173 protein-coding genes, 3 tRNA genes, 1 pseudogene and 1 riboswitch are annotated in these 192,599 nt (G+C 69.5%); of the genes and pseudogenes, 47 read left to right on the forward strand and 130 right to left on the reverse strand.

Annotated elements, in window-relative coordinates; genetic code table 11:
* Nucleotides 1–177 precede the first annotated feature (177 nt).
* Nucleotides 178–939: an SDR family oxidoreductase gene (locus EV139_RS13890; protein ID WP_130455122.1), complete on the reverse strand. Its 762-nt coding sequence runs from the start codon at nucleotides 937–939 to the stop codon at nucleotides 178–180.
* Nucleotides 940–1,136: 197 nt separating this feature from the next.
* On the opposite strand from EV139_RS13890, the gene EV139_RS13895 reads away from it, so the two are divergent.
* A complete protein-coding gene (locus EV139_RS13895; RefSeq protein WP_130455124.1) occupies nucleotides 1,137–1,490 on the forward strand; it encodes an RNA polymerase-binding protein RbpA in 354 nt (117 codons plus the stop codon).
* Here the strand turns inward: EV139_RS13895 and lnt are convergent.
* The 8 genes from lnt to EV139_RS13935 all read right to left on the reverse strand — a co-directional run bounded on the left by lnt (nucleotide 1,460) and on the right by EV139_RS13935 (nucleotide 11,155).
* Nucleotides 1,460–3,118, reverse strand: coding sequence for an apolipoprotein N-acyltransferase (gene lnt, locus EV139_RS13900; protein WP_241989063.1), 1,659 nt, complete (start codon nucleotides 3,116–3,118; stop codon nucleotides 1,460–1,462). The genes EV139_RS13895 and lnt overlap by 31 nt on opposite strands.
* Nucleotides 3,115–5,376, reverse strand: a complete 2,262-nt coding sequence (locus EV139_RS13905; RefSeq protein ID WP_130455126.1) for a DEAD/DEAH box helicase — start codon at nucleotides 5,374–5,376, stop codon at nucleotides 3,115–3,117. The genes lnt and EV139_RS13905 overlap by 4 nt, the downstream gene beginning before the upstream one ends.
* Entirely contained in the window at nucleotides 5,373–6,191 is an 819-nt protein-coding gene (tatC, locus tag EV139_RS13910; RefSeq protein ID WP_237465436.1) for a twin-arginine translocase subunit TatC, read from the reverse strand. The genes EV139_RS13905 and tatC overlap by 4 nt, the downstream gene beginning before the upstream one ends.
* A gap of 44 nt (nucleotides 6,192–6,235) precedes the next feature.
* Nucleotides 6,236–7,315 carry a helix-turn-helix transcriptional regulator gene (locus EV139_RS13915; RefSeq protein ID WP_130455128.1) on the reverse strand — a complete coding sequence of 360 codons (1,080 nt, stop codon included), beginning with the start codon at nucleotides 7,313–7,315 and terminating at the stop codon, nucleotides 6,236–6,238.
* Nucleotides 7,305–8,330: a helix-turn-helix transcriptional regulator gene (locus EV139_RS13920; RefSeq protein ID WP_130455130.1), complete on the reverse strand. Its 1,026-nt coding sequence runs from the start codon at nucleotides 8,328–8,330 to the stop codon at nucleotides 7,305–7,307. The genes EV139_RS13915 and EV139_RS13920 overlap by 11 nt, the downstream gene beginning before the upstream one ends.
* Nucleotides 8,331–8,338: 8 nt before the next feature.
* Nucleotides 8,339–9,262, reverse strand: coding sequence for a peptidylprolyl isomerase (locus EV139_RS13925; RefSeq protein WP_130455132.1), 924 nt, complete (start codon nucleotides 9,260–9,262; stop codon nucleotides 8,339–8,341).
* A gap of 103 nt (nucleotides 9,263–9,365) precedes the next feature.
* Nucleotides 9,366–10,424, reverse strand: a complete 1,059-nt coding sequence (locus tag EV139_RS13930) for a tRNA (adenine-N1)-methyltransferase (protein ID WP_130455440.1) — start codon at nucleotides 10,422–10,424, stop codon at nucleotides 9,366–9,368.
* Nucleotides 10,425–10,438: 14 nt separating this feature from the next.
* Nucleotides 10,439–11,155, reverse strand: coding sequence for an HAD family hydrolase (locus tag EV139_RS13935; RefSeq protein WP_237465434.1), 717 nt, complete (start codon nucleotides 11,153–11,155; stop codon nucleotides 10,439–10,441).
* Nucleotides 11,156–11,245: 90 nt separating this feature from the next.
* Here EV139_RS13935 and EV139_RS13940 point away from each other — a divergent pair, with 90 nt between their 5' ends.
* The gene (locus tag EV139_RS13940; RefSeq protein ID WP_130455134.1) at nucleotides 11,246–12,385 is read left to right on the forward strand and encodes a PAC2 family protein; all 1,140 of its coding nucleotides are present in this window, start codon (nucleotides 11,246–11,248) and stop codon (nucleotides 12,383–12,385) included.
* Nucleotides 12,386–13,022: 637 nt separating this feature from the next.
* On the opposite strand, the gene mshC is transcribed toward EV139_RS13940, so the two are convergent.
* The 3 genes from mshC to EV139_RS13955 form a co-directional block, all read right to left on the reverse strand.
* Nucleotides 13,023–14,267: a cysteine--1-D-myo-inosityl 2-amino-2-deoxy-alpha-D-glucopyranoside ligase gene (gene mshC / locus EV139_RS13945; protein WP_130455136.1), complete on the reverse strand. Its 1,245-nt coding sequence runs from the start codon at nucleotides 14,265–14,267 to the stop codon at nucleotides 13,023–13,025.
* Nucleotides 14,264–15,142 (reverse strand): undecaprenyl-diphosphate phosphatase, encoded by an 879-nt coding sequence (locus tag EV139_RS13950; protein ID WP_130455138.1) that lies wholly within the window; start codon nucleotides 15,140–15,142, stop codon nucleotides 14,264–14,266. Before EV139_RS13950 ends, mshC begins: the two co-directional genes overlap by 4 nt.
* A 118-nt stretch (nucleotides 15,143–15,260) precedes the next feature.
* Nucleotides 15,261–16,574, reverse strand: a complete 1,314-nt coding sequence (locus tag EV139_RS13955) for a M20/M25/M40 family metallo-hydrolase (protein WP_130455140.1) — start codon at nucleotides 16,572–16,574, stop codon at nucleotides 15,261–15,263.
* Between the two features lie 183 nt (nucleotides 16,575–16,757).
* Between EV139_RS13955 and EV139_RS13960 the strand changes: the two genes are divergently transcribed.
* Nucleotides 16,758–17,519 (forward strand): SDR family NAD(P)-dependent oxidoreductase, encoded by a 762-nt coding sequence (locus tag EV139_RS13960; RefSeq protein WP_130455142.1) that lies wholly within the window; start codon nucleotides 16,758–16,760, stop codon nucleotides 17,517–17,519.
* Between the two features lie 139 nt (nucleotides 17,520–17,658).
* Here EV139_RS13960 and EV139_RS13965 read toward each other — a convergent pair.
* From EV139_RS13965 to EV139_RS13975, 3 genes are all read right to left on the reverse strand, one after another.
* A tRNA-Leu gene (locus EV139_RS13965) sits at nucleotides 17,659–17,743 on the reverse strand.
* A 121-nt stretch (nucleotides 17,744–17,864) separates the two neighbouring features.
* On the reverse strand, nucleotides 17,865–18,356 hold the full coding sequence (gene ybaK, locus EV139_RS13970) for a Cys-tRNA(Pro) deacylase (protein ID WP_130455144.1): 492 nt from the start codon (nucleotides 18,354–18,356) through the stop codon (nucleotides 17,865–17,867).
* 45 nt (nucleotides 18,357–18,401) lie between these two features.
* Nucleotides 18,402–20,213 carry a DEAD/DEAH box helicase gene (locus EV139_RS13975; RefSeq protein WP_130455146.1) on the reverse strand — a complete coding sequence of 604 codons (1,812 nt, stop codon included), beginning with the start codon at nucleotides 20,211–20,213 and terminating at the stop codon, nucleotides 18,402–18,404.
* A 67-nt stretch (nucleotides 20,214–20,280) separates the two neighbouring features.
* On the opposite strand from EV139_RS13975, the gene EV139_RS13980 reads away from it, so the two are divergent.
* Together EV139_RS13980 and EV139_RS13985 are read left to right on the forward strand one after the other, a co-directional pair.
* Nucleotides 20,281–21,096, forward strand: coding sequence for an SGNH/GDSL hydrolase family protein (locus tag EV139_RS13980; RefSeq protein ID WP_130455148.1), 816 nt, complete (start codon nucleotides 20,281–20,283; stop codon nucleotides 21,094–21,096).
* 22 nt (nucleotides 21,097–21,118) lie between these two features.
* On the forward strand, nucleotides 21,119–21,463 hold the full coding sequence (locus tag EV139_RS13985) for a spore germination protein GerW family protein (RefSeq protein ID WP_130455150.1): 345 nt from the start codon (nucleotides 21,119–21,121) through the stop codon (nucleotides 21,461–21,463).
* Here EV139_RS13985 and gluQRS read toward each other — a convergent pair.
* On the reverse strand, nucleotides 21,460–22,419 hold the full coding sequence (gene gluQRS / locus EV139_RS13990; RefSeq protein WP_130455152.1) for a tRNA glutamyl-Q(34) synthetase GluQRS: 960 nt from the start codon (nucleotides 22,417–22,419) through the stop codon (nucleotides 21,460–21,462). The genes EV139_RS13985 and gluQRS overlap by 4 nt on opposite strands.
* Before the next feature lie 185 nt (nucleotides 22,420–22,604).
* Between gluQRS and EV139_RS13995 the strand changes: the two genes are divergently transcribed.
* Both EV139_RS13995 and pdxY read left to right on the forward strand, forming a co-directional pair.
* Entirely contained in the window at nucleotides 22,605–23,951 is a 1,347-nt protein-coding gene (locus EV139_RS13995) for an FAD-binding oxidoreductase (RefSeq protein ID WP_130455154.1), read from the forward strand.
* Between the two features lie 360 nt (nucleotides 23,952–24,311).
* The gene (gene pdxY / locus EV139_RS14000) at nucleotides 24,312–25,163 is read left to right on the forward strand and encodes a pyridoxal kinase PdxY (protein ID WP_130455156.1); all 852 of its coding nucleotides are present in this window, start codon (nucleotides 24,312–24,314) and stop codon (nucleotides 25,161–25,163) included.
* Between the two features lie 14 nt (nucleotides 25,164–25,177).
* Here pdxY and EV139_RS14005 read toward each other — a convergent pair whose 3' ends face one another.
* Together EV139_RS14005 and EV139_RS14010 are read right to left on the reverse strand one after the other, a co-directional pair.
* Nucleotides 25,178–25,543 carry a fluoride efflux transporter FluC gene (locus EV139_RS14005; protein ID WP_198677584.1) on the reverse strand — a complete coding sequence of 122 codons (366 nt, stop codon included), beginning with the start codon at nucleotides 25,541–25,543 and terminating at the stop codon, nucleotides 25,178–25,180.
* The gene (locus EV139_RS14010) at nucleotides 25,540–26,034 is read right to left on the reverse strand and encodes a fluoride efflux transporter FluC (protein ID WP_130455158.1); all 495 of its coding nucleotides are present in this window, start codon (nucleotides 26,032–26,034) and stop codon (nucleotides 25,540–25,542) included. The genes EV139_RS14005 and EV139_RS14010 overlap by 4 nt, the downstream gene beginning before the upstream one ends.
* 159 nt (nucleotides 26,035–26,193) lie before the next feature.
* Here EV139_RS14010 and EV139_RS14015 point away from each other — a divergent pair, with 159 nt between their 5' ends.
* From EV139_RS14015 to EV139_RS16175, 4 genes and pseudogenes are all read left to right on the forward strand, one after another.
* Nucleotides 26,194–27,201, forward strand: a complete 1,008-nt coding sequence (locus EV139_RS14015; RefSeq protein ID WP_130455160.1) for a metal ABC transporter substrate-binding protein — start codon at nucleotides 26,194–26,196, stop codon at nucleotides 27,199–27,201.
* Nucleotides 27,198–28,046: a metal ABC transporter ATP-binding protein gene (locus EV139_RS14020; protein WP_130455162.1), complete on the forward strand. Its 849-nt coding sequence runs from the start codon at nucleotides 27,198–27,200 to the stop codon at nucleotides 28,044–28,046. The genes EV139_RS14015 and EV139_RS14020 overlap by 4 nt, the downstream gene beginning before the upstream one ends.
* Nucleotides 28,043–28,960 (forward strand): metal ABC transporter permease, encoded by a 918-nt coding sequence (locus EV139_RS14025; RefSeq protein WP_130455164.1) that lies wholly within the window; start codon nucleotides 28,043–28,045, stop codon nucleotides 28,958–28,960. The genes EV139_RS14020 and EV139_RS14025 overlap by 4 nt, the downstream gene beginning before the upstream one ends.
* 144 nt (nucleotides 28,961–29,104) lie before the next feature.
* Nucleotides 29,105–29,182 (forward strand): annotated as a pseudogene (locus EV139_RS16175) (GntR family transcriptional regulator); the annotation flags it as partial.
* Here EV139_RS16175 and EV139_RS16180 read toward each other — a convergent pair.
* Nucleotides 29,182–30,741, reverse strand: coding sequence for a sigma-70 family RNA polymerase sigma factor (locus EV139_RS16180; RefSeq protein ID WP_237465432.1), 1,560 nt, complete (start codon nucleotides 30,739–30,741; stop codon nucleotides 29,182–29,184). The pseudogene EV139_RS16175 and the gene EV139_RS16180 overlap by 1 nt on opposite strands.
* Nucleotides 30,742–31,056: 315 nt before the next feature.
* Here EV139_RS16180 and EV139_RS14035 point away from each other — a divergent pair, with 315 nt between their 5' ends.
* From EV139_RS14035 to EV139_RS14065, 8 genes are all read left to right on the forward strand, one after another.
* Nucleotides 31,057–31,680, forward strand: a complete 624-nt coding sequence (locus tag EV139_RS14035) for a hypothetical protein (RefSeq protein ID WP_130455166.1) — start codon at nucleotides 31,057–31,059, stop codon at nucleotides 31,678–31,680.
* A 77-nt stretch (nucleotides 31,681–31,757) separates the two neighbouring features.
* Entirely contained in the window at nucleotides 31,758–32,375 is a 618-nt protein-coding gene (locus tag EV139_RS14040; RefSeq protein WP_130455168.1) for a hypothetical protein, read from the forward strand.
* Nucleotides 32,372–32,983 (forward strand): hypothetical protein, encoded by a 612-nt coding sequence (locus EV139_RS14045; RefSeq protein WP_130455170.1) that lies wholly within the window; start codon nucleotides 32,372–32,374, stop codon nucleotides 32,981–32,983. The genes EV139_RS14040 and EV139_RS14045 overlap by 4 nt, the downstream gene beginning before the upstream one ends.
* On the forward strand, nucleotides 32,980–33,651 hold the full coding sequence (locus EV139_RS14050; protein ID WP_130455172.1) for a hypothetical protein: 672 nt from the start codon (nucleotides 32,980–32,982) through the stop codon (nucleotides 33,649–33,651). The genes EV139_RS14045 and EV139_RS14050 overlap by 4 nt, the downstream gene beginning before the upstream one ends.
* Nucleotides 33,648–34,631: an RCC1 domain-containing protein gene (locus tag EV139_RS14055; RefSeq protein ID WP_130455174.1), complete on the forward strand. Its 984-nt coding sequence runs from the start codon at nucleotides 33,648–33,650 to the stop codon at nucleotides 34,629–34,631. The genes EV139_RS14050 and EV139_RS14055 overlap by 4 nt, the downstream gene beginning before the upstream one ends.
* On the forward strand, nucleotides 34,628–34,930 hold the full coding sequence (locus EV139_RS14060; protein ID WP_130455176.1) for a hypothetical protein: 303 nt from the start codon (nucleotides 34,628–34,630) through the stop codon (nucleotides 34,928–34,930). The genes EV139_RS14055 and EV139_RS14060 overlap by 4 nt, the downstream gene beginning before the upstream one ends.
* A 44-nt stretch (nucleotides 34,931–34,974) precedes the next feature.
* Nucleotides 34,975–35,670: a hypothetical protein gene (locus EV139_RS16010; RefSeq protein WP_198677585.1), complete on the forward strand. Its 696-nt coding sequence runs from the start codon at nucleotides 34,975–34,977 to the stop codon at nucleotides 35,668–35,670.
* 13 nt (nucleotides 35,671–35,683) lie between these two features.
* Entirely contained in the window at nucleotides 35,684–36,391 is a 708-nt protein-coding gene (locus tag EV139_RS14065) for a signal peptidase I (RefSeq protein WP_198677586.1), read from the forward strand.
* Here EV139_RS14065 and EV139_RS14070 read toward each other — a convergent pair.
* On the reverse strand, nucleotides 36,357–36,752 hold the full coding sequence (locus tag EV139_RS14070; protein ID WP_130455180.1) for an ArsR/SmtB family transcription factor: 396 nt from the start codon (nucleotides 36,750–36,752) through the stop codon (nucleotides 36,357–36,359). The two genes, EV139_RS14065 and EV139_RS14070, sit on opposite strands and share 35 nt — an antisense overlap.
* A gap of 133 nt (nucleotides 36,753–36,885) precedes the next feature.
* Here EV139_RS14070 and EV139_RS14075 point away from each other — a divergent pair, with 133 nt between their 5' ends.
* Together EV139_RS14075 and EV139_RS14080 are read left to right on the forward strand one after the other, a co-directional pair.
* The gene (locus EV139_RS14075) at nucleotides 36,886–38,634 is read left to right on the forward strand and encodes an ABC transporter permease (RefSeq protein WP_130455182.1); all 1,749 of its coding nucleotides are present in this window, start codon (nucleotides 36,886–36,888) and stop codon (nucleotides 38,632–38,634) included.
* 21 nt (nucleotides 38,635–38,655) lie between these two features.
* Nucleotides 38,656–40,059 carry an ABC transporter ATP-binding protein gene (locus EV139_RS14080; protein ID WP_130455184.1) on the forward strand — a complete coding sequence of 468 codons (1,404 nt, stop codon included), beginning with the start codon at nucleotides 38,656–38,658 and terminating at the stop codon, nucleotides 40,057–40,059.
* A gap of 38 nt (nucleotides 40,060–40,097) precedes the next feature.
* Here the strand turns inward: EV139_RS14080 and EV139_RS14085 are convergent, their stop codons facing one another.
* The 12 genes from EV139_RS14085 to EV139_RS14140 form a co-directional block, all read right to left on the reverse strand.
* Nucleotides 40,098–40,994, reverse strand: a complete 897-nt coding sequence (locus EV139_RS14085) for a CorA family divalent cation transporter (protein WP_130455186.1) — start codon at nucleotides 40,992–40,994, stop codon at nucleotides 40,098–40,100.
* Entirely contained in the window at nucleotides 40,991–41,950 is a 960-nt protein-coding gene (locus tag EV139_RS14090; protein ID WP_130455188.1) for a CorA family divalent cation transporter, read from the reverse strand. The genes EV139_RS14085 and EV139_RS14090 overlap by 4 nt, the downstream gene beginning before the upstream one ends.
* A gap of 61 nt (nucleotides 41,951–42,011) precedes the next feature.
* The gene (locus EV139_RS14095) at nucleotides 42,012–42,242 is read right to left on the reverse strand and encodes a hypothetical protein (protein WP_130455190.1); all 231 of its coding nucleotides are present in this window, start codon (nucleotides 42,240–42,242) and stop codon (nucleotides 42,012–42,014) included.
* A gap of 47 nt (nucleotides 42,243–42,289) precedes the next feature.
* Entirely contained in the window at nucleotides 42,290–43,240 is a 951-nt protein-coding gene (locus tag EV139_RS14100) for a magnesium transporter CorA family protein (RefSeq protein ID WP_130455192.1), read from the reverse strand.
* Between the two features lie 8 nt (nucleotides 43,241–43,248).
* A complete protein-coding gene (locus EV139_RS14105) occupies nucleotides 43,249–43,593 on the reverse strand; it encodes a hypothetical protein (RefSeq protein WP_130455194.1) in 345 nt (114 codons plus the stop codon).
* 47 nt (nucleotides 43,594–43,640) lie between these two features.
* A riboswitch (M-box (ykoK) riboswitch) is annotated at nucleotides 43,641–43,806 on the reverse strand.
* Between the two features lie 135 nt (nucleotides 43,807–43,941).
* Nucleotides 43,942–44,616, reverse strand: coding sequence for an ABC transporter permease (locus tag EV139_RS14110; protein ID WP_130455196.1), 675 nt, complete (start codon nucleotides 44,614–44,616; stop codon nucleotides 43,942–43,944).
* Nucleotides 44,616–45,335, reverse strand: coding sequence for an ABC transporter permease (locus tag EV139_RS14115; protein ID WP_130455198.1), 720 nt, complete (start codon nucleotides 45,333–45,335; stop codon nucleotides 44,616–44,618). The genes EV139_RS14110 and EV139_RS14115 overlap by 1 nt, the downstream gene beginning before the upstream one ends.
* Nucleotides 45,332–46,360: an ABC transporter ATP-binding protein gene (locus tag EV139_RS14120; protein WP_198677587.1), complete on the reverse strand. Its 1,029-nt coding sequence runs from the start codon at nucleotides 46,358–46,360 to the stop codon at nucleotides 45,332–45,334. Before EV139_RS14120 ends, EV139_RS14115 begins: the two co-directional genes overlap by 4 nt.
* 8 nt (nucleotides 46,361–46,368) lie before the next feature.
* Nucleotides 46,369–47,301 carry an ABC transporter substrate-binding protein gene (locus tag EV139_RS14125; RefSeq protein WP_130455200.1) on the reverse strand — a complete coding sequence of 311 codons (933 nt, stop codon included), beginning with the start codon at nucleotides 47,299–47,301 and terminating at the stop codon, nucleotides 46,369–46,371.
* A 21-nt stretch (nucleotides 47,302–47,322) separates the two neighbouring features.
* Nucleotides 47,323–49,461: a CocE/NonD family hydrolase gene (locus EV139_RS14130; RefSeq protein ID WP_130455202.1), complete on the reverse strand. Its 2,139-nt coding sequence runs from the start codon at nucleotides 49,459–49,461 to the stop codon at nucleotides 47,323–47,325.
* Nucleotides 49,462–49,531: 70 nt separating this feature from the next.
* The gene (locus tag EV139_RS14135; protein WP_130455204.1) at nucleotides 49,532–50,227 is read right to left on the reverse strand and encodes a response regulator transcription factor; all 696 of its coding nucleotides are present in this window, start codon (nucleotides 50,225–50,227) and stop codon (nucleotides 49,532–49,534) included.
* Entirely contained in the window at nucleotides 50,215–52,029 is a 1,815-nt protein-coding gene (locus EV139_RS14140) for a sensor histidine kinase (RefSeq protein ID WP_130455206.1), read from the reverse strand. Before EV139_RS14140 ends, EV139_RS14135 begins: the two co-directional genes overlap by 13 nt.
* A gap of 165 nt (nucleotides 52,030–52,194) precedes the next feature.
* Here EV139_RS14140 and EV139_RS14145 point away from each other — a divergent pair, with 165 nt between their 5' ends.
* Entirely contained in the window at nucleotides 52,195–54,027 is a 1,833-nt protein-coding gene (locus EV139_RS14145; protein ID WP_130455208.1) for a hypothetical protein, read from the forward strand.
* 124 nt (nucleotides 54,028–54,151) lie between these two features.
* On the opposite strand, the gene EV139_RS14150 is transcribed toward EV139_RS14145, so the two are convergent.
* The 8 genes from EV139_RS14150 to EV139_RS14185 all read right to left on the reverse strand — a co-directional run bounded on the left by EV139_RS14150 (nucleotide 54,152) and on the right by EV139_RS14185 (nucleotide 62,582).
* Nucleotides 54,152–54,604 carry an Ig-like domain-containing protein gene (locus EV139_RS14150; protein ID WP_130455210.1) on the reverse strand — a complete coding sequence of 151 codons (453 nt, stop codon included), beginning with the start codon at nucleotides 54,602–54,604 and terminating at the stop codon, nucleotides 54,152–54,154.
* The gene (locus EV139_RS14155; protein WP_130455212.1) at nucleotides 54,601–56,502 is read right to left on the reverse strand and encodes a hypothetical protein; all 1,902 of its coding nucleotides are present in this window, start codon (nucleotides 56,500–56,502) and stop codon (nucleotides 54,601–54,603) included. Before EV139_RS14155 ends, EV139_RS14150 begins: the two co-directional genes overlap by 4 nt.
* 39 nt (nucleotides 56,503–56,541) lie before the next feature.
* On the reverse strand, nucleotides 56,542–58,041 hold the full coding sequence (locus tag EV139_RS14160) for an RCC1 domain-containing protein (RefSeq protein ID WP_130455214.1): 1,500 nt from the start codon (nucleotides 58,039–58,041) through the stop codon (nucleotides 56,542–56,544).
* On the reverse strand, nucleotides 58,034–58,909 hold the full coding sequence (locus EV139_RS14165) for a signal peptidase I (protein ID WP_130455216.1): 876 nt from the start codon (nucleotides 58,907–58,909) through the stop codon (nucleotides 58,034–58,036). The genes EV139_RS14160 and EV139_RS14165 overlap by 8 nt, the downstream gene beginning before the upstream one ends.
* Nucleotides 58,906–59,517: a hypothetical protein gene (locus EV139_RS14170; protein ID WP_130455218.1), complete on the reverse strand. Its 612-nt coding sequence runs from the start codon at nucleotides 59,515–59,517 to the stop codon at nucleotides 58,906–58,908. Before EV139_RS14170 ends, EV139_RS14165 begins: the two co-directional genes overlap by 4 nt.
* A 48-nt stretch (nucleotides 59,518–59,565) precedes the next feature.
* Nucleotides 59,566–60,177 (reverse strand): hypothetical protein, encoded by a 612-nt coding sequence (locus EV139_RS14175; RefSeq protein WP_130455220.1) that lies wholly within the window; start codon nucleotides 60,175–60,177, stop codon nucleotides 59,566–59,568.
* Nucleotides 60,178–60,280: 103 nt separating this feature from the next.
* The gene (locus tag EV139_RS14180; RefSeq protein WP_130455222.1) at nucleotides 60,281–60,952 is read right to left on the reverse strand and encodes a hypothetical protein; all 672 of its coding nucleotides are present in this window, start codon (nucleotides 60,950–60,952) and stop codon (nucleotides 60,281–60,283) included.
* Nucleotides 60,953–61,115: 163 nt separating this feature from the next.
* Complete coding sequence (locus EV139_RS14185; RefSeq protein ID WP_198677588.1) at nucleotides 61,116–62,582, reverse strand: RICIN domain-containing protein; 1,467 nt, start codon at nucleotides 62,580–62,582, stop codon at nucleotides 61,116–61,118.
* Nucleotides 62,583–62,919: 337 nt separating this feature from the next.
* Between EV139_RS14185 and EV139_RS14190 the strand changes: the two genes are divergently transcribed.
* The 4 genes from EV139_RS14190 (at nucleotide 62,920) to EV139_RS14205 (ending at nucleotide 68,649) form a co-directional block, all read left to right on the forward strand.
* Nucleotides 62,920–65,262 carry an arylsulfatase gene (locus EV139_RS14190; protein ID WP_130455226.1) on the forward strand — a complete coding sequence of 781 codons (2,343 nt, stop codon included), beginning with the start codon at nucleotides 62,920–62,922 and terminating at the stop codon, nucleotides 65,260–65,262.
* 83 nt (nucleotides 65,263–65,345) lie between these two features.
* Nucleotides 65,346–67,013, forward strand: a complete 1,668-nt coding sequence (locus EV139_RS14195; RefSeq protein ID WP_130455228.1) for a SulP family inorganic anion transporter — start codon at nucleotides 65,346–65,348, stop codon at nucleotides 67,011–67,013.
* Nucleotides 67,010–67,726: a GAP family protein gene (locus EV139_RS14200; RefSeq protein WP_130455230.1), complete on the forward strand. Its 717-nt coding sequence runs from the start codon at nucleotides 67,010–67,012 to the stop codon at nucleotides 67,724–67,726. Before EV139_RS14195 ends, EV139_RS14200 begins: the two co-directional genes overlap by 4 nt.
* 32 nt (nucleotides 67,727–67,758) lie before the next feature.
* Nucleotides 67,759–68,649, forward strand: coding sequence for a formylglycine-generating enzyme family protein (locus EV139_RS14205; protein ID WP_130455450.1), 891 nt, complete (start codon nucleotides 67,759–67,761; stop codon nucleotides 68,647–68,649).
* Nucleotides 68,650–68,658: 9 nt separating this feature from the next.
* Here EV139_RS14205 and EV139_RS14210 read toward each other — a convergent pair whose 3' ends face one another.
* Nucleotides 68,659–71,295: a winged helix-turn-helix domain-containing protein gene (locus EV139_RS14210; protein WP_130455232.1), complete on the reverse strand. Its 2,637-nt coding sequence runs from the start codon at nucleotides 71,293–71,295 to the stop codon at nucleotides 68,659–68,661.
* Nucleotides 71,296–71,565: 270 nt separating this feature from the next.
* On the reverse strand, nucleotides 71,566–73,218 hold the full coding sequence (locus EV139_RS14215) for a SulP family inorganic anion transporter (protein WP_237465429.1): 1,653 nt from the start codon (nucleotides 73,216–73,218) through the stop codon (nucleotides 71,566–71,568).
* Nucleotides 73,219–73,404: 186 nt separating this feature from the next.
* Between EV139_RS14215 and EV139_RS14220 the strand changes: the two genes are divergently transcribed.
* Nucleotides 73,405–73,797 (forward strand): SHOCT domain-containing protein, encoded by a 393-nt coding sequence (locus EV139_RS14220; protein WP_130455234.1) that lies wholly within the window; start codon nucleotides 73,405–73,407, stop codon nucleotides 73,795–73,797.
* A gap of 104 nt (nucleotides 73,798–73,901) precedes the next feature.
* Nucleotides 73,902–75,035, forward strand: coding sequence for an AI-2E family transporter (locus tag EV139_RS14225; RefSeq protein ID WP_241989064.1), 1,134 nt, complete (start codon nucleotides 73,902–73,904; stop codon nucleotides 75,033–75,035).
* Here the strand turns inward: EV139_RS14225 and EV139_RS16270 are convergent.
* From EV139_RS16270 to EV139_RS14235, 3 genes are all read right to left on the reverse strand, one after another.
* The gene (locus tag EV139_RS16270; RefSeq protein WP_337248810.1) at nucleotides 75,007–75,558 is read right to left on the reverse strand and encodes an MFS transporter; all 552 of its coding nucleotides are present in this window, start codon (nucleotides 75,556–75,558) and stop codon (nucleotides 75,007–75,009) included. The two genes, EV139_RS14225 and EV139_RS16270, sit on opposite strands and share 29 nt — an antisense overlap.
* Before the next feature lie 174 nt (nucleotides 75,559–75,732).
* On the reverse strand, nucleotides 75,733–76,014 hold the full coding sequence (locus EV139_RS16030) for an MFS transporter (protein WP_202318653.1): 282 nt from the start codon (nucleotides 76,012–76,014) through the stop codon (nucleotides 75,733–75,735).
* Nucleotides 76,015–76,255: 241 nt separating this feature from the next.
* A complete protein-coding gene (locus EV139_RS14235) occupies nucleotides 76,256–77,695 on the reverse strand; it encodes an MFS transporter (protein ID WP_130455236.1) in 1,440 nt (479 codons plus the stop codon).
* 77 nt (nucleotides 77,696–77,772) lie between these two features.
* Here EV139_RS14235 and EV139_RS14240 point away from each other — a divergent pair, with 77 nt between their 5' ends.
* Nucleotides 77,773–78,363, forward strand: coding sequence for a helix-turn-helix domain-containing protein (locus EV139_RS14240; RefSeq protein WP_130455238.1), 591 nt, complete (start codon nucleotides 77,773–77,775; stop codon nucleotides 78,361–78,363).
* 277 nt (nucleotides 78,364–78,640) lie between these two features.
* On the opposite strand, the gene EV139_RS14245 is transcribed toward EV139_RS14240, so the two are convergent.
* The 11 genes from EV139_RS14245 to EV139_RS14295 form a co-directional block, all read right to left on the reverse strand.
* Nucleotides 78,641–78,713: transfer RNA gene (locus EV139_RS14245), tRNA-Ala, on the reverse strand.
* 103 nt (nucleotides 78,714–78,816) lie between these two features.
* Nucleotides 78,817–79,233 carry a ribosome silencing factor gene (gene rsfS, locus EV139_RS14250; RefSeq protein WP_130455241.1) on the reverse strand — a complete coding sequence of 139 codons (417 nt, stop codon included), beginning with the start codon at nucleotides 79,231–79,233 and terminating at the stop codon, nucleotides 78,817–78,819.
* Nucleotides 79,234–79,277: 44 nt separating this feature from the next.
* On the reverse strand, nucleotides 79,278–80,750 hold the full coding sequence (locus EV139_RS14255; RefSeq protein ID WP_130455243.1) for a hypothetical protein: 1,473 nt from the start codon (nucleotides 80,748–80,750) through the stop codon (nucleotides 79,278–79,280).
* Entirely contained in the window at nucleotides 80,743–81,345 is a 603-nt protein-coding gene (gene nadD, locus EV139_RS14260; protein ID WP_277872950.1) for a nicotinate-nucleotide adenylyltransferase, read from the reverse strand. Before nadD ends, EV139_RS14255 begins: the two co-directional genes overlap by 8 nt.
* A gap of 16 nt (nucleotides 81,346–81,361) precedes the next feature.
* Complete coding sequence (locus EV139_RS14265; RefSeq protein WP_130455247.1) at nucleotides 81,362–81,571, reverse strand: hypothetical protein; 210 nt, start codon at nucleotides 81,569–81,571, stop codon at nucleotides 81,362–81,364.
* 56 nt (nucleotides 81,572–81,627) lie between these two features.
* On the reverse strand, nucleotides 81,628–82,881 hold the full coding sequence (locus EV139_RS14270; RefSeq protein WP_130455249.1) for a glutamate-5-semialdehyde dehydrogenase: 1,254 nt from the start codon (nucleotides 82,879–82,881) through the stop codon (nucleotides 81,628–81,630).
* A 36-nt stretch (nucleotides 82,882–82,917) separates the two neighbouring features.
* Nucleotides 82,918–83,709: a glutamate 5-kinase gene (proB, locus tag EV139_RS14275; RefSeq protein WP_130455251.1), complete on the reverse strand. Its 792-nt coding sequence runs from the start codon at nucleotides 83,707–83,709 to the stop codon at nucleotides 82,918–82,920.
* Nucleotides 83,706–85,211, reverse strand: a complete 1,506-nt coding sequence (gene obgE, locus EV139_RS14280; protein ID WP_130455253.1) for a GTPase ObgE — start codon at nucleotides 85,209–85,211, stop codon at nucleotides 83,706–83,708. Before obgE ends, proB begins: the two co-directional genes overlap by 4 nt.
* Nucleotides 85,212–85,282: 71 nt before the next feature.
* Entirely contained in the window at nucleotides 85,283–85,537 is a 255-nt protein-coding gene (gene rpmA, locus EV139_RS14285; protein WP_130455255.1) for a 50S ribosomal protein L27, read from the reverse strand.
* Between the two features lie 31 nt (nucleotides 85,538–85,568).
* A complete protein-coding gene (gene rplU, locus EV139_RS14290; protein ID WP_130455257.1) occupies nucleotides 85,569–85,877 on the reverse strand; it encodes a 50S ribosomal protein L21 in 309 nt (102 codons plus the stop codon).
* A gap of 144 nt (nucleotides 85,878–86,021) precedes the next feature.
* A complete protein-coding gene (locus tag EV139_RS14295; protein WP_130455259.1) occupies nucleotides 86,022–88,586 on the reverse strand; it encodes an Rne/Rng family ribonuclease in 2,565 nt (854 codons plus the stop codon).
* A gap of 315 nt (nucleotides 88,587–88,901) precedes the next feature.
* Between EV139_RS14295 and EV139_RS14300 the strand changes: the two genes are divergently transcribed.
* Nucleotides 88,902–89,516 (forward strand): vitamin K epoxide reductase family protein, encoded by a 615-nt coding sequence (locus EV139_RS14300; RefSeq protein ID WP_130455261.1) that lies wholly within the window; start codon nucleotides 88,902–88,904, stop codon nucleotides 89,514–89,516.
* A gap of 117 nt (nucleotides 89,517–89,633) precedes the next feature.
* Here EV139_RS14300 and coaE read toward each other — a convergent pair whose 3' ends face one another.
* Nucleotides 89,634–90,236 (reverse strand): dephospho-CoA kinase, encoded by a 603-nt coding sequence (coaE, locus tag EV139_RS14305; protein ID WP_130455263.1) that lies wholly within the window; start codon nucleotides 90,234–90,236, stop codon nucleotides 89,634–89,636.
* Nucleotides 90,237–90,288: 52 nt separating this feature from the next.
* Between coaE and EV139_RS14310 the strand changes: the two genes are divergently transcribed.
* Nucleotides 90,289–90,891: a DUF4126 domain-containing protein gene (locus EV139_RS14310; RefSeq protein ID WP_130455265.1), complete on the forward strand. Its 603-nt coding sequence runs from the start codon at nucleotides 90,289–90,291 to the stop codon at nucleotides 90,889–90,891.
* 279 nt (nucleotides 90,892–91,170) lie between these two features.
* Here EV139_RS14310 and rpsA read toward each other — a convergent pair whose 3' ends face one another.
* The 3 genes from rpsA to polA all read right to left on the reverse strand — a co-directional run bounded on the left by rpsA (nucleotide 91,171) and on the right by polA (nucleotide 96,561).
* Nucleotides 91,171–92,619, reverse strand: a complete 1,449-nt coding sequence (rpsA, locus tag EV139_RS14315) for a 30S ribosomal protein S1 (protein WP_130455267.1) — start codon at nucleotides 92,617–92,619, stop codon at nucleotides 91,171–91,173.
* A gap of 116 nt (nucleotides 92,620–92,735) precedes the next feature.
* Nucleotides 92,736–93,800, reverse strand: coding sequence for a helix-turn-helix domain-containing protein (locus EV139_RS16015; protein WP_198677589.1), 1,065 nt, complete (start codon nucleotides 93,798–93,800; stop codon nucleotides 92,736–92,738).
* A gap of 139 nt (nucleotides 93,801–93,939) precedes the next feature.
* Complete coding sequence (polA, locus tag EV139_RS14325; RefSeq protein WP_198677593.1) at nucleotides 93,940–96,561, reverse strand: DNA polymerase I; 2,622 nt, start codon at nucleotides 96,559–96,561, stop codon at nucleotides 93,940–93,942.
* Nucleotides 96,562–96,689: 128 nt separating this feature from the next.
* Here polA and EV139_RS14330 point away from each other — a divergent pair, with 128 nt between their 5' ends.
* Nucleotides 96,690–97,130 carry a hotdog fold thioesterase gene (locus tag EV139_RS14330; protein WP_130455271.1) on the forward strand — a complete coding sequence of 147 codons (441 nt, stop codon included), beginning with the start codon at nucleotides 96,690–96,692 and terminating at the stop codon, nucleotides 97,128–97,130.
* 73 nt (nucleotides 97,131–97,203) lie between these two features.
* Here the strand turns inward: EV139_RS14330 and EV139_RS14335 are convergent, their stop codons facing one another.
* Nucleotides 97,204–97,812, reverse strand: a complete 609-nt coding sequence (locus tag EV139_RS14335; protein WP_130455273.1) for an ANTAR domain-containing response regulator — start codon at nucleotides 97,810–97,812, stop codon at nucleotides 97,204–97,206.
* Between the two features lie 207 nt (nucleotides 97,813–98,019).
* Between EV139_RS14335 and EV139_RS14340 the strand changes: the two genes are divergently transcribed.
* Nucleotides 98,020–98,101, forward strand: a tRNA-Leu gene (locus tag EV139_RS14340).
* 544 nt (nucleotides 98,102–98,645) lie between these two features.
* On the opposite strand, the gene EV139_RS14345 is transcribed toward EV139_RS14340, so the two are convergent.
* Nucleotides 98,646–98,828 carry a hypothetical protein gene (locus tag EV139_RS14345; protein WP_130455275.1) on the reverse strand — a complete coding sequence of 61 codons (183 nt, stop codon included), beginning with the start codon at nucleotides 98,826–98,828 and terminating at the stop codon, nucleotides 98,646–98,648.
* Between the two features lie 82 nt (nucleotides 98,829–98,910).
* On the reverse strand, nucleotides 98,911–100,140 hold the full coding sequence (locus EV139_RS14350) for an MFS transporter (protein WP_130455277.1): 1,230 nt from the start codon (nucleotides 100,138–100,140) through the stop codon (nucleotides 98,911–98,913).
* 79 nt (nucleotides 100,141–100,219) lie between these two features.
* Between EV139_RS14350 and EV139_RS14355 the strand changes: the two genes are divergently transcribed.
* Together EV139_RS14355 and EV139_RS14360 are read left to right on the forward strand one after the other, a co-directional pair.
* Complete coding sequence (locus EV139_RS14355) at nucleotides 100,220–100,858, forward strand: TetR/AcrR family transcriptional regulator (protein WP_241989065.1); 639 nt, start codon at nucleotides 100,220–100,222, stop codon at nucleotides 100,856–100,858.
* A 157-nt stretch (nucleotides 100,859–101,015) separates the two neighbouring features.
* Nucleotides 101,016–102,128 carry a fatty acid desaturase family protein gene (locus tag EV139_RS14360; protein WP_130455279.1) on the forward strand — a complete coding sequence of 371 codons (1,113 nt, stop codon included), beginning with the start codon at nucleotides 101,016–101,018 and terminating at the stop codon, nucleotides 102,126–102,128.
* Between the two features lie 63 nt (nucleotides 102,129–102,191).
* Here EV139_RS14360 and EV139_RS14365 read toward each other — a convergent pair whose 3' ends face one another.
* The 14 genes from EV139_RS14365 to rpe all read right to left on the reverse strand — a co-directional run bounded on the left by EV139_RS14365 (nucleotide 102,192) and on the right by rpe (nucleotide 114,018).
* On the reverse strand, nucleotides 102,192–102,863 hold the full coding sequence (locus EV139_RS14365) for a hypothetical protein (RefSeq protein ID WP_130455281.1): 672 nt from the start codon (nucleotides 102,861–102,863) through the stop codon (nucleotides 102,192–102,194).
* Nucleotides 102,864–102,978: 115 nt separating this feature from the next.
* Entirely contained in the window at nucleotides 102,979–104,457 is a 1,479-nt protein-coding gene (pyk, locus tag EV139_RS14370) for a pyruvate kinase (protein WP_130455283.1), read from the reverse strand.
* A gap of 14 nt (nucleotides 104,458–104,471) precedes the next feature.
* Nucleotides 104,472–105,494 carry a prolipoprotein diacylglyceryl transferase gene (lgt, locus tag EV139_RS14375; protein ID WP_130455285.1) on the reverse strand — a complete coding sequence of 341 codons (1,023 nt, stop codon included), beginning with the start codon at nucleotides 105,492–105,494 and terminating at the stop codon, nucleotides 104,472–104,474.
* 81 nt (nucleotides 105,495–105,575) lie between these two features.
* Nucleotides 105,576–106,373 carry a tryptophan synthase subunit alpha gene (gene trpA / locus EV139_RS14380; protein WP_130455287.1) on the reverse strand — a complete coding sequence of 266 codons (798 nt, stop codon included), beginning with the start codon at nucleotides 106,371–106,373 and terminating at the stop codon, nucleotides 105,576–105,578.
* On the reverse strand, nucleotides 106,370–107,635 hold the full coding sequence (gene trpB / locus EV139_RS14385) for a tryptophan synthase subunit beta (protein ID WP_130455288.1): 1,266 nt from the start codon (nucleotides 107,633–107,635) through the stop codon (nucleotides 106,370–106,372). Before trpB (EV139_RS14385) ends, trpA begins: the two co-directional genes overlap by 4 nt.
* A 13-nt stretch (nucleotides 107,636–107,648) precedes the next feature.
* Entirely contained in the window at nucleotides 107,649–108,419 is a 771-nt protein-coding gene (gene trpC, locus EV139_RS14390) for an indole-3-glycerol phosphate synthase TrpC (protein ID WP_130455290.1), read from the reverse strand.
* Nucleotide 108,420: 1 nt separating this feature from the next.
* Nucleotides 108,421–108,654 carry a DUF6704 family protein gene (locus EV139_RS14395; protein WP_130455292.1) on the reverse strand — a complete coding sequence of 78 codons (234 nt, stop codon included), beginning with the start codon at nucleotides 108,652–108,654 and terminating at the stop codon, nucleotides 108,421–108,423.
* A gap of 34 nt (nucleotides 108,655–108,688) precedes the next feature.
* Nucleotides 108,689–109,267: a Trp biosynthesis-associated membrane protein gene (locus tag EV139_RS14400; protein WP_130455294.1), complete on the reverse strand. Its 579-nt coding sequence runs from the start codon at nucleotides 109,265–109,267 to the stop codon at nucleotides 108,689–108,691.
* Nucleotides 109,257–110,885, reverse strand: a complete 1,629-nt coding sequence (locus tag EV139_RS14405) for an anthranilate synthase component I (protein WP_130455296.1) — start codon at nucleotides 110,883–110,885, stop codon at nucleotides 109,257–109,259. The genes EV139_RS14400 and EV139_RS14405 overlap by 11 nt, the downstream gene beginning before the upstream one ends.
* A gap of 55 nt (nucleotides 110,886–110,940) precedes the next feature.
* Nucleotides 110,941–111,315 (reverse strand): phosphoribosyl-AMP cyclohydrolase, encoded by a 375-nt coding sequence (hisI, locus tag EV139_RS14410; protein WP_130455298.1) that lies wholly within the window; start codon nucleotides 111,313–111,315, stop codon nucleotides 110,941–110,943.
* A complete protein-coding gene (hisF, locus tag EV139_RS14415) occupies nucleotides 111,312–112,109 on the reverse strand; it encodes an imidazole glycerol phosphate synthase subunit HisF (protein WP_130455300.1) in 798 nt (265 codons plus the stop codon). Before hisF ends, hisI begins: the two co-directional genes overlap by 4 nt.
* A gap of 13 nt (nucleotides 112,110–112,122) precedes the next feature.
* Nucleotides 112,123–112,965 (reverse strand): ATP phosphoribosyltransferase, encoded by an 843-nt coding sequence (gene hisG, locus EV139_RS14420; protein ID WP_130455302.1) that lies wholly within the window; start codon nucleotides 112,963–112,965, stop codon nucleotides 112,123–112,125.
* Between the two features lie 96 nt (nucleotides 112,966–113,061).
* Nucleotides 113,062–113,325 (reverse strand): phosphoribosyl-ATP diphosphatase, encoded by a 264-nt coding sequence (locus tag EV139_RS14425; protein ID WP_130455304.1) that lies wholly within the window; start codon nucleotides 113,323–113,325, stop codon nucleotides 113,062–113,064.
* Nucleotides 113,326–113,355: 30 nt separating this feature from the next.
* A complete protein-coding gene (rpe, locus tag EV139_RS14430; RefSeq protein ID WP_130455306.1) occupies nucleotides 113,356–114,018 on the reverse strand; it encodes a ribulose-phosphate 3-epimerase in 663 nt (220 codons plus the stop codon).
* A gap of 75 nt (nucleotides 114,019–114,093) precedes the next feature.
* On the opposite strand from rpe, the gene EV139_RS14435 reads away from it, so the two are divergent.
* Nucleotides 114,094–115,653 carry a hypothetical protein gene (locus tag EV139_RS14435; protein WP_130455308.1) on the forward strand — a complete coding sequence of 520 codons (1,560 nt, stop codon included), beginning with the start codon at nucleotides 114,094–114,096 and terminating at the stop codon, nucleotides 115,651–115,653.
* A 4-nt stretch (nucleotides 115,654–115,657) separates the two neighbouring features.
* Here the strand turns inward: EV139_RS14435 and EV139_RS14440 are convergent, their stop codons facing one another.
* The 3 genes from EV139_RS14440 to EV139_RS14450 all read right to left on the reverse strand — a co-directional run bounded on the left by EV139_RS14440 (nucleotide 115,658) and on the right by EV139_RS14450 (nucleotide 119,775).
* Nucleotides 115,658–117,109 carry an MFS transporter gene (locus tag EV139_RS14440; protein ID WP_420029125.1) on the reverse strand — a complete coding sequence of 484 codons (1,452 nt, stop codon included), beginning with the start codon at nucleotides 117,107–117,109 and terminating at the stop codon, nucleotides 115,658–115,660.
* Between the two features lie 99 nt (nucleotides 117,110–117,208).
* Complete coding sequence (locus EV139_RS14445; protein WP_130455460.1) at nucleotides 117,209–118,648, reverse strand: RsmB/NOP family class I SAM-dependent RNA methyltransferase; 1,440 nt, start codon at nucleotides 118,646–118,648, stop codon at nucleotides 117,209–117,211.
* Nucleotides 118,649–118,833: 185 nt separating this feature from the next.
* Nucleotides 118,834–119,775: a methionyl-tRNA formyltransferase gene (locus EV139_RS14450; RefSeq protein WP_130455310.1), complete on the reverse strand. Its 942-nt coding sequence runs from the start codon at nucleotides 119,773–119,775 to the stop codon at nucleotides 118,834–118,836.
* 236 nt (nucleotides 119,776–120,011) lie between these two features.
* Here EV139_RS14450 and trpB (EV139_RS14455) point away from each other — a divergent pair, with 236 nt between their 5' ends.
* Nucleotides 120,012–121,223, forward strand: coding sequence for a tryptophan synthase subunit beta (gene trpB / locus EV139_RS14455; protein WP_130455312.1), 1,212 nt, complete (start codon nucleotides 120,012–120,014; stop codon nucleotides 121,221–121,223).
* 44 nt (nucleotides 121,224–121,267) lie between these two features.
* Here trpB (EV139_RS14455) and EV139_RS14460 read toward each other — a convergent pair whose 3' ends face one another.
* The 5 genes from EV139_RS14460 to EV139_RS14480 all read right to left on the reverse strand — a co-directional run bounded on the left by EV139_RS14460 (nucleotide 121,268) and on the right by EV139_RS14480 (nucleotide 127,205).
* A complete protein-coding gene (locus EV139_RS14460; RefSeq protein ID WP_130455314.1) occupies nucleotides 121,268–122,740 on the reverse strand; it encodes an alanine/glycine:cation symporter family protein in 1,473 nt (490 codons plus the stop codon).
* 32 nt (nucleotides 122,741–122,772) lie between these two features.
* Nucleotides 122,773–124,884, reverse strand: a complete 2,112-nt coding sequence (locus EV139_RS14465) for a primosomal protein N' family DNA-binding protein (RefSeq protein WP_241989066.1) — start codon at nucleotides 124,882–124,884, stop codon at nucleotides 122,773–122,775.
* Between the two features lie 5 nt (nucleotides 124,885–124,889).
* Nucleotides 124,890–126,080 carry a methionine adenosyltransferase gene (gene metK / locus EV139_RS14470; protein WP_130455316.1) on the reverse strand — a complete coding sequence of 397 codons (1,191 nt, stop codon included), beginning with the start codon at nucleotides 126,078–126,080 and terminating at the stop codon, nucleotides 124,890–124,892.
* A 124-nt stretch (nucleotides 126,081–126,204) separates the two neighbouring features.
* Entirely contained in the window at nucleotides 126,205–126,471 is a 267-nt protein-coding gene (gene rpoZ / locus EV139_RS14475; RefSeq protein WP_130455318.1) for a DNA-directed RNA polymerase subunit omega, read from the reverse strand.
* 86 nt (nucleotides 126,472–126,557) lie between these two features.
* Nucleotides 126,558–127,205, reverse strand: a complete 648-nt coding sequence (locus EV139_RS14480) for a DUF8185 domain-containing protein (protein WP_130455320.1) — start codon at nucleotides 127,203–127,205, stop codon at nucleotides 126,558–126,560.
* 105 nt (nucleotides 127,206–127,310) lie between these two features.
* Between EV139_RS14480 and EV139_RS14485 the strand changes: the two genes are divergently transcribed.
* Nucleotides 127,311–128,177, forward strand: coding sequence for an acyl-CoA thioesterase (locus EV139_RS14485; RefSeq protein WP_130455322.1), 867 nt, complete (start codon nucleotides 127,311–127,313; stop codon nucleotides 128,175–128,177).
* Here the strand turns inward: EV139_RS14485 and EV139_RS14490 are convergent.
* The 3 genes from EV139_RS14490 to EV139_RS14505 all read right to left on the reverse strand — a co-directional run bounded on the left by EV139_RS14490 (nucleotide 128,174) and on the right by EV139_RS14505 (nucleotide 131,197).
* Nucleotides 128,174–128,641, reverse strand: coding sequence for an acyl-CoA thioesterase (locus tag EV139_RS14490; protein ID WP_130455324.1), 468 nt, complete (start codon nucleotides 128,639–128,641; stop codon nucleotides 128,174–128,176). The genes EV139_RS14485 and EV139_RS14490 overlap by 4 nt on opposite strands.
* Nucleotides 128,642–128,717: 76 nt before the next feature.
* Nucleotides 128,718–130,400 carry an energy-dependent translational throttle protein EttA gene (ettA, locus tag EV139_RS14495; RefSeq protein WP_130455326.1) on the reverse strand — a complete coding sequence of 561 codons (1,683 nt, stop codon included), beginning with the start codon at nucleotides 130,398–130,400 and terminating at the stop codon, nucleotides 128,718–128,720.
* A 311-nt stretch (nucleotides 130,401–130,711) separates the two neighbouring features.
* Nucleotides 130,712–131,197: a DUF6993 domain-containing protein gene (locus EV139_RS14505; RefSeq protein ID WP_130455328.1), complete on the reverse strand. Its 486-nt coding sequence runs from the start codon at nucleotides 131,195–131,197 to the stop codon at nucleotides 130,712–130,714.
* Nucleotides 131,198–131,457: 260 nt separating this feature from the next.
* Between EV139_RS14505 and EV139_RS16020 the strand changes: the two genes are divergently transcribed.
* Nucleotides 131,458–132,018, forward strand: a complete 561-nt coding sequence (locus EV139_RS16020; protein WP_198677590.1) for a single-stranded DNA-binding protein — start codon at nucleotides 131,458–131,460, stop codon at nucleotides 132,016–132,018.
* On the opposite strand, the gene msrA is transcribed toward EV139_RS16020, so the two are convergent.
* The 25 genes from msrA to EV139_RS14635 all read right to left on the reverse strand — a co-directional run bounded on the left by msrA (nucleotide 131,999) and on the right by EV139_RS14635 (nucleotide 160,131).
* Nucleotides 131,999–132,523, reverse strand: coding sequence for a peptide-methionine (S)-S-oxide reductase MsrA (gene msrA, locus EV139_RS14515; protein ID WP_130455330.1), 525 nt, complete (start codon nucleotides 132,521–132,523; stop codon nucleotides 131,999–132,001). The two genes, EV139_RS16020 and msrA, sit on opposite strands and share 20 nt — an antisense overlap.
* The gene (gene nadE / locus EV139_RS14520; protein WP_420029124.1) at nucleotides 132,520–133,371 is read right to left on the reverse strand and encodes an ammonia-dependent NAD(+) synthetase; all 852 of its coding nucleotides are present in this window, start codon (nucleotides 133,369–133,371) and stop codon (nucleotides 132,520–132,522) included. The genes msrA and nadE overlap by 4 nt, the downstream gene beginning before the upstream one ends.
* A 25-nt stretch (nucleotides 133,372–133,396) precedes the next feature.
* Nucleotides 133,397–136,906 (reverse strand): DNA polymerase III subunit alpha, encoded by a 3,510-nt coding sequence (dnaE, locus tag EV139_RS14525; protein WP_237465501.1) that lies wholly within the window; start codon nucleotides 136,904–136,906, stop codon nucleotides 133,397–133,399.
* 152 nt (nucleotides 136,907–137,058) lie between these two features.
* Entirely contained in the window at nucleotides 137,059–137,259 is a 201-nt protein-coding gene (locus EV139_RS14530) for a hypothetical protein (protein WP_130455334.1), read from the reverse strand.
* A 318-nt stretch (nucleotides 137,260–137,577) separates the two neighbouring features.
* Nucleotides 137,578–138,513: an RluA family pseudouridine synthase gene (locus EV139_RS14535; RefSeq protein WP_130455336.1), complete on the reverse strand. Its 936-nt coding sequence runs from the start codon at nucleotides 138,511–138,513 to the stop codon at nucleotides 137,578–137,580.
* Complete coding sequence (lspA, locus tag EV139_RS14540; protein ID WP_241989067.1) at nucleotides 138,500–139,231, reverse strand: signal peptidase II; 732 nt, start codon at nucleotides 139,229–139,231, stop codon at nucleotides 138,500–138,502. Before lspA ends, EV139_RS14535 begins: the two co-directional genes overlap by 14 nt.
* A gap of 8 nt (nucleotides 139,232–139,239) precedes the next feature.
* Entirely contained in the window at nucleotides 139,240–139,899 is a 660-nt protein-coding gene (locus EV139_RS14545) for a DivIVA domain-containing protein (protein WP_130455338.1), read from the reverse strand.
* 115 nt (nucleotides 139,900–140,014) lie between these two features.
* Nucleotides 140,015–140,305 carry a YggT family protein gene (locus tag EV139_RS14550; protein WP_130455340.1) on the reverse strand — a complete coding sequence of 97 codons (291 nt, stop codon included), beginning with the start codon at nucleotides 140,303–140,305 and terminating at the stop codon, nucleotides 140,015–140,017.
* A gap of 3 nt (nucleotides 140,306–140,308) precedes the next feature.
* Complete coding sequence (locus EV139_RS14555; RefSeq protein ID WP_130455342.1) at nucleotides 140,309–140,809, reverse strand: cell division protein SepF; 501 nt, start codon at nucleotides 140,807–140,809, stop codon at nucleotides 140,309–140,311.
* 30 nt (nucleotides 140,810–140,839) lie between these two features.
* Nucleotides 140,840–141,535 (reverse strand): YggS family pyridoxal phosphate-dependent enzyme, encoded by a 696-nt coding sequence (locus tag EV139_RS14560; protein ID WP_130455344.1) that lies wholly within the window; start codon nucleotides 141,533–141,535, stop codon nucleotides 140,840–140,842.
* A gap of 5 nt (nucleotides 141,536–141,540) precedes the next feature.
* Nucleotides 141,541–142,764, reverse strand: coding sequence for a cell division protein FtsZ (gene ftsZ, locus EV139_RS14565; RefSeq protein WP_130455346.1), 1,224 nt, complete (start codon nucleotides 142,762–142,764; stop codon nucleotides 141,541–141,543).
* Between the two features lie 215 nt (nucleotides 142,765–142,979).
* Nucleotides 142,980–144,260 (reverse strand): cell division protein FtsQ/DivIB, encoded by a 1,281-nt coding sequence (locus tag EV139_RS14570; RefSeq protein WP_130455348.1) that lies wholly within the window; start codon nucleotides 144,258–144,260, stop codon nucleotides 142,980–142,982.
* A complete protein-coding gene (gene murC / locus EV139_RS14575) occupies nucleotides 144,257–145,684 on the reverse strand; it encodes a UDP-N-acetylmuramate--L-alanine ligase (RefSeq protein WP_130455350.1) in 1,428 nt (475 codons plus the stop codon). Before murC ends, EV139_RS14570 begins: the two co-directional genes overlap by 4 nt.
* A gap of 70 nt (nucleotides 145,685–145,754) precedes the next feature.
* The gene (locus EV139_RS14580) at nucleotides 145,755–146,954 is read right to left on the reverse strand and encodes an MFS transporter (RefSeq protein WP_241989068.1); all 1,200 of its coding nucleotides are present in this window, start codon (nucleotides 146,952–146,954) and stop codon (nucleotides 145,755–145,757) included.
* Nucleotides 146,951–148,036: a UDP-N-acetylglucosamine--N-acetylmuramyl-(pentapeptide) pyrophosphoryl-undecaprenol N-acetylglucosamine transferase gene (locus EV139_RS14585; protein WP_130455352.1), complete on the reverse strand. Its 1,086-nt coding sequence runs from the start codon at nucleotides 148,034–148,036 to the stop codon at nucleotides 146,951–146,953. Before EV139_RS14585 ends, EV139_RS14580 begins: the two co-directional genes overlap by 4 nt.
* Nucleotides 148,033–149,262, reverse strand: a complete 1,230-nt coding sequence (locus tag EV139_RS14590; RefSeq protein WP_130455354.1) for an FtsW/RodA/SpoVE family cell cycle protein — start codon at nucleotides 149,260–149,262, stop codon at nucleotides 148,033–148,035. The genes EV139_RS14585 and EV139_RS14590 overlap by 4 nt, the downstream gene beginning before the upstream one ends.
* A gap of 5 nt (nucleotides 149,263–149,267) precedes the next feature.
* A complete protein-coding gene (gene murD / locus EV139_RS14595) occupies nucleotides 149,268–150,725 on the reverse strand; it encodes a UDP-N-acetylmuramoyl-L-alanine--D-glutamate ligase (protein ID WP_130455470.1) in 1,458 nt (485 codons plus the stop codon).
* A 128-nt stretch (nucleotides 150,726–150,853) separates the two neighbouring features.
* Nucleotides 150,854–151,939, reverse strand: a complete 1,086-nt coding sequence (mraY, locus tag EV139_RS14600; protein WP_130455356.1) for a phospho-N-acetylmuramoyl-pentapeptide-transferase — start codon at nucleotides 151,937–151,939, stop codon at nucleotides 150,854–150,856.
* The gene (locus tag EV139_RS14605) at nucleotides 151,936–153,345 is read right to left on the reverse strand and encodes a UDP-N-acetylmuramoyl-tripeptide--D-alanyl-D-alanine ligase (RefSeq protein WP_130455358.1); all 1,410 of its coding nucleotides are present in this window, start codon (nucleotides 153,343–153,345) and stop codon (nucleotides 151,936–151,938) included. Before EV139_RS14605 ends, mraY begins: the two co-directional genes overlap by 4 nt.
* Nucleotides 153,342–154,910 carry a Mur ligase family protein gene (locus EV139_RS14610; protein WP_130455360.1) on the reverse strand — a complete coding sequence of 523 codons (1,569 nt, stop codon included), beginning with the start codon at nucleotides 154,908–154,910 and terminating at the stop codon, nucleotides 153,342–153,344. Before EV139_RS14610 ends, EV139_RS14605 begins: the two co-directional genes overlap by 4 nt.
* 27 nt (nucleotides 154,911–154,937) lie before the next feature.
* Nucleotides 154,938–156,734 carry a peptidoglycan D,D-transpeptidase FtsI family protein gene (locus EV139_RS14615; RefSeq protein ID WP_130455362.1) on the reverse strand — a complete coding sequence of 599 codons (1,797 nt, stop codon included), beginning with the start codon at nucleotides 156,732–156,734 and terminating at the stop codon, nucleotides 154,938–154,940.
* Between the two features lie 27 nt (nucleotides 156,735–156,761).
* Nucleotides 156,762–157,382 (reverse strand): cell division protein FtsL, encoded by a 621-nt coding sequence (gene ftsL / locus EV139_RS14620; RefSeq protein ID WP_130455364.1) that lies wholly within the window; start codon nucleotides 157,380–157,382, stop codon nucleotides 156,762–156,764.
* Nucleotides 157,382–158,347 (reverse strand): 16S rRNA (cytosine(1402)-N(4))-methyltransferase RsmH, encoded by a 966-nt coding sequence (gene rsmH / locus EV139_RS14625; RefSeq protein WP_130455366.1) that lies wholly within the window; start codon nucleotides 158,345–158,347, stop codon nucleotides 157,382–157,384. The genes ftsL and rsmH overlap by 1 nt, the downstream gene beginning before the upstream one ends.
* Nucleotides 158,348–158,360: 13 nt before the next feature.
* Nucleotides 158,361–158,792 (reverse strand): division/cell wall cluster transcriptional repressor MraZ, encoded by a 432-nt coding sequence (mraZ, locus tag EV139_RS14630; protein ID WP_130455368.1) that lies wholly within the window; start codon nucleotides 158,790–158,792, stop codon nucleotides 158,361–158,363.
* Between the two features lie 958 nt (nucleotides 158,793–159,750).
* Complete coding sequence (locus tag EV139_RS14635; protein ID WP_130455370.1) at nucleotides 159,751–160,131, reverse strand: DUF3040 domain-containing protein; 381 nt, start codon at nucleotides 160,129–160,131, stop codon at nucleotides 159,751–159,753.
* 72 nt (nucleotides 160,132–160,203) lie between these two features.
* On the opposite strand from EV139_RS14635, the gene EV139_RS14640 reads away from it, so the two are divergent.
* A complete protein-coding gene (locus EV139_RS14640; protein ID WP_130455372.1) occupies nucleotides 160,204–161,304 on the forward strand; it encodes a polyprenyl synthetase family protein in 1,101 nt (366 codons plus the stop codon).
* A 114-nt stretch (nucleotides 161,305–161,418) separates the two neighbouring features.
* On the opposite strand, the gene EV139_RS14645 is transcribed toward EV139_RS14640, so the two are convergent.
* Complete coding sequence (locus EV139_RS14645; protein WP_130455374.1) at nucleotides 161,419–161,766, reverse strand: Rv2175c family DNA-binding protein; 348 nt, start codon at nucleotides 161,764–161,766, stop codon at nucleotides 161,419–161,421.
* 93 nt (nucleotides 161,767–161,859) lie between these two features.
* Here EV139_RS14645 and pknB point away from each other — a divergent pair, with 93 nt between their 5' ends.
* Nucleotides 161,860–163,818: a Stk1 family PASTA domain-containing Ser/Thr kinase gene (pknB, locus tag EV139_RS14650; RefSeq protein ID WP_241989069.1), complete on the forward strand. Its 1,959-nt coding sequence runs from the start codon at nucleotides 161,860–161,862 to the stop codon at nucleotides 163,816–163,818.
* 88 nt (nucleotides 163,819–163,906) lie between these two features.
* Here the strand turns inward: pknB and EV139_RS14655 are convergent, their stop codons facing one another.
* Together EV139_RS14655 and EV139_RS14660 are read right to left on the reverse strand one after the other, a co-directional pair.
* Complete coding sequence (locus tag EV139_RS14655) at nucleotides 163,907–165,277, reverse strand: class II 3-deoxy-7-phosphoheptulonate synthase (protein ID WP_130455377.1); 1,371 nt, start codon at nucleotides 165,275–165,277, stop codon at nucleotides 163,907–163,909.
* Between the two features lie 98 nt (nucleotides 165,278–165,375).
* On the reverse strand, nucleotides 165,376–166,050 hold the full coding sequence (locus EV139_RS14660; RefSeq protein ID WP_130455379.1) for a lysophospholipid acyltransferase family protein: 675 nt from the start codon (nucleotides 166,048–166,050) through the stop codon (nucleotides 165,376–165,378).
* 139 nt (nucleotides 166,051–166,189) lie between these two features.
* Between EV139_RS14660 and EV139_RS14665 the strand changes: the two genes are divergently transcribed.
* Both EV139_RS14665 and EV139_RS14670 read left to right on the forward strand, forming a co-directional pair.
* A complete protein-coding gene (locus EV139_RS14665; protein ID WP_130455381.1) occupies nucleotides 166,190–168,019 on the forward strand; it encodes an AMP-dependent synthetase/ligase in 1,830 nt (609 codons plus the stop codon).
* Between the two features lie 224 nt (nucleotides 168,020–168,243).
* Complete coding sequence (locus EV139_RS14670; RefSeq protein ID WP_130455383.1) at nucleotides 168,244–168,819, forward strand: hypothetical protein; 576 nt, start codon at nucleotides 168,244–168,246, stop codon at nucleotides 168,817–168,819.
* A 17-nt stretch (nucleotides 168,820–168,836) separates the two neighbouring features.
* On the opposite strand, the gene def is transcribed toward EV139_RS14670, so the two are convergent.
* Entirely contained in the window at nucleotides 168,837–169,328 is a 492-nt protein-coding gene (def, locus tag EV139_RS14675; RefSeq protein ID WP_130455385.1) for a peptide deformylase, read from the reverse strand.
* A gap of 9 nt (nucleotides 169,329–169,337) precedes the next feature.
* A complete protein-coding gene (locus tag EV139_RS14680) occupies nucleotides 169,338–172,736 on the reverse strand; it encodes a pyruvate carboxylase (protein WP_130455387.1) in 3,399 nt (1,132 codons plus the stop codon).
* A 266-nt stretch (nucleotides 172,737–173,002) separates the two neighbouring features.
* Here EV139_RS14680 and EV139_RS14685 point away from each other — a divergent pair, with 266 nt between their 5' ends.
* Together EV139_RS14685 and EV139_RS14690 are read left to right on the forward strand one after the other, a co-directional pair.
* Complete coding sequence (locus EV139_RS14685; RefSeq protein ID WP_198677591.1) at nucleotides 173,003–175,840, forward strand: M1 family metallopeptidase; 2,838 nt, start codon at nucleotides 173,003–173,005, stop codon at nucleotides 175,838–175,840.
* 206 nt (nucleotides 175,841–176,046) lie between these two features.
* Nucleotides 176,047–176,889 carry a ParA family protein gene (locus EV139_RS14690; RefSeq protein WP_241989070.1) on the forward strand — a complete coding sequence of 281 codons (843 nt, stop codon included), beginning with the start codon at nucleotides 176,047–176,049 and terminating at the stop codon, nucleotides 176,887–176,889.
* Nucleotides 176,890–176,981: 92 nt separating this feature from the next.
* On the opposite strand, the gene EV139_RS14695 is transcribed toward EV139_RS14690, so the two are convergent.
* The 4 genes from EV139_RS14695 to EV139_RS14710 form a co-directional block, all read right to left on the reverse strand.
* The gene (locus EV139_RS14695) at nucleotides 176,982–177,569 is read right to left on the reverse strand and encodes a MerR family transcriptional regulator (protein ID WP_237465425.1); all 588 of its coding nucleotides are present in this window, start codon (nucleotides 177,567–177,569) and stop codon (nucleotides 176,982–176,984) included.
* 161 nt (nucleotides 177,570–177,730) lie between these two features.
* Entirely contained in the window at nucleotides 177,731–178,408 is a 678-nt protein-coding gene (gene ftsR, locus EV139_RS14700) for a transcriptional regulator FtsR (RefSeq protein WP_130455391.1), read from the reverse strand.
* Between the two features lies 1 nt (nucleotide 178,409).
* Nucleotides 178,410–178,874, reverse strand: coding sequence for an FHA domain-containing protein (locus EV139_RS14705; RefSeq protein ID WP_241989071.1), 465 nt, complete (start codon nucleotides 178,872–178,874; stop codon nucleotides 178,410–178,412).
* A 189-nt stretch (nucleotides 178,875–179,063) separates the two neighbouring features.
* Nucleotides 179,064–180,554: an XRE family transcriptional regulator gene (locus EV139_RS14710; protein ID WP_130455393.1), complete on the reverse strand. Its 1,491-nt coding sequence runs from the start codon at nucleotides 180,552–180,554 to the stop codon at nucleotides 179,064–179,066.
* A gap of 148 nt (nucleotides 180,555–180,702) precedes the next feature.
* On the opposite strand from EV139_RS14710, the gene aceB reads away from it, so the two are divergent.
* Together aceB and EV139_RS14720 are read left to right on the forward strand one after the other, a co-directional pair.
* A complete protein-coding gene (gene aceB / locus EV139_RS14715) occupies nucleotides 180,703–182,358 on the forward strand; it encodes a malate synthase A (protein WP_130455395.1) in 1,656 nt (551 codons plus the stop codon).
* 161 nt (nucleotides 182,359–182,519) lie between these two features.
* On the forward strand, nucleotides 182,520–183,008 hold the full coding sequence (locus tag EV139_RS14720; protein WP_130455397.1) for a type III secretion system chaperone family protein: 489 nt from the start codon (nucleotides 182,520–182,522) through the stop codon (nucleotides 183,006–183,008).
* Nucleotides 183,009–183,098: 90 nt separating this feature from the next.
* On the opposite strand, the gene mnhG is transcribed toward EV139_RS14720, so the two are convergent.
* The 8 genes from mnhG to glsA all read right to left on the reverse strand — a co-directional run bounded on the left by mnhG (nucleotide 183,099) and on the right by glsA (nucleotide 192,337).
* Nucleotides 183,099–183,473, reverse strand: coding sequence for a monovalent cation/H(+) antiporter subunit G (mnhG, locus tag EV139_RS14725; RefSeq protein ID WP_130455399.1), 375 nt, complete (start codon nucleotides 183,471–183,473; stop codon nucleotides 183,099–183,101).
* Nucleotides 183,466–183,780 (reverse strand): MrpF/PhaF family protein, encoded by a 315-nt coding sequence (locus EV139_RS14730; RefSeq protein ID WP_420029123.1) that lies wholly within the window; start codon nucleotides 183,778–183,780, stop codon nucleotides 183,466–183,468. Before EV139_RS14730 ends, mnhG begins: the two co-directional genes overlap by 8 nt.
* Nucleotides 183,777–184,337, reverse strand: coding sequence for a Na+/H+ antiporter subunit E (locus tag EV139_RS14735; protein WP_130455403.1), 561 nt, complete (start codon nucleotides 184,335–184,337; stop codon nucleotides 183,777–183,779). Before EV139_RS14735 ends, EV139_RS14730 begins: the two co-directional genes overlap by 4 nt.
* Nucleotides 184,330–185,997: a Na+/H+ antiporter subunit D gene (locus tag EV139_RS14740; RefSeq protein WP_130455405.1), complete on the reverse strand. Its 1,668-nt coding sequence runs from the start codon at nucleotides 185,995–185,997 to the stop codon at nucleotides 184,330–184,332. Before EV139_RS14740 ends, EV139_RS14735 begins: the two co-directional genes overlap by 8 nt.
* Nucleotides 185,994–186,557 carry a Na(+)/H(+) antiporter subunit C gene (locus EV139_RS14745; RefSeq protein WP_130455407.1) on the reverse strand — a complete coding sequence of 188 codons (564 nt, stop codon included), beginning with the start codon at nucleotides 186,555–186,557 and terminating at the stop codon, nucleotides 185,994–185,996. Before EV139_RS14745 ends, EV139_RS14740 begins: the two co-directional genes overlap by 4 nt.
* Complete coding sequence (locus EV139_RS14750) at nucleotides 186,554–189,445, reverse strand: Na+/H+ antiporter subunit A (RefSeq protein WP_130455409.1); 2,892 nt, start codon at nucleotides 189,443–189,445, stop codon at nucleotides 186,554–186,556. Before EV139_RS14750 ends, EV139_RS14745 begins: the two co-directional genes overlap by 4 nt.
* A 145-nt stretch (nucleotides 189,446–189,590) precedes the next feature.
* The gene (locus EV139_RS14755; RefSeq protein WP_130455411.1) at nucleotides 189,591–191,222 is read right to left on the reverse strand and encodes an MFS transporter; all 1,632 of its coding nucleotides are present in this window, start codon (nucleotides 191,220–191,222) and stop codon (nucleotides 189,591–189,593) included.
* 2 nt (nucleotides 191,223–191,224) lie between these two features.
* Nucleotides 191,225–192,337, reverse strand: a complete 1,113-nt coding sequence (gene glsA, locus EV139_RS14760; RefSeq protein WP_130455413.1) for a glutaminase A — start codon at nucleotides 192,335–192,337, stop codon at nucleotides 191,225–191,227.
* Between the last annotated feature and the right edge of the window lie 262 nt (nucleotides 192,338–192,599).

A 192,599-nucleotide genomic window follows, 5' to 3' on the forward strand; every position in this document is an offset into this window, starting at 1 on the left:
GACCCGCTCCCACAGATCCGCCCCTGTTGACGGCCGATGTGAGGCCGACGAGCGGGTCGGATGTGGAGAAACGGGTCGGTTTTGCGGAGGCGGGAGGGCCGCCAGCGCAGCAGCCGGGCCGCCAGCGCAGCGCAGCGCCGCTGCGGCGCCAGCGCCGCCAGCGCCGCCAGCCGCCGGCTAGGCGCCGAAGCTGGTGGTGTCTCCCACGAGGCGCGTGTGGTCCGCGGGGACCGGCTCGACCGCCGCGCGCGCAACCTCGGCCGCGAACTCGGCGACGTTGTAGAGACGCCCGGCCTGCTCGCGGCGCTCCTCGATCGCGCCCGGGTTCATCCGGTTCAGCAGCGTCGCGGTGACGGTGCCCTCGATCATGTCGCCGGACACGACGACGAACTCGATGCCGCGCTCGGCGAGCTCGGGGATCCGCTCGCGCAGCGCGTCTTCGCCGGCACGCTTCGACAGCGCAACCGGCTCGTACTCGGGCATGGTCGGCGTGGTGCGAATGAAGTGCGCCTGGTGGCTCGTCACGAAGACCACGCGGCTGCCCTCCCCCATGAGCGGCAGCGCCGCCTCGAGGACCGAGAGCTGGGCGTCGCGGTTGAGCTGCAGCGCGTAGTCCTCAGCCATGCCGCCCTCCATGCCGCCCGAGGCGTTGAGCACGAGGATGTCGAGCCCGCCGAACGCGGCCTTGATCTCGGCCATCATCGCGGCGACCGACTCGGGATCGGTGAGGTCTGCGCCCTGCACGAGCGCGCGAACGCCCAGCTCCTGAAGCTGGGCCGCAAGCTTCTCGGCGCGCGGCGCCTTGTTGCGGAAGTTGACGACCACGTCGGCCCCGGCCTCCGCGAAGTACCGCACGGTGTCGGCGCCAACGCCCCGAGACGATCCGGTTACAAGCGCGCGTCGGCCAGACAGACTGTCCGGCTCAAGAATCTGTGTCACTGGTGCTCCTCACATCGACGAAGTGAACTCCCTCAAGGGTAGTGGAGGCACGCACCCCCTCCGACATGCGGCCCAGCGCGCCGAGCAGTGACGCCCGGAGCGAACGAGGGGTATCGGAACCGGGTCGGGAGCCGATACGCTGGCGGCAACGGTAGGGGCTCGTCCGAAACCGGGCTCCCAGGCGAGGAGGTCCAACCATGGCCGATCGAACACTTCGCGGGACCCGCATTGGCGCAACGAGCCTGCAGGGCGAAGAGGGCGTTGAGCTGTCGCCGCGCCGCACCGTCGAGTACCTCACCGACCGCGGCAACCGCTTCGTGGTCCTCTTCGACGCCGACGCTGAGCCGCCGGCCGAGTGGGTGGACCAGAAGAGCGGCGAGCTTGGCTTTCTTGACGACGAGGCCGGGCGCACAGCGCGCGCCGAGTTCGAGGAGAAAGAGTCGTCGCAGCGCACCCCGTGGGACATGCTGATCGAGCGCCGCTCACGCGAGGAGCTCGAGGAGCTCCTCGAAGAACGGCTTCAGCTGCTGCGCGCTCGCCGCGGCGCGTAGCTGTCCCGGGTACTCCGGGCGTTCCAAGCACCCCACGCGGCTCCAGCGCAGCCCAGCGCGCCGAGCAGCATCCAGCCACCCGCGATCGCCCCACCGAACCGCAGGGCCGGCGTTGCACCGGCGACCAGCGGCACCTCGGCGACGAGTGCGTCAGAGGTGAACGGGGTGAGCGAGTCGAGCGCGGACCCGTCTGGCGCCACCACCGCGCTCGTGCCCACGGTCGAGATGTTGACGAGCGCCCGCCCGGTTTCGATGGCGCGCAGCCGCGCGATCTGCAGCTGCTGCACGCTCTCGTCGGTGCGCCCGAAATCGGCGTTGTTGGTGGGCGCGAGGATCACCTGGGCGCCACCGTCGACCATCTCCTCCGCCTGCTGATCGAAGATGATGTCGAAGCAGATGGCGAGGCCCGCGGCGATCGGCCCGGCCGGCGTGTCGATCTCCATCACCGCTGGCCGCTGACCCGCGGAATACTCGAGCTGCACGAGGTCGACGAGATCCGGCGCGAAGAAGTGGAAGAACTCCCGGTTGGGCATGTACTCCGCGAACGGCACGGGGAAGCGCTTATCGTAGCGCTGCCCGGTGGCGCCATCGGCGTCCCACACGATCGCACTGTTCGTGTAGCTGCCGTCTGGATCCTGCAGGATCGAGCCAGCCACGATCGGCGCGCCGGCGCGCTTGGCGAGCCCGGCGACCTGGAAGTCACGGAGCGCGTTGCCGGGCAGGTCGTACTCGGCGCTGTTCTCGGGCCACACGATCAGATCGACCGATTCCCCGGCGGCTTCGAGCTCGTCGAGCAGCCGGGTGGTCTCCTCCGCGTGGTCGCGGAACACGTCGCCGTTCTCGCGGTCGTCAAAGATCCCGGACTTCGAGTTGCCCTGGATCGCGGCGATCCGGAGCGTCCCGTCGTGCGGGAGCGTCGCCACCGGAACGATGGCGAGCAGCGCGAGCGTCGCAGCGATGCCCGCCGCGCCGATCACGCGCAGCCGCGACGTGGCGCCCGGCACCAGCCACACCGCCACCGCGACGGCAACCGCCGCGGCGAGCAGCCCGGACAGCCCGGCGAATCCGAGCCAGGAGACTGACTCGGCGAACCACCCGGTCGCCTGCGTGTGCGCGAGGCGACCCCACGCGAAGCCGCCGTAGGGCCAGGAGCTCTGCACCCCCTCGCGGAGCACCCAGAGCCCCCCGACGGTGAGGCTCTGCGCGAGCGCGAGGCGCGCGGGCCGGGCCGCGACCCACGGCGCGCGGGCCAGACCGCGCGTTGCGAACGCGAGCAGCATGCCGCAGAGCGCGAACCAGGCCGCCATCACGCCGGTGAGCCCCGCCCACGGCACGAGCCCGAGGTAGAGCGTGAGCCACGAGATGTGCGGGCCCCAGAACGCGAGGCCGGCAATCGCGCCGACGAGCAGGCCCCAGCGGGCGCGCTGGTGCCAGCTGGAGAGCAGGATCAGCGCCACCGCGGGCAGCGCAAGCGGCCACCATCCCAGACCGGGCCCGGCTGCGTCGAGCAGCAGCCCGCCGCACAGCGCGGCGAGCAGCGACGCCCACCAGGGCAGGCGCCGCGGCTGCGTGGCCTCGGCGCTCGCGTGCATCGTCGGGAACTCCGCGGTCCGATCTGTCGCGCTCACGACGAGCTCGACGCCTCGACGATGCCGCGCCGCACGCTGCGCTTCGCGGAGCGCGCGAGCTGCGCGAGCTCTCCGAGCCGCTCCGACTCGAGGTCGTTGCGCACCCCGGCCTCGCACGCCTGGGCGACCTGGTCGAGCAGATCGATGGTCTGCTTCGCCCAGCGCACGAAGTCTCCGGCCCCGAGGCCGGACTCCTCAAGCACCCGCTCGATCGGCTGCCCGTTGGCCCACGCGTGCATCACGCCGGCGAGACCCGCGTGCGGCATCTCGCTGCGCGGCAGCCGTGACCGCTCGGACAGGTCGTCGAGCCGCTCCCAGATGTCGAGCACCCGGTCGTGCGCCGCCGCGAACGCGCCCCCGCCCGGGAGCCGGGGCGACCCCTCGTCGTCGCGCCGCGGTTCGTACGTGAGGAGGCAGCAGATCGCGGCGAGGCCCGCGTGGTCGAGGCCCCGGAAGGCGTCCTCGCGAAGGCACTCGGCGACGAGCAGGTCGCGGTCCCCGTAGATCCGGCGCAGCAGCTCACCCCACGGCGTCACCTCGGGCTCGCCCGCGATCCGCTCGAGATACCCGAGTTCGAGCAGCGACTCGACCACCCGATCGAAGGTGCGCGCGATCGTGCCGGTGCGCGACGCGATCTGGCGCCTGCCGCGCTCGATTCGGCGCCGCAGCTTGCGCGCGCGGTCCTCCCAGCGCTTCTGGTCCGAGCCCTGGGCCTTCTTCGCCGCGGCGTCGTAGCCGGCGAGCGAGTCCTGCTCGGCGCGCAGCTCGCGCGCGTGGTCCACGACGGCGCGGTCGGCCTGGAACTGCGCGAACGAGAGCTCAAGCGTCTCGCGCACCCGCTCCTCGTCCATGCGCTGCAGCAGGTTTACCGCCATGTTCGGAGTGGGGCGGAAACTTGAGTTCACGGGGAAGGATCGCGCGCCGGCGAGGTGGGCGAGCTCTTCGAGGTCGACGCCGTCGCTCCACACGACCACCGCGTGGCCCTCCACGTCGATACCGCGGCGCCCGGCCCGGCCGGTCAGCTGTGTGTACTCCCCCGAGGTGAGCGGCACGCGCTGCTCCCCGTTGAACTTGTCGAGCCGTTCGATCGCGACGGCGCGCGCCGGCATGTTGATCCCGAGCGCGAGCGTCTCGGTCGCGAAGACGACCTTGAGCAGTCGGCGCTGGAAGAGGCGCTCGACGACCGCTTTGAACGCCGGGAGGAGACCGGCGTGGTGCGCGGCGACCCCGCGCTCGAGCCCCGCGAGCCACTCGCGCACGCCCAGCACGCGCCGCTCCTCCTCGCTCATGTCCTGCACCTCGGCGCGCGCGATGCGACGAATCTCGTCGCGCTCCTCGCGTGTGGTCAGCGTGATCCCCTCGAACAGGCACTGGCGCACCGCCTGGTCGCAGCCGTTGCGGCTGAACACGAAGACGATTGCCGGCAGCAGCTCGGTCTGGTCGAGCGCGCGCACAATGTCGGAGCGCGAGACGCGCTTGCCGCGGCGCTGCGGCGCGCGGCCGCGCGAGCGGTCCCGTCCGCCGCGGCCGCGGCCGCCCTCAAGCATTCGCAGCTCGGGGTTGAGGCGTCCGCGCGCGGCGAGCTCACCGTCGCGGCCCACGTACAGCGGCAGCAGCTCCTTCGGCGTGAGCACGTGCTGGTAGAGCGGCACGGGACGGTGCTCGGACAGGATCACGTCGGTGTCGCCGCGCACGGCGTGCATCCAGTCGCCGAACTCCTCGGCGTTCGACACCGTGGCCGACAGGGCCACGAGCCGCACGGCCTGCGGCAGGTGCAGGATGATCTCTTCCCACACCGCGCCGCGGAAGCGATCGCCGAGGAAGTGCACCTCGTCGAGCACCACAAACGCGAGGTTGGCGAGGGCCTCGGACTCCGCATAGATCATGTTGCGGAGCACCTCCGTGGTCATGACCACGATTGGCGCGTCGCCGCGGATGTTCAGATCCCCGGTGAGCAGGCCCACCTCGTCCTCGCCGTACTCGTCGCAGAGCTCACGGAACTTCTGGTTTGAGAGTGCCTTGATCGGCGCGGTGTAAAAGATCCGGGCGTCGCGCTCGCGGCGCGCGAGGTAGACCGCGAACTCGGCAATCGTGGTCTTGCCCGATCCCGTCGGGGCGGCCACGAGCACGCTGCGGCCCTCTTCGAGCCGCTCGCACGCGGTGAGCTGGAAGGCGTCGAGCGGGTACGGAAGCCGGTTCGCGAAGAACTGCAGTGCCGTCTCAGTGGGTGGTGTGGCGGGCGCTGCAGTTTCGGTCATTCCTCGTCCTTTGTTGACACTGGTTCGAGGCCGTATTCGTCAAGCTCCGCGGCGCGGCGCTTGTCGACGCGGCGGTCGTGCAGGATCGCGATTCCCGCGGCGGCAAAATACAGCAGGATCATGGGCCCGGCGAGCAAGAACATGCTCATGAGATCGGCGGCCGGGGTGGTGATGCCGGCGAAGAGAATGATGCACAGGATCGCGACGCGCCAGCTTTTGAGGATCGACATGCCGCGCAGCACGCCGATGAAGTTGAGCATCACGAGGAGCGCCGGCAGCACAAAGCCCACGCCGACGGCGAGCAGCAGCTTGATTGCGAAGTCGAGGTACTTGCGCGCGTCGAGGAAGAACGCGTCCTGCTCGGGCTGGAAACTCGCGAGGAGCCGCACGATGTTCGGCAGCACCATCCACCCGGCGAACGCGCCGCCGAGAAAAAGCGGCACCGCGGCGGCGAGAAAGCCGACGCCGTAGAGCTTCTCGCGCTTGGTGAGCCCCGGCGCGAGAAACGCCCAAATTTGGTACAGCCACACCGGGGAGGCGATCAACACGGCAATGAACAGCGAGATCTGCACCTTGGTGTCGAACGCGCCCGTGATGTCGCCGTAGGCGATCACCGCTTCGCGCCCCTGATCGCCGAGCTGCCCGATCGGCACCCGCAGCATGTCCCACACCCCGTCGGAGAGGAACCAGCCGGCAACCAGCGCGACGACGATCGCCAGCGCCGAGTACATGAGGCGCTTTCTGAATTCGACGAGGTGGTCTCCGAGGCTCATCTTGCCCTCTGGGTTGCGCTTCGTCCGCGGCTCTCGTGCCATTCGCTCAGTGTATCCCAGGACGCCGTGCGCTTGCGGCGACACCCTTACTCCCCGTAGGCGGCGAGGGCGCGCTCGGCCCAGGCTCGCACGACCTCCCGCGCGGCGGCCGGGGATTCGATCGCGATCTCGCCGGGCGCGAGCTGCACGAGGCGGATCGCGGTGTCGCGGTGCCAGGCCGATACCCGCACAATCAGCTCGCCGGACGCGGCCTCGCTGAGCACCTCTGGCGAAAAGCCGGCGAGGCGTGAAAGCGCCCTGGCCGAGACCCGGGCGACGATCCCAGCGACGGGGGCGGGAGCCGGATCGGTGTCGGATCCGGCCGGTTGGGCGGCGCTCCCCCGGGCGGCGCCGGAGCCAGCTGCGTCCGCTGGGGCGCCCGCGGCCTCGGCCCGGACCTCGGCTGCGGCGCCTGCGACCTTGGCCGCGGCTCCCGCTGCGGCCGCGGCGCGGGCCTCGGCGACGGGTTCGGCAAGCTGCACCCGCGCCATCTGGTCGACGCGGAAGGTGCGCTCTGCCTCGCGGTCCAGGCAGTACGCGCGAAGGTACCACGCGCCGACGCCCTGCGCGAGCGTCAGTGGGGCAACCGTGCGCTGCGTCTCAACGCCGGCGGCGTCGCGGTAGACGAAGCGTACGATTCGCGCCGTATCGATCGCGGAAACGAGGAGCGGGACCCGCGGATCGTCTGCGTCGGCGCTCACCGAGACCGCCGGTGCGGCGCTCGCGCCGAGGGCGGTGCCAAGCTTGGCGGCCACCGCGCGCGCAAGCTCGGCGTCCTCGGCCGGCAACACGCCCGTGAGCGCGTGCAGGCCGGCGACGAGCGCGGCGGTCTCCGCGGGAGCGAAGCGCGGGGTCTCCTCGACCGCAACGGTGCGGGTGAGGCTCACCTCGTCGTACAGCTCGAGTGCATCCCAGTCGATGTCGAAGAGATCCTGATCCTGATAGCTCAGCGACTCTCCCGGCACCCCGGCCGTGCCGAGGAAGCTGACGAGCTTGCGCAGCAGCGCCGGGGTCACGTCGAACGTCTCGGCGAGCTCGGCCACGGGCACGGAGCCGTGCTCCCGCAGGTACGGGACGAGGGCGAGCAGCAGCAGCACCCGATCCGGCCCAATCAGTTCACTCCGCATGCGCGGCCTCCCCGTGTGCGTCGGCGATCCGCCGCAGGCCCGCCGCGACGAGGTGCCGCAGCGACTCCGGCGCCACCACCGCGGCGTCCTCACCGAAGCCGATCAGCTCGGCGGCGAACAGGTGCGGGTCGAGGATCCCGAGCGTCACGTCGAGGGTGGCGGACCCGCCGCCGTCGCTCGGTTCGGGCTCGCCGTGGGCGCGCGACACGAGCCGGGCCTCCGCGATCGACCCGCGCCGCACGCGCACCGTCGCCGGCTGCGCATCCCTGAGCCGCAGGAGATCCTCGACCGCGGCGTCCGCCCGGTCCCGCAGCGCGGGGTCGAAGCGCGCCGACTCCACCGTCACCGGCCCGTCGATGCGGGCGAGGAGAAACGCGCGATCGGCGGTGCGTTCAAGGTCCCACGAGAGCAGGTGCCAGCGGCCGTCGGCCCGGTGCAGTCGCAGCGGGGCCACCCGGCGCTCAAGCGGGGCGTCGCGCCCGGGCAGGGTGTAGCCGAAGCGCACGATCCGGCCCGCGTCGATTGCGCCCTGGAGTGCGGCTGCCGCGGGTTCGACCGTGCCGAGCCGCGGCGCGACGCCCAGGTGCTGCACGTCAAGCCCCGCCCCGAGCGCCTCAAGCTTCATCGCTGCGCGGCGCGACTCAGCGCTCAGGCTGCCGTCCTGCCAGGCGAGCGCGGCGAGCCGGAGCACCACGAGCTCACGCTCCGAGAAGCGCAGCTCGCTGGGAAACTCGAGGCGTTCGCGCGAGATCCGGTACCGGGTGAGCTGGTTGTTGCCGGGCTCAAGCGGCGAGTCGATCGTCTCGACCTGAATCCCGAGGCCGCGGAGCTGCTCCTTGTCCCGCTCGAACTGCCGGTCGAGCGCGGTGGTCACCTCTCCGGGCTTGAACCGCTCGGCGTAGCCGTACACCGACGAGAGCAGCTCGCGCTTGGTGAGGCCCGACGGGCTGACCACCAGGGCGAGCACCAGGCTGAAGACCCGCTGCTCGCTCGGTACCGATGACCGGTCCGTCACTCCTGACCTCAGTTCACTCCGATAATGTCAACGACCACGACGCGGGCCTGATCGCCCTCGTTCTCGATCACGACGACCTGCGACCCGACGGTCGCCCCGGTCAGCGCGGTGCGGAACGCGAAGCCCGACTGCGCGATCTGGTCCTCGGTGCCCATCGCGATGAGGCCCGACTCCCAGGTGTTCTGCTCCACGGTGCCGTCCCAGCCAACGCTCAGGACCTGCCCGATCACGTTGTTGTCGGCGGTGACCTCGGCGCCGTCACCCACGATGCGGGTCGCTGCCGTGGTTCCAGCCGGCGCCGCACGCGGGGGAAGCACCACGCCGGGCACGCCGTCCTCGTTCGTGACGACCGCGGGGAAGCCGTTGGGGAGGCCGCGCACGGGCCCCTGTGCGGCGAGCGGACGCGCCGAGACCACGTCGATGACGCCGACGAGCGCCGAGCCGGGCGTGGCGTTCAGCTGCGTGGCGAGCTGCGCGCTCTCCTCGGGCGAGAGGGCCAGGACCACGCGGTCGCCGGCCGCGGCGCAGCGCACCGCTTCGCTGAGCGGGTTGGCCGCGGCCTCTGACACGAGCAGGAACTCGGGCGCGAGCGCCGGATCGCTGAAGCCCGGGCTCGCGTAGAGCGTGTCGGCGCTCTCGGAGTCGAAGAACGCCATGTTGACGCCAACAAACGTGGACTCAGCGGCGATCGCGCTGCGATCCGCTGCCTCACTGACGACGGTGCGCTGCGAGCTGACGATGTCCGTCTCCTTCGGCACCGACACCTGCGGGCTCTGCCCGAACTCGCCGAGCACCACCACGTTGTCGCTCAGCGCACCGGGCGCCATCGTTGGCGTGCAGTCAGCGCTCGCGGTCTGCTGTGCGCTGCACCCGGTGACCCCGGCGATAAGCAGCGCTGCCACTGCGGTTGCGGGAACGAGTCGACGAAGCATATGCACCTCTCGCGGAAGCCTCTGTGTGAACTCCGCCATCCTATCGAACATCGGCTGATGGTCCGCGCACCCCGCCGCCGGTGGGGTGCGCGGCGGCACCGGGCTACGCGCCAGGCTCGGCGCTCGGCTCCTCCACCCCGCGCTCCTGGGCGAGCGAGCGCGCCTCGCGCACCTTCTTGCGCAGCACCTTCTCGCTCTTCACGCGGTCGCCCACTACCTCGGGCGTCCACACCTCGGCGCTCGTCGCGTCGCCGGCGAGATCCGGCAGCCAGCTCGCGAGATCCGCGTCGGTGAAGTCACCCTTCGAGGCGCGACGTTTGAGGCTCGGCAGCACCGTGCCGGGCGCGAGGCGCCGCGCAGTGATGAGGAAGCCGGTGTGCGCCACCATGCGGTGATCGGGGCGGACGGCGAGCCCCTCGACGTGCCAGCCGCGCACCATAGTCTCGTTCGACTGCGGGTGCGTAAACAGGCCGCTGCGGCGGATCTCCTCTGCCGTGCGCGAGAGCTGCGTCACGGTTGCCACGTAGCAAATCAGCACGCCACCCGGCTTCAGCGCGTCGGCCGCAACCCCCACGCACTCCCAGGGCGCGAGCATATCGAGCACGACCCGGTCGACCGTGCCGTCCGGGCAGACCGCGGGAAGCGTGTCCTGCAGATCGCCCACCGACAGGGTCCAGTTCTCGGGCGCAGCGCCCGAGAACGCCGCGACGTTTGCGCGCGCCACGTCGGCGAACTCGTCACGCCGCTCGAACGAGAACAGCTCGCCACGCTCGCCGATCCCGCGCAGCAGGTGCAGCGAGAGCGCCCCCGACCCGACGCCGGCCTCCACCACGCGAGCGCCGGGGAAGATATCGGCGAGCGAGAGGATCTGCGCCGCGTCCTTGGGGTACACGATCGCCGCGCCGCGGGGCATCGACATCACGAAGTCAGACAGCAGCGGCCGCAGCACCAGGTATTCCTCGCCGCTGCTGTTCACCACCACCGAGGCGTCGGGCAGCCCGACGAGGTCCGCGTGCGCGATCACACCGCGGTGGCTGTGAAACTCACCCTCGGGAACGAGCGTGATCGTGTTGAGCCGCCCCTTCGGGCCGGTGAGCTGCACCCGGTCGCCGTACCCGAGGGGGCCGCTCGATGCCGGCGTTCCGGCCGGGGTCTCGGCCATCGTGTCGTGTTCGCTCACGCGAGTTCTCCATTTTCAGTCGTGGTCTGGGTTCCTGTGTGGAACCGAAATCGTTCGGACAGTCGCGCCGCGTCAACGCCCGCAAGTGTGGGCCAGAGCTCGTGCGACGGCACCCCGTCGAGTGACAGCAGATTGGGGACCCCGATCGCGACGGCGCCCGATGCGGCGGCGGAGCGCAGGCCGTTCACCGAGTCCTCGAGCGCCAGGCACTCGGTGATCGGGACGCCGATGAGCTCAGCCCCGCGCAGATACGGTTCGGGATCCGGCTTTTCGCGCTGCACCTCGTCGCCGCCCAGCACGCCCGCAAACTCGAGCCCCTCGGGCAGGAGGGCGAGCACGGCGTCAGCGATCTCCCGCACGGCCATCGTCACGAGGCACGACGGGATCCCCGCGTCGCGCAGCGACCCGAGCAGCTCCAACGCGCCCGGGCGCCACGCGGGCGTCGTGCTGCGGAGCCCCGCGATCACGCCAGCGGTCCACTCAGCGATGATCTCGTCGACCGAGAGCGGGACGCCAAGCCCCTGGAACACGCGCGCGGCCGAGCGCAGCCCCGAGCCAACCAGCCCGTCGCGCACCTCGTCCGTGAGCTCGATGTCGTAGCGGCGCAGCATCTCAAGCTCGGTGGCGAGCCACAGCGGCTCCGAGTCGATCAGGGTGCCGTCCATGTCCCACAGCACCGCCGCGGGTATTCTCTGGGCAAGGTTCGTGGTCATCCGCACCATCTTACCGAGCCGCAGTCGTTATCCTGGTGAACGACCGTCATCCGCACGGCCATTCCGTCGACCTCCAAGGAGCACCAAGCCGTGACCGACGTCTCCCCCGGGTACCCACGCGTACTCATCGCTGCGTTCCAGGGCTGGAGCGACGCCGGCGACGCCACCACGGAGGTGCTCCACCATCTCGGCGCGCTCGTGGACGCCGAGGTGCTGCACGTGATCGGCTCCGAGGGATACGTCGACTATCAGGTGCACCGCCCCAAGATCTCGCTCGACGACTCCGGCGAGCGTATCCTTGAGTGGCCAGACACGCGGCTCTACGGGTCGATCCGACGCCCCGGCGCCGACGACCCCGCGGAGGCCGACGGGGAGACCGTGCGCCGGATCGACGGCGGGCGCGTCACCGAGCTCTTCCTGCTCTCCGGCGTCGAGCCCGCCCGCGACTGGCAGAGCTTCGCCGACGAGATCGTCGAGCTCGTCGACGTGTGGGCGATCGACAACGTGATCATCCTCGGCGCGATGTTCTCCGATGCGCCGCACTCCCGCCCGGTCGTCACCACCGTGACCAGCGAAGACGCCGGCCGCCGCGAAGCGACGGGCGCCACGCGCAGCACTTACGAGGGACCGGCCGGCATCGCGACCGTCGTCGACCTCGCCCTCACCGAGGCCGGGATCGCCCCGGTGTCGCTCTGGGCGCAGGTGCCGCACTACGTGCACAGCACCCCGTCGCCCAAGGTGACGCTCGCGCTGCTCGACAAGCTCGAGGAGCTGCTCGACATCGTGATCCCGCGCGGCGAGCTGCTCGACCAGGCCACCGATTGGGAAGCGAACATCAACCGCATCGCGGCGGCCGACGAGGACATGTCGCGGTACATCCGCGGTCTCGAGGAGACCCGCGACGAGGCGCTCGCTGCGGAGACGACGGGCGACGCGATCGCGGCGGAGTTCGAGAAGTTCCTGGAGGGCGGCGACCGCGCCGGTGGCGAGGGCGGGAGCGGCGGTGCCGGCTCCGGGTCAGGTTCCGAGGCCGGGACCGCGTCCGCGGACAGTGCCGATCGCGCCGCCGCGGGCCCCGGCAACTCGGCCGCGGACTCCGAAGACTCGGCGGCGGATCCCGCAGACTCGGCGGAATCGAACGCGGGCGATTCCGGCGATGCACCGGGCGACGCTGCCGGCCGCGGCGAGGGCGACGACCCGGAGGCCGGCGAAACCCCTCCCGCCCGCTAGCCACGCGCGCCGCGATGCGGCTAGCGCAGTGCGTGCGTCGACCCTCGCCGCGCGCACCGTTGGGTGTCGGGTGTGCGCCGCGGGGCGACGGGCGTGCGCCGCGTCACGAGTGACGGGCTCGCGCACGAGTGGGGCTTCCCCCACGAGTGGAGGACTCGCGCACGAGCGTGCGGCTCCACACCCCCCGCGAAGCCGCACACTCGCGACGAAGCCGCACGCTCGTCGGGGTTTCGGGGCAAAGCCGACGATCGATGGCCCGGGAGGCGCAGCCCGTGCATCTGCCTGGCTGGCGGGCCAGCGCGCGCCGCGCAGCGACAGCGAATGTGAGCCCGGTGTGCGCCCGGACGGCACGCCGAGCCAGTCCGCCGGGCTCGCTCACGCGCGAGCGGGGCTTCCGCGCGCGAGCGGGGCTTCCGCGTTGCGCGTGGCGGGCTCCCGCACGAGTGGAGGATTCGCGCACGAGCGTGCGGCTCCACACCCCCAGCGAAGCCGCACACTCGCGACGAAGCCGCACGCTCGTCGGGGTGGGCCGCGGCGAGACGGGACACGGCGGCACGCGCGCAGCAGCCCGCACGCGCGCAGCAGCCCGCACCCGCGCCGTAACGCCCCCGCGCCACCGCGCCCCGCGAGTCCGGGGCTAGAGACGCACGCCGAGCAGCGCGAGCACCGCGTCGGCAACGAGGGCAGGCTCGTCGACCCCGCGGTCGAGCGCCGCGTCGAGCGTCGCGAGCATCACCGGCGTGTCGAGGTCGTTGGCGAGAGCCGCGCGCAGCTGCTGCACAACGGTCGCGGCTACGACCGGGTCCTCGCAGGGCCGCACGAGCCCCGCGCGCCACGCATCGAGGCGGCGCGTGGCGGTCGCGAGGTCCGCGTCGTGCCACTCCCACTCCGAGCGGTAGTGGTGCGCCAGCAGGCCCAGCCGGATCGCCGAGGGGTCGGCTCCCCCGTCGAGCAGCTTCGACACGAACACCAGGTTGCCGCGCGACTTCGACATCTTGTGCCCCTGGTACGCGACGAGGCCGACGTGGCAGTAGGCGTGCGCGAGCGGGGTCCCCGAGAGCGCCGTCGCGTGCGCCGCGGTGTATTCGTGGTGCGGGAAGATCAGGTCCGAGCCGCCGCCCTGCACCGTGAACGCCCCGCCCAGCGCGCCGGTGGCGATCACCGAGCACTCGATATGCCAGCCCGGGCGCCCCGGACCGACCGGCGACTCCCAGCTCGGCTCGCCGTCGCGCGCCGCGCGCCACAGCAGGGGGTCGAGCGGGCCGCGCTTGCCGGGGCGGTCAGGGTCGCCGCCGCGCTCGGCGCTGAGCTTGCGCATCAGCTCGGGATCGTACGGGGCCACGTCGCCGAGCCGCCACTGCGTCTCGCGCTCGGCCGCCGCGGTGTCGAAGTAGATGTCGTCGCCCTCGGCGTCGGCGGTTTCGACCGTGTACGCGAGCCCGCGCTCCTGGAGCTGTCGCACGGCCGACGAGATCTCGTCGATCTGCTCGGTCACGGCGATGAAGTGCTCGGGCGGGAGCATGCCGAGCCGGTGCATGTCGGACCGGTAGAGCCCGATCTGTTCGTCGGCCAGCACCCGCCAGTCAACACCGGTGTCATTCGCGCGCTCGAGGAGCGGGTCGTCAACGTCGGTGATGTTCTGGGCGTACACCGTCTCGATCCCCGCGTCGCGCCAGGCACGCTGCATGATGTCGAAGGTGAGGTACGTGAACGCGTGGCCGAGGTGGGTGGCATCGTACGGGGTGATCCCGCACACGTAGAGCAGCGCCCGGCCGTCCGGGATCGCCGGGTGCTCCATGCGCTGGGTTGCCGTGTTGAACAGCTTCGGCATACTTCCCGTGCCGCTCAGCTGCGGCAGATCGGGCTGGGTCCAAGTCCTCACAGTGCGCCTCCCACGGCTGCGGTGGCGGCCTGAGCAGCCGCGGTGCCGCCCTCCGCCGTCAGTACACCGGTGCCGAGCAGCACGATGATGAGCGCGCCGAGCAGCACGCGGTAGATCACGAACGGCATGAAGCTGCGCTTCGAGATGTAGCGCATGAACAGCCCGATCACGACGAGCGCGATGACGAACGCCACGACGGTCGCGACGAGCGTGAGCCCCATCGGAGTTTCGCCGGCGGGGGCGCGCAGCGCTTTGGAGAGCTGGTAGAAGCCGGATCCGAAGACGGCGGGGATCGCGAGCAGGAACGAGTAGCGTGCCGCGGCCTCACGCGTGTAGCCCATGAGCAGGCCGGCGGTGATGGTGCCGCCCGAGCGCGAGACGCCGGGGATCAGCGCGAGCGCCTGCGCGAACCCGAAGCCGACGCCGTGCTTCCAGGTCAGCTTCTCCAGCGGGCGTGTCTTGCGGCCAATGCGATCGGCGATTCCGAGCAGGATACCGAACACGATCAGGCTGATCGCCACGAACCAGAGCGAGCGCAGCGTGCCCTCTATCTGGTCCTGGAACAGCAGTCCGAGCACCACGATCGGGAGTGTGCCGAGGATGATCCACCAGCCCATGAGGGCGTCCGGGTCCTTGCGCGGGAGCTTGCCCGTGAGCGACTTCCACCAGCTGCCGATGATGCGGACGATGTCGCGCCAGAAGAACACGACCACCGCGGCCTCCGTGCCGAGCTGGGTGATCGCGGTGAACGCGGCCCCGGCGTCGCCGATCCCCATGAGTTCGCTTGCGATGCGCAGGTGCGCGCTCGACGAAATCGGCAGAAACTCCGTGAGCCCCTGGATTATGCCGAGCAGAATCGCCTCGAAGATTCCCATGGTTTCCTTTCGTGGCGGGCGCAGTGAACGCGCCTCATCGAATCGGGCCGCCGTCCAGACTAGCCCACCCGGCCCCCGCGCTTCACGTCAGGGGCGGGTCGAATTCACAGGGTCGGGGCTAGTAGCTGCGCAGCAGATCGACGAGCACGCGGTGGCCGAAGTCGAGAGCGTCGAGCGGCACGCGTTCGTCCACACCGTGGAACATGCCGGGGAAATCGAGGTCGGCGGGCAGGCGCAGCGGGGCGAAGCCGTACCCGGTGATACCCAGACGCGAGAGCGCTTTGTTGTCGGTGCCGCCCGAGAGCAGGTACGGCAGCACGCGCGCCTCGGGATCGTGCAGCTTGAGGCTCGCCGTCATCGCCTCGACGAGCTCGCCGGCGAACGGCACCTCGAGGCCGATGTCCGAGTGCACGGTCTCGATCTCGATGTCGGGGCCGACGATGCGCTGCACCTCGGCGAGCACGTCCGCCTGCTGGTCCGGCAGCGAGCGAATGTCAACGAGCGCCTCGGCCGTGTCCGGGATCACGTTGTGCTTGTACCCGGCCGTGAGCACGGTCGGGTTGCTCGTGTTGCGCAGGCTCGCCTGAATGAAGCCGCCGCTCTTGCCGAGGCGGAGCACCAGCTCGTCGGGCGCCACCTCGGTGGGGTCTTCTCCGAGGATCGCTGCGATCTGGTCGATCAGTTCGCGCGTCGTGTCGCAGAGCGCCAGCGGCCACTCGTGCCGCCCGAGCGCCGCGATCGCCTCGGCCAGGCGCGTCACCGCGTTGTCGTGCCACACGCGAGAGCCGTGCGCCGCGGTGCCGCGTGCGCGCAGGCGGACCCAGTCAAGCGACTTCTCGCCGGTCTGGATCACGTAGGCGCGCGTGCCCTCCACGTCGATCGAGTAGCCACCCACCTCGCTCACCGCGGTCCCGGCGCCCTCGAACAGCTCGGGGTGGTGTGTGACCAGGTAGTGGGAGCCGTACACGCCGCCGTTCTCCTCGTCGGCGAAGAACGCCAGGATCACGTCGCGGCGGGGCCGCTCTCCCGCGCGCAGCAGCTCGGCCACGGCGGTGAGGATCATCGCGTCCATGTCTTTCATGTCGACCGCGCCGCGCCCCCACAGCAGCCCGTCGCGGACCTCGCCTGCGAACGGGTCGACGCTCCAGTTCGCGGGGTCGGCCGGGACCACGTCGAGGTGCCCGTGCAGCACGAGGGCGGGGAGCTCCGGATCCGACCCGGCCACCCGCGCCACCACGCTTGCGCGCCCCGGCTCCGATTCGATGATCGTGGGGTCGAGGCCGAGCTCGCGCAGGTACGCCGCCACGTAGTCTGCCGCCGGGCGCTCCGGCTCGGCGTCGCCGCCGCCGCGGTTCGACGTATCGATCCGAATCAGGTCGCGGGCGATGCGGGCGGTTTCCGAGAGCTCCGGCTCGAGCGATTCGATACTCATGAGTCAAGGGTATCCGCCCGCTCGGACATTCGGGAGGGGGATCACGAACTGTGACGGGCGGGGCGCCAGGTGATCAGACCCGCCTGAGAATTTCCCCGCTGCGCACCACCCCACCGCGGGTGAACACTGAACACGGATGGGGCGTTCGCCCGGTCTCAACCAGTCGACGAAAGTAGGGGTTTGATGAGCACTCATATCGTTCAGGATCGTTTTGCCGGAAAGGTCGCGATCGTGACCGGGGCCGGGTCAGGAATCGGCAAGGCGATCGCGCAGCGCATCCTCGCCGAGGGCGGCACCGTCGTCGCGTCAGACGTGTCCGCCGAGCGCCTCGCGGAGTTTGCAACCGAGGCGGCGACCGAGCGGCTGCGGACCGTCGTGAGCGATGTCACCGTCGAGGCGGATATCGCGAAGCTGGTTGACGCCGCGGGCGGGGTCGTCGACGCCGTGGCGAACAACGCCGGCATCATGGACGGCTTCTACCCGGCGGCCGAGGTCCCCGACGACGTGTGGCAGCGCGTCTTCGATATCAACGTGACGGGCGTGATGCGCCTCACCCGCGCCGTGCTGCCGGGCATGGTCGAGCGTGGCTCCGGCGCGATCGTCAACACCGCGAGCGAGGCCGGCATCCGCGGCAACGCCGCCGGCGCCGCATACACGGCCTCCAAGCACGCGGTCGTGGGCTTCACCAAGAACACCGCGTTCATGTACGGCCGCCAGGGCGTTCGCGTCAACGCGGTCGCACCGGGCGGGGTGGCCACGAACGTGGACGGATCGTTCAAGTCGGAGACCGCAGCGAAGCTGATGGGCCCGGCGTTCCAGACGCTCGGACTTGCACCGGCCACCCCCGATGAGCTGGCGAGCGCGATCACCTGGCTGCTCAGCGACGACGCGGCGAACGTCAACGGCGTGGTGCTCGCGTCAGACGGCGGCTGGTCGGCGCAGTAGTTCGTGGGCGGCGTCGGGGTGGGCAATACGGCTCCCCCGACGCTCGCGCTCGCGCTCGCGCCGGCGCGCACACACCGGCACTTCTGGGCCGCACACGCAAAGAAACCCCCTTCCGAAGAAGGGGGTTTCTTTCACTACGTGCGCGGAGGGGGACTTGAACCCCCACGCCCTAATACGGGCACTAGCACCTCAAGCTAGCGCGTCTGCCATTCCGCCACCCGCGCTCACGTTGTGTTCTTTCAGTTTCTCACCGGCCGAACAGAGAATAACTTAGCACGGAACGCGAGAACGAAACCAATTCACCCGGGAACTCGCGCGCGTCGCGCCCGCTTTCAGGCCCCAGAATCACGCGACACGCCCGATCTGCGCGAGCTCCGCATTGGTTGCGCGACGCAGCGCCGCGGGCTCGAGTTCGATGTCGAGGCCGCGGCGCCCGCCCGAGACGAGCACGGTCTCGTGGCCCAGCGCGGACGCGTCGAGCACGGTCTGCAGGCGCGTACGCTGGCCGAGCGGGCTGATCCCGCCCACCACGTACCCGGTGCGCCGCTCGGCGAGCGCGGGGTCTGCCATCACCGCGCGTTTGCCACCCACTGCCGCCGCGAGCGCCTTCAGATCGAGCTTGCCGGCCACCGGCACGATTGCGACCACGAGCGCGCCGTCGACGTCGGCGAGGAGCGTCTTAAACACGCGTGCGGGATCCACCCCGAGCGCCGCGGCCGCCTCGCCGCCGAAGTCGGTGACCGCCGGGTCGTGCGCGTAGCTGCGCTCAGTGAACCCGATCCCGAGCTTTGTGAGCGCGACGGTCGCGGGCGTCGCGCCCCCGGTCTTCTTTCCCATGCGGCAAGCCTAGGCGCTGTCGCCCGCGCCAGCGCGCACCCGCCGCTACGGGCGGAGCCTGCGCCGGAGGAGTTCGATTCGCTTTTGGATCTGGGTCACCGAGGCCTGCGCCACCGCCGGCCCGCCGCAGACGCGGCGCAGCTCCGTGTGAATATCCTTGTGCGGCTCACCGGAGACTTTGGAGTACATGCCGACGAGACTTGAGAGGAGCTTGCGCTGCTCCCCCAGGGTGCGGTGCAACGCCTCGGGCGCCTCGGACTTGTCGGGCGCGTGCTCGAGGATCCCCTGGCGATTGGCGCTGCGGCGCGCCTGCCGCGCCTGCCGCTGCTGCAGTAGCGCCTTCACTTCCTGGGGTTCGAGCAGCCCGGGGAACCCGAGGAAATCGAGCTCCTCCTCGGTTTCAACCTCGGCGTAGCCGCCGAACTCGGCACCATCGAATACAGCGCGGTCGAAGTGCGCGTCCGACGCGAGCGCCTGGTACACGAACCCCTCGCCCTCAAGGAGCTCGGAGGACGCCTTGTCCTCGCGCTCAGCCTCGCTCATCAGCGCGGCCTCGGCGTCCCACATCTCCTCGGCGCCCTTCGGCCCCTCCAGGACGTGCCCGCGCTCCTTCTCAAGCTCGGCGGCGAGCTGCATGAGCGCCGGAACGTTCGGGATGAACACGGAGGCGACCTCGCCGCGGCGGCGGGACCGCACGAAACGACCGATCGCCTGTGCGAAGAACAGCGGGGTGGATGAGCTGGTGGCGTACACGCCCACCGCGAGGCGCGGCACGTCGACCCCCTCGGACACCATGCGCACGGCCACCATCCAGCGCGACTCGCCCTTCGAGAACTCGTCGATGCGCTCGCTCGCCCCGGCGTCGTCGGAGAGGATCAGCGCAACCTCCTCGCCGGTGACCTCCTGCAGCTGCCGCGCGTACGACTTCGCGGACGCGTGATCCGTCGCGATGACGAGCCCGCCCGCGTCGGGGATCTGCTCGCGCACCTCGGTGAGCCGACGGTCCGCGGCGCGCAACACCTTCGCGATCCAGTCGCCGGCCGGATCGAGCGCGGTGCGCCAGGCCTGGGAGGTGATGTCCTTCGTGTTCCCCTCGCCGAGACTTGCCTCCATCTCCTCCCCCGCGGAGGTCTGCCAGCGCATCTTGCCGGCGTAGACCATGAAGATCACGGGGCGAACGACGCCGTCCGCGAGCGCGCGGCCATAGCCGTAGTCGTAGTCGGTCAGCGACACGCGTGAGCCGTCGCCCTGCGGCGCGTACTCAACGAACGGGATCTGCGCGTCGTCCGAGCGGAACGGGGTGCCGGTGAGCGAGAGCCGGCGCCGGGCGGTGCCGTACGCCTCGCGGATCGCGTCGCCCCAGCTGAGCGCGTCGCCACCGTGGTGCACCTCGTCCAGGATCACGAGCGTGTCGGTGTGCTCGGTGAGGAGCCGGTGCTGCACGGGCTTCATCGCCACCTGCGCGTAGGTGACCACCACGCCGTGATAGTGGCTGCCGTAGCCGAAGCCATCGCTGTTCGCGTAGTTCGGGTTGAGCCGGATCCCCGCGCGCGTCGCGGCGTCGGCCCACTGGGTCTTGAGGTGTTCAGTGGGGGCGACCACGATGATCTGCCGCACCGTGTGGTTGGCGCGCAAGATCGCGGCGAGGCGCAGCGCGAACGTGGTCTTGCCTGCGCCAGGGGTCGCCGAAGCGAGGAAGTCTCGAGGCGCGGCGTCGAGATAGCGCTTGATCGCCTCCTCCTGCCACGCACGCAGCGTGCCGGCCGTGCCGTGCGCCGCCCGTTCTGGGTAGGCGGGCGGCAGATGCTCGGCTGCGCTGGTGCCCGGCAGGTGGAGACCCGGGTCCGAATCTGTCACAGCGCCCTAGACTATCGGTAATGCGCGCACCAGACCCGGTGCGCCCTGGGAAGAATCGGAGCTTCGTATGGCAGAGGATCGGGCGGGAATCGAACTTCCCTGGTCACGTTTCGTGGCCATCGGGGATTCGTTCACCGAGGGTGTTGGGGATCCGGACGCCGACAGCCCGGGCGGGTTGCGCGGCTGGGCGGATCGACTCGCGGAGGTACTCGCCGAGTACGATGACGAGTTCTCGTACGCGAACCTCGCGGTGCGCGGCAAACTGATCCAGCAGATCGCCGAGGAGCAGGTCTCCGTGGCGCAGGATCTGCGCCCCGACCTGGTGAGCGTCTGCGCCGGCGGCAACGACGTGATTCGCCCGGGAACTGACCCCGACGAGGTCGCGGCGAAGCTCGACCGGATCGTGGAGCGCCTCAGCGAGACCGGGGCCACGATCATCCTGTTCACCGGCGTCGACACGGCGTTTCAGCCGGTCTTCCGCAGCATCCGCGGCAAGGTCGCGATCTTCAACGAGAACGTGCGCAAGGTTGCGCAGAAGTACGACTGCCTCGTGGTCGATCAGTGGTCGATTCCCGAGCTCCAGGACAGCCGGTTCTGGGCCGGCGACCGGTTGCACCTCAACGCGCTCGGCCACAACACGATCGCGCGCGCTGCGCTCGACGCGCTCAACGTACCGCACCAGCTGCCGCCACTCGACCCGCCGCCGCTGCCAGACCAGAACTGGCGCCAGGCGCGCAAGGAAGATGTGGTGTGGGCGCGCGAGCACCTGGTGCCGTGGGTGATCCGTCGCATCAAGCACGTCTCGTCCGGTGACGGGATCGAGCCGAAGCGCCCACAGCCGGAGCCGCTGCGACCACCCCGTCACGGGACTGCCGCTGACTAGCCTGAAACGATAGGCTGACCGCATGGCATCTCTCACGAAGCAGCTCGCAGACACCGTGACGCAGGTCGGGGTGCACTCCGCCTACGGCGCGCCCGTCGAGACCGGTGACGCAACGATCATGCCGGTGGCGTGCACCTGGTACGGCTTCGGGGCCGGCGAGGCCGGCATCGCCGAGGATCCGGCCGAGCCCGGTGACGGCTCGGGCGGTGGCGGCGGCGGGCTCTCGATCCCCGTCGGCGCATTCGTGACCCGCGACAGCTCGACCCGGTTCGAACCAAACGTGATCGCGCTGCTCGTCGTAGCAACCCCCTTCGTGTGGGTTGCCGGGCGGGCGCTCGCGCGCATCATTCGCGCGCTCAAGCGCTAGGCGCGCCGGGGGTACGCGCCGACGGACGCGGGCGGCCACGTCCACGGCTCGCGCGGCAGCAGCGCCGGATCGAAGCGGTCCAGCATCTGTGTGAGCGTCACCAGCTCCCCCGGCGCGGCGAGACCGAGTGAGCGGGCGAGAATCGCGCGCGCCGCTTCGGCGTCAATCCCGTCCGCGGCGAGGTCAGAGAGCGTCACCGCCCCGTCTCGCTTTGCGAGGCGCGCGCCGCCAGGTCCGAGGACCAGCGGGACGTGCGCGTACTCGACCGCCGGCGGCGACGGGAGGCCGAGCAGGCGCTGCAGCAGGATCTGCCGGGGCGTCGAAGACGCCAGGTCGTCGCCGCGCACGACCTGATCGACGCGCATCGCAGCGTCGTCGACCACGACCGCGAGGTTGTACGCGACCGTGCCATCCCCGCGCCGCAGCACAAAGTCGTCAATCTCACCGCGCGCACGGCCGAGCACGAGGTCCGTGAACTCGCGCTCGCCGCTCCCCTCGGGCACGCGGAGTCGGAGTGCTGGCAAGCGCGGCGCAATCGCGCGGCGTGCCTCCTCGCGCTCAGCGTCACTGCGATCCCGGCAGGTGCCGGGGTACGCGCCGGGCGGCGCGTGCGGAGCGCTCGGCGCCGCGAGGATGTCGCGCCGCGTGCACGTGCACTCATAGACGAGGCCGGCGTCGGCGAGGCGCGCGATCGCCGCCTCGTGATCCGCAGCCCGATCCGACTGGAGCACGGCGTCGCCGTCCCAGTCGATCCCGAGCAGTGTGAGATCGGTGAGCTGGTGTTCGCCGCTTCCGGCGTCCCGAGCGCGGTCGAGGTCTTCGATCCGCATCAGGAAGCGCCGGCCGCTTGACCGGGCGAAGAGCCAAGCCAACAGCGCGGTGCGCAGGTTCCCCAGGTGCAGGTCTCCTGATGGGCTCGGGGCATAGCGCCCCGCCCCCGCTTCGTGCTGTGGCATTCGCCCATTCTCCCACGTCGCGCACCGCGACGTGATCCCGGCCGCTGTCGGGTTCGTACACCTGGCGGCGACGCCCGCCAGGCAAGACGCGCCGGTTGCACGACACGCCGCGCGGCTCCCTAGACTCGTGGTGATGCGCAGTTCGCCCGCGGGCGAGAGCGACCGTGACGACGAAGGAGACGACCATGGCTGATCTACAGGACCTCGCTACGCGACTGGGCGACCGGCTCGTCACCGATCCGGAGACGATTGCCGCGCACGCGCACGACAGCTCACGGGTCGGCCCCGAGGGCACCCCGCTCGCCCTGGTCGTCGCGCGCAGCACCGAGGACGTGGCGGCGGCGCTCAGCTGGGCAAACGCCCACGGCGTCCCCGTGAGCGTGCGCGGTGCCGGTACCGGCCTCGCCGGCGGGGCAAACGCCTACGACGGCGGGCTCATCGTGTCGCTCGCGCAGCTGACCGAGGTGCTCGAACTCGACACTGCGAACCGGACCGCCCGCGTGCAGGCCGGCGTGATCACCGCAGAACTCGACGCGCTGGCGCGCACCGAGGGGCTGTTCTTCCCGCCGGACCCCGCGAGCGCCCGCACCTCGACCGTCGGCGGCAACATTGCGACGAACGCCGGCGGTCTGCGCTGCGTGGCGCACGGCGTGACGAGCGACTCCGTCGCCGCGCTCGTGGTGGTGCTCGCGGACGGCCGGGTCATGCGCACCGGCAGCCGCACCCGGAAGAACGTGGTCGGCTACGACCTGACGAGCCTCTTCGTGGGCTCCGAGGGCACGCTCGGCGTGGTTACGGAGGCAACCGTGCGGCTGAAGCCCGTGCCGCCGGGGTCGCCGCGCACGTTCCGCGCGAGCTTCGACTCGCTCGAGGCGGCCGGGGATGCCGTGACCGCAATCGTGAACAGCGCCGCGCAGCCGGAGGTGCTCGAACTCATGGACGCGCTCAGCGTGGAAATCATCGAGTCGTTCAAGCCGAGCGGGCTCACCGTTCCGGCCGGGGCGATGCTCGTGGGCCAGACCGTGGGGCTTGACGCGCTCGCGATTGCCGAGGAAATCACCGCGATCTGCCGCGCGCAGGGCGCCACGGACACCGAACTGTCGGAGTCTGATTCGCTCCTCGAGGCGCGGCGGCTGTCAAACCCGGCGCTCAACGCGCGCGGACTCAAGATCGGTTGCGACGTCGGGGTGCCGGTCGCCGCACTCGCCGAGGTGTTCCGCGGCATCGGCGAAATCTCCGGGCGGCACGGGAAGCGCGTCTCGACCGTGGCGCACGCCGGCGACGGGAACCTGCACTGCACCGTGGAGGCGCCCGACACGGAGGCGGGCATCGCTGAGGCCGACGCCGTGATCGACGACATTACGCGGCTCGCAATCTCGCTCGGCGGCACGATCTCGGGCGAGCACGGAATCGGATCCGTGAAGCGGCACGAGCTTGCATGGCAGCTCGACGAGGCGGCGCTCGACGTGCAGCGCGCGATCAAGGCCGCGCTCGATCCGCGCGGGATCCTCACCCCGGACCGCGCGATCTAGCCGCGCTGTGCGCTGGGTGCGCTGGGCGCGCAGCGCCCCCGCTCCCCGCCCCACCATCCCACGCCCACACCCCACCACCCCCATCACCGCGCCTTCCCCACCGCCCCACGATCCCCACGAGCGTGCGGCTTCGTCACGAGTGTGCGGCTTCGCGACAGCAGGCAAGCCGCACACTCGTGCGCGAGGGCTCCACTCGTGGGACATGAGGCGGCTGGTGAGGCCGGCGTGGCGCAGCCGAGCGCAGCCGGGCGCATCCGAGCGCAGCCAGCCGCGCCCGAGCCCCGCCGGGCACCCAGCCCCGTGGTCCATCGCCGCGCGCCGATACTGGTCCACGGGAGGGACCAGTGGGAGGATCGGCGCATGCGCATCCTCTCAATCCAGTCGGCCGTCGCGTACGGGCACGTCGGCAACTCAGCGGTGGTCTTCCCACTCCAGCGCCTCGGGGTCGACGTGATGCCCGTGTACACGGTGTGCTTCTCGAACCACACCGGCTACGGCGCCTGGCGCGGACCGATGCTGAGCGGCGACGACGTGCGCGAGATCGTGACGGGCATCGAAGAGCGCGGCGGGCTCGCGGGCGTGGACGCGGTGCTCTCCGGTTACCAGGGCAGCGACAGCATCGGCGACGCGATCCTCGACGCCGTCGCCCGGGTGAAGCAGCACAGCCCCGACGCGATCTATGCGTGCGACCCGGTGCTCGGCAATGCGGCGTCGGGCTGCCACGTCTCCCCGGAGGTGCAGAACCTGATTCGCGATCGCGTGGTGCCGGCGGCGGATCTCATCACCCCCAACCAGTTTGAGCTGGGGTTCCTCACGGGCACCACCCCGGACACGCTCGACTCGACGCTCGCGGCCGCGGACGCGGCGCGCGCGCTCGGGCCGAGTTCCGTGCTCGTCACGAGCGTGGTGCGCCCAGACCGCCCGGCCGACACCATCGAAATGCTCGCGGTCACCCCGGACGGCGCCTGGCTGGTGCAGACGCCGCAGCTCCCGCTGAAGGCGAACGGCTCCGGGGACGTCACCGCCGCGCTCTTCACCGCGCACCTGCGCCGCACGGGCGACCCGGCCGCCGCGCTCGGCCGCACCGCCGCGAGCGTCTTCGAGCTGCTCGAACGGACGCTCGCATCGGGCGAGCGCGAGCTGCAGCTGGTCGCCGCCCAGGACTCGTACGTCGCACCGCACGCCAGCTTTGAGGTGCGCCAGATCCGCTAGGCGGGCGCGGACCGCTACGCCCGCGCGAGCAGTATGCCCGCGACCGCGAGCGCAACGGAGGCGCAGAGCACGCCCGGGCCGTGCAGGAGCGCCGCGCCAAAGCGCCGCGCGCGCAGCAGCCGCAGCGTGTCAAGACTGGCCGTGCTGAACGTGGTGTAGCCCCCGAGGAACCCGGTGGCGAGCACCCCGCCGATCGGATCGTCGAGCGCGGCGCCAGCGAGCAGTCCGAGGGCAAAGGACCCGGTCAGGTTCACGATCACGATCCCGATCGGGAAGCGGGCGCGGATCCGCTCGGGCACGCTGCGGTCGACCGCGAACCGCGCCGCCGCCCCCAGCCCGCCGGCCACCGCGATCCCGACCGCGAGCAGGAGCCCCGTCACTGCGGCTCCCCCGCCTGCGGTGCGGGAGCGAGTCGGGCCGCGCCCCGGGCCAGCTCCGCGCCGCGCCAGCGCCGCCCGAGCCACACCCCGACGGCGCTCAGCGCCAGCCCGCCCAGCAGGGTCGCCGCCGCGTAGCCGAGCGCGAGCAGCGTGGCGCCGCTGAGCAGGAGCTCCGCGAGCTGCCCCGCGACCAGACTGTATGTGGTGAAGCCCCCGAGCACACCGGTCCCGAGCAGCAGCCGGGCCCGGCCGCGCGGGGAGCGGTCGGTGCCCCCGGCGTAGCGCTCAAGCACCACGCCGAGCATGAGCGCGCCGCCGAGGTTGACCGCCAGCGTGGCGAGTGGCCAGCCTCCCGCGTCGCCGAGCGCCAGCGCCACGCCGTAGCGCGCGAGCGAGCCGGCCGCCCCGCCGAGCGCCACGAGCCCGAGCGTGGTGAGCGACACTCCGCTCGCCGCGCCAGCGCGCCCCGCCGCGTCTCCCCGCGATGCCATGTCCGTCTCCGCTCGGCGCGCTCGATCGCGCACGGGTCAATCCTGTCACGAGCCGCATTTCATCGCCGCCTGCCCGTCCGACGGCGACGTAATTCGATGATGCGCTAGTCTAAGTTCGTCTTGTCGAACTTATTTATTACACGCAGCTAAGGAGGACGCATGTCCACCCATCCCCGCCCGCGGTCACGGCACACCAGCGCACAGCTCACACGAGGAGCGCGCGGAGCGCTCCGCACACTCCGAGCACTTGGCGCAATCGGAGCGCTCGGAGCGCTCGGGCTCGGCCTCACCGCGTGCGCCTCGGGCACCGCCCAGCTCGCACCGGCGACCTCCGCAGCGGATGACCGGCCCGTCGTACTCACCACGTTCACGGTGCTCGCCGATATCGCGGAGCAGGTCGCCGGACCGCACCTCAGAGTCGAGTCGATCACCAAGGTGGGGGCCGAGATCCATGGCTACGAGCCCACCCCGGGCGACATCGCGCGCGCTTCCGAGGCGAACCTGATCCTCGACAACGGACTCGGTCTCGAAGCCTGGTTCGAGAAGTTCGTGTCGGGACTCGACGTGCCCCACGTGGTGGTGACCGACGAGATCGATCCGCTCCCCATCGCCGACGACGCCGACGCGGGCAAGGCAAACCCGCACGCGTGGATGAGCCCGCGCGTGGCTCAGCAGTACGTCGACGCGATCGCCGCTGCATTCACGGAACTCGATCCGGCACACGCCGCGGCGTACACCGCCAACGCTGAAGCGTATCGGGCCGAACTGCAGGAGGTGCACGAGACACTCCTGGCGGATCTCGCGGAGCTCCCCCCGTCACAGCGAGCGCTCGTGACCTGCGAGGGCGCGTTCTCGTATCTCGCGCGCGACGCCGGCCTCACCGAGCAGTACATCTGGCCCGTGAACGCCGAACAGCAGGCGACGCCCCAGCAGATCGCCCGCACGATCGAGTTCGTGCGCGCGAACGACGTTCCGGCGGTGTTCTGCGAGTCGACCGTTTCGGACGCGCCAATGCAGCAGGTGGTCGCAGCGACCGACGCGAGCTACGGGGGCACGCTCTACGTGGATTCACTCTCGGAGCCGGGCGGCCCGGTGCCGAGCTACCTCGAACTCATCCGGCACGACGCCGCCACGATCACGGCCGCACTCACCGGGGCCGCGGAGTGACCGCCGCGATCGAGGTCGCCGACCTCACCGTCAGCTACGGCGACGTGCTCGCACTCGACGGCGCGTCCCTGTCCGTTGCGGCCGGCCGGGTGACCGGGCTCATCGGTATGAACGGCTCGGGCAAGTCGACGCTCTTCAGCGCGCTCATGGGCGCGGTGCGCCCCGACCACGGCACGGTGCGGATCGGCGGCCTGCCGTCCTCAGCGGCGCGGCGCGGCGGGCTCGTCGGCTATGTGCCGCAGGCCGAGGCGGTCGACTGGGCATTCCCGGTGTCGGTGCGCGACGTCGTGATGATGGGCCGCTACGGCAGGCTCGGCACCACCCGGCGCGCGGGCCGAGCCGATCACGCCGCGGTCGACGAGGCCCTCGCCCGCGTCGAGCTCACCGAGCTCGCTGGTCGGCAGATCGGTCGGCTCTCGGGTGGCCAGAAGAAGCGGGCGTTCGTGGCGCGCGGGATCGCGCAGGGCGCCGAGGTGCTGCTGCTCGACGAGCCGTTCGCCGGGGTCGACAAGCGCTCCGAAGCAACGATCGTCCGCCTGCTGCGCGAGCTCGCCAGCGCGGGAAGAACGGTTCTCGTCTCAACGCACGACCTGCACGCCCTCCCGGCGCTCGCGGACGAGGCCGCCCTACTGCAGCGCCGGGTGCTGTTCCACGGCCCCGTGGGCGAGGCACTCGCGCCGGAGCGGCTCGCCCTCGCGTTCGGCGTGACCCCCGTCCACTCGGCAACGCCCAGCGTGACCCCCGTCCACTCGGCAACGCCCAGCGTGACCCCCGCACACCAGGCCACGCCCAGCGTGGCCCCCGCACACCGGGCCACGCCCCTCGCGACGGGAGAGCACGCGTGAACCCCCTCGACTTCTTTACCGCCCCGCTGCAGTACGAGTTCATGATTCTCGCGCTGATCACCACGGGCATCGCCGCCGTGGTGTGCGCGGTCCTGTCGTGCTGGCTCGTGCTCATCGGCTGGTCACTCATGGGTGACGCCGTGTCGCACGCGGTGCTCCCGGGCGTGGTGCTCGCCTACGTGATCGGCGCGCCGTTTGCCCTCGGCGCGCTCGTGTTCGGCTTCCTGGCGGTCGCGCTGATCGGCGGGATCCGGCGCACGAGCCGCGTCAAGGAGGACGCGGCGATCGGGATCGTGTTCACGACCCTCTTCGCACTCGGGCTGGTACTCATCTCGGTCACGCCGAGCGACACCGACCTCAACCACATCATCTTCGGGAACGTCCTCGGCGTCTCCCCCACCGACCTCGCACAGATTGGCACGCTCGCGGCGATCACCTTCGTGGTGCTGGTGGTGAAGCGCCGAGACCTCACCCTGTACGCGTTTGATCCGACGCACGCGCACGCGATCGGCCTCAACCCACGCCTCATCGGTGCACTGTTGCTCGGGCTGCTCGCCCTCACCGCCGTTGTCGCCCTTCAGGTGGTCGGCGTAATTCTCGTCGTCGCCATGCTGATCATCCCGGGGGCAACCGCGTACCTCCTCACGGACAGGTTTGGGCGCATGCTCGTGATCGCCCCCGCGCTCTCGGTGGCGTGCTCAACACTCGGGATCCTCCTCAGCTACTGGCTCGACGCCGCCTCGGGTGGGCTCGTCGTCCTGGTGCAGGGCGCGGCGTTCACCCTGGTCTTCCTCTGCGGCCCCAGGCACGGCCTGCTGGGCCGGTGGCGCGCTCACAGCAGGGCACGGGCGAGCCGCGCAGCCGTGCCGCCAAGCAGCCGACAGGAGGCCGCACAGCCGGGCAGCCCCGGCTAGGGTGAGTGTGTGACCACTCACTCAGCGCGCGACGCAGCGCCGCACGATGCCCTGCACCAGTTCCGGGCCGATCCCGCGAGCGCCGATCCCCCGTACCAGCAGCTCCGGGCCAGCGTGCGGGCGGGAATTCGGGCGGGCGCGCTGGTGCCGGGTGAGCGCCTCCCCACGGTCCGCGCCCTCGCCGCGGCAACCGGCCTTGCCGGGAACACGATCGCGAGCGCCTACCGCGCGCTTGAGGAGGACGGACTCGTTGAGGGCCGCGGGAGGGCGGGCACGTTCGTCACCATCCACGCGGGCGGCGACGGGCCGGCACGAGCGGCGGCACGCGAGTTCGCGGAGCGAATGATCTCGCTGGGGGTCGCGCTGCCGGACGCGGTCTCACTGGTGCGCGACGTGTTCGAGGCCCGCGCGGGAGGCACGAGCACCGACGCACCAATACTCACGGAGCCCGCGAGCGACTGATCAGTGTCCGCGGCCGGCCGACTCACGGACACGTCCACCCACTGCACACTGGCCGGTCCGGCCGGTGCGCGAATGACGGTCTCGCCGGCGCCGCCGAGCGGGAGCTCGTCCACGAGTGTCTCGGCCCCGAGCCGCAGCGTGAGGTACGCCGAATCGGTGCTCTGACTCAGCTGCGTGGAGACGGTGATCTCGAGCTCGGCATCCGGGTCGGAGGAGAGCCGGGCGATCTCGACGCGCCACGCCACGGTCTCACCCGGCGCCGGCATTGCCCGGTGCGCCACCTCCGGGAGGTCGGAACCCGGGCTGTCCCGACCGGCTTCGGATCCTGGTTCGACGGCGCTGGGCTCGGACTCTGCCTCTCCTAGGACCCCCGGCCGCCACTGCTCCGAAACCGAGGGCGCGATCGGTGCAAGCAGCACGGTGACGATGGGTGCGAGCACCGCGATGCTTCCGAGCACCGCCCCCGTCGCGGCGAGCGACCGTCCAACGACGGCCGCAAACCGCCCAAGCCCCGAGGCGAGGGACCCCTGCAGCGGCGTGTGGGCCGCTGCAGCGGGTCCGGGGGCTGCGGCGGCAGGACCGGGGGCCGCGGCCACGCCGGTGATCGCGCCACCGCCGGCGCCCAGGGCGAGCAGGACCGGCACGGGAAGGAGCGCGTAGCTGCGGTGCACAAGTCCCACCTCGTCACGGACGTCGCGCAGCACCCGCGTGCACCGATCGCACGTGGCGAGGTGCTCGTCGAGCCGGGCTGCCTGCCGCGGCGTGGTCGAGCCGATTGCGTGTCGGATGAGGATCTGCATGGTGGGGCGGCAGCGGTCGGGAACCTCACCGGAGGCGTACTCGAGCAAGTAGCGCTCCCTGAACTCACGCCGATATCGACTCACCCGTTTTCGCAGCGTTGCGTCGCTCATCCCGAGCTCTCTCGCGAGCTCCCGCTGGGAACCGCCCTCACCGAGCACCCGCCAGAGCAGCAGCCGCTTCTCTGGCGCGAGTGAGGCGAAGGCCCGAATCGCCAGCGCGTGTTCGAGCTCCGTCACCACTGCCGCGTCCTGCACCTCGGCCGTGTCGCTGACCTCTTCGGTGAGGGGAGCTTCCCTGCCCTGCCGCGCCCACTGCGCGTAGAGCTGCCGCTTCGCGACGGTGTAGACGAAGCCCTCGGGGTTGGTGTGCGGCGGGTTCCCGGCGCGCACCGCGGCGATGAGCACCTCGAAGGCGGCGGCGCGCGCTTCCTCCGCCTCGTCAACGGTTGCGCCGAGCCCGCGCAAGTACGTCAGCAGGCGAGGGCCCGACTCCGCGAACACGCGTCCGACTGACTCCATGGGTGAGTTCTACTTGTCGATTTCATTGCAGGGCCCCACCCCTGCCCGAATACTGCCGTCGCGGCTCCAGCACGGCCCCCGACGCCGCGCGACGCACTTCCGCGCCAGCCCATCGAGACACGCTCGGTGTGCTGAGCCGAATACACCGAACAGTGTAACCACGGCTGCCACGCAGCGGAAAAACTTCGGAAAATCCGGTCACACTTTCGCCGACACCCCCACTACTTCAATGAGCGACACGATTCTGTGGCGCTTCGCGGGCGCAATAGGGATCCCCCGGGCCCAGAACCCCTCGATGAAAGGAAAGTCCCCTCCATGAGCATCAAGAACAGGCTCGCGGGCCGCAAGCGCGTCGTCATCGCTGGCGGATCACTCCTCGCGGTCGCACTGCTCGCTACCGCGGCGGCCTTCACTGACTACGCCAACCTCAACCTCGGCAACGGTACGGACGACACCGGAATTGGCGGCGACAACCGCTTCAACATCCAGGTCGTGGGCACCGACACGAGCGGGGTTCCGGTCCCCGGCACCTGGCAGGAGGCGAACACCGTCGAGGGCGTCAACATCGCGGTGCCCGGCGCCTCGTCGATCACCCCGGGCGACACGGTGAGCGTCGATATTCCGTTCCGCAACGAGAGCCCGCTGCTCTCCGCGGATATCGGGTTCAAGCTGCAGGATCGGCCCGGCTACACTTCGGACCCCGAGATCCGCAATGTGCTGCGCTACACGGTAGCGCTCAACGGCACCACGGTCGCGAGCAACCAGACGCAGGACCAGGTCAACGCGCTCAACCTCGGGACGTACCTGGCCGGCGCTGAGAGCACGCTCGGGCTCAGCGTCTCGCTGCCCGATCAGGGCTCCGAGGCGGCAAACAATGCGCTCCAGGGCAAGACGTCGTACGTGCAGGCGCACTTCAGCGCCGAATCGGTCACTCCGTAGCGACCGGCGATCCGTAGCAGCTCCGCTTCGGGGCGCCCACCTTCTGGCGCCCCGAAGCCTCAGCTCAGGGAGGAGATATGGGTGCACTACGCACCGGACACACACGAGCGTTTACCGCCGCCTGGGTGCTTCTCGGCACCGCAATCCTCGCGAGCGTCGCGGCGATCACCGACGCACGCGACAGCCTCACCGTGCTCGACGGCTCGCAAAACCGCCTCGATCTGCGCGTCGCCGGTTCGCCGGAGCCCGGTTGGCACCCGCAGCCCGCCATGTGGGAACAGGGAAGCCCCGCCGCGTATCGGATCCGGCTCACCCCAGACGACTCGGCGTTGCTGGTCGGTCCGGGCTCCTCGCTCAGCCTACGCATCGCGGTGCGCAACGACAGCCCCCGCCTGGCGAGCGCCGTCCAGCTCAGCATCACCGACCCCGTGGACCGCGGCAGCGAGGTCGACCCGGCGACCGGAAGCTTTGTCGAACTGTTCCCACAGCTGAGGTTCACGGTCGCTGACGGCGACCGTGCGCTTGCCGAGGCGGTGCCGGCGACCGAGCTCGAGCGGATTCAACTCCCGGGCGCCGTGGCCGCGGGCAAGCACCGTGTCCTCGACGTGATGATCGAGGTCCCGCCCGAGCTCGACAACCGCTGGCAGCGCGCGAGCACCGACGTTCAATTCACGTTCGAAGGGACGAGCCAATGACCCGCACGGACCAGCCCCGCGCGCGGTGGGCACGCGCGGGCCTTCAGATCGCCCTCGCCGCGACGGGGAGCGCACTTCTCGCCGGTCTGGTGAGCGCAACGCACGCGGCGTACCAGGATCGGGTCGAGCTCAACGCTGGCGCAGCCGCCGCGGTGGGCAACCCCGTCGAGTTCGAGGTGCAGGTCCAGGACACCGCCGGCGAGTGGCAGGACGCAGACACCGAGGACGACTCGGTTGCGGTGGTGACGATCCCGGATGCGACGGTGACCACCTCGCGCGCCACCGAGTTCGAGGTCAGATTCCGCCTACAACCGGGGTCGCCCCCGGGGACGGTGGTGCCGAGCCTCACGGCCCGCAGCGGCTGCGACACGCGGTGCGTCGACCTGTTTTCCCGACTCTCATTCTCCGTCGCCTACGACGGCGTGCCGCTGGCGGGCGGCGTCACCGCCGAGGGGTTCAACGCCCTCGAGGGCCGCGAGTTCATTGATCTCCAGCCCGGCGACGAGCACACCGTGTCGCTGCAGTTCGCCCTGGATCCGGACACGCCGCCCGCGTGGTCCGGCAGCGCCACCGCCGTTGTGCTCGCATTCGCGGGGGTGTCGTCATGACGGGGCGGGCGTGGCTCGTTTCCCGCGTCGCCGCCGTTGCGCTCGGGCTCGCGCTCGTCGGCGCCTGGCCCGCGGCCCCGGCGGCAGCCATTCCGGCGGCATCCCTCCCGGCTGTGGCGGCCCCGGGGGGCCCGGCGCGCGCGGCCGAGCTCATTGATGTCGCGCCGGAGGTGGTCACGGTCGAGGTCCCGGGACCCGGGAAATCGCAGAGCTGGTCGATGTCGGTCACGAACCGCACGGCTGAGACGCTCCCGCTCGGCCTTGAGGTACTCGGCGACCCAGCGGCCGCGCTCTTCACTGGCCCGCACCCGCTCACCGTCGACCTCAGCAGCGAGTCCGGCGCGCTCCTTGCGTCGATTCCCGCGGGCGAGCTCATCGGCCGCACCAGCCCGCTGCCCCCGCTCGCGGCCGGCGCGAGCACCACGATCTTCGGCACGGTCACCCTGCCCCGCGAGGCCGACAACCGCTACGCGGAGCAGGGCGGCGAGCTGGTGTTTCGGTACACCGCCATCGCCGATGACCCCGGTGGCACGCCGCCGCCGTGGCTCACCCAGACGGGAGCCGGGCAGGGGCCGCTCGCACTCACTGCCCTCGCGCTCGCCGCACTCGGGGTGCTCACGCTCGCCGCGCGCTCACTCGCGCACCGACGAAAGGCACGACAGGCATGACCGCAGCAACCAAACGATCCCCCGCCCGCCACCGCGGGGCCGCGGCGCTCGCGGCCCTCGTCGCGGGGCTTACCGCGATCTCGCTCGCCGGGAGCAGCACCACGGCGGCGTACACCGATTCGGCGTTCACGCACACCGAGGCCCTCACCGCGCAAATCCATCTGCCGTTCAAGACCGGACTCTCCGGGGCACGCTCGGTGGACACCGGCGCGGGCGTCGGGAGCGACGGGAACGCGTACGTGTGGGGCCGCACCAACATGAAGATGGCCGGGACCGTGGCGGGCGGCACCTGGCAAGACGCCACGCGGGTCGGCGGTCTTCCAGAGGGTGAGATCACAGCGGTGACCGGCCAGATCTACGGGTTCAACGCGCTCCAGCGCAACGGCGAGGTGTGGGGGTGGGGCTTCAACCCGGAGCGCGACGGCACGAGCGCACCACGGCCGGACAACCGGCCCGAGCGCATCAGGATCGGCACCGCCTGGAGCGGCGGCGGGGCGGTGCTCAGCGACGTCTCGCTGATCAGCGCCACCGAGTTCGCCGGCGCCGGGATTCGCGGCGACGGCACGGTGTGGTCGTGGGGCGTGGCGTCGTACGGCGGAAGCCCTAGGGACGGCGCGCACCAGGTGCCCGGGTTGCCGGATCCGCTCGCGAACGACGGCGAGCGGTTCCCGGTCTACATCAGCGGGGCGTACCGAAACTTCTGGGTCATCCTGAACAACGGCGAGGTCTGGCACTGGGGCAGCTCGAGCTCAACTCCCCGCGCCGACGGAAATTCCGTCGGGACGGCCCGCATGTCGACCGCCCTCGCCCGTGGTTCAAGAGCGCGGTGGGCCCGGGTGACCCCCACATCACCCGCCTCGTCGGCGGCATCAACATGGGGCTCGCGGTCCTCTCAAACGGCCGCGTGCTCACCTGGGGTGGCGGCGCACGCATCGCCGGGCGGCCCAGGCCGCCAGCTCCGGGCGCGCCCGGCCTCGTGAGCGAGGCATCGCTGAGCAACATCCAGGAGGCAGTGAGCGGCTTCACCGGTGCGCTGCTGTTGGACGGCGACGGCAATCTCTTCGGCTACGGCGCGTCTGATGACTACGGGGGAAACCCACAAACACCCGTGCTGCTCGGCACCCAGGTCGTGCAGATGATCGCGGGCCAGGGCTACTACATCTGGCGCACCGCGAACGGTGAGTTCTGGGGGAAGGGATACAACCCCCAGGGCGCCATCGGCGGACCGCGCGGCGGCGCTCTGCGCCAGATGACCCTCAACCTCTGGATCCTGAACTGATGCGCGGCGTCTCCGCCGACGCGCCAGGAGAAAGGCACAGCACCATGACCGATCGGACTTCGCTCCCCGCCCGTCTCTCGCGCTGGCTCCGCAGCCCGCGAACCATCCGGATCAGCGGCGGGAAGCGCATCGCGCTCGCGAGCGGGGGCGTGCTCCTCGCCGCTGCCGCAGCCACACTCGCAAGCTTCACCGACGTTGCAAACCTCAACCTCGGCAACGGCTCCGACGGAAGCGGGATCGGCAACCCCAACCGCTTCGACATCGCGGTGGTGCTCCCGGACGGGACCGTCGAGCAGGCCGACGACGACGCCGGCTACAACTGGGAGGTCCCCTGGGCTGAGACCCTGATCCCGGGTGGCTCAATCACCACGTCGATCCCGCTGTTCAACAACACCCGCGACATTCAGGCCGCCGTCGCCGTGTCGATCGAACTCCGCAACGGCGATGGCACCGTTGCGGACCACCCAAACATCACGAAGTTTCTCCGTTTCACCGCGGCGCGCGACGGCGAAGAGCTGTTCGCGGACAAGCCCTGGGCCGAAGCGCAGGCCGACTTTGGGACGCTCGCGGCGCGCGAGGCCGATCCGCTCAAGCCTGGCGAGGTGTACACCGCAGCCGCGGCGGGGAGCGTGGGCACGCTCGACCTCACGATCGCGTATCTGGATGAGCCCGAGACCGTCGACTACAACGGCGGCCAGTCAGCGTTCCGCGTCCACTTCGGCGCGGAGTCGACACGCTAGGACGGAGACACACATGCGCACCGCGTACCGCGTCTTCAGAGCGACCGTGCTCAACGTCGCCGCCGCGCTCGGGCTCCTCAGCATCCTCGTGTTCACCGCGTCGCTCGCCTTCGACGTCCGCGCGCACAACGTGATCTCCGGGTCGATGGCGCCCGGGATCCCCACCGGGTCCCTGCTCCTCACTCGCCCCGTAGCGGCCGCCGATATCCGCACGGGAGACATCATCACCACCGAGCGCGCGAGCGGCAACGGCCTCGTGACGCACCGCGTGACCGGGATCCGAGAGATCGAGAGCGCGAACGGCATCTACGAAATCACCATGCGCGGTGACGCGAACACGAGCGACGATCCGCAGCCCTACACGATCCGAGAGGCGGGAGCCTACCTCACTCACATTCCCGTGCTCGGCTTCGTCGCCACGCTGCTGCAGACCCGGGCGGGGATCCTCACCGTGATCGCCGCCGGCAGCTTCCTGCTCGTCCTCTTCCTGTTTCCCGGGCGCGCACCCGAGCCGGAACCCGGGCTTGAGTCGGAACCCGGGCCCGAGCCGGAACTCGCACGCGAGCCGGAACCCGGACCCGGGTCGGAGTCCGGGCCCACTCCCGAGACACACGTCGCGGCCGCCGCGCACGGAGCCCACGCGGCAGAACCAACGGCAGAACCAACGGCAGCAGCGGCGGATACCGCTAGCTCGCGCTCCCAGCGAGCGCCGGCACCGTGAAGCGCGGGGCCCGCGGCGGGCGCCGCTCGTCGGATTCCTCCGCGAGCGTGCCGTCGGGGGCAATGTGATTGAACATGTGCGCCACAACCGCGAGAATGTGCGGATCCTCGATGCGGTAGAGCTGCCGCCGCCCGTCGCGTCGCGCGGCGACCATTCCCGCGGCCCGCAGCTTTGCGAGGTGCTGACTCGTCGCTGGCACCGCGGCCCCCGTGCGCTCGGCAATCGTGGTGACGTCGTACTCGCCCTCCGAGAGCAGCCACACAATGTGCAGGCGGTGCGGCGTCGACAGCATATCGAAGGTACCGGCGGCGGCGGCCAGCTGTGCCTCGGTCACGGAGGGGGCTGGGTGTTCATCATCCATACCCTCTATGATCCCGTGTTCTGAGACTTGCGCAAGTCAGCGAACATTGTGACTATGCTGGCGTGGGGCGATCTCGCAGCTCCCACCGCGCGGCCGCCGAGAACCAGCGACGACCGACTGCGAGGGGGTGCCCGTGGCAACCTCAGGACTCCGCCGATACAGCGGGTACGACGCGACCCTGCGGGTGCGCGACCGCCGCCGCGCAGACATCGCCGTGTTCGCGGGAATCGCCGTGCTTTTCTGGCTCCTCGCATCCCTGGGACAGGGCCTCACTGAGCCGTTCGATCCCGCGCTCGCACCGGCGGCGGTTGCCACGGACCCGGCACTCCTCCCCGCCTACGCCGGGCGGTCGCTGCTGCGCATGTTCGCCGCGCTGGGGGCGTCCACGCTGTTCGCGTTCGGCGTTGCGCTCGCCGCAGCGCGCCTCCCCCGAGCCGGCAGGCTGATTCTCCCCGCGCTCGACGTGCTGCAGTCGGTGCCCGTGCTCGGGTTCGTATCCGTGACGATTGGGTTCTGGCTCGCGCTGTTCCCCGGCACCGTCGTCGGGCTCGAGCTTGCCGCGGTGTTCGCGATCTTCACCAGCCAGGTGTGGAACATGACCTTCGCCTTCTACCAGTCGGTGATCACGCAACCGCGCGACCTCGTGGAGGCATCCCGCATGCTCGGGCTCACGGGGTGGCAGCGCTTCTGGACGCTCGACGCACCGCACGGCGCGTTTCCCCTCGTGTGGAACGGGATGATGAGTTTTGGCGGCGGCTGGTTTTTCCTGATCGCGTCAGAGGTGGTCACCGTGGGACACCGCACCACCGCGCTCCCCGGGATCGGCTCCTACGCTGCCGCGGCAGCGCTCCGCGCCGAGCCGGCGCGACTGCTCCTCGCCGCGGGGGTGCTCGTGGTGGTGGTGGTCGGCGTGAATTTTTTCTTCTGGCGTCCGCTCACGGCGTGGGCGGAGCGCTTCCGCGGGGGCGATGTCGACGTCTCCGAGCCACAGCGGAGCATCGTGTTCGACCTGCTCCGGCGGTCAGCGCTCCCACGCCTCCTCGCAACAGCGCTGCGCGCGGGGAGCGACGCGATCGAGCGCACGTTCAGCCGCCCCGCTCGTGCGCCGCGGCGCCGGGCCTCCCCGCAGCGCCGGCGGCGAATCATCGACCGCGCTCTCGCGGCGCTCGCCTGGGCCCTCCTCGCGTGGGGCCTGATCGCGATGCTCGGCTTCGTCGCGGCAGACGCCGGGCTCGAGCAGTTCGTACTCGCGGGGGCGCTCGGGGCTGCCACGTGTGCCAGAGTCCTCGTGCTCCTCGTGTTCGGCACCGTGATCTGGGTCCCCATCGGCGTGTGGATCGGCCTGCACCCGCGCGTCACCCGCGTCGCCCAGCCAATCGTGCAGGTGCTCGCGAGCTTCCCCGCGAATTTTCTGTTTCCATTCTTCGCCCTCGCGCTCCTCACCACCGGGGTCAGCCTCGATCTCGGCGGCATTCTGCTCATGTCCCTCGGCGCGCAGTGGTACATCCTGTTCAACGTCATCGCCGGCGCGGCGGCGATCCCCACCGACCTTCGCGAGGCGGCGCGGAGCCTCCGACTCGGGCGTCTCACCACCTGGCGCACCCTGGTCTTGCCCGCCGTGTTCGGCTCGTGGGTCACGGGAGCACTCACCGCCGCTGGCGGGGCCTGGAACGCGTCGATCGTCGCTGAAGTAGTGAGCTACGGTGGCACCACGCTCACCGCGACCGGGTTGGGCGCCTACATTTCGGAGGCGACTGCGCAGGGCGAGTTCGGCCGGGTACTCGTGGGCGTGCTCGTGATGAGCGCGTTCGTCGTGAGCTTCAACCGCCTCGTGTGGCGCCGCCTCTACGCGCTCGCCGAATCTCGTTTCTCACTCATCTGATCACCACCACAGGAGCCGAGCATGATCTTCGCCCAGCGCCCCACCCCGCCCGAGCGCGGCCACCGGGGGGCCGCCCACGAGCGCACCACGGATGCGGCGCTGCTGCGCGCCGCCGACGTCTCGCTGGCATTCCCGGCGGCCGAGGGCGGCGCGTTCGAGGTGCTCGGCGACGTGACCCTGACGCTCCGATCGGGCGAGATCGTGGCGCTGCTCGGCAAGTCGGGCTCCGGCAAGTCGACGCTGCTGCGACTGCTTGCGGGGCTCATCGAGCCGACGTCTGGCACCGTGTCGTATCGGGGCGCGCCCCTCTCAGGCCCCAACCCGGGCGCCGCGATGGTGTTCCAGTCGTTCGCGCTCATGCCCTGGCTCACCGTGCGCGAGAACGTTGAGCTCGGGCTGCGCTCCTCCGCACTCACGCGGGCCGCACGGCGCGCCCGCGCCAGCGAGGCGATCGACGCGATCGGGCTCGACGGCTTCGAATCTGCCTACCCGCGCGAGCTCTCGGGTGGGATGCGCCAGCGCGTGGGCTTTGCGCGGGCGTTCGTGCAGCACCCGGATGTGCTGCTCATGGACGAGCCGTTCTCGGCACTTGACGTGCTCACGGCGGAGAACCTCCGCGGGGAGCTGATGACCATGTGGGAGGCCCCCCAATTCCCCACGCGGTCAATCTGCCTCGTCACGCACAACATCGACGAGGCGGTGCTGCTCGCGGACCGGGTGGTGGTGCTCGGCGGAGCGCCGGCGCGGGTCGTCGCCGACGTCCAGGTTCGGCTCCCGCGGCCTCGGGACCGCCGCAGCCCCACGTTCGCTGCGACGGTCGACCAGCTCTACGCGGTGCTCACCGGGCGGGACCAGGCGGCCCCCGCCCCCGGTGCGTCTGCCGGGCCGCTCACGCACCCACTTCCCGCGGCGAGCGTCGGCGGGCTGGCCGGACTGATCGAGATCCTGGTCGCGCACGGCGGCCAGACCGATCTCCCGGACCTCGCCGACGAACTCGCGTTCGACGTCGACGACCTGCTGCCGATCGTGGACGCGGCGCGCATGCTCGGGCTGCTCGACGTTGAGGGCGCGCAGGCGTTCATCACCGACACCGGGTGGGCCTGGCAGCTGGCCGATATCCAGGACAGCAAGCGTCTCTTCGCGCGGCTCGCGGCCGCGCACGCGCCGCTCGTGGGCACGATCGTGCGCGCGCTGGAGCACAGCGCCGATGGGGCGCTCCGCGACGAGTTCTTCCGAGACCTGCTGCGTCGAGGGTTCAGCGGCGAGGACGCGCAGAGCCAACTCGATCGCGCGATTGACTGGGGCCGCTACGGGGAGCTGTTCGATTACGACGCGGGAACCGGCGAGCTCGTGCTGAGTGAACTCGCCGCCGAGATCTCGGCGTTCCTCAGCGAGGAGAACGGGGCCGCGGGGGAAGCCGGCTGACCACCGGCTCCCCCGCGCGCACCCGCCGCGCCGCGGTTTTATCGCAGCTGGCCTGCGCGCTTCACGGTGTAGATGGGAAGCACGGCGAGCACGAACACGCCGAGGATCTGCACCCAGCTCGAGTAATTCCAACTGAGCTCGGGCATGAACTCGAAGTTCTGGCCGTACCAGTTGATCAGGGTGGTGCCCGGGATCAGGATCGCCCAGAGCACCGTGAAGATCTTCACAATGTTCAGGTCGCTCGTTGCGATCTGCTGCTCCGTGCCGCGAGCGTGGAACCGGTGGCGGTCGACCAGAAACTCGGCCCGCCCGTGCAGCGCCTCGCCCTGCTGAATCAGCTCGTCGAGCTCAGCCCGCGGGACTGCGCCGGTGTCGGCGGCCTCGCGCCGCAGGAGGCGCGCGAGCTCAGTGAGACGGCCCACAGCGTAGGAGACCTGAGAGAGCACCTGGTCGATGTCGGCGAGCAGCATGTTCACACTCGGCAGGTCACTCACGCTGAACCCGCGCGCGGCGCTCGTCTGATTCGCGACCACCGCCACCGAGCTGCGCACACGGCGAATATCGGCCTCGATGTACCCGAGGCTCTCCGCGGCCCCCTGGAAACCGGCCCGCACCATCGCTACGCCGACCCCGACAGGACCGCGATCCGGCTCGCCCGCCCAGGCGAGTTCGGCCTCGACGTCCTGCAGCAGCGGCAGCCCGTCACCGGGCTCGATGGTGATGATCTCGTCTGGACGCAGCACCACGATAATCTCGGTGACCCGCGCGCCCTCGCCGTTCGGCGCCACGAAGCGGAGCGGAAACTTCTCCTCCGGCTCCCGCACGGCGCCTGAACCGAGAGACGCGGCGATCTCGCGCTCGGCGCGCTCAAGATCACCCAACTCAGTGACGAACACGCGCGTCCAGGTGCGGTGCGCCACTGTCCGCAGGGTCATCGCAGCCACCTCTTCCGCTTGATGTAGGCGAGCGGCACGAGCGCGAATACCGCGGTGGTGCCCATCACGAACCACTCCCCCCACGGCAGCGCGAGCTCCGGCATGTTCGCGAAGTTCTGCCCGTAGTAGGCGGCGATCAGCGTGGGCGGCGTAAACACCGCGGTGACAACGGTAAACACTTTGATGATCTGGTTCTGCTTGAGATCAAGCGTGGTCATGAGCGACTGCTGGATGTTGCGGACCTTTGAGTGCTGAAACCGCGCGTGCCGCCGCCCGCCCTGAATATCGGACAGCAGGGTGGAGTACGCGGCACTCGAGCCGCCGCTCGCCCGACGCACGCGCCGCGCAGCGCGCTCAAGCATGAGCTGCCCCTGCACCGTGCGCGCGATGAGCTCCTCAGCACCCCCGAGCGAGACGGCGGTCTGGGCGATGTCGGCAACACCGACCTGCCTCCCTTCGAACCGGTACCCGCCGCTGCTGTCCACGGCGTCACTCGCGAGCTGGTTCAGCAGGAGCGACGTGCGATCCACGGTGTTCTGCATGGCATCGTTGAGCCCATCGATGATGAGCAGCAGCGCCTCGCGGCTACTCGCCGCCTCCGGGAGCTGCTCCACTCGCAGCTGAGCGGTGGCCAGCGCAGCGACGGGGTGGTCCGGCTCCACGGTGATGAGGAGATCATCGGTGAGCGCAACGACGATCCGCGCGCTCTCAAACACCGTTTCTCTCTGGGATCCCGCCTCCGTCGGCGCGGGAAGCGGGAGCTCGATCGGGAGGATCGTGAAGCCCGCAACGTAGACCGGGTGCTGCGTCGCGATGTGCAGCTCGAGGCCGTACTGGCGCTCAAGATTCGCGAGCATCGCCCGGTCGGAGGCCCGCACCCGGAGCCATCCGGTGCGCGGCAGCTCGGCTACCGCCGTGGCCGCGGTCTGCGCGGCCCCTGTGGTGTTCTCAGTCATGGTGACGTCTTTCTGCAGTGTGGCCGGGCGAGCCGCCGCGGCCGAATCTGATGACCCGCGGTTACCCGAGGGTGAGGCCGTAGATGTGGAGGCCCGCGAAGCAGGCGATGATGCCGGCGTACAGTACGACGACGGCCCAGATGATCTCGCGCTCAATCTTCGAGGTCTTGGGTCGCTCGAGCTCCTCGCCCGGCGCGCGGCCGTCGGGCCGGGCATCCAGGTTGTTCAGCTCGAGGCGTGAGCTCCACACGTTCGGTGCGGTGCGGTTGCTCGGCAGGTTCTGGGTGGTCATGGTGAAATCCTTTGTGTGTGATCTGGTGAGAGCGTTGGCGGGACGCGCTAGCGGAGCCAGCCGCGACGCCGGACGTAGAGGAGTGGGAGCATCGCGAAGAAGAAGCTGAGCACGATGATGGCCGGCTCGGCGTACTGCCACCCGAGGATCGGCATGAACTCGAAGTTCATGCTGTAGTAGGTGGAGAGCAGCATGACGGGCAGGAACACCGCGGTGACCACCGAGAACACCTTGATGATCTGGTTCTGCTTCACGTTGAGGGCGAGGTTGTTCGTCTGCTGGAGCAGTCGCACGCGGTCGTGCACGAACTCGATGTGCGGCTCGATCGCCTCGACGTCTTCAATCAGGCGGTCGAGGTCTGTGCGGTTGTCCCAGTCGCGGTCCCCCGTGAGCCCACGCAGGTGCCTGGCGGACTCGGCAAGCACGAGCTGGCTCTCCATGCAGTACGAGAGCAGCTCCTCCATGTCGGCGAGCTCCTGCTGGGTGTCGGTGACGTCGCTCACCCCGAAGTCACGCGCCTTCTTCGTTTCGAGGCTGCGCAGGATCGCGTTCGACTGCGCCATCATGTGCTCAGTGCCATCGTTCAGGCTCCCGACCAGCTGATCGGTGGTGTCTGCCACGCTCTCGATCACGCTCGCAGCGATCTCGATGGGACTGTCATTCTCCCGGCCATCGCGCTCCATCCGCGACAGGGCGAGGTCGAGCGGGGCGCAGCCGTCGAACGGCTCGAGCGTGATGATGCGGTCCGGTCCCACCGCGAGCACGATGCTCGTCTCGGTGAACGCGGCCGTGGTGCGGTCCACATACGAGACCGCGAGGACAATGTAGTCCCCGTTCTCACTGAACGGGCTACTCGCGGCCCCGTGCAGGTCGGCACCGTAGTCCTCCCGAATGCGGGTGAGGAGCTCCGGGTCGTTGCCCAGGACCCGCTGCCACCGCCCCCCGTTGAGGGACTCAACGTGTCCGGTGCGGACCGAGTGCTGATTCGTGTTGCTCATGATGTCTCTCACTTGTAAAAGTTGCTGTGGGTGCCGGACGTCGAGGAGGTCCTCGTCTCGAGCCCGTAATTGCCGATGTGCAGGCCCATCGTGACGACCAGCGTGAGCACGGTACTCAGGAGCACCATGCGCGTGGTGAATCTCTCGTACCTAGTCGCGCGCCGGCGGCGCGGCGTTGAATGCTCCGACGCGAAGCTCTGGCTGCGCCAGACGCTTGCCGGTTTCTGCGCCGGATCCGGCGCCGGGGGCGGGATCGGTGCACCGTCGGGGCCGTGCGTGAGCCCCGCACCGGCGCGGCCCTCGATCGGGTGCACCCGCCAGAACAGGATGGGGTGGTGAATCGCTGCGGACATACCTCAGCTTCCTCTCACGCCTCACAGAGGCGAGTTGGAATCGTGGATATGCGCTTCCATGTCAGAGCTTCGGCATTGCGTGACGTAGCCAGATGGCAGCCACTTGGGATACCCCCTTAAGCCGAGGGAATCTGTCCTGATCTTGAACATCTCTCGATGCCGTCAGATCAGTGGCCTGTGTTCACGCAAGAGCCTCACCGAACGAAGCGCGCTCTCCACCTTAGCGACACTCAATCACTTGCGCAAATGTAAGTGGAATGTGTCCTGATTTTGGGCACGCCACAGCACGCTACAGGCGCCCGTGGGCGACGGCTTGGCCGCCGCGCACGAGCGCCCAGAGCGTGCGGCTTAGGCGACCGCCGCGAGCGCCGCCCCCTGGACAAACCGCGCACCGCGCGGCGTCGCGAGCCGCAGCAGCAGCGCGGCAAGCTGGTCGAGCGCGATCGCGAGCACGGCGACCCAGAGCGCCCCGGCGATCACTCCGGACATCCCGAAGGCGACCTGGTTGAGGATGATGTCGCCGAGGCCACCGCTCCCGGCGATCGCGGCCACGGTGGCGGAGCTGACAGTGAGCACCACTGCGGTGCGCACGCCGCTGATGATCATCGGCACCCCGAGCGGCAGCTCGACGCGCAGCAGCACCTGGAGCGGCGTGAGCCCCATCCCGCGCGCCGCGCGGGTGAGATCGGCGTCGACCGAGTTGACGGCCTGAAACGCATAGCTCAGGATCGGCGGGAACGCGAGCACGAAGAGCGCGATGACCACGTTCACGAGCCCGATGCCCACGAAGCCCAGCAGGATCGCGATCAGCGCGAGGCTCGGCAGCGCCCTGCCGATGTTCGTGAGGCTCACGGCGAGGAACTCGCCCCGGTGCAGGTGCCCGAGCCACACGCCAAGCGGGATACCGAGGAGCATCGCGGCGAAGATCGGGATCAAACTGATGAGCAGGTGCTCGCCGGTCTTCTGCATCATCAGGCCGAAGTGCTCGACAAAGAAGGGGAACGCCCCGAGAAACACGTCCATTACACCCTCACTCTCGTCCACGGCGTGAGTGCCCGACCGAGCAGCACCAGTGCCGCGTCGAACACGAACGCGAGCAGCACGGCGAGCAGCCCGGCACCGATGAACTGCGTGTTGAAGGGCGACGAGATCGCCTTCAGGATCGGCGACCCGAGCCCGTCGTCGACCACGAAGGCCGCAATCGTTGCGATGCTCACGGTCAGCACGGTCGCGATCCTGAGCCCGTTGATGATCGCCGGCAGCGCGGTGGGCAGCTCGACGCGGCGGAGCACCTGGCCGGGGCTGAGCCCCATCCCCACCGCGGCTTGCTTCACCGCGCTCGGTGTCGAGGCGAGGCCCGAGAGCACCGCCTGGAAAATGATCACGAGCGTGAAGCACACGAGCGCGATCTCGACGGTCACGAGAGTGAGGCCGGTGAACGGGACGAGCAGTTGGAAGAGCGCGAGCGGTGGCAGCGTGTACAGGAACGTGGCGACGAGCCCCACGGGACGCACCAGCCATTTTCTGCGGTACGCGAGGAGCGCCGCGGTGAACGCGATCGCGAATCCGATCACCACCGCGATCACCGTGATCACGATGTGGCTCAGCAGCGGCGGGAGAAACACCGAGGACCACTGGGCCGCGAACCAGTCGGCACAGAAGAAGCCGTTGTTTACGACACAGTCAGAGGCAACGCCGTAATCGGGAATCACCGGGTCGCCGGCCGGCGCGAAGTCGCTCATCCGGCGACCCCGGCGGTGTCGCGAGCGGCGGGCGGGTGCACCAGCTCGCCGAGCGTCACGAAGCGGCCGGGCGCCTCCGCGACGACGGCGCCGTCGGTGCCGGCGACCGACACGAGCGCGAGCGCCTCGCGCACCGTCATCGCCGCCGAGACCACGGGCCACTGCGCGGCGCCGGCGGGCAGCACCGCATCCGGCCGCACACGCTCGAGCACCTCACCGACCGTCGTGAGCGCGAGGCGCTTCAGCCCGCGCTCGGCGCCGAGGAACTCTGCGACGAACTCGTCGACCGGGTGCAGCAGGATCTGTTCGGGGGTGTCGAACTGGGCGAGGGTACCGCCGGGGCGCAGAATCGCGATCCGATCCCCCATCTTGATCGCCTCATCGATGTCGTGGGTCACGAACAGCGTGGTCTTCCCGACCCGCTGGTGGATCTCGAGGAACTCGTCCTGTACTGAGAGCCGGGTAATCGGGTCGAGCGCGCCAAACGGCTCGTCCATCAGCATCACGGGCGGGTCCGCCGCGAGCGCACGGGCGATACCCACGCGCTGCTGCTGCCCGCCCGAGAGCTGGGCCGGGTAGCGATCGAGCCAGTCTTCGACGGGAGTGAGCCCCACGAGTTCAAGGAGCTCGGCGGTGCGCGCCCGGATGCGCGCGCGGTCCCACTTCAGGATGCTCGGCACAATCGCGATGTTCTCGGCGACTGTGTAGTGCGGAAACAGGCCGGACGCCTGAATTGCGTAGCCAATCGTGCGGCGCAGCTCGATGGGCGCGAGGGTCATGATGTCTCGGCCGCCAATCCGGATGGTCCCGCTCGTCAGATCGACGAGTCGATTCACCAGCTGGAGCGCCGTCGTCTTCCCGCCGCCCGAGGGCCCGACCAGACACACGAGCTCGCCCGACTTCACGGCGAGGTCGAGGGCGTCGAGCGCGGGCGCCCCCTGCCCCGGGTAGGTCTTGGTGGCCCGCTCGAAAGTGATCGACGAGTCCCCCGCGTGTTCGCTCATCGCGCGTGCGTGCTCGGTCATCTCGCTCCTCATATCAGGTGGTTTTCTTGCAGGAAGACCTTGGCGACCTGCGCGGGGTCGAGTCGGTTGACCGCCGCCGCCGAATTCAGCGCACGGATCGCGTCGACCGTGAGCAGCGAGTGCAGCTCGTTCAGAAACTCGGGCACGTCGTCGTCGACCGCATCGAACACCTCGGTGCGGATCAGCGGGACGACGTTCTGGAACCCGAAGAGCTTGCGGTCGTCTTCAAGCACGACGAGACCGGAGCGGGAGAGCTGCGGATCGGTGGTGAACACGTCAGCCGCCTGGATCTCGCCGCGCTCGATCGCCTGGTAGTTCAGCCCGATGCTCAGGGTCTTGAGCTCCATGTTGTCGAGCCCGTAGGTCTCAACGATCCCCTCGTAGCCCTGGCCGCCGGTCACGTTCTCCGGGTACGTGGAGTAGACAAAGTCTCCGATCCCCCGCAGATCCGACATGGTGCGGAGGCCGTGCTCCGCCGCGAATTCCTCGGTGACGGCGATCGCGTTCTTATTTTCGAATGGCGTCGCGTTGAGGGTGGTCACGCCGTGCTCGGCTTCCCACTCCCGCGCCCACTCGTACGTTGCCTCGGCCGAGTCCATCAGCCGCTCCTCGCCGCCGAGCACGACGACGATCACGCCCGTGTACTCGGGGTAGATATCCACCTGCCCCGCTTGCAGGGCGGTGTTGATGATCTCGGTGGACCCCACGTTTGTCTTGAGTGAGACCGTGTAGCCGAGCGCCGAGATCCCCTGGGCGTAGAGCTCCCCCATGATCCAGCTCTCGGCGAAGCCCTTGGAACCGATCGTGATGGTGCGGTCCTTGCCGGTGCCGGACGCCGCGGCGGGAGCGCAGCCGCTCAGCGCCGCAAGCCCGGCGGCCGCGCCGATCCCCCACAGGCCGAGCGCAGCGCGACGCGAGAGTTCGTGTCGGTGTTGTGTCATGTCCAGTGCCTTCCCCGCCGTCTAGGTGAGATCCCGCGGGATGCTCGCCGAGGTGGTCCGGGAGTGGAACTTCACGCCGTCACGGTAGGCGTCGAGCTCGTTCGTCACGACGAAGCTGTGCAGATCCCCCGACATCGTGCTGCGCGTGCGCAGCTCGACGTCCCAGCCCAGGTCCGTCGCCGGCAGGGCGCCGGCGGACGCAAGCTCGGCGAGACCCGCGGGTCCCGCACCAACGTCGAGCGCCGGGCGACGGTAGCGGATCGTGCGCTCGCAGACCGCCCGCGCGCTGAGCGCGTCCCCCGCCGTGCGATGGTAGCTGTCCCGCTCGGCCGTGTAGTAGAAGAGGCCGGTGGCGTGGTCAGTCTGCCAGTCCTCCACGAAGGTGGAGAGCGACGTGGCACCCGTGACGAGGTCGGCGGTGAGCTCGCGCGTCATTGGCGGCCCGCCTGCCTCAACGGTGTTGTGCGCGGGAGCAGGTGGATCGCCGAGGTCGGCGGCGAGCTCCGTCGCCGCCCGCTGCTCGGCCGCGGAGTCTCCTGCGGCGCGCACCGGCACCGTAAGCTCGGGCAGGGCCACGATCGTCACCAGTGTCTCCTCCGGCGCCGGCCAGAGGTTCGGCCAGAAGCTCGCGGAGATGCTGAGACGCAGCCGGTGCCCGGGCGCGAGCCGGTGCGCGGTCGCGAGCAGCGGCACGTCAAGTGTGACCTCCTCGCCCGGGGTGAGCGGCGTCGGCGTCTCGTGTCCGGTGTGGTGCGTGAGGTTTGCGAGGCCGACGGTCAGCAGCCGGGAGCTCCCGTCTGGCGCCACGTCGGCGAGCCGGATCGCGATCGCACCGCGGTCGCGATCGGCGGCGACCCGCACGCGCACGCTGGGGGTACCGAGGAGCTCGAGCCCGTTCGGCTGCTCCCAGTCGAGCGTGTATGAGCGGGCGTCGTCGGCCGCCTGGTCGCCAGCGACACCGGCCGCGGCCCCAAACTGCAGCCAGCTGCCGCCGGCGAAGCCGACGAGCGCGGCGCTGCTGGTCGTCGCGGGCCCCGCCTGCACGGCGGCCGTCGCGTCGAGGCGGCGTTCGGTGACGCTCGGTGCCGGCCAGTGCTGCTCGGAGACCCAGCGCCCCGGACGCACCTCGTGGTCGCTTCCCACCGGCGCGCTCTCCGGCACGTATGCGCGCAGCTGCGGTTGCTCGCGCACCCCGTTGTCGACGCCGCTGAGCCACTGGTCCCACCAGCGGATCGACTCAGCGATGAAGTCGATCCCCGGCCCGGGAGCCGCCTGGTGCGGGTAGTTGTGCGCCCACGGCCCGAGCAGCGCGTGCACGGGAGCGGGCTCGTGCCCCGCGGCGCGGCGCTCCGCGGCGCTCTCCATGAGGCGGAAGAGCGTGGTGCGGTACTCATCGAGGAGCCCACCGACAGCGAGCACGGGGACCGTGATCGCGTCTGGCGTCTCGCATACCGAGCCGTGCTTCCAGTAGTCGTCCCTGCGCTGGTGCCCCAGCCACTCTTCGATGTTGACCGGAGCCTCGTCAATGCGCCGCTTCCAGTCGTCCTCCCACCCGGCACCCACGACGCTCGGGTCCTGCGGGCGAGCGTTGTACGCCCACATCGTGGCTGCCCACGACAGCATCTGGTCGCCCACGATTGCGCCGCCGTTGTAGTGGACGTCGTCGGCGTAGCGGTCATCGGTCGAGCACACCGTGATGATCGCGGCGAGCTCGGGCGGCTGCAGCGCCGCGATCTGCAGGCCGTTAAACCCGCCCCATGATTTGCCGATAATCCCGACCTTGCCGTTGCACCACGGTTGCGCGGCGATCCAGCGCAGCACCTGCAGGCCGTCATCGAGCTCCGTCGCCGAGTACTCGTCGGTCATGATGCCGGTCGAATCGCCAGCACCGCGCAGGTCGACCCGCACACTCGCGTAGCCAGCCCGCGCAAACTCCGGGTGGATGGTCTGGTCCCGGCCCGCCGTCATGTCGTTCTTGCGGTACGGAATGTACTCGAGCACCGCGGGCACGCTCGACTCGGCAAGATCTCCGGGGATCCAGACCCGAGCGGCCAACTCAACGCCGTCGGAGAGCGGAATTCGCGCGTGCTCGATGATCTTGACCGGGCGAGGAGCAGTGCGGAAACGGTGTGGAAGCTGATTCTCTACGTTGGGAAGCATATTCCAATCCACACTAACGTGTTCTCGGGGCCCGCGCCCGACACGGCGGCGTCCCCGCCCGTGACCGCGACTACGTGGCCGCCGCCCCCGGCCGCCGATTGAGGTACTGCAGCACCGCGAGCACGCGCCGGTGAGCGTCTGCTGCGACCGGCAGCGTCAGCGCGTCATAGATGCGCGAGACGTGCTGCACCACGGCTTTCTCCGTGATGAAGAGGCGAGCGCCGATGGCCGCGTTGCTCCGCCCCTCCGCCATGAGCGCGAGCACCTCCCGCTGCCGTGCCGTGAGCCCGCCCACGGCGGAGTCGGCGAGTCGGGCGCGCGCCACCATCACGGCGACCACCTCCGGGTCAATCGCGGTACCGCCCGCGGCCACCTCGCGCACGTCCGCGAGAAACGACTCGACGTCGGCGATCCGCTGCTTCAGCAGGTACCCCACCCCACCGGCGTCACGCGCGAGCGCCGGGGCGCCCTCGCGCGCGCCGAGCAGCTCAACCGCGTACCGCCGCTGGACATGCTGGGAGAGCACCAGCACCGAGATCTCCGGGAACTGTCGGCGCACCCGCAGCGCGACGGTCAGCCCCTCGTCGGTCTGGGACGGCGGCATTCGGATATCGGTGATGAGCAGATCCGGCCGCTCTCGCTCAACCGCGAGTTCAAGGGCTGCCGCGTCCCCCACCGCCGCGACCACCGACCACCCGGCCTCGGTCAGCACCGCCTCGATGCCGCGGCGCAGCAGCGCTTCGTCCTCGCCAATTACGATGCGCACGGCAACTCCACTTCAATCGTTGTTCCGGCTCCCGAGTCGCTCTCGATGCGCAGGCTGCCGCCCAGCACGTCGACTCGCTCGGCAAGCCCGGTCAGGCCGGCGCCCGCGCCCGGCGCCGCGCCACCGCGGCCGTCGTCGGAGATCGCGATCCGAAGCACGTCACCGGCCCGCGCGAGTCGCACTCGAATCTCGGTGGCCCCGGAGTGCTTCACCGCGTTGTTGAGCGCCTCCGCGACCACGAAATAGGCGGTGCTCTCGACCGCCGGGGCGAGCTCCCCGTCTGATATTCCCAGGAGCAACTCCGTGGGGATCGGCATGCGGTCGGCGAGGTCTTCCGCCGCCGCCGACAGGCCGCGCTGCACAAGCGTGGCCGGCATCACCATGTGGACGAGATCGCGCAGCTCAGCCGCCGCATCGTCGATCCCGCGACGGAGCTCCACCGCGGCCGCCGCAACCTCGGGCTCGGCTCCCCCGTCCGGCCGGGGCAACGCCAACTGCTGGGCGGCAAGCCCGAGCAACACCAGCTTCACCTGCAAGCCGTCATGCAGATCCTGCGCGATCCGGCGCCGCTCCGTGTCTGCGACTTCCACCAGCCGCTCACGTGACCGCTGCAGCGCGACCCGGCTCGCCCGCAGCTCGACCGAGAGCCGCTCGCGGTCGAGCGCAATCGCGGTCACTCGGCTCGCCGTGCGCACCAGCTCGGGTTCGGTGAGCAGCGCGAGATCGTAGGCAATCGCACCGATCCGCCGCCCGTCGAGCTCCACAACCTGCACGCCGCGGCGCGGGTCCCCGGGCGCCGCATCGACTACCACGCCGTGCACATCAACGTAGCCGCCCGCCGGCCCCGCGCGGAACCAGACCTCGAGAGAGGGGTCGCCGAGCGCGCGGGCGAGCACCGCGGCGATCGCGGGCCGTTCATCGCCCGCACCGCCCAACCAGGCCCCGATCTCCTCGAGCTCGCCGGTGCGCGCCACCCCGCCGCGCAGCACCCCGAGCGCAAACGCCACCGGCACCACCGCGAGCACCGCGAGCTGGAAGATCCCCACCGACTCCCTCCCCCAGCCCAGCAGCGCCGGCAGCCCCCGTGATGAGGCGAGGATCAGTACGATCGCGAGCACCCCGTAGCCGTACAGCGGCGCGAGCACTCTGCGCTCCACCTGCGTTGCGCGCCAGAGACGCACGAGCAGCAGCGCCCCGGTTGCCGCGAGCACTGCCCCGCCTACGGCGGCCTGCACCGCAGCACCGGACTCAGCCAGCTCGGGCCGCCGGGACGCGGCCACGCCGCCGTCGCCCCACAGCGCCTCGGGCAGCTGCAACACGAGCGCTGTCACGTAGCCAAGCCAGACGGTCGCCCGCGCCCACCGGCTGCGCACGCGCCCCGTGGGAAACGCCAGCAGCAGGTGCACGAGCACCGCCAACGGCAGGGTCGCCACCACCGCGGAGAGGCCGCTGAGCCCCGCGGTGGCCGAGTCCGCCGAGACGATATTTCCGGCCCCGACTAGGTACACCGCGGCGCCCGCGAGCAGAATCAGGGCACCCATCAGCGAACTTGGCCGGTGCCGCCACGCGAGCAGCCCGGACACCAGGTACACGAGGGCCGTGAGCGGAAAGAGCAGGAGTGCCCGGCGCATCGGACCGTCGAGCGGCAGCAACAGCACCTGCAACGTCACCAGCAGACCCCCCGCCGCAAGCACCGCGAGCAGCGCCCGATCGAACGAGCGGTGCAGCGATGACCTGATCCGCGCTCGCGCTGCCGCGTCCGCGTGAGTGGTGCCGCTGCGGCGGCCAGAGGGGACGAGCACACGCTCAGCTAAGCACACCGGCGAGCTGAATGCCCCGGTCGGGAGCAGATCCGGCATCACTTGGGGACATAGGTCCAGTACCGCGGCCACCGCGATCGCACGAGCGACGACTTGGGGACCTGAGTCTCTTCTGCCACCGTGGCCCCGCTCCTTAGCGTACTGAGCATGGACACCAGACACCCGTTCCCTGAACCGCGCTCCGCCCCCGGCCTCCCCCGTGTGCGCCGCCCACGCCCTCGCGGCGGTCCCGGCCTGCCGCGCCGCGCCGCGCGGACGCTCGCGGCGGTCACCGCGACGCTCGTGGTTGCCTCGGGGCTCGCCGTCGTGCCGGGCACCGCCCCCGCCCGCGCGGCCGGCGCGCCCACGATCGTGGGCACCGTGACGGTGGGCGGACAACTCTCCCTCGCCGAGGGCACGAGCGCCCTCGCTCCGGAGGCGTTGCAGACCCCCGCCACCGCGCTGCCGGTCGGCGGGAGCGGCGCCTGGGAGGTCGGGGCCGCCAACACCTTTGAGGAGGCGAGCGGCTCGTTCGCGTACCGCATCTTCGAGCACGGCGCCCGAACCGCCTACTCGGTGCAGGGCGAGGCGAGGCGCCTGGGCGCCGGGATCGCGGACACCGGCTCCTGCACGATTCTGCGCGACAACGCGGCGGGCGTCCCCGCGGTGATCGACCAGGCCGAGGACTCCCCGTACCAGTGCACCTACGCCGGCGGGCTCCCCGGACCGGCTGGCGACGTCTTCCGACCGAGCTTCACCGTGCAGCCGCTCGTCTGGGCCACCGCCCGTGCGGTGTTCGCGCCGGGAACCGTGCACGGCACCGCGCTGAGTCTCAGCGAGGGCCGGTTTGAATCGAACAACGAGGAGTTTCTCGTCAACGGGGCGCGCCAGGCCCAGCCCGCCCCGCTGGACACGGTGGCCGCTGGCGGCACGAGTCGCTTCGACGCGTTCCTGCGCAACGCCGAAGGGAACGATCTCAACGGTTGGGCGCGCGGAGACTTCACCTACCGGATCGTGGAGGACGGGGTGCCCACGCCGTTCTGGATTCAGGGCCACGTGACGAACTGGCGCGGCGCGACCTTCGAGCACGACGGCTCGTGCACCGTATACCAGGGCAATCCCCTCCCCACGGGCGGCGAGACGACCGGAGTCGAGGTCGACTTCGCGCCCTACACCTGCGAGGGCATCGGCGAGAACCTCGACGGCCGGGGCGACTGGCAGGTGACGTTCGACGTCGAGCCGCTCGCGTACACGTCGGTCAGCGGCGCACAGGCGACCGACCTCCTCAAGAGCGGCTGCGCGGACACAAGCTCGCGCTGCATCTACTTCCCGAAGTCGATCGAACCAATCACGAAGGGCGACCCGATCCTGATCGGGAGCGAGCAGAATCTCGGCGAGGAGGGCAACGACACGGTCACCTACGAGTACCACGACGAGCGCGCGATCTATAACTCGTTCTCCGTGTCGATGAGCTGGGAGGGCAAGTCGAACTTCCTCATCGAGTCGCTGAAGACCACGCTCGAAATCAGCTACGAGTTCCAGATCCGCAACACGACCGGGCACCTCTGGAGCTACGAACTCGAGGTCCCGCCGCGCTCCCGGATGAGCGCCTGGCTCACGCCCGCGTACCACCGGATCACGGGCGACTTCTTCTTCGAGGTGGACGGCAAGTACTTCCGGGCGAAAGACACCTGGGTCGACGTGCCAGACTCGACCACGCCGGGCGATGTCGAAAAGCGGATCACCCCGATCACCGCTGTGAGCGAGCTGCCGCCCACGCCGAGTCCCACCCCCGACGACGAGCCGGCGCCGGGCAACGGGGCGCCGCAGAGCGGACCGGGCACTCCCGAGGCCGCCCCAACGGCGGGCGCCGCGGATCAGGCGCTCGCGCGCACCGGCGCGGCCGGCTCGGGCGCCGCGGTGGCGCTCGGCGCACTCGGCGCGCTCCTGCTCGGTGCCGGGCTGCTGCTCGCACGGCGGTTCCGCGCCACCCGGCCGTAGCTCGCGGGGCAAGCTCGCCCGCACTCACGCAGGAGATCCGAACTCAGGCGGGGGAAGTCCCTGAATTTCCCCCGCCTGAGTTCGGATCTCCTGCCTGAGTTCGGCGCCCGCGCGCGGCCACCTGTTAGTAGGCCAGATCCACCAGCTGTTTCTTCTCGCTCGGCAGGTGGTTCTTGTCGCCGGCGTACGAGACGGTGCACTCGATCTCGCCCGCGGTCCACTCCGCGTGCTCCTCGAAGGTGAACGTGTAGAGCCCTGCAGCGAGCTGCACGGTGCCCAGCTCCACGGTGCCGCAGCGCAGCGAGACAGTACCCGTTGGGATCGTGCCGTGCACCCCATCGATGCGACCACTCACGGTGATTGACCGCGGTTCGGCACCCTTGATCGACATGCCCAGGTAGGCGCGATCCGTGAGGCCACCCGCAGCAATTGATGCGGATATCCCTGCCCAGGAGAGGCCGCCAACCAGGCCGACCGCGACGATGCTCGCCCCGATGACCCGCGCAGTCTTCCGCGGGCGCCGCGGGCTGTGGCCGCCGGCCGTGTGGTCGGGGTCTTGAGCGTGCTGCGCGTTCATTCGTCATCCTCCTGCGTGCTCCCCGCGACGGCCACGACTGGCACGCTCGGCGTAATCTTGGTGGGGGCTTTCGCGACCGTGTGCGTGCCGGTCGCATCGGCGAACTGTCCGTTCACCGAGGACTGGTAGTGCAGCGACACCGGATAGTCTCCGACGTCTCGCGCGGCGGCCGGCGTGGTGAATGCGCCCCAGCGGTTCACCAGGTCGAAGGCGGTGTCGGATTCGACCCCCTCGAGCGTGAGCGTGACCGTCCCGTCCGTCGAGGCGCTCGGCACCAGCATGCGGATGACTCCCTCCTGGCCGTACTCGATTGCCGGGGCCTGCACCTCCGCCGGGAGTTCCACGATGTTCGGCGCGACCGTGCCGAACAGGTACGCCGACGAGAGGTTCCAGACGGGCTCGCCACCGGCCGGATCGGGCATGCTGCCGTAGTACCCGAAGTTCGAAACCGCTGCGCGTGACCCGCTGACGTACACCCCGCCGCCGCCCCACTCAACGCCGAGATAGCCCTCCGACTGCGGCACCTTGGGTTTGAGCAGCTGCACCGGTTCGACCTCCCGGCGGTTTGCGACCACCTCGGGGCCCGCGGGTGCTGTGATCTGGCGCGTGTCGAACACGTGCACCTCACCCTCGGCGACGTGCGGTGTTCCTTCTTCGTCGAAGAGGTACGAGTAGCTGCTCACGAGCAGCGCGTTCCCCTGCAGCGCGAACCCCGAGCCGAAGTTCTGCGTGTGCCGGGGAGGGAGCAGCTTCGGGGCGATCTGCTCGCCGGTCTTGAGACTGTAGGTGTACACGGCACCGCGGGTCGTGGTGCCGTAGGCGACGCTGTTGTCGTTCACCCCCTGGTCCGGGTCGTCCATGCTGTCGCCGAAATAGTTGTACTCCATGGGGCTGGCGACATAGAGCGTGTCGCCGTCGATCTTCATGCGATATCCGAACGCGGGGAGTGCGCGAATCTTGCCGAAGTCCGTGCCGTCCGCCCAGGGCTGTGAGACGACCGTTGGCGAGCCGAAGAGGTTGTCGCGTTTCCAGATGAAGAGCAGCTGATCGCTCATCCACACATCGTCGATCAGCGTGCGGCGTCGTGTCGTCGCGGCAACGACGTAGTCCTCGCTCATCGCGAAGCTCGAGCCAATCCCGTACTGGGAGCTGAACAGCTGAATGCCGTTCTCGTCTTTCGGCACCACCGCCTGCATCTCACCGGTGGTCACGTCAACCGTGAACATCGAGCCTGCCCCGTTGCCGAGCACCTCGTCGCCGGGCTCGGGGCGCCGCTCCGAGAGGTTGTCGCCGAGCACCAGGGTGTCGCCCTCCCACGCGATGTGGTCGCCGAACGTGGGAGCGAACTTGTAGTAGGGGCCAAACTCGAGCCCCTCGGGCCGCGCAACCGCGCGCGAGAGCGCCCACTCCCCGGTGCCATCGAGCTCGTAGATGAGGAGCGCAACGTCGCGCTCCTCCCCCTTGATCTCAAGCTTGCCCTTGCGCACGTTGGTGATCAGCATGCCGCGGTCCATGTTGATCAGCAGCTGGTCCCCCAGCTCCATGCCGCTCAGCGGGGCGGTGACGTGCTTCTCTTCGATCACCTCGTTCGCGTCGTTAAAGCGGATCACCTCGATGTCGCCGGTCGCCCCGGTGTCATCGATGACCGTGTTGGTGCGGCGCACCACCGCCATGTATTCCTTGTCGATTGCGAGCCCACGCGACGTGCCGCGGACCGAGTCATCTCGAAACTCGTAGAGCTCGTGCACCTCCGGAAACACCGGATCATCCGCCCGCGCAGGACTCGTCCCTGGCTGCAGCGCAAGTGGAACGAGCACGATCGCGATCAGGCCGGCGGCGAGGAGCCCGCGGGACGCACGGCGCGTTCGACGTCGACTCAGTGGGTGACTCAATCTCACGTGCGGGTTCCTCTCCTCGCGGCTGCCCCGGCGGGGTGCCTATTTGGGGGTCTTGCAGTTCCCGTTGAACGTCTGGTCCTGCGGCTTCTGCGGGATCAGCTGGTTGCAGGCCTGCGTGATTTTGTTGCCGAGCTGCGACGAGTTTTGGCCAACGAGCGCCTGGCTCGTGCCGGTGTTACTGCCCCAGGTGTAGGGGGTACCGTTCGCGTCGATTGCCAGGCTGCCCGCATAGAGGGCGAGCACCCCGGTAATCGCCGCCGCTCCCGAGGGCGACGTGGTGCGGACCGGACCAGACGGCCCGTTCCCGCCCGATGCCTCAGAGTTGGTGCCGTGTTCGCCGTTTTCGTTGCCACCGAACGACCAAATCTCGCCGGCCTTGGTGAGCGTTACCGTGTGCTCGAACCCGGAGCTGATCTGGGCAACCGCGGGCAGGCCAGCAACCTTGATCGGGCAGGTGTTGATCCCGTCGACGAGGCCACAGGTGGCCGAGGTGCCGAGCGCGCTGTGGGTGTTCTTGCCCCAGGAGTAGACCACGCCGGACTCGTCGAGCGCGTGACTGGTGTAGTGGCTGAAGCTGAGGTCGACGACGTTGCTGAGCGTCGTGAGCATCTGCGGCGCGGCGCGCGTGGCAAGCGGGTCACTCGTGTTGCCGAGACCGCCCCAGGTGTTCTTGCCCCAGGTCCAAACTTTCTTGTTCGCATCGATTGCGGCGCCCGCTTCAGCTCCGAGCACCACGCGGGTGAACTTGTAGCCGCTGCGCACCTTCGTGGGCACGGAGCGGGCGGCCCCGCCGTCGGCGAGCATGTAGTTGTTCACATTGCGGCTGTCGGTGGGTTTCCCCCAGGTCCACAGGTCCCCGTTTGTGTCGATCGCCGCGGCAATCGCCGTGTGGGAGGTCGCGGCGTTGTTGACCATGCCGCCCAGGCTGATGCTCGTGAAGCTGACGTTGCTCACCGCGGGGATCAGAGTGGGCACCTGCGTGTTTGTCGCGTTGGTGCCGAGCACCGGGCTCACGCCACCCCAGCTCCAGAGCTTGCCGTTTCCGTCGAGCCCGAGCGCGTTCGAGCCAGCGATAGCGACCTCGACGATGCCGGCTTGGTTGAGCGCTTGTACCACAACCGGATTGGTCACCGGGTTGGTGCCGTGACCCTGCTGGGAGGCGAGATTCATGCCGTAGCCGTACCAACTGCCCCCGGCGCGGTAGAGACCGAAACGGTTCTCGAAGTTCGACACCGGTACGCCGCCGCCGGTCGTGGGCGGCGCAGTTGTGGGCGGCGTCGTCGTGGGGGGCGTGGTCGTCGGGGGCGTGGTCGTGGGCGGCGCCGTGGTCGGACCGGGCGTGAAGTCGCCAGAGTTGGGCCGCTCGTAGTCCGACCCCACCGGCCAGTTCACATAGGCATTATCGATGGGCTCGGCAGCCGTGAGCGCCACGGGCAGCGCCGCACCGAGCGCCACCACCGCGGCGACTGTGATCCCGGCCGCCGCGTGGCGCGAGAGTCGGCGACGCGCTCCCGGAAGTCGAGTGAGCTTCTCACGCACGGGGGGCCTCCGGACCTCGTTCGGCGCGCGTGGTTGCGCGCCCCGCGCGCTTCTCCGAGCGCTTTTCCGCGCGCTCCGCGTGGCGTTCGGCGAGCTGAGCCCGGGTCTCGCCGATCCGGTTGGGATCAAGCAGCATCAGGCTGATCACCGTGCACAGGAAGAACGCGAGGGTGGCGATCCCGGCGGGACCCTGGAGCACGACGGCCGCGTACCCCGCGAGCGGGAGGGTAGCGACGATCACGCGCGCCTCGGGAACCGAGTACGGGTATGGATCATTCGAGGCGTTCGCGTCGCCCCGCAGGATGAGCCCGGTGGTGTTGGGGAGGTCGCCCGCCATGAGCTCGACGATGCGGTGGGTCACGAGGCCCTTGTTGTCGGGGCGTTCGACCGTGACCGCGTCGCCAATCTCAAGCTCGGCCTGGTCGCGCATCTGGCCGAACACCACCGATCCGACGGGCATCCCCGGCTCCATTGAGCCGGACAGCACGACGGTGGGCTGGGTGTTCGTGAGCAGGGCCGCACCAAAGACGAGCAGCACGATCACGCCCAGCACTGATCCGACGGTGAGGATCGTGTTGCGGACGCCGCGGTAGACGCGCCAGCCCCGGGTGAGCTCATCAGGGTCCGCCAGGTCATCGCCCTTCGCTTCGGCGGCGGGCGCCCCGGAGCGGCTCGGATCCGCTGGGACCCGCGCAGACGCAGTGCTGTCACAGAGTCGTTCAAACGGAGTCGGCCCGGACGCCGAGGCGCTCGTGGTCGCCGCGCGCGGGCGGCGCAGCGGGGATTCGCGTTCCTGGGTCGCGTCGTGGTCGGGCGCGGCGCCCTCGCGGCGGTCGCCCGTTCCCGGGCGTTCGATGAGGTGGGTCATGCGGTGCGGTTCTTTCGTCGGGCCCGAGCGGTGAGCAGGACACCGGCGACCACGGCGCCGGTGGCGAACAGCGCGGCGAGCGGCCAGGCAGCGCCGGTCTGGGCAAGCTGGGAGATGATGGAGGTGGGCGGCGTCGTGCCACCGTCGACGGTGGTGCTGAACCGGACGACCGCCTCGGCGTCCGTCGCCTGGTACGCGTTCTCCGCGGTGATGGGGAGGGTTGCCTCGATCGTCACCGTGGCGCGCTTGCCCGAGGCGAGATCGCCGAGCGGGGCGGCCGAGCCGTGCAGGGAGCGCTGCGACGAGAGGAGCTCCGCCCCGGACGCGTCGAGCACCCGGATGGTCACGGGCGTGGTGCCCTCGGTCGCAACCCCGCTGAACTCGGGCACCGACACCGTGAGCGGCACCGCGCTCGCGCTCACGTTCACAACGCTGAGCTCGGTGCTCGCCGATTCGCCGGGGGCAGGCATCTCCACGATCACGCGCTGCTCAGGGAGATCGAGCGGGCCGTGCGCCGCGCTGGCCGGCGCACCTGACACGGGCGCGACCGGGCTGATGAGACTGGCCACCGAGAGGGCGACGGCGAACAGGGGTGGCACTACGTTCATCGGGATCCTCCTGGGGACGCGGGCTGGGGGTGGAAGCGCTGAGGCGGTCTATCGGGGAACACTGACGCCGTCGAACCGCACGGATACACCGCTGTGGGCCGGGCGGTTGGGATCAGTACGGGCTGGGTCGAGGGTGACGGTGACCGTGAGGAAACGAGTCGCCTGCGCCTTGAGCGGCCGCGCCCAGGTGTGGTGCAAGTCGGCGACCGTGGTGCCTGGAACCCTGTCAAGCAGCACCGCCCCGTCCTCCTCGACGGTGAAGAGAAAGTCAGCGAACAGTTCGGCGCGTTCCCCGTCCTCCCCGGGAACCCCGGTGAGATCGTCGGGGTCGTCGATGTGCATCGTCACCAGCGCCGGGTTTCGGGGGCTCGCGTTGCCCACGGCGACGTAGATCGTGCGGCTTTCGCCGGGGAGCAGTGTGCCGAGGTCCTCGTCGTGCACAGAGATCGGATCAGCGCTCATCTCGGTGAGGCTGCCAGGCCGCCAGTCGGGGTCGAACGAGGCCTGCGCCCGCACGTCAAGCGTGTTCCGTGACCCGTCGAATAGCGTGGCGGTCTCCACCGAGGAGCTCACCGCCGCCCAGGTCACGGCGGCGCCGACCGCGAGCACAGCACCCACGCTGAGGAGCGCGCGTTTCTTGCCGGTGGGAGGGTGCGTCACGGGATGGTCCTTTCGCCGATGATGCGGGGCTTGATACGGAGCGGGGAGGCGCGAGGTCGCCGGTGCGGGGCGGCCCCGAAGAGCCGCCCCGCGAGCGGGTCAGTTACTGCCAGACCTGCGAATCGAACGCGATCTGCAGGAACACGTTCTGGTTGCGGATCTGATCCGCCGACGTGCCGTCCTGTACCTTGACGTTGATCAGCAGATCGCCGCCCTCAGTCGGGTTCCACTTGTTGCCAGCGGCGCCGTTGGTGACGTCACCGTTGAACGCGGCCCAGGTCTTCCAGGTGCCGCCCGGAACCTGGAACCGCAGCGCGTTGAGGAGTTCCGCGTTCGAGCTGTTCAGGCCGGTCTTACCCGGGGTCTCGATGATGCTCCAGGTGATCGCCGACGGGCCGTGGGTGGTGGTCGGGTTGGGCGCCTGGCGGAACGGGATCTTCATGTTGACCACGTTGCCGGGAACCATGCTCTGCAGGCCATCGAAGTTGATGGGCGCGGCGTTGGCCGAGTCCGGGGACTCCTGCCAGTCGCTGTTGCTCGTCGCCGCCGCGAAGCTGGTCTTCACGGGCACGCCCTCGGAGTTGGTGTTGATCACCTGGATGTCGACCTCCTTCGCGGTGGAGATGCCCTTGTCACCGTTGCCGAAGTTCAGCCACGCGGCATCCTGGAATGCCGCAAAGGTCGCTGCCGAGGCGATGGTCAGGGCAATAGCGCCCGTCGCGATCGCGCGCTTCCGGCCGGATGCGCGCTTCTTGCTGGGGGTGATGTCCGTCATGAAGATGAACCTTTCGGGTGTGTGGTGGGGTTCCCGGTTACCCGGGACGCGGCACCGAGTGTTCGGGGCTGCGTGGTGGCCGCGCTGAGCGAGCGGCCATCGTTCCGCCGGAGCGAGAACGAAGTCTGTTGAGTTGTGTGTGGTTGGGCGGGCTGGGCCGCGCCTATTTCGTCTCGGGTGTCGCCCGGGCGTGCAGCTGCACCATGACCTGCGTGTTTTTCAAGCCGAGCCCGGTGGCACCGTCTGGCTTTTGGAGCGTCAACACGGTGTTGCTGGCGCCGCCCTGCACACCGAGCACGGCCCCGGCACTGTTGATCGACAGCAGTCCGGGCAGACGATAGTTCTGCGAGAGTGAGGCGTTGCAGCCCCAGCTGACCAGAGCCTTCCCCACCGCGTGGGTACCGTCTTCCCAAGCCATGCATTTCCCCGTCGAGAGGTTCTTCAGCGCACCGGTCGCGGCCGTGTAGATCCAGCGCTGATTGTCGCCACCGTGACACGCGTAGGACAGGAGTTTGATGCCGTTCTCGCCAGCCTTCGTGGGATCGTCGATACACATTCCGTTGCCCAGTCGCACCGTGCCGTCCGGCCAGTGCTGCCAGTCCTGCGTGGGCCCCACTCCGGCGTACTCCGCGACCGGTTGGAGCGTCACCCCGGAGTTGCTGTTGCCACCCTGGGCCACCAGCGTTGTGCCAGTCGCGTCCTTCGTGCGGAGACCTGGCAGATCAAACTGCTGTGAAAGCGCACCGTTGCAGGCCCAGCTCACGACCGGAACGCCGGCGGCAAATCCACCCGAGCCCCACGCGAGACACTTCCCTGATCCGACGTTCTTGACCGCCTTCGTGGTGGCGTTATAGGTCCATTGCTGGTTCGCGAAGCCGTGGCACTGATAGCTCAGCACCTGTGATCCGTCACCCCCGTTCTGGGTCACGTCGTCGAGGCAGTTTCCGTTCCCCAGGCGCAACGTCTTGTCGGCAAGCAGCGTCCAGTCCTGCACGGGGCTCTTCTGGCTCGCGGGCAGCCACATGCGCACCTTCATACCGAGCGAGTCAAACGGGGCGAGCGTGTCGCTGCCCTGGTAGGACCGCATCGTCTGGATCTGTTCCCAGGTCTGATTTGTCACCGAGTAGAGTCCGTCTGCCGACGATAGATCGAAGCGGAGCGCGTCGGCGAGCACCGGGCTCGGGGTAGAGCCGGGCTGCGGGCGCAGCGCAAATTGGAACGCGGCAAGGTACGTATTGGAAGCGTTGACGTACTTCACCTCGAACTCGCACGCCGGACCGCCGGGGCGCAGCGGCTCCGCGCACTGTTTCTCCGCGGTTTCTCCGACCGGATCCTCCGCCTGTATCCACTTGCTGCCGTCCTGCACAAACAGGCCGTCGATAATTCGGGCGACCTGGATATCGAACTGATCCACGCTCATCGACGTGCTGAGGAATGCCTGGTCTTGATACGCGGCCGCAGACAGTGCCGCGGAGCTGATGCCGCTAGCACCGAGCGCGCCGGCCATGCAGAGCGCAATCGCGCCACGCACGTACCCGCTGCGGCGAAGCCGTCGGCCCTGGTGGCGCCCGACGCGGTTCCTGTTGCGCGTCGCAATTGAACGCTTCGTCTTGAATCGGCGAAGTGGCACGGTCGTCATTTCTGTCGGGGAGAACACGGGGCTGAGTTCAATCCTCTGCACGAGCTGTGAGGGTTTATTGCGCTTCCCCCAAAGCCAGTGGCGGCGAGGTGGAGCTGCCGTGTCGGGCCCCACCGGGGTGCGTGCTGCGGCGAGCGCGACTCAGTGGCGGCGAGCCGTCTCGCCGAGTGATGTCAGTGGATGCGGGCCGCCCCGATTCAGGCGCACTCTGCGCAGGATCACCCGGATGAGAATGGGGACGCGCCCTGTCACCGGGCGAGACCCGAACCTAGCCTCGGGCTATACGGGTGTCACGCCGGGCGCCCTGCCGAACGGAGGATGCAGAATCATGACTCGCAAATTTCAAGGGAAGATCGAGCTCGACGTGCGTGACTCCGTGGCCGACTGGGACGCGTTTCTCCCCACCCCAGCACCCACGGACGCCCCCAACGTGCTCGTGGTGCTGTACGACGACACCGGCATGGCGTCGTGGTCCCCGTACGGCGGCCGCATCAACATGCCCACGCTCGACCGGCTCGCCAGTGGCGGCCTCACCTACTCGCAGTGGCACACAACCGCGCTGTGTTCCCCCACCCGCTCCACGTTTCTCACCGGACGCAACCACCATCTGAACGGCTTCGCGACGATCTCCGAATCGTCGACGGGGTTCCCCGGCTACAACTCGCACATTCCCGATTCAAACGTGACGATGGCGCACCTGCTGCGCGACGCGGGCTGGTCGACGTTCTGGGTGGGGAAAAACCACAACGTGCCCATCGACGAGTGGACGGCCGGCGCGTCGAAGAAGCACTGGCCGCTCGCGCAGGGGTACGACCGGTTCTACGGCTTTATCGGGGGCGAAACGAACAACTGGTACCCGTCGCTCGCGGAAGACAATCACTACATCGATCAGCCATACCTCCCGGAGGACGGCTATCACCTCTCGAAGGACCTCGCGGATCAGGCGCTCAAGATGATCCGGGACGTGAAGCAGACCGACCCGGAGAAGCCGTGGTACCTGTGGTTCTGCCCCGGCGCGAACCACGCCCCGCATCACGCACCCGAGGAGTACATCGCAAAGTATCGGGGCGTGTTCGACGACGGCTACGAGGCGTACCGCGAGTGGGTGCTTGCGCGCATGAAGGAGAAGGGAATCGTCCCGGCAGACACGGAGCTCACCCCGCTCAATCCGATGCCCACCGGCACGTTCTCCCCCACCGACGAGGTCCGCCCGTGGGGCGAGCTCGATGCGGAGGAGCGCGCGATGTTCTCGCGCATGGCTGAGGTCTTCGCCGGGTTCAGCGAGTACACGGACGCGCAGGTGGGGCGGATCGTCGATTACCTCGAGGAATCCGGTCAGTTGGACAACACGCTCATCATCTACTGCGCAGACAACGGCGCGTCCGGAGAGGGCAGCCCCAACGGATCCGTGAACGAGGGAAAGATCTTCGGCGGCTACCCCGACGACGAGGCCGAGAACCTGCGGATGGTCGACAAGCTCGGCTCACCTGACACGTACAACCACTACCCCACCGGCTGGGCGGCCGCGTTCTCCACCCCGTACAAGATGTTCAAGCGCTACACCTACCAGGGCGGCGTCGCCGATCCGATGGTGATCCACTGGCCGGCAGGGATCGCTGCGTCCGGCGAGGTGCGCCACCAGTATCACCACTCCACCGACATCGTGCCGACCATCCTGGACGCCTGCGGCGTCGAGTTTCCCGAGGTCTACGCTGGCGTGCAGCAGACCCCCCTCTCCGGGGTGTCGATGACCCCCTCGTTCGACGCGGCGCCCGACGCCCCATCAACCAAGAAAACGCAGTACTACGAGATGTTCGGGCAGCGCGGGATCTGGCACGAGGGCTGGAAGGCGGTGACGGTGCACGGTCCGGTGAGCGGGAAGGGTGACTTCCCCGGGGACGAGTGGGAGCTGTTCCACACGGATGTCGACCGCGCCGAGGCGACGAACCTCGCACAGGACCACCCGGAGAAGCTCGCGGCCCTCAAGGATCTGTGGCTCCAGGAGGCACGCACCAACGAGGTGCTGCCGCTGAACGACCTGCAGATCATTGGCAACCCGAAGGACTACGAGACCTTTCTTGCGATGGAGTTCCACCAGCCAGCGCCGCCCTCGGGCCAGTTTGTGTACTACCCGGGCACTTCGGAGGTGCCCGAGCGTTCCGCGGCGAACGTGCACGGGGTGTCGTACAAGATCGCGGCCGAGGTCGAGCTGACCCCGGAGTCAGAGGGGGTGATCTTCGCGAACGGCTCTCGCTTTGGCGGGCACGCGCTCGTGATCAAGGACGGCCAGTTGCACTACGTGTACAACTTCCTCGGAATCCCGCCGGAGGATCGAATCTCTGCCCCGGTGCCACAATCTGGCGCACACATTCTGGGCGTCGAGTTCACGAAGGAGGGCATGGGAGAGTACCGGGAGGGCGTGGGGCCGCTCAAGCTCTTCATCGACGATCAGCTTGTCGCCGAGCAGCGGATCCGCACCGTTCTGGGACACTTCTCGCTCTGCGGCGAGGGGCTCACCATCGGGCGCGACAGCGCCGACCCGGTGTCGTCGCTGTACGGGTACGGGTTCGATTTCACGGGGGGCACGATCGCGCGGGTGGTGTTTGATATCGCGGACGACGCGTACCTCGATCTTGAGGCCCACCTCGCCGCCGCGATGGCGCGCGACTGACCGGGATCGCAGGCCGGTCCCGCGATGGCCCACCCGGGAGCGTGCCGCTCGGGCCCGCGCCACTCACACCGGAGGGAGTCACGATGCAGCACCCACTCGCCGGACTCACCAGGCACAACCTCGCGACCGAGCTCACCGCGGGCGTCACGCTGCTGGCGATCGCGATTCCGCTCAACATCGGGTACGCGCAGATCGCCAACCTGCCGCCGACGGCGGGGCTCTACGCCCTCATTGTGCCAACAATCGTGTACGCGCTCGCGGTGTCGTCACGGCAGGTGGTCGCCTCCCCCGACGCCGCCGCCGCCGCCCTCGTCGCCTCGTCGCTCGGCGGGCTCGCGACCGCCGGGAGCGCCGGGTACGCGACGCTCGCGCTCGCGCAGGCGATCATCTGCGGGGTGATGTTTGCCCTGCTCGCCGTCTTCAAACTCGGCTTCCTCGCGAATTTTCTCTCGAAACCGATCCTGGTGGGCTTCGTCGGGGGCCTGGCGCTCGACATCGCGGTGAGCCAGGTCGCAAAGATGCTGGGAGTGAAGATCGACTCGGGCGGCGAGTTTCCCGAAAAACTCGTCGGACTCGTCTCTGGGCTCGGCACACTCAACCCGTGGTCGCTCGCGCTGTCTGCGTGCGCCGTCGCGGTCCTCGTGGTGGGACGTCGCATCTCCCGGGTCGTCCCGTGGGCGCTCGTGGTGCTGGTCCTCGCCAGGCTCGCGGTGGTCCTCGCCGGCCTCGACTCCCGCGGGGTCGCGGTGCTGGGCGAGGTTCCAGCCGGGCCACCCGCTCTCACGTGGCCCGTGCTCGACTGGTCGCTGTGGCTGGCACTGATTCCCTCCGCCCTCGCGCTCACGCTGGTCACGACCGCCGAGGGACTCCTCGTGTCGCGCTCGTACGCAGAGAAGCACGGCTACCCGTTCAACGCGAACCGCGACCTGCTCGCGTTTGGGCTCGCGAACGTGGCGGCGGGCGCCCAGGGTTCGTTTGCGGTGGGCTCCTCGACCTCGCGCACCGCAGCGATGGACCAGGCCGGCTCGCGCACCCAGTTGCCCGCACTCGTGCTCGCGGCGGGCACCCTCCTGCTGCTGCTCTTCGGCACCGCGCTCCTCGCGGACATTCCGTCCCCCGCGATCGGCGCGATCGTGGGGGTCGCCATTGTCCCGCTGCTCGGCGTCCGCGAGTTCATCGAACTCTGGCGGCAGGATCGCTTCGAGTTCGGGGTCGGGGCCGCGTGCTTCCTCGTCACTCTGCTCGTGGGGTCGATCGCGGGCATCCTCGTGGCGTTCGTGCTCGCGCTCGTCAACCTCGCCAAGCGCGCCGCGAGCCCAGCGATCGACGTGCTCGAGTCATCCGGCGATCCCGGCGAATCTCTCCTCGAGGATGCGCCAGCGGGCAGCACCACCGCGCCCGGCGTGATCGTGATCCGGCTCGCCGCGCCGCTCTTCTTCGCCAACGGCGCGGTCTTCACGGCGGCCGCCAAGCACGCGATCACCGCTGCCGGGCCCGCGCGGGTGCACCACCTGGTGGTCGACATGGAGGCGGTCACCGATGTCGACGTCACCGGCGCCGAAGCGTTCGCGGCGCTCAAACACTGGCTTGTCACGCACGACGTGTCGCTCTCGTTCAGCCGCGTGCGCCCCACCACGCTGCCCCGGCTGTCACTCCTCGGAGTCCTCAGCACCGAGGCCGTCTACCCCACGAACCGCGCCGCGATCGCGAAGCTCGGCGCTGAGCGGCCCGGCCAAGCGAGTAGCCCATGACCGAGCTCGCCGTCACCCTCATCCCGGTCGCGCTCGGCGTGGTGCTCAGCCCCCTCGCGATCATGGCGCTCGTCGCGGTGCTGCTCTCACAGCGGGCCCGCGTGAACGGCATCGCCTACCTCCTCGGCTGGGTGCTCGGACTCGTCGGCCTGCTCGTCCTGTTCCAGTGGCTGTTTGGCGTCTTCGGGGTCCAGGCGCGCGGCGCTCCGCCCGGGTGGGTCTCGGTCGTGCGCCTCTTCCTGGGCACACTCCTCGCTGGTGCGGCGGTGTGGGTCTACCGCCGCGGCCGCAAGCACCTCGCCCGCCTGGCCACCGCCACGACTCCGCGCGACGTGGCCGCCGCCGCGCCGCAACTCCCCGGGTGGCTGCAGACCGTGGGGACGTTTCGGCCCGGCCGCACCTTCGCCCTCGGGGTCGGGCTGTTCGTGCTCAACCCGGTCGACGCCTCCTGCGCAATCATCGCCGCGCTCGACATCTCGCTCGCGCACGTCTCCACCGCTGCGGCCGCGTGGGTCACGGGCGCCTTCGCGGCCGTCGGCACCCTCCCCATCGCGCTCCCCGTCCTCTACGTCGTCATCCGGGGCGACGCCGCGCAACCGCTTCTCGATAGAGTGCGTACGTGGATTGCATCCCACACCCACGTGCTCAATGCCGCGCTCCTGCTCGTCATTGGCGCACTCCAGCTCCAGAAGGGAATCGCCGCACTGCTATGAGCGCAGACACTCGCACCCCCGAGCTCGCTGGCATGCGCCGGCTCCCCGGCGGCGTCTTCCATATGGGCTCGGACGATTTCTACCCGGACGAGCGGCCCGCGCACCCCCGAACGGTGGCGCCGTTCTGGATCGACACGCACGCGGTCACGAACGCGCAGTTCGCGCGCTTCGTCGCCGAGACCGGATACGTCACCGTCGCCGAACGCGAGCTCGACCCGGCACGGTTCCCCGGCGCAGACCCCGCGGACCTCGTGCCCGGCGCAATGGTGTTCACCCCACCGCCGACCCCCGTAGACCTCGGGAACTGGCGCAACTGGTGGCGGTGGCAACCCGGCGCCTCCTGGCAGCGGCCGTTCGGCCCGGCATCGTCGATCGTCGACCGCCTCAGCCACCCCGTCGTGCATGTCGCATACGAGGACGCCAGCACCTACGCAGCCTGGGCCGGCAAGCGACTCCCCACCGAGGCCGAGCACGAGTACGCGTCACGCGGCGGTCGGGACGGCGCCGCGTTCGCGTGGGGAGACGAGCCGTACCCGAACGGGATCGCGCAGGCGAACTCGTGGCTCGGCCGGTTCCCCCACGACAACCAGGGAGTAGGCGGCACGGCACCGGTCGGCTCCTACCCTCCCAACGGCTACGGCCTCTCAGACATGATCGGGAACGTGTGGGAGTGGACCTCGGACGCTTACACGCCACGCCATTTTCCGCCGTCGGCCACCCCCGTTGAGGCGGGAGCCCGTCCCAACCTCCTCGCCGCACCCGCACCCGGAACACCCCCGGAACCGCCCCGCCGCGTGCTCAAGGGCGGATCGTTCCTGTGCTCGCCCGACTACTGCCTGAGGTTTCGTCCCGCAGCGCGCTCGCCGCAGGCCGAGGACACCGGAATGTCACACATCGGGTTTCGCTGCGCCCGCGACGCCTGAGTTTCCAGGTCACTCGGCCGCGAGCGAGTGCGCCGCAATCGCAAGGCTCTCGCGGTCGGACACCCCGAGCTTCCGGTAGATGTTCCGCACGTGGGTCTTCACCGTGTTCATCGACACGTATTCTTGCTCGGCGATCGCGCGCAGCGTGGCCTTCTCGAGCAGGCCGCGCAACACCACGCGTTCCCGCTCAGTGAGCTCGGTGTTGGCGCCGCCGCCGGCCGCAATGAGCGCGGCGCGCACCGCCGTCGCAAACGGACCGCGCGCCGCGGTGGTCGCCCGCGCCAGGAGCAGCCGCATCACGACGGGGCCAACGGCGAGGAACGCCCGAGTGAAGCCCTCGGGCGCGGCGAGCTGCAGCGCCACGGTCAGCGCGGCCTGCGCACACTCCGGGCGGTCGTGCGTCACCTCAAGGGCGGCCTGAACCAGCCAGGCATCGATCATTGAGGCGTCGCAGAGACACACGCTTGACCCGTCGATCACGTCACCGACGGCCGCGCGCGCCCCAGCGAGGTCGCCGTCGTGCAGGCGGGCAATCGCGTGCATTACGGCGATATCACCCGACCACCCGCAACTCTGCGTCAGCCCGGCAAGCAGCCGGTCACGCTGGTCAAGCTGCCCCAGCCGGTTCAGCGCGTGCACGGCCGGGACCCCGGCCGTCGCATACCAGTGCGGCGGGAGCGGCTGGCGCTCCCACGGGGTGAGGTGTTGCACGATCTCGACCGCGGCAGCTTCGTGGTCGTCTGCCGCGGGGGTACCGAACAGCGCGAGCATGCCGCGCACCCCGCGGGCGATCGCGTCCTCGTGGCCGGCGAGCACCCCCGGCGCAACGCGCCCGATGAGGTCGGCAGCCCCACCCGTGTCGAGGCGCTCGAACATCGCCCAGCCGCGCCACAGGCGCGCGATTTGTAGGTACTCGTTGGTCGGCGCCCCCAGCTCCCGCCACCGGTGCTCAAGCTGGTCGAGGCTGTGCAGCGTGTCGCTCAGGCGGCCCCGAAACAGTGCCACGGTCACCCCCACCGCGGCGGCCTGCAGCTCGGCCGCCGGCATCCCGCCCGCCCGGGCGAGGTCGCGCGCGGTGCCCGCCGATGCGTCCGCCTGGTCCAGGCGCCCCGCGTAGAGCGCCCCCATGCCCGCGTGCAGGTGGGCGTACGCGTGCAGCTGCGGTTCGTTGGCGCACGGTTCCGCGCTCGGGTCGTGCTGCGCGAGCACCGCGGCCACTCCGCCGCGGCGCACGGCGACCTGCAGCTCGAGGCCCCTGCGCCAGAGTCGCTCGACCGGGTCCGGGCCGCCGCGAGCGCTCGTGGGAGGCGAGCCCGGGGCCCCAGACAGGGCAACCGCGGGGGCTTCGTCGCCGAGCGCCAGCGCAGCAGCGGCGCGCAGCAGCCGCACCCCCGGCTCCGCGGACACCGTCTCGGGTGCCGTGGCGAGCAGGTCGATCACCCGATCCGCGTGGCCCGAAAGCACCAGCTGCATCCCGCACCGGCGCACGATCGGCGCGATTGCGCCCGACCCCGAAGCGAGCACCGCGTGAGTCAGCGCTGGCAACCATTCACGCTGGTCCGCAAGCCACGCGGCCGCGCGGCCGTGGACTTCGCGCTCGGGCACGGTGGCCTCCCCGGACCGGGCCCGGAGCGCCCCCCTGAGCCTGGGGTGGTACCGGTAGCGGGGCGGCTGCGCCGCGGAATCCTCCGCGGCGACGTGCAGCCTGACGAGTTGCTGGATCCGCGCGCCCGTGTGCGGATCGTCGGTGAGCGCGCGGGCGAGGCCGGCCGAGAAGGACTCCGGCACGGCCGTGCGGATCAGAAACTCCCGCGTGTGGGCGTCGAGGCCGGCCAGTAGCTCGTCGCCGCCGTCCGCCGTCTCTGCAATCTCACCGATCAGGGTGAACGCGGCGCCGGGCGAGGCCGTCACGATCCCCAGTTCAACCAGTCGCAGCGCGGCCGCCGACCCGCTCGTGCTGCGCAGGATTGAGGCGACTTGCCCCTGGGATACGCGCGCCCCGCGGTCCGCGAAGTAGCGCTGCACCTCCTGCGGCGTAAACGCGAGGTCGTCGCCACCCAGCTCGAGCGCCACCCCGCGAAGCTTGCTGCGCAGAAAGCCACGGTCGGGGCCGCCCCTGCCGCAGAGCACCACGTGGCTCGCGCCGGCGACCGAGCGCGCGAAAGCGTCAATTCCGGTGCTGAGCCGCGCGCTGCGCGCGAGGTGGACATCGTCGATGATGACGACGGTGGGCCGCGCTGTCGCCGAGACGGCGCGCGCGAGCAATCGCGCCTCGTGCGCAGTCTCCACGCCGGCCGTGGCTTCTTCCCGTGCCGCGCCGAGCGCCCGCACCACCACCGGGTCCGCGAGCTGCGCGAGGGCCGCGTACAATGCAGTAACGCCGTCGGTGTCAGTGTCGGTGTCGGTGTCGGTGTCAAGCGTGAGCCAGGCGACGTTGGCCCCGTGCCGCGCGTGAAGCTCCGCCGCCCACTGCGTGAGCAACCGCGTCTTGCCGCTCCCGCCCGGCGCCGACACGAGCGTGGTGCTCCACGGCCCGCGGAGCGCCGCGTCCAGCCGCGCGATCAGTCGGGGCCGACGAGTATCTCCGCCCCCGAGCTGTGGCGGCGTGGTGCGTGGCGCGGCACGCTTCCGGATTCTCGTCTCCATGGCCGATTTCCCGGGTCAACACGCTCTCGCGGAATCGGGCAGGCAGCCGCCCGCAGCAGGGGCACGCCGCGACCATTTCCGAGTCAGCGCGGCCGCCGGGCACATGGGAGCCCCTCAGGCCCGTTCCACAACCGGGAACGTCTGCCACGAGGCATCACGGTACGTCATGTTGCACTCCCCCCGGGGCCACACCGAATCCGCGTCTGACACACACGACTTGCGGCAATAGTAGTTCGCTCACCCACCGAACACCAGCCCCACTGCCCGGTCTCACCCGGGTGAATGCGCACCGGCGTCGCCTGACCGGGCAGGCCCCGGCTCGGCGCGATCGAGCGCGCGGTGCACGCGCCCCTGCGCCACGAGCGCGCCGAACCACGGCGTGCGCTCCGCCACCGCGGTGGCCGCGATCGGCAGCGCCGCCAGGTGCAGCACGATCCCGCGCTGCGCGAGTTCCCGGTCGAGATCCTGCAGCGCTTCGAGCACGGTGATAGTCATCACGATCTGCCGGTCGAGGCCCAGGACCACCGCGCGCGTCGCGTGCTCGGGGTCCGAGGCGAGCTCAATGATCGCGCGCGTGTTGGTCATCGCGTTCGCGGTGTACAGGCCCAGGTCCAGGTGGACGCGCACACACTCGCCGTCGCGGCCCGCCACGGACACGTGCGGAGTGTTGAGCTCTCGCAGCACCAGCACCAGCGTGACACCCACGCCGACCGCGACTGCGGCCAGCAGGCCGGCGGTGAGTCCGATCACCGCCACCGCCACCGCCACCCAGAAGTCCACGGGGCTCAGACGCGCCCAGCGCACCAGTTCGGAAATGTTGATGAGCCCGAGCACCGCGACAAACACCAGCGCGGCGAGCGCCGCCTGCGGCAGCAGGCTGAGCACCGGGCCCAGCACCAGCGCGACAAGCACCGCAAGCGCGACCGTCACCAGGGTCGAGACCTGGGTTCTTGCGCCGGCGCTCTGGTTCACGGCGCTCTGCGAGAATCCGCCCGCGGCGGGCATCGCGCTGAAGAACGCACCGGCCACGTTTGCCGCCCCGGCCGCCAGCAGCTCCTGGTCGCTGTCAATCTGCGGCTCACGCGCCTGGCGGATGCCGCGCGCCACCGCGGCCGACTCGAGGAACGACATCACCGCGATTGCGAGCGCACCGGGGACAGGCGCCGCAAGGTGCGATGCGTCTGGCACACCCGGCACTGGGAGCCCGCCGGAGACCGGGTCGATCAGCTCGACACCGGCCGTGGCGAGCGGCGTGAGCCACACCAGGGCGATACTCCCGACGACCACAACGAGTGGTCCGGGAACCCGCGGGGCGAAACGCTTACATCCCGCGAGCACCGCGATCGCACCCAGCGAGAGCGCCACGGTGGGCCAGTTGACGCTGCCCGCGGCCTCGCCCACCGCGAGGAGTGAGCGGACGAAGCCGTGCCCCGAGAAGTTGAACGTCTCCCCCAGCAGTTTTGGGAGCTGCCCCACCGCGACCGTTGCGCCAACCCCGATCTTCAGACCGAGCACCGTCGCGCTGCTGATGTTCTCGACCAGGGAGCCGAGCCGGCACAGTCGCGCGAGCACGAGGATCACGCCCACGAGCAGCGTCAACGTCATCAGCGACCCCACCGGGTCGGCGGCACCGGTCGCCACGCCGGCGGAGACCAGCGTGGTCGCGGTGAGCGTCGCGATCGTCGAGGTGGTCGACACACTCATCGCGCGGCTTCCGCCCAGCAGCGCGTAGACCAGCATCGGCACCATGCAGGTGTACAGCCCCACGGCGACCGGGAGGTCGGCGATCGTGGCGTAGGCCATCGCCTGCGGGATCACCACCGCGCCGGCCGACAGCCCGGCCAGGAGGTCGGGCGCAAGCCAGGCTCGGCGGTACCCGGCGAGCGTCGGTGCCACCCAGGCCGGGCGGGAGCGTACGGCCATGGGATCCCCCTCCGTTGCTGCGACGCTATCGCGATGCGCCGCCGCTCGCTAGCGCGCGGCGCCGCTAACCGCGCGAGTCACCCGGGTGAACTCACCCGCAAACGCGTGCGCTCGGCCGGCCACACCGAGTAGCGTCCCAGCCATCCGCAGCAGTCACGCGGTCGGTTCGCACTCGAAAGGCAGATCATGAGCTTCTGGGAATCGTTCTGGGACATCATCTGGTGGTTTCTCTGGATCTTCGCGTTCATCGCGTACCTGTTCACGCTCTTCGCCGTGATCGGTGATCTCTTCCGCGATCATCGACTCAACGGCTGGTGGAAGGCGGTCTGGGTCCTGTTCCTCATCTTCGTACCGTTCCTCACCGTGCTCGTCTATCTCATCGCGCGCGGCAGCGGCATGGCCGAGCACAGCCGTGAGGCCTCCGAGAATGCGCGCGCCGCGGCGGACGCGTATATCCAGCAGGTGGCTGGATCGGGTGTGAGCCCGAGCGACGAGATCTCGAAGGCGCAGTCGCTCCTCGACTCGGGGGCAATCACCGCCGAGGAGTTCCAGAGCATCAAGCGCAAGGTGCTCTCCTGAGGTTCGCCGCTGCGGCGAGCGCGGCGAACCGGTTCGAGCGGGGGCCGCGGCCAGCGCTGCGGCGAGCGCGGTCCCCCGGTCATGGTGACGGAGCGGAGTGATCAGTGTCTGAGTCAACAGCCGATGCCGCCGCCGGAGGCGCCGCTGGTGGCGTCGCTGGTGCTCACGGCTCACGGCAGCCCCGCACGCTGGCGATCAGTATCTCCGGCCCGTTCGCGGTCGGGTTCTTCGGTACGCTCGGGGGCCTGATCGCAATCCTCCTCGGCGTCGCGGTATCCCGGGTATCGACCGTCATCATCTACGTGGTGTTTGCGCTCTTCGTAGCGCTCGGGCTCGATCCAATCGTGCGCGCACTGCAGCGCGCGCGGATTGGCCGGCCCTGGGCGATCGTGATCGTCTACGCTGCCTTCGCGCTGGTGATGGTGGGCGTGCTGTGGCTCATCATCCCGGTGGTGGTGGCGCAGGTGGGGCAGTTCTTTACGGACCTCCCGGCGGCGGTCGAGTCGTTCAAGGGGTCCGAGTTCTTTGCGTGGCTGCAGGGCTCGTTCGGTGGGGGCTTCGACGCGCTGCTCGCACAGGTGCAGCAGTTCATCACCGATCCGGCGCACCTCGCCGCGATCAGCGGTGGGGTGTTGCAGTTCGGCGCCGGCGTCGCGTCGACCGTGTCCGGGCTCATCATTGTGCTGGTGCTCAGCCTCTACTTCCTCGCCTCGCTGACGGTTATGAAGCGCTCGTTCGCGAGGCTCGCGCCGCGTCGCGTGCGCGGCACGGTGCGCACGATGATCGATCAGATCACCGATTCGATCGGCGCGTACCTCATGGGGATGGTGATCCTCGCGCTGTGCAACTCGGCGGTCGCCCTGCTCCTGACGCTCGTGCTCGGGCTCCCGTTCCCAGCGCTCATGGGAGTGATCGCATTCTGCCTCACCCTCATCCCGTTGATCGGCTCCGTGCTCTTCTGGGTGATCGCCAGCGGCCTCGCGCTGTTCACGAGCCCGCTGACGGCGCTGATCTTCGCGATCGTCTACCTCGTGTACATGCAGCTGGAGGCCTACGTGCTCACCCCGCGTGTGATGAACCGCGCGGTTGCCGTGCCCGGCGCGCTCGTGGTGATCGGCGCGCTCGTGGGCGGTACGCTCCTCGGGCTGCTGGGGGCGCTCGTCGCGGTTCCGGTCACCGCGTCGATCCTGCTCATCATCACCCAGGTGCTCATTCCCCGGCAAGACGCCAAGGGGTGATCGGGTGCCGCTGCGGTCCCGCAGCCTCGCTGGCACCGTCACGCGCGCCGCGGCGGGTACCCGAGCTTACTGCCCAGACGATGAGGGCGGCAGCCGCGAATACCGCTCCCAGTACGCTTGCCGCGCCCCACCCCGCGGCGGCCTGAAGCGCAGTGGTCACAGTCGCCCCCAGCGCCGAGCCGAGCGGGTAGAACACCGTGTATCCGCCGGCGACTGCGCTTGCCCGGTCGGGACACCTCGCGGTCAGGAGATGCTGGTTGCTCACGTACGCGGCATGTACTACGAAGTCGAGGACTCCCACCCCGGCGACCAGCAGCCACAGCGACCACGGCAGCTGACCCGTGAGTGCCCACGATCCGGTCAGCAGCGCGAGCGCGATCCCCGTGACCCGACGCGCGTGGCCGCGGTCCGCCCAGGTTCCCGCGTGTGCGGCGCCGAGCGCTCCGGCGAGACCCACGAGCCCAAACAGGCCGATCTGCGCTTCGTTCAGGCCCCACGGTGGGGCGTGAAGCGGGAGTGCCATGCCGCTCCACAGCACACCGAACGAGGCGAACACGAAGAGCGCGATCAGCCCGCGGGACCAGAACACTCGATCGCGCAGGAGCGCACCGAACTGGCTGAACGGCCTCCCCGGGGTGGGCGCACCGTTCCGCCGCTCGTCGGCGGGCGCGAGGGCTGCCGTGTACGCGACCGCGGTCTACACCGCCACCGCGAACAGCCCCGCCACTGCGAGCCCGCCGTACGCGATCCACGCGGTGTCGGCGGCGGCAGTAGCGAGCATGCCCGCACCGGTCAGGGCGAGCTGGGCGGCGATCAGCGTGCGCCGGTTCATGGTGTCCCCGAGCGGAACGAGTGCGATCAGGCCCACGAGGTACCCGATCTGACCGGCCGTGATCAGCCACCCCGATGCTCCCGGATCGAGCCCGAGGCCGCGCCCCATCGAACCGAGCATTGGCTGCGCCACGTAGATACTCGCCACGCTGATTCCGCAGACCACCGCGAGCAATAGTTGGGCTCCGCCGATGGGGAGAGCGGCACGCGTTCACACCAAATGAAGCCCGCTCGACCATACTCGACCTGCACGGGAGCCCCTCGCGACACTAGCCCCCACCGGCGTCAACGGCACCCCGCTCAGCGGCAGCACCACCGTGATCGCAAAACCGGCGCAGCGAGGGCGGTGATCGCGGCGCGGACGTGGACACGCCCGCCCGTCCGCCCCGTCATGCCGCTCCGGCGTTCCGCCGCCCGGATACGACGGCGACACCGAGCGCGGCTCCCACGAGCACGACACTGAGCGCGAAGGTCGCCGTTGCGCCAGCGAGCGCCGCACCCGCGGCGACCCCGCCACCGCGTGAAACCACCCCGAACACCGCCGCGTAGATCGCGCCCATCGCTGAAGCGCCAGCGATCAGCCCCAGGTTGCGCGACAGGCTCAGCAGGCCTGAGGCGGCGCCACGGTGCTGGGGCCCCATGCCCGCAAGAGCCGCGGTGCTGTTCGCCGCCAGAAAGAGCTGGTACCCGGGCGTCAGCACCACCAGGGCAATCAGGTACCCCGCAAGCCCGAGGGCCCCGGGCAGGAGCACCAGCGCGAGCATGCCCACCGCCATGGTGCTCAGCCCCAGCCTCGTGCTCCGCGCGGCGCCAATGCGGTCTACGACCCGTCCCGCGAGCACCCCGGAGACCGCTGCAACCGCCGGCCCAACCGCCATCGCGAGCCCAACAGTCACAACCGGCAGCCCGAGCCCCGTGGTGAGGTAAAACGGGCCGACGATAAGCGTGCTCATCATTACCGTAGCCACGAGCAGATTCATCCCCAACGCGGCGCTGAATGGCCCGGCCCGGAGCAGCGAGCGCACTTCGCCGCCAGCGCGCCCCGCCGTGGCCGCCGTGCCCGCTCCAGCTCCATCCCGAGTCCCCGATGCCGCAGCACCCCCACCGAGCGGCGCGGGCACGGGAGCGCCGAGCAGCAGAAACAGAGCGACGAACCCGAGCGGGAGTATTGCCACGAACATTGCCGGCCATCCGAATGCCCCGAGCAGCAGACCGCCAGCGGCGGGCCCGAGCGCGGTGCCGACCGCGGCGGCGGTGCCCAGCACCCCCATGATCGCGCCCAACCGCTCGACGGCCACCAGGTCCCTGGCAAGCGCGAGCGGGAGCGCGACGAGTACGGCAGCGCCCACCCCCTGCACCGCCCTGGCCGCGAGAAGCCACCCAAACGTGGGGGCGAGCGCGCAGGCGAGGGTTGCCAGCATGAACACGCCCAGCCCAATCAGCAGGGTGCGCCGCCGACCATGCCGGTCCCCGAGGCGCCCCACCTGCACCGCCGTCGCAGTCATCGCGAGCAGGTAACTCAGCACCACCCACTGCGCGGCACCGGGGGCCACCCCAAACTCCGTCGAGAGAGTGGGGAGCGCCACGTTTGCGACGCTCGTGCCGAGCGCTGCCAAGAGCGCCGCGAGCGTGAGCCCGATGATGGGGCGCGCGCCTGCCGGGCGCGGAGGCTCCGGGCGCGCAGGCTCCGAGCGCGCAGGCTCCGAGCGCGCAGGCTCCGGGCGCGCAGGCTCCGGGCGCGCAGGCTCCGGGCGCGCAGGCTCCGGGCGCAGCTCGCCCCGACGCGGCGTGGGGACGGGAGGTGGGACTGACTCAGGAGTTGGCTTCATGTGCCCAGCATGCGCGCAGCGGTGCCGGAACGGCAATGCTCGTTGCTATTCCTGGAACGATGTGCTGGGGTGGGAGCATGACTTTCGCGCCCGATATCGTCGCCGCCGCTCTCGACCGGGTCGCGCCGCGGTTGCGCGCGCTCCGCGAGCAGCGCGGCATGAGCCTGTCGGAGCTCGCCGCGCTCACCGGCGTCTCCAAGAGCACGCTCTCCCGTCTCGAAACAGGGCAGCGCCGCCCCACCCTCGAGCTTCTGCTCCCCCTCTCGCAGGTGCACCGCGTGCCGCTTGACGAGCTCGTCGGCGCCCCGCCCGCGGGAGACCCGCGGATCCGGCTGCGTCCGCGACTGGTCAACGGGCGAGTGGTCGTGCCGCTCACGAGGCACTCAGCCGAGCGCCACGCCTGGAAGATCGTGATCCCCGCGCGGGCAAGCACGCCGGAACCGAAGACTCACGAGGGGTACGAGTGGCTGTACGTGCTGAGCGGCAGGCTGCGACTCGTGCTGGGCGATCAGGATCTCACGCTCGAAGCAGGAGAGGTCGCCGAGTTCGACACCGCGGAACCGCACTGGTTCGGGAGCGCGGGTGCGGAACCGGTGGAGGTGCTGAGCCTCTTTGGCGCGCACGGCGAGCGCGCCCACCTCGACGGCTCGGCGGACGCGGGGAGGTAACCCGCGCGAATCCCCGAAGACCAGAAAAGCCCCGCCGGAGCGGGGCTTTCCTCTGAAGAGTGGATCTGAGGGGCGCGGAAGTTTCCAAGCGGACGCGAAGCGTTCGCAACTTCCGCGCGAATCCCCGAAACGAGGAAAGGCCCCGCGAAGCGGAGCCTGTACGAGTGGATCTGAGGGGCGCGATTCTTTCGGAGTGGACGCGCAGCGTTCACAAGAATCGCGCGAATCCCCGAAGACCAGAAAAGCCCCCGCCGGAGCGGGGCTTTCCACTAAAGAGTGGATCTGAGGGGATTCGAACCCCTGACCCCCTGCATGCCATGCAGGTGCGCTACCAACTGCGCCACAGACCCGTGGAAGTCGGAGAAATGCTCCCCCGACAACTCCTCTACTCTACTGCATGCACCCCGGGGCATCGCAAATTGGGCGATCCCGGGCGTGCCTCAGCTGGAGTAGCTACTCGCTCGCTGCCGCGGGTGCCGCGGCAGCGGCGGGGGCGTCGAGCCACGCGGTGACATCGATGACCGGGCAGTCCTGCCAGAGGCGTTCGAGCTGGTAGTAGTCGCGTTCTTCCTGGTGGAAGACGTGGACGATGAGGTCGCCGAAGTCGAGGAGCACCCAGCGACCGCTTTCGCGGCCTTCGCGGCGGATGGTGCGCACGCCGGCGTCGTTGAGTGCGTCTTCGACGCCGTCGGAGATCGACTGGACGTTGCGCTCCACGCTGCCGGTGAGCACGAGGAATGCGTCGGCGAGTCCGAAGTGTTCAGTCACCTCGAGCGCGACGGGTGCTACGGCACCCTTCGCGTCGGCGGCGCGTACGGCCGCCTCGAGATCGGCTCGGAAGTCTCGCCGTGGTGTGGTCTGCGTGTTCAGTTCAGTTCCTTTGATAGGTCATCGGTCGAGCGGGTGATGTTCGGCTAGCCGAACATCCCGTTGCTCGCTCCCCAGATCCCCAGCGCCACAACAGCGAGCAGAAGCCCACCACCGGTGAGCGAGAGCACGAGAGGCAGCTTGCTGCGTTCCTTCGCCGGCTTTGCGACGACGGGAATGCTTGAGTCCATGCGCGCGCTCACGGCGTGGCGCGCGGAGACGGGTGCCGGGCCTTGCCCGGTGGCCTGCGGGTCGCCGGTCTCGGCGCCCGTGATCGGATCGATCTCGATCGAGTCGTGCAGAGCCGAGTGGCCGCCCGTCTCCCCCAGCGACTTGGGGAGCTTGAGCGAACCGGTGACGTAGAGTTCACCGGTGCCGCCGAGCGGGCCGGTGAGCCCGCCGGTGTCCTCGGGCATGGTGGGCAGGATGAGCGCCGACGTGTTGGTCGCGCCGAGCGCACCCTCCTGGGCGACCGCGCGCGAGATGAGGTCGTCGAAATCGCCCTGCGATTCGGTGCCCGGCTGTGCGCTCGGGTTGCGGCTCGCGTCGTCAAAGACCGAGCGCCACTCCTCGGGAGGGGCGATGTCGGGGAACGAGTAGCTCGCCTTCGGCGTCGCGGGCGGCTCGGGCTCGGCCGCGGGCGCGATGGGCTCAACCTCAACGACGGGCGGTGCCGCTGCGGGCATTGCCACGGTCTCGGCTGCGACCTCGGGCTCGGGAATCACCTCAGCAACGACGGTCTCCTCGACCGGCGCTGCGGGCACGACCTCGACCGGGATCTCGACCGGCTCCGGTGCAGGCTCGGCTGCTGCCTCCCCCTCGATCGGCTCGGCCTCGTCGCGGTTGCGCTGCCACGGGAAGCGGCGCTTCTTCTGCGCAGGAGTATCTGCGGCGTCGCTCGGGGCGTCGTCCGCGGTGTGCTCAGGCGCGGCGGGCTCGGGATCCTCGATCGCCGGAGCGCTCTCGCCTGCGGCGTCGGGCTCGGCGTCGGCGGTGGTCTGCTCGGCCGCGCGCAGCTCATCGACCGTGAACGGCTCGGTGGGCGGCGACATCAGCGAGTCGAAGTCGATTTCGCCGGTGACGGGAGCGGCTGGCGCTGGCTCAGCGCTCGGCTCGGCCGGCGCCGCGGGAACGGGCTCGGCTGCGGGCGCTGCCTCGACGGGCGGCTCGGGCTCCGCGACGGGTGCGGGCGCTGCCTCCGGCGCCGGGGGCGCCTCGACGGGCTCGGGGGTCGTCGGCGGCGCAACCGCGGCAGACGCTGCGGCCTGCGCGGCGAGCGCTTCCTCGCGCAGCTGACGCATCTCGCGTCGGCTGCGGGGCGTGCCGTCCTCATTGAGCGGGGAGATCTCAATCTCCCCCTGCTCGGCGGGGGCCGCGGCCGGGGTGGCCGGTGGGGTTGCCGCGGGGGCTTGGGGCGCGGGCTCTGCAACCTCGGAGAGGTCAAGCGCGCCGGTCTCGCCCATCTCCCGCAGACGCAGCTCGCGGCGCGTCAGCGGTCGTTGTTGGTCCTGCTCACTCATCCTCAGTCGCTTCCTCGGTGTATAGCTCGTGCTTCGCAATGTACTGCACGACACCGTCCGGAACGAGATACCACACCGGATACCCCCTGGCTACCCGCGCTCGGCAGTCCGTTGACGAGATCGCCAGCGCGGGAACTTCCAACAAGCTTACGTGTTCGCTGGACAAACCTGAAAGCGACAGCTCATGCCCGGGCCGTGACACCGCGATAAAATGTGCCAGGTCCCACAGCTTATTGACGTCTTTCCAGCTCAGGATCTGCTCCACAGCGTCGGCTCCCGAGATAAAAAAGAGCTCCGCCTCAGGAAACTGTTTCCTCAGATCACGCAGCGTGTCGACCGTGTAGGTCATTCCCGAGCGGTCAACGTCAACCCGGCTGACCGTGAAACGCGGGTTGGAGGCCGTCGCGATCACCGTCATGAGGTAGCGGTGCTCACTGGGCGACACCTGACTCTTCTGCCAGGGCCGCCCCGTGGGCACGAAAACGACCTCGTCGAGGTCGAAGCTCCGTGCAACTTCGCTCGCCGCGACGAGGTGTCCGTGATGGATTGGGTCGAACGTGCCGCCCATTACTCCAATGCGACGCTTCGCTGCCACGGGTCCGTGGTCCGTATTAGTGCTGGTCAGCGCCGTGCTCGCGCGCGTAGGCCTCGGCCTTGTGTGCGTGGCGGTTGGCAACGTCGCGGAACGAGAACGTCACGATCGCGAGCGCCGTGAACGCGACGAACGTGATGACACCGAAAACCGGGGCCGGGAAGGGCAGCTCGTTGACGATGTGGGCGCCCTCTTCAGAGGCGACGGCGATCGTGGCGAGAAGTGACATGAAAACCCCTGCATTCGAAACGGATTGGATACTGCTTCCCAGTGTACCGCGTTCGGTTAGCGGATCTGCCCGCCGCCACGCACCAGCCACTTCGTGCTGGTGAGCTCGGAGAGGCCCATGGGTCCGCGTGCGTGCAGCTTCTGCGTGGAGATCCCTACCTCGGCACCGAAGCCGAACTCCCCGCCGTCGGTGAAGCGGGTTGACGCGTTGACCATCACCACCGCGGAGTCCACCTCGGCGAGGAAACGCTCGGCGTTCGCGTAGTCCTGCGTCACGATCGACTCGGTGTGGTGGGTCGAGTAGCGCTCGATGTGCGCGATCGCCTCGTCGATCGAGTCGACGATCCGCACGCCCATCTCGAGCGCGAGGTGCTCGGTCGCCCAGGTCTCGTCGTCGGCGGCGGCGACCTCCGGGACCTGCGCGCGCGTGGCCTCGTCGCCGAACACCGTCACCCCCGCGCCGAGCAGTTCTCGGGCGAGTCGCGGCAGCATCCGCTCGGCGGCATCGCGGTGCACGAGCAGGGTCTCCGCTGCGTTACACACACTCGGACGGTGGGTTTTGGCGTTGGTGACGATCGCGGCGGCCATGTCCGCATCGGCGGTCGCATCAACGTAGACGTGCACGATGCCAGATCCGGTCTCGATGACGGGAACGGTTGACTCCTGCACCACGGTCGAGATGAGGCCGGCGCTCCCCCGCGGGATCAGCACGTCCACATAGCCTCGGGCACGCATGAGGCGACCGGCGCCCTCGCGGCCGAACTCGTCGATCGTCTGCACCGCGTCACCCGCGAGCCCCACGCTCGTGAGGGCCCGCTGGATCAGCGCGACCAGCGCGCGGTTGCTGTTCTCGGCGGCGCTGCCACCGCGAAGCACCGCACCGTTCCCGCTCTTCAGCGCGAGGGCGGCGATGTCGATGGTGACGTTCGGCCGCGCCTCGTAGATCGCCCCCACCACGCCGAAGGGGACGCGCACCTGGTTGATCCGGATCCCGTTCGCGAGCGTTGAGCCGCGCAAGACCTCGCCGATCGGGTCGGGCAGTGCGATCACGTCTCGCACTGCCGCGGCGAGACCGCGCAGCCGGGCATCGTCGAGACGCAGGCGATCGAGCAGGCCGTCACCGATCCCGTTCGCCTCGCCCGCGGCAAGATCCTTCGCGTTCTCAGCGACGATCTCTGGCACGCTGTTCTCGAGCGCGACCGCGATCGCCTCGAGGGCCGCGTTCTTCTGCGCGGTCGTGACAGTAGCGAGGGTCTTGGCGGCCACGCGGGCGCGCTCAAGCTTGTTAATGAACAGATCGGCGTTGGACATGCGCCCAGCATATGGCATGACCGATCCTGGTCGAGACTACTCCTGGTCAGCCGTCTCGGGGCGCCCGTCAAAGCGGGTGCCGTGCGCGGCACCGTCGAGCACCGCGGGGAACAGACGAGTCTCGGTGAGGAGCACATGGGCGCCGGCATCCGCGGCGAGCCGGGCAGCCTGCACCTTCGTCGCTGCACCGCCGGTGCCCCAGCCCGACTGGGCGGCACCGATCTCAATTCCCGCGAGCTCGTCGCCGTACGGCACGTGCGGGATTCGCTCGGCCCCCACGACGGTCGGCGGCGCGGTGTAGAGCGCGTCTACGTCGGAGAGCAGCACGAGGCGGTCGGCTTCAACGAGCCGGGCCACGAGCGCCGCGAGGCGATCGTTGTCGCCAAAGCGGATCTCGTGCGTGGCGACGGTGTCATTCTCATTGATAATCGGCAGGATCCCGAGCTGCAGAAGGCGCTCAATTGCGCGCCGTGCGTTGCCGCGGTGCGTGGGATTCTCCATATCGTGCGCGGTCAAGAGCACCTGACCGGCCACGATGTCGTGGCTGCTCAGTGAGCGCTGGTACCGGTTCACGAGGATGTTCTGCCCCACGGCAGCCGCAGCCTGCTGGGTGGCGAGGTCGTCCGGCCGCTCGTCAATCTTGAGGAACGGGACACCCGTCGCGATCGCACCACTGGAGACGAGGATCACCTCGGCCCCGGCCCCGTGCAGCCGGGCAAGCGAAGACACCAGGGTCGGGATCTGAGCGGCGTTGTCGCCGCTCACCGAGGAGGAACCGACCTTCACCACCACGCGGCGCGCGGCGAGCAGCTCTTCCCCGACGCTCACGACTCTTCGCTCCACATTCCTGACTCGCGCTCGCGCTCAAGCTCAGCGCGGGCTTCCGCCTTCGCGTCCATCATGCCGTGGTAATCGTCGCGGCGCTCCTTGTTGGTGCGCCGGGGCGCGCCCTCGAAGCGGGCGTCGGTGCCGCGTGCACCCATCTGCACTTCAGCGGCGCTCGTGAGCGTCGGCTCCCAGTCGAACACCACGCCGGAGCCCGGGCCGATCACCACGGCGGAGCCAGCGACCGCGCCGGCCTTCACCAGCGCGTCGTCGATCCGGAGCTTCTGCAGCCGGTCGGCGAGGTAGCCCACCGCCTCGTCGTTCGTGAAGTCGGTCTGCGCTACCCAGCGCTCGGGCTTATCGCCCAGGATCCGATAGATCGTGCCGTACGTGCCGCCCTCGGTGACGATGCGGAAGCCGCCATCGTTCACCGCGCGCGGCTTCAGCACGATGCGCGGCTGCTCGGGAGCCTCGGCCAGCTGCTTGGCGCGGGTCTCTTCAACCAGCTCGCCGAGCGCGTAGCCCAGCTCGCGGAGCCCCTCGTGGGACACGGTCGAGATCAGGAACACGCGGTAGCCGAGTGCTTCGAGTTCCGGGCGCACAAACTCAGCGAGCTCGCGGGCCTCGGGAACGTCGATCTTGTTCAGCGCAACGAACTGGGGCCGCTCGAGCAGCGGAGTCTGCCCCTCGGGCACCGGGTACGCCCCGAGCTCCGCCTTGATCACCTCGAGGTCCGAAAGCGGATCGCGATCCGGCTCAAGCGTGGCGCAGTCGAGCACGTGCAGCAGCGCGCTGCAGCGCTCGACGTGGCGGAGGAAGTCGAGACCGAGCCCCTTGCCCTCGCTCGCACCCTCGATGAGTCCGGGTACGTCGGCGACCGTGAAGCGCGACTCCCCCGCCTGTACCACTCCCAGGTTGGGGTGGAGCGTGGTGAAGGGGTAGTCCGCGATCTTCGGCTTCGCCGCGCTCATTGCCGCGATCAAGCTCGACTTCCCGGCGGACGGGTAGCCAACGAACGCGACGTCGGCGATCGTCTTGAGCTCAAGGGTGAGCGAGCCCGCCCAGCCCTCGGTACCGAGCAGCGCGAAGCCGGGGGCCACGCGCTTGGCGCTCGCGAGCGCGTTGTTGCCGAGCCCACCGATACCGCCCTTTGCCGCGATGTAGCGCAGCCCCGGCTCGTTCAGGTCGATGAGGGTCTCCCCCGCCGAGTCCTTCACCACGGTACCCACGGGCACGGAGAGAATGAGCTCTTCCCCGTTGGTGCCGGCCCGGTACCCGCCGGCACCGTAGCCACCATTTTCAGCGGTGAGGTGGGGGCGGCGGTGGAACTCGAGCAGGGTGGTCACCTGCGGGTCGGCGAGGATCACGATGTCGCCACCGTTGCCGCCCGCACCACCGTCTGGGCCCGCGAGCGGCTTGAACTTCTCACGCCGGGTAGACACGCAGCCGTTCCCGCCTCGTCCGGCCTGGAGGTGCACCTGCACCTGGTCAACGAATGTCACCATGCTGAGAAAATCCTTCGGTAGATACGGCAAAAGGCGAGCCGAAGCCCGCCTCGCCGTTGAACAGCCTGTTGTTAGGCCGCGGAAACGATGTTGACGACCTTGCGGCCGCCCTTCGCGCCGAACTCAACCTCGCCGGCCGAGAGGGCGAACAGCGTGTCGTCCTTGCCGCGTCCGACGTTGACGCCGGGGTGGAAGTGGGTTCCGCGCTGACGCACGATGATTTCGCCTGCGTTGACCTGCTGGCCACCGAAGCGCTTCACGCCGAGGCGCTGAGCGTTCGAGTCGCGACCGTTGCGGGTGGAGCTGGCGCCCTTCTTATGTGCCATGAGTCTCTACTCCTTGAATCGTATCTAAGCGTTACTTGATGCCGGTGACCTTGAGGCGCGTCAGATCCTGACGGTGCCCCTGGCGGCTCTTGTAACCGGTCTTGTTCTTGTACCGCTGGATGATGATCTTCGGGCCACGGAAGTCGTCGAGGACCTCGGCGGTAACCTTCACCTTGGCGAGCGCCGCGGCATCGGTCGTGACCTTCTCGCCATCAACGAGCAGGACGGCGGGAAGCTCGAGCTTGCCCTTTGCGTCACCTGCAACGCGATTGACGGTAATGATCGAGCCGACCTCTACCTTCTCCTGACGGCCGCTTGTGCGCACTACTGCGTAAACCACTTGTCACCCTTTTCTTGAGGATTGTCTTTCGTGTCGAAGCGCGGCCGTGCCGACTTCGAAGTCTGAGGTGTCGCCGCCGGAGCAGCACCAACGCTCCATATTATCTTGATGCACCTGTGATGGTCAAATAGGTGCACCCGCGTGTCACTCCTGTTCGGTCTCTTTTCGACGCACCGTCGCCTCGAGGGCTTCGGCGAGCGCGAGCTGCGCCGCCTGGGCCTCGGTGGGACGCTCGTCGCTCCCGGCACGCTGCGGAGCCGTGGTGACGCGCCGATTCCGGGCACGTCCGGTGCCCGCGCTCGGCGCATCCGGCAGCGCGTTCAGCACCGAGTCGAGCAGGTTATCCCCCGCTGCCGGCGTGGCCGGCGGCGTGGAAGCTGTGAATGCGGCGCCCGCTGCGGGGGCCTGATCCGCCTCGGCGTTCCGCGGCGTGCGGCCCGACACCCGCCCGGTCGCGCGCTGCCCGCGCTGTGACCCCTGAGCGGACGCGTGCGAGTGGCGCTGCTGCGGAGCGTCATCCCGCGGCGCCGCCTCGTCCTCCGGCTTGCTGCCGGGGATCGTCGAGGCCGCGACCTGCGCGAGCATATTCTTCGCGCCGTCCGAAATCGCGTGAGTCTGTCCCTGCGCCGGGGCCTTCACCTCGGGCTGCGGGGTCTGCTGGTGCTGCTGCTGACCGCCGCGACCGCCACGCTTCGAGCTGCGCGCGGGAGCCTCGCTGCGGTGCTTGGACACCGGCTCGTGGTGCACGATGACACCGCGACCAGCGCACACCTCGCACGGCTCGCTGAACGATTCGAGCAGCCCGAGCCCGAGCTTCTTACGCGTCATCTGCACGAGCCCGAGCGAGGTCACCTCGGCGACCTGGTGCTTGGTCCGATCGCGGCTGAGGCACTCAACCATGCGGCGGAGTACCAGGTCGCGGTTCGACTCGAGCACCATGTCGATGAAGTCGACCACGATGATGCCGCCGATGTCGCGAAGCCGCAGCTGGCGCACGATCTCCTCGGCAGCTTCGAGGTTGTTCTTCGTGACCGTCTCCTCGAGGTTGCCGCCGGAACCGACGAACTTGCCCGTGTTGACGTCGACCACGGTCATTGCCTCGGTGCGGTCAATCACGAGCGAGCCGCCCGAGGGCAGCCACACCTTGCGGTCAAGCGCCTTCGCGATCTGCTCCGTGACCCGGTACTCGTCGAAGACGTCGCGCTCGCCCGTGTGGCGCTCAACGCGCTGCAGCAGGTCTGGCGCCACCTGGTCGAGGTAGTTCTCGATGACGGTGTAGGTGTCCTCGCCCGAGATCAGGAGCCGCTGGAAGTCCTCGTTGAAGACGTCGCGGATGATCTTGATGAGCATGTCCGGCTCGGAGTGCAGCAGCACGGGGCCGCCGCCCTTCGCAACGCGCTTCTGGATCGACTCCCACTGGCGGGTGAGGCGCTGCACGTCGTGCGTGAGCTGATCCTCGCTGGCGCCCTCCGCAGCGGTGCGCACAATCACACCGGCACCGGTGGGGAGCACCTCCTTGAGGATCTTCTTCAGGCGCGCGCGCTCGGTATCGGGAAGCTTGCGCGAGATCCCGTTCATCGCCCCGCCCGGGACGTAGACGAGGAAGCGGCCGGGGAGCGAAATCTGGCTGGTGAGACGTGCGCCCTTGTGGCCTACCGGATCCTTGGTGACCTGCACGAGGATCTGGTCGCCCGGCTTCAGCGCGTTCTCAATCTTGCGGGCCGTGTTGCCGCCCTCGAACTCGGACCAGTCGACCTCGCCCGAGTAGAGCACGGCGTTGCGGCCCCGCCCGATGTCGACGAAGGCGGCCTCCATGCTCGGGAGCACGTTCTGTACGCGACCGAGGTACACGTTGCCGATCAGCGAGCTTTCGCTGGAGCGCGCAACGTAGTGCTCCACGAGCACCTTGTCCTCGAGCACGCCGATCTGCACGCGATCCGCGGTCGTGCGCACGATCATCTCGCGGTCGACCGCCTCGCGGCGCGCGAGGAACTCGGACTCGGTGATCACCACGCGGCGGCGGCCGGCGTCGCGACCGTCGCGACGGCGCTGCTTCTTCGCCTCGAGACGGGTCGACCCCTTCACCTTCTGCGGTTCGGTGATGAGCGGTGCCTGGCGCGGCTGACGGCGAGGTGCCTCGTCTTCCACGTGGTGGTCGCTGCCACCCGTGCGGCGGCGGTTGCGGCGCGCATCGGAGCGCGGCTCCCGTTCCTCGGGCTCTGCGTCGGTGTGGACGTGCTGATCAAGGATGTCGTCGAGCTGGCGCAGCTCACTCGGGCGCAGCTCGCTGCGCCGCGGGCGCGGCGGCACGGGCGGCACATCGGGCGCGAGGAAGATGAGGCGCGTGGTCGCGCGGAAACGCTCCTGCGGCGTCATGTCCGCGAGCGGAAGCACAAGCTGCGGGCGGGTCGGTGCTGCCGCGTCACTCGGAGCCTCGGCGCCCTCGGCCGCGGAAGGGGCCTCCGGCTGCGTGGCATCGACTGACGGCTCCGGGACCTCGGGCTGCTCCGAGACCTCGGGCTGCTCCGAGGCTTCCGGCTGCACCGAGACCTCGGGCTGCTCCGAGGCTTCCGGCTGCGCTGATCCTGGTGCCTGGGCTGCGTCGTCCGCCTGCGGTGCCGGAACGATCGCCGCCCCGACCTCCTCGGGGGCTGCGTCCGCAGCGCGCTGCGGATCTTCGAACTGTTCTGATGTGGTCTGCTTCACCATTCCTGGTGTCTCCTTATGCCCGGAGAAAGTCTTGCTCGCTCCGGCAATTCTTCTTGCGGGGATTCCCGCGAATCCTGTTCTCCGCGGGTGCCAACCACCCGCGCTCGGTCGCTCTTGGACCGGTGACAGCCGGGGGGCTGCCATAAGACTGTGCGTGTAGGTCCCGTTGGGGGTGCCGTACACCGCACTTCATTATGTCACGATCGACTGAAAATACGCAGAAGCGCGCCAGTCTGGATCACCGAATATGACGCACTACTCAATCGCCACTCACCAACACGGATTCACGCAGCCGCGCGCAGTAGGATCGGCAGCATGAGCTCTGATATCTCAGTCACGAAGCGGCCCGTCGGTTTCGCGATCTTCACGATCGTGGCCGGTGTGATCGGGTGGTTCGCCTCGTTTGAACTCCTCACGGAGTACATCAAGACCCTGCAGCAGCCCGGCTACGTGCCCAACTGCGCGGTCAGCATTCTCGTCACCTGTGGCCCCAACATGGGCTCGTGGCAGGGCTCGCTGTTCGGCTTCAGCAACACCATTCTCGGCGTTGCCGCGTTCATGGCCCCGATCTTCGTCGGGGTCGCGCTGCTCGCAGGGGCGCGCTTCGCCCCATGGTTCTGGCGGGTCTACCAGCTCGGCCTGCTGGGCGGGGTGGTCTTCGTGTTTTGGCTCTTCTCGCAGAGCGTGTACTCGCTCGGCACGCTCTGCCCCTGGTGCATGGTGGTGTGGTCGGTCACGATCCCGCTCTGGTGGTTCAGTGCGTTCCGCCCATACGCGGTCGGAGACATCCCGGTGGGAGCGGGCACGCGGCGACTCTTCGAGCAGCTCTCGTCCTGGGCGTGGGTGTGTGTGCTCGTCAGCTTCCTCGTGATCGCGTTCCTCGCGCAGTTGCAGCTCGACTGGCTCGCCGAGTTCTCGCGCGCGTCCTAGCTCGGCTGAGCGCCGCCGAGCCAGCCGCACTCGCACCGCAGGCCGCACTGCCCGCGGTGCCCGCTGGCAGCGCGCCGGCGGGCTCCGCGGGCGCGTCCGACACGGCGGCCACGGCGGCTAGCTCCCGCTGAGCCGCTCCCAGAGGGCATCAACCTGCGCGACCGTGTGCGCTTCGCTCCCCGAGGTGTCGATCAGCACGTCGGCGGCCGCTCTGCGATCGGCGTCGCTGGCCTGATTGGCGATCCGACGCCGCGCGTCCGCCTCCCCCATGCCGCGCAGCTCGACCATGCGCGCGACGCGCGACTCGGCCGGAGCGTCCGCGACCACCACGAGGTCAAACTCAAGCTCGCGTGCCGCCTCGACGAGCAACGGGATCTCGTACACCACGATCGCCTCGCTGTCCGCGGCGCGGGCGGCCGCCAGGGCCGCCTCGTAGAGCCGCTTCACCTCCGGGTGCACAATCTCGTTGAGGTCGCGCAGCGCGTCCGGGTCAGCGAACACGATTGCGCCGAGTGCCGCGCGATCGAGCTCTCCGCGTGCGTTGAGCACACGCTCGGAGCCGAAGCGCGACACCACGCGCGCGAGCCCGGGTGACCCCGGGGCGACCGCGTCTCGGGCAAGCTGATCCGCGTCGATCCGCACGGCTCCGAGCGCCTCGAGGCGGCGTCCAATTGTCGATTTTCCGGAGGCGATCCCCCCGGTGAGCCCGATCACCTTCATGGTGCTAGCGTAGCGGGACGCCCACCGATCAAGTCGCAGAGCGAGGTACCCGATGCTCGAACTCGTCACCGGGGCGACGCTCGCGGCGTCCGCCGGCCTGAACGCCTACATCCCGCTGCTCGGGCTCGGGCTGCTGTCCCGGTTCACCGGCGTGGTGCAGCTGCCCGAGGGGTGGCTGTGGCTTGAGAACGGGTGGGCGCTCGGCATCCTCGGCGTGCTGCTCGCCGTGGAGGTGCTCGTGGACAAGGTTCCGGCACTCGACACGATCAACGACGTGCTGCAGACGGTGGTACGCCCGGCGTCGGGCGGGATGGTGTTCGCGGCCGGCGCGGCCAGCGATACGGTGGCCGTCGCCGATCCGGCTGCGTTCATCACCTCAGCGCAGCTCTGGCCGTTTCTACTCGGGGTGGGCATCGCACTGATCCCCCACGTCCTCAAAGCAGTGGCTCGGCCGATCCTCAACACGCTGACCGCCGGCGCGGGAGCCGCAATCGCGAGCTTCTTCGAGGACCTCGGCGCGGTGGTCCTCACCCTGCTCGCCGTGGTGGTGCCGCTGCTCGCCCTGGCGCTGCTCGTGCTGGTGATCGTGCTGCTCGTCCGGCGGCTCCGCCGGGCCGTGCGCGAGCGGGCGGCGCAGCGGGCGCAGGCCGCGTAGCTGACGGCGCAGCGGGCGCAGGCGCCCGCCCGGCCACCGCGTCGCCCGGCCACCGCGCCCGCCCGGCACAGATCCGACCCGGTCCCCCACAACCGACCCGCTGTTCGCGCGTCGACCCCCGCTCAAGCGGGTCGGATCCGGCGCAAGGGGTCGGATCTGCGGGATCGGGGCGACAAGCCAGCCACGGCCGGGCGACGCCGCGCCCAGGGCACCGCGGCGCCCCGGGAACGCCGAAGGCCCGGCACCTCCGAGGAGATGCCGGGCCTTCGATCGTGAGGGTTAGTTGCCCTCGAGCTGTGCCTTCAGCGCGGCGAGTGCCGCGTCGTCAGCGAGCGCACCGGCCGAAGCCGAGTCGCTCGAGAAGCTCGAGCCGCTGGCCTCTGCCGCGGCCACCGGTGCGATGACCTCGGTGAGCGATGCAGCGACCTGCTTCTTGTGTGCTTCCCAACGCTCCTGGGCAGCTGCGTACTCCAGCTCCCACTTCTCGCGCTGCGACTCGAAGCCTTCCTTCCACTCCTGAGTCTCGGGATCGAAGCCCTCGGGGTACTTGTACTCGCCGTTCTCGTCGTACTCCGTGGTCATCCCGTAGAGCGCGGGATCGAACTCGGTGCCCTCGGGGTCAACGCCGTCGTTCGCCTGCTTGAGGCTGAGCGAGATGCGGCGGCGATCCAGATCGATGTCGATGATCTTGACGAAGACTTCCTGGCCGGCCGAAACGACCTGCTCAGCAAGCTCAACGTGCTGACCCGACAGCTCGGAGATGTGCACGAGGCCCTCGATGCCGTCCGCGACGCGAACGAACGCGCCGAAGGGGACGAGCTTCGTGACGACACCCGGGGCGATCTGACCGATCGCGTGGGTGCGTGCGAAGACCTGCCAGGGATCCTCCTGCGTTGCCTTCAGCGAGAGCGACACGCGCTCGCGATCGAGCTCGACGGAGAGCACCTCGACGGTGACTTCCTGGCCAACCTCGACAACGTCGGAGGCGTGCTCGATGTGCTTCCAGGACAGCTCGGAGACGTGCACGAGGCCGTCAACGCCGCCCAGGTCGACGAACGCACCGAAGTTGACGATCGACGAGATAACACCCTTGCGGACCTGACCGGGCTTGAGCTCGGCGAGGAACGAGGAGCGAGTCGCGGACTGCGTCTCTTCGAGCAGCGCGCGGCGCGAGAGCACCACGTTGTTGCGGTTCTTGTCGAGCTCGAGGATCTTCGCCTCGATCTCCTGCCCCAGGTACGGGGTAAGGTCGCGCACGCGGCGCAGCTCGATAAGCGAAGCGGGGAGGAAGCCGCGGAGCCCGATGTCAACGATGAGGCCACCCTTGACGACCTCGATGACGGTGCCGGTGACGACACCCTCGTTCTCCTTGATCTTCTCCACGTCGCCCCAAGCACGCTCGTACTGAGCGCGCTTCTTGGACAGGATCAGGCGACCTTCCTTGTCCTCCTTCTGGAGAACGAGCGCCTCGACCGAATCACCGACCTGGACGACCTCGTCGGGGTCGACGTCGTGCTTGATGGACAGCTCGCGCGAGGGGATGACACCCTCGGTCTTGAACCCGACGTCGAGGAGCACCTCGTCGCGGTCAATCTTCACTACGGTGCCCTCGATGAGGTCGCCGTCGTTGAAGGACTTAATGGTCAGTTCGACCGCTGCAAGGAAGTCTTCGGCCGAGCCGATATCGTTAACCGCGACCTGCTTGCTCGTGGTCGTTGCGTTCGTCATGTAATTGGTCTCCAGAATGGACAGGATAATCAGGCCAAACGCGCGTCGCTCCGCCTCGGGAGAGGGAGCGCATGTCTCGCGTTCGGACATGGTTGAGTCGCCACAAATGTGACAGTTCAGTCTACCTCGGTTTCAAGCGCAGTATCAAGCGCAGAATCCTGGCGTTTCGCGCCGACGAGCGCGGCCACGCCGAGCCAGAGCGCGACGCCCACCGCGCAGAGCACGACCAGCAGCAGCACGTTTGCTTCGACCGTGTGCTCGGTCCAGACGCCAAGATCCGGCGCCCACTCCCACGGGTCGCCCAGCACGCGGTCGACGCCCCAGCCGAGGAGGATCGTGGAGGCGCCCGCGAGGAGCGACACGAGGGCCCCGCGGGCGGCGATCGGCCCCGGCACGTACCGGAGGATCAGCGCTCCGAGCCACACAGGGGCCGCCCCGATCGCCGCCAGCGGCAGCATACGCTCAGCCCAAAGCTCCGGGCGTCCCACAGCGAGGGCGATCACGCCGAGCAGCAGCGCGAGCGCCACCGTGAGGATCACCAGCGTGATGAGCGTGACGTGTCGGCGCAGCGGGGCGGGCAGCCCCGCGGCGCGGAGCAGGATCGGGGTGAACACGAGCAGTGCACCAAAGATCACGCCAGCGAGGGCGATCCAGATCCATGTGCCCCCGCCGTGCTGCGCCCAGACGACAAGGAGGAGCACCGCGAGACTGACGATGGCGCCGAGCAGCGACCACCACCCGGCGCGAGGAATCCGCAGCAGCGGCAGCGTGGTGAGACTGGCGGCGAGGGTGACCGCCGGCAGCACGACCCAGAACCAGTCGAGCGTGTGCGACACCGACAGATTGACGATGAAGCTCGTGAGCAGCGCCAGCGCGTAGGCCCCCGCGGTGCTCCAGAGGATCGCCGCACGCCAGCCGCGGTACGCACGCGCGTCGCGTCGATCAGCGCGACCCTCGTGATCCTCGCTCGCGTGAATGAGCTCGTGCACACTGACGCCGAGCTCGGCGGACAGCGCCTGCACCATGGTGATGTCGGGGTACGAGAGCCCGCGCTCCCACTTCGAGACCGCCGACTCGGTGACGTGCAGCCGGGTGGCGAGCTCGCGCTGCGTGAGCCCGGCAGCGCGGCGGCGGGCGGTCACGAACCGGCCGAGGTCGCGCTTCGATGTTTCAGATGTCATTGCTCAATCACACCAGCCAGTGCGCGTCGACGAGCCCGCACACCGGGCACTTCCGCGTGATTCCGCGGACTCGACCGTCTGGCCAGTCCCACAATCAGCGGTGTGCCCGGCATACGGGGCACCGGACCGGGGCCCGGCGCTAGTGCGCGGCGGCGTTCCAGTTTGGCCCACGCCCCACCTGCACCTCGAGCGGTACGGTGAGGTCGGCGGCGCCGGCCATCTCCTCGCGCACGATCGCCTCAAGCTGATCCCACTCCCCCGCGGCGACCTCGAACATGAGCTCATCGTGGATCTGCAGCAGCATGCGCGACTGCAGCTCGGCGGCGCGCATACGCCGCTCCACGCCGATCATCGCGAGCTTAATGATGTCCGCGGCCGAGCCCTGGATGGGCGCGTTCAAGGCCGCGCGTTCCGCGTTCTCGCGCAGAATCCGGTTGGGGCTCGCGAGATCGGGGAACGGCCTGCGTCGGCCGAAGATCGTCTCCGTGAAGGTGTCGCGCTTTGCCTGGTCAACGACCGAGCGGAGGTAGTCGCGCACCCCGCCGAAGCGCTCGAAGTAGTCGGTCATGAGCTGCTTCGCCTCGGCGGCGGCGATCCCGAGCTGCTTTGAGAGCCCGAAAGCCGACAGGCCGTACGCGAGGCCGTACGACATCGCCTTCACCTTCGACCGCATCTCGTTCGTAACTTCCTCGGGCGGCACCCCGAAGATGCGGGAACCAACGAAGCGGTGCAGATCCTCACCAGCGTTGAAGGCCTCGATGAGCCCCTCGTCGCCCGACAGGTGCGCCATGATCCGCATCTCGATCTGCGAGTAGTCGGCCGTCATCAGCGTCTCGTACTCGGCCGAGTGGATGAAGCCCTCGCGGATCCGGCGCCCCTCCTCGGAGCGCACCGGAATATTCTGCAGGTTCGGATCCGTCGACGCGAGGCGCCCCGTGCTCGCACCGGTCTGCACGAGAGTGGTGTGGATCCGACCGTCCGGCTGTACCGCCTTGATCAGGGTCTCGACCATCTGCCGCAGTTTATTCACCTCGCGGTGCGCAAGCAGTGCGCCCAGGAACGGGTGCGGCGACTTCTGCTGCAGGTCCGCAAGCGCCGCGGCGTCCGTGGTGTAGCCGCTCTTAGTCTTGCGAGTCTTGGGCATGTCGAGCTCTTCGAACAGCACCTCCTGGAGCTGCTTCGGCGACGACAGGTTTACCTCGTGGCCGATGGCGGCGAAGGCCTCCTGCTCCAGGTTCGTGACGCGCTCGGTGAGCTCGGCGTGGTGCGCCTCAAACAGCGGCAGGTCGATCGCGACGCCGCGCTGCTCGAGGTCGGCGAGCACGGGGAGGAGCGGCAGCTCGATGTCGAAGTAGATCTCACCGGTGCGATCCGGGAAGCGCTCCACGGCGGCCGCGTGCGTGCGCACCACGTACCACGCGAGCGCTGCCGCGTCGGCAACGCTGCCCTCGTCGGGGACGAGCTGGTTTGGATCCCCCTCGGGCACCTGCTCACCCAGGAATCGGAACACCGCCTCCGGAATGGTCTTGTCGGCGGTCGCTGGGCGCAGCAGCCACGCGGCCAGCAGCAGGTCGCCGGCGATCCCGCCGAGGCGCACCTCGGCTGCGGCGGCCGCCCGGATCTGGTGCTTCGCGTCGAAGAAGATCTTTGGCGCGTCGGACGCGAGCCACTCCTCGAACTGCGCGTAGTCACGCCCGCCAGGCTGCCAGGTGAACAGCACCGACGACTCGGGCGTCGCGAGCCCCACCTCAAAGCCGGCGTCGCTGTGCTGGATCACCACGCCGGGGCGATCCGCCTTCGCGAGCCAGTCGCCCAGCTCCTCGTCGATCAGCAGCTTCGCGACCGGCTTCTCGGGGGCGAGCGGGGTGACCGTGCTCGCGCCGACCGTCGGCACCTCGGCACCGGCGAGCTTGCCGACGCGCTGCAGCAGCGTGCGGAACTCGAGGCGCTGGAAGACCTCCTGCACCGCGTTCATGTCGACCTCGCCGCGCTTCAGATCGTCGAGTGTCACGTCGAGCTCGACGTCGCGGACGAGCCGGTTGAGGCGGCGGTTGCGCTCGGCGAGGTGCGCGTGCTCGCGCAGGCTCTCGCCCACCTTGCCACCCACCTCGTCCTGGCGGCGCAGGATCTCTTCGAGCGAACCAAACTGGTTGATCCACTTCACGGCGGTCTTCTCGCCGACGCGCGGGATGCCGGGCAGGTTGTCGCTCGTCTCGCCCACGAGGGCCGCGATCTCGGGGTACTGCTCCGGGCGCACCCCGTAGCGCTCCATCACCTTCTCCGCGTCGTAGCGGGTGAGCTCGCTCACCCCCTGCTTGGACGGGTAGAGCAGGGTCACGTTGTCGTCGACGAGCTGGATCGTATCGCGGTCGCCGCTCACCACGAGGACCCGGTAGCCCGCGGCTGCCCCGCGCGTCGAGAGCGTCGCAAGGATGTCGTCGGCCTCGTAGTTCTCTTTCTCAAGAGTGCGGATCCCCATGGCGTGCAGCGCCTCCTGCAACAGCGGGATCTGTCCCTTGAACTCCGGCGGGGTCTCGCCGCGGGTGCCCTTGTACTCCGGGTACTCCTCGGTGCGGAACGAGTGCCGCGAGATATCGAACGCGACGACGAGCGAGTCGGGTGACTCGTTGCTGAGCAGGTTGATCAGCATCGCAATGAACCCGTGGATCGCATTGGTGTGCTGCCCGGTCTGCGTCTGGAAGCTGTCGACCGGGAGCGCGTAAAAGGCCCGGAAGGCCAGCGAGTGGCCGTCGATGATCATGAGGGTAGGCTGAGGCGTATTCGACACATGCTCAGCCTACAAGCCGCCACCGACGTTCACACGGTGAGTTTCCGCGCGGGCGAGGCGCATTTCCCCAGATCCAGATCCGGAAGGCCACTCTCGACACCATGATCGACCACGACACCACCGACTCGCAGGCACCCGCCGACGCACTCGCTTACATCCGCAGCCGCGGCAGCGGGGCGCTCGCAGAGCGAATGGGTATCGAGTTCACCGAGTTCACCGCGGAGCGCGCCGTCGCCACGATGCCGGTCGAGGGAAACACCCAGCCGATCAATCTGCTGCACGGCGGCGCATACGTGGTGCTCGGCGAAACGCTCGGATCCATGCACGCGAACCTCGTGGCACCCGAGGGGCACGTCGCCGTCGGCCTCGACATCAACGCGACGCACACCGGATCCGCCCGCACCGGGTTGGTCACCGGCGTGTGCACGCCCATCAAGCTCGGCCGCTCGATCGCGGTCCACGAGATCGTGATCTCGAATGATCAGGGTCAGCGCTGCTCGACCGTGCGCATCACGAACTTCTACAAGCGCATCGCCGGATAACCCCGGAACGAACGAACGCCCCGGCCCGAGCACGCTCGGATCCGGGGCGTTCGTCTTCGACGAGGCTCTGCCGTTAGTCCTTCTTGGGCCCGAGCTGATCGATGATGGTCTTTGCGACATCCTGCATGGTGAGGCGACGATCCATCGACGCCTTCTGGATCCAGCGGAAGGCCTCGGGCTCGCTGAGCCCCATCTTGTCGTTGAGGATGCCCTTCGCGCGGTCGACGAGCTTGCGGGTCTCGAAGCGCTCCGCGAGGTCAGCGACCTCGTTCTCCAGGGTGACGATCTGCTGGAAGCGCGAGAGCGCGATCTCGATCGCGGGCAGCAGGTCCGCGGGGGTGAAGGGCTTGACCACGTAGGCGAGAGCACCGGCCTCGCTGGCGCGCTCAACGAGCTCGCGCTGGCTGAACGCGGTCAGCAGCACCACGGGGGCCAGGTGGGTCTTGTTGATGCGCTCAGCCGCGGAGATTCCGTCGAGCTGCGGCATCTTCACGTCCATGACGACGAGATCCGGGCGGAGCTCCTCGACAAGCTTGACGGCGGTCTCGCCGTCGCCGGCCTCACCCACCACGTCAAATCCGTTATCGCGCAGCGTCTCGACGATGTCGAGGCGGATCAGGGACTCGTCTTCCGCGACGACGACGCGGCGCGGGGCGTTCGGTGCAGTGCTTTGGTCATTCACCTTTCCAGCTTACGGCATCCAGGCTCCCCATGCCCTGAATCCCTCGGAGCGTCGGAGGAACGGGGCTGCACGGCGCCGCGACGCACGCCGAGGGTAGCGCGGATCCGGGCACAGGGAGGGGCGCCGAGGTGATCTCGCGCGCTGAGCTGCGCTAGGGTTATCTCTGTCGCGGCGCCGTGCACCGACGCGCGGCACCTCCGTAGTCCGGCCGGATTGGCGGAATTGGCAGACGCGGCGCACTCAAAATGCGTTGTCGAAAGACGTGCGGGTTCAAGTCCCGCATCCGGCACCTCGAACACGGGCCCCGACTCCCCACGCAACACGGGGAGGCCGGGGCCTGTGGTGTCCTGGGCGAGTGCGCTCCCGCCCGCCCGCGTGCGGCCCCGCCCCGCCCGCCGAGTCCCGCCCGCCCGCCGAGCTTCGTCCGCCGAGCCCTGCCCGCGTGCGGCCCCGCCTCGTCCGCCGAGTCCCGCCCGCCGAGCTTCGTCCGCCGAGTGGAGCGAAACGCCCCCTCGGCGAGGGGCGAAGGGGGATTTTGGCTCCACTCGACTTTGCGGGCAGCCTCGCGCAGCGAGCCGCGCCCACTAAACCACGCCCGCCCGCCTCGCCCGCCGAGCCCTGCCCGCCGAGCCTCGTCCACCCAGTCTCCCCGCCGCCGAGTGGAGGCAAAACTCCCCGTGCAGGAACCTGAAGGGGTGGTTTGGCTCCACTCGGCGGGCGGGTGCCTCGGCACGAGCACGCGGGTGCGGGCACGAGCACGAGCACGCGTGCCCGGGGCACAGACACGGACGCACGGCACGCACCACGGCGCACCACACGCGGGGGGACAGCCCCTAGTCGCGGGGGGCGCCGCCGATGAAGCCGACGATTGCGCCGACCCCGAGGCCGAGCCCGAGGCCCAGACCGATGAGGTTCATCGCCAGGCCGATCGCGAGCCCAGCGACGCCGCCAACAATGAGGCCGCCCACCATCCAGGCGGTCGTCTTGCGCTTGGCCGAATCAGTCTGCTCACTCATATCCCCAAGGGTACGCCGTTGCGCCGCGCGCCGCTGCCGGGCGCGCACCACATCGCCCGCCCCACCCCGCCTCGCCCCGGGGTCAGGCCCGCCCGCGCCTCCGCACCGCAGCGAACACCGTGATCGCGATCGCCGCGAGCGCGAGCACACCAGCGAGCACCGCCGCGAGCGCCGGAAGGCCGGGCACCGCGCCCGCGACGAGCGGCCCGATGCTCGCCCCGATGAAGAGGACGAAGCCGTTGATCGCCATACCGCTCCCCCGGTGCGGGGCGGCGGTCTCCCCGAACAGCGTGATCATCTGCGGCACGGTGAGCGCAATGCCGGCGACGAACACGATACTCGCGGCGACCATGCCAGGCACGCTCCCCGCGAGCAGCGCGACCCCGAGCATCCCCGTGGCCGCGACGGTGAATCCCAGCAGCGCCACGCGCGGCCCACCAATCAGGCGGGCGAGCGGGCCCGCCGCGAGACTCACGAACATCGCGGGCAGTGCGGCGAGGCGGATCAGGATCACCCCGGACTCCGACACGCCGCTCCCCTGCAGGTGCTGGCCGATGCCGGTGTAGAGCGCGACGAACGACAGGAGCAGGGTGACGTGGGCCGCGCACAGTGCGGCGATTGCCGGGCTCGTGAACAGCCGCCCCAGCCTGACGAACTGCCGCGCGAGCGAGCCCGACTCGTCGGCGCGCGGCGTGCCCCGGAGCACCGTGGCGATCAGGACGCACGCGAGGGCGAGGATCAGCCCGCCGCCGAAGAAGAACCACGGCCAGCCCGGGCCGAGCGCCACGATCGAGGCCGTCACCTGCCCGAAGATTCCCGCCACGAGGAACGCCACCGACATTGCCCCGATTGCTGCCGCCCGCCGCACGGGCGCGACCGCCTCGCTGAGGTACGCCAGCGCGACGGGGGCGAAGCCCGCACCCGAGGCCCCCTGCACGGCCCGCAGCACCGCGAGCATCGGGAGCGACGTCGCGGCGGCGCACAGCAGGGTCGCCGCGGCGAGCAACCCGGTCGCGAGCACGAGGATCCGCTTGCGCCCGTACCGGTCCGAGAGCGGCCCCCAGATCAGGAACCCGACCGCGTAGGCGATTCCGAAACTCGTGGAGAGGGCGAGGGTGGCGTCGCCACCGAGATCGGCGGTGACGGGCCCCTGCAGCGGGATTGCCGCGTACAACTGCGTCAGGACGAAGAGCGCGGTCCCCACCAGAATCGCGACCGCGGCGCGCCCCGCGGGGAACTCCGGAGCCGCGCGCGGCCCCGAGAGCGGCGATCCGTGCACCCCGCCGTCGGCTCCACCATTCCGTGCGACCATGCTGCACCTCCAACGCAAACGTTGGAATTGAGGCTAGTAGGCTCGGGTGCCAAGTGCAACCCCAGCGTTGGAGATGCGCGTGACGAGCGAAAGGGTCGACATGGCGTGGGACACCGAGGGAACCAAGCGCAGGATCCTGCTGGCGGCGACGGCCGAGTTCGCGACGCACGGGCCGGACGGCACCACAATCGAGCGCATCGCAAAGACCGCAGGGGTCAACAAGGAGCGCGTCTACAACTACTTTGGCGACAAGCGCTCCCTCTTCGCCGCGGTGCTGCGCAACGAGCTCGCGGAGGTGGCACGGGCCGTGCCCGCCGAGTCGTTCGCGCGCGAGGACATCGGGGACTATGCGGGCCTCGTCTACGACTACCACCGCGAGCGGCCGGAGCTGATCCGCCTAATGCGCTGGGAGGGCCTGGCGTTCGCGGACGAGGTGCCCGACGAGGCGCTGCGTCGCGAGCACTACGGATACAAGACGACCGCGGTGAAGCGCGGCCAAGAGGCCGGCGCGATCACTCGGGACCTCACCGCGGAGCACATCATGCTGCTCGTGCTCTCGCTCGCCGGCTGGTGGGCAACGGTGCCCCAGGTGGCGCGCATGCTGTGCGGACCACCCACGGAGGACGAGCACCGGTCGCGTCGCGCGGCCGTGGTCGAGGCGGCGCGACGCCTCGCCGCACCTGCGCCGGGCCACGTCAGCGACCCGGGATCCCGCTGAGCCTGTGCATCCGCCCCGCAACGGCCAGGAACGCTGCCCGTATGCCCGTCTTCACATGTGCTTCCGGTTAGAGTCGCACTAGCGATCGGCGCCCGCCTTTGGCTTCAACGCAGTCGAGTTCGCACGCGTCCTCGTCCAACTGAACGGTGGCCGCGCAATGACGTCTACGCAAACCTCGACCCTCAGCGGGCTCGGCCCGCTCCGGCCCACTCGAGCGCGGGCGGCGGACTTCCCGCCCGTGGCAAAGGCATACATTCAGATCTCGCAGGTTGCCCGTGAATCCGGCCTCCTGCAGCGCACGCCCTGGTTCTACGCGCTCGTCGGCCTCGGGATCGCGCTCGCGCTCGGCGGCGCGGTGACGGGCTTCATCCTGCTGGGCGACAGCTGGTTCCAGCTGCTCATCGCCGGCGCCCTCGCAATCATCTTCACGCAGATCGCGTTCCTCGCCCACGAGGCCGCGCACCGGGTGATCCTTGCGACCGGCCCCGCGAACGACCGCCTGGCACTGGTGCTGGCCGGCATCGTCGGCATGAGCTACTCCTGGTGGGACTCGAAGCACTCGCGCCACCACGCGAACCCGAACCGCGTGGGCAAGGACCCCGACATTGAGGTCGACACGATCTCGTTCCTCGAGGAGGACGCCGCCGAGGCGCGCGGCTTCCGCCGCCTGCTCACCAAGCGCCAGGGCTGGCTGTTCTTCCCCCTCCTCACGCTTGAGGGCCTCAACCTGCACCTGCACAGCCTCACGCACCTGTTCAGCCGCGAGCCCGTGCGCGGGCGCTGGGCCGAACTCTCGATCATCGCCGCACGCTTCGTGGTGATCCTGGTTCCCGTCTTCATGTTCCTCCCCCTCGGCAAGGCGTTCGCGTTCCTCGGGGTCATGTTCGCCGTGTTCGGCGTGTACATGGGCGCCTCGTTCGCACCCAACCACAAGGGCATGCCCGTGATCGCGCACGACGCGAAGCTTGACTTCTTCAGCAAGCAGGTGCGCACCTCGCGCAACATCCGCGGCGGCTGGTGGGCGACGACGCTCATGGGCGGCCTGAACTACCAGGTGGAGCACCACCTCTTCCCGAGCATGTCCCGCCCCCACCTCGCTCGCACGAGCGAGATCGTGCGCGAGTTCTGCGCCACGCACAACGTCCCCTACACCGAGACCTCGCTGGTGCGCTCGTACGCGATCGTCATCGAGTACCTGAACCGGGTGGGGATCGCGGCGCGCGATCCGTTCGAGTGCCCGATCTCAGCGCAGCACGGCCGCGGGCGCTAACCCGGAGCGGCGCGCGGCAGCCTGAAGCCGCGCGCTACGGCCGTTCCTGCACACCGAACGGGATCAGGATGCCGCTGTCGCGACCGCGAGGGCGGCACGGCCGAAGCCGGTGTCGGGCAACGAACCAATCTCGATGACCCAAACAGTCCCCCGGAATGCAAAGAACTGGTGCATCGGGCTGATTCCGCCCTCCTCCGAGAGCGTGTATGTGACGACATCGCCGTCCTCACCTCGTATGAACGCGGACGCATCGAGCTCGGCGCGGAGGGTTTCCATCGTCGACTGATCGAGAGACGAAACGAACAGCTGCGTGACGGCCCCGCTGTTCGGAATCCCCCAAGCACAGTGCACTGAGTGCGCGGCGTCACCGAGCGCGGTGACCGACGCGGGGCCAAGGACCCGCTCAAGCGCAAGCGTGCGCAGGTTCGACGCGGTTGCGGCGTCGACGGGCGCATACGCCGGGAGACCCGCGAACTCACGAGCCTGCGACTCAGTAACGAGTACCGCGCACTCTGGAATGGAGATCGGAGCCGCGCTCGCCGCTGGAGACGGCGTAGGCGTTGCCGTGGGTGACGCCGAGGGTCCCGGCGGCGTCGCAGACTGACCGGGCGCGTCCGGAGTTGCGGACACTTCCGGAGACCCGGGCTCGGGCGCGCAGCCCACAAGACCCATACCGAGTGTGAGGCACAGCGCCACCATGCCGAGCCCAGCCTTGTTTCCGAGTCGCTGTGTCATACCCACAGGATACTCGAAGGCGGAGAGCACAAGCGAGGTCTGGAGCGGGAGCAGCACCACCGGGTAAGCCCGAACACCAGCTCTGTGGTGCTCGGGCTCACACGGCGCCGGGAGCCTACGCCGTGGGCGCGGAACCGCGGCCGAGCGTGTGCTTGCGGGGCCCCGCCTCGGGCAGCTTGCCGCTCGTCTCGCCCATGCGGTGGATCCGCAGCGTGTTCGTGGTGCCCACGATCCCGGGAGGCGATCCGGCGATGATCACGACTTTGTCGCCGATCTCCGCGCGCGAGTGCTCAAGCAGCAGCTCGTCTGCCTGGCCGAACATCTCGTCGGTGCTGTCGACGCGCGGCACCAGATAGCTGCGCGCGCCCCAGGTGAGCTCCATGCGGCGGCGGGTCTCGGGGTCCGGCGTGAACCCGATGATCGGGATCGGCCGGCGCAGCCGGGACATGCGACGCACGGTGTCGCCCGACTCGGTGAAGACGCAGATGTAGCGCGCGCCGATAAAGTCGGCGACCTCTGAGGCGGCGAGCGTGAGTGCGCCACCCTGCGTGCGCGGCTCGGCCCCGAGGGGCTCGATCCGGTCGAGTGCGTGCTCCTCGGTCGACTCGATGATGCGCGCCATCGTCGCGACGGCCTCCACGGGGTACGCACCAACGCTGGTCTCGCCCGAGAGCATCACGGCGTCGGCGCCGTCGAGCACGGCGTTTGCGCAGTCGGAGGCCTCGGCGCGCGTGGGCCGGGGGTTCTCGATCATCGACTCCAGCACCTGCGTGGCCACGATGACCGGCTTGGCGTTGCGTCGCGCGAGCGCGACGGCCTCGGCCTGCACCACGGGCACGCGCTCAAGGGGCATCTCGACGCCCAGGTCGCCGCGGGCGACCATGATGCCATCGAACGCCGCGACGATCTCCTCGAGGTTGTCGACCGCCTGGGGTTTCTCGATCTTCGCGATCACGGGGAGGCGGAAGCCCTCCTCGTCCATGATCTCGTGGACCCGGGTGATGTCTGCGGCGTCGCGCACGAACGACAGCGCGATGTAGTCGGCCCCGAGCGCAAGCGCCCAGCGCAGGTCCTGCTCGTCCTTCTCGGACAGAGCGGGGACGTTGACCGCGACGCCGGGCAGGTTGATGCCCTTGTTGTTCGACACGGCACCCGGCACCTCGACCGTGGTGTACACGGTGTCCTCGGTCACGCGAACCGCGCGCAGCCCGACCTTGCCGTCGTCGACCAGCAGCGGATCGCCGGGGCGCACGTCGCCGGGGAGCCCCTTGTGGGTCGTGCCGCAGATCTCGCGCGTTCCCACAATGTCGCGCGTGGTGATCGCAAACTCGTCGCCCACCGCGAGCTCGTACGGTCCGCCCTCAAACTTGCCGAGCCGGATCTTGGGGCCCTGCAGGTCTGCGAGCACCGCGATCGGTCGCCCGACCTCGATCTCCGCGCGTCGAATGTTGCGGTAGATCCCCTCGTGCACGTTGTACGTGCCGTGCGACATGTTGAGCCGCGCCACGTTGACACCCGCCCGGATAAGTTCGAGCGTGTGGTCGTAGCTGGAGACCGCGGGCCCCCAGGTTGCAACGATCTTGGCGTGGCGCATCTGCACTCCTTGCGTTAGACGGACTTCGAGGACTCGGTGGCTCCGGCCGGCGTGGCTGCCGCCGGCGCATCGGCGGCGCCGTCTGCGGCGGCCTCCGTGGGCTCCGGCTGCTCCGCGGGGGCGGCATCGCCACGGTCGATGATGTGGAAGAACTCGTCGGGGTTGGCGGTGTCGCGCAGCACCGAGTCAAGCGGGTTGCTGCGACCCGGCAGGTACACCGTGTTCTCAATGCCGACGTGACGCTTGCGCTGCACGAAGAAGATGATGACGCCGAGGACGGCGGCGAGGAGCGCGGCGAGCACGTTCGTGCGGATCCCGAGGAAGAGCAGGCTGGGATCGACGCGGAGCGACTCGGTGAACGCGCGACCGAGGCCGTACCAGACGAGGTACATCGCGAAGAAGGTGCCCCAGCGCGGGCGCCACTTGCGCTCGATCGCGAGCAGCACAACGATGCCGAGAATGTTCCACAGCGCCTCGTAGAGGAAGGTGGGGTGGAACAGCGTGCCCTCGGGCAGGCCGATGGGGAACGCCGGGTTGCTTGACTCAATCTCGAGGCCCCAGGGCTGCGTGGTCGGGCCGCCGAAGAGCTCGTGGTTGAACCAGTTGCCGAGGCGTCCAACCGCCTGCGCGAGCAGAAGGCCGGGAACGAGCGCGTCGGCGAACGACCAGAAGCGGATGCCCGAGATGCGCGAGGCGATCAGGACACCGATACCGCCGCCGATGAGCGCGCCGAAGATGGCGATGCCGCCGTTCCAGAACGCGAGGATCTCGAGCGGGTTCTTGCCGGCCCCGAAGTAGTCACCCCAGTGGGTGACCACGTGGTAGAGGCGCGCGCCCACGATGCCGAGCACGAGCGACCAGACCACGAAGTCGAAGACCGCACCGCGTTCGCCGCCGCGCTGGCCAATGCGGCGCGCCGTCCAGATCGCCGCGAGCACAATGCCCACGATGATGCAGAGCGCGTAAAAGTAGATCCGCAGCGGCCCGATCTGGAGAAACTGCATCTCAGGGCTCGGGATACTCATTGGGAGAATCATTCACTCCTCTTTCGCCTGCGGCATGACCGCTGGAAGCTGCTTGGGGTCCCGCGCCGAACGAGCACGAGCGTTGATGTAATCCTAGCGCGGGGCGGTTCCCGCGGCGATCTGACGCACGGTGTCCGCGAGCTGCGGTACTCCGCCGTCACGAAGCGCGCGCACGAACGCGGTGCCCACGATGGCGCCGTCGGCGTAGTCGAGTGCTGCCGCGACCTGCTCTGCGGTCGAAATCCCGATGCCCACGCACGCGAGGTCGGCACCCTGCGCGCGCAGGCGCTCGGTGAGGCCGCGGGCGGCGGCGTCGAGCTGCGCCCGCTCCCCCGTGATCCCCATGGTCGACACCGTGTAGATGAAGCCGGTGCTCGACTCGGCAACGAGGCGCAGGCGCGCGTCGCTCGAGCTCGGGGCCGCGAGGAAGACACGGTCGAGGCCGTGGCGCTCGCTGATCTCGATCCAGTCCGCGGCCGCGTCCGGGGTGATGTCGGGCGTGATCAGCCCGGCACCGCCGGCGGCGGCGAGGTCGGCGGCGAAGCGCTCGACGCCGTACTGAAGCACCGGGTTCCAGTAGGTCATCACGAGCACGGGCACGTCCACTGCCTCGCGTACGCGGCGCACCGCCTCGAAGACGTGCGCCACGCGAAACCCGTCCGCGAGCGCGGTCTGGGTCGCCTCCTGAATCACGGAACCGTCCATGACCGGGTCTGAGTAGGGAACGCCGAGCTCGAGCACGTCGGCGCCGGCGCGCGCCATTGCAATGGCCGCCTCGATGCTCGTGTCGAGATCAGGGAAGCCGACCGGGAGGTAGCCGATCAGGGCGCCCCGACGCTCGGCCTTCGCCGCACGGATCGCTTCAGCCACACTCGAAGCGGTGCCGCTCATCCTTCAACCCCCGCGTCGCCGTCGAGCAGACCGAAGTAGCGGCCCGCCGTTGCCATGTCCTTATCGCCGCGGCCCGAGAGGCACACCACGATCACCGCGTCTGACCCGAGCTCGCGGCCGAGCCGCTGCGCCCCCGCGAGCGCGTGCGAGGACTCGATTGCGGGAATGATGCCCTCGGTGCGGCTCAGCAGGCGCAGCGCCTGCATCGCCTCGTCGTCGGTTGCGGGGATGTACGTCACGCGGCCGATGTCTGCAAGCCACGCGTGCTCCGGGCCCACGCCCGGGTAGTCGAGCCCCGCCGAGATCGAGTGCGACTCAATCGTCTGCCCGTCCTCGTCCTGCAGCACGTAGGTCTTCGCGCCGTGGAGGATCCCGGGTCGGCCGCGCTCAATTGAGGCGGCGTGGCGGTCGGTGTCGACACCGTCGCCAGCGGCCTCGACGCCGAAGATCTTGACGTCGGCGTCGTCGAGGAACGCGTCGAACATGCCGATCGCGTTCGAGCCGCCGCCGACGCAGGCGACCACGGCGTCCGGGAGCCGCCCCACGCGGTCGAGGAGCTGCGCGCGCGCTTCCTCCGAGATGATGCGCTGGAAATCGCGCACCATGGCGGGGAACGGGTGCGGGCCTGCCGCGGTGCCGAAGATGTAGTTGGTGTGATCCACGGTGGCGACCCAGTCGCGGTACGCCTCGTTGATCGCGTCCTTCAGGGTGCGCGATCCGGCGCGCACCGGGATCACCTCTGCGCCGAGCAGGCGCATGCGGGCCACGTTGAGTGCCTGCCGCTCAGTGTCGACCTCGCCCATGTAGACGGTGCACTCAAGGCCGAAGAGTGCGGCGGCGGTCGCCGTGGCGACACCGTGCTGCCCAGCCCCGGTCTCGGCAATGACGCGCTTTTTGCCGAGCCGCTTGGTGAGCAGTGCTTGGCCGAGCACGTTGTTAATCTTGTGCGAGCCCGTGTGGTTGAGATCCTCGCGCTTGAGGAAGACGCGCGCCCCACCGGCGTGCTCCGCGAACCGCGGCACCTCGGTGATCGGCGAGGGCCGCCCGGCGTACGACTCAAGCAGCTCAACGAGCTCCGCGCGGAACTCTGGATCCGCCTGCGCCTCGGCGTAGGCCTCCGTGAGCTCGTCGATCGCCGCGATGAGCGACTCGGGCATGTAGCGCCCACCGAACTCACCAAAGAACGGTCCGTGCTGATCGCGCAGGCTCGTGATGCTGTCACCCCCGGCGGGCGTCGATGCTGGCTCGGGCTGCTGTGTCATGTCTTCCTCAGGGTCAGACGCTGAGATAAGACTGCAGCGTCGCGACGGGGTCGTTGGTCACGAGGGCCTCGCCGACGAGGACGACATCGGCGCCGGCCTCGCGGTAGTGCTCCACGTCGGCGACGTTCAGCACGGCCGACTCGGCCACGCGGATCGCCCCGGCTGGGATCTGGTCGGCGACGCGGCCGAAGAGGTCGCGGTCAAGCTCGAAGGTGCGCAGGTCGCGCGCGTTCACGCCGATCAGCTGTGCGCCGAGATCGACGGCGCGCGCCACCTCGTCAGCGGAGTGCGCCTCGACGAGCGGGGTCATCCCCAGCTCCCGGATCATGCCGTGCAGCGTCACGAGTCGCTCCTGCGGCAGCGCCGCGACGATGAGCAGGGCCAGGTCCGCTCCCGCGGCGCGGGCCTCAAGCACCTGATACTCGTCGCCGATGAAGTCCTTGCGTAGCACCGGGATGCTGACGGCCTTGCGCACCGCCTCAAGATCGGCGAGCGAGCCCTTGAACTTTCGCTCCTCGGTGAGCACGCTCACCGCGCTCGCGCCGCCGGCCTCGTACTGCGCGGCGAGCGTGTGCGGCTCGGCGATCTCGGCGAGGTCGCCACGCGACGGGCTGGCCCGCTTCACCTCGGCGATCACCTTCATGTGGTCTGCCGGGGCGAGCGCCGCGAGGGCGTCGAGCGCTGGCGCACGCCGAAGAGCTTCGGCCTCCACCTGTGCGGTGGGCCGAAGCTCTTGGCGGGCGCGTGCGTCTTCGAGGGAACCCGCGAGCAGTTGCTCGAGCACGCTAGTCGTGCGTCTTGGGGGTGTACTTCGGGCCGTTGACGCCGAAGCCGGCCTTCGAGAGGACCCACCCGAGCAGGGCACCGACGACAACGATGCCGGCGCAGACCCACACCATCGTCGACATGTGCAGGAAGAAGAAGACGGTTCCGGCGGCGATGCCAAGCAGCATCACCACGACCGCCGTCCATGCGGCGGGCGAATCACCGTGACCGGGGTCTCCGTGCTGGGTACTCATGAATCTCCTCTGTACAAGCGTGAACGTTTCAAGCCTAGCGGATATCTTCGGTGGGGTCATCGCCATCGCTCAGCGCGTCCCAATCGGAGATCCGGTCGGTGCCGCCGGATCGCGGCGCGGTAGCGCCGGTGGTGTCGTACTTCCGGCCGCCGGCGGCCCAGCGGCCGCCGAACACGAGCACGACGAGGCCGAGCAGCACGGCCACCGCTCCGGCCGCGATACTCACCCACGCCCAGACGGAGAGCTGACTCCAGACCACCATGCTCGTGCTGGCCCCGCCAACAATTCCGGTGATCTCCGTGATCCGTCCCGAGACCGCGCTGAGCGGCGCCGTGACGATGTCGACGCTGAGGGCGATCAGGCCGGCACCGAGCAGCGCGACGAGCGCGCCAAGCACACGCCGGAACACCGGTCCCGCGATCGTGAGCGCGAGCGCCGCCGCGACGAGCGCGATTGCGACCGGAGACAGCGCGGCGTTGATCTCGTGCCCGGTGACGGCAACCACCTCGTGGGTCCCGTCGAGCATGAACGACACCCAGGGCTGCGCGCCGGCGAGTAGCGCTCCCCCGCCCGCGATTGCGACTCCTCCGAGCGAGAGCAGTTTAGCGCGCATCGTCGGCTCCCTTCAGCTCGTGCAGCGTGTTGGCGATCGCGATTGCGCGAAGCGGTGCCGCGGCCTTGCTTCGGCACTCGGCGTCCTCGGTTTCGGGCACCGACTCAGCGACCACCCCGGCGCCGGCCTGCACCATCGCAACACCGTCCTTGATGGTGGCGGTGCGGATCGCGATCGCGAGGTCGGCGGCGCCGCCGAGCCCGAAGTATCCAACAACCCCACCGTAGACGCCGCGCTGCACGGGTTCGAGCTCGTCGATGATCTCGAGGGCGCGCGGCTTCGGGGCCCCCGAGAGCGTCCCGGCCGGGAAGGTCGCACGGAACACGTCAATCGGCGTCTGCCCGTCGCGGAGCTGCCCCTCAACGGTCGACACGATGTGCATGATGTGGCTGAAGCGCTCCACCCGCATAAACTCCGTCACCTCAACCGACGCCGGCGTGCAGGCGCGCAGCAGGTCGTTACGGGCGAGGTCAACGAGCATGAGGTGCTCGGCCCGCTCCTTCTCATCGGCGAGGAGGTCGCGCTCGTGCTGCTGGTCTTCCTCGACTGACTCGCCGCGCGGCCGAGAGCCTGCGATCGGGTGCGTCATCACGTGCCCGCTCTCCTGCACGGTCACGAGAGCTTCGGGGCTCGAACCCACCACGGAGAACGGGGTCCCGTCCCCCGCCTCGAGCTGCAGCAGATACAGGTATGGGCTCGGGTTCAGGTGCCGCAGTACGCGGTACACGTCGAGCGGGTCCGCCGCGCACGGCTGGTCAAAGCGCTGCGATGGCACCACCTGGAAGACATCGCCGTCGACGATAAAGCGCTTGGCCGCGTCGACGGCTGCCATGTACTCGGGCGTGCTCGTGAGCCGCACCGGATCCGGGAGCGCGTCACGGTCGAGAGCCCCGAGGGGCGACGCGGTGGGTGCGGAGAGCGCCGCCTGGAGCGCGTCAAGGCGGTCCTGGGCGTCGCGCCACTGCGCGTCGGCCACGGCGGCGTCCGCGGGAGCTGCGGCGCCCGCGGGGGGATCCGCCGGGGTCCCGTCCGCTGCGTGCGCGCCGCCGTCAAGGGCGCCGTCGTTGAGCACGTTCGCGAGCAGCACGACGCTGCCCTCGCGGTGATCGATCACCACGAGCTCGGAGACGAAGCTCAAGCCCTGCGTGGGGAGCCCCGGGCCATCGACGGGCCCGTGCTCCAGCCGCTCGAACTGGCGCACGGTCTCCCAGCCGAGGTAGCCGACGAAGCCGCTCGCGAGCGGCGGGAGGCCCGGCACTTGCGGGGCGCGCCAGCGCTCGTAGCTTGCGCGCAGCGCCTCCACCGGCGCGAGGCCGGTGACGCCGCCCGGCAGCAGTCGTTCTTCGGTGACCGCGGATCCGGGCGCGGGGGCCCAGTGCGCGCGTCCGCCGCGCTCACCGAGCACGCCGAAGCTGCCGGCGCCAACGAAGCTAAACCGCGTCCACACGCCGCCCTGCTCCGCAGACTCGAGCAGGAAGGTCCCGGGCCGGGAAGCTGCCACCTTGCGGTAGATGCCGACCGGGGTATCGGCGTCAGCGAATACCTCTCGACAGACGGGAAGAACGGCGTGCGTGCGTCGCGCGGCGTCGAACGCCTCGCGCGTGGTCGTCAGGGTCACCGTCACAGCCTATCGCGCGGCGCGCGGGTTCCTGGGCCGCACCCGGAGGCAGCGCTCAGACAGCGTCGGCGTCCCCGCTCGCGTCGCCCACGAGCGCGGGGATCTCGCGCCCGGTGAAGCAGCTCCGGGTTCCCGTGTGGCAGGCAGCGCCGAGCTGCTCCACGCGCACGAGCAGCGTGTCACCGTCGCAATCGTGGGCGACGCTCCGCACGTACTGCCGGTGACCGGACGTGTCGCCCTTGCGCCAGTACTCGCCGCGCGAGCGCGACCAGAAGGTCACCCGCCCGGACGTGAGTGTGCGCCGCAGCGCCTCGTGGTCCATCCACGCGAGCATCAGCACTTCGCCGGAGGTGTCGTCCTGGATGATCGCGGGCAGCAGGCCGTCCGCGCCAAACACGATCTCACTCGGAACAGGATCGACCGTGCTCATGCGGCGCTCCCCTCGGTCGGTGAGCCGCCGGGCAGCCGCACCACGTGACCGGCATCGGCGAGCGCGCGCTTCACCTCGCCGATCGTGAACTTGTTGTAGTGGAACACCGACGCCGCGAGAACCGCGTCGGCACCCGCGTCGACCGCCGGGGCGAAGTGCCCGAGCTCTCCCGCGCCACCAGACGCGATCATGGGAACCTCGGCAGCCTCGCGCACCAGCCGGGTGAGTTCGAGGTCGAAGCCGTCCTGGGTGCCGTCGGCGTCCATCGAGTTGACGAGCAGCTCACCGGCACCGCGCTCAACCGCCTCGCGACACCACGCGATCGCGTCGAGATCGGTCTCACGCTTCCCACCGTGCGTGGTCACCACGAAGCCGGAGGGCATGCGCGCACTGCGTCGCACGTCAAGCGAGAGCACGAGCACCTGGGCGCCAAAGCGATCCGCGATCTCCCCGATCACCTCTGGCCGGGCAATCGCGCCACTGTTGATGCCCACCTTGTCGGCGCCCACCCCGAGCAGCCGCGCCACGTCCTCGGCGCTGCGCACGCCGCCACCGACCGTGAGCGGAATGAATACCTGCTCCGCGGTGCGCTGCACCACGTCGTAGGTGGTTGCACGATCATCGACCGTCGCGGTGACGTCGAGGAAGGTGAGCTCGTCGGCGCCCTGCTCCGCGTAGCGCGCCGCAAGCTCGACCGGGTCGCCGGCGTCGCGCAGGTTGAGAAAGTTGACGCCCTTGACGACGCGGCCGGCGGCCACGTCGAGGCAGGGAATGACTCGTGTTGCGAGGCTCATGGTCCGGCCTCCGCTACAGCCGCGCAGCGTGGATCGGCGTGACCAGGATCGCGCGCGCGCCGAGGTCGTACAGCTCGTCCATGATCGAGTTCGCCTCATCGGCGCGCACCATGACGCGCACCGCAACCCAGCGCTCGTCCTTCAGCGGCGACACCGTGGGAGATTCCATCCCCCCGGCGACCCGCGACGCGGCCTCGAGCTGGTCTGCCGGCAGGTCGTAGTCCATGAGCACGTACTTCCGCGCCACGAGCACGCCGCGCAGGCGGCGGAGCAGCCGCTCAATGCCGGGGTGCTCGTTCGGCCCGCCAATCAGCACAGCTGTCGACTCGAGGATCACCGGCCCGAAGATCGCGAGCCCGGCGGCGCGCAGCGTTGCTCCCGTGGACACCACGTCTGCCACCGCGTCGGCAACACCGAGCTGCACCGCAGACTCGACCGCGCCGTCGAGCTTGACGAGCACCGACTCGACGCCGCGGGCGCGAAGGAAGTCGTCGACAAGCTGCGGGTAGCTGGTTGCGATCCTCTTTCCGGCGAGGTGCGACAGCTCCGTGATGTCCGCCCCTGCGGGAGCGGCGAACCTGAACGTCGAGTCGCCAAACTCGAGCGACGCAACCTCGGTGGCCGGGGAGCCGGAGTCGAGCAGCAGATCGCGCCCGGTAATGCCGACGTCGAGCGCGCCCGAACCAACATAGGTCGCGATGTCGCGGGGCCGCAGGTAAAAGAACTCGACGTCGTTGCGCGTGTCGGCGTGGACCAGCTTGCGGCTGTCGCGGCGCCCGGAGTAGCCGGCCTCCGTGAGCATCTCGGCGGCGATCTCAGAGAGTGATCCCTTATTGGGGACGGCGATGCGAAGCATGGTGGAGGGGTTCCTTCCGTGGTGGCAGCCGAATCTGCAGCGTGCCGGGTGATGAGAGGTCAGCGGCAAGCGTCGGCGCACGAAGGGGCGCCGACGCTACAGATGCGTGTATACGTCCTCAAGGGTCAGGCCCTTCGCGAGCATGAGCACCTGCAGGTGGTAGAGCAGCTGGCTGATTTCCTCAGCGCACTCGGCGTCCGTCTCGTGCTCCGCGGCCATCCAGACCTCGGCGGCCTCCTCAACGATCTTCTTTCCGATCGAGTGGATGCCAGCGTCGAGGCGCGCCACAGTGTCGCTCCCCTCGGGCCGGGTTGCGGCCTTCTCGGAAAGCTCAGCGAAGAGCGAGTCGAAGGATTTCACGGTTCTACACTACCGGGTTTCGCGCGCGGCTCAGTGCGCGTGGGTCGCCGCTGCGGCGCGGAGCTCCGCGATCCGCGTCTCCGGTACCCCGCCATACACCGCGGATCCGGCGACGAAGGTGTCTGCGCCGGCCTCGGCCGCAATGCCGATCGTGTCGACCGTAATTCCGCCGTCGACCTGCAACCAGAGGTCAAGACCGAGCTTGGCCTTGGCGTCCGCGAAGCGGCGCAGCTTCGGCATCATGTCGGCCATGAACGACTGGCCGCCGAACCCGGGCTCGACGGTCATCACGAGCACCTGGTCAAACTCGGGGAGCAACTCAAGGTACGGCTCGGGATCGGTGCCGGGCTTCAGCGCGATGCCCGCGCGCGCGCCGATGTCGCGGATCCGGCGCGCCAGCGCGACCGGGTCCGCGGCCGCCTCAGCGTGGAACGTCACCGAGTACGCGCCCAGCTCGGCATACCCCGGCGCCCAGCGATCCGCGTCGGAGATCATGAGGTGCACATCGAGCGGCACCGGAGACACCGCCTGGATCCGCTCAACGATCGGCGGCCCCATCGTGAGGTTGGGGACAAAATGGTTGTCCATCACGTCAACGTGGACGAGGTCGGCGGTGCGGATCGCCTCCAGCTCGGCCTGCAGGTTCACGAAATCGGCGGACAAGATACTCGGGTTGATGCGCTGCGCGGTCACCACATAATTCTAGGCCACGCACTCAAGTTGAGCAGACCGGGTCCTCGCAGCCCGCTGAGTCCGTAGGGTGGGGGTATGACCGGATCGCCTGAACTCCCCGAGAACGCTCAGCCAGACCAGCAGGGCGAGGCCCCCGCGGGCACGGACCCCGCGGGCACCGATCCCGCGAGCACCGATCCCGCGAGCACGGCCCCGGCCCCCGATGCGCCGCGGTACGCGCCGCCGATTCCGCAGCAGGTCGCGCCGCCCGAGGAGGCCTGGCCGCAAGAGCATCCCCAGCAGTATCAGCAGGCTTGGCCGCAAGAGCACTCTCAGCAGTATCAGCAGGTCTGGCCGCAGGATCCGAGCCGGCAGGCCCCGCACTACGGCCAGCCGCCGCAGTACGCGCAGCCGCAGCCACAGCAGCAGCAGCCGCCGCAGTACGCGCAGCCGCAGCCACAGCAGCAGCAGCCGCAGCAGTACGCGCAGCCGCAGCAGCAGCAGCAGTACGCGCAGCAGCAGTACGCGCAGTACCCCTCCGCGGATCCCGCGCAAGCGACTCACCCCCAGCAGTTCTCGCCCGGCACCCCGTACTCGCCCGCGCCCAAGCGCGGTCTCCCCACCGGTGCGATCATCGGCATCGTTGCCGGCGCAGTGGTGCTCCTCATGATCGTGGGGGGCTTGTTCGCCCTCGGCGCGCTGTTCGATCGCAGCGTCGGGCGCATCGCGGGGTCGGGCTCTGGCGGCTCGAGCTCGAGCGTGTCGCCCGAGACCGCGGCGGCGGCGAGCGCGGCGGTCGAGGAGTACCTCACGGCCCTTGCAGCCGGGGACGCGACCACCGCCCGCAAGCTCGCCGGGGGTTCCGCGTCCGACACGATGCTGAACGATGACGTTCTCGCGGAGTCGCTGAAGCGTGCGCCGATCTCCGACATCTCGGTCGCCCCCGCTGTGGCGGACGACATGGGCTACGGCAGCGTGCTCGTGGCCACGGCCTCGTTCTCCCTGGGAGATACGCCGGTGACCCGGGAGTTTAGGCTCTGGGACTATTCGGACTCGTGGGAGCTTGAGGACGCGCTGGTGCGGGTCTCCGTCTACGGCTTTGAGGGGCTCGGGCTGACGTTCAACGGCGAGGCCGCGATTGGTGGCTCGGTGGCGCTGTTTCCCGGCGTCTACCAGCTGGGGGTCGAGACCGAGGAGTTCGGTCTCAGCACCGATTCGGATCTGTTCACCCTGGTTGATTCAAGCGACGCCGAGGCCCTCTACGAGGTGAAGCCGGAGCTCACGCCCGAGGCCACGGAGGTGTTTCGCTCGCTCGTGAGCGATTCGGTCGAGGAGTGCCTCGCGCTTGACACGCTGCTGACGCCGTGCGGATTCGAGGTGTCGGAGGACTCGCTCTACGGCCCCGTGCCGGTCGAGGGCACCGTGAAGCGGTCCCTCTCCGTCACGGATCAGGCGCTCCTCAAGTCGGTGACCCCGGTGGCGAGCTATGAGGCCCCCTCGGTGGTGTCCGGCCGCGACATGTTCCTGACCGCCGAGACCACGGTGCAGGCGACCTCGGGCAATACGAAGAAACCGGAGCAGGTGGAGACGACCACGTACGCGCTGGTCCCCTACGTGGACTTCTCGGACGAGAAGCCAGTCGTGGTGTGGGAGTAGCGGGCTACCCGGCGGGGGCGCTGTCCCCCGCCGCCCCGCCCGCGGCTGACGGGCTCGCCGCCGCGTAGCTCCGCGACAGGGTGCGATAGGACCGGGTGAGCGCCGCACCGCCGGCGAGCACGATCATCGCAATCCCGGTCCACACGAAGATGAAGCCAATCCCGCGGCTCTCACCCTCCCCGAGGAGCCACCCCCACTCCCGCTGTCCCTCGGGACTCCCGAGGTAGGGCACGATCCAAAACTCCGCTGTCGGCGCGATCAGCAGCGCGGTGATGGGGGCTGCGGCCGCCTCGAACGTCATCGCGAGCCCAAACACCCGCCCCTGCTTCTCGAACGGGACCACGCGCTGGATCACGGTCTGTTCCGCCGCTTCGACCGCGGGCATGAGCATCATGAACACCCAGATGCCCAGGATGAACAGCCAGGGCCACTCGCGGATGGTGAACAGGACGCTGACGAGCCCAATCACGCCGACGAGGATCAGCATGGTCCGGATCGGGTTTCGGCCGAGACCGAGCTTGGCGACGGTGAGCCCGCCGATCACGAACCCGGTGGACGCGAGTCCGAACACGAGGCCCCACACCTCGACGGGGAACATCGTGAGGCCGTACGGGTCTGTCAGCGCCATGAACGCACCGCTCGCGAGGTTGTTGAACGTGCTGAAGATGACGAGCGCGAGAAGACCGGGCACGGCGAGGAGCGCCGCCATGCCGCCGCGGAAGTCCACGGCGCTGCGGCCCGGGTCGCGCGCGACCACGGGCTCCGGGATCCGCAGGAGGTGGAGGTGCACGAGCGGCACGGCAACGCACACCGTCGCGATCACGATCGTGGCGCCCATACCGAGCATTCCCACGGAGAGCCCGCTGAACACGCTCGTCGCGATAAACGCGAGCCCCTGCACGGTGCCGACGAGGCCGTTCGCGTTCGCGTGGCGCTCGGCGGGGACGAGCAGCGTGACCGTGGTGGAGAGCGCGAGCGAGCGCAGCAGTTCGACCACGCATCCGGCGAGCACGATCAGGCTGAACACCCAGAACCACGGCCCGTCGAACCGCAGTAGCTGCTCGCTCGGAACGCTGAAGTAGATCACGCAGCCGAGAATGAAAGCGGCGAGTGTGGCCCAGGCGCTGAGCAGCATCACTCGCTGCTTGCGCATCCGGTCGACCAGTGATCCGAACCACATTGAGCACGCGGCGATCAGGATCATGAAGGTCCCGCTGAGCACCCCCGTAGCGAGGATGCTCCGCGTCTCCAAGTACACCCAGAAGACCACGGCGAACCAGAGGAAATTCGTGGTCAGTCCGGCGACCGCCGTGTTGACGAGCACGTGCAGAAAGGTCCGGGTGTTCGGCCCCATTCCGGCGGCGCCGGGGTGCGGTGCTGCGTCGGGTGACGGAGATTCGCCGGGTGGCGGCTCGGCGCCGGCTGCGCTGAGCGGCCGAGCCGCGTGCTCGTCCATACGCACAGCGTAGGTCGATCAGCGCTCACACGCGAGAGAAATATCGTGCGTTCCCAGCGAAAAGTCGTGCAAGGAATTCCCTGCACTCAATTTCAGTGGCTACTCCCGCGTGAACAGCGCGACGAACATCGCATCGGTGCCGTGCCGGTGCGGCCACAGCTGCGCGCTCAGCGACTCCCCCGCGATGTCGATCTGCCCGCGAGCCACCCCACGAATTGCAGCGCGCGCGTCGAGCTCGGTGAGGCCCGGCGTGCGTGCGAGCAGCCGCTCCACCGCGATCCGCGTCTCCGCCAGGTGCGGTGAGCAGGTGACGTAGGCGAGGACCCCGCCGGGGGCCAGGTGGGCCACCGCGGCGTCGAGCAGCTCGGTCTGCAGCCCGGTGAGCTGGGGCAAATCTGAGGGCTGCTTGCGCCAGCGCGCCTCGGGCCGGCGACGCAGGGCGCCGAGCCCCGTGCAGGGGGCGTCCACGAGGATCCGGTCGAACTGTTCATCGCCGTACGCGGCGGGCTCCCGGCCGTCGTGCGACACCACCTCCACCGCCTCGGATACCGCGACCGTTGACCGGCGCACCAGCTCCGCGCGATGCTCGGACACCTCGTTGGCGCGAACGGTCGCACCGCCGAGCAGCGCCTCCGCACCGAGCACCGCCGTCTTCCCGCCGGGGCCGGCGCACAGGTCGAGCCAGCGCTCACCCGCCCGGACGGGACGCAGGCGCGTGAGCGCGAGCGCCGCGAGCTGAGAGCCCTGGTCTTGCACGCGCACCACGCCCTCGGGCTCCCGGATCGCGGCAATCGCACGCGATGGGTCGCCACCCGAGAGCTCAAGTCCGAGGGGTGAGGGGCCGACCGCCCGAAGCGCCGGAACTGCCTCGCCGTCGCCCACCACGGCATCGTCAAGCGAACCGTCGCCGTCGCTCGGAGCCATCGCCGCAGCGGCTTCCTCGGGAGTGAGTTCGCTGCCCGGCAGCACGGCCAGGCTCACCCGCGGCGCGTCGTTGTCCGCCGCGAGCAGCGCGGCGAGCTCGGCTTCGCGCCCCTCGGCCCGCAGCGCGTCACGCAGCGCCCGCAATACCCACGCGGGGTGCGACGTGCGTGCGGCGAGCGCCTCGTCGGGCGTGCGCGCCGCCTCCGAGATCGCCGCGTCCCACTCCTCGTTCGTGCTCCGCCCCACGGTGCGCAGCACGCCGTTGACGAATCCGGCCGCGTTCTGATTCGCGACCCGGCGCTGCAGCTCGACGCTCTCGTTCACCGCGGCGTGGTCCGCCGTCCGCATGCCGAGCAGCTGGTGCACGCCCAGGCGCAGCACGTTGCGGGTGCGCGGGTCGATCTCGGCGATCGCGCGCCCCGCTGCGAGCTCGATGATCCGGTCATACCGGCCACGCCAGCGCAGGGCACCCGCGACCAGCTCGGTGGCGAGGCCCGCGTCGCGGCCGTCGAGGTCTGCGTCGCGGATCCGGGAAGGCAGCGCGAGGTTCGCGTACGCCTCACGCTCGTCGACATCTCGGAGCACGTCGTAGGCCACGAGCCGAGCGGCGGAGATCCTGGCGCGCGGAGCGCCCTGCCGGGCCCGGTCGCCGCGGCCCTGAGCGCCACGCGCCTGCGAGCCACGGCCCTGTCCGCCGCGCGCGTTCCCGCCGCGCTGATGTCCGCCGCCGCGCGAGTTCCCGCCGCCGCCCGAGTTTCCGCCGCGCTGGTTCTCGCCGCGGTCGCCGCGATCCGCCGGGCTCACGCGAGCACCGCCCGTCCATCGCGCCCGCGTAACCACGCGGCCGCGTCCATGGCCGGCTTGCCGGCCGGCTGCACACGGCGCAGCGCAAGCAGGCCGTCGCCCGTGGTCAGCACCGCGGTGCCTGCCACCAGGAGCGCGGTGCCGGGTGCGGTGGCCCCGGCAGCGTCGTGCGCGGTGGCGGCAACCTCATCGGGCACCGGGGCCAGCTCGATCAGCTTCAGCGGCTGATCCTCGTGGAGCACGTACGCGCCGGGCTCGGGGGTCATCCCCGCCCAGCGCGCGAGCACCGTGCGCGCATCGAGGCTCAGGTCGAGGCGACCGTCCTCCCGGCTGAGCTTGTGGGCGTAGCTCTCAGCGCCGGTCTGCGGGTCCCCGGCGCCCGGGTCGCGCGCGAGCAGCTCGACCGCCTCGAGCACTGCCGCGGTGCCGAACTCAGCGAGATCGGTGAGCGCCGCGCCGGCGGGCGTGCCCGGCGCAAACTCGCGCGCGTCGCGCGTGAGCACGTCGCCCGCGTCGAGTGCGGGGACCAACCTGAAGACGGTCACGCCAAGCTGTTGCTCCCCCGCTTCGAGGGCGCGCTGCACGGGGGCGGCGCCCCGCCAGCGCGGCAGCTCGGAGAAGTGCAGGTTGATCCACCCGTGTGCGGGCAGACTCAGCAGCGGTTCGCGCACCAGCCCCCCGTACGCGACAATCACGCCGAGCTCGGGCGCACGCTCCGCCACCCACTCGGTGGCGGCGGCGTCCAGGCGGTTGGCGCGCAGCACCGGCAGACCGAGCTGCTCGGCGGCGGCGGCAACCGGGGACGGAGTCAGCACACGCTTGCGCCCCAGCGGCGCGTCCTCCCTGGTGATGACACCGATCACCTCGTGGCCCGCGGCGACAAGCGCGCGCAGGCTCGGGACGGCGAACTCGGGGGTTCCGGCAAAGACGATCCGCATCCGTCTATTCTCGCACCACTCGGTGCCGCCGCCGCGCCGGCCCGGGCGCCGGCCCGCGCACGGGGGCTTGCGCTCGCTGCCTCCCCCGGTGCTACAATCGCTCCATGCAACAAGCGAATCAGTGGTGGGCCGTCTAGGGCGGTCACTCTTTCGCATACGCATGCACCCCGACACCGCCTCCTCGCAGGCGGTGTTTTTGTGTCTGCGAGGGGCGCCAGACCCGAAGGATCCCACGCATGACCCAGCACGATCACCCCACCCCGTACCGCGCCGACGCCGACGGGTTCTTCGGCGAGTTCGGCGGCGCCGCGCTGCCGCCGTTCCTGGTTGAGCCGATCGCCGAGGTGGCGGCCGCGTACGCCACGGCTTCTCAGGATCCCGAGTTCATTGACGAACTGCAGGCGCTCCTCTCAAAGTACGTCGGCCGCCCCTCGCTGCTCTACTTCGCCGAAAACCTCACCCGCGAGCTCGGTGGCGCTCGCGTGTACCTCAAGCGCGAGGACCTCAACCACACGGGCGCCCACAAGATCAACCACTGCCTGGGCGAAGCGCTGCTCGCGAAGCGCATGGGAAAAACCAAGCTGATCGCAGAGACCGGTGCCGGCCAGCACGGCGTGGCGCTCGCCACGGCTGCCGCGCTCGTGGGCCTCGAGTGCGAGATCCACATGGGCGCGATTGACGTGGCGAAACAGCACCCGAACGTGGTGCGCATGGAGCTGCTCGGAGCGACGGTGGTGACCGTCGAGGAGGGCGGCCGATCGCTCAAGGAGGCCGTCGACTCCGCGTTCGCCGTGTACGCGGGCGCACCCGACGAGTACTTCTTCGCGATCGGGTCGGTCGTTGGGCCGCACCCGTACCCCTCCATGGTGCGTGACTTCCAGTCGGTGGTGGGCCGCGAGGCACGGGCGCAGATCCTCGAGGCCGAGGGGCGCCTGCCCGACGTGCTCGTCGCCTCCGTCGGCGGCGGCTCGAACGCGATGGGCCTGTTCGACGCGTTCCTCACCGATGAGTCAGTGCGGATCGTGGGCGTGGAGCCCGGCGGGGAGGGTCTCGACGGCGATCGGCACGCTGCCACGATGACGCTCGGCACCCCCGGCACGCTGCACGGCATGCGCACGCGAGTGCTGCAGGGTGCAGACGGCGAGCCCTCCCCCGTGCACTCGATCGCCTCCGGGCTCGACTACCCCGGAGTGGGGCCGCAGCACGTGCACCTCGCCGAGCTCGGCCGCGCCGAGTACGTGTCGGTGTCGGACGCCGAGACGCTCGCCGCATTCCGCGCCCTGTCGCGGATCGAGGGAATCATCCCCGCGCTCGAGTCCTCGCACGCCCTCGCGCACGTGATGCGCCTCGCGCCGACGCTGCCCGCCGACGCGGTGATCGTCGCGAACCTCTCCGGGCGCGGCGACAAAGACGTCGACTACGTCGCAGAGCTGATCCGCGAGGGCTAGCCGCCGCGGAAGCGCCCGGTCCGGGGACTGCCCCGGACCGGGCGCTAGGCGCGCTCCTCGCCCTGGACCGGAATACGGCCGGTGACGCTCTGCTCGTCTTCCCAGCAGCTGATCCCGCTCACGTCGGGCATGAGCGCGCGCGTGAAGACCGGGTCGCGCCCCGCGCGGCGCTGTGCCGCGTAGTCGCGCATGAGCCTGAATGCGAGCCCGGAGAGGAGCCCTATCGCAATCAGGTTCACGAGCGCCATCACCCCCATGATCGCGTCAGCGGTGTTCCAGATCAGGTCTGCCGAAGCGATCGCGCCGACGAAGATCGCGAGCACCGCGAGGACCCGATAGCCGAACAGCACGCGCGGCCGGGTTGAAATGAACTCGATGTTTGACTCGCCGTAGTAGTAGTTGCCGAGGATCGAGCTAAACGCGAGCAGGAAGATGATGACGCTGAGCAGCACGTTCGACCACGGTCCCAGCGTGCCAACGATGGCGTCCTGGGTGAGCCCGATCCCCCGGGTTGCGTTCGCGAGATCGGGCGCCGTCACGAGGATGATGAACGCGGTGATGGAGCAGATGAGAAAGGTGTCGAAGTAGACGCCGAGCGTCTGCACGAGGCCCTGCTTCACGGGGTGCGTGACCGCGGCGCTCGCTCCCGCGTTTGGTGCCGATCCAAGCCCCGCCTCGTTCGAGAACATGCCGCGCTTGATGCCCGTCATCAGGATCATGCCGAACGTCGCACCGACGACCTCGTTGAAGCCGAACGCCTGCGTGTAAATTGACCCGAACACGGCGGGGAGCTGGTCGATGTGGAGAAACACGATCACGAGGCCCAGCAGCAGGTAGGCGAGCGCCATCGCGGGCACCACCGCCTGGGTGACGCTCGCGATTCGACGCACGCCGCCAAACACTACGAGCCCGGTGAGCACAGCGAGCACGATCCCGATGACGACCGTGATCCAGCCTGCCGCCCCCGCGTCCGCCCCGATCCCGGACACGAGCGTGGCACTGATCGTGTTTGCCTGCAGTGAGGAGAACGCGAACGGGAAGCAGACGATCAGGATTCCCGCGAACAGGGTGCCCATCCACCGCGATTTCAAGCCGTGCAGCATGTAATAGGCCGGGCCGCCACGGAAGCCGCTCGGGTCCTTGACCTTGAAGAGTTGCCCGAGGGTCGATTCCACGAAGCTCGATGCGCCGCCGATGAACGCCATCGTCCACATCCAGAACACGGCGCCCGGCCCGCCGATCGCGATCGCGGTGCCCACGCCCGCGATGTTGCCCACCCCGACCCGGGAGGCCGCCGAGATCGTGAACGCCTGGAACGCCGACACCGACTGCGGGGTGCCGTCGGCGTTCAGCGGAGTCTTGTTCGTGAGGGTGCGGATCATCTCCGGCAGCCATCGGAACTGCACCACCCCTGACCGGATCGTGAAGTACAGGCCGAGCGCCACGAGCACGGGCAGTACCGCCCACGTCCAGAGCGAATCGCCCGCTGCGAGCACAAACTCATTGACCCCATCCATGTGCTCAGCGTATTCGAGCGCGGGGCTCCCGCCTAGCCGTCGAACACACCGCGATCGTCAAATCGCAGGCGCAGAGCCTCGGGGCGGGCCCGTCCGGGGGCGCGACTCTTGGTTCGCGATGATGCGCCCGCCGCGTCCGCGACGAGTGCGCCGCGCAGCCGGCTGGCCACCTCGCTCCCCTGCCCGTACTCAAACCGCACGATCGCCCGCACCAGCCCGGCCGGCGTGCGCGCGGCGCCCCCGGGCGGGATCGAGGTGGGGCCGAGGTGGTCGACCCCGGGCAGGCCGTCGAGCTGACGCAGCGCCCGCTCCACCTCGTCGGGGCCGCCGCTCACGCTCGCAACGCGCACCGCGGGCGGATAGCGCAGTGCCTGCCGATCGCGCAGCTCGCTGCGCAGCCACGCCTCCGTGCGGCCGTGCACGAACGCCTGCACCACGGGGCCGCCACCCGAGGCCATGAGGCAGATCCCGTTGGGTGCCGCGAGCGCCGCCGCGTTCTCCCACCAGCGCAGGCAATCCTCGCCCGCGCGCAGCGTCTCAATACTCAGCAGCCGCTCGGCATCGAGCAGCACGACCGCGCGGTAGCCGCCGGCCGCGAGCGGCTCGGCGCCGCGCGTGGCCACCACGAGCGCCGGGCGAGCATCGACCCGTTCGCGCGGGTGCTCGCCGTCGCTGAGGATCACGCGAGTACCGGTGAACTGCTGCTCGAACTGCTCCACCGTGCGCGCCGAGCCCATGCCGCGCTCCTCAAGCCGTCGGCTGTCGCAGGTGCCGCAGCGCCAGTCGGTCGCGTACTCGCCGCACCACCGGCAGGAGGCGCGACCCACCACGCGAAAACCGATCGGGCCGGCGCAGGCCCGGCACCGCGCGAGGTCACCGCACTCGCCGCACACCGCGACGGGGGCGTACCCGGGCGTGGATACCTGCACGAGCACCGGCCCGCTGCGCAGCCCCTCCCGGATGGTGCGCGCCGCGAACTCCGGGACGCGGCCCGCGAATGCCTCGGGTGCAATCGAGGCGTCCGCGTGCACGATGCGGGTGCGGCGCGGTGGAAACTCCTGCGCGCGGACGTAGCCCAGCTCGACGAGCCGCTGCACCTCTGCACTGCGGGCGTGCCCTGAGAAAAACAGGCCGGCCTCGGCCTGCTCGGCGCGCACGAGCGCCGCGTCACGGGCGTGCACGTAGGGGGTCAGCGGCTCGGCGAGCACCGGGTCGCCGTCGTCCCAGATCAGGATGGCGCCCAGCTCGTGCGCCGGCGCGTACACGGCGGAACGGTTGCCCAGAATGATGCGGGGTACCCCGTCAAGGGCGCGCAAGAACCCGGCGTACCGCTCCCCGTTCGACTGCCGCGAGTCGACCCGCACCGCCTCCGCGTGACCGAGCGCCTCAAGCGCGTCGCGGAGCTGATCAAGATCGCGGTAGTCGGGGGCCACGAGGATCACGCTGCGGCCGAGCGCGTGCACGGCGATCGCGACCCGCGCGAGCTGCGCGGCCCAGCCGCCCACCCACTCGCCGGTGTGCAGCCGCTCCGGCCCGTGCGAGGGGGTGAGCGCGAGGCGCGCGCCCGTGACGAGCTCCGCCGCGATCGCCTGCTCCGGCGCCGCCGTCGCTTCGGCCTGCGTTTCCGCCACGGGCTCGGCCACCGCCGCCTCGGGCTGCGCGACCACCGCGGACGCTGCCGCCGCCTCGGACTCTGCCGCCGCCTCGGCGTTCGCCACCGCGGCGGCGTTCGCGGCAGCCTCGGCCGCGGCGAGGTGCTGCTTCTCCACTCGAATCTGGCGAGTGGGAATCGCGAGGCGAAGGATGTCGCCCGCCGAACCGCCCGCGCGGTCGGCGACCGCTCGGGCGAGCCGCCACACGTCGGGGGTGAGCTGCGGCACGGCCGACACGATGTCGGCGATGGGCGCGAGCTCCCCACCGAACTCGCTGCGGGCCACGAACTCGATGATGTAGCCGAAGCTCTTGCGATCCCGGGAGCGGAACGGGACGCGGACGCGCTGCCCCACCCGCACCTCATCGGCAAGCTCGGCCGGGATCGAGTAGTCGAAGAGGTGATCCAGCTGCGGCAGCGCCGAATCGAGCAGAATGCGCGCGACGGTGCGGCCGGCTGCGCCCTCGGCGCGCTCGAACGCGGTGCCCACCACGCCCGCTACAGGCCGGCGGCGGCCCGGAGCTCCGCGACGCGGGGCGTGGCCTCCCAGGTGAAATCGGGCAGTTCGCGCCCGAAATGACCGTACGCGCTCGTCTGCGCGTAGATGGGGCGCAGCAGGGCGAGGTCGCGAATAATCGCGAGCGGGCGGAGATCGAACACCTCGCGCACCGCAGCCTCGATGCGCTCGCGCGGCACCGTCTCCGTGCCGAAGGTCTCCACGTAGAGGCCCACCGGGTGCGCCCGGCCGATCGCGTACGCGACCTGCAGCTCAGCGCGCGAGGCGAGGCCGGCGCGCACCACGTGCTTGGCGACCCAGCGCATCGCGTACGCGGCCGAGCGGTCCACCTTCGAGGGGTCCTTGCCGCTGAACGCGCCGCCGCCGTGGCGGCTCGAACCGCCGTATGTGTCGATGATGATCTTGCGGCCCGTCAGCCCCGCGTCGCCCATCGGCCCGCCCACCACGAACGGTCCGGCGGGGTTGATGAACAGCTCGGCGGCATCGCTCGGAAGATCGACCTGCGCGAGCACCGGGCGGATCACCTCGCGCTCCACGGCCTCGCGCAGCGCGGGCTGACCGATGCTTGCCTGATGCTGCGTTGACACCACGACCGCCTCGATGCTCGCCGCGCGGTCGCCGTCGTAGCCGATCGTGACCTGCGTCTTGCCGTCTGGGCGGAGCTCGGGGATGACGCCGCTGCGGCGCACCGCGGTGAGCCGCTCCGCGAGGCGGTGCGCGATCCAGCTCGGCAGCGGGTGCAGCTCGGGCGTCTCGTCGGTGGCGTACCCGAACATGATCCCCTGGTCGCCCGCGCCCTGCCGGCTCAGCTCGTCGTCAAGTGCGCCGCTGCGCAGCTCAAGCGAGCTGTCGACGCCGTCGGCGATGTCGGGTGACTGCTGGCCAATCGACACGGAGACCCCGCACGACGAGCCGTCGAAGCCCATCTCGGAGCTCGTGTACCCGATCTCGCGCACCGCATCGCGCACGATCTGCGGGATCTCGACGTAGCTCGACGTGGACACCTCGCCAGCAACGTGCACGAGGCCCGTGGTCACGAGGGTCTCAACCGCAACGCGAGCACCCGGATCCTGCGCGAGAATCGCGTCGAGGATCGAGTCAGAAATGCGGTCGCAGATCTTGTCCGGGTGCCCCTCGGTGACCGACTCCGAGGTGAACTGACGCAGCGACACGATGGGGCTCCTTGAGCGATAAGAGAAAACTGATGCGCGGGACCGTGCCCCGAAAACGCCGGTGGCGCCGGTCCCTATTCAGGGTATCCGACGCCACCGACACTGCTGCCTGTGCAGCAAAAGATTACGCAGCGACCTCCGGGTCACGCTTGGTCATCGTGAGCTTGCCCTCAACGACCTCGTGCAGCGCGATCGACAGCGGCTTGTCGTCGACGGAGGAGTCGACGAGCGGCCCCACGTTGTCGAACAGGTTGCCGTCGTGCAGATCCGTGTAGTAATCGTTGATCTGACGGGCACGCTGCGAGGCGAAAATCACCAGCGCGTACTTCGAATCGACCTTCTCGAGCAGATCGTCGATGGGCGGATCGATAATGCCGTTGACATTTGCCATGAAAATACTCCTCCGGTTGACCTCACTATCCTAGCTGAGGATTCTGGATCCTGCTGCGCCCCGCCGTGGAGCGCGCGAGTTCGCGCTCAGCCGAGCAGCGAGCGCACCACCACGTGGCCGCGCGCCGCGGACAGCCGAGTCCACGTCAGCGAGCGCGACAGTTGCACCGGGTCGTCCTCGCGCAGGAAGCCCATCGTCTCCGCCGCGAACGCCGCAGCGGCCGGGATCCCCGGCGCGATCTCGGCACCCCACACCGAGGCGCGCACCTTGTGCACCACCGCCTCGCCCGGGTCCGCCGGCAACAGTTCCGCGACGCGCGAGATCCCCTCGGCGGCGACGGTGGCGAGGGATCCGGCGTCGACGGTGCCGATCCGCGTCCACCCGGTGACGGGCGGCAGCACCCCGGCCCAGGCCGCCATCGCGGGAACGTCGGGCATGTCGAGCGCGAGGCCGACGATGCCCAGCCGTGCTATCCGGTCGAGCAGCGCACGCCCCAGCACCGTCTCGTCGAGATCAGCCGCCGGCGGTTCGGCCAGCGCAAAGCCGCGCATCACGAGCACCACGGGAACCGTATCGGTGATCCCGCGCGGCGCCTGCGTGCAGCCGTAGACCGCGAGCGTGGCACCCCGGGTCACGAGGCGCACCTCCGCTTGGCCCACCTTCTGCAGGCGTTCAAGGAAAATACGCAGATCATCTCGCGTCGCGTGATCCGCGAGCAGCAGTGTGGCAGCCATCCGCCCCAGCCTACCCGCCACCCCTGGCACCTTCCCGCGCCAGCGCCCCGCTGCCTCATAGACTGGGGACGCTGACCCGCACCAGTGTGACCGCCAGGAGGACCCATGACCGCCGCTGATCTGCTCCCGATGCTCTCGGTTCTCGATTCGGGTGCCCGCACCCGCGAGGACATATTCACGGGACCGGCGCTCCCCACCCCGCACGGCCGCTCATTCGGCGGCCAGGTCGTGGGGCAGGCGCTCGCAGCGGCGGGTGAGACCGTACCCGAGGATCGCGCGATCCACTCGATGCACGGCTACTTCCTGCGCCCCGGGAACAGCAACGAGCGTATGACCTTCGAGGTGAACCGCCTGCACGACGGGCGCTCGTTCTCCACGCGCCGCGTGCAGGCGTACCAGGACGGTCAGGTCCTGATGTCGCTGATCTCCTCGTTCCAGGAGCCCGACGAGGGCCTTGAGCACCAGGAGACCATCGATATGGCAGCGCTGCCGGATCCCGAGTCGCTCCCGACCGTCTGGGAGAAGTACGGTCACCTCGCCGGGAACGGGCAGGCCTCCTGGGTGCTGAACCGACCGTTCGACTTCCGCTACGTCGAGTCAGACATCATTCTGGAGGTCGCCGAGCGCACCAGCCGGCAGCGCGTGTGGATGCGCAGCCGCGACACGCTCGACGCCTCCCCGCTCATCCACGCCGCGGCACTCGCGTTCGCGAGCGATTACCTGCTGCTCGAGCCGATCGCCCGCACGCACGGAATCCCGTGGGCCACGCCGGGGATGCGCTTCGCGAGCCTCGACCACTCAATGTGGTTCCACCGTCCGTTCCGCGTCGACGAGTGGCTGCTCTACGAGCTCGACTCCCCCACGTCGCAGGGCGGCCGCGGGCTCACGCACGGCCGCTTCTACGACCGCAGCGGTGCCCTCGTCGCGAGCGTGGCGCAGGAGGGCATGATGCGGGTGCCGAGCCGCGACTAGGCGCGGCGCAGCTTGACCGGCTCGTCCATCCACGCCGCCACTGACTCGCGGCCGGCGTCGGAGAGCCGGATCGGGCGCATGGTGCGACCGTCGACGATCACAATGTGCGACACGGCTCGCGCGACAACGCTGCGCTCGGCAGCCGCCCCGTCGACGATCTCGTAGTGCACCTCGAGACTCGATCCACCGAGCTTCCCGATCCACAGCTCGACCGTAATTGGCTGCTCGCCGTATTCGAGGACACTCAGAAACTCGATCTGCTGGCTCGCCACCAGCATCTTCGGCCCGTTTGGGTCGTCGCCCCGAAAGTGGCGCTCCATGCCGGTCGCCTCGCGTCCGGAGCCGAGCCAGAAGGTGCGCACGCGCGCCTCCTCAAGAAACCTTGCGTAGGCGACGTTGTTCACGTGCCCGTAGGCGTCCTGGTCGCCCCAGCGCAGCTCAAGATCAATGTGTGTGCGTGCCATCCGCGCCCCCAGTTCTCAAAGTGTGTCGCTCAATAGAACGGGGCCCGGCTCCCGTAGTGAGCCGGACCCCGATCCGCTAGTCGCGCGTGAGCTTGCGGTACGTGACGCGCGACGGCTTCGCCGCGTCGGCCCCGAGCCGCTCGACCTTGTTCGCCTCGTATGCCTCGAAGTTGCCCTCGAACCAGTACCAGCTGGCGGGGTTCTCCTCGGTGCCCTCGTAGGCGAGGATGTGGGTCGCGATCCGGTCGAGGAACCACCGATCGTGCGTGATCACCACGGCGCAACCGGGGAACTCGAGCAGCGCGTTCTCGAGGCTCGACAGGGTCTCGACGTCGAGGTCGTTGGTGGGCTCGTCGAGGAGCAGCAGGTTGCCGCCCTGCTTGAGCGTGAGCGCCAGGTTGAGCCGGTTGCGCTCACCGCCCGAGAGCACGCCGGCCGGCTTCTGCTGGTCCGGGCCCTTGAACCCGAACGTCGACACGTAGGCGCGCGAGGGGATCTCGACGTTGCCGACCTTCATGTAGTCGAGGCCGTCGGAGACGACCTCCCACACCGTCTTCTTCGGGTCGATGCCGCCGCGCGTCTGATCGACGTAGCTGAGCTTGACCGTCTCGCCGATCTTCAGCTCGCCGCCGTCGAGCGGCTCGATGCCCACGATCGTCTTGAAGAGCGTGGTCTTGCCCACGCCGTTCGGGCCGATGATGCCCACGATACCGTTGCGTGGCAGCGAGAACGAGAGGCCGTCGATGAGCGTACGCCCGTCGAAGCCCTTGTTCAGGTTCTTCGCTTCGAGCACCACGTTGCCGAGGCGGGGGCCGGCGGGGATCTGAATCTCCTCGAAGTCGAGCTTCTTGGTGCGCTCGGCCTCGGTGGCCATCTCCTCGTAGCGGGCCAGACGAGCCTTCGACTTTGCCTGGCGCCCCTTCGTGTTCGAGCGGACCCACTCGAGCTCCTCCTTGAGGCGCTTCTGCAGCTTCTGGTCCTTCTTGCCCTGCACTTCGAGGCGGGCGGCCTTCTGCTCGAGGTAGGTCGAGTAGTTGCCCTCGTACGGGTACAGGCGACCGCGGTCGACCTCGCAGATCCAGGTGGCCACGTGATCGAGGAAGTACCGATCGTGCGTGACGGCCATCACGGCGCCCGGGTACTTTGCGAGGTGCTGCTCAAGCCACAGCACGCTCTCGGCGTCGAGGTGGTTGGTGGGCTCGTCGAGGAGGAGCAGATCGGGCTTCTCGAGCAGGAGCTTGCAGAGCGCAACGCGGCGCTTCTCGCCACCGGACAGGTTCGAGACGATCGCCTCGGGCGGCGGGCACCGCAGTGCATCCATCGCCTGCTCAAGCTGGTTGTCGAGATCCCAGCCGTCGACCGCGTCGATCGCTTCCTGGAGCTCGCCCATCTCGGGGAGCAGCTTGTCGTAGTCGGCGTCCGGGTTCGCCATCTCCGCGGAGATCTCGTTGAAGCGGTCGAGCTTCCCCTTGATCTCGGAGACGCCCTGCTGCACGTTCGCGAGCACCGTCTGGTCTTCGTCGAGCTCGGGCTCCTGCATGAGGATCCCGACCGTGTAGCCGGGGGTGAGGATCGCGTCGCCGTTCGACGGGGTGTCGAGCCCCGCCATGATCTTCAGGATCGTCGACTTACCGGCACCGTTGGGGCCAACGACACCGATCTTCGCGCCGGGCAGGAACGCCATCGTCACGTCATCGAGGATCACCTTGTCGCCGTGCGCCTTGCGCGCGCGAACCATCTGGTAAATGTACTCAGCCATATGTTTCCCGGGCACCCAGCGGCGCCCCGAACTCCCTGCTTGAAGGTCAACGTTTGATTTCCACAGTCTACCGTGCGCCCGCTCCCGGCCGCCCCAGCAATCCACGGTCGTGCGGCCCGCGTGCGCGGGCCCGACCGGAACGGGTGGCTGTGCCAGGATCGACCTCGCCGTGGCCGCGTGGGACATCGACGCCACCCACGGTCCCGGCTTCGACCACCTCGTGTCCGAGGGATACGGAATCGACCCGGATCCCGCGCGGATCGCGTACTACCGCCTACTGGACGTAAGCCAGCGCGCCGCGCCGCGCACGGTTAGCCCGCGATTGGTGCGGTATTGCCGATGAGGCAGATGTCGCCGTTGGGGCCGATGGCTGGCTCGGTCACCGCGACGAAGCTCCGGTCGTCGGCAACCACCTGGCCGATGAGGCAGGTGGCGTCGACGCGGACCGAGACGAAGATGTTGTCGGCTGCGAGGTTCGTCTTGGTCTGGTCGAAGCTCACCTGCATGAGCGCCGGATCGAAGCCGGCGTCGACGACGGCCGCCACGATCGGGGCGCCCTGCACGGGGCCGTCCCCCTTCGTGTACGTGCGCAGCACCTCAGTAAAGTAGGGCAGGTTTTCCTCTGCGGAGCCGCCCGGCACGAATTCTGGGGCAACCTCGGGCGCCGCGGGCGTCGCGCGCTTCGGGGTTTCCGGTGTGGGCCCCTCGAGCAGCGAGCAGCCAGCAAGCAGCGGGGCGATCACCGCGACGGCAACGATCGCCGCGGTCCGGGTACGGGGCCTGACTCGTGAGAACACGGCCCCAGTCTACGCAGCCGCGGGTGGGCGACCCCTGGTGGCACGCTGAGTATTTGTCAGCGTGCCGAGCATCGTCCACACACCGCATCTGCCGCACCCTCATGGTGACTTATCCACACTCCGCGGCTTCCGCCGCAGCGCAGCGTCCGGATCACGGATGGTTGAGGTGAGCGGGCGTCACGCACTCCGCACGGCACGGGGCGCCCGCTCACCACTGTCCCAGCGCGCGGCAGCGCGCACCCTCACCGCGAAGGAGCACCATGTCAATTACCGTCAGCGTCGTCGGCACGATCGGCACGATCCCGCGCCTCACGCGCACCACCGGCCAGGTCTCGATCTGCACGTTCCGGCTCGCACAGACCGCGCGCCGCTTTGATCGAGAACGCGGCCAGTGGGTCGATGGCGAGACGAGCTGGTACACCGTCAACTCGTTTCGCGGCCTCGCGGACCACGCGTCGCTCTCGCTCGCGCGCGGCGATCGTGTGGTGGTATCGGGCAAACTCCGCGTTCGCGCCTGGCAGCGTGAGGACCGCTCGGGCACCACCGCCGAGATCGAAGCGGACGGACTCGGGCACGATCTGCGGTGGGGCACCACACGCTTCATCCCGGATCCCGTGGCGCAGGAGGCTGGCCCGGATGCGGACGCGGAGTCCGGCCCGGCGGCATCCGCCGACGAGCGCGCGCCCGAGCCTTCGGCGTCCGCGGGCGTCCCGGAGTCAACCGCTGTCCCGGCGGCCGAGGCCGGGCACGCGGCCCAGTTCGTGCCCGGCGATACCGCCGCCGGGCAGCGCACGGAACCGGCTATCGCAGGTACTGCGTGAAGGCGGCGCGCACCTTGTTCACCTTTGGCACCGCCACCGCGAGGCAGTAGCCCTGCGTGGGGTTCTTCGCGAAAAAGTCCTGGTGCGCGTCCTCAGCGGGGGTCACCTCGCCGAGCGGTTCGATGGTGGTCACGAGCTCTCCCGGCCACCACTCGGCCGCGCGGGCGCGCGCCGCCTCGAACTGCGCAGTCTGCGCGGCGTCCGCGGGGAACATCGCCGAGCGGTACTGCGTACCGACGTCGTTTCCCTGGCGGTTCAGTTGCGTAGGGTCGTGCATCGTGAAGAACGCGTCGAGAATCACTCCGGCGGGAATCTGCTCCTCATCGAAGGTCACCGCAACTGCCTCGGCGTGCCCCGTCGCGCCGGTGCACACCTGCTCGTACGTGGGGTGCGCGGTGGTGCCGCCGGTGTAACAGGAGAGCACCTCCGTGACCCCCTGCAACTGCCGATATGCCGCATCGAGGCACCAGAAGCACCCGCCCGCGACTACAAAAGTGGTGCTCACGCTTCAGCCAGCCGTTCTGCGTCGCCCCGCCACCAGGTGTCCCCGGGGGCAACCGGCAAGCGGCGCTTGTGTTCGGTCGCCCGGTAGCGACGCTCAAGGTTTGCTGCGGCGGCGTCAGAAACGCGCTCGCCACGGAGGTAGCCGTCGATCTCGGGGTAGCTCACGCCCAGGCTCGACTCGTCCGACTGTCCCGGCTGGTCGTCGAGCAGGTCGGCCGTGGGCACCTTCTCCCAGAGCCGCTCGGGCGCGTCGAGGGCGCGCAGCATCTCGGCCCCCTGGCCCTTGGTCAGCCCGGACAGCGGGATCACGTCAGCGGCGCCGTCACCGAACTTCGTGAAGAACCCGGTGATCGCCTCGGCGGCGTGATCCGTGCCGAGCACGAGCAGGCTGCGGTCGCCAGCGATCGCGTACTGCGCCACCATCCGCATCCGAGCCTTCACGTTGCCGCGCGTAAAATCGGTCACGGGAGTCCCCATCGCCGCCGACACCTGGGCCACGAGCCCGTCCGTGCCCGGCCCAATATCGACCGTCACTGCCTGGTCAGGCTTGATGAAGGCGAGCGCGAGCTGCGCGTCGTCCTCGTCTCGCTGCACCGCATACGGCAGGCGCACCGCGACGAACTCCGCGTCGCGGCCCTCCGCGCGCAGGCGCTCGACCGCCAACTGGGCGAGCCGTCCCGCAAGCGATGAATCCTGCCCACCCGAAATGCCGAGCACGAAGCCCCGCACCCCGGGAATCGCGCGCGCGTACTCGACCAGGAACGCGACGCGGCGCTCCACCTCGGCCGCCGGGTCAATCGCCGGAACCGGCCGCAGTGCTCGAATGATTTCCTGTTGCATCTCGCTCACGCTCACACTCTACTCCGCTCATATTTCACGCGATGAGCTCCTCAACCGGCATCAGGCACCGCGGCCCGAGCAGCCCCTTCAACTCACCGAACAGGTCTGCCGAGACGCGCACCTGAAGCGGCAGCTCGAACACACGGATCGCCCCGGAGGTCATCAGGTTCAAGCGCACCTCGCTCTCACCGCGGTGCCGCAGCAGCGTGCGCTTCAGCTCGTCCATCAGTTCCTCGGTTGCCCGGGTGTCCGAGATGGTGAGCATGAGCGTCTCGGTGTCCTCCTGCACGGCCGCGTCGATCGGCTTCACCCCGTACGCGTGCATCGACATCCCGTCGTCGCGCGCGTTGAGCTTCCCCCGCAGCGCGACCACCGAGTCTGGCTGCAGCAGGCTGCCGAACTCCTGGTACGACTTCCCCATGAAGAGCGCCTGGATCTCGCCGGTGAAGTCCTCGATCGTGACCATGCCGTAGAGATTGCCCGACTTTGCGGTGCGGTGCTGCACGCTCGTGAGCAGCCCGGCCACCGTGACGATCTCGCCGTCAAAGCTCGAGGTCGCGTCCGGGTTGGTGATCTGCTGCACCGTCGCGCTGGCCTCCTTCGCGAGCGCGGAGTCGAGGCCACGGAGCGGGTGGTCGGAGACGTACAGCCCGAGCATTTCGCGCTCGAAGGAGAGCTTGTCCTTCTTCGTCCACTCGGGCCGGTCCGGCACCTGCGAGACCGTCTCGCCGGAAGCTCCGTCCGCCTCGGCGACCTCAGCGAAGAGGCTGTCGAAGTCGAAGCCGACGTTCCCGTTCTCCGCGTCGCGCTTCTCCTTGACCGCGCTCTCGATCGTCTGCTCATGGATCTCCACGAGCGCGCGCCGCGTTCCGCCCAGCCCGTCGAAGGCGCCGGCCTTGATGAGCGACTCGATCGTGCGCTTGTTCAGCGCCACGAGCGCGACCTTTTTGAGGAAGTCGTGGTACGTCTCGAAGTTGCCCTTGGTCTCGCGGGCCTCGCGGATCGCCTCGACCACGTTCGTGCCCACGTTGCGGATCGCGCCCAGACCGAACCGGATGTCCTCGCCAACGGCGGCGAAGTCGGCGAACGACTCGTTCACCGCGGGCGGCAGCACCTTGATGCCCATGCGGCGGCACTCGTTGAGGTAGATCGCGAGCTTGTCCTTCGAATCGCCGACGCTCGTGAGCAGTGCCGCCATGTACTCGGCCGGGTAGTGCGCCTTCAAGTAGGCCGTCCAGTAGCTCACCACGCCGTACGCCGCGGAGTGCGCCTTGTTGAACGCGTAGTCCGAGAACGGGAGCAGGATGTCCCAGAGCGCCTTCACCGCGGCGTCGGAGAAGCCGTTCGACTTCATCCCGCCCGAGAAGCCCTCGAACTGCTTATCGAGCTCGCTCTTCTTCTTCTTACCCATGGCGCGGCGCAAAATATCTGCCTGGCCCAGCGAGAAGTTTGCGACCTTCTGGGCGATCGACATCACCTGCTCCTGATAGATAATCAGGCCGAAGGTGCCGCCGAGCACCTCCTTGAGCGGTTCCTCGAGCTCTGGGTGGATCGGCGTGACCGGCTGCAGCCCGTTCTTTCGCAGCGCGTAGTTCGTGTGTGAGTCGGCGCCCATGGGGCCCGGGCGATACAGCGCCAACACGGCGGAAATATCCTCGAAGTTGTCCGGCTTCATGAGTCGGAGCAGGCCGCGCATTGGCCCGCCGTCGAGCTGGAACACCCCGAGCGTATCGCCGCGGGTGAGCAGCGCATACGATTCCTCGTCGTCGAGCTCGAGGCGCTCGAGATCGAGCTCCTCACCGCGGTTCAAGCGGATGTTCTCAAGCGCGTCGGAGATGATCGTGAGGTTGCGCAGCCCCAGGAAGTCCATCTTGATCAGGCCGAGGCCCTCACAGGTCGGGTAGTCGAACTGGGTGACGATCTGGCCATCCTGCTCGCGCTTCATGATCGGGATGATGTCAATGAGCGGGTCGCTCGACATGATCACGCCGGCCGCGTGCACACCCCACTGGCGTTTCAGCCCCTCCAGCCCCAGCGCGGTGTCGTACACCTGCTTCGCCTCGGGGTCCTCCTGCAGCACCGCACGGAACTCGGCGGCTTCCTTGTAGCGCGGGTGGTTCGGGTCGGTAATGCCGGCGAGCGGGATGTCCTTCGCCATGACCGCCGGCGGCATCGCCTTCGTCAGCTTCTCGCCCATGCCGAACGGGAAGCCGAGCACGCGCGACGCGTCCTTCAGTGCCTGCTTCGACTTGATCGTGCCGTAGGTCACGATCTGCGCCACGCGCTCGTCGCCGTACTTCTCGGTCACGTACTTGATGACCTCGCCGCGGCGACGATCATCGAAGTCGACGTCGAAGTCGGGCATCGACACGCGGTCGGGGTTGAGGAAGCGCTCGAAGATCAGGCCGTGCTGCAGCGGATCGAGGTCGGTGATGCGCATCGCGTACGCCGCCATCGATCCGGCGCCCGAACCACGGCCCGGGCCCACGCGGATCCCGTTGTCCTTCGACCAGTTGATGAAGTCGGCGACCACGAGGAAGTACCCGGGGAAGCCCATCTGCGTGATCACGCCGGTCTCATACTCGGCCTGCTTGCGCACGGCGTCGGGGATGCCGCCCGGGTAGCGGTAGTGCAGGCCCTTCTCGACTTCCTTGACGAACCAGCTCTCCTCGTTCTCCCCCTCGGGGACCGGGTAGCGCGGCATGTAGTTGGCCGAGGTGTTGAACTCCGAGCTGCAGCGCTCGGCGATGAGCAGCGTCGTGTCACACGCCTCGGGCATCTCCCGGAAGATGTGGCGCATCTCCGCGGCCGACTTCAGGTAGTACCCCGAGCCGCTGAACTGGAACCGGTTCGGGTCGTCGAGCCGCGACCCCGACTGCACGCAGAGCAGGGCCGAGTGGGACTCCGCGTCCTGTTCGTGCACGTAGTGGAGATCGTTCGTGGCGACGAGCGGGATCCCCAGGTCTTTCGCGATCGAGACGAGGTCTTTCTGAACCCGGCGCTCGATGTCGAGACCGTGGTCCATGATCTCGCAGAAGTAGTTCTCCTTGCCGAAGATGTCCTGGAACTCCGCGGCCGCCGCGCGCGCCTCGGCGTACTGCCCCAGGCGGAGACGGGTCTGGATCTCCCCCGACGGGCAGCCCGTCGTGGCGATGAGGCCCTTCGAGTACTGCTGCAGGATCTCGCGGTCCATACGCGGCTTGAAGTAGTAACCCTCAATCGACGCGTAGCTCGACAGCCGGAACAGGTTGTGCATGCCCTCGGTGGTCTCGGAGAGCAGCGTCATGTGCGTGTAGGCGCCGGCGCCCGATACGTCGTCGCCGCCGCCGTCGCCCCAACGCACACGCGTGCGGTCGCTGCGGTGCGTGCCCGGGGTCACGTAGGCCTCGATCCCGATGATCGGGTTGACGCCCGCGTCGCGCGCAGTTTTCCAGAAGTCGAACGCGCCAAACGTGTTGCCGTGGTCTGTCACGGCGATCGCGGGCATTCCCTGCGCGGCCGTCGCTTCAATGAGCGGTTTCACGCGAGCCGCTCCGTCGAGCATCGAGTACTCGCTGTGCACGTGTAGATGTACGAAACCGTCTTTTTCTGACACCGAATGGGCCCCTTTCACCGACGCTTCCAGGGTACCCCGAGTATTGCCGGGGAGGCTCCGGAGACGCCGAGTGCGGGCGGGTTACCCGGTGTGTCGTGAGCTCAGCGCACGTCCGCGTCGCACCAGGGGCACGAGTACGCGGCGTTCGGGTGCGACATCCGCTTGAACACGGTGTGCCACCGCCCGCAGATTGCGCGAAGCTCCCAGAGTTCGCTGCTCACCCGCGCCGCGACGGTCCGCGCCTGCGAGGCGAACGGCTGCGGCACTGCGACCTGCTCAAGCTGTGGTTCGTTGTCGTGCATGTTGATTCCTCGTTTCCCCCGGGAGTGACCACGCAGCGGACCGCGCAGACCATGCTGTGGTCTGAGTGAATCATGCTTCCGGTGCGACGCGCCAGTCCCTTGTGAGAATTCCTGCACGGCGTATATGATTCGCCTAAACGCTCCAGTTTTCCCTGGTGGGCGCGCAGAACAGCCCCACCTCGTAGTCGAGCCCGCGCGGTGAACCGAGACTGCGCACGGGACCGTCACGGCCGCTGGCCGGTGAGAGGTCGCGCGGCGTTGAGAAGCCGCGCGGCAACCGCTCCCCGGCGCAGCGCTCGGCAGTTCGAGCGGCGGTCGCTACTCGGCGCCGGGCTCGAAGCCGCCGAGCACGTCGAGCGCGCGCTGCAGATCTGCCGGGTACACCGAGGAGTACTCCACGGCCTCGCCGCTTCCCGGGTGCTTGAAGCCGAGTCGCATCGCGTGCAGCCACTGGCGGGTAAGCCCGAGCCGCGCAGACAGCGTCGGATCGGCTCCGTACATGCCGTCACCCACGCACGGGTGGCGCTGCGCAGACATGTGCACACGGATCTGGTGGGTGCGACCGGTCTCGAGTTCGATCTCGAGCAGGGTCGCGTATGGGAACGCCTCAAGCGTCTCGTAGTGCGTCACAGACGGCTTGCCGTCGCGCGTCACAGCGAACTTCCACTCGTGGCCGGGGTGGCGTCCGATCGGGCCCTCGATCGTCCCGGAGAAAGGATCCGGGTGCCCCTGCACCACCGCGTGGTAAATCTTCGAGACCTCGCGCTCCTTGAAGGCGCGCTTCAGGTCGCTGTAAGCGCGCTCACTCTTCGCCACCACCATGAGACCACTGGTTCCCGCGTCGAGGCGATGGACGATCCCCTGCCGCTCGGGTGGCCCCGACGTCGCGATGCGGTACCCAGCGCCGGCGAGGGCGCCCAGCACGGTCGGCCCCTCCCACCCCAGCGAGGGGTGAGCGGCGACACCCGCGGGCTTGTCGATCACCACGATGTCGTCGTCGTCGTGCACGATCCCCAGCTCGGGCAGGTGCACGGGCACGATCTCGGGGCCGCGCTTCTCGGCCCACGACACCTCGAGCCAAGCGCCCGCGGCGAGTCGGTCAGACTTGCCGAGGACCTGGCCGTCGAGGGATACCCCGCCCAGCTGAGCGATCTCGGCCGCAAAACTCCGGGAGAATCCGAGCAGCTTCGCGAGCGCGGCGTCGACGCGCTCGCCGGCGAGCCCGTCGGGCACGGGAAGGCTACGGTGCTGCATTCCCACGCTCCTCGCGAGTGTCTGGGTGGTCAGTCGCGGGGTCCGTGGGCGCCGCGCCCGGCAAGTCCTCGGGTGCAACCGCCGGAGTCGCGTCGGGCGCGTCCGGTGACCCGGCTGCCGGCGCCGCGTCACTCGCGGCGGCAGCGGCGAGCTCGTCTGCCTTCGCCTGCGCGCGAGATCGCCCGTCGATGGGGAGGCCCAGCAGGGTCACCAGCACAAAGATGATCATGCCCGACACAATGGCGATGTCGGCGATGTTGTAGATCGCCTCGGTGAAGCCGAGCCACAGCCACGGCGTCGAGATGAAGTCGATGACGTGCCCCTCCGGGAACCCCGGTTCGCGCGTCAGTCGATCCGTGAGGTTGCCGAGCACGCCACCCAGGAGCAGCCCAAGGAACAGCGCCCACGGGATGGAGCGCAGCCGGCGAATCTGCCACAGGATCACGACCACGACCACCGCGGCGAGGATCGTGAAGATCCAGGTCGAACCGCTGGCCATAGAGAACGCCGCGCCGGGGTTGCGCACAAAGTGCCAGCGCAAGAAGTCGCCGATCACCGGAACCGTCACGCCCTCGGTGAGGTGAGAGACCACCCAGTTTTTCACGAGCTGGTCGCAGATGAGCACCAGCACGGCAACGGCGAGCAGGATCGCCGGGACCCAGCGACGCCACGGCCGAGTGGCCGTGGCGTCGTAGGTCACGTCAGAGACGTCGTTCACGCTCCGTGTTACTGCAGGCCGTCGGGGGCACCGGCCGGCTCGGGCGAGCCGTCGAGACCGCGCAGCTGCGACTGGATGTACGAGCGGAGAGTGGAGCGGTACTCGCTCTCGAACTGGCGCAGGTCCTTGATCTTGAACTGGAGATCGCCGCGCTCTTCGCCCAGTTCGCGCAGCTCTTCAGCGCGCTGCTGCTGGGCTTCCTCGACGAGCTGCTTGGCGGTACGCTCTGCGTCCTGAATCATCTGATCGCGCTTGCCCTCGGCGTCGCTGATCAGCTGGTCACGAGTGGCTTCGCCCTCGTGCACGTGCTTGTCGTGCAGCTCGAGTGCGAGCTGGAGCATCGCGCTCGACTTGACGGCGTCGGGCTGGGTCCCACCAACAACCGCTGCGACCGGGGCCGGAGCCTCGACGGGCGCGGGCGCGGGTGCGTCGACAACGATGGTCTGTTCGGAGGCAGCGCCCTCGGGCCGAGCGCCCGACTCGCAGGCCTCAAGCTTCGCGGTGAGCTCGTCGATCTGCGCGCGCAGCTCCGACTTCTCCTGCTCGAACTGGCGCAGCTCCTCGACAATCGTGTCGAGGAAGTCATCGACCTGATCGAGATCGTAACCGTCGCGGAACTTGGTGATCGTGAATTTCTGATTCACGACGTCTTCGGGAGTCAGGGCCATCGTTTACGTCTCTTTCGATTCGGGACCACGGTGTGGTCTGTGACAACGCTCACAAGCACGTGGTCTAGAACCACGCTAGCAAACAAAGCCGGGTTCGCGCAGAACCCGGGCGCTATCACCCGGGAATTATCGCCAGGAGGATCCAGCAGGACAGCATGGTGAGCATCCAGCCCAGGTCAAGCGCCACCTGCCCGAGACGGATCGGGGGCAGGATTCGGCGGAACATCCTGATGGGCGGATCGGTAATCGTGTAGACGAGTTCGATCGCGACGGCCACGCCGCCGCGCGGCCGGAACCGACGATTCAGGACCGTGATCCAATCGAGCACGAACCTGACCCACAGCACAAAGGTATAGATCCGGAGCACAATCTTTGCGATGGCCCCGATGACGAACAGAATCTCCACGTGTTACGCCGTGGGCGGCACGAAGAAGGAGCCGCTGTCGTTCTGATGGGAATCCTCGCCGGCAGTCTCGATGTGCTCGGGCGAGAGCAGGAACACCTTGCTGGTGACGCGCTCGATCCGGCCGTGGAGCCCCATGGTGAGGCCGCTCGCGAAGTCGATGAGTCGCTTCGCATCGCCCTCGGCCATGCGCGAAAGGTTGATGATCACGGGAACACCCTCGCGGAAGCTCTCCGCGAGAATCTTCGCATCGCGATACTCAGTGGGGTGCACCGTGAGGATCTCGTTCAGCGGCTGCGCGACCGGCTGCTTCGTGGGGGTCACGCGGCGCAGCGGGGTCACGGCGGCGCGCTGCGGCGCCGGGCGGCTCGGCTCGGGCTTCGCAGCCGGCGCTGCCTGTGCGGCGGCGCGCGGCGCTGCCGGCGCCTGCTGCGCCGAGCTCTGCTCCTCGAGTTCCTCCTCAGCGAGGCCAAGGAACACCATGGTCTTCTTCAGCGGATTGCTCATTTTTTCTCCCAACGGTGCTGTGCTTCGAGACTATAGGGGCGCGGGCCGATTGCCGGTGATTGCGCTGCCGATTCGCAGGTGTGTCGCACCCGCGGCGATCGCCTCGGCGTAGTCGTGGGTCATCCCGGCCGAGATCGCACTTGCTTCGGGCGCGATCGCGCGCACCCGCTCGGAGTACCCCGCGAGCCGCTCGAACGCGCGTGCCGGGGGCTCGTCCAGCGGGGCGACCGCCATGACACCCCGCAGCACGAGCGACGGGTTGCCCAGCGCGCGCTCGGCGAGGGCCTCAAGGTCGGCCGGGGCCACGCCACCACGACCGAGGTCATCGGTCATGTTGACCTGCAGGAAGGCCTCAATCGGACGCTCCAGCTCGGTGAGCGAATCGACCAGCCGTTCGCGGTCAATCGAATGAATCGCGTGAGCGTAGCGGGCAGCCTGGCGCGCCTTCTTCGTCTGCAGCTGGCCCACGAAGTGCCAGTTGAGATCGAGCTCGGCAAGCGCCTCGGCCTTCGCCTGCGCCTCCTGGTGGCGGTTCTCCCCCACGTCGCGCACGCCAAGCTCCGCGAGCGCGGCGACGAGCTCAGCGGGGTGGAACTTGGTGACCACGATCAGCGTGATCTCCTCAGACGAGCGCCCCGCGGCGCGGCAGGCGTCGTCGACGCCCGCGCGCACGGAGGCGAGCCGGTCCGCGAGACCTGGATCGCTCCACTCGGACAACTGGGACACGACGCCTACTTCAGGAACTCTGGGATGTCGAGATCGTCGTCGTCGCCGTCGAACGCGGGGTCCTTCAGCTGCGCCTCAACCGGCGGGTTCGAGAGGACCTCACCGAACTGGCCCGTCGCGGGCGCAGCCTCGGAGGCCTTCTCCCCCGCGGCGTTGAATCCTGGGAACCCCAGGCCCGTGGCCTCGGTGGTCGAGGTGGTGGCTCGCGCCCCCGGAACCTGGTCGAGGCTCTCAACGTGGCTGCCGCGGCGGCCGCGCTCGGTCGTGGGGAGCGGGGCGACCTGGTCGTCGTCGAAGCCCGCAGCGATCACGGTGACCCGCACCTCGTCACCAAGCGTGTCATCGATGACGGTACCGAAGATAATGTTCGCCTCGGGGTGCACCACGTCCTGCACGAGGGTGGACGCCTCGTAGATCTCGCTCAGCGCGAGGTTCGATGAGCCCTGGATCGAGAGCAGCACGCCGTGCGCCCCCTCGACGGACGCTTCGAGCAGCGGGGAGGCTACGGCAAGCTCGGCAGCCTTGATGGCGCGGTCCGCGCCGCGCGCTGAGCCAATGCCCATCAGCGCGGCTCCCGCGCCCTGCATCACGGACTTCACGTCGGCGAAGTCGAGGTTGATGAGGCCGGGGGTGGTGATGAGGTCCGTAATCCCCGATACCCCGGCGAGGAGCACCTGGTCGGCCGCGGCGAATGCCTCGATCATGCTGATTCCGGGCTCGCTAATGTCAAGGAGGCGATCGTTCGGGACAACGATCAGGGTGTCGACTGCCTCGCGGAGCGTGCTCACGCCGGAGTCGGCCTGAGCCGCGCGGCGCTTGCCCTCGAAGCTGAACGGGCGGGTGACCACTCCGATCGTCAGGGCGCCGATCGACTTGGCGATGCGCGCCACGACGGGTGCGGCGCCGGTGCCGGTTCCGCCGCCCTCGCCCGCGGTCACGAAGACCATGTCGGCGCCCGTGAGCGCTTCCTCGATCTCCTCTGCGTGATCCTCCGCGGCGCGGCGCCCCACCTCGGGGTCGGCTCCAGCGCCGAGCCCTCGGGTCAGTTCACGCCCAACATCGAGCTTCACGTCGGCGTCGCTCAGCAGCAGCGCCTGCGCGTCGGTGTTGACGGCGATGAATTCGACGCCGCGGAGGCCGAGCTCGATCATGCGGTTGACCGCGTTGACACCGCCGCCCCCGACACCGACGACCTTGATTACCGCGAGGTAGTTCTGGTTCCCTGACACCTGGATCCTCCGCCCGTAACCCTCAACCTCTACCTGAAGTTCAAAGTTAGTATTGCTGAATACGTTTCTGAGGTCCACGCTACGGGCAGCGCGTGCCGCGCTGCCGCAGACACGCCGCAAACCTCGGCAGCGCGGCACCGCCACGCCGCGGCTGCGGCGTGGCGGTGCCGCCGGGAGCGACCCGGGCCGGAGCGCCGCCGGGCCGGAGCGCCGCGCTAACTGAAGACCGGGGCCTCAGACGAGGAGACGTCGATCTGCTCGATCGGACGGTCCCCCAGTGAGGCGAGCATCGCCGAGAGCACGGTCGCCTTGCGCCGCGTCTGCTCCGCGTCGCCCCAGAGCACCGCCACACCGGTGGTCAGCACGAACGTCACGTCCTGGCCGCTCGACGCCGTCACCGACACGATCTGCGCGCGCAGCTCAGCGGGCATGTCCCGCAGCGCGCGCGTTGCCGAGCGGAAGGCGGCCGAGCTCCGGTCGGTGAGTGCCCCCTCCCCGATCGGCACCCCCACCGGGGCCGTCTCGGCCGCACCGAGCAGCACTCCGGCGGCGTCAAACAGCTCGACGCCGCTGGCCGCGGGCAGCGACACGACCGGCACGCGCTCCTCGATGCGCACGGTCATCGTGTGCGGCGGCGTGCGCTCCACCGCGTAGCGCTGGATCAGGGCAAACGGTTCGAGCGCCCGGTGCACGTCGCCGTCGTCAACGAGCGCGAGCGGGACGCCCTCGAAGCGGGCGAGCGCCTGCGCCACGTCGTCCTCGTTCACGGCGGACGCGCCGACGATGGTGACCTCGCGCACCGCCATGAGCGGTGTGAACGCGCCGACCGCCACGAAGAGCGCGAGCGCGGCAACGGCGCTGAGCACGATCAGCCAGGTGCGCCTGCGACGGCGCGCGGCAGCGGTGAACCGGTGCCGTTCGCGGCGAAACCGCGCCTTGCGCTGCTTGCCCGCCGCGCGCAGATTCCGCTCGGCCGCCCGCACCGGGTCAGCCTCCCGCGCGTCCCGCGCCTCGCGCCAGCGGGCAACCACCGAGCGCGCGTCGGAGGAGCCGGAGCCGTCGCCGGCGCGCTCACTGTCGAGCGAGTCGTCCGCGGCGCGGGAACGCCGCACCGAGGAGAGGTCTATCGTGGGCGCGATCGCCTCCGCCGCGTCGACCACTCCGGCTGCCCGGCCTTGATCCGAATCGTGATCCTGACTCTGGTTCTGGTTCTGGTTCTGAGCCAAACTCTCGTCGGGGCCGAGACCCGGGTCAGCCGCGCGCTCGGCGACTGCGCTCTCGGCGACCGCGTCGACGTCGGGCGCGGAATCGCGCCCCGCCGCGGCCGCCTCGCGCGCGGTGCGCGTGCGCAGGCGGTCAAACAGTCCGGGCCGCGGCGCCGCCGCTTCCTCGCTCCCGGGCGCGGAATCGGGTGCGTCCCACTCCGAAGCGCGCGGAACGGGCGCGTCCGATTCCGGGCGCTCGGGCGCCCGGTCGAACCCGCTCGGCCGTTTCACTTCCCCGTGGCCTCGAAGCGGTCGCGCAGCGCGTCGACAACCTGGGGGATGATCCGGTACACGGTGCCGCAGCTCATCGTCACCATCACGTCGCCGGGCCGGGCGATCTCGGCGAGGTGCTCCGCCGCGCGCTGCCAGTCGTCAACGTAGGCAACGCGGTCCTGATCGGTGAAGTCGTTCGAGACGAGCGCGCCCGTCACCTCGGGGACCGGGTCCTCGCGTGCGCCGTCGACGGCGAGCACCACGGTGTAGTCGGCGCCCTGCTCAAGCACCTCCGCGAACTCGCGATGGAACATGCTCGTGCGGCTGTAGAGGTGCGGCTGGTGAATCGCAACGAGCCGCCCCTCGCCCACCACGGCGCGCGCCGAGTCGAGCAGCGCGGCGACCTCGGTGGGGTGGTGCGCGTAGTCGTCGTAGACGCGCACCCCACCCACCTCGGCGTGAAACTCGAAGCGGCGCTTGGTGCCGCCGAACTCGGCAATCGCGGCAAGCGCCGGCCCGGCCGGGAATCCGAGGCCGGTGAGCGACGCGAGCGCGCCCACGGCGTTGACCGCGTTGTGGCGCCCGAACACCCGGAGCTGCGCCGTGTGCTGCTCGCCGTCGACCTCCACGGTGAAGCGCACGGGCCCGGAATCGTCGATCGAGACAATGCGCACGTCGGCGTCGGCTGCCTCACCGAAGGTGCGGATGGCGGCCGCAGCGGCATCGGTGTCGGCGCGCAGGGCCGAGAGCACCTCAAGCGCGCCGGGGTCGTCGGCAGAGATCACGACGAGCTCGCGGGCGCCGCGGGCGAAGTCGACGAACGCCTGCATGAATGCCTCGCGCGAGCCGTAGAAGTCAAGGTGTTCGGGGTCAACGTTCGTGATGAGTGCGACCGCGGTGTCGTAGAGCAGGAACGACTTGTCCGACTCGTCGGCCTCGATCACGAAGAGCTCGTCGGAGCCGGCCCCCGAACTGACGCCGAGCGACTCGATGATGCCGCCGTTCACGAACGACGGATCAGCGCCGAGGCCGAGCAGCCCGGTGACGATCATGCCGGTCGAGGTGGTCTTGCCGTGTGCGCCGGCCACGGAGACCACGCGCTTGCCGCGCGCCAGCCAGGCGAGGGCCTGCGAGCGGTGCAGCACGGGCAGCCCCGCCGCGAGCGCGCGCTGGTACTCGGGGTTGTCTTGCCACAGCGCGCCGGTGACGACGAGCGTGTCGGCGTCGCCAACGTTCGCGGCGTCGTGCCCGATCGCGACGGGAATGCCGAGCTCCTCGAGCGCCACGGTCGAGTAGTTGGCGCTGCGGTCAGAGCCGGTGACGGGTACGCCCGCCTGGTGCATCATGCGCGCAATCCCGCTCATCCCGGACCCGCCAATGCCGACGAAGTGCACTCGGCCGAGGTCGGCGGGGATCTCAAGTTCGAGATCGGGATAGATCATGTGCACTCCTAGTGGCTCGGCTCGGCCCGCAACTCGGGTCGCGTCTCAAGCGTACCGCGCGCGCCCCCGGTCAGTTCTCGGCGCGCCCGCGCTCGCTCGCCTGCGGCACGAGCGGGACCGCGATCGCCGGGGCCAGGGCGGTCACCGCGATCGCGGCGGGGATCCCCACGAGCCCGATCAGCGCGCCAATTGCGGGCCCCACGGCCGCCGCGGCGAGAAACTGCCCAGTGTTCTGCACGCCGAGCGCCCGCCCGGCCCACCCGGGCCCGGCGATCTCCGCGACCGCGGTGAACGCGAGCCCGTTGTCCGCCACGCTCACGCACGTCGCGAGCAGGTAGGCGACCGCCGCGGGAACACTCAGATCGGCCCAGCCGAACGCGGCGGCGAGCAGCAGCACTCCGACCCCGGCAATGGCGACCAACCGCAGTGGGCGGAGCCTGGACATCGCTCGGTCGCTCCACACGCCCACCGCGATACGACCCGCCGCGCCCGCGAACTGGGCGGCAGCAACGAGCGCGCCGGCCGCGAGCGGGTCCCAGCCGAAGCCCACCGTAAACCACACGAGCCCGAACGTTGAAAGAGCGAACTGCGGCACCACGAGCAGCACGGAGACGAGGTGGATGCGCGCGAGCACGCCCGAGCCGCGGTACGGGTTCCCAAGCGGCACCGTGGAGCTTCGGATCGGCCGCGCCGGATCGCGCACCACGGCGGCGCAGAACCCGAGGCTCACGAGGACAAGCGCGCCGCCGAGCGCGAGCGCGAGCGGCACGCCGCCTGCCACGGCCAGGGCAGGCACGCCGATGGCGGCGATCGCCATGCCGAGCGGCTGGCAGGTCTGCCGGATCCCCATCGCGAGCCCCCGGCGCTCGGGCGGGAACCACCCGGTGATCAGCCGCCCACTCGCGCTGTTCGTGCACGCGGAGGCCGCACCGCACGCAATCAGCGCGATTCCGAGCGCGAGAAGCCCGTCGACGAGCATTGCCGCGGCAACGGTCGCGGCGGTGAGCGCGAGCCCGATCAGGATCACGCGGCGTTCGCCGTAGCGGTCGGTCGCGGCGCCCCAGGCGACGAGCGCAAGCACGAGCCCGAGGTTCGGCGCACCGGCGAGCAGCCCGGCAGTGGCGAGCGACAGGCCCTGCTGCTCGTGAAAATAGGGAATCAGGAACGCCGGCGCCGCGGCGACCACGGTGGTCGCCGCCTGCGCGAGCACCATCGCGGCGAGGATCACCCAGAGGCGGACGGGCACCCGGGCGACGGGCGGGGCGGTCACGCTGCCGCGCGAGCCGCGAGCGCCTCGCGGACGAGGTCGAGCAGGCGCTCGGTGCCGTCGAGCGTGCCGGCGCTGCTGGCGCGCCGGGACATGTCCGCGAGGCGTGCGTCGTCGGCGAGGAGCGGCAGCAGCGTGCCGCGCACCCACTCGGGCGTCAGCTCGCTGTCTTCAACGAGCAACGCACCGCCCGCCTCGACCACACCGGCGGCGTTGAAGCGCTGCTCGCCATTGCCCACCGCGTACGGCACGAACACCGCGGGCACGCCGAGCCCGGCGAGCTCGCTCACCGTGGTGGATCCGGCGCGCGATACCGCGAGGTCGCACGCAGCGAACGCGAGGTCCATCCGATCGCAGTAGGTGAACACGTGATACCCGGGCACGCCCGGGTCCTCAACCTCGGTGAGCCCACCCCACACGTGCAGCACCTGCACCCCGGCGTCGACGATCTCCCGCGCGGAGCCGGAGATCCCCCGGTTGATCGCGCGAGCCCCGAGGGAACCGCCGGTGACCAGCAGCGTGCGCCGCTCCGGGTCGAGTCCGAAGTGCTCGCGCGCCGAGACCCGGGTCGCCGCCCGGTCGAGGCTCGTGATCTCGGGGCGCAGCGGCATTCCCGTCACGCGGGCGTTGCGAATCGGCGTGCCCGCAAACGTCACGGCGACGTAGGGGGTGCTGCGCGCGCCGAGCGTGTTCGCCATGCCGGGCCGGGCGTTCGCCTCGTGCACCACGACGGGGATCCCCTCCTTGGCGCCGGCGCGGTAGGCAGGCGCCGAGGCGTAGCCGCCGAAGCCGACGACCACGTCGATCGAGCGCGTGCGGATCAGCTCGCGCACCTCGCGAACGGCGCGCGCGTAGCGGGCCGGGAACTTGAGCGCGGCCAGATTTGGGCGGCGCGGGAACGGGAGGCGCTCAATGAAGGCGAGCTCGTACCCGCGCTCTGGCACGAGCCGCGCCTCGAGGCCCTCCCGGGTGCCCAGCACCACGATTTCAGCGTCGGCCTCGGAGGCGCGGATCAGGTCCGCGAGCGCGAGCAGCGGGTTCACGTGGCCGGCGGTGCCGCCGCCCGCGAGTAGGTAGCGGGTCATCGAGTCCTCGAGTTCCTTCCGGGTGAGCCGGCGCCCGCTGCCGCGAGCTCGGCCTGATACTGCGCGCCGTCACGCGCGATTGAGATGACCACGCCGATCGCCGCAAGACAGGCGATCAACGCCGTACCTCCTGCACTGATCAGCGGGAGCGGGACACCGAGCACGGGGAAGATCCCAATCACCACCCCGATGTTGACGAATGCCTGGCCCACGATCCACACGAGGATGCCGCCCACCACCGCCTTGCCAAACCGATCGCGTGCGCGAGTGATCACGCGCAGCATCACCACGGTGAGGGCAATGAAGAGCCCGATCACGAGCAGCGCGCCAATGAGCCCGAGTTCCTCGCCGATGATCGCGAAGATGTAGTCGTTGTCGGCGGCCGGGAGCCACGACCACTTCGCTTTTGAGCCGCCGAGGCCAACGCCAAAGAGCCCGCCGCCCGCGAGGGCCCACAAGCCGTGCAGCGGCTGCCACCCGAGCCCGCTGTAGTCCTCGTTGCCGCTGGCGTGCCCGAACAATCGATCAAGACGGTTTTGGCTCGTGACGACGAAGAACACCACGGCAAGCAGGCCGCCCACGGCGATCACCGCCAGGCTCTTGCCGCTCACCCCGCCAAAGTACATCGCGCCGAACACCATCGCGGCCATGATCAGCACGGTGCCGAGGTCGCGGCCGAGCAGCACGACGCCGAGCGCGATGATCGCGCCCGGGACGATCACTGGAATGATCTCGTGCTTCATCTCGCCGAGCAGCGGTTCCTTGCGCAGCAGCACGGTGCCCACCCAGACCACGAGCGCGAGCTTGAGCGCCTCGGACGGCTGGGCGCTGAAGCTGCCGATCTGAATCCAGTTGCGGTTACCGTACACCTCGATCCCGAGCGGGGTGAACACGAGGAGCTGCATCAGGATGCCGAGGCCGAGCAGCCACCAGGCCCACTTCTTCCAGAACTGAATCGGGAGCGCCGCGGCGAGCAGCATGATCGGCAGCCCGATCACCGCGTACATGGTCTGGCGCCAGAAGCCTCCGAAGAAGCCCTGGTCGTTCAGGTACGAGGTGATCGACGACGATGACAGCACCATGATGAGGCCGAAGCCCACGAGGAGGAGCGTGATCGCGTAGAGCGCGATCACCGTGCGGTCGGTGCCGGGGCGCAGCAGTGCGCCCAGGCTGATCCGCGACTGTCCCGCCGCGCCCGTCCGGGCCCCCGCCTGCTCCTGAGCCATCCGAGCTACACCAGCTCGTGCACGGCGGCCTGGAAGCGCCGCCCGCGGTCAGCGTAGCTGTCGAACTGGTCCATCGACGCGGCGGCCGGAGACAGCAGCACGGTATCGCCGGGCTGCGCGATCGCGGCGGCTGCGGCGACCGCGGCGACCATGATCTCGCTCGGCGCATCGATCTCGGTGACGGGGCGCTCCCCCAGGTGCCGGCGCAGCGCGGCAAGCACGGGGGCCCGGTCCACGCCGATCACCACCGCTCCGCGCAGGCGGTGGGCGTGCGTGCTCACGAGTTCGTCAATGTCGACGCCCTTGAGCAGGCCGCCGACAATCCACACCACGTCTTGCAGTGCGCGGAGCGAGGCGTCGGCCGCGTGCGCGTTCGTGGCCTTCGAATCGTCGATCCACACGAGGCCGGCGTGCTCGCCCAGCCGCTGCGTGCGGTGCGGGTCCGGGACAAAGCTGACAATTGCGGTGGCGATATCGGCGGGCTCGACGCCGCGCGAGCGCGCGAGCGCCGCAGCAGCAAGCACGTTCTGCACCATGTGCGGCGCGGCGAGGTCGCGCTCAGCGAGCTCCGCGACCGTCACGAGCTCGTACGCCTCCGCGCGGCGCCCCACGTGGAAGCCGCGATCGACGAGGATGCCCTCGACGATCCCGAAGCCGCTCGGGGGCGGGGTGTCGAGGCCGAAGCTGATCGCCCGGGCGCCCTCCACCACGTCGGCCTCCTCGACCATCCGCTCCGTGGCGGGGTCGGCGCGGTTGTAGACACACGCGACCTGCGTGCCCGCGTAGACCTTCGCCTTCGCGGCCCAGTACGCGTCCGCGCCGCCGTGCCAGTCGAGGTGGTCGTCGGCGAAGTTGAGGCACGCGCTCGCGAACGGCGAGATCTCGCCGAGCCGCTCAAGCTGGAAGCTTGACAACTCCACCACGATCACGTCGTAGCCCTGCGGATCGCGAAGCGCGTCGAGGATCGGCGTGCCGATGTTGCCGGCCGGGGTGACCCGCAGCCCGCCCGCGGCGAGCATGTGCGCGGTCAGCTGCGTGGTCGTGGTCTTGCCGTTGGTCCCCGTGATGCAGATCCAGTCGGCGACGCGCTCCGTCTTGTCGCGCAGTCGCCAGCCGAGCTCGATGTCACCCCAGACGGTCACGCCGTGCGCGGCAGCCCAGGTGGTGAGCGGGTGATCCGGGCGGTAGCCGGGCGACACCACGACCAGCTCGGGGTCGAACGCCTCGAGGTCTGCGAGCTGCGCAGCATCGGCCTCGTCGCAGAAGCGCTCCGAACCGATCACGTCGAGCAACCGCTCGCGCTCGGGGTCGGGTGCGCCGTGGATCACGCGCACGCGCGCACCCAGCTCGACGAGCGTGTCGGCCACCGAGAATCCGGTCACCCCGAGCCCCAGCACGGCGACCCGCAGCCGGGACCAGTCGTGGTGCCAGCTCGTGAGCGCGCTCACGCGCTCGGCAACCATGCTCGCGTAGATGTTCGCGTCGGACACGCCATCCCCCGTTCGGTTCTCGGTCGTTTCTGCCGGCTCCGCCGCCGCACGGACCTGCTCGGTCCGATCCGGCGCGGACTGATTCCGCTCAGGCTGGTGCGTCATTGCTGGAGCAACCATTCACCGTAGAAGGCCCCCACACCGGCGACCACGAAGAGTCCGGCGATGATCCAGAAGCGCACCACCACCGTCACCTCAGCCCAGCCCTTGAGCTCGAAGTGGTGGTGGATGGGGCTCATGAGGAAGATCCGTTTGCCCTTGGTGACCTTGAAATAGATGCGCTGCAGGATCACTGAGCCGGTCTCGATGATGAAGAGGCCGCCGATGAGCAGCAGCAGGATCTCGGTGTGCGTGAGGATCGCGAGCGCGGCGATCGCGCCGCCGATGCCCATCGACCCGGTGTCGCCCATGAACACCTGCGCGGGGTTCGTGTTCCACCACAGGAAGCCGGCGAGCCCGCCGAGGAACGCCGCGGCAATCACGGCGAGGTCCATTGGATCGCGCACCTCGTAGCAGCCGGCCTCGTTGCCGGTCGCCACGCACGCCTGCGCCGACTGCCAGAACCCGATGATCAGGTACGCGCCGAACGCGAAGATCGAGGCACCGGCGGCCAGGCCGTCGAGGCCGTCGGTCACGTTCACGGCGTTCGTGGTCGCGGTCACGATCACCATGACCCAGATGATGAACAGAATGATCCCGGCGATCGGGCCGAGCACCATGAAATCAAACGGCAGGTCGCGGAACACCGAGATGTGGGTGGACACCGGCGTAAACCCGGCCTCGTTGGCAAACTGCAGCCCGAGCAGCGCGAAGGACACCGCGATGATGATCTGCCCGGCGATCTTCGCCCAGCCCCCCAGCCCGGCGGACTTCTGCTGCCGGGTCTTCATGAAATCGTCGATGAACCCGACGAGGCCGGCACCGACCGCCATGAGGATCACGAGCAGCGCCGACGGCGTGGGAGTCTCCCCCATCACCAGCTTGCCCACGAAATACGCGATCACAGAGCCCGAAAGGAAGATCAACCCGCCCATTGTGGGGGTGCCGCGCTTGACCTCGTGCTCTTTCGGGCCGTCAACGCGGATCGGCTGACCCCAGCGCAGCCGATTAAAGGCGCGCACAAAGAGCGGTGTGAGGAGCAACGAGTAGAGCAGCGAGAAGCCGCCGGCGATCAGAAGCGCGATCATGCGAAGGTTTCCCCCAGACGGTCGCCGAGGAAGCGCAGCCCCGCGGCGTTTGATGATTTCACGAGCACGGTATCGTTCGGCTGCAGCGTGCGCTGCAGGTACTCGAACGCGGCGTCCTGCTCTTCGAAGAAGACGCTCTCCCCGTCCCAGGAGCCCTCGTTGATCGCGCTGATGTGGAGGTTTCGTGCCTCAATACCGACGACCACGAGCTCCGAGATCCGCAGCCGCACCGCCTGCAGCCCGATCCGCAGGTGTTCCTCGATCGAGTACTCGCCCAGCTCGCTCATCGCGCCGAGCACCGCGACCGAGCGCCCCTCGGGCTTGGCGATCTGCGCGAGGGTGCGAAGGCCGGCGCTCATCGAGTCGGGGCTCGCGTTGTAGGCGTCGTTGATGATCGTGATGCCGTCGCGACCGCCCATGACCTCCATGCGCCACCGCGCGGCGCGCGTCGCGCCCTCAAGCGCCGCAACCACGTCGGCGAGCGGCAGCCCGAGCTCGAGCCCCACCGCCGCTGCGGCGAGGGCGTTGGTCACGTGGTGCTCACCGAGCACGCGGAAGACGACGGGCAGCGATTCCCCGTCGGCGTGCAGCGTGAATCGGGTGCCGGACGCGTCCGAGTCGATGTCGCTCGCGCGCACGTCTGCCTCGGGGTGTCGACCGAACCAGCGCACGCGGGCGCTCGTGAGCTCGCCCATGCGCGACACATACGCGTCGTCGCGGTTCAGCACCGCGACCGCCGACTCTGGCAGGTCGCGCACCATCTCGCTCTTCGTGCGGAAGGTGGTCTCGATCCCGCCGAACTCGCCCGCGTGGGCGAGCCCCACCGTGAGGACCACGCCGATGTGCGGCGGCGCCATTGCGGTGAGGCGGGCGATCTCGCCCTCGGCGCTCGCGCCCATCTCGGCCACGAGCGTGCGGGTGTCCTCCTCGACGCGCAGCATCGTCAGCGGGCCGCCGACCTCGTTGTTGAACGACTTCGCGGAGGCGACCGTTGGCCCCACCCGCTCCGCCATCGCGGCAACCAGATTCTTCGTCGTCGTCTTCCCGTTTGACCCGGTGATCCCGACGATCTTCAGTCCGCCCGCGGCGCGCACCCGGCGCACCACCTCGGTCGCGAGCGCGCCCAGCGCCTCCGTCGTGTCAGCAACGATGATCTGCGGCACGCGGTCGTCGGTCTCGCGCTCGGCGACGACGAGCGCCGCCCCCGCCGCAATCGCCTGCGGCACAAAGCGGTGACCGTCGGTCTCTTCTCCGCGCCGAGCGAAGAAGATCTGGCCGGGCCCCACCTCGCGGGAGTCGGTCTGGGATTCGCCGCGAACGCGATCCGTCGGTGCGGCACCGCTCGTGCCTGGCACGAGCTGCCCGCCGGTGGCGGCAGCAATCTCTGCGAGCGTCAGTTCAATCACGAAAGCAATCCTGCCTCGCGGAGCGCGCCGCGGACCTCATCACGCGCCGAGTAGGGAATGAACTGCCCGGCGACTTCCTGGTGGTCCTCGTGTCCGGGACCGGCATACAGAATAACGTCCCCCGGTTCAGCGAGCGAAATGGCGAGCCTCACGGCACGGCGCGGATCGCCCTCCTCGATCACCGTGGCGTGGTTCGCGCCGCGAGCGCCGTCGAGCAGCTGCGCGCGAATCGCCTCGGGTGGCTCAGACCGCGGGTGATAATCGCAGATGATCACGGTGTCGGCGCCGACGGCAGCAACGCGGCCCATCTCCTCGCGCTTGGTGGTGTCCCGGTCGCCGTCGGCGCCGAACATGAAAATGATCTTGCCGGGCGCAACCTCGCCGAGCGCATCGAGCATCGCCTCGAACGCACCGGCCGTGTGGCCGTAGTCGACGAAGAAGCGCGGGCCGGTGGAGCCGGGCTGCGTCATTTCCTCGAGCCGGCCGGGGATATAGGCCGGGATCCGGCCGCGGTCGAGGCCGGCGGCCACCCGCTCAAGCGGGATCCCCGCCTCGTGCATCATGATCAGCGCGAGCGCGGCGTTCTCGGCCATGAAGCTCCCGAACACGGGCACGCTGCCACGGAAGTGCGCGCCCTCGGGGCCCTGCAGCACGAACGAGACGCCGTCGAGCGTCTGCGAGGTGACCGCGAGGTGCCATTCCGCCTGCTGCCCGTAGGCGGTCGCGAGCCGGGTCACGGGGATCTGCGACTCGCGCGCAACGCGCTGGCCGTACGGGGAATCGACGACCACCACGCCGCGCGCGGCGCGCTCCGGCGTGAACAGTGCCAGCTTTGCGGCGAAGTATGACTCGAGGTCCCCAAACTCGTCGAGGTGGTCCTGCGAGAAGTTGTTGAACGCCACCACGTCGAAGTGCACGCCGTCGAGACGGTGCCGCACGACCGCCTGCGCGGAGACCTCGATCGCCACGGCCTCGACGCTGCGCTCGCGCATGCGGGCGAGGAGCCCATGGAGCTCGGACGCCTCGGGGCTCGTGAGGTTTGAGGGGATCACCTCGTCGCTCACCCGCCGCTCGGCGGTGGAGCTCAGCCCGGTGGTGATCCCGGCGGCGCGCAACAGCTCGGCGAGCAGGTAGACCACGCTCGTCTTGCCGTTCGTGCCGGTGACCCCGAACACCTTCGCGTCGTAGTCGCCCGTGCCGTACACGGCCGCCGACACGTCGCCCAGCAGCTCGCGCGGGTGCTGCGCCGAGACGAGCACGGGGATCGAGACGCCGGCCTCAGCCACCAGCTCGGCGCCCGCGGCGTCCGTGAGGATCGCGCGCGCGCCGAGGGCCACCGCCTGGGCGGCAAACGCGGCCCCGTGCCGCTTCGCGCCGGGCATCCCCACGTAGAGGTCGCCGGGGCGCACGTCGCGCGAGTCGAGCGAGACCCCGGTCACTGCGGTGTCGGCCGCGTGGCCGTCGCCCGGTCCAGCCACCGCCAGTCCAAAGCGCTCGGCGAGCTCGCTGAGCTGGATCTGGTTGGGGGTCTGCGGGCGAATGCTCAACGCATCTCCGGTACTCACGTGGGTGTGCCTCCTGCGGGCGTGTCTTTAATACTCCGTGGGGAGAGGTTCAAACTCTCCGGTGGACGGCGGGATATGGAACGTCCGGATGGTCGCCTCGGCCGCCTCGCGGAAACTCGTCAGCGCGGCCATGCTCCCATCCCCCGCCGTAGGGAACGCAATCGATGTTACCGCGACAAACTGCGGGTCGTCGGCCGGGAAGATCCCCGCGAACGAGTGCACGAAGTCGGTGCGGTAGCCGCCCTGGCCGTCGGCCTGCTCCGCCGTGCCCGTCTTTCCGGCGATCCGGTAGCCCGGGATCGAGATCACGTCCTTGAACCAGCCCTCGGTGGTCACCGTCTCGAGCATCTGCATCATCTGTGCGGCAGTGTCCTCGGAGACCGCGCGCACCTCGTCGCCGTGGTCAAGCAGATCTTCGGTGCCGTCGGCGTTGGCGCAGCCGCGCACCACGCTCGGGGGAACGCGCACCCCGCCGTTCGCGAGCGCCTGGTACACGCCCGCGGTCTGCACGATCGTCGACGAGAGGCCCTGCCCGAACATGGTGTTGTACGAGGTCTGCCGGTCCCAGTCCTCGACGGGGATCAGGCTCCCCGCGTCCTCCAGCGCCAGGCCGGCCTGTGTCGATTCGCCGATGCCAAACTTGCGCAGGTAATCGTAGCGCACCTCTGGGCTGAGCACGTTGCCGAGCGTCGCGGTTCCCACGTTCGACGACTGCGTGAGGATGCCCGTGAGCGTCCACTGCATCGGCGGGTGCGGGAATGCATCCCCGAAGCGCACGTTCGGCTCCGGCTCAAGATAGTCGGGGGTGAGGTTCTGGGTCAGCGGCGTCGCTGCCCCCTCCTCAATCAGCGCGGCCGCGGTGATCGCCTTGAACGTCGACCCCGGCTCGTAGGGCGACACGAAGGCGCGCGCCTCTCGCTTCAGCGGGTCCGAGGCGTCCACGTCGTTTGGATCGACCGAGCCGTCCTCCGCGACGGCGACCAGCTCGCCCGTCTTCACGTTCATGATGACGATGTAGCCGTACGCCGCTGCGGTCTCCTGCACCTGCGCGTTGATCGTCTGCTGGGCCTCCCACTGCAGGTCGCGGTCGAGTGTCAGCTCAACGGTCCCGCCGTCCTCAACCTTGCGCTCAACGACCACACTGCCCGGGAGCGCCACGCCGTCCGCGCTGCGCTCGTAGGTCTCGGAGCCGTCGACGCCGGTGAGGCACTCGTCCTGCGACAGTTCGACGCCCGACTGCGGCACGTCCTCAAACCCCGAGAAACCGATGATGTTGCCGGCCACCGCCCCGTTCGGGTACGTGCGCGTGTGGTGCGGCTCGAAGGTGAGCCAGGGAATCCCGAGATCCTTCAGGGCGTTCAACGCGGGCAGATCGATCGACCGCTTCACGTACGCGAAGTCTGACTTCGGATTGATTTCGAGCGCGTCGTCGACGATCTTCTGAATCTCTGCCGCGCTCTGCCCAGTGATCTCAGCGATCTCCGAGAACGCCTGCCTCGCGGTCACCTCAACCGTTGCGGCGCCGCCGCGCTCGGGGTCGGTCCGCCAGAACTTTCCGCCGTTCAGCTTCGTGTTCTTCGGCGACAGCTGCACGTCGTACCGCTCGTCGGTGGTGGCGAGCACCTCGCCGTTGCGGTCGACGATGTCGCCGCGGAGGCTCGGGATCGCCACGGGCACCGCCCGCTTGTCTTTCGCGTCCTCATTCAACGCGGCCGCCGAGACCACCTGCACGTCGATCAGACGGACCGTGAACGCGGCGGCGGCGACCACGACGATGCCGAGCGCGATGATTCGACGCAGCCACCCGGAGCGCTGATTCCGCATGCAGTTTCTCCCGTCCGACCCGGCCGGCTAGTGGGTGTTCGGGGCCGGCAGCTTGCCCTTCAACCGTACCGGCGCGGCAGTCTCCGCAGCCTGAGTGCTCGCGGCCTGTCCGGCGCGAGGTACCAGCAGACCCGCGGCGTCAACAACCGGCATGTCGCCGAGGGTCGCGTTCGCCACCAGGTTGCCGCGCGCCTCCGAGGTCTCAGAATCGAGCGCGCCAAGCACCGCGCCGTCGCTCAGCCGAAGCGTCGCGGGCCGCGTGTTCTGCACCATGCCCAGGGCCGCCGCGTTCTCAGCGAGGTTTTGGGGCGAGGCGAGCTTGTCGACGTTCTGCGACAGCACCCGCTCCACGCGGCCGAGGTCGCGCTGCTCCACCTCAAGCGCGCGCGCCTCGTATGCGCCCTGCGAAATCGCGATGCTCAGCCCGAGCTGCACGGCGAGGATCACGAGGATCACGCCGACCGCGACGAGCGAGCCGAGCAGCGGGCTCAGGCCAGCGCGCCGGGCGGCGTCGGGGGCCTCCGGCGCGATGCGCAGGTGCCGCTCAGACGGGGACGCCGGATCGCCCTGGCGCGCCGGATCACCCGGGTTCGCCGGGTTCGCGACAAGCGCGGCGAGGTCGAAGTCGACCGGGACCGTGTTGTTCATCACACTTCCCTTGCTCGTTCAGCGGCGCGCAGCCGCACCGGGATGGCCCGCGGGTTGCGGGCGCGCTCGTCGTCTCCCGCGAGCTCTGCGCCGCGCGTGAGCAGGCGGAACTCGGGGCGGTGTTCGGGGAGCTCGACCGGCAGCCCTGCCGGCGCGGTCGAGCGGCTGCGGCGGGTCAGCTCGCGCTTCACGAGCCGATCCTCCAGCGACTGGTACGACATGATCACGGCGCGGCCGCCCAGGTTGAGCAGGTCGAGCGCCGCGGGGATCGCGCGTTCGAGCACCGACAGCTCGCCGTTCACCTCGATCCGCAGGGCCTGGAAGACGCGCTTCGCCGGGTGGCGCTGGTCGCGAACCGCGGCGGGCGTCGCCTGCTGCAGCACGTCAACCAGCTGACCGCTGCGCTCGATCGGAGCTTCGGCGCGGGCCGCGATGATCGCTCGCGCGTAGCGGCCGGCCAGCGGCTCCTCGCCGTAGCGTTCGAAGATTGCCCGCAGGCGCCCCTCCGGCGCGGTCTGCAGCACCTCCGCGGCGGTCTCGCCGCGGCTCTGGTCCATGCGCATGTCGAGCGGGGCGTCCTGCGCGTACGCAAAGCCCCGGTCGGCTTCGTCGAGCTGCAGCGAGGACACGCCCAGGTCGAACAGCACGCCGTCGATCCGGTCAAAGCCCGCACCGCGCACGGCGTCAGCGATCTCGTCGTACACGGCGTGGACGCGGATCGCGCGGTCGCCGAAGCGCGCGAGGCGCTTCCCGGCGAGCGCGAGCGCCTCCGTGTCGCGGTCGAGCCCGATGAGCGTCAGTCCCGGGTGCGCGTCGAGCAGCGCGGCGCTGTGCCCGCCCATGCCGAGCGTCGCGTCGACCACAACCGCGCCCTCGCGGCTCGCCGCGGGGGCGAGCAGTTCAAGGCAGCGGTCGAGCAGCACCGGCACGTGCAGGTCGCTGGGGTTGCGTGTGTCTTCAGTCATCGTGACGTCCGGGCTAGAACATGCCCGGAATCACCTCCCCATCGGTCTCAGAGAATGCGGCTTCCTGCTCGCGCAGGTAGGTCTCCCAGGCGGTTGCGTCCCAGATCTCGGCGCGCGAACCCGTGCCGATCACGGCGAGGTCGCGGTCGAGGCCGGCGTACTCGCGCAGCCCCTGCGGGATCGTGACGCGGTGCTGCTTGTCTGGCGTCTCAGGGTGTGCGCCGGAGAGGAACACGCGGAGGTAATCGCGCGCGTGCTTCGAGGTCATCGGCGCTTGGCTGATGCGCTCGTGCATGGCGGTGAACTCCTGCTCGCTGAAGACGTAGAGGCAGTGCTCCTGGCCTCGGGTGATGACGAGCCCGTCGGAGAGCGCGTCGCGAAATTTTGCGGGAAGGATGAGCCGTCCCTTGTCGTCGAGCTTGGGCGTGAAGGTTCCCAGGAACATTGGTTCCTCCCTCCACATGGATCGACTTACGCCCAGACTACTCCACTTTCCTCCACCGAGCCGGGTTTCCGCTCCACTTTATTCCCCGACGGCGCTGGCGTGTTGATATAGCGCGGGTTTTGGGCGAAGAGCGCCGGGCGATTTTCGGGCCCTGGAGCGGCCCACGCGCGGCAGATCGCGGCGATCTGGCCCGAACTCGGCTTTCTCGCGCATTTCGTGGAGGAAAGTGGAGTCACGTGGGCGCGGCGCGCGCTGCGGGCCCGCACCGCCGCCGCCCAGCACCCCACCCCTCCCCGCCCGCGCTCCTCACCCACGCACCCCACCCCACCCGCCCCAGCCCAGCCCAGCCCAGCCCACGAGCGTGCGGCTCCGCCACGAGCGTGCGGCTGCACACCCGCAGCGAAGCCGCACACTCGTGAAGGAGGGCTCCACTCGTCATCCTCGGGCCAGCAGGGCGGCCCCACACCGGCGCGGCGCCGGGAGGGGGCGGGCGCCGGGCGGCGGGGCGGGCGCGGGTGGCGGACGCAGCAGGCGCAGTCGCGCAGGCACCGGCGCAGCAAGCACTTGCCGCCGCGACCCAGCGCCACCACCCCCCACGCCCACGCCCCACAACCACACCCACACCCACACCCGCGAGCGTGCGGCTCCGCCACGAACGTGCGGCTTCACACCCGCAGCGAAGCCGCACACTCGCGGGGAAAGGCTCCACTCGTGGCCCTGCGGTAGACGGCGTGGGCAGCGCAGGCCCCCTGCGATAGGCGGCGTAGTCAGCGCTGGGTGCCCCCCACCCCGCGAGCAGAGGGCGCGGTCAGAGCAGGGCCACCCCACTCCGCGATAGACGGCGCGGTCAGCGCAGAGCGACCCCACCCCGCGAGCAGGAGGCGCGGCCCGGGCACGCAAAAGGGCCGCGGATCTCACGATCCGCGGCCCTTCGACAGCCGTGTTGCGTGCGTGCGGGCTAGCGCTCGCCCTCCATGCGCTCGTCCCAGCGGCGCTCGGCGCGCTCGCTCAGCGACTCGCGCGCAGCCCCGCCGCGCGGGGACTTGCCGCCATTCAAGACATCGTCGACGGTGACCGCGTCGGAACTGCGCGACAGCATGAGCGTCACGCCCCCGATCATCACTGCGAAGCCAATCAGGCCGAGCCACAGCAGCTGCGCGGCAACGCCTCCGATGAGCGCGCCAATGCCGACGATCACCACAATGATTCCCAGCACCAGCGACCTGTAGTTGACTCGACGGCGCACCACGGAGCCCGTCTGCATCACATCGGCTTCGCTCTGATAGAAACCACGTTCCATCTCGTCAAGCAGCCGCTGCTCGTGTTCTGACAGCGCCATGACGGTCCTCCCGACACTCAAACGATCTATGGAGTACAGTCTACGTCTCGCACCTGCGACTAGGCTAGTTGTGTGCAAGAAACGATGCGACTCGCAGGCCTCATTCAGGAGCGGATCAGCGATACGCTCGCCCGACACCGGGAGGAACTCACGGCGCTGGGACCCGATGCGCTGCCGCTGCTTGACGAGGCGCTCGGTTTCCTCACGGGCGGCAAGCGCTTCCGCGCGCAGTTCGCGGTGCTCGGATTCCGTGCGGCGCGTGAGCTTGACACGGCGGGCGACGTGACGGGCGAGCTCTCTCGCGTGCTCGATGCGGCGTGCGCCCTCGAGTTCTTCCACGCCGCCGCGCTGATCCACGACGACGTGATCGACCGCTCAGACACCCGGCGAGGCCGCCCCTCCGTGCACCGCCTCTTCGGCGCGATGCACCGGCAGCACGGCTGGCGCGGCAGCGCGGATCACTTTGGCTTGGCCGGCGCGATCCTGCTCGGCGATCTGCTGCAGTCCTGGGCCGACGAACTCATGCAGGCCGCCTGCGACGCGACGCCGGATCGGGACGCCGCGCGGCGCGCACGGGAACACTTCAACCGGATGCGCAGCGAGGTCGCCGTGGGCCAGTACCTCGACGTGCTGGAGGAGCAGCAGCCCGAGTTTGCCGGGCACGCCGAACAGCTTGAGCGCTCCACCCGCGTACTGGTGTTCAAGTCGGCGAAATACAGCGTCGAGGCCCCCATCCTCATTGGGGCCGCCCTCGCCGGCGCGAGCGCGGAGCTCGAGTCAGCGCTCGCCGACTTCGGCCTCCCAGTGGGGGTTGCCTTCCAGCTGCGCGACGACCAGCTCGGCGTGTTTGGCGACGAAGAACTCACGGGCAAGCCGATCGGCGACGACCTGATCGAGGGCAAGCGGACCGTGCTCGTCGCGCTCGCCCGCGAGAATCTTCCGGTGACGCAGCGTCGCATTTTCGACGACCTGCTCGGCACCGAGCTCGACGCGGAGCAGGTGGCGATCCTGCAGCGCACGATCCGCGAGAGCGGGGCGGTCGAGCGCGTCGAGGAGATGATCTCCCGGAATATCGAGCGCGCGACTGACGCGCTCACCGGCGCCCCGATTCGCGGGGACGCGGCTGCGCAGCTCACCGAGCTCGCCGAGCGGGCAGCCCGGCGCACGCACTAGCGGGCCGCGCCCGCTTTACCGTGCCCACTTGGGCACGCGACGGCGCGCGCACGACACGAGCGGGGCCGCGCCCACGAGCGGGGCCGCGCCTACCAGCGGCGCACGCCCAGGGGACTAGAAGGCGAGGGCCTGCGTGGCCCGGCGCACCGCGCTCTTCCGCCCGGCGAGGAGGGAGTCAATGGGGCGCTCCCCGAGCTCCTCGTTCTCCGTCATCAGCCACTCAACGGCCTCGTCGTCGGAGAACCCGGCGTCGAGCAGCACGAGCAGCGTGCCGCGCAGCGGGGGCAGCGGGTGGTCGTCCTGGACGAACTCGGTGGGGACACACAGCACCCCGTCAACGCGCACCGCAGCGAGCTGATGGTCCTCGATGAGGCGGCGGATCTTGCCCGGGGTGAGGGCAAACAGCTCCACCAGCTCGGGGATTGTGTAATAGGACGCGTCACGTGCGATGTTCTCGGCCACACCTTAACTGTGCCAGCGTGCGGGCCGAAGCGCAATCCGCGAGTATGCGGCGCGCGTCGGAGGTTGCGCTCCAAACTTCCGTAGACTTTCGTTGTGACATCTGCGCCAACCGACCCGTTGATCGGGCACACGCTCGACGAGCGCTACGCGATCCGATCGCGAATCGCCCGCGGCGGTATGGCGACCGTGTACCTCGCGACCGACCTGCGCCTGGAGCGCCGCGTCGCGGTGAAGGTGATGCACGAGCACCTTGCGGAGGACGAGAACTTCACGCGCCGCTTTGAGCAGGAGGCGCGGAGCGCGGCCCGGCTGGCGCATCCAAACCTGGTGAACGTGTTCGATCAGGGGCACGACGCGGGGCGCACCTACCTCGTGATGGAGTACCTGCCGAGCATCACGCTGCGCGATCTGCTCAAGCAGCAGAAGCGCCTCACGACCGAGCAGACGCTTGAGATCAGCGAGGCAGTGCTCTCGGGGCTTGCGGCGGCGCACCGCGCGGACATTGTGCACCGGGACCTCAAGCCCGAAAACGTGATGCTCGCGGACGACGGCCGGATCAAGCTCGGCGACTTCGGCCTCGCCCGCGCGGTGAGCGCGAACACCACCACGGGCCAGGCGCTGCTCGGAACGATCGCGTACCTCTCCCCCGAGCTCGTGACGCGCGGCGTCGCCGACGCCCGCAGCGACGTCTATGCCTTCGGCATCATGTTCTACGAGATGCTGACCGGGACGCAGCCGTTCACGGGCGAACAGCCCATGCAGATCGCATATCAGCACGCGCACTCGGAGGTACCGCTGCCGTCGCTGAAGAGCGACGAGGTGACCCCGGAGCTCGACCAGTTCGTGCGCTGGACCACGCAGCGCGAGCCAGAGGACAGGCCGCGCGACGCCGAGGAAGCGCTCGGCTATCTCACCGCGATGCAGTCGGGCCAGACCGCACCGATTGGCGCGACCCGAGTCCTCGATTTTGGGGGCGCGGCGCCAACGCCGTCCACCACCGTGCTCGACGAGGCGCAGCGCCAGGCGCTCGCCGGTGGCACGACCGTGCTGCCCGCCTCGCCGTTTGACACCGATTCTCAGGCGGTCGCGGAGCCCGAAACCCCGGCGACCGCGCTCGACCGCGCCGCCGCCGCAACCCGTCGGCGCGCCAAGCGCGGCCGCGTCCTGGCGCTCATCCTGGTCGTACTCGTGGTGCTCGCCGGCGGCGTGGGCTGGTGGTTTGGCCAGGGACCAGGGTCGCAGGTGACCGTCCCCGACGTTGCCGGAACTGAGCTTGCAGACGCGCAGGCGGCGCTTGAGCGGCAGGATCTGCTGGTCGATATCTTTGAGTGCTCAAGCCTGACCGTCCCCGTGGGACAGGCGGCCGCGACCGAGCCGAAGAGCGGATCGCGGCTCGACCGCGGCTCGACCGTGCGACTGTGCTCCTCCACGGGGCCCGCACTGAAGGACGTCCCCACGATCGTGGGGCTGTCGCTCGACGACGCGATGGCGGCGATCACGGCGGCCGGCTTCACGTTTGGGGAGGTGACCGACACGCGATTCGACGAGGCCGGCCCCGAGACCGTGCTCGCGGCGCTCGACCCCGAGGGCGAGCAGCTGGGCGAGCAGTATCCCGAGCAGGGGGCGATCAACCTGATCGTCTCGGCGGGCCCGCTCCCCAACGTTGCGGGCATGACCGCGGACGACGCGACCGCAGCCCTCACCGAGGCCGGGCTCACGGTTGACCCGGAGCTCGGCTCGGAGGCGCACAGCAGCGAGGTGGCAGAGGGCAGCGTGCTCGCGCTCACCACGTCGACCGACCCGGTGCGACCGGGCGATCCGGTTGGCCTGCAGGTGTCGCTCGGCCCCGAGCTGTTCGAGATCCCGGATGTCTCGGGCCTCGGCCTCCAGGAGGCGATGGACACGCTCACCGCGGCGGGATTCGTGCCGACGAGCCTCGTGCCCGAGGGGCCGCTGCGCGGCCTCGCGAAGGCCACCGGCACCGACCCGGCGGTGGGCGAGCGCGTCCAGGCGGGCACCGAGATTCGGGTCAAGAGCACGATCGCTCTCTAGCGCGGCGGGCCGCGCACCGTCCGGCTCCCGCAGAGACACCACTGCCCCCGCGGACGGATCCGCGGGGGCAGTGGTGTCTCAGAGCCGCCTAGCGGTTCGTTTGCTTGAGCTCCTCCGCCACCTGGAAGGCGAGCTCGAGGGACTGCATGTGGTTGAGGCGCGGGTCGCACAGCGACTCGTAGCGGGTCGCGAGCGTGGCCTCGTCGATGTTCTCCGAGCCGCCGAGGCACTCAGTCACGTCGTCGCCGGTGAGCTCGATGTGGATGCCGCCCGGCACGGTGCCGACCTCGCGGTGAGCTTCGAAGAAGCCGCGCAGCTCGTCCATCACGTCGTCGAACCGGCGGGTCTTGTACCCGGTCGCCGTGGTGATCCCGTTGCCGTGCATCGGGTCAGTGACCCAGAGCGGCGTTGCGCCGGCGTCGCGGACGCCAGCGAGCAGCCCGGGGAGCACGTCGCGAATCTTGCCGGCCCCCATGCGCGTGATGAACGTGAGCCGGCCCGGCTCGCGCTCGGGATCGAGCTTGTCGATGAGCCGCAGCGCGTCGTCCACGGTCGCGGTGGGTCCGAGCTTGACGCCGATCGGGTTGCGCACGTGAGAGAGGAACTCGACGTGCGCGCCGTCGATGTCGCGAGTGCGCTCGCCGATCCAGAGCATGTGGCCCGACGTGTCGTAGAGGTCGCCGGTGCGCGAGTCGACGCGGGTCAGCGGCCGCTCGTAGTCGAGCAGCAGTGCCTCGTGGCTCACGTAGAACTCGGTCTGCGTCAGCGCCGTGTGATCGACGCCGCACGCGTCCATGAACTTGAGCGCGCGATCGATCTCGGCGGCGAGCGACTCGTAGCGCTGGTTCGCCGGGTTCGACACGAAGCCCTTGTTCCACTCGTGCACGCGGCGCAGGTCGGCAAAGCCGCCCTGCGTGAATGCGCGAATCAGGTTGAGCGTCGACGCCGACACGTGGTATCCGCGGATCAGGCGCTCGGGGTCCACCGCGCGCGACTCCGGGGTGAAGTCGTAGCCGTTGACGATGTCGCCCCGGTATGCGGGCAGGGTGACGCCCTCGCGGGTCTCGGTGGTGCTGGAGCGGGGCTTCGCGAACTGCCCGGCCATGCGGCCCACCTTGATCACCGGCATTGCGGCGCCGTAGGTGAGCACGACCGCCATCTGCAGCAGCGTCTTCACCCGGTCCCGGATCTTGTCGGCCGTCGCGGCAGCGAAGGTCTCCGCGCAATCGCCGCCCTGGAGCAGGAACGCCTCGCCGCGCGCGGCAGCCGCGAGCCGCTCGCGCAGCAGGTCGGCCTCCCCGGCGAACACGAGCGGGGGCTGCGTTGCGAGCTCCGCTGAGGCGCGGGCCGCGGCCGCCGGATCCGGCCAGACCGGCTGCTGCTTCGCCTCAAGCGCGCGATAGGCATCAAGCCCCTCGAACGCTCGCGTTTCTGCAGTCTCAGTGGTCTGACTCATCATCGTGTTTCCCTTGGGTTCGGTCGGACGGGTACGCCTGACATCGGCGGAACGCCGGAAGTACTCAGCTTACTACTCGCGACTGGGCCGAAGCTGGCGTGTTACGCCCGCGCACGTACGCTTGACGCGTACACGTCGACGTACTCCTGGCCGCTGAGCTTCTGGATCTCGAGCATGATTTCGTCGGTGACGCTGCGCAGCACAAAGCGGTCCGCGCTCATCCCGGCAAAGCGGGTGAAGTCGAGGGGCTTCCCCACGACGGTGCCGATGCGCCGGATCTTGGGGATCTTTGCGCCGATCGGCATCGCCTTTTCAGTGTCGATCATCACGACCGGCACCACGGTGGCACCCGATTCGAGCACCATGCGCGCCACGCCCGTGCGCCCGCGATAGAGCCGCGCGTCTGGGCTGCGGGTGCCCTCGGGGTAGATCCCGAGTACCTCGCCCTGGTCGAGCACCCCGAGCGCAGTGTTCAGCGACGCCTCGGAGGCCTTGCCGCCCGAGCGGTCGATGGGGAGCTGCCCCACGGCGGTCATGAAGGTCTTCACGATCCAGCCCTTGAGCCCCTTGCCGGTGAAGTAGTCGCTCTTCGCGAGGAAGTACACACGCCGGTCGATCATGACCGGCAAAAAAAATGAGTCGACCACCGAGAGGTGATTTCCCACAAGAATTACGGGGCCGGTCGCCGGAATATTCTCGGCACCCTCCACCCACGGGCGATAGAGCGTTTTCAAAAACGGCCCGATGATCAGGTGTTTGAATATCCAGTAGAGCACAGTCGCAGGTTTCCTCTCGGCCGTGACCAGAATAGCCGACCCAGGGACCTCTCCGCGTATGCGTATAGGCTCTTTCTGAAGTTGCGGCGATTGCTGCCGCACACCGTGAAGACCTGTACGAGGTATCAAGGGAGCTGCCGTGAAACAGTCTCAAACGCCCATTCTCATCCCGCCCGTCCCCGAGGACAACATCTCCGACCTGCTGGAGCAGCGCGTTGCAGCGACCCCGGACCGGCCACTGTTTTCAGTGCCCGTGGGCGACGGGTGGCGCGACATCAGCGCAACGGAGTTCCGGGCGCAGGTGGTCGCACTTGCAAAGGGCTTCGCCGCCGCGGGGATCGAGCCCGGTGACCGGGTCGGGCTGATCTGCAAGACCAGCTACCCGTGGACGCTCATCGACTTCGCACTGCACTACGCCGGCGCCGTCATGGTGCCGGTGTACGAGACGTCCTCGCCGCTCCAGGTGCACTGGATCCTCGAGGATTCGGGAGCCCGGGCGGTCATCACCGAGACCGACGACCACGCCGGACGCGTCGCGGAGATCCGCAGCGATCTGTCGGCGCTCGAGCTCGACTGGCGCCTCGACGAGGACGCGATCGCCACCCTCACCGAGCGGGGCGCGGAGATCTCCGACGAGGAGATCGAGCGCCGCCGCAACATTGCGGTCGGCAGTGACATGGCCACGCTGATCTACACCTCGGGTTCGACCGGGCGCCCGCGCGGGTGCGTGCTCACCCACTCGAACTTCGTTGACCTGGCCCGCAACGCCGGCAGCGCGCTCGACCAGGTGGTGCAGCCGGGCGCGTCGACGCTGCTGTTCGTCACGCTCGCGCACGTGTTCGCCCGCTTCATCTCGGTGCTCGCGGTGCACGCGGGCGTGCGGGTGGGGCATCAGCCGGACACCACCCAGTTGCTCCCCTCGCTCGGCTCGTTCAAGCCGACCTTCCTGCTCGCTGTGCCCCGCGTGTTCGAGAAGGTGTACAACTCGGCCGAGCAGAGCACCGAGGCCGACGGCAAGGGCAACATCTTCCGCGCCGCCGCCAAGGTCGCGGTGCAGCACTCGGAGGCGCTCGACGCTGGCAAGGTGCCGTTCATGCTCGGGCTCAAGTTCAAGGTGTTCGATCGCCTCGTCTACGGCAAGCTGCGCGAGAAGCTCGGCGGCAACGTGCGCTTCGCGGTGTCGGGCTCCGCCCCGCTCAGCCACTACCTCGGGCACTTCTACCGCAGCCTCGGGGTCAAGATCCTCGAGGGGTACGGGCTCACGGAGACCACCGCCCCCGTCTCTGTCAACCTCCCGGATAAGTTCAAGATCGGCACCGTCGGTCCGGCGCTGCCCGGTCACACGATCCGGATCGCCGACGACGGCGAGGTCGAGATCCAGGGCATCGACGTGTTCAAGGAGTACTGGAAGAATCCGACGGCGACGCGCGCCGCGTTCACCGACGACGGCTTCTTCCGTACCGGGGACCTGGGCGAGCTCGACGACGACGGCTACCTCACGATCACCGGGCGCAAGAAGGAGATCATTGTCACCGCGGGCGGCAAGAACGTCTCCCCCGCGGCGCTCGAAGACCCGATCCGGTCAAACACGATCATCGGCCAGGTGGTCGTGGTGGGCGACCAGAAGCCGTTTATCTCGGCACTCGTGACGCTCGACCCGGAGATGCTGCCCGCCTGGCTCAACAACCAGGGCGAGGATCCGAACATGAGCCTCGACGAGGCCGCGCGCAACCCGAAGGTGCTCGCGGAGGTGCAGAGCGCGATCGACGGCGGCAACAAGTACGTGTCGCGCGCCGAGTCGATCCGCAAGTTCGTGATCCTGCCGCTCGAGTTCGTGGAGGCGAACGGCCATCTCACCCCCAAGATGAGCATTCGGCGAGACGCAATTCTCCGCGATTTCTCGAGCGAGATCACGAAGCTCTACGGCGATAACCCGCAGACGGAGATCGTCAGCACGCAGCACGCGTAGGGTGTGGCACCCCGGGCAGGCGCCCGGGGTGCGGCGCGCTGTGGGGCTCCCGCACCGTCTCCGATTCGGGACGGCGCGGGGGTTTTCGCGTGATGCGGCGCTGGTAGCCTGAGCAGCAGCGCGCGGCCGCCCCGCGACGCCGCGCACGTGACACGCTCACACACCGTACGCTCACACACCGCACGCACGAACACCGCACCGCACCGCACCGAGGAGAAGCCGAGATGACCGATCAGCCCCAGCCGCGCGGCCTCCCGGGCTGGGCGATCGCCCTCATCATCGCCGGCGGCGCGCTCGCGCTGACCACGCTGATCGGGGGCTTGCTCGCCATCAGCGCGCTCGGCACCTTCCTCGCGTCGGCGCGCGATGTGCCCGTCGCACCGCTTCCGCCGTCGGCCGAGGCCCCCGCGCTTCCCGACTCTCCGGAGTCCTCAGATTCGACGCCGCCCGGCTCCGCCGCGCAGGCACAGGAAGACACCGACGCGATCATCGAGCTGCACGAGAAGTACGGCGACGCGATCGCGGACGGCAGCATCACGGGCATGGTCCCGGGCGGCGACGCGGTCGATCCCGACTACATCGCCGCGTACCTTTACTCCCTCACCGATCTGCGCAGCGCGCTGCGATTCGTCCCGGCCTCGGCGGAGAACGCCGCGCAGCTGCGTGTGTACGCCGAGCAGGCCGAGGAGCTTGAGCGCCGCTTCCTCGCGGGCGAGGATCTCGACGTGCGGGTGCGGATCACGCGCGATGACGGCTCGGTCTTTGAGTCTGACGGGAAGTACCGCACGGTCACGCCGTAGGGGGCGCGGGAACGCCCCTAGAACCAGCTGGAGGTGCGGATCTGGCGCATCGCCTCGCCGCGCGACTCGCGGTCGAGCCGGGAGATGTAGAGCTTGCCGTCGAGGTGGTCGCACTCGTGCTGGAGGGCCTGCGCCAGCAGGCCCTCCCCCGAGATGACCAGCTCGTTCTCGTCGAGGTCGATCCCGCGCACGGTCGCCCGCGGGTATCGCAGCACCTCGAACCAGAGGTCGGGCACCGACAGGCAGCCCTCCCCGGTGAGCACCGGCTCCCCCTCGAGCGCCACAATCTCCGGGTTGAGCACGTAGCTCACCTGCCCGTCGATGTTGAGCGAGAACGCGCGCAGGTGATGCCCGATCTGGGTGGAGGCGAGCCCGGCGCGCCCGTCGAAGGCCACGGTGTCGCAGAGGTCTTCGACGAGCGCCCGTACCCCCTCGGTGATCTCCGTAATCGGGTCGCACACGGTGCGAAGGGCCGGGTCGCCGAACAGGCGAATGTCTCGTACTGCCACCCGGATATTCTAGACGATCACGACGATGAGGTCGCCAGCCTCGAGCCCGCGGGTACCCGCGAAGACGATCCGGTCGACGGTCCCGGCGGTCGGCGCCGTGATCGCGGCCTCCATCTTCATCGCCTCGATCGTGGCGACCGGCTGCCCCGCGGCGACCGTGTCGCCCACGGCCACCTTGACGGTGACGGTGCCGGAGAACGGCGCGGGCACCTGCCCGGGCACGGTGCGGTCCGCCTTCTCGGCAACCGGCGCGGAGACGGCCACGCTCTCGTCCTTGACGAACACCTGGCGGAGCTGGCCGTTAACGCGCACCATCACGGTGCGCACCCCCTTGTCGTCTGCCTCGCCGATCGCTTCGAGTCCCACGTAGAGTCGCACACCGCGCGCGAGGTCGATCGCGCGCTCCGTGCCGGCCTCGAGCCCGTAGAGGTAATCCGGGGTGTCGAGCACCGACAGGTCGCCGTACTGCGCGCGATCCTGCTCGTACTGCCGCGTGGGCGCGGGGAACAGCAGCCGGTTGAGCGTGCTCCGCCGGTCGCCGCTCTCGCCCTCGAGCAGGGCGGCGTCCTCGGCCGAGACGGGGGTCATCGAGATGTCGACGGTGCGCCCCGCCAGCACGCGACTGCGGAACGGCTCGGGCCACCCGCCCGGGATCTCGCCGAGCTCTCCCGCGAGGAAACCGACCACCGAGTCGGGGATGTCGTAGTTCTCGGGGTGTGCCTCGAAGTCGGCCGGGTCGGCATCTGCGGCGGCGAGGTGCAGGGCGAGGTCGCCGACCACCTTCGACGAGGGCGTCACCTTGGGGATTCGGCCGAGGATCCGGTCGGCCGCCGCGTACATGTCCTCGATCTTCTCGAAGTCGTTCGCGAGGCCGAGCGCGATCGCCTGCTGGCGCAGGTTCGAGAGCTGCCCGCCGGGGATCTCGTGCGTGTACACACGCCCCGTCGGCGACGGCAGGCCCGATTCGAACGGCTGGTACACCGAACGCACGGCGTCCCAGTAGGGTTCGAGGGAGAACACGGCGTCGGCGTCGAGACCGGTGTCGCGCTCGGTGTCAGCGAGGGCCGCGACGAGCGCGGACAGCGACGGCTGGCTCGTGGTGCCGGACATCGGAGCCGAGGCAACGTCGACCGCGTCGACGCCGGCCTGCGCGGCAGCGAGCAGCGTCGCGAGCTGCCCGCCCGGAGTGTCGTGCGTGTGCAGGTGCACGGGCAGGTCGAAACGCTCGCGCAGCGCGGTGACGAGCTTCGCGGCCGCGGCGGGGCGCAGCAGCCCGGCCATGTCTTTGATCGCGAGCACGTGCGCGCCGGCGTCGACGATCTGCTCGGCCAGGCCGAGGTAGTAGTCGAGCGTGTACTTGTCCTCGGAGGGCGAGAGCAGGTTGCCCGTGTACGCCATGGCGACCTCGGCGACGGTGGTGCCGGTCTCGCGCACCGCGTCGATCGCGACGCGCATCTGGTTCACGTCGTTGAGCGCGTCAAAGATGCGGAACACGTCGACGCCCGTGGCCGCGGCCTCGCGCACGAACGCGCGCGCAACGTTTGCGGGGTAGGGCGTGTAGCCCACGGTGTTCTGTCCGCGCAGCAGCATCTGGATGGGGATGTCGCCGAGCGATTCGCGCAGCGCGGCGAGCCGCTCCCAGGGGTCCTCGCCGAGGAAGCGCAGCGCGACGTCGTAGGTCGCCCCGCCCCAGGCCTCCACCGACCACAGCTGCGGGGTGAGCCGGGCGACGTGCGGGGCAACGCGCACGAGGTCCTTGGTGCGCACGCGGGTCGCGAGCAGCGACTGGTGCGCGTCGCGGAAGGTGGTCTCGGTCACCGCGAGCGCGGTCTGCTCGCGCAGCTGCTTCGCGAAGCCCTCGGGCCCGAGCTCAAGGAGCCGGGTCCGGGCGGCCGCGGGGGCCGGCTGCGAAAGGTCGACGGCGGGGAGCTTTGAAGCCGGATCGATGCCGGCCGGCCGCTGCCCGTTTGGCTGATTCACCGTCACGTTTGCCACGTGCTGCAGCAAGCGGGTCGCGCGGTCCTTCGGCTTGTTCATGTTGAGCAGCTCGGGCCGCTCCTCGATGAACGAGGTGGCCACGTCGCCGGCCTGGAACGCCGGGTCTGCGAGCACCGCCTGCAGGAACGGGATGTTCGTGGCCACCCCGCGGATCCGGAACTCCGCGAGGGCGCGGCGGGCGCGCACCACGGCGTCCTCGAAGGAACGGCCGCGGCAGGTGAGCTTCGCGAGCATCGAGTCGAAGTGGGGGCTGATCTGCGCGCCCGCGTTGATCGTGCCGCCGTCGAGGCGCACCCCGCCGCCGCCCGGCGAGCGGTACGCGGTGATGCGGCCAAGGTCTGGGCGGAATCCGTTCGCCGGGTCCTCGGTGGTGATGCGGCACTGCAGCGCGGCGCCGCGCAGCTGGATCTGATCCTGCGTGAGCCCCAGTTCCGCGAGCGTCGCGCCGGCGGCGATCCGCATCTGCGCGCGCACGAGGTCGACGTCGGTGACCTCCTCGGTGACCGTGTGCTCCACCTGGATCCGCGGGTTCATCTCGATGAACACGTGCTCGCCCGCTCGCTCCCCCTCGGTGTCGAGCAGGAACTCGACCGTGCCGGCGTTCTCGTAGCCGATCGAGCGCGCGAACGCGATCGCGTCGCGGGTCAGTTCGGCGCGCTTCTCCTCGGAGAGGTTCGGGGCCGGGGCGATCTCCACGACCTTCTGGTGCCGGCGCTGCACCGAGCAGTCGCGCTCGTACAGGTGCACGGTCGCGCCCGTCGCGTCCGCGAGCACCTGCACCTCGATGTGCCGCGGCCGAAGCACCGCCTGCTCAATGAACATCGTCGCGTCGCCAAACGCGGACTCGGCCTCGCGCATGGCGCTCTCGAGCGCGTCGCGCAGATCCTCGGGCCGCTCCACGCGGCGCATGCCGCGCCCGCCGCCGCCGGCGACCGCCTTCGCGAACACCGGGAAACCGATCTCGGCCGCCCCGGCGACCAGCGCCTCGATGTCCTGCGAGGGCGGGGTCGAGCGCAAGACGGGCACGCCCGCGGCGATCGCGTGCTCCTTCGCGGCGACCTTGTTGCCGGCCATCTCGAGCGCCTGCTTCCCCGGGCCGATGAAGCGGATCCCCGCGGCCGCGGCGGCGGCGGCGAGCTCCGGGTTCTCCGAGAGGAAGCCGTAGCCCGGGTAGATCGCGTCGGCGCCGCTCTCGAGCGCCACGCGCACGATTTCCGACACGTCGAGGTACGCGCGCACGGGGTGCCCCACGGTACCGATCAGGTACGCCTCGTCCGCTTTCAGCCGGTGCAGCGAGTTGCGATCCTCGTACGGAAACACGGCGACGGTCGACGCCCCGAGCTCGTGCGCGGCGCGGAATGCGCGGATAGCGATCTCACCGCGATTGGCAACCAAAACCTTCGTGAACATGCAGAAACACTCCTCTGTATCAGGTCGACGCCGGTTGCCCAGACCGCGCGAATCGTTCGATATCAAGATACATGGAAACGGTTCCCGGAGCGGAACATGCGCTCGCGCGCCCCTCCAGACCAGGCCTGGAGGGGTGCATACGCCAGGGTGACCCTGGGACTTCCGCACGAAACACTGCCCCATTACTGTTATCGCAACCTGTGTGAATCGTCACCGCTGACTCCGCAGGCGATGTTTCGTCCGTCCCTCCAATGCTGAAGGAACCTATGATCGCCACAAGACCGAGCGGTGGCGTGCGTACGCGCCGCCGCCTCGCCACCGCCACCACGCTCGCCCTCGCGGCAAGCATGCTCATGCTGCCGACGACCGCGGCGTTCGCCGATGACGCCATCGACGGCCCGCAGACCTCGAACGACAGCGTCTTCCCGAACGTCGGCAACGGCGGCTACGACGCCCTCAACTACGACGTCGCACTCGCCTGGTCACCGGACGCCGTGCAGACCGGCACGCTTGTCGACGGCAGCATCTCCGCCGCGACGACCACGATGACGGCGCGCGCGGCCCAGCCGCTGCGCACGTTCTCGCTCGACTTCGAGGGCATGGAGATCGACTCGATCACCGTGAACGGGCAGCCCGCCACCTGGACGCGCGATATCAACCCCGCTGCGATCAAGTACAAGCTCGTGATCACCCCGGCGACCCCGGTCTCGGGAGACTTCACCACCACGATCGCCTACCACGGCGTTCCCGTCACCCACATCGACCTCGACGGTGCTGCCGAGGGGTGGAGCCGCACGAACGACGGCGCGATGTTGCTCGGCCAGCCGATCGGCATGATGGCCGGCTACCCGCACAACAACACGCCGGCAGACAAGGCCACCTACACCTTCACGATCGACATTCCGTCGGTGCTCTCCGCCGCGAACGGCTCCAACCCGTCCGCCGCGGCCGCCGTCAGCAACGGCGAGCTCGCGTCACGCACCCCGTCCGCAGATGGCAGCCGCACCACGTGGGTGTGGCGCCAGGAGAAGCAGATGGCCTCGGAGCTGGCGATCATCGGGATCGGTCGCTACGACGTCATCGAGAGCTCGATCCAGCTCACCGACGGGCGCACGATCCCCAGCTGGTCGTTTGTTGACTCGACGCTCTCCACCGCGAACAAGACCACGGTCACGAACCGGCTGGCGCAGCTGCAGACCATCACGCAGAACCTCGAGAAGGTCTACGGCCCGTACCCCGGCAACAGCACGGGCGTGGTGGTCGACACGGTGCCGAGCGCGATCAACTACGCGCTCGAGACGCAGGACCGCTCGTTCTTCCCCTCCGCCAACAGCGTTGGCGGCAACACGCTCATCCACGAGCTCGTGCACCAGTGGTACGGCGACAACGTGGCTCCGACCACGTGGACCGACATCTGGATCGGCGAGGGCATGGCCACGTGGGGGCCGACCCACTACAACAGCGCGGCCGGGTTCGGCTCAGGCGCCACGACGGAGCAGACCTACTTCAACTCCTGGAACACGAAGGCAGCGAGCTCCGCGGACTGGGCGACGCCGCCCGGGCTGCAGACGAACTCCGGGACGCTCTACGGCTACCAGACCTACACGCGCAGCGCGCAGTTCTGGGAGGCGCTGAAGATCTCCATCGGCGACGAGGCGTTCTTCGCGACCGTGGCCCAGTGGCAGGCGCGCTACGGCGGCCTCAGCGTCTCCGGCACCGAGCTCAAGGCACTGGCCGAGGAGCTCTCGGGACGGGACCTTACCGAATTCTGGACCGCGTGGATCATGACGCCGGCCAAGCCGGCCTGGCCGGAGAAGCTCACCGTGAGCCTCACCACGCCGGAGCGCTCCGAGCCCGCGCAGCGCGGCGACGAGATCGTCTACTCGCTGAGTGCGGCGAACACCGGCAAGATCCCGCTCGCGGCCTCGGTGGTGACGGTCGACGCGACCTCGCTCCTCGAGAGCGCCACGCTGGCGAGCCCGCTGCCGGAGGGCGTCACGCTCGACGGAACGACGCTCACCTGGGCGGTCCCGGCGACCCCGCTCGCCGGGAGCAGCACCGTGAGCCTGCGGGCCACGGTCAGCGATTCCGCCTCGGGCGGCTCGATCGACGCGTCCGCACGCGTCGCGACGCTCGGCGGCACCTGCACGGACTGCAGCACGAGCTTCGAGGTTGCGGAGTACGAGCTGGCACCCGCACCGGCCCCGGCGATTTCGGGCGAGGCCCGCGTGGGCGAGAGCCTCACCGCCGAGACCACCGGCTGGCCGGAGGGCACCTCGTTCGCCTACGAGTGGGCCGTCGACGGCACCCCCGTCGCTGATGCCGCCGCTGACACCCTCGTGGTTCCGGCGAGCGCCGAGGGCAAGACCGTCACCGTGACGGTCACCGGCTCGAAGGAGCGGTTCCTGCCCGTGACGGTCACGAGCGAGCCGACCGCAGCGGTCGAGCCCGCGAAGGTCGACCCGGGCACCGAGCCGGGGACCGATCCCGGAACCGACCCCGGCACCGACCCCGGAACCGACCCCGGCACCGACCCCGGCACGGACCCCGGCACCGACCCCGGAACCGACCCAGGCACCGACCCCGGCACCGACCCCGGAACCGACCCCGGCACCGATCCGGGGACCGACCCCGGCACCGACCCGGGCACCGAGCCCGGCACGGATCCGGGATCCGGTTCGCCGAAGGCACCGTCAGAGGCGGACCTCACCGAGGCACTCAGAGGCGCGATCTCCTTCCCCGGCACCGTCACGCCGGGCCAGCGGATCAGCGTTGGCATCGGCGCTGACCACGCCGGCGAGTCGCTTGAGGCGTGGCTGTTCTCCACGCCGCGGCACCTCGTCACCGTGACCGTTGACGCGCAGGGCAACGCGGCGCTGACCATCCCCGCGGACGTGGAACTGGGCGACCACCGCCTGGTGATCGCGAACGCGGACGGCAGCGTCATTGGCTGGGGCCCGATCACGATCGAGCAGGCGGGCCTCGCCACGACCGGCGGCGCGCTGCCGATCGCCGGCGCCGCGCTCGGCGCGCTGCTCCTCGCGGGCGGGGCCCTGGTGCTCCTGACCCGACGCCGGCGGCTGAGCGCAGGGACGGAGGTCTAACTCAGGACACTCGGCGGGCGGGCCCCTCGGGGTCCGCCCGCGCCCAGGCGGTCGGTGCGGAGCACTCCGGATGCAATTCGGAGGAACGCGCCGACCGCTCTCGTTTGCCCCTCACCGCCTCAAATCTGCGCTTCGGCTTCCGTTCTGCGCGAACACTTCGGCCCGGGACTAGCAAGCCCCCGGCCCGAATCGACTAAACTTACGGTGTGCATGTATTGAGTGTGAGCTCCCTCAAGGGCGGCGTCGGCAAGACCACCGTGACTCTCGGCCTGGCATCGGCTGCGTTCTCGCGTGGCCTGCGGACCCTCGTCGTGGACTTCGACCCGCAGTCCGACGTTTCGACCGGTCTCGCGGTGAGCCCCGAGGGGTTCCTCAACGTCGCAGACGTCCTTGAGAGCCCCAAAGAGAAGACGGTGCGCGCCGCGATCGCGCACAGCGGCTGGAACGACTACCACGAGGGCGGCACGATCGACCTCATGGTCGGTAGCCCCTCCTCCATCAACTTCGACGGCCCGCACCCGTCGGCTCGCGACATCTGGAAGCTCGAAGAAGCGCTTGCGATCGTCGAGTCCGAGTACGATCTCGTGCTGATCGACTGCGCGCCGTCGCTCAACGCGCTCACCCGCACCGCCTGGGCCGCCAGCGACCGCGTGCTCGTGGTCGCCGAGCCGAGCCTCTTCGCGGTCGCCGCGACCGACCGCGCGCTGCGCGCGATCGAGGAGATCCGCCGCGGCGTGAGCCCGCGCCTCCAGCCGCTCGGGATCCTCATCAACCGCACCCAGCCGCAGTCGATGGAGCACCAGTTCCGCATCCGCGAGCTGCGCGAGATGTTCGGCCCGCTCGTGCTCACCCCGCAGCTGCCCGAGCGCCCGTCGCTGCAGCAGGCGCAGGGCGCTGCCAAGCCCGTGCACATGTGGCCGGGCGAGCCGTCGCAGGAGATGGCCGCAAACTTCGACACGATCCTGGATCGCGTGCTCCGCTCAGCCGGAATGGACGCCGAGCGCGGCACCGGCGGTCCGACCGCACAGGCGACCACCGTCACCGACTAGCGCGCACGCGAGAAAGCCCCGTCCCGAGCGCTTCGGGGCGGGGCTGTTTCGTGCGCGGGTCGCACCGGCTCACGCGGGCGCCGCGACTGCGATTATGAAATCTTGCGGCCCTTGCCGCGGCGGGCGGCGAGCTCGTCGACCTCGGTCGACGACTGCTCGCGGTGCTCGTCCATGTCCACGAGTGAGGTCTCAACCTCGCGCAGCACCTTCCCGACGGCGATACCGAACACGCCCTGGCCGCGGCTCACGAGGTCGATGACCTCGTCGTTCGACGTGCAGAGGTAGACGCTCGCGCCGTCGCTCATGAGCGTGGTCTGCGACAGATCGTGGACACCGGCCTCGTGGAGCTGCGCGACCGCGGTGCGGATCTGCTGCAGCGAGATGCCGGTGTCGAGGAGCCGCTTGACCAGCTTGAGGACGAGGATGTCGCGGAAGCCGTAGAGGCGCTGCGAGCCGGATCCGGCCGCGCCGCGCACGGTGGGCTCGACGAGCCCGGTGCGGGCCCAGTAGTCGAGCTGCCGGTAGCTGATCCCGGCCGCGCGAGCGGCCGTGGCGCCCTTGAAGCCGCCATCCTGATTCGGACGCGGCAGGCCGTCGTCGAAGAGCAGTTCAGCGTCGAGAGAATCACCAAAGGTCGGTGAAGCACCGTCGTCCCCGAGCGGGTGCTGCGTGTCCTTCATGGTGTTCCTTTCTCGGTGGCGCGGAGCGCCGAACTCCTCACAACGCTACCGACCGGACCCCACCCGTGCAACGACCGCCGAGGCCCAATTTCACCGTGTCGCCCTCAAGCTCAACTTGAGGGTTGAATTGACGCGGAAGTGCGCATCCGGGAGCCCCGAAATTAGGCGCCGGAAACACGCCGACGCAACACGCCGGAGCGCACCGTGTCGAGGTAGCCGGCAAACTCGAGCGCGTCCTCGGCCCCGGCCGGCGTGCCGCTCTTCAGGCCACGCGTGGATACCGCGTGCGTGATGAGCTCGGCCTCGCGTTCAGCGGCCACGCGCAGCGAGCGCAGGTGCCGCGGCGTGATCCCGCGCTCGGCCAGGCGGAGCAGGGCGGTGAGCTGCGCGACCGCGTCGTGCGGGAACACCTCGGCGGCCGGCAGCAGCCCCGCGGCAATCGCCTCGCCGAGGAAGCGCACACTCGCGCCGGTGGACCTGCACAGCTCGTCGCTGCTCAGCACCCGCTTTGGCGCGAGAATGCTCGACGCGCTGCGCGGCGCGGCGCCGGGGATGATCGGGTCGCGCCCCTGGTCGAGTTCGTCGAGCACCTCGGCGATGACCTTCAGCGGCAGATAGTGGTCGCGCTGCAGCGTGAGGATGAGACGCAGTCGCTCGATGTGCGCCTGCGAGAACTTCCGATAGCCAGACTTGGTGCGCTCGGGCGTGACGAGCCCCTGCTCCTCGAGGAAGCGCAGCTTCGACGGCGACAGATCGCTGAAGTCGTCCTGCAACCGCGCGAGCACCTGTCCGATACTCAGCAGACCGTTCGAGAGTGGTCGGGCCGCCGCGCCCGCCACGCTAGGCGCCTTCCGCCAGATCGAAGCGTGAGGCAAAGAACGTGAAGCGGAACTTGCCCACCTGGACTTCCACCCCGTCTTCCAGGGGGACCTCACCCGAGATGCGCGACCCGTCGCAGAACGTGCCGTTCAGCGAACCGAGGTCGGCGACCGTGAACGTGGTGCCCGAGCGGCGGAACTCCGCGTGACGTCGCGACACCGTCACATCGTCGAGGAAGATGTTGACCGCCGGGTGCCGGCCAGCAACGGTGACGTCCTGATCGAGCAGGAATCGCGCGCCCTGGTCGGGGCCGCGCCGCACCACGAGCAGCGCGGCACCAGACGGCAGCGCCTCAACCGCGTCGCGCTCGTCGATGGTGAGATCAGTTGCCCGGCTCCGAATCATTGCACCGAGGTCGTCACGGAACTGCTGTGTTGCGCGCACCTCTGTGTGGTCTGCGCGACGGGCGTGATTTTCAATATTCACGTGCTCACCCACTCCTGATCTCGGGGCCTCGGTGAGCCAACTGGCTCAGTCCCTCTACGCTATCGCAGCGGGGCATCGCCGCGCACCTCGGTGCAGCGATTCGAGTACCGTCTCAGCAGATTCATCACTTGACTCGCCACCCGAGGCCCCGAGCTGAGGGTTCACCGTGTGTTCGACCGAGACGATCGCCTACGCGCGCCGCTCGTTCTGCTCAAGGAACGCGTAGACCTCGTTCGCGTCAACCCCGGGAAAGGTGCCGGTGGGGAGCGCCGCGAGCAGGCTGGTGGGGGTCGCGGCTTCCGGCCACGCCGCGGCCGCCCACTTGGTGGTCAGCTCGCTCGACGCCTGACGGCAGCAGCGGTCGTCCGGGCAGAACGACCGCGAGCGATGCGGGGTCTCCCGGCCGCGGAACCACTTCACGTCGTCGAAGCGCACGCCCACGCTCACCGAGTAGAGCCCCTCCTTTGCCTTCTCCACGCGCGAGGTGCACCAGTAGGTCCCGCCCGCCGACATGTCGGTGTACTGGTACCAGGGGTTGAAGCGGTCCGACTGCCCAAAGACGGTGCGCGCGGTCCAGTTGCGGCACACCATCGCGCCCTCGAAGTTGCCGAGCGCGTCCGAGGGGAACCGCACGCCGTCGTTCTCGTACGCTTTGATGAGCGTGCCGGACTCGTGTGCCTTCATGAAGTGCACCTGCAAGCCGAGGCGCTCGGTCGCGAGGTTCGTGAAGCGGTGGGCCGCCATCTCATACGAGACGCCAAACGCATCGCGCAGATCCTCCATCGAAATCTGGCGCTGCTTCTTGCTCTCAACGAGCAGGTCCACTGCGGCGGCCTCCGGGAGCAGCACCGCGCCGGCCAGGTAGTTCGCCTCGACGCGCTGGCGCAAGAAGTCTGCGTAGTTGCGCGGCTCCTCGTGCCCGCACACGAGGCTCGCGAGCGCACGCAGGATCGGGGCTCGCGCATCCCGCGAGGGGAGGTTGCTCGACAGGTAGATGCGGCCGTTGCGCCGGTCGATCACCGAGCGCGTTGAGTGCGGCATGTCCGAGACATAGTGGAGGCTAAAGCCGAGCTTCTCAGCCACCCCCGCGGTGTGGCGCTGGGACACCGGGCCCCCCGTGTAGCCCACGCTGTCGAGCAGCTGCTGCGCGGCGCGCTCGAGGTCCGGGTAGTAGTTTCCGGCAACCCGCATCTCGGCACGCAGCTCGGTGTTCGCGCGGCGCGCCTCCTCGGGGGTCGCCGCGCGCTCGCGGTGCAGCCGCTCGACCTCCTGGTGCAGCCCGAGGATCGCTTTCAGGGTGTCGTCGCTGGTGGCCTTCGACACACGGATCGGCTGGATGCCGAGCGAGCCGAACACCGTGCCGCGCTGGGCGCGCTCCACCGCGATCTCAAGGGCGGCGCGCTCGCTGGGCGCCTCGTCGAGCAGCAGCTCGTCGACGGTCACGCCGAGCGCCGCGGCGAGAGCCCGCAGCAGCGGCAGGCGCGGCTCGCGTTTGCCGTTTTCGATCGCGGAAAGCTGGGAGGGCGCCCGGTCTACCGCGGCGGCAAGCTGCTCGAGCGTCATTCCGCGCAGCGCGCGCTGTTCGCGTACCCGGCGGCCGAGCGTGAGCGCGTCCCCCGCGTCGTCGCCGTCGTGGTCTGCATCGCCCCCGGGGGCCGGGGCGGAGGTCAGGAGCGTCATGCCCCCAGTCTGCCAGAGCCCAATTATTCCGACAAGCAGAAAAAGTCGAGAACTTCACCCTTCGAAACGCCCGCACACCCCCGCGTGGGAGGTCAAAGATGGAACTACACCGCAGTTATCGCCCCAGGGCTCGACCAAAGGACACATCATGACCACCACGCAGGCGGCCCCGCAGCAGTCGCAGACCGCCACCCCCTCAGCATTCGGCCCCCGCATCGAGGTCACCGGCCGCCCGTTCGCACGCAGCGAGGAGATCCTCACGCCAGCGGCGCTCGAGTTCGTCACCGAGCTGCACGCCCGCTTTGCGAGCACCCGCCACGAGCGGCTCGCGGACCGGCAGCGTCGCCGGTACGAGATCGGCAACGGCCGCGATCCGAAGTTCCGCGCGGACACCCGCCAGATCCGCGAAGACGCGGACTGGCGCGTCGCCGGCGCCGGCCCCGGACTTGAGGATCGTCGCGTGGAGATCACCGGGCCCACTGACCCGAAAATGACGATCAACGCGATGAACTCGGGGGCGCGCGTGTGGCTCGCCGACCAGGAGGACGCCACGAGCCCCACCTGGCACAACGTGATCGGCGGCCAGCTGTCCCTGTTCGACGCGATCCGCGGCCAGCTCGAATACACGAGCCCGGAGGGCAAGGAGTACCGCGTCACCGCCGAGCACACCCCCACGATCGTGATGCGGCCGCGCGGCTGGCACCTGGTCGAAAAGCACATGCGGTTCATCGACGGCCAGGGGCAGTCGGGGGCGGCGTCCGGCAGCCTCGTGGACTTCGGACTCTACGCGTTCCACAACGCCGCGGAACTCGTGGCGCGCGGCCGCGGACCCTACTTCTACATCGCCAAGCTCGAGTCGAGCGAGGAGGCGAAGCTCTGGGACGACATCTTCACCTACACCGAGCAGACGCTCGGCCTCCCCCACGGCACCATCCGCGCGACCGTGCTCATCGAAACGCTGCCCGCAGCGTTCGAGATGGAGGAGATCCTCTACGTCATGCGCGATCACATCGCGGGTCTCAACGCCGGGCGCTGGGACTACATCTTCTCGATCATCAAGAACTACCGCGGCCGCGGCGCGCGCTTCGTGCTCCCCGACCGCAGCGAGGTCACCATGACCGTGCCGTTCATGCGGGCGTACACCGAGCTCCTCGTGAAGACCTGCCACAAGCGCGGGGCGCACGCGATCGGCGGCATGAGCGCGTTCATCCCGAACCGCCGCGACGCAGAGGTCACCGCACGTGCCGAGGAGAAGGTGCGCGCGGACAAGCAGCGCGAGGCCGGCGACGGCTTCGACGGCACCTGGGTGGCCCACCCCGACCTCATCCCGGTGGCCCAGGCCGAGTTCGACGCGGTGCTCGGCGACCGCCCAAACCAGGTGGAGCGCCAGCGCGACGACGTGGAGGTCACCGCGGCGCAGCTGCTCGACGTGCACATCGGCCGCGACATCACCGAGGCGGGCGTGCGCGACAACGTCTCAATCGGCCTCCGCTACATCGAGGCCTGGCTTCGCGGGAACGGCGCGGTCGCCATCGACAATCTGATGGAGGATGCCGCGACCGCCGAGATCAGCCGCTCGCAGATCTGGCAGTGGATCCACCAGGATCAGTCGACCGCGGAGGGCACCCGCATCACACGCGAGTGGGTGGCCGAGCTGATGCGCGAGGCGATCGCCGGGTTCGAGCGCTTCGACGGGGACCGCTACGACGACGCCGCGGAGCTCTTCGCCGACGTTGCGCTCGGCGATGATTTCCCCACGTTCCTCACCGTCCCCGCCTACAGCCGGTACCTCGTCGACGCGTAGGTCGGCTGAGCGCGCTGGCCCCGGACCGCACGGTCCGGGGCCAGCGCGCGTTCCGGCACGGATTCCCCGGGCGGACACGCAAATCACCGCCCGCGGCGCGCGACCGCTCCCCCAGTGTGCGATCCTGCTCTGAGGCAATCAGACGAGAGGACCCGAGGCACATGAGCGAGTTTGAGAACGACATCACCCCCGCCTTTGGCGGACCGGACTGGCTCGCGCCGCTCTCGAAGGAGCGGGTGATGGCGGGCCTGGCACGCGAGGGCTGGGAGTACAGCGTCGACATCGACGGAGACATCGGCGGCGGCTGGGAGTACGGCTCCTTCTACTTCTTCATCAACGGCGAGCACGACGAACTCCTGTGCGTCCGGGGCGCGTGGCGCGGCCAGCTCGACGGGCAAGACCTCGGGCGCGCGCTCGAGGTGTGCAACGCGTGGAACGCGGAGAAGCTCTGGCCCAAGACGTACGCGCGCGCGGACGAGGAGGGCATGATCCGGATCCACACCGAGCACAACGTCGACTATGAGCAGGGCATCACCGACGCGCAGCTCTCGCAGCAGCTGATCTGCGCGGTCAACACGGGCATGTCGTTCTTCGAGCACCTCAACGAGCAGTTCCCGGCAGTGTGGGAGCAGTACCGGCCGCTCGCGTAGCGGCGCGCCCGTGGGGTGGCGGCTGCCCGCTGCCACTCCCACTCGTCGCGCTCCGCGAGCCGCGAGCGGCGAGCGGCGAGCCGCTCACTGCTAGCCGTAGAGCGTGTCGCTGCGCTCGATCGCGGGCCCGAGCTCGTCCACCACGAGCGAGTCGGCGTCGAGCTGCCCGGTACGGTACGCGGCGCGCCCCACCATGTGCGCGGCGACCGGCGCCGTGAGTGATTGGAACACAAAGACCGGGATCAGCGCGAGGAGCGTCGCAAACGAGCGCTGGTCGAGCGCAATCGCCGCGATCACTAGCAGCAACCCGAAGATCTGCGGTTTCGTCGCGGCGTGCAGCCGGCTCAGCGCGTCCGGGAAGCGCAGCAGGCCGATTCCCGCGGCAACCGACAGCACCGCGGCGAGGAAGACGCACACCACTGCGGCGAGGTCCATCAGCTGTTCCCACAGCGCGGCGTCAGACATGGCCCACCTCCGGTGTCGGTTCCTCTGGCATGGGCCGCTCCGCCCGCCGCTTCACAAACCGCGCCACGACAATCGTGGCGAAGGTGGCGGTCGCGGCGATCACGGTCATGAGCGGGATCGAATCGGTGTGCCCGCGCACCACCATGTCGGTGCCGACCGCGAGCATCAGCGTGGTCAATAGGACGTCCGAGGCGATCATGCGGTCGAGGATGGTGGGCCCTCGCACGATGCGCACGATCGCGGCAAGCGCCGTAATGGTGAGACCGATCCCGGCGCCAACGAGCAGCACGGTCATTGCGATACTCAATTCAACGCTCCGATCTCCTGCTTTGACCCGAGCGTCAGGATCAGCAGGCGTTCGATGTGGCGCACGTCGCGCCGCATCCGCGTGATTGAGCGCTGCGTCGGCGTGTTCAGCACGTGCAGGTACAGGGTCGATTCGAAGCGGTCAACCTCCGCCACCAGCGAGCCCGGGATCAGGGAGATCGTGAGTCCGACCATCGTGAGGATGAAGTCGTTGCGGGTGCGCAGGCGCACCGCGATGATCGACGTGGGCGGCGGTGGCCCCGGCCGCACGGCGAGCCACGCGACCTGCCACGACGCGAGCGCGAGGTTCCAGAGGAAGTACACCAGGTAGCGCAGCGCGTACCAGGGGTTGAAGCGGCCGGCGAGCTCGACCGGCGGGAGGTAGAAGACTCGCATCACGACGATTGCGAGCACGACCCCGCTGACGAGTGACAGCAGGGACACCTCGTGCCAGAGCATCATCCAGAGCAGCACCAGCCCCACGAGCAGCGGGAGCTCGTGCAGCCGCACGCCGAGCTCGAGGCGGCGGGCGGCGCGGGGCGTCGCAGACTCAGTCATCGTGCGCCTCCCCGTCCGGTTGCGTCGTGCCGCTGCCGCCGCCGAGCTGCCCCGGCGAGTCACCGAGGACGAGCTGCACCATACGGCCGGGCTCGGCCATGTTCTCTCCCGCACGATCAGCGTACGCGTAGAGCGGGCCCGCAAACACTGTCAGCGCCACGCTCACCACCACCATGCCGGCGGTCGCGGCGATCATGAGGCGCGGGATCTCCTTCTGTTCCTGGAGGGGAGACGCGTCGGGGGCATCGTGCAGTTGTTCGAACAGCGCCTCCTCGCGCTCGCGCAGCATCATCGCCTCCGTGCTCGGCGTCTTCCCGGTGCGGGCCTCGACGGCGTCGGCGCGCTTCCGCGGGCGCCAGAACGCGAACACCCAGGCCCGAGCGAGCGCGTACAGGGTGAGCAGCGACACGAGCGCGCCGATCCCCATCAGCCAGTACCCGGCGGGGGTTTGCAGCTCCGCCGCAACCGTGAACAGCCCGAGTTTCCCGATGAAGCCCGAGAACGGAGGTATCCCCCCGAGGTTGAGCATCGGGATGAAAAACAGCACGGCGATGACCGGGGCCGTGCGCAGCATTCCGCCGAGACCGGACAGCGAGGTGGTGCCGCCGTGCCGCTCGATCAGCCCCACCGCGAGGAACAGGGTGGTCTGCACAATAATGTGGTGCGCGATGTAGAAGATTGTCGCGCCGTAACCGGCCGCGTTTGCCATCCCGATGCCGAAGATCATGTAGCCGATATGACTGATCAGCGTAAACGAGAGCAGCCGCTTGATGTCGAGCTGCGACACGGCGCCGAGAATGCCGACCAGCAGCGTGAGGCCTGCGACGATCAGCAATAACAGGTCAACGCTTGAGACCGGGAACAGTAGCGTCTGGGTGCGGATAATCGCGTAGACGCCCACCTTCGTGAGCAAGCCGGCGAACACCGCCGTCACCGGCGCTGGCGCCGTGGGATACGAGTCCGGCAGCCAGAACGAGAGCGGGAACACCGCCGCCTTAATACCGAACGCGATCAGCAGCATCAGGTTGAGGATCAGCTGCACCTCGCTCGGCAGCTCTGCGATCCGGATCGTGAGCTGCGCCATGTTCACCGTGCCGGTGGCGCCATAGATCAACCCGATCGCGGCGAGGAACAGCACGGACGAGACCAGCGACACGATCACATAGGTGACGCCCGCGCGGATCCGCTGTGCCGTACCGCCCAGCGTGATCAGCACGTAGCTCGCCACAAGCAGGATCTCGAAGCCCACGTAGAGGTTGAACAGGTCGCCCGCGATGAACGCGTTGAACACGCCCGCCCCGAGCACGAGGTAGGTGGGGTAGTAGATCGAGACCGGGGTGTCCTCGTCGCCGTCGGCGAGGCCCTGGCCGATTGAGAACAGGAACACGCCGAGCAGCACGATCGAGGAGACCGTGAGCATGAGCGCCGAGACGCGGTCGACCACGAGCGCGATCCCGAAGGGCGCGGCCCAGCCGCCCACCTCCATGACCAGCGCGCCCTGCGCGTCCACGATCCACATGAGCGTGCCGCTGAGCACGAGCACGGCACTCAGCGCCACAAGCGTGATGCCCTGCTGCAGCCGGCGGTGGCCCGGCACGGCGAGGGCCAGGGCGGCGCTCGCGAGCGGGATCAGGACTACGAGGGGAACGAGGACGGTCATCGGCGGTCCTCCTCGGTCTGGGTGGGTGCTGGCAGATCAATGTCCTCGGGGGGCCGCACGTCGATGACGGGGAACCCGCCGCTCGGAGTGGAACCGGGCGCGGGAGCTTCCGCGGGGTCGTCGTCGGGGATGTCGTCGTCGTCCGAGTAGTCGGGCGTGCCCGCGAGCCCCTCCTCCGTGACCTCGTCGGAGCTGAGCTCGTCGGCGTCGGCAAGATCGAGATCCGAATCGTCGTCAACCACGGTGTCGTCACGATCCTGCGCGAGGCGCCAGGAGCGGTAGATGAGCGCGAGCAGGAACGCGCTCACCCCGAAGGTGATCACGATCGCGGTGAGGATGAACGCCTGCGGCAGCGGATCGCTCATGTCCTCGACCTCGCTCGACCCGTAGAGCGGGGCGTTGCCGAAGGAGCCAGACATCAGGAAGATCAGCAGGTTCGTCGCGTTGCCCACGAGGAGGAAGCCGAGCAGGATTCGCGTGAGCGTGCGATCGAGCATGAGATAGACGCCGGCGGCGTACATCACCACCATCACAGCGACAAGCACCAGAGGCATGGTCATGCGCGGTTCACCTCCTCCTCTTCAAACGCTGACGCGTCGGCTTCCTCGTGCTCATCGATCTCAGCGCCGAGACTGCGGAGCACGTCGAGAATGAGACCGAACACGACGAGGTACACGCCGATGTCAAACAGGGTGGAGGTGACGAGCGGGAGCGTGCCGAACGGGCCGAGGTCGACATCGACCCAGGCTGAGGCGAGCGCTGACTGCCCGAAGAACATGGGGAGGATCGCCATCGAGACCGCGAGGGCGAGTCCGGTGCCGAGCAGGCGCCCGGCGTCGATCGGCACGGTGGCGCCCAGCTCGTGACGTCCGCCCGCGAGATAGCGCGCGACGAGCGCGAGCCCGGCGACGAGTCCGCCCGCAAAGCCACCGCCCGGGGTGTTGTGCCCCGTGAGCAGCAGGTAGATCGAGAGGATGATGAGCCCGTGGAACAGCAGGCGCACAACCACCTCGAGGATGATCGAGCGGCGGGCAGGATTCAACTGGCGACCAGCGAGCACCCAGGTGACCCGGCTCGCGGGGTGCGAGGGATCGGCGACGTGCATGAGGTGCGTGCGCGCCTGACTGCGCGCGTCGCGGCGGCTCAGCTTTGGACGCAGGTCGGCGCGCGTGTTCAGGAACACGAGCGAGGCGACGCCGGTCGCGGCGGCGAGGATCACCGAGAGCTCGCCCATGGTGTCCCAGCCGCGGATATCAACGAGCATCACGTTGACGGTGTTCGTGCCGTGCCCGCCCGCGTAGGCCATCTCGGGCAGCTGCAGCGAGATCGGGTCCGCAATGCGCGAGCCGAGCGCGATCACCGCGACCGCACCGAGCACCAGGCCCACCGAGATCCCGATCAGCGCGCGGCCCCAGCGGACGCGCTTCGTTGGCGGGGAGCCGATCCGCTGCGGCAGGCGGCGGATCACGAGCACGAAGGCGATGAGCGTGACGGTCTCGACGAGTGCCTGGGTGAGCGCCAGATCGGGGGCGCCGTGCATCGCGAAGATCGCGGCCATGCCGTAGCCGGTAATCCCGACGAGCACCACTGACTGGAACCTGGTGCGAGCACGCAGCGAAGCGAGCGCGGCGACCACCATCACAATGGCGATCGGAATCTGCACCGGGGAGCTGACGAGCTCAAACTGATCCGGCCACTCGGCGGTCGACAGGGTGGTGCCACCCACGGCGAGCACCATGACGATGAGGATCACGGCGAGGTAGAACGGGAGCGAGCCGCGCTGGGTGAGCGAGGTGAGGCGCACGGCGAGCGTGTCGACCTTGTGGGTGATCACCCAGTACGCGTGCGCCGCGGAGAAGCGCTCGGGAATCACGGCGAGCGTGAAGCCTGGGCGCGAGATCCGCGCGCCGAGCGCGAGCCCGGCAATGAGCACGGCGATCGATGCCCACAGCGCCGGCGTGAAGCCGTGCCACAGTGCGAGGTGCTCGGGCGTCTCGGCTCCCACGATCGTCTGCTGCAGCAGCGGATCGACCAGGGGTGACACGAACCCGCCGACGGCGGCCAGCAGCACAAACGCGGCCGGGGCGATGAGGTCCACGGCACCGGGGCGGTGCGCGATCCCGCAGTCTGCGACGCCAGGCTTGCGGGCGAACGCACCCCAGAGGAAGCGCACCATGTAGGCGACCGTGAGCACACTGCCGAGCACCGCGGCCCAGAACGCGAACTGCGCGAGCGGCTCGGTCTTGCCGATCTCAAACAGCTCGGTGAACGCCGATTCCTTCGCTACGAAGCCGACGAGCGGCGGCACGCCAGCCATGGAGGCCGCTGCGATGACGGTGAGCACGGTGAGCGCGGGGAGCTGTCGCCCCAGGCCGCTGAGCCGGCGGAGATCGCGCGTCCCGGCCGCGTGGTCGATCACGCCGACCGAGAGGAAGAGCGGCGCTTTTGCGAGCGCGTGTGCAAACAGCAGGGCCAGACCGGCGAACGAGGCGCGCGGATCCCCCACGCCGAACACCATGACGAGCAGACCGAGCTGACTCACCGTGCCGTGCGCCACGATCAGCTTGATGTCGTACTGCTTCAGCGCGCGAATACCGCCGTTGAACATGGTGATCGCGCCCAGGATCACGAGCGTCTCGCGGTACCCGACCACGTCCTCGAAGCCGGGCGTGATGCGCGCGATCAGGTAGATGCCCGCCTTCACCATCGCCGCGGCGTGCAGGTAGGCGCTCACTGGCGTGGGCGCCGCCATTGCGCCCGGGAGCCAGAAATGGAACGGGAAAATTGCGGATTTCGAGAGCGCGCCGGCCAGCACCAGGAACACCGCGGTGGTCGCGACCGGCCCGCTCGGCGGCACCGCCACAATCTCCGAGAGCAGGGAGCTGCCGGCGGCGTGCGCGAGCAGCACGAAGCCGACCAGCATCGCGAGGCCGCCGAGCGTCGTGACGATCAGGGCCTGCAGCGCGGCGGAGTTCGAGGTGCGGAGTCGGGTGATGTGGCCGATGAGCAGGAAGGAGAACACCGTGGTGCCCTCCCAGAAGATGAAGAGGAGGTACACGTCGTCCGCGAGCACGAGGCCCAGCATCGACGTGGCAAACCCCATGAACACGGCGGCGAAGCGCGGGAGGCTCGCCTCGCCCTCGTCGAAGTAGCGCGCGCAGTACAGCAGCACGAGCGCTCCGGCGCCGGTGACAAGGAGCGCGAACAGGGTGGACAGCATGTCGAGCCTGAACGTGAGGGTCAGATTGAGCTGCGGCACCCACTGCACGGCCTCGGTGAGCACGTCTCCGGCAAAGACCGGCTGGGCGATCCCGAGCATCGCGACAAACGCGGCGCCGAGCACGGCGGCAAGCCCGAAGAACGCGTTGCGCCCGAAGCGCCGAACGAGCGGGTGAGCAAGGACAGCTACGAGAGCGAGGATGACAAGCACACCCGTCATCGCTCCCATTGGCGGCCCGCTTCCATCTTGTTCGGTCGTCGTGTGGTGTTCAGAAATATCTTAGCGGAAGCTGAACTGTGAGACTCCGGGAACGGGGCGTGCGACACGAAAATCCGCGGAGCGCGAAACCGACCACCACCACGCTTTTTGGCTGTTACGGAGCCTCCGGGCTTCCGTCGGGAATCTCCTCGGGCCGGTACCGCGGCAGCCGGGAGGCCGGGAGCGCCGCGATCGCGCTGATCCCCGCCAAGATGAGGAACCCGAGCTTGAGCGTGCGCAGGCGCTGCTCCTCGTTCAGCGCGACGGCGGACTCCACCTGCGCGGGCGTGGCCGTCGTGTCGTCGAGAATCGCGCGCAGATCGTCGTTGCTCACGAAGTTGACGTTGCTGAGGTCGACCTGCTCCGCGAGCGAGGCGGGAAGCTCGGGTCGCTCCTCCACCGCCTGGGTCACGCCGAAGCTCAGCGTGGTCACGAGCAGCGCGCCCATCACGGCGGTCCCCACTGCGGACGCGAGGTTCTGGGTGGTGCCGCGGATCGAGCCGACGTCGCCGGCGAGCTCCTTCGGCGCGGCAGTCACCAGCACGTTAAACACGAGCGTCACGAGCGCGCCCTGACCGACCCCGAAGGCGATCAGGCCGATGATGGTTGGGAAGGTCTCCCAGTTGTTGGTGACCACGAAGGCGAGCCAGAGCAGCGCCGCCGTGGTGAGCCCGAACGCGAACAGCGCGATCGTGCGCGGCGGGAAGCGGCGGTAGAACCGCACGATGAGGGTCGCCGTAATGAAGACGGTGAGGTTGAAGGGCATCATTGCGAGCGAGGTGTCAAACGGGGTCCGCCCCTGCACCACCTGAATGTAGGTGGGCACCGTGAAGTTCACGGCGGCCTCCATCGCCACGATCACGAACATCGCGTACACCGCCGCGCGCTCGGTCGGATGGCGCAGCACGTCGAGGTCGACGAGCGGTACGCGGCCCTGCGCCTTGCGCTGCCTGGTGCGCACGAAGAATAGTTGCCCCAGGATCACCCCGAGCACCACGAACACGGGTGCGGGAGAGAACCCGAGCAGCGAGAACGGGGCGGCGTCCTTCGCAAACAGGATCCCCCAGCCGTTCAGGTTGTTGAACCCAAGAGTGAGCAGCACGATCGCGGCTCCGATGAGGCCCGAAGCGAGCAGGTCGATCTTCACCGACGGGTCCCCGCGGTCGGACCGCAGCGTGAAGCTCAGGATGAACACCGCCGCGGCGATCGCGAGGGTGATCATAAAGATCGGGCGCCAGCCGACGAGGGTGCCCAGCGTGCCGCCGATCAGGAACGCACTCATTCCCGAAAATGCGCGGGCGGAGCCGAGCGACCCGACCGCAGTTGCCTGCTGTTCGCCCTTGTAGTTCTCCGCGATCAGCGCGACAAGCGCTGGGACGATGATCGCTGCCGCCGCGCCGGCGAGCACCTGGCCGCCGATGGCCCAGCCAACACTCGGCGAGAAGATCATCATGAGCGAGGACACCGCGAACACCACGACCACGACCCTGAAGATCGCGACCCAGCCCACCCGCTGCCCGAGCTTCGCGCCCGTCATCACGAGCGCGGCCACGGCCACGCCGTACATCACGATCGTGGAGCTCGCGACCGTCGGCGGCACGCCGAAGTCCTGGACCATCCCGCCCAGTGAGATCGGCAGGGCCGCCACGTTAAATGACATGAGGACCTGCGCGAGGAAGAGCCCCACCATGGGGCCCCAGGAGCGGCGCTCCGCGGTTGACTGAGCGTGGGCGACGGCGTTGGACATGGCTAGCCCGCCTTCCTGATCTGTGCTGCAGGGTGGAGATGCGGAGCGGCCCCCGGCGGCGGGCCGGGGAGCGGCACCGCTGCCGCGGCAACGGCGGGATCGGGGTGGGCGGCGTGCCACCCCCGCTGCGGTGTTGAGGCGAACAGGTTCAGGCCGAGGGCCCGAGAAAGGTAGGCGCAGGCGCGCTGGCTCCGGATGCTCGTTCCCGCGCTGTCGAGCGGGGGTGAGAACAGCCCGAGCGCCCCCTTCCCTGGAACCACGGCGACGATGCCGCCCGAGACCCCGGACTTCGCGGGGATGCCGATCTCGAACAGCCACTCCCCCGAGCGCTCGTACATTCCGCACCCGGCGAGCACCGCGAGCGTGTCGCGCGCGGCTCCTGCGGACACCACGCGTTCCCCCGTCACCGGGTGCACCCCGCCGGCGGCGAGCGTGGCTCCCATCACGGCGAGGTCAGAGGCGGTCACCGCGATCGCGCACTGCCGAGTGTAAATGTCGACTGTCTCGAGCGGGTCCCCCTCGAGGCGACCGTAGCTCTGGAGCAGGCCGGCGATCGCGCGGTTGCGGTGGTTCGTCTCTGACTCCGAGCGGTACACTTCCTCGTCGACGCCGAGCTCGCGCCCGGCGAAACGGGAGAGGCCGCTCCGCACACGTTCCCAGCGCTCCTCAGGGGTGGCGCCGGGCAACAGAGCGGTGGTCGCGATCGCGCCCGCGTTCACCATGGGGTTCATCGGGCTGCCGTCATTGAGCTCGATGGCCACCACCGAGTTGAACGCGAGGCCGGTGTTGTTGACGCCGATGCGCTCGTGCACGTACTCGTGGCCGCGCGCATCGCACGCGAGCGCGAACACGAATGCCTTGGAGATCGACTGGATCGAGAAGGTGATCTCGGTATCGCCGACGCTGTGCATCACGCCGTCGGCGCCGGCGAGGCTGATCCCGAACCAGGCCGGGTCGGCCTCGCTGAGGATCGGGATGTAGTCGGCCACGACGCCCTCGCCGTGGTCCCGGTAGCGCGCGTGCGCTGCGGCGATCAGCGAGTCGACCCGGGCGTCGCCGGGAAGCGCTCCAGTAAACGCTTCCTGCGTGATGTCTTGCACGTGTGCTTCGAACACGCGAGCCCCCATCCAGTGAGGCCGGCGGTGTCCCAGGGCAGGACGCCGTCATTGGCGGTGTAGTTAGCTTAAGAATGTCTGGTTTTGAAGCGAGAATCTAGTGCCCAGCGCCAAGTTGCGCGCTGGGACCCTCGCGCTTGCGCGTGCGCGCGTGGGTGTGTGTGTGTGTGTGTGTTTTTGGGTGCACAAATGCGGAAAGCCCCAGAACCCGCACCATCACTGGTGCGTGTTCTGAGGCTTCCCTAAAAGGTGTCCGGCGGTG

It is taken from the genome of Leucobacter luti, assembly GCF_004217175.1.
In the GTDB taxonomy this organism is placed as follows: domain Bacteria; phylum Actinomycetota; class Actinomycetes; order Actinomycetales; family Microbacteriaceae; genus Leucobacter; species Leucobacter luti.

Bases quoted from the DNA above. Each gene is read 5' to 3' on its own strand.
- EV139_RS14195 (WP_130455228.1), top strand. From the start codon at position 65,346: ATGCAGCACCCACTCGCCGGACTCACCAGGCACAACCTCGCGACCGAG.
- EV139_RS14010 (WP_130455158.1), bottom strand. From the start codon at position 26,034: ATGGCATCGCGGGGAGACGCGGCGGGGCGCGCTGGCGCGGCGAGCGGA.
- EV139_RS14745 (WP_130455407.1), bottom strand. From the start codon at position 186,557: ATGACCATGCCTCTGGTGCTTGTCGCTGTGATGGTGGTGATGTACGCC.
- EV139_RS14345 (WP_130455275.1), bottom strand. From the start codon at position 98,828: ATGAGTGAGCAGACTGATTCGGCCAAGCGCAAGACGACCGCCTGGATG.
- rsmH (WP_130455366.1), bottom strand. From the start codon at position 158,347: ATGACTGAAGACACACGCAACCCCAGCGACCTGCACGTGCCGGTGCTG.
- EV139_RS14055 (WP_130455174.1), top strand. From the start codon at position 33,648: ATGACCGCAGCAACCAAACGATCCCCCGCCCGCCACCGCGGGGCCGCG.
- EV139_RS14205 (WP_130455450.1), top strand. From the start codon at position 67,759: ATGCGCCGGCTCCCCGGCGGCGTCTTCCATATGGGCTCGGACGATTTC.
- EV139_RS14220 (WP_130455234.1), top strand. From the start codon at position 73,405: ATGAGCTTCTGGGAATCGTTCTGGGACATCATCTGGTGGTTTCTCTGG.
- ftsL (WP_130455364.1), bottom strand. From the start codon at position 157,382: ATGAACAACACGGTCCCGGTCGACTTCGACCTCGCCGCGCTTGTCGCG.
- EV139_RS14450 (WP_130455310.1), bottom strand. From the start codon at position 119,775: ATGCGGATCGTCTTTGCCGGAACCCCCGAGTTCGCCGTCCCGAGCCTG.
- EV139_RS14755 (WP_130455411.1), bottom strand. From the start codon at position 191,222: ATGTCCAACGCCGTCGCCCACGCTCAGTCAACCGCGGAGCGCCGCTCC.
- EV139_RS14045 (WP_130455170.1), top strand. From the start codon at position 32,372: ATGACCCGCACGGACCAGCCCCGCGCGCGGTGGGCACGCGCGGGCCTT.
- gluQRS (WP_130455152.1), bottom strand. From the start codon at position 22,419: ATGCCACAGCACGAAGCGGGGGCGGGGCGCTATGCCCCGAGCCCATCA.
- EV139_RS14300 (WP_130455261.1), top strand. From the start codon at position 88,902: ATGAGCTCTGATATCTCAGTCACGAAGCGGCCCGTCGGTTTCGCGATC.
- pdxY (WP_130455156.1), top strand. From the start codon at position 24,312: ATGCGCATCCTCTCAATCCAGTCGGCCGTCGCGTACGGGCACGTCGGC.
- ettA (WP_130455326.1), bottom strand. From the start codon at position 130,400: ATGGCTGAGTACATTTACCAGATGGTTCGCGCGCGCAAGGCGCACGGC.
- EV139_RS14400 (WP_130455294.1), bottom strand. From the start codon at position 109,267: ATGCGCGCTAAACTGCTCTCGCTCGGAGGAGTCGCAATCGCGGGCGGG.
- EV139_RS14035 (WP_130455166.1), top strand. From the start codon at position 31,057: ATGAGCATCAAGAACAGGCTCGCGGGCCGCAAGCGCGTCGTCATCGCT.
- EV139_RS14395 (WP_130455292.1), bottom strand. From the start codon at position 108,654: ATGAGTACCCAGCACGGAGACCCCGGTCACGGTGATTCGCCCGCCGCA.
- EV139_RS14065 (WP_198677586.1), top strand. From the start codon at position 35,684: ATGCGCACCGCGTACCGCGTCTTCAGAGCGACCGTGCTCAACGTCGCC.
- EV139_RS16015 (WP_198677589.1), bottom strand. From the start codon at position 93,800: ATGACATCTGAAACATCGAAGCGCGACCTCGGCCGGTTCGTGACCGCC.
- EV139_RS14585 (WP_130455352.1), bottom strand. From the start codon at position 148,036: ATGACCCGCTACCTACTCGCGGGCGGCGGCACCGCCGGCCACGTGAAC.
- EV139_RS14330 (WP_130455271.1), top strand. From the start codon at position 96,690: ATGATCGACCACGACACCACCGACTCGCAGGCACCCGCCGACGCACTC.
- EV139_RS14240 (WP_130455238.1), top strand. From the start codon at position 77,773: ATGACTTTCGCGCCCGATATCGTCGCCGCCGCTCTCGACCGGGTCGCG.
- EV139_RS14255 (WP_130455243.1), bottom strand. From the start codon at position 80,750: ATGAGTGAGCAGGACCAACAACGACCGCTGACGCGCCGCGAGCTGCGT.
- EV139_RS14105 (WP_130455194.1), bottom strand. From the start codon at position 43,593: ATGTCCGCAGCGATTCACCACCCCATCCTGTTCTGGCGGGTGCACCCG.
- EV139_RS14435 (WP_130455308.1), top strand. From the start codon at position 114,094: ATGACCGGATCGCCTGAACTCCCCGAGAACGCTCAGCCAGACCAGCAG.
- EV139_RS14080 (WP_130455184.1), top strand. From the start codon at position 38,656: ATGATCTTCGCCCAGCGCCCCACCCCGCCCGAGCGCGGCCACCGGGGG.
- EV139_RS13950 (WP_130455138.1), bottom strand. From the start codon at position 15,142: ATGGGAATCTTCGAGGCGATTCTGCTCGGCATAATCCAGGGGCTCACG.
- EV139_RS14110 (WP_130455196.1), bottom strand. From the start codon at position 44,616: ATGGACGTGTTTCTCGGGGCGTTCCCCTTCTTTGTCGAGCACTTCGGC.
- EV139_RS14125 (WP_130455200.1), bottom strand. From the start codon at position 47,301: ATGACACAACACCGACACGAACTCTCGCGTCGCGCTGCGCTCGGCCTG.
- mraZ (WP_130455368.1), bottom strand. From the start codon at position 158,792: ATGTTCCTGGGAACCTTCACGCCCAAGCTCGACGACAAGGGACGGCTC.
- murC (WP_130455350.1), bottom strand. From the start codon at position 145,684: ATGATCTATCCCGATCTCGAACTTGAGATCCCCGCCGACCTCGGCCGA.
- EV139_RS14210 (WP_130455232.1), bottom strand. From the start codon at position 71,295: ATGGAGACGAGAATCCGGAAGCGTGCCGCGCCACGCACCACGCCGCCA.
- EV139_RS14150 (WP_130455210.1), bottom strand. From the start codon at position 54,604: ATGAACGCGCAGCACGCTCAAGACCCCGACCACACGGCCGGCGGCCAC.
- EV139_RS14115 (WP_130455198.1), bottom strand. From the start codon at position 45,335: ATGAGCGACTTCGCGCCGGCCGGCGACCCGGTGATTCCCGATTACGGC.
- EV139_RS13955 (WP_130455140.1), bottom strand. From the start codon at position 16,574: ATGAGTATCGAATCGCTCGAGCCGGAGCTCTCGGAAACCGCCCGCATC.
- EV139_RS14710 (WP_130455393.1), bottom strand. From the start codon at position 180,554: ATGACGCTCCTGACCTCCGCCCCGGCCCCCGGGGGCGATGCAGACCAC.
- EV139_RS14295 (WP_130455259.1), bottom strand. From the start codon at position 88,586: ATGGTGAAGCAGACCACATCAGAACAGTTCGAAGATCCGCAGCGCGCT.
- ybaK (WP_130455144.1), bottom strand. From the start codon at position 18,356: ATGGGAAAGAAGACCGGGGGCGCGACGCCCGCGACCGTCGCGCTCACA.
- EV139_RS13960 (WP_130455142.1), top strand. From the start codon at position 16,758: ATGAGCACTCATATCGTTCAGGATCGTTTTGCCGGAAAGGTCGCGATC.
- EV139_RS13895 (WP_130455124.1), top strand. From the start codon at position 1,137: ATGGCCGATCGAACACTTCGCGGGACCCGCATTGGCGCAACGAGCCTG.
- rpmA (WP_130455255.1), bottom strand. From the start codon at position 85,537: ATGGCACATAAGAAGGGCGCCAGCTCCACCCGCAACGGTCGCGACTCG.
- EV139_RS14050 (WP_130455172.1), top strand. From the start codon at position 32,980: ATGACGGGGCGGGCGTGGCTCGTTTCCCGCGTCGCCGCCGTTGCGCTC.
- hisI (WP_130455298.1), bottom strand. From the start codon at position 111,315: ATGAGCACGGTCGATCCTGTTCCGAGTGAGATCGTGTTTGGCGCGGAC.
- EV139_RS14750 (WP_130455409.1), bottom strand. From the start codon at position 189,445: ATGGGAGCGATGACGGGTGTGCTTGTCATCCTCGCTCTCGTAGCTGTC.
- EV139_RS14270 (WP_130455249.1), bottom strand. From the start codon at position 82,881: ATGTCCAACGCCGATCTGTTCATTAACAAGCTTGAGCGCGCCCGCGTG.
- EV139_RS14085 (WP_130455186.1), bottom strand. From the start codon at position 40,994: ATGACCCTGCGGACAGTGGCGCACCGCACCTGGACGCGCGTGTTCGTC.
- EV139_RS13925 (WP_130455132.1), bottom strand. From the start codon at position 9,262: ATGCTTCGTCGACTCGTTCCCGCAACCGCAGTGGCAGCGCTGCTTATC.
- EV139_RS14680 (WP_130455387.1), bottom strand. From the start codon at position 172,736: ATGTTCACGAAGGTTTTGGTTGCCAATCGCGGTGAGATCGCTATCCGC.
- EV139_RS14130 (WP_130455202.1), bottom strand. From the start codon at position 49,461: ATGCTTCCCAACGTAGAGAATCAGCTTCCACACCGTTTCCGCACTGCT.
- hisG (WP_130455302.1), bottom strand. From the start codon at position 112,965: ATGCTTCGCATCGCCGTCCCCAATAAGGGATCACTCTCTGAGATCGCC.
- obgE (WP_130455253.1), bottom strand. From the start codon at position 85,211: ATGGTGACATTCGTTGACCAGGTGCAGGTGCACCTCCAGGCCGGACGA.
- EV139_RS14090 (WP_130455188.1), bottom strand. From the start codon at position 41,950: ATGACTGAGAACACCACAGGGGCCGCGCAGACCGCGGCCACGGCGGTA.
- EV139_RS14040 (WP_130455168.1), top strand. From the start codon at position 31,758: ATGGGTGCACTACGCACCGGACACACACGAGCGTTTACCGCCGCCTGG.
- EV139_RS14120 (WP_198677587.1), bottom strand. From the start codon at position 46,360: ATGACCGAGCACGCACGCGCGATGAGCGAACACGCGGGGGACTCGTCG.
- EV139_RS14740 (WP_130455405.1), bottom strand. From the start codon at position 185,997: ATGACCGTCCTCGTTCCCCTCGTAGTCCTGATCCCGCTCGCGAGCGCC.
- EV139_RS14485 (WP_130455322.1), top strand. From the start codon at position 127,311: ATGACCGCCGCTGATCTGCTCCCGATGCTCTCGGTTCTCGATTCGGGT.
- EV139_RS14145 (WP_130455208.1), top strand. From the start codon at position 52,195: ATGGACACCAGACACCCGTTCCCTGAACCGCGCTCCGCCCCCGGCCTC.
- EV139_RS14555 (WP_130455342.1), bottom strand. From the start codon at position 140,809: ATGAGCAATCCGCTGAAGAAGACCATGGTGTTCCTTGGCCTCGCTGAG.
- lgt (WP_130455285.1), bottom strand. From the start codon at position 105,494: ATGATTCTCCCAATGAGTATCCCGAGCCCTGAGATGCAGTTTCTCCAG.
- EV139_RS13980 (WP_130455148.1), top strand. From the start codon at position 20,281: ATGGCAGAGGATCGGGCGGGAATCGAACTTCCCTGGTCACGTTTCGTG.
- EV139_RS14480 (WP_130455320.1), bottom strand. From the start codon at position 127,205: ATGGCTGCCACACTGCTGCTCGCGGATCACGCGACGCGAGATGATCTG.
- EV139_RS14360 (WP_130455279.1), top strand. From the start codon at position 101,016: ATGACGTCTACGCAAACCTCGACCCTCAGCGGGCTCGGCCCGCTCCGG.
- EV139_RS14215 (WP_237465429.1), bottom strand. From the start codon at position 73,218: ATGGCCGTACGCTCCCGCCCGGCCTGGGTGGCACCGACGCTCGCCGGG.
- mraY (WP_130455356.1), bottom strand. From the start codon at position 151,939: ATGATCGCGCTTCTGATCGCCGGCGGCTTCTCGCTGCTCTACTCGTTG.
- aceB (WP_130455395.1), top strand. From the start codon at position 180,703: ATGACCACCACGCAGGCGGCCCCGCAGCAGTCGCAGACCGCCACCCCC.
- EV139_RS14490 (WP_130455324.1), bottom strand. From the start codon at position 128,641: ATGGCACGCACACACATTGATCTTGAGCTGCGCTGGGGCGACCAGGAC.
- EV139_RS14350 (WP_130455277.1), bottom strand. From the start codon at position 100,140: ATGGTCGCACGGAATGGTGGAGCCGACGGCGGGGTGCACGGATCGCCG.
- EV139_RS14535 (WP_130455336.1), bottom strand. From the start codon at position 138,513: ATGCAGCACCGTAGCCTTCCCGTGCCCGACGGGCTCGCCGGCGAGCGC.
- trpB (WP_130455288.1), bottom strand. From the start codon at position 107,635: ATGACACAGCAGCCCGAGCCAGCATCGACGCCCGCCGGGGGTGACAGC.
- EV139_RS14460 (WP_130455314.1), bottom strand. From the start codon at position 122,740: ATGGATGGGGTCAATGAGTTTGTGCTCGCAGCGGGCGATTCGCTCTGG.
- EV139_RS14310 (WP_130455265.1), top strand. From the start codon at position 90,289: ATGCTCGAACTCGTCACCGGGGCGACGCTCGCGGCGTCCGCCGGCCTG.
- EV139_RS14365 (WP_130455281.1), bottom strand. From the start codon at position 102,863: ATGACACAGCGACTCGGAAACAAGGCTGGGCTCGGCATGGTGGCGCTG.
- EV139_RS14655 (WP_130455377.1), bottom strand. From the start codon at position 165,277: ATGATGAGTCAGACCACTGAGACTGCAGAAACGCGAGCGTTCGAGGGG.
- EV139_RS14670 (WP_130455383.1), top strand. From the start codon at position 168,244: ATGACCGATCAGCCCCAGCCGCGCGGCCTCCCGGGCTGGGCGATCGCC.
- rpoZ (WP_130455318.1), bottom strand. From the start codon at position 126,471: ATGGCAAATGTCAACGGCATTATCGATCCGCCCATCGACGATCTGCTC.
- EV139_RS13930 (WP_130455440.1), bottom strand. From the start codon at position 10,424: ATGGCCGAGACCCCGGCCGGAACGCCGGCATCGAGCGGCCCCCTCGGG.
- EV139_RS14735 (WP_130455403.1), bottom strand. From the start codon at position 184,337: ATGACTGAGTCTGCGACGCCCCGCGCCGCCCGCCGCCTCGAGCTCGGC.
- EV139_RS14170 (WP_130455218.1), bottom strand. From the start codon at position 59,517: ATGAACGTAGTGCCACCCCTGTTCGCCGTCGCCCTCTCGGTGGCCAGT.
- rpsA (WP_130455267.1), bottom strand. From the start codon at position 92,619: ATGACGAACGCAACGACCACGAGCAAGCAGGTCGCGGTTAACGATATC.
- EV139_RS14545 (WP_130455338.1), bottom strand. From the start codon at position 139,899: ATGGCCCTGACTCCCGAAGACGTCGTGAATCAGAAATTCACGATCACC.
- EV139_RS14095 (WP_130455190.1), bottom strand. From the start codon at position 42,242: ATGACCACCCAGAACCTGCCGAGCAACCGCACCGCACCGAACGTGTGG.
- pyk (WP_130455283.1), bottom strand. From the start codon at position 104,457: ATGCGCCACGCCAAGATCGTTGCAACCTGGGGGCCCGCGGTCTCCAGC.
- polA (WP_198677593.1), bottom strand. From the start codon at position 96,561: ATGATCATCGACGGCCACTCGCTGGCCTTCCGGGCCTTTTACGCGCTC.
- EV139_RS14720 (WP_130455397.1), top strand. From the start codon at position 182,520: ATGAGCGAGTTTGAGAACGACATCACCCCCGCCTTTGGCGGACCGGAC.
- EV139_RS14165 (WP_130455216.1), bottom strand. From the start codon at position 58,909: ATGACCCACCTCATCGAACGCCCGGGAACGGGCGACCGCCGCGAGGGC.
- EV139_RS13935 (WP_237465434.1), bottom strand. From the start codon at position 11,155: ATGACCACGAACCTTGCCCAGAGAATACCCGCGGCGGTGCTGTGGGAC.
- EV139_RS16270 (WP_337248810.1), bottom strand. From the start codon at position 75,558: ATGGCACTCCCGCTTCACGCCCCACCGTGGGGCCTGAACGAAGCGCAG.
- coaE (WP_130455263.1), bottom strand. From the start codon at position 90,236: ATGAAGGTGATCGGGCTCACCGGGGGGATCGCCTCCGGAAAATCGACA.
- EV139_RS14265 (WP_130455247.1), bottom strand. From the start codon at position 81,571: ATGTCACTTCTCGCCACGATCGCCGTCGCCTCTGAAGAGGGCGCCCAC.
- EV139_RS14100 (WP_130455192.1), bottom strand. From the start codon at position 43,240: ATGAGCAACACGAATCAGCACTCGGTCCGCACCGGACACGTTGAGTCC.
- EV139_RS14235 (WP_130455236.1), bottom strand. From the start codon at position 77,695: ATGAAGCCAACTCCTGAGTCAGTCCCACCTCCCGTCCCCACGCCGCGT.
- EV139_RS14440 (WP_420029125.1), bottom strand. From the start codon at position 117,109: ATGGACGAGCACGCGGCTCGGCCGCTCAGCGCAGCCGGCGCCGAGCCG.
- EV139_RS16020 (WP_198677590.1), top strand. From the start codon at position 131,458: ATGTCAATTACCGTCAGCGTCGTCGGCACGATCGGCACGATCCCGCGC.
- EV139_RS14070 (WP_130455180.1), bottom strand. From the start codon at position 36,752: ATGGATGATGAACACCCAGCCCCCTCCGTGACCGAGGCACAGCTGGCC.
- EV139_RS14530 (WP_130455334.1), bottom strand. From the start codon at position 137,259: ATGCACGACAACGAACCACAGCTTGAGCAGGTCGCAGTGCCGCAGCCG.
- EV139_RS16180 (WP_237465432.1), bottom strand. From the start codon at position 30,741: ATGGAGTCAGTCGGACGCGTGTTCGCGGAGTCGGGCCCTCGCCTGCTG.
- EV139_RS14615 (WP_130455362.1), bottom strand. From the start codon at position 156,734: ATGCGGAATCAGCGCTCCGGGTGGCTGCGTCGAATCATCGCGCTCGGC.
- tatC (WP_237465436.1), bottom strand. From the start codon at position 6,191: ATGGCACGAGAGCCGCGGACGAAGCGCAACCCAGAGGGCAAGATGAGC.
- EV139_RS14685 (WP_198677591.1), top strand. From the start codon at position 173,003: ATGATCGCCACAAGACCGAGCGGTGGCGTGCGTACGCGCCGCCGCCTC.
- EV139_RS14190 (WP_130455226.1), top strand. From the start codon at position 62,920: ATGACTCGCAAATTTCAAGGGAAGATCGAGCTCGACGTGCGTGACTCC.
- EV139_RS14695 (WP_237465425.1), bottom strand. From the start codon at position 177,569: ATGAAGGACACGCAGCACCCGCTCGGGGACGACGGTGCTTCACCGACC.
- hisF (WP_130455300.1), bottom strand. From the start codon at position 112,109: ATGAGCCTCGCAACACGAGTCATTCCCTGCCTCGACGTGGCCGCCGGC.
- EV139_RS13985 (WP_130455150.1), top strand. From the start codon at position 21,119: ATGGCATCTCTCACGAAGCAGCTCGCAGACACCGTGACGCAGGTCGGG.
- trpA (WP_130455287.1), bottom strand. From the start codon at position 106,373: ATGAGCGGCACCGCTTCGAGTGTGGCTGAAGCGATCCGTGCGGCGAAG.
- mnhG (WP_130455399.1), bottom strand. From the start codon at position 183,473: ATGTCTGACGCCGCGCTGTGGGAACAGCTGATGGACCTCGCCGCAGTG.
- EV139_RS14015 (WP_130455160.1), top strand. From the start codon at position 26,194: ATGTCCACCCATCCCCGCCCGCGGTCACGGCACACCAGCGCACAGCTC.
- EV139_RS13905 (WP_130455126.1), bottom strand. From the start codon at position 5,376: ATGACCGAAACTGCAGCGCCCGCCACACCACCCACTGAGACGGCACTG.
- EV139_RS16010 (WP_198677585.1), top strand. From the start codon at position 34,975: ATGACCGATCGGACTTCGCTCCCCGCCCGTCTCTCGCGCTGGCTCCGC.
- EV139_RS14635 (WP_130455370.1), bottom strand. From the start codon at position 160,131: ATGGCGCTGTCAGAACACGAGCAGCGGCTGCTTGACGAGATGGAACGT.
- EV139_RS13995 (WP_130455154.1), top strand. From the start codon at position 22,605: ATGGCTGATCTACAGGACCTCGCTACGCGACTGGGCGACCGGCTCGTC.
- murD (WP_130455470.1), bottom strand. From the start codon at position 150,725: ATGGTTGCCGAGCGCGTGAGCGCGCTCACGAGCTGGCACCACGACTGG.
- dnaE (WP_237465501.1), bottom strand. From the start codon at position 136,906: ATGCTCGACGGAGCGGCTCGCGTGAAACCGCTCATTGAAGCGACGGCC.
- EV139_RS14180 (WP_130455222.1), bottom strand. From the start codon at position 60,952: ATGACGGACATCACCCCCAGCAAGAAGCGCGCATCCGGCCGGAAGCGC.
- trpB (WP_130455312.1), top strand. From the start codon at position 120,012: ATGACCCAGCACGATCACCCCACCCCGTACCGCGCCGACGCCGACGGG.
- EV139_RS14590 (WP_130455354.1), bottom strand. From the start codon at position 149,262: ATGGCTCAGGAGCAGGCGGGGGCCCGGACGGGCGCGGCGGGACAGTCG.
- EV139_RS14200 (WP_130455230.1), top strand. From the start codon at position 67,010: ATGACCGAGCTCGCCGTCACCCTCATCCCGGTCGCGCTCGGCGTGGTG.
- EV139_RS13915 (WP_130455128.1), bottom strand. From the start codon at position 7,315: ATGCGGAGTGAACTGATTGGGCCGGATCGGGTGCTGCTGCTGCTCGCC.